This window comes from Curtobacterium sp. 24E2 (assembly GCF_016925595.1).
Classification (GTDB): Bacteria; Actinomycetota; Actinomycetes; order Actinomycetales; family Microbacteriaceae; genus Curtobacterium.
The window spans coordinates 847445-1078130 of sequence record NZ_CP068987.1; the positions used below are offsets into that span (position 1 = coordinate 847445).

Sequence of the window (230686 nt, forward strand, 5' to 3'; positions counted from 1 at the left end):
TGAAGTTCGGGTTCGTGAACCTGCGCGGATCGACGCTCACCGACGTGGTGTTCCGCGACTGCGTGATCGACGAGCTCGACATCGCGGACGCGAAGCTGCTCCGGGTGTCGTTCGAGGGCAGCAGCATCCGCGACGCCGAGGGGTCCAACACCCGGATCGACCACGTGGACCTGCGGGGTGCGGACCTCGACCGGGTCGAGCGCCTCGAGGGGTTCCGCGGTGCGACGATCGGCGCCGACCAGTTGTACACGCTCGCCCCGCTGCTGGCGGCGCAGGCGGGCTACCGCGTCGACTGACGGCTGCCCCGAGACTCGGGGTGGGCGACACTTCTCGCAGCTCCGAGCGCGAGGACCGTCGCTCAGCCCGAGACTCGCCCAGGGCCCGCCGCCGCCGTGGCGAGGGCCGCCGCCAGGTCGGCCTGCACCAGGTCGCCGTGCGCGGCCGCTCCCGCCTGGACCCCGGCGGCGGCGGACGCGATGACCGTCGCCATCGGGGCCGCCACGTTGCCGGCCGCGTACACACCGCGGACCGACGTCTGCCCGGCCGGGTCGACCGTCAGCGCACTCGCGTACCGGAAGTCGCCCATGAACTGGTCGGTCGCGACCAGGCCGAGCCCGGACAGGAAGTCCACGCGTGCCTCGGCGGTGCTCGCCGCAGCGAGGGCGTCGAGTTCGACGACCTCGCCGGAGCCGAGCGTGACCCCGGTCAGCGAGCCGTCCGACGAGCGGACCTGCGTGACCGTGTCGTCGACGACCTCGATCCCGCGGGCCCGCAAACCGGCCAGGGCGGTGTCGTCGACGAGTGCGGGATCGGTGACGAACGCCGTCACGTGCTCGCTCAACGCCCGGAACATCAGCGCGTGGTGCACGCCGTTCGGTGTCGTCACGAGCACGCCGATGCGCTGGTCGCGGATCTCCCACCCGTGGCAGAACGGGCAGTGCACGACCCCGCGCCCCCACTGTTCGGCCAGGCCCGGTACCTGCGGCAGGACGTCCACGGCGCCGGAGGCGACGACGAGCCTGCGGGCGGCGACGACCGTGCCGGAGTCCAGCGTGACCGAGAAGCCGACCGGGTCGGTGCCGTCACCCGTCGCGGCGGACGCGGCCACGATCCTCCCGGCCGTCACCTCGACTCCGTAGGCGGCGACCTCGTCGCGACCGATCGCGGACAGCTCGGCAGGGGCGACGCCCTCGCGCCCGAGGTAGTTGTGGGCGCCGGCCGACGGCGCGTTGCGGGGCTCGCCCGCGTCGACGACGAGGACGGAGCGGCGGGAGCGCCCGAGGACGAGGGCGGCGGAGAGGCCGGCGGCTGCTCCGCCGATGACGATGACGTCGTAGTGATCACGCATGGAAGGAGCATGCAGCCCCTGCGGTACGGACGGCAAAGAAGCTTGCTGATGTGGCAACATGGGCAGCATGCCCCACGGCCCGCAGGAACCCGTCGTCCCCCGCACGACCGCGCAGGTCGTGGACGGGGTGGGGCCGCGGCTGCGCGCGCTCCGTGCCCACCGGGACGTCACACTCGCCGCACTCTCCGAGCAGACCGGGGTGTCGGTGAGCACGCTCTCGCGGCTCGAGTCGGGGCAGCGCAAGCCGACCCTCGAACTGCTGCTCCCGCTGGCACGGGCGTACCAGGTGCCGCTCGACGACCTGGTCGGAGCACCGCAGACGGGAGACCCCCGGGTGCACATGAAGCCCGAGGTGCACGGCGGACGCGTGGTGGTGCCGCTGACGAAGCGCACCGGCGGCGTGCGGTCGTTCAAGCAGCTGTTCCCCCCGAACACACCGGGCGGTGAGCCGTCGCTCAAGACGCACGAGGGCTACGAGTGGCTCTACGTGCTGTCCGGCCGCCTGCGCCTCGTGCTCGGCGAGCACGACCTCGACCTCGGGCCGGGTGAGGTCGCGGAGTTCGACACCCACACCCCGCACTGGATGGGCAACGTCACCGACTCGGTGACCGAGGTGCTGTGCCTGTACGGACCCCAGGGCGAGCGGGCGCACGTGCGGTCGAGGCCGACGCGCTGACGGCACGCGCGAGCGTCACCGTTCCGGCAAGCCGATCAGCGCGTGCGCCACCCGAACCGCACCCGCAACCCCGCGCGCACCCGCCGCGCCCAGCGGCGCACCGGGTTCGCCCGCCGGCCGTTCACGCGGAACGTGTGGAAGGCGCGTCGCGTCCGCAGCAGTGCGGACGGGAGGCCCGACAACGGTCGCGTGGACACCTGCACCGTGAGCACGGGGTCGGCCACCACCCGCCAGGCCGGGTCGAGCTGCATGCTCAGGTCCACGTCGTCGTGCACCTCGGGGTCCTCGCGGTGCACTCGGCTGCGGACCGCGTCCCAGGTCCACCGCCGCATCGCCATCGCGGAACCGAACAGCGGCGGGCGCCCGAGCGCGGCCCACATGAGTGCGAAGTACGGCCGCATGTAGACGGCGTCCCAGAGCCGGCCGATCAGCGGTCCGCCGTCGTGCGGGCACCCGGGTCCCGTGACCGCGACGACCGACGGGTCGGCCAGCAGCCGCACCGCGTCGGCGATCCACCCCGGCGGCGGGACGGAGTCGGCGTCGAGCCGGACGAGGACGTCCCCGGAAGCCCGGTCGTAGCCGCGCGCCGAGGCCCGGGCGATGCCACGGATGCGTTCGGTCAGCACGACCGCCCCCGCTGCCTGGGCGACCTCGGCGCTGTCGTCCCGGCTGCCGTTGTCGACCACGACGACCTCGTCGGCGAGCAACGTCTGCCCCGCGAGGGCGTCGAGACACCGCCGCAGGTGCGCGGCGTCGTCGCGCACGGGGATGACGACGGAGACGCGGACCATCCTCCGATCCAACCGGAGGTTCGCTGTGCGGACAGCCGGTCCGCGTTCCGTGGCGTTCCTGCGTTGGAGCACATCGGCGGGCGCGCACCTTCGGTCAGGCAACGCCCCCGGTGCACACCGGTGGCGACGGACAACCGGAAGGCCGACCATGACCACGAACCCACCCGGGAACGACTCCGGGACCCCCATCCACGACCGCACGGCGGCTTCTGAGGGCCACGAGGTGTCCCCCGGCGTCACCGTCCCCTCGTTCGCCAGCGGCGTGCCCGCGGCCGGACCGACGGACCCCGACGTCGCGCAGGCGTACGACCCGTACGGCGACGACGCCGAGGTGCCGTTCGACGCACCCCTCGCCGCCGTCCCCGCCGATGCGGAGTCCGGCAAGGCCGACGCGGCGAAGGGTGCCGCGCAGGACGTCGCCGGGGACGCGAAGGCCAAGGCCGCGGACGTCGCCGGCACTGCCAAGGAGCAGGCCTCGAAGGTCGCCTCCGAGGCGACCGACCACGCCAAGCAGCTGTACGGCCAGGCGTCGGAGAACGTCAAGCAGCAGGCCGGCGAGCAGCAGGAACGTGCCGCAGGCGGCCTCCGCAGCCTCGGCGAGCAGCTCGGTCGCATGGCCGAGAACGACGAGGACCAGGGCGTGGCCGCGAAGGTCGTCCGCGACCTGTCCGGCCGTGCGACCTCGGCCGCCGGGTTCCTCGAGAACCGCGACCCGGGCTCGCTCCTCGACGAGGTCAAGACCTTCGCCGCGAAGCGTCCGGGCACGTTCATCGCCATCGCTGCCGGTGCCGGCATCCTCGCCGGTCGGTTGACGAAGGCGCTCGCCGCCGACGCCAAGCACGAGAAGGAAGCCGGCGACGGGCCCACCACGACCCACACCGGCACCGGCACCGGCACCGGCACCGGCCCCGGGAGCGCCCTGTGAGCCACACCGTCCCGGGTGCGACCCAGCCGGGTGAGCCGACACCCGAGGAGCGGGCCGCCACGACACCGCTCGGCGAGCTGCTCTCCGACGTGTCCCGCGACCTCTCCAGCCTGTTCCGGCAGGAGATCGCCCTCGCGAAGGCGGAGCTGACCGACTCGGCGAAGAAGGCCGGCAAGGCGGGCGGGATGTTCGGCGGCGCCGGACTCACCGCGTTCTTCTCGCTGCTCTTCGTCTCGATCGCCGCGTGGTGGGCCATCGGGTACGCCGTCGGCAACGCGTGGTCCGCCCTCATCGTCGCCGCGGTCTACGCGATCGTCGCCGTGGTCCTCGGTCTCCGCGGTCGCGCTGCGGCCAAGGAGATCACGGGTCTGCCCCAGACGGTCGCCACCGCCAAGGAAGTCCCCGAAGCACTCAAGCCCACCACCACCGGGAGGAAGCCATGAGCACCCCAGACGAGATCCGCGCCGACATCGAGCGCACCCGCGGCGAACTCGGCTCCGACGTCGACGCCCTGGCCGACAAGGTCAGCCCGTCGTCGATCGCCCACCGCCAGACCGAGAAGGTGAAGAGCCGGTTCCAGGGCGTCCGCGAATCCGTGATGGGCGCCGCGGACTCCGCGAAGTCGAGCGCCTCGGGTTCTGCGTCCGGTGCCGCGGACCACGCGGAGGACGTCGCCCAGCGCGGGGTCGAGCAGGCCAAGGGCGCACCGTTGGCGATCGGACTCATCGCGTTCGGCGCCGGCTGGCTCGTGTCGTCGCTCATCCCCGCGAGCGACAAGGAAGAGGAGCTGGCCGTCGAACTCAAGGACAAGGCAGCCCCCTCGTCGACGAGGTCAAGGAACAGGCGAAGGACGCCGGGTCGCAGCTCGGGGACGTGGCGAAGGAGCACGCGCAGGACCTCAAGGGGACTGCGCAGGACGCCGCCCAGACCGTCAAGGACGAGGCGCAGGGCGCCGCGTCGGACGTGCAAGGCCACGCCAAGGGTGCCGCGGACGACGTCCGCAGCAGCTGACGCAGCTGGCTCACGAACGGCAGGCGCGGTGCCGGCTGGCACCGCGCCTGCCGCCGTCCAGGCGGTAGCGTTCCGGGCATGGACCGGACCGACGAACTCGCCGTGGAGCTCCGGCACGCGATCGGTCGTGTCGTGCGCGCTGCGAAGCGCGAGGCGGACTCGCTGCCGACCGCCCACGCGACGACCCTCGGCTTCCTCGAGCGCGAGGGCCCGATGCCGATCGCGGAGCTGGCGCGTCGCCGTGCGGTGAAGCACCAGGGGCAGTCGCGCACGGTCGGGGAGCTCGCCGACCTCGGGTACGTCGAGCGGACGGCGTCGGACACCGACCGCCGCGTGTCGGTCATCCGCATCTCCGACACCGGCAGCGAGGTCCTCCGCCGGGACATGACGGCGCGTGCCGACTGGTTGGCGACGGCGATCCGCGAGGAACTCGACGACGAGGAGCGCGCGGCCCTCGAGCGCCTGCCCGGCATCTTCGAGCGGTTGGCCCGGCGCGCCGACTGAGTGCTCCCTCACCCGGATCGACACCCAGAAGTACAACACGGTTGTAGTGTTGTCGACATGGAGCTGACGAAGTACACCCACGCCACCGTCGTCCTCGAGCAGGACGGCACCACCCTCGTCATCGACCCGGGTGTGTTCACGCCCGAGGCCGCCGACCTCGTCCGCGCAGCGGCCGGCATCCTCATCACCCACGAGCACCCCGACCACTTCGACGTCGACGCCGTCCGCGCCGGGCTCGCTGCGAACGACGCGCTCGTGGTGCGGGCTCCCGGTGCGGTCGTCGAACAGCTCGGCGACCACGACGGTCGCGTGAGGGCGGTCCACGCCGGTGACGCGTTCGAGATCGGCACGTTCTCGGTGCGGGCCTTCGGCGAGGAGCACGCGGTGATCCACCGCGACATCCCGACGATCGCCAACGTCGGGTACCTGGTGGACGGCACGGTGTTCCACCCGGGCGACGCGTACCTCGAGCCGGGGGTCCCTGTGCAGACGCTGCTCCTGCCGACCAGCGGTCCGTGGACGAGCACCGCCGCGGCGGTCGACTACGTCCGATCGGTGGCGCCGGAGCGTGCCGTGCAGATCCACGAGGCGATGCTGAGCGAACTCGGCCAGCAGTCGGCTGCGCGGTTCCTCGGCTCCGACGGTCTCGGACCGGTGCCGGTCCTGATCCTGCCCGCGGGGAGTCGATCACCGTCTGACGGACGCGACCGTGCTCCTGGGAGGCGATCCGCGCCTCCCGGGCAGCATGGAGGGATGTCCGACGCTCCCTCGACCGCAGTCCTCTTCGACATCGACGGCACGCTCGTCGACTCGAACTACGCCCACATCGACGCCTGGTGGCGCGCTGCCCGCGCAGCGGGCGAGTCCGTCGACGCCTGGCGGATCCACCGTGCGATCGGCATGGACTCCGCGAAGCTGCTCGAGACGCTGCTGCCGGACGCGTCCGACGAGACGCGCGACACCGTCGAGCAGTTCAACACCGCCTACTTCGCCGAGCACATGCCGCAGCTGCGGCTGCTGCCGGGCGCCCGAGAGCTGCTCCGTGCGGTCGCCGAGGCCGGGCACGCCGTCGTCCTGGCGACGAGTGCGCCGGAGAACGAACTGGCGCGGCTGCGCGAACTGCTCGATGCCGAGGAGTGGCTCACCGCGGTGACGAGCTCCGAGGACGTCGAACAGGCGAAGCCGGACCCCGGGATCATCCAGGTGGCGCTCGACCGGGCCGGTGTGGGTGCTGACGCTGCCGTCATGGTCGGCGACGCGATGTGGGACGTCGAAGCGGCCGGACGCGTCGGGGTGACCTGCGTCGCGGTGATGACCGGCGGCATCGGCGGCGACGAACTCCGCGGAGCCGGTGCCGCCGAGGTCCACGACGACGCCGCTGCCGTGCTCGCCGCGCTGCGGTCCGGGGACGGCGCGATCGCGGCACTGGGTGGGCGCGCGTGAGCGTGCGTCCGGGTGGGCGCGCGTGAGCGTGCACCGCCGCCGGCATCCGTGACAGGATCGTCGACCGTGATCACGATCGAACGCGTGTCCTGGGACGACCCCCGATCCGTGCTGCTCCGTGCCCGGATGGACGACGAGATGCACGAACGCTACGGCTCGGCGAACGGCGACGAGGACCCGGCGATCACGGCCGAGCGGAGCCGCGCGCTGTCTGTCGACCCGTCGACCGTCGTCACCTCGGTCCTGGCGGTCGACGAGTCCGGCGAGGCTGTCGGGCACATCGCGATCCGACGGCTCGGCGACGAGGTGGAGCTGAAGCGCCTGATCGTGCTGGCGTCGGCCCGCGGCAAGGGGCAGCCACCGCACTGCTCGACGAGTGCGAGCGCATCGGCCGCGAGCTCGGCGTGCCCCGGCTGATCCTGCAGACCGGTGACAAGCAGCCCGACGCGGTCGCCCTGTACGAGAAGACCGGGTGGAGCCCGATCCCGGTCTACGCGCCGTACGCGGCGACGATGCCGTGGTCGTTCTGCTTCGAGAAGGCCCTCTAGGGGTACGACCCTTCCGATTGCACTTTCAGGTGGATAGTGCAATTCTTGCTCGGTGAGCACCACTGAACGCACCCGCACGCTGCGCCGGAGCATGATCGGCGAAGCACGTCGGGCGACCGTCGAGCACGGGTTGAGCGGTTTCACGATCGAGCAGCTCTGCGAGACCGTCGGGGTGTCACGGCGCACGTTCTTCAACCACTTCGCGTCGAAGGACGACGCCGTGCTCGGCATCGAGCTGCACGCCGACGTCGAGGCGATCGACCGGTACGCCGAGGGCGGGATCGTTCCCCGCGGACTCGACCCGCTCGACTCGATCGTCGCGCTGGCGATCGACCAGTTCCACCGCGTCGGCATCGATCGCGCGGACGAGGTCCTGGTGCGCCGGGTCTTCGAGCGCGAGCCGGCGCTCGTCGCGCGGTTCCTGTCGGCGACCGACGTGCAGCTCGCCCGGATCACGGACGCCGTGCGGCTGCGGTTCGGGTGGGACGATCCCGCCGACCGCCGTGCGCGCCTCGTCACCGAGGCCGCCGCAGGGCTGCTCAAGGTGACGGCGGAGACCTACTTCGACGACGCCTTCGACGAGGCCACCGGCCCGCCCTTCGACGAGCTGCTCACCCAGAACCTCCGCCTGATGAGGGCGGCCATCACCACCGGACAGGACTCCACACCATGAGCGCAACCGCGCCGGGCACCACCAAGCGTGCCCGCCCCGGCACCGACGGGCCGCTGCTGCTGACGCAGCGCCGGATCTGGATCATCTTCTCCGCGCTCATCGCGGGGATGCTGCTCTCCAGCCTCGACCAGACCATCGTCTCGACGGCGATGCCCACCATCGTCGGCGAACTCGGCGGCGTCGCGCACCAGGCGTGGCTGACGACCGGGTACCTCCTCGCCTCGACCATCGTGATGCCCGTCTACGGCAAGTTCGGTGACGTCCTCGGCCGCCGCAACCTGTTCCTCATCGCGATCGCCCTGTTCACCATCGCGTCGGCCGGGTGCGCCTTCGCCGGCGACTTCACGCAGCTCGTGGTGTTCCGTGCGATGCAGGGGCTCGGCGGCGGCGGTCTGATGATCCTGTCGCAGGCGATCATCGCCGACATCGTGCCCGCCTCGCAGCGCGGCAAGTACCTCGGCCCGCTCGGTGCGATCTTCGGCCTGTCCGCGATCGGCGGCCCGCTCCTCGGTGGCTTCTTCGTCGACCACCTCACGTGGAACTGGGCGTTCTACATCAACATCCCGGTCGGCATCGCGGCGTTCTTCGTGGCGTGGTTCGCGCTGACCCTGCCGAACAAGAAGGCGACGAAGCGCATCGACGTGCTCGGCGTGCTCTTCATGTCCGCCGCGACCACGTGCCTGGTGTTCTTCTCGGAGTTCGGCGGCAGCAAGGACCACGGCTGGGACGCCCCCGAGACCTGGGCCTGGTTCGCCGGACTCGTCGTCTCCGCCGCCCTCCTCGTGCTCGTCGAGTCGCGTGCGCAGGACCCGGTCCTGCCGCTGTCGTTCTTCAAGAACCGCACCTTCCTGCTCGCGACCGGCATCGGCCTGGTACTCGGCATCGGCATGTTCGCGGCGATCGGGTTCGTCCCGACGTTCCTGCAGATGGCATCCGGCACCTCGGCCGCCGTGTCGGGCCTGCTGATGCTGCCGATGATGGTCGGCCTGATCGGCACCTCGATCGCGTCCGGCAACCTGATCACCAAGACCGGCCGCTACCGGATGTTCCCGATCATCGGCACGGTCCTGGTCGCCATCGCGATGCTCGCGATGACCCAGCTCGCCGCGGCCACCCCGATCTGGCTGATCTGCGCGTACCTGTTCGTCTTCGGCGCCGGGCTCGGACTGATCATGCAGGTGGTCGTCCTGGTCGCGCAGAACGCCGTGCCGGCCGAGCAGGTGGGCACCGCGACCTCGACGAACAACTACTTCCGCGAGGTCGGCGCCTCCCTCGGGACCGCCGTGTTCGGTGCGCTGTTCACGGCCCGGCTCACGACGTCGCTCACCGACGTGTTCACCGGCGCCGGCGGCTCGGCGACCGATGCAGCGTCGTCGGCGGGCAGCATCGACCCCGCGACCGTGGCGAAGCTGCCCGAGGCGGTGCAGGACGGCATCGTGAATGCCTACGCCGATTCGCTGGCACCCGTGTTCTGGTACCTGCTGCCCTTCATCGCCGTGGCGTTCCTGCTCGCCCTGTTCCTGCCGCAGATCACGCTCTCCGACACGGCCGGCATGGTCGCCCGTGGCGAGGCGGTCGGTGGCGACGAGGCCGACGAGCTCGAGCGTGCACAGCGCGCGGGCCACTCGGCCGACGTGTCGACGTCGGCGGGCGCGCAGACGCCGGACCGCACGCAGCAGTAGCCAGGTCCCGGCAAAGCGACAGATCTCTGCGGAACATCCGCGGAGATCTGTCGCTTTCGCGGGGCGAACGGTGGGTGAGTCGGGAGATCTGTCGCGTTGGCGGGTTGGCCGGCCCCACCGGCTGACGGGAGGCGCGGTGCCAGCTGGTGCCGCGCCTCCCGTCCGTCGTCCGGTCGCGCTCACTGCCGCGGCTTGCTGTCGTCGCGACCCGGCTCGCGAAAGCGACAGTGTGCCGCCGACCATCCGCGGCACACTGTCGCTCTTGCGGGGGTGAACGGGCCGACTCCGCGAGGAGTGTCGCTTCCGCGGACAAGACCGCGCACCGCGCACCGGGCGCCGGGTGCTCCGCGGCGGGCGCTACGCGCCGGTGCTCGCGCGCCGGACCAGGCGAGTGGGGAGCGCCACCGGCTCGGCCGCGGTGCCGTCGAGCGTCGCGAGCAGTCGTTCCGCGGCTGCGCGCCCGAGGTCGGCGCCGGGCAGGGCGACGCTCGTCAGCGCGGGGGCCGTGACCGACGACGACGGCAGGTCGTCGAAGCCGGCGACCGCGAGCTCCCGGGGACCGCGATGCTTAGCGACCCGGCGACGCGCAGGACGCCGTAGGCCAGGGTGTCCGCCGCGGCGACGACCGCGGTGACGTCGTCGTCCTGCCAGGCTTCGATGACGTGCTCGGTGGCCGAGGCTGCGGCGTCCACGGTGAGGTCGGCGCGGGCGGTGACCTCGGACAAGGTGATGCCGGCGGCGGCGCACTCCTGCTCGAAGAGGTCGCGCCGGACCCCGAACGTCGTCGCTCGGGAGGTCCCGTCGAGGTACCCGACGCGACGATGGCCCTGTTCGTGCAGGTGCGCGACGAGGTCGTGGACGCCGGGGAGAGGTCGTAGTTGACCGCTTCGGAACCACCCGGGGCGTCGAGGAGCACCACGGGCACGCTCGCCGACATCGACTCGCCCGCGGCCGGGGCGTCGACGAGGATGCCCGCCGGACGGAGGCGTTCGAAGCGGCGGACGTCGGCTGCCACGGGCTGCGCGCCGCGCTCGGTGACCGACAGCACGAGCTGGAACCGGTCGCCGATGGTGTCGCGCACGCCGCGGATGACCTCGGCGAAGAAGGGGTTCGACAGGTCGGGGGCGATGAGGACGACCAGGTCGCCGCTGCCGCGCGCCAGGGAGCTCGCGGCGTGGTCGACGACGTAGCCGAGCTCGTCGACGGCGTCGCGCACCCGCATGGCGATGGGGACGGACACCCGGCCGCGGTCCTTGCCGTTGACGACCAGGGAGACCGTGGCGATGCTCGTGCCGGCGCGCTCGGCCACCATGGCGGCGGTCACACGGCGGCCCGGGGCGACGGATGAAGGCACGGGTCGATGCTACCGAGGACGCCTCGACGACTTGACGTCAAACGCTTGACGTGCTTTTATGTCAAACGCTTGACGCGCTGTGCGACGACGCTCTGTCGGACCGCGGATCCCCACCGCGCCGAGCACAGACCCCTCGATTCCCCGAAGAAGTGGAGCGCCCAGCGTGCCCAGTGCGACCAACACCGCTGCGACCCAGCCTGCTGCGACCCAGCCCGCGAAGATCATCCTCGACTGCGACCCCGGTCACGACGACGCCGTCGCCATCCTGCTGGCCCACGGCAACCCGGACATCGAGCTTTTGGCCGTCACCACCGTCGTCGGCAACCAGACGCTGCCGAAGGTCACCCGCAACGCCCTCGCCGTCGCGCGCATCGCCGGCATCACCGGGGTGCCGTTCGCCGCGGGTGCCGACCGTCCGTTGCTGCGCCAGATCGAGGTCGCGCCGGACATCCACGGCGAGAGCGGACTCGACGGGCCGATGCTGCCCGAGCCCTCGTTCGAGCTCGACCAGCGGCACGCCGTCGACCTGATCATCGAGACGGTCATGGCGCACGAGCCCGGCACCGTCACGCTGGTGCCGACCGGCGGCCTGACGAACATCGCCCTCGCGGCCCGCAAGGAACCCCGTATCGTCGAGCGCGTCAAGCAGGTCGTGCTCATGGGCGGTGGCGTGCACGTCGGCAACTGGAGCCCCGTCGCCGAGTTCAACATCGTCATCGACCCCGAAGCCGCCTCGATCGTCTTCGACGCCGGCTGGGACGTCGTCATGGTCGGACTCGACCTAACGCACCAGGCCCTCGCCACCCCCGAGGTCGCCGAGCGCATCGCCGCGGTCGGCACCGCCCCCGCCGCGTTCGTCGGCGAGCTGCTCGACTTCTTCGGCCAGACCTACAAGGACGCGCAGGGCTTCGACGCCCCGCCGGTGCACGACCCCTGCGCCGTCGCCTACGTCATCGACCCGACCATCGTCCGCGCCGTCAAGGTCCCGATCCACGTCGAGACCCAGGGCACCCTGACGCTGGGCATGACCGTCGCAGACTTCCGTGCGCCCGCGCCGGAGGACTGCCGCACGAGCGCCGCGATGGAGCTCGACCACGAACGGTTCTGGGACCTCGTCGTCGACGCGCTCGAGCGCATCGGCGAGACCCCCGACACCGGCTGGACCCCGCGCCCCGCCACCACCAACGCCACCTCGACGGAGATCTGAGCACCATGACCACCACATCGACGAAGAAGTCGATCGGCGCCCTCACCGCGGCGCTCCTCGCAGCGTGCATCGCGTTCCAGCTCAACGCGAGCATGCTCAGCCCTGCGCTGGTCACCATGGCGCGCGAGCTCAAGACCGACGACGCCACGATCGGGCTCTCGCAGACCCTGTACTTCACGCTCGCGGCACTGTTCTCGCTGTTCCTGCCGCGCCTGTCGGACATCGTCGGCCGCAAGCGCGTCCTGATCGGCATGCTCGCCGTGATGCTCGTCGGCAGCATCGTCGCCGCGCTCGCGGTGAACGTGCCGATGCTGTTCACCGGCCGGATCATCCAGGGCGTCACCGGCCCGGTCGTCCCGATCTGCCTGCTCGTCCTGCGCAACGAGATCGCCGACCCGAAGCGCTACGGCGCTGCACTCGGCCTGCTCACCGCCGTGAACGGCGGCATCGCCGGCGTGGACGCGCTGGCCGGTGGCTGGATCGCCACGAACTTCGGGTTCCGCGGGATCTTCTGGGTCATCGCCGTCGTCACCGTCATCGCGCTGGCGCTCGTCGCCGTGTGGGGTGTCGAGTCGAAGCCGTCCGCCGGGACCCGGATGGACTGGATCGGCGTCGTCCCCCTCGTGGTGAGCGTCGGCGCGCTGCTCACCGCGTTCAACGAGGCCGGCAAGCTCGGCGCCGCGAACCCGGCACTGGTGATCGGCGGCATCGTCGTCGCACTCGCCGCCTTCGCGGTCTTCTGGGCGGTCGAGTCCCGCGTGCAGGAACCGCTCGTCGAGACCCGGTTCCTGAAGCGCCGTGCCACGTGGGCGCTCCTCGCGACGACGTTCCTGACCATGACGGGCGTCTTCGCGGTCGTCAACGGCCTGGTCACGTCGCTCGCGCAGAACGGCGACGCCGGCTTCGGCATGGAACCCGACCTCGCCTCGCTCGTGTTCCTCACCCCGTACGCGCTGGTCGGTTGGATCGTCGGTCCGTTCGCGGGACGCCTCGCGCCGACCATCGGCTACCGCGCCGTGCTCCGCGTCGGCCTGATCGGCAGCATCGTCTCGACGGTCCTGATGGCGCTCGTGGGCGTGCACTCGCTGCCGGTCCTGGTCACCGCGACCGTCCTGATCGGCATCACGTACGCGGGCATCGCGAACATCATCCTGAACGGCCTGGGCATCGTGCTCTCGCCGGAGTCGAACCCCGGCTTCCTGCCCGGTCTGAACGCCGGCGCGTTCAACCTCGGCGCCGGGGTCAGCTTCGCCGTCCTGCCGGCGCTGCAGATCGCGCTCGGGGTCGGCGGGTCCGCAGGCACCGCCGGGTACTCCGGTGGCATGCTGCTCGGTGCCGTGATCACGACCGCTGCGCTCGCGATCTCGTTCCTCATCCCCCGCCCGGAGAGCGCCGAGACCACGTCCGTCGCGCCGCAGAAGGAGACCGTCCGTTGACCCAGACCATCGTGATCGTCGGATCGCTCAACGCGGACCTGGTGGTCCGGACCGAGCGGTTCCCGAAGCCCGGTGAGACCCTGCACGGGTCCGACCTCGCGATCCTGCCCGGTGGCAAGTCCGCCAACCAGGCGGTGGCTGCCGGGAGGCTCGGGGGCACGGTCCGCATGATCGGTGCGGTCGGCGACGACGGGAACGGTGCGCTGCTCCGCGACTCCGTCGCGGCTGCGGGTGCGGACACCACGCACGTCGCCGTCCGGGAGGGCGTGGCCACCGGCACCGCCGTCATCACGGTCGACGCCGCGGGGGAGAACACGATCGTGATCTCCGCCGGCGCCAACGGCACGCTGACGCCGGACGACGTGCCCGCCGACGCCTTCGATGACGCCGGCGTGCTCGGCCTCTGCCTCGAGGTCTCGATCGACGTCGTCCTCGCCGCAGCCCGGGCAGCGCACGCCGCCGGGGTCACGGTGCTGACGAACCTGTCGCCCTTCGGGGACGTCCCCGCCGAGTTGCTGGAGCTGACCGACGTGTTGCTGGTCAACGAGCACGAGGCCGAGTCGCTCGGCGAGCACGGTGTCGCGCGCTCGATCGTCACCCGCGGCGGCTCGGGCTGCGTCGTGCACGACGGCGACGACGAACCGGTGTCGATCGACGCCGTCCGGGTCGAGCCGGTGGACACCACGGGCTGCGGTGACGCCTTCATGGGGTCGGTGGCCCTGCGGCTGGCAGCGGGGACTCCCTCGTCGACGCCGCACGGTTCGCGGTGGGGGTCGGGGCGTACGCCGCGACCAAGGCGGGCGCGCAGGCCTCGTACCCGACCACGGCGGAACTCGAGGCGTTCCTGCGGGCGTGAGTCGGGCCTCCAGACGTTCCCCGGCCGCTAGCGTTGTGGCATGCGCGTGGGAGTCCTCGACATCGGGTCCAACACCGGCCACCTGCTCGTGGTGGACGCCCACGGCGGCGCCGCGCCGCTGCCGGCGTCCTCGTTCAAGCAGCCGTTGCGGCTCGCCGAACACCTGGACGACTCGGGCGCGGTGACACAGCAGGGGATCGACGCCCTGACCACGTTCGTCGCCGACGCCGTCCGGGTCGCCGAGGAGCGCGGGTGTGAGGACATGCTCGCGTTCGCCACCTCGGCGGTGCGCGATGCCGGCAACTCCGAGGCCGTGCTCGCCCACGTCGAGTCCTCCACCGGGGTCGAGCTGGCCGTCCTGTCCGGCTCCGACGAGGCCCGGCTGACGTTCCTGGCCGTCCGGCGGTGGTTCGGGTGGTCCGCCGGACGGCTCGCGGTCTTCGACATCGGCGGCGGCTCGCTCGAGATCGCCGGCGGAGCCGACGAGGCCCCGGACGTCGCGTGGTCGATGCCGATCGGCGCAGCTCGACTCGCCCGTTCGTACTTCGCGGCCGGCACCCCGACCGAGGACGACGTCCGCCGCATCCGGCACGAGATCCGCGTGGAGATCGCCCGCGATGCCGGCAAGCTGCTCCGCGCCGGGCGTCCGGATCGTGCCGTGGCGACCTCGAAGACCTTCCGGTCGATCGCGCGGATCTGCGGGGCGGCGCCGTCGGGGGCCGGCCCGCTCGTGCCGCGGGTGCTCGACGGCGACGTGCTCCGGTCGAAGCTGCCGGCGTTCCTGACCATGTCGGTCGCCGAGCTGGGGAGCTGCCCGGGGTGTCGGCCAGCCGGGCGCACCAGGTGGTGCCGGGAGCGCTCGTCGCCGAGGCCTGCCTCGACATCTTCGACCTGCCAGCGCTGGAGATCTGCCCGTGGGCCCTCCGCGAGGGCGTGATCCTCGAGCGACTCGACCAGCTGTCGGTGCTGGGCAATTCCCAGTAGTGACCGTTATGGTCAGGGAATGACCAGATCGGACACTCCCAGTACGTTCATCCCCGGCGCACTCTGGACGGTCGCGGGGGTCGGCTGGCTCGTCGGCGAAGCCGTCTCGGCGTCGGCGTTCCCCGGCTACAGCTACGCGACGAACTACATCTCCGACCTCGGGGTCCCCGACGTCGGCGCGTTCCAGGGGCGGTCGATCGACTCACCGCTGCACGTGCTCATGAACACGACGTTCATCGGGCAGGGCGTCCTGTTCGGGATAGCAGCGGTGCTCGCCGTCGTGGTGTTCCGTGCCGCGTCCCGCCGTGCGCGGGTGGCGACCGCGGTCCTCGCCGTGGTCCACCTGGTCGGGATGGTGCTGGTCGGCTCGTTCCACGGCAGCCAGACGAGCACCGACGGTGGCACCATCGTGTTCCACGTGCTCGGCGCCGCGGCAGCGATCACGACCGGCAACCTCGTGGCGATCACCGCCGGCATCGGGTCTCGGGCGCTGCGGGCGCCGGCGGCCTACCGGATCACGAGTGTCGTGCTCGGCATCGTCGGCCTCGTCTCCTCGTGATGCTCGTCGTCGACTCGTCGTCGACGGTGATCGACGTGCTCCCCGACGGTGTGTGGGAGCGTGCGTCCGTGTACACGATCGTCGCGTGGGAGCTCGTGACCGGGATCACCCTGCTGGTCGCGGGTGCCCGGCGCCGGCGGGCGGCACGGGCCGCAGCGGTCGGCGCGTGACCCGCCCCGCGCGCCGGGCTCGGCCCTCGGCCGAGGAGATCAACGGGGACGTCCTGGACATCACCGCCGGGCTCATCGCCCGCCGCGGCATCAAGGACACCGCCGTGCAGGCCGTCGCCGACCAGGCCGGCTACTCGAAGGCGGGCATCCTCGCCCGGTTCACGAGCAAGGAGCTGCTCGTCGAGGCCGCGCTCGCGCAGTGCACCGCGCAGACCGAGGCGATCCGGGCAGCTGCCGCCGCCGCCCCCGCGGGGAAATTCCGCGACGCCGCGGCGCTCGCGGGGATCACCGACCTCGCACTCGCCCGGCCGGGGTGGGCGGAACTCGCCCTCGCCGCGTTCACGCTGCGACGCGGGGACGACGTCGGTGCGCGGCTGGTCCCGGTCGCAGCGATCTTGCTCGAACTCTTCGGCCTGGACCTCGGCGACCCCGCGGCCGCGTCGCTCGACCGACGAGCCCGGGTGTCCGGTGCCTTCGGCGCGATCATGATGCTCGCGCTGACCTACGAGAACGACGCCTCGGCGACCGAGGCCCGGCCGCACGTGCTGCGGGTGGCGTGGGACGCCCTCGGACACGGCGGCGACGTGCCGGGGGCGGTCGGCTAGGTCCGTGTCGTCCGCGCGGACCTCGGCGGAGCGAGCAGCCACGGACGGATCAGCTTCGTCACGAACGGCAGCACCCAGAACGTCATGATCGGCGTGAGCACGAGTGTCGTGATGAGCACCCGCGGCAGCGCTGCGAGTCCCGCGAACGACGGCACGAGCAGCCCGACGACGACCGTGAACGCCAGGTTCACCGGGAAGAAACCGAGCCAGATGCTCACCGCCTGCTTCCATCGCGGGGGCGCGCTCGAGGCCGGTGCGTCCTGCGGGACGTCGAACCAGCCCTCGATCCCGGTGCGCTTCTCGACGCGGGACTCCACGACCAGGTCGCGGCCGAGGTCGAGCCAGCGCAGCCGGTCGTCGGAGTTCTCCCACGTGGCGAGCGAGTCGTGGTCGGCGAAGCGGTAGAGCATGTGCCACTCGCGGGACTGCGCCCGGGACCGGACCCACCCGGAGCCGAGGAAGCCCGGGTAGCGGTTGGCGAGGTTCACGCCGGACTGCACCCAGCGGGTGACGTCCGGGATGCGGTCGGGTTCGACCAGGCGGGTGATGGACACGGTGACGGGCGGGCCGGCGGTCTCGGGTGACGACTGGAGGCTCCCTGGCTCTTGTGGAGTCATGGGTCCAGTCTCGCGGACGCGTGTTACCGGCTCGTGTCGAACGGTCCTAGCTCGCCTGCTTCTTCTCGGCGGGCGCCTTCTTCGCCGCGGGCTTCTTGGCGGGTGCCTTCCTTGCCGGAGCCTTCTTCGCCGGCGCCTTCTCGGTGGTCGCCTGCTTCGCCGGGGCCTTCTTCGCCGGGGCCTTCTTGGCCGGTGCCTTCTTCGTCGAGCCGGGCGCGCTCGAGTCGGAACCCGACGACGAACGCGAGCTGGACGACGAGCGCGACCCCGAGCCTCCTGTCCGCTTCTTGTCCACGGACGCACGCAGGGCGGCCATCAGGTCGAGGACGTCACCGCCCTCGCCCTCGTCGTCCTCGTCGTCCTTCGCGCCGAACGTCTTCTCGGTGTCGATGTCGTCTCCGGCGTCGAGTTTGGCGTCGATGAGCTGCTGCAGTTCCTCTTGGTAGGAGTCGGTGTAGCGGTCGGGATCGAAGTCCGTCGACATGCTCTCGACGAGCGACGAGGACATCTTCAGCTCGTTCGCGCTGACCTTCACCGACGAGTCCAGCGCCGTGAAGTCGGCGGCTCGGACCTCGTCACCCCAGAGCAGCCCCTGCAGCAGGATGACGTCGTCGTGCACACGGAGCACGCCGAGCCGGGTCTTCTGGCGCAGCGTGAACTGCACGATCGCGAGCCGGTCGGTCTTCGCCAGGGTCTCGCGCAGCAGCACGTAGGCCTTCGGCGAGCGCGAGTCCGGCTCGAGGTAGTACGTCTTCTCGAACATCATCGGGTCGACCTGCTCGACGGGCACGAACTCGAGCACCTCGACCTCGTGCGACTGCTCCTCGAGGAGCTGCTTGAAGTCGTCCGCGGTCAGCACCACGGTCTTGTCGCCGTCGTCGTAGGCACGTTGGATGTCGGCGTACTCGACCTCGTGGCCGAACTCGCAGACGCGCTTGTAGCGGATGCGGCCCTTGTCCTCGTCGTGGACCTGGTGCAGGGACACGTCGTGGGTCTCGGTGGCCGCGTACACCTTGATGGGCACGTTGACGAGCCCGAACGCGATGGAGCCCTTCCAGATCGACCTCATTTGCACATGATGCCCGTGTCCGCACGGGAGTGCCCGCAGCCGACGGGTTCTCCACAGATCCGGGTTCGCTGGACCGTCGACCGGTCGACGCGAGCACGATGGGCGCATGAGCCAGCTCGACAAGCAGGACCCGCGCTCGCAGTTCGCCCGGCCGCCGTTCCCCGCGCAGACACAGCAGGGGTCCGGGCTGGCGAGTGCGATGGACCCGCCGCCCGACCACGGTGAGGTCTCCTACGTCGGCACGGGGCGCATGCGGGGGTACCGCGTGCTCGTCACGGGTGCCGACTCCGGCATCGGTCGGGCCGCGGCGATCGCGATGGCGAAGGAAGGGGCCGACGTCGCACTGAACTCCCTGCCCGAGGAGATCGACGACCTGACCGAGGTCCGTGACGTCATCGCCGACCTCGGGCGCAACGCCGTGATGCTGCCCGGTGACCTGACGGACGAGGCCTTCTGCGACGAACTCGTCCGGACGGCGGTGCGCGACCTCGGCGGGCTGGACGCCCTCGTCCTGGTCGCCGGACACCAGCTGGTGCACGAGGACGTCACCGAGCAGTCGACCGAGGACTTCGACCGCACGATGAAGGTCAACCTCTACTCGCTGTTCTGGCTGGTCCGCGCCGCGGTCCCGCACATGGCGCCGGGCAGTTCGATCGTGACGACGAGCTCGGTGTCCGCGTACCAGCCGCAGGACCGCATGATCGACTACGCGGCGACGAAGGCCGCGATCATCACGTACACCAACGGCCTCGCGCGGCAGCTCGCGGCCAAGGGCATCCGAGCGAACACCGTGGTGCCCGGGCCGGTGTGGACGCCGCTGCAGCCGATCAGCTACCCGGGCGACGAGATCGCACGGTACGGCCAGGACACCCCCTTCGGCCGGCCGGCGCAGCCCGTCGAACTCGGCGGCGCCTACGTGTACCTGGCGGGGCCGGAGTCGTCGTACACCTCGGGCACGACCCTGACGGTGGCGGGAGCGACCGGGGTGGCGCTGTGAGTCCGGCGGCCCGCAAGACCGTCGTCCTGGTCGGCGATCGGCGCCTGGCGCTGACGAACACGGACAAGGTGCTCTACCCCGAGACCGGCACGACCAAGGGACGGGTGATCGAGTACTACGAGCGTGTGGCGCCGTGGATGATCCCGCACGTGAAGGACCGCCCGGTGACCCGGAAGCGGTGGGCGAACGGGGTCGACGGCAATGTCTTCTTCGAGAAGAACCTGCCGGACTCCGCCCCGGACTGGGTCCGCCACCACACCATCCACCACTCCGAGCACGACAACGAGTACCCGATCGTCGACGACCTGCCGACCCTCGTGTGGATGGCGCAGCAGGCCGCGCTGGAACTGCACGTGCCGCAGTGGCGGTTCGGCCCGCGCGGTGGGCAGCAGAACCCGGACCGGCTCGTGCTCGACCTGGACCCCGGCGAGGGCGTCGGCCTGCCCGAGTGCGTCGAGGTGGCGGTCGCGGCACGCGAGATCCTGCACGGCATGGGGCTCGACCCGTACCCGGTGACCTCCGGCTCGAAGGGGATCCACCTCTACGCCGCCCTCGACGGCCGGTCGACCACGGCGAACGTCTCCGACGTCGCGCACGAACTCGCGAAGGCGCTCGAGCACGACCTGCCCGACCTGGTGCTGTCGTCGATGAGCCGGGCCGAGCGGACGGGCAAGGTGTTCGTCGACTGGTCGCAGAACAACGGCAACAAGACGACGATCGCGCCGTACTCGCTGCGCGGCCGCGAGCGCCCGACGGCCGCCGCGCCCCGCACCTGGAAGGAGCTCGAGGAGCGCGGGCTCGCCCAGCTGACGCTGGACGAGGTGCTGGAGCGCCTGCAGGCGCACGGCGACCACCTGCACCCGGTCGCCTCCGCCTCGCTGGCCGTCGGACGCGACGACCACGGTCACTGGGACAGCGACCGGACCGAGCGTGCGAACGACGCCGAGCAGCCGGCTCGCGACCGGCTCACCGCCTACCGCGCGAAGCGCGACGCCTCGAAGACGCCGGAACCGGTTCCCGAAGGAGCCCCCACGGTCCGGAAGGACGGCACCCCGACGTTCGTGATCCAGGAGCACCACGCCACCCGCGACCACTACGACTTCCGGCTCGAGCACGACGGCGTGCTGGTGAGCTGGGCACTGCCGAAGGGTGAACCGACCGACCCGGGCAAGAACCACCTGGCCGTGCAGACCGAGGACCACCCGCTCGAGTACGGCGCGTTCGAGGGCACGATCCCGAAGGACGAGTACGGCGGTGGCACGGTCACGCTCTGGGACGACGGCACCTACGAGCTCGAGAAGTGGCGCGAGGGCGAAGAGGTCATCGTCACCCTGCACGGCCGGACCGGCGGCGCTCGCCGACTGGCGCTCCTGCACACCCGCGGCCGGGGCGGAGCGGGCGACGAAAAGAACTGGCTCATCCACCGCACGAAGGAACAGCCCGACCGGCTGGCGGACGCCGGCGGCGCGACCGACGCGGGGCGGGCCTCCCGTCCATCTGCCGCGCACCGAGACGGACAGCGGCGCATCAGCGGAGCCAGCCCGGCGGACACCGCTCCGGGGGACCGACGGACCATGCAGGCCACCCTGGCGAAGGACGCACCCCGGCTGGACCCGGCCGACTGGGCGTTCGAGATGAAGTGGGACGGCGTCCGTGCGCTCGCCACCGTCCGAGACGGCTCGGTCACGCTGCGGAGCCGGAACGACAACGACCTGACGGCGCAGTACCCGGAACTCCAGGAACTCGGCGACCGTGCCGGGGTCGACGGCGTCTTCGACGGCGAGATCGTCGCGTTCGACGACCGGGGGCGCCCGAGCTTCCAGCTCCTGCAGAACCGGATGGGCCTGACGAAGGCGCGTGAGGTGCGGGCGGCGCAGCAGGCGACCCCCGTGCGGTTCCTGCTCTTCGACGTGCTCGAGGCCGACGGGCACGAACTCACCCGCCTGGCGTACGACGCCCGGCGACAGGCACTCGAGACGGTCGTCGAGCCCGGCGGGGCGATCGACGTGCCGCCAGCCTCGCAGGGCGACCTCGACGGCGTGATGGCGTCGTCGCAGGAGCAGGGCCTCGAAGGGGTCGTCGCGAAGAAGCGCGGTTCGAAGTACGCCGAGGGCAGGCGGTCCGAGGCCTGGCTGAAGCTCAAGCACCACGCCACGCAGGAAGTGGTCGTCGGTGGGTGGAAGCCGGGCAGTGGTCGTCGAGCGGGCGGCATCGGCTCGTTGCTGCTCGGCGTGCCCGGTCCGGACGGTCTCGAGTACGTCGGCAAGGTCGGCACCGGGTTCCGCGACCGCGACCTCGACGAGATCGCCGCATCGCTGCGACCGCTCGACCGGAAGACCTCGCCCTTCGTCGACGTGCCGCGGATCGACGCACGGGACGCGCACTGGGTGACGCCGAAGCAGGTGGGCGAGGTCGAGTTCGCCGAGTGGACCGGTGACGGGCGCCTCCGGCAGCCGTCCTGGCGGGGCTGGCGTCCGGACAAGGACCCGGAGGACGTGGTGCGCGAGCACTGACCTGCGTGCCGTGTGCCAGCTCGCGAACGCGCTGATGCGTGCGCATGGGGTCCGCCCGTGGCGAAATTCCGTCCCCCGTCCATCGCTCGGGCGGGGGACGTTTCCACTCGTCCGGCCGCCGATCCGCCGCCGACTGTTACGTTCACCGGGACGAAAGGGCCTGGGGATGAGCTCGAGCAAGTACCTGCCGCCGTTCACGGCCGAGGAGCGCGTCGCGATCAACGGGGACCGTGCAGCACGGACGCCCGTCGATCCGGGGGTCGTCGTGACGGACACCGAAGCGACCTACGCGGACTTCCTCGCCGACGAGACCGACGAGTAGCCGCCGGGGCGGGGAGAAGACGGCCCGTGCACCGGATCAGGGAGCGCACGGGCCGCCGTCGAAGCACCGTGACCGACCCTTCAGGGATGGCCGGCCACGGCGCGCTCGAACCAGGCGCGCGGAGGCGCACCTGGTAGGCACGTACTGAAGACGAGACGAACGCCCGATTCGTCACACGAGAACCCGAGATCCGCGAAGAGGAGCTGCTCCTGTCCAGCGACGAAGCCCTCGCGGCGTTGTCCGACGCGTCGCTCGTCGAGCGCAGCGCCGACGGCGACACGGCCGCGTTCGGGGTGCTGATCCGTCGGTACGGACCGCACATGCGGGCCTACGCGGCGCGGATCCTCGGGTACGGCGACGGCGAGGCCGACGACGCCGTCCAAGAGGCCGCACTGCAGGCCTGGCAGCGCATCGACCGGGTCGAGGACCCGGAGCGGGTGCGCAACTGGCTCTTCCGGATCGCGGCCAACAAGGCCCTCGACCGGCTCCGCAGGCGACACCCGCACGCCGACCTCGAAGCGATGCTCGAGGCCCCGGACGAACGACCCGTCGACGAGGTGGTCGCCACCCGGATGCAGGTGCGGGAACTCGCGCGTATCGTGCAGGCACTCCCGGATGCACAGCGCGCCGTCTGGGTGATGCGCGAGGTGGGTGGGGCGCCCTACGCCGAGATCGCCGAGGCGACCGGGCTGCCCGCGCCGACCGTCCGCGGGTTGCTCGCACGTGCGCGGCGACACGTGCTCGAACAGATGGAGGGGTGGCGATGACCGACGACGTCGACGACCGTCACGGTGCCTTCACGCTGGACGAACTCTCCGACTACCTCGACGCCGACCGGATCCCGGTGCGGGCGGACATCGAGGGTGATCCCGAAGCGGTCGCCGCTCTCGAGCGGCTGCAGGCCCTGCGGGTGGCCTCACGGGACCTGCTCGACACCGAGGCATCGGCGGACGGCGACGAGCGCTGGATCAGCTCGGTGCTCGCGTCCATCCGGACCACCGCCCACGCCGGACGGGACATCCCCGTCCCCGACGACGATCCCGCCGCGCACCTGGTCGTGACCGAGGGGCTCTGCGCGGACTCGTCCGCACCCTCGGTGACGACGTGCCCGGTGTCGTGGTCCGACGGACCCGGTTCAGTGGTGACGTCTCCACCCCCGGAGGTGCCGTGGACGTCGACGTCACCATCGTGGCCACGCTCGAAGCGTCCGTGTCGGACCGTGCCGAGGCGCTCCGGGCGCACATCACATCGGTGCTCGGCGCGCACGCACCGTTCCGGATCCGCAGTGTCGTCGTCCGCGTCGCCGACGTCGTGGTCGGGGGGACGCCGTGACCGCGGACGTCCGGGTGCTCTCCCGCGAACTCACCGCGGCCGTCCTCGCGGTGCCGGGCGTCCGGTCGGTCCTGCCGCCCGGACCCGGCCTCGCCACGCTCGTCCGGGACGTCCGCTCCGTGCTCGAGATCCCGCGGGACGGCGGGGCCGTGCTCGTGCAGGACCGCCCGGACGGGGCGCGGATCCGCGTGGTCGTCACGACCGACCGGTCCGTGTCGACGACCACGGTCATCCGGGCCGTGCGTGATGCCGTCGTGACCGCAGCGCGCCACTTCCTCGGGGCAGCGCCCTCCGACGTCACGGTCCGCGTCGTCGAGATCGACTGACGCCGCGACCGGAGCATGCGCCGACGAACCCGCCGGCGGGGAAGAGGTCAGGCGGCCGGCGCCGGTCCGTCCGACGGCTCGGCGTCGTCCGCGACGGGGAGGCCCTCGTCGACGAGCTCGTCCTCGCCGGGCTCGGACACCTCGGCCGCCGCGGCCTTGGCCTCGTCGATGGACTCCTGCGAGCGGCGGAGGAGGTCGTCGTCGTGTGCAGTCTGGTCACTCATGCTGCAGGACGCTACGCGGGCGTGCCTGTGTCGGCGTCCCGGCGTCCGGCCGGACGACGCGATCCCAGGCGCGTCCGCCCCGCGGGGAGGCCGTGGGGTGGGGTGGCTCGAAGTCGACCGCCGAGGTCGGAGCCGGCGACGAGGGCATCGCCGGCGCCGCCGGTGCGCCGTACGCGTCGGCCGCGTCGAGCACGGCGCGCGTCGCCGCCGCAGCTGTCCGCAGGGCGTCGCCGATCGGCATCGCCCGGTGACCGGGCGTCCGGACCTCGACGCCCCACGGCTCGTCGAAGCCGAGCTCCCGGACGGTGCGTACGAGCCCTGGCAGGTCCCACGCGCCCGCGCCGGGCAGGTACCGTGCCTCGCGGGATTCCTCGGACAGGGTCATGCCGGCCGGGGTGTGCAGGAGCCCGTCGCTCAGTTCGACCGCCGCGAGCGTCGCGGGCGCGACCGCCTGGCGGATCGACGCCAACGTGGACCCGCCCCGCAGGGTGTGCATCGCGTCGAGCAGCAGCCCGCCGTTCGGGTGCCCCGCCGCCGCGACGAACCGCGAGGCCCGTTCGATCGTCGGCAGGTTCGACCACGGCTCGGGTTCGAGGACGAGTTGCGCACCGACGGCCGCGGCCTGGTCGGCCAGCACGGTCCAGTCGTCGGCCATGGTGATCGGTGATGCGCCGGGCAACGTCGTGTCGGCACGAGCGATCACCTGCCAGGCGCGGAGCGCGGCGGCGGCCTCGAGGACCACCCCGCGGTCGGCGGCGTCGTCGTCGGTCCGGCTCGTGCACGTCCACCAGCGGTCGAGCGGCCCCAACTGGACCCAGACGATCCCCGCACCGTCGAGCATGCGGCGGAGTTCGGCGAAGCCCGTCGTCGCACGCACCTCGTGCAGGTCGTCGAGTGACAACGAGAGTCCGGCGAACCCAGCGGCACCGACCGAGTGGACCCGTTCGCGGATGGGCTCGTGGCCCGCCCACGTCCACGACGTCGCCAGCAGATCGTGTTCCATCACGGCCGTACCTCCGTCATCCCGGAGCAGCCGCGGACGCCCGTCGCGATGGTCCTGCCCCGTGTGTGCGACGCCGCGATCCCCACCTGGCGTCGCACCAGGGATACCCCGCGTGTCTGCGAGCGTTCCCAGCGGCTCGTCACACCGCGGAAACGCCGGTCAGATGATTCGGGTGCGCACCGTGCCGATGCCGGCGATCGCCCCGACGGCGAGCTGCCCGCGTTCCAGGGGCCCGACCCCTCGGGCGTCCCCGTCATGAGCAGGTCCCCGGGGGCGAGCGCCACCGAACGCGACAGCGCCGCGATGGTCTCCGCCACCGACCAGATCTGCGCCGCCAGGTCACCGACCTGCCTGCGTTCGCCGTCGACGACGAGCTCGATCACACCGGCCGTCGGGTCGATGCCCTGCGCCGGAGCGATCGCGCCGATCGGTGCCGAGGCGTCGAACCCCTTCGCCGTGTCCCAGGGCCGACCGAGGCGCTTGGCCTCGGCCTGGAGGTCGCGTCGGGTGAGGTCGATGCCCACCGCGTAGCCCCAGACGTGGGTGAGCGCGTCGTCGGCGCTGATGTCCGCGCCGCCGGTGCCGATCGCGACGACCAGTTCGACCTCGTGCTCGAGCTGCGCCGTCTGCGGCGGGTACGGGGTGTCCGCGTCGTCGACGACGACGGCGTCCGCGGGTTTGGTGAAGAAGAACGGCGGCTCGCGGTCCGGGTCGTGACCCATCTCGCGTGCGTGCGCCGCGTAGTTCCGTCCGACGCAGAAGACGCGTCGGACGGGGAAGCGCGCGCCCGTGGTCGTGGGGACGGTCGGGAGGCTCGGGGCCGGGATGACGAGGTCGGTCACGGTCTCAGCGTGGCAGGCTCGCAGGGCCTCGGTTCAGCTCTCACCGAAGGACGCCTCGTACTTGAGCTTCCGCGCGCGGGCGCGCTCCTGCCGTTCGCGCCACTCGAGCCGCATCTGCGCGAGCTGTTCTTCGGCGCCCTTGGCGCGCATGAGCGGACCGTAGTGGGGGCTCGCGAGGAGCCGTGGTGTCGTCATCTCGCGGTTGTCGAGCCATCGTTTGAACTCTTCATCAGTCAGTCTCGAGATCATCCGTGACCAGTCCTTCCTGTTGTGTCCGGGCTTCCGCTCGTGCTGCCTCGAAGTCGGCGAGCGCTGTGGACGTCCATGTGTCGTCATCAGTCGTCCAGCTCCGGGTCACCAGTGCCGCGGACATCACGGCCGCTGCCGCGCGCCTGTCCTCGTCATCCGAGGTCGCGCGGTCGGCGACCCATGACCAACGCTGCCACCAGAGGTCGCGGTGCCCCAAGAACTCGGTATTTCGCCGCCCGGCCCGCCCGTTGACCACCGACACGACCAACGCGCCGACGGCCACGAGGGCACCGACCACCGACACGACCGCACTCGTCACCGCGACATCCACGCGGACCACCCTGACGCCACAGGACCGGCCACGCGGCGGGCGCGACCGGTCCTGTGGACGGTGATCCGGGCCTCCCGGCCTGTGCAGGAGGGATCAGGCGGACGGGTCCTGCGGCCACCCCGAGAACTCCCAGCCGTCGACCGACGGGTGGTCCGCGCCCCGCGAGTAGGCGTACTCGCGGGCGGCGTCCCGTGCAGCGGACAGCCGGTCGAGCAACTCGGCATGTGCGCCGGCATCGACCCGCGTGAGCGCGTCGTGGGCCAGGGAGAACCGGTCCATCTCACTGAGCATGAGCATGTCGAACGGCGAGGTCGTCGTGCCCCGCTCCAGGAACCCGTGCACGTGCAGGTCGTCGTGACCATTGCGGCGGTACGTCAACTGGTGCACCAGCGACGGGTAGCCGTGGAACGCGAACACCGTGGGCGTCCCGGGCAGGAAGAGCGCGTCGTACTGCTCATCGGGGATGGCGTGCTCGTGCTTCCGGTGGTCCCCGAGCGACAGCAGGTCGACGACGTTGACCACCCGGACACCCACGTCGGGCGCGTGCTTCCTGATGATGTCCGCCGCGGCGAGGGTCTCGACCGTGGGGACGTCTCCGGCGCTGGCGAGGAGGACGTCGACGCGTCCGACGGTCTGTTCGGTGCCGGCCCAGTCCCAGACGCCCAGCCCGGCGTCGGCGTGCGCGACGGCGTCCGCGAGCGAGAGGAAGACCGGTTCGGGGTGCTTCCCGGCGACGATCACCTCGATGCGGTCGGTGGTCTCGAACGCGTGTGCGGCGACGGCCAGCAGGGTGTTCGCGTCGGCGGGCAGCTTGATCCGGACCAGGTCCTGCTGCTTGGACGCGACGACGTCGAGGAACCCGGGGTCCTGGTGGGAGAACCCGTTGTGGTCCTGCCGCCAGACGTGCGACGACAGCAGGATCGACAGGTTCGACACGGGCGCACGCCAGTCGATGTCGGTCGAGGACTCGAGCCACTTGGCGTACTGCCCGACCATCGAGTCGATGATGTGGGCGAACGCCTCGTAGGTGTTCAGGAGCCCGTGCCGGCCGGAGAGGACGTAGCCCTCGAGCATGCCCTCCAGCAGGTGCTCCGACAGCACCTCGGTCACGCGTCCACGGGCAGCGAGGTGCTCGTCGCCGACCGCGCGTTGTGCCCGCCACACGCGCGAGGTGACGTCGAACACGGCGTCGAGCTTGTTCGAGATCGTCTCGTCGGGGCCGAAGAGCCGGAACGTCGACGGGTTCTTCGTGATCAGCGCTGCGAGCCACGGGCCGAGCGTGCCGGTGGCCGAGGCCGTCGAGCCGGCGGGGACCCCGTACGCGTCGAGCGCTGGTCGGTCGAGGGCGGTCCGGATGCGCCCGCCGTTCGCGTGGGGCGTGGCGCTCATCCGGTCGTCGCCGGTCGGACGGATCGTCGTCGTGATCCCGACGGGGTTCCCGTCCGCGTCGAAGAGCTCCTCGGGTCGGTAGGACCGCATCCACTCCTCGAGCTGGGCGCGGTGTGCGGAGTTCTCGCGGACCTCGGACAGCGGCACCTGGTGGGCACGGAACGTCCCCTCGATCTGCTGGCCGTCGACCTCCTTCGGCCCGGTCCACCCCTTCGGACTGCGGAGGATGATCATCGGCCAGCGCGGGCGCAGGTCGGCGGCGCCTGCGGGTTGCCCGGCAGCCGCACGTTCGGCCTGCGCCCGCGCTGCCGCCTGGATGTCGTCGATCGACGCGAGCGCTCGACGCAGGGCGCCGTCGAACAGGGCGTGCACGGCGTACGGGTCGTCGTCGACCCGCTTCGAGTCCACCACGATCGGCTCGTAGCCGAGACCCCGGAAGTAGGCGGTCAGATCCTCACCGGGGATGCGGGCGAGGACGGTGGGGTTCGCGATCTTCCACCCGTTGAGGTTGAGGATCGGCAGCACGGCGCCGTCGGACACCGGGTCGAGGAAGGTGTGCGCCTGCCACGACCCCGCGAGCGGTCCGGTCTCCGCTTCACCGTCACCGACGACGCACGCGACCACCAGGTCGGGGTTGTCCAGGGCCGCTCCGTACGCGTGGGCGAGGGAGTAGCCGAGTTCGCCGCCCTCGTTGATGGAGCCGGGTGTCTCCGGTGCGGCGTGCGACGGGATCCCGCCGGGGAACGAGAACTGCCGGAAGAAGCGCTGCAGGTCGTCGTCCGGGTACAGCTCGCCCCACGTGCCGTCGAGCCAGGCGTTCGCGTTCATCGCCGGGCCGCCGTGGCCCGGGCCGCAGACGTACAGGAACTCGCGTCCGGTCTCGGCGATCAGCGCGTTGCAGTGCGCGTACACGAGGTTGAGGGCAGGCGAGGTGCCCCAGTGACCGAGCAGCCGGGGCTTGATGTCGTCGGGTTCGATCGGCCGCCCCAACAGGGGGTTGTCGAGCAGGTAGATCTGTCCGACCGTCAGGTAGTTGGCGGCACGCCACCAGGCGTCGACCGCCCGGAGTCGGTCGGTGGTGGAGAGCTGTGCAGGAGCCATGCCCCCACGGTACGAAACGCCGAGCCCGTGAACCTCAGGAAACCCGTCCCAAACCGATCGCGGGGGTGCACCGAATGAGTTGCACAGGGCAAAAGCCCAGGGCGCTCTCCGGTCAGACATGGCCGTTGTTCAGCGTACGCACAGGAGCATACGTCGGCCGTCGGCCGGGGTGCCCACACAGCAAAGGACAGATCACCATGCGCAAGAGCCTGAAGACCTCCATCACCCTCGCCACGACCGGCGCCCTCGTGCTCGGCGGTGCCGCGTTCGGCATCTCCTCCGCCCAGGCCGCCACCCCGACCATCCACACGGTCTCCTCGTCGTCGTCGAAGATCCCCGCACCCGTCGCCTCCGTCCCCGAGGTCCTCGGTGGCTCCACCGCCGTGAAGCTCGACTCCGGCTTCACCGACGCCCTCACCGCCCTCAAGCTCACCCCCGGCGTCTCCGGCGACGCAACCCTCGCAGACGGCTCCGTGTCGTTCCCGATCACCGCCGGGTCGGTCACGTACTGGTCGCCGGACGGCAACTACAAGCCCTACGTGCAGGGCCTGCTCAACCACGACGACTCCGGCCTCACGCTGAAGGCCGGCGACACCACCGTCACGCTCGAGAACTTCGTCGTGAACCCGGGCTCCTCCAAGCTCTACGGTGACGTCCTGGTCAACGGCAAGGTCGCCGCGTCCAACGCGTACCTGTTCGAGCTCTGGGGCGGTTCCCTCAAGCCCCTCCAGCTCGAGGGCGACAACGCCATCCTGACCGGCACCACCGTCCACGTCTCCGAAGACGCCGCCGGCCTGCTGAACAAGACCTTCGGCACCGACGCCGTCAAGCGCGGCCTCCTCGTCGGCACCGCCACCATCACCGCACAGATCAAGTAACACCCCGCACCACCGCACCACCGCACCACAAGAGAAGGGCCGCCCCGGACAACCGGGACGGCCCTTCTGCGCGTTCAGTGACGCCGGCGCCACCACCGGCGGCGACGGTCGTCAGACGCGGCCGTCAGCGCGGCCGCAGCCGCCGCGGCGGACGCGAGTCGGGCCTCCCGGCGGGCATGCCACGCGACCAACTCGCCGTCGACGTCCCGCAGCGGCGTCACGACCGGCGGCCCACCGAGCAGCTGGCGTCGGGCTTCCTTCACCCGGGCGTTGAAGTCCACCAGGACATCGCGCACGTCGGCCTCTGTCGACAGTGCGTCGAGGGCATCGTCGAGTTCCGCGTCCTCGGTCCGGAGTGCGAGGGCGGGCGGAGCGATGCCGCGGATGTCCTCACGTTCGATCTTGGAGCGGATCCACCAGTCCGGGTCGTGCTGCCCGTCGTTCCCGGGCAGGGGCTTGCCGTGGTACGGATTGCCCTCGAAGACGCCGCGGCGCTCGGCCTCCTCGATCTGCGCCCGAGCGTGCGCGGCGACGTCGGCCGCCTGCAGCAGTCGACGTTCCTCGCGCACTTCGTCCGGGTCGAGCGACCCCCGCTCGATCTCGCTGTCGACCAGCTGCTGGTAGCGGTAGCGAGCGGCCCTGCGGAGCCGGTCCATCCGTGCATCGACGTCGTTCATGACCCCTCCATGATCACTCCGAGCGGTCGTCCTCGCCAGTCAGTTCCTCGATGGTCAGCGCCGCCTGGATGAGCGCCAGGTGCGACAGCCCCTGAGGGAGGTTGCCCATGAAGGAGCCGTCCTCGCTGATCATCTCGCTGAACAGCCCGACGTCGTTCGCCTGGCCGACCATCTCGTCCATCAGGGACCGTGCGTCGTCGATCCGGCCCGTGCAGGCCATCGCAGCAGCGAGCCAGAACGAGCACGCGACGAAGGGTGACTCCTCGTCCTCGATGCCCGAGTAGCGGTACACCAGCGGTCCGCGCTGCAGGTGCTCCTCGATCGCCCGGATGGTCGACGCCATGCGCGGGCCGCGGTCGAAGGAGCTCATCGCGTGCAGCAGGATCGACGTGTCGAGCGCATCCGAGCCCGGGTACATCACGTAGTGACCGCGTTCCTCGTCCCAGCCGTGCTCGGCGACCCACTGCTCGATGAGCTCGCGGTTCTCGATCCACTTCTCGCGCGGCCCGTCGATCATGCCGGCGTCGTGGAGGTCCACCGCGGCGTCGAGTGCCTGCCAGCAGCCGATCTTGCTCGTGACGTAGTGCTGGGTGTCCTCGAGCTCCCACATGCCCGAGTCCGCCTCCTCCCATCGGTGGCAGGCGTCGTCGGCGAGTTGCTGCAGGACGGCCGCGGTCTTCCGGTCCAGGACGTTGCCGGCGTTCACGTACTGACGCAGGATCTCGAAGACGTCGCCCCAGACCCCGAGCTGCAGCTGGTCGCCGGCGCGGTTGCCGACCGTGACCGGGCCGATGCCGTTCCAGCCGGGGACGTCGCGCTCCTCGACGGCGTCGCTCTTCGTGCCGTCGAGCTCGTAGAAGATCGGCATGTCCTCGTCGTGCTCGGCGATGGTGCGCATCACCCACGAGACCGCCGCGTGCGTCTCCTCGCGCAGGCCGAACCGGGTCAGGGCGTGCACGGTGTACGACAGGTCGCGCACCCAGGCGAACCGGTAGTCCCAGTTCTTGCCGCCGGTCCGGTCCTCGGGCAGGCTCGTGGTCGGCGCTGCTGCGATCGCTCCGGTCGGCGAGAAGATGAGCAGCTTCAGGGCGAGGGCGCTGCGCTGCACCGCTTCGGCCCAGGGGCCGTCGTAGGAGAACTCCTCCGACCAGGTCGCCCAGTTGTCGATCGTGCGGTCCATCGCGGCGAGCGCGCTCTCCGGCCGCGGCATGAAGATCGGCTCGTCGTGCGTGCCGACGATGGTCAGGATGTGCTTCGATCCGTCGCCGGTCGTGAACCGGCCGGAGAAGCGTGGGCGGTCGTCGTCCACCGGGTCGAACCCCTGCTCGACGATCGCGATCGTGATGCCGTCGATGCCGATGACGGCGCCGTTCGCGGTGTCGAGGCGCTTCGGTTCAGCGGTGTTCAGCAGGGTGCCGGGTACCACCGCCCACTCGAACTCCACCGAGCCGCTGACCCCCTGGACGCAGCGCGCGACCTCGGCCCACGGCAGGCGGCCGGCGACGCCGGTGACCATCGCGTCCGTCACGGTCGCCCGCCCGGACGGTGTCGTCCACGTCGTGACGAGCACGTTGGTGCCGGGCAGGTACTCGCGGGTGACCTCGGCCGACCGGTCCACCGGCCGGAGCGCCACGTGGCCGCCGTGTTCGCCGTCGAGGATCTGCGCGAACACGGGCGGTGAGTCCATCGAGGGGATCGGCAGCCAGTCGATCTGCCCGTCGCGGGCGATGAGCGCGACGGTCCGGCCGTCGCCGATCGCTCCGTAGGTGCGGAGCGGGGCGTACCCGTCGGTGCGTGCGTGGGTGTCGACCGCGTCGAGGGTGTCTTCGGTGCGCTCCGTCATGCACCCAGACTGCCCTGGCCCGAGGCACGACCATCAGGCGGACGTACCCCGCTGTGGAGGGCACGGAACGGGCCCACAGCTGTGCACCACCCGCGACACGCCCGGGTGAGTTGCGCACCCCGGGCGTGTCGCACTACTGTCGCTCTCCTGCCCATCGGCAGGACGCCAGCGGCATCAACGCCGTCGGCAGGAACGCCCGCGGCACCAACGCCGTCGGCAGGAACGCCCGCCCCGGGCACACCGGAAGGACCGCGCATGCGCGCCGTGCAGCACAACGAGGAACGCGTCGAGCTCCAGCTCGACGCGACCGCCGTGCTGCCCGAACCGCAGCAGCAGTGGTCCCTCCGCTACCCCGCGTAGGCACGGCACGTCCCACGACGCCCCGTGCCCACCCGGCCCGGGGCGTTCGTCGTCCTGCTCATCCTCGCCACGTCGTGCTCGACGTCGCCTGGAGCGCAGGCCGGACACCGTCCCGGACCGTCATCGAAGACCGTCCAGACGACCGTCCAGACGACCGTCCTGAAAGCGAGACGAAGCAATGAAGAAGATCAACGACCGGCTGCTGAGTTGGGCCTCGATGCTCGAGGACAACACCGAGCAGCAGGCCCGCACGACCGCACGCATGCCGTTCGTGTTCCCGCACCTGGCCCTGATGCCGGACGCTCACCTCGGCCTCGGCGCCACCGTCGGTTCCGTCATCCCGACCCTCGGGGCGGTCATGCCGGCCGCCGTCGGCGTGGACATCGGCTGCGGCATGATCGCGGTCCGGACCCAGTTCACCGAGGCCGACCTGCCCGACGACCTGCAGGAGCTGCGCGAGCAGATCGAGCGCGCGATCCCGCTGTCGGCGGGCGCGTCGAACCGCAAGATCGTCGCCACCGCCGAGCCGCGGATCGCCGAGCTCGAGGCGATGGCCGACGCCGCCGGGTTCGACCCCGCGCAGGCGCACGGCGGCTGGCGCAACCAGCTCGGCACGCTCGGCTCCGGGAACCACTTCATCGAGGTGTCCCTCGACGAGGACGACCGGGTCTGGCTCTTCCTGCACTCCGGATCGCGGGGCGTCGGCAACAAGATCGCGCAGCGGCACATCACGGTCGCCAAGCGGCTGATGGAGCGCTGGTGGATCCAGCTGGCGGACCCCGACCTGGCCTACCTGGTCGAGGGAACGCCCGAGTTCGACCGGTACATCGCCGAGCTGCGGTGGGCACAGCACTTCGCCCTGCTCAACCGCGAGGAGATGATGGACCGCGTCGTGCGGCAGCTGTCCGAGGTCGTCGGGACCCCCGTCGACGAGCAGGAGCGGATCAACTGCCACCACAACTTCACGCAGCGCGAGACGCACTGGGGGAAGTCCGTGTGGGTGTCCCGCAAGGGAGCGATCCAGGCGACGGCCGGACAGGCCGGGCTGATCCCCGGGTCGATGGGCACGGCGTCGTACGTCGTCGAGGGCCTCGGCAACAAGCCGTCGCTCGAGTCGTCGCCGCACGGTGCCGGCCGGCTGTTCTCGCGGAGCGCCGCACGGCGGACCTTCACCCACGACCAGCTGCGCGAGGCGATGGTCGGCATCGAGTACCGCGACACCGACGCGTTCCTCGACGAGATCCCGGGCGCGTACAAGCCGATCGACCAGGTCATGGCGGATGCGTCGGACCTCGTGTCGATCCGGCACACGCTGCGGCAGGTCGTCAACGTGAAGGGGGACTGACGTGACGGTCGCGACCCTGCCCGACGTCCTGCGCGCCGTCGAGTCCGCGTGGGTGGCGCGGCCCGAGCGTGACGTCTCGTGGCCGGCCCCGCATCCGGACCGCGATCCGCTGGACGAGGAGTACTCCCGCGTCACCGACCCCGAGCGGTACCTCGTGATCGGTGCGCGCGTGGCCGTCTGGATCGAGGTGCTCGTCGACCTCGGCCTGGCCGAGCGGACCACGCGGCCCGACGGCGTCCTCCGGCTCGTCCCGGCCGTCGACGGCGCGCTGCCGCTCGACGTCGACGTCAGGTCGATGGACGGTCTCCCGGGCACCGCCGTCGACCTCTCCGTCGGCGACCCGGCTGCTGTGGTCGGATCACAGCCGAACTGCGGGTGCGATGCGTGCGACGACGGCTCCGAGACCCTGCTCGAGGCGGTCGACGAGATGTTCGTCGGGATCCTCGGTGGCGGCTTCGTCCTCATCGACTCGAAGCACTCGTGGATCGTCGCGACGGCGGACGGCTGGAGTGCCACGGGCAACACCGGGGACGTCGCTGCGGCGGTCGCCGCAGCGCGGCGCGGCGAGCGCCGTCGGGGGCGGCGCACCCTGGTCGGCGCGGCCTGGTGGGTGCGCTGACGACGGTGCAGACGGGAGGCGCGGATCGGACCCGCCCCGCGCCTCCCGTCTGGTGCCGGGCAGCGTCCACAGCCCGGCGCGGCCCGGACAGACCGGCCCGCGTCGGGCACGCTTGACCGGATGAGCGACACAGCAGAGCACGCAGCACGGGAGACCGGACGACAGGTCCGACGAGCGGCGGACAGCCGCTGGTTCGAGCTGACCGCTCGCGCCGGCTTCGTCGGCAGCGGCATCGTCCACCTGCTGATCGGGTACCTCGCGATCCTGCTCGGCATCGGCAACGCGTCCTCCGGCGGTGAGACCGACCAGTCCGGAGCACTGCAGCAGATCGCCGCCGTTCCGGGCGGGGTCTTCCTGCTCTGGCTGATCGCGATCGGCACGGCAGCACTCACCGTGCGGCTGATCGTCGAGGCCGTGGTCGGCGGCCGGTCGGACAGCACGCGCGGGTGGCTCGCCCGGGCGAAGGACGTCGCGAAGGCCGTTGTCTACGGCATCATCGCGTACTCGTCGGCGTCGTACGCCCTCGGTGCCGGGTCGAGTTCCAGCAGCTCGTCGCAGAGTGCCGCGGCGAAGACCCTCGCGACGCCCGGCGGGGTGTTCGTGCTGCTCCTCGCCGGCGCGATCGCGGTCGCCGTCGGCATCGGGCTCGTGGTGATCGGATGCCGGCGGACGTTCCGCAAGCAGATCACGCGACCGTCGGGCCAGCTCGACCGGGTCGTCACCGTGCTCGGGGTCGTCGGGTACGTCGGCAAGGGCATCGCCGTGGTCATCGTCGGTGTGCTCATCGGTGTGGCCGGACTGCGGAGCGACCCCGACCAGGCGACGGGCCTCGACGCGGCGTTCGACGCCGTGCGATCGATGCCCGGTGGCGTGTTCGTCCTGGTGGCGATCGGCATCGGGTTCCTGGCCTTCGGCGTCTACAGCTTCTTCCGCGCGCGGTACGCCCGCCTCTGACGTGCCGGGCGAGCTCGGTCCGGCTGAGGGAGCACGGAGCCGGCGCCGGTAGACCGGTCCGATGAGCACCAGCGTGACGACCGGACCCGCGACCGTCTTCTCCGACGCCCGGGCGGTCCTCGCCGAGAGCATCGTGTGGGACCCGTCGGCGCAGCTGCTCCGGTGGTCCGACATCACCCTCGGCACCCTCGTCACCGCGCGGGCCGACGGCACCGTCGTGTCGACCGTCCCGCTCCCGCCGCCGCTCGCGAGTTTCCAGCCGCGGGCCTCCGGTGGGTTCGTCGCGGCCCTCGGCGACACCGTCGTCGTGACCGACGAGCACGGGGTGGTCGAGCGTGAACTCACCCGCGTCGAGCACGCCACCGCCGGCCTCCGGTTCAACGAGGGCAAGTGCGACCCGTTCGGCCGGTTCCTGGTCGGCAGCATGAACCTGACGACGGGCGAGCCGGACGGCGCGCTCTACTCGGTCGAGGCCGACGGCACGACGCGGCTGCTCCGTGGCGGCTTCGGCGTGACGAACGGCTTCGAGTGGTCGGACGACGGCACCGTGATGTACGTCACCGACACGAGCGCGTCGACGATCTACCGCGGTTCCTACGGTCCCGACGGCGAACTCGGCGAGCTCGAACCGTTCGTCGTCGGTCACGCCCACGACGGTCTGGTCCGCGACGACGAGGGCTGCTCCTGGAGCGCGATCTACGGCGGCGGCCGGGTGGAGCGGTACGGCCCGGACGGATCGCACCTCGAGACCGTGGAGCTGCCGACCCCGAACGTGACGTCGGTGGCCTTCGGCGGCCCCGGCATGTCGACGCTGTTCGTCGCCTCGGCGCGGGAGAACCTCACCGAGGAACAGCTCGAGCAGCACCCGTCCTCGGGGGCGATCCTGGCCGTGCCGACGCTGGTGCACGGGTTCCCCGCGAACACCTTCAGCGGCTGACCGGGCGGGAGCGCACGCAGCGTCGGGGTCCGCAGGTATCGTGGGCGCTCGCCCGACCCGAGGAGAGCCACGTGAACGACGAGCGCACGGCAGCGACCCCGGACCCGGGAGGCGAACTCGCGAAGGCGGAGGACGCCGACGTCACCGTCGAGGTGGACCGGGTCGCGGTGGACGGTACCTACGTCCGCGTGAGTTCGATCGGGGAGCCGGGGAGCGGGCGTTCCTGCTCGTCGCCGGCCTCGGCATCGCGGCCACCTACTACGAGCGGCTCGCCCCGCACCTCAACGAGAACGGCCCGGTGCACGCCCTCGACCTGCCCGGCTTCGCGGGCGTCCCCCGGTTCCGCGGGAAGGTCTCGATCGAGCGCTACGCCGATGCCGTCGAGCAGGTCATCGACGACCTCGGCCTGGTCGACCCGGTCCTGGTCGGCCACTCGATGGGCACCCAGGTCGTGACCGAGGTCGCGGCGCGTCACCCGGAGATCTCGGACCTCGTGCTCATCAGCCCGGTCGTCGACTCGCACGCGCGCACGGTCCGCCAGTCCGCGTTCCGGTTCCTCCGTTCGACGCTGCACGAGCCCTCGGCGGTCCGCTGGCACGGCATCACGGCGTACGCGCTGTGCGGCTGGCACTGGTTCTCGAAGGTGCTGCCCCGGATGATCGCGTTCCCGATCGAGGAGCGCGCGGCCCACGTGCAGGCGCGCACGCTCATCGTCCGCGGCGAGCACGACGCGATGGTCCCGCGGGACTGGATCCGCCGGCTCGCGCGGGTGTTCCCCTACGCGGTGCTGCGCGAGGTCGTCGACGGCGCCCACTCCGTGATGCACGCCCAGGCCGACGCGGTCGCGCAGCTGGCGGTCGCGCACGTCGACCACCGGCTGCCGGACCGCGGGGTGGGTTCGCTGCAGCGGGTGCGCGACGACTCGACGGCGTCCGACCTGTCGCGCCTGAGCCCGAGCGAGGCGTGGATGCTCGTGAAGTCGCGCTTCGTCGAACTGGTCGGCATGGCGAAGAACGACGACGAGACCCTCGAGGCGGCGAAGTCCGCCCACGCGGTCGCGATGGCCGACGGCGACGACCTGCCGGTCGACCCCGCCGACCGCAAAGCGGTCGTCGACGCGGTCGCACCCGAGGCCGACCCGAACCGCTGACACCGGGCACTGCACGCGACGCACAGGAGGCCCGGTGCCGGTTCCGAGAACCGGCACCGGGCCTCCTGTCGGTCGCGTCCAGGGCGACCAGCGCGCCGGTCAGGCCGTGATGCGGCCCGTCAGCATGTCGGGCGTCAGCGCGTGCGCCTCGGCGAGGACCTTGCGGGCCTCGTCGGTCTTGTCCCACACGTTCCAGAGCAGAACGCCGCGCACGAGGTCGTCGTCGTCCAGGTAGTAGACGACACCGGTGACGGTCGGGTCCTGCCAGTCCTCGACGGGGCGGAGCTTCGTGGAGACCTGCCCCACCGCTTCGTACCCCATGTCGAAGACGTCGGAGTAGAACATCGGCGTGTGGTCGTAGGTCTCGTCGGCGTCGGCGAGGTTCCGGCCGGCCTGGCGACCCTGCTGCTGCGCGTTGTCGACGTGCTCGACCCGGCGGGTCCCGAGGATCCGGTCCGGGTACTCGGCGACGTCGCCGGCCGCGAAGACCGAGTCGTCGTCGGTGAGCAGCGTCGACGAGACGACGATGCCGTCGCGCACGGTCAGGCCGGCGTCGGCGGCGAGCTGGGTGGCGGGCTCGATGCCGAGTCCGGCGACCACGGCGTCCGCCTCGAGCACGGAGTCGTCGTCGAGCGTGAGCGTGACCCCGTCGGCCGTCTGCGTGCCGGACTCGACCCGGCGGCCGAGTCGGAGGTCCACGCCGGCGTCGACGAAACGCTGCTGGAAGGCACGGGCGAGGTCGTCCGGGAACATCCGTCCGCCCACGACCTCGTCCGGGTCGACCAGGGTGACGCGGGCGCCGTTCTGCACGACCCCGGCGGTGATCTCCTGGCCGATGTAGCCGCCACCGACGACGACCACGTGCGCCCCGGCGTCGGCGAGCCTCGCGGAGCTTCCGGTAGTCGTCGGCGCTGCGGTAGTCGAGCACGCGGTCCGAGGGCTCCAGACCGGGCAACCCGCGGGGCTTGCCGCCGGTCGCGATGAGCAGCCGCTCGTAGCCGTGGGTCTGGCCGTCGGCCGTGGTCACGGTCTTCGCGGCACGGTCGATCCCCGTCACCGCGGTCCCGAGGACGAACGACGCCCCGGTCTCCTCAGTGTGCAGGTCGACCTTCTCGTCCCAGCTGAAGTCCGGGTCGGTCCACAGCTTCTTCGACAGGGCCGGGCGGGCGTAGGGCCGGTCGACGTCCTCGCTGAGGATGCCGATCGTGCCGTCGGCGTCGAGCTCGCGGACACCGCGGGCGGCGGCGTCGGCGACCATCCCGCCGCCGATGATGAGGTATCGGTAGTCGGTCACGGTGCCTCCTGGCGTCAGATCGTGGCGACCGAGCCGGAGTCGACCCGGTAGTTGGAGCCGTTGACGAAGCTCGCCAGGTCGGAGCAGAGGAACGCGATGACGTTCGCGACCTCTTCCGGCTCACCGCGGCGCTTCAGCTCCATGTAGGGACGTTCCTCGTCGAGGAAGCTCGTGATCGCGTCGTCGAAGCTCTGGTTCGTCTCCTTGGCGCGCTTGTTCATCATCGCGTCCGTCATGGGCGTGTGGATGAACGCGGGGCTGACGGTGTTCACGAGCACGCCCTCCTGCGCGTAGGTGCGCGACAGGCCCTTCGCGAACGACAGGACCCCGGCCTTCGCGGCGCAGTAGGGCAGTTCGTCGTCGTAGGGCTGCGAGGCGTCCTCGGACACGAGGTACACGATCCGGCCCCAACCGCCCTGCCGCAGGTCGCCGATGAACTCGCGCGTGATGCGGACAGGGCCCATCAGGTCGACGTCGATGGTGTCGGCCCAGCCCTGCTCGTCGATCTCGTGGAACAGCCCTTGCGCGCCGGTGACGCCCGAGGACTGCACCAGGATGTCGATCGCACCGACGGCGTCCCGCACCTTGCCGTGCAGGTCCGCCAGGCTCGCCGCGCTCGTGACGTCGGCGGCGAACGCGTGCAGTCTGCCGAGCGGCGCCTCGAGTTGATCGGCGCTGTTGTCGAGCTGCGCCTGGTCGAGGTCACTCACGACCACGGTCGCACCCTCTGCCAGGAGGATGCGAGCCGTGTTCCAGCCGATGCCGGAGTCGGCACCGAAGACGAGAGCGGTCTTGCCCTGGATGCCGAGGTCCACGGGGCCCGCTAGGCGTGCGCCGAGGCGTCTGCGACGGCAGGCGTCGTGGCGGAGGCCAGCGGCGTGCTCGGTGCGCGGTTCTCGGCCGAGACCATCCACGCGAGCTGCTCGAGGCGCTCGATGAAGCCGTGGAGCAGGTCCGCGGTCGTCGGATCCTCTTCGTCGACCTCGTCGTGCACGTCGCGCATGGTGCCGGTCGCCTGGTAGAGGCGGAGCGTCACCTGGTCGATGGCGTCGTGCGTCGTGATCTCGCCGTCGGGGAACTGGTCGAGGTGGCTCGACGCGGCGACCGTGCTCGAGCGTCCGTCCGGCACGGCGTACAGGGCGCGCATGCGCTCCGCCGTGTCGTCGGCGAACTCGCGTGCGGCGTCGACGATCTCGTCGAGCTGCAGGTGCAGGTCGCGGAAGTTCGTGCCGAGGATGTTCCAGTGGGCCTGCTTGCCCTGGAGGTGCAGGTCGATGAGGTCCACGAGGACCGCCTGGAGGTTCTTGGCCATCTTGTCCGAAGCGTGCATGGTGGTGGCTCCTTTCGCGTCGGTGACCCTTCCGGTCTACGCGGTGCGGCCGAGACCACTCTCAGTGCGCACGGAACTGCACTGTCCCCGGGGCGTGCTCACGGCGGTCAGTGCGCCGGTGCCGGGTCGACCTGGTCGACGGCGCCGCGCATCTGCTCGAGGAACGACGCGACGATGCGGGCCTCGGACGCAGGCAGTCCCTCGGCGATCGACATCATCCTGCGGTGCATGATGCCGAGGGTCGCGCGGACCTCGTCGTCGGTCTCGGTCGTCGGGGTGATCACGAGCGCTCGACGGTCGGTGGGGTGCGGGTCGCGGCGAACGTGGTTCGACTTCACCAGGCGGTCGATCAGGATCGTGGTCGAGGCCGACGAGATCTTCAGGTAGGCGGCGAGGTCCTTGGGGCTGACGCTGCGGCCCGAGCGCTGCGACTGCAGCAGGAATCGCACGGCGAGCAGGTCGGTCTCGCCCATGCCCATCGAGTCGCGGGTGCGGCGGCGCATCGCGGTCTCGGCGGCCCGGTAGCGACGCAGGGCGTTGAGCACGGCGACCCCGCGCTGGGTCGCGTCGTCGTCGGGGAACCAGTACCCGGACGCCTCGGTGATCTCCTGCGTTGCCATTGCCACAGGCTAGTCCGTCTCGTATGGAGGCCGTCTAGCGAATTCCTGTGGGTGTGCCTGTTCCGTTCGCGCGTGCAGGACGGGAGGCCCGTGGCGGGGTCGCCACGGGCCTCCCGTCCGTCCTGTGGTGCGGTCGACCGCACCCGGTCGCTCTACGCGGCGGCCTGCTCGGTCGATGCGTCGGCGAGCGCGTTCAGCGCTCCCTGGACGAGCGAGGTGACCTCGGCGTCCTCGCGCGGGTGGGTCTCCGCGAAGCGGACGACCGACTGCGGGATCGCGACCTTGACGTCCTCGAGCACCTTTGCGCCGGCGATGCCGGCGACCTTGCGGGCGTCGTCGTGGGCCCACACGCCGCCGTACTGCCCGAACGCGGAACCGATGGCGGCGAGCGGCTTGCCGGACAGCGGCGAGGCGCCGAACGGACGCGATGCCCAGTCGAGGGCGTTCTTCAGCACGGCCGGGATCGTGCCGTTGTACTCGGGGGTGACGAGCAGGACGGCGTCCGCGGCGGCGATCGCGTCGCGGAAGGCGACGGCTGCGGCCGGCGGGGTGTCGCCGTCGATGTCCTCGTTGTAGAACGGCAGGTCGACGATGCCGTCGAACGTGGTGACCTCGATGCCCTCCGGCGCGTGGTGTGCCGCGGCCTCGGCGAGCTTGCGGTTGATGGAGTCGGCGCGGAGGCTGCCGACGAGTGCGAGGACGTTCGTCATGGTGATCCTTCTGGTTCGAGACGTTGTTCTGGGACGGAAAGGTGTCTGCGACAACCAATCCGAGCGTACGGCGTGCTATTCCCAGACTGCTGGGTACGGTGGCGACGTGAGCACGCTTCGGACGCCGGCCAGCACGCCCCGCACGACGAACCGGGACTGGTGGCGCGACGCCGTCGTCTACCAGGTCTACCCACGCAGCTTCGCGGATTCGAACGCCGACGGCCTGGGCGACGTCGCGGGCATCACCAGCCGCGTGCCCTACCTGGCGGCGCTCGGCGTCGACGCCCTCTGGCTCTCGCCGTTCTTCCCGTCACCCCTCGCCGACGGCGGGTACGACGTGGCCGACTACCGGGCGGTCGATCCGCGACTCGGCTCGCTCGAGGACCTGGACGCCCTGCTCCGGTCCGCGCACGAGCACGACCTGCGGGTGATCGTGGACATCGTGCCGAACCACACCTCGGACGAGCACGAGTGGTTCCGCGCGGCGCTCGCGTCCGCGCCGGGGTCGCCGGAACGGGCGCGGTACGTGTTCCGCGACGGAAGCGGTCCCGCCGGGGAACTCCCGCCGAGTGACTGGGTGTCGAACTTCGGGGGAAGCGCCTGGACCAGGGTGCCGGACGGTCAGTGGTACCTGCACCTCTTCGCGCCCGAGCAGCCCGACCTGGACTGGTCGAACCCGTCCGTCCGTGCGGATTTCGAGGACACGCTGCGCTTCTGGTCGGACCGCGGGGTCGACGGGTTCCGGGTCGACGTCGCACACGGCCTGGCGAAGGACCTGTCGACGCCGTACCGCGCATCGAACGAGCACGCGCTGCCGCTCGACGGCTCCGACCCGCTGTACGACCGCGACGAGGTGCACGAGATCTTCGCGTCCTGGCGCACCGTGCTCGACGAGTACGACCCGCCCCGGGCCGCCGTCGCCGAGGCCTGGGCGCCGGCACCGCGACGCGTCCTGTACGCCCGGCCCACCGAACTCGGGCAGGCGTTCAACTTCGACCTGCTCGAGGCACCGTTCGAGGCCGCTGCGTTCCGGAGCATCATCGAGCGGAACCTGGCGGCGTCCGAGCAGTCCGGCGCGTCGAGTACCTGGGTGCTGTCGAACCACGACGTGGTGCGACACACCAGCCGGTACGGCCTGCCGGACGACACCGACACCGACGCGTGGCTCCTGACGGACGGCACGACGCCCGAGCTCGACCGGGAGCGGGGCCTGCGCCGAGCCCGCGCCGCGACCCTGCTGATGCTCGCGCTGCCCGGGTCGTCGTACGTCTACCAGGGCGAGGAACTCGGCCTGCACGAAGCCGCCGCGATCCCGCGCGACCAGCTGCAGGACCCGAAGTGGCTGCGCTCCGGACACACCGTCAAGGGCCGGGACGGGTGCCGTGTGCCGATCCCGTGGACGACCTCCGGGCCGTCGTTCGGCTTCGGCGACGTCGCACCACTGCTGCCGCAGCCCGCCGACTTCGGGGCGTCGTCGGTGCAGGCCGAGGACGGCGACCCCGCATCGACGCTGTCCCTGTACCGGGCAGCGCTCGACGCCCGTCGCCGGTTGCAGCAGGGGAGGAGCTCACCTGGCTGGACGCCCCCGACGGCGTGGTCGCCTTCGCCCGGCACGACGGGTGGCGGTCGGTCACGAACTTCGGGACGACACCCGTGCCGTTGCCGTCGGGGGACGTCGTGGTCGCGTCCGGGCCGCTCGGCGACGCGGCAGGCGTGCTGCCGGGCGTCCTCCCGGGCGAGACGACGGTCTGGTTGGCCTGAGCGGACCAGCTCCGTCCGTTCTTCCTCCACAGCCAGGAGGCCCGTGGCCGCGATCCACAGATCGGTTCCGGCCCGCCGTCCGGTGACGCCCGGATCGCGACGATCGGGGCATGACAGAACCCACTGCTCCGACATCCGTCCAGGACCCGCTCCGGTCGCGGGCCGCCCGTCGCTTCGCGGCGGCGTGCACCGCGCTGACCGCCATCGCCGTCCTCGCGGCTCCGGCGATGCTGCCCACCGGCTCGAGTGCGGCTGCACTCGACTTCCCCTACGACAACCAGTTCACCAGCGCAGCCGGTGGGACCCTGAGCGGCGACGCTGCGATCGTCGACGACCGTCTCCGCCTGACCGACGACGTCCGGAACCAGGCCGGGGCGTGGTCGACGAACGACACGTTCCCGTCGGACACCGGGCTCGAGATCTCGTTCGACTACGCGATGCACACCGACGAGGACGACCCCGGCGCGGACGGCCTGCTGCTCTTCCTCGCGGACGGCGCCGCCACGCAGGGGGTCGGGGCGTTCGGCGCCGGCCTCGGGTACGCCTGCCGGAGCACGCGGACCGAGGGTGGCGGACGGGCGTGCGACCTGCCCGGGGTCCCGGGCGGGTTCGCCGCGATCGCGATCGACCACTACGGCAACTTCTCGTCGCAGATCAACGACTCGGGCCCGGGAGCGCAGGCCGACCACGTCGTGGTCCGCGGGTCCGGCAACGGGAACGACGGCTACCGCTACGTCGCGGGGGCTCCGGCTCCCGGCGGCACCGTGACGACCGGTTCGACGCCGCGCACGGTCCGCGTCACGCTGCTGCCGGGCGAGGACGGCGAGCTCACGCTGACGGTGCGGCTGCAGGTCGGTCAGGTGATGCGCACCGTGCTCGACGGGGTCCCGCTGCACGGCGACGGACAGGTGCCGATGCCGAGCACGCTGCGGCTCGGGTTCGCGGGCGCCACCGGCAGCCACGTGAACACGCACGAGATCGACGCCCTCCGGGTCCGGAAGCCGGCGGACCTGTCCGTGGAGCACGACCTGCCCGCGACCTCCGTCGCCGGCAGCCCCGTCCGCTACACCGTGACCGCACGGAACCCCGGTCCGAACGACGCCGAGCCGAGCCCACTGCGGGTGGACGTCCCCGAGGGCATCGAGGACGCCACCTGGACCTGCGCGCCGGCGGCGGGTTCGGGCTGCGCCGTCGCGTCAGGCGCGGGCGACGTCGAGACGGACCTCGCCCTGCCCCGCGGCGGATCAGCCGTCGTCACCGTCGAGGGGCGCATCGCCGACGGTGCCGAGGGGCCGCTCGAGAGCGTCGCGACCATCGCACCGCCGTCGTCGATGTCCGACACGAACGAGGCCGACAACACCTCGCGGGCGAGCACCACCGCCGTGACCGCCGTGGCCGCGGCGCACGTCGCGACGGACAAGTCCGTCTCACCCACGACCGTCGAGCCCGGCGACGAGGTCGTGTACACCGTGACCGCCCGGAACCGCGGACCAGCGGTCGCCCAGCAGGTCGGCGCGGTGGACGACCTGCCCGACGTGATGCGGTTCGTCGGGTCCGACGACGAATGCGTGGCCGAGGGGCAGCGGGTGACCTGCCGCTCCGAGGTCGCGCTCGCCGTGGGGGACACCCACGACTTCCGGCTCCGGGCCGTGCTCGACCCGGAGTACGGGGGCGACGGGTCCGACGTGGTGAACGTGGCCACGGCGACCTCCCCGACGGACCCGGATGGCGGCGACCCGTCGACCGAGGTCGCGATCGTCGTCGAGCAGGACGACCAGGGTCCCGCGCCGACTCCGTCCACGTCCCCGTCCCCCGGACCCGAGGGCGCCGAGGCATCGGTGCCGGATGCTCCCCGCGGTGACGACGGAGAGGGCGACCGGGGTCCCCGCGGCCCCGTCACCGACGCGGAGCCGCAGGCCGCACGGGGCGCCCTCGCCTACACCGGCGTCGAGGACCTCGGGCTGCTCGCCGCGCTCGCCGCGGTGGTCGTCGCGGCCGCCTCGACGTGCTGGTGGCTCGCTCGTCGGCGTGGACGGCGGTCGGTCGTGACGGACGACCAGCCACGGTCCTGATCCAGCGGTGGGGTGGCGTCGTCCCGGCGACGCCACCCCGGCCGGCATTCGAGCATCCTCAGTGCTGCGGACCCCCGGCGGTCGGTCGGCTGCCACCGCGGCGGTAGGATCGATCTCACGATCCGCATGCCTGAAAGAGGTCCCGTGTCCGACACCGTGGACGACGCCACCACCGTGAGCGAGGCGACCCAACGCGCGCGGTACTGGCCGATCCCGATCCTCCGGGCGGTGCCCGCCGCGGTCGTCGCGCTCGTCATCACCTTCTCGACGAACCACGCTGCCGGCTACGGCCTGCTGTTGTTCGCCGGCTTCGCGCTGGTCGAGGGGCTCGTGCTCCTGTGGGCCGGCGTCGCGCGGCTCCCGCTCGACGGTCGGTCCCGCCGCACCACGCTGCTGCAGGCCGTCATCACCCTGCTCGCCGCCATCGCCGGGTTCGCCGGCAACGGCCTCGGGCTGCCGGCGTTCATCTCGGTCATCGTCGCCTTCGCGGTGCTCACCGGTGCGCTCGAGCTGGCACAGGGTCTGCGGGCTCGTCGTCGTTCCCCCTTCGCGCGCGACTGGACCACGATCGGCGCGCTCACCCTGCTGCTCGCGATCGCGTTCCTCATCACCCCGCCGGACTACTCGCAGCAGCTCGGTGGTGTGGAGCAGGTCACCGGCACGCTGGACGCCTCGATCGTCCTGGTCGGCCTGCTCGGCGCCTACCTCGCCATCACGGCGGTCTTCCACGTGATCGCCGGCCTCTCGCACAAGTGGGGTACGGCCACGCCGGCCGTCGCCCCGGACGGAGCACCACACGCATGACCACCCCCAGCCGTCGTGACCGTCTGCGCCCGGTCGAGCTCCTCGGGATCTCCGCGATCATCGCGGTGTTCACCGGGCTCGTCGTGCTGTTCTCGACGCGGGAACTGCAGCTGGCCGTGATCTTCCTCGGCGTCGCGTTCATCGTCGTCGTCGTGGTGCTGGCGATGCTCCAGCTCGCGTCGACCAGTGACCAGGACGACAACGACATGCTCGGCGGGCACAAGACGCCCGGCGACGGCGAGGGCGACGACTTCCACTGATCCACGGCGGGCGCCGCCGATCGCACCGCGGTCAGGGACACGCCCGGGATCACGTTTCCGCCACGGTCCTGTCAGGATCGCGCGTCCTGCCGACACCTCTGGGTGAAGGAGGTGGGATGTGGACGTGACGACCGACACGGACGAGGCGCTCGTCCGCGCGATCGCGCAGGGGGACACCGGTGCGCTCGCACGGGTGTTCGACCGCTACGCCGCCACGCTCACCCGGTACGCCTGGGCACTCGTCGACGACCGGTCGGACGTCGAGGAGATCGTGCAGGACACGTTCCTGACGCTCTGGCAGCGGGCGGTGGCGCTCGAGCTCCCGGGCGACACCGTGCTGCCCTGGCTGCTCGTCGTCTGCCGGAACCACGCGTTCAACACCGGGCGCAAGCAGGCCCGTCGGCGCGCGGACGAGCTGCCCGAACACCTCTCGTCGCCGGCCGAGCACGACGAGGCCCGCGGGACCCTGCGCTGGGTCCGGGCCGAGATAGCCGCGCTCCCCGACGTCGACCGCCGCATCTGCGAGCTCTGCCTGCTCGAGGGGCGCTCCTACGCCGAGGCCGCCGAGCTGCTGGGCCTCAGCGTCGGGGCGGTCACCCAGCGCGTCTCGCGCAACCGACGCCGACTCAAGAAGGTGGTGATGCACGATGAACACTGAGCCTCCCGAGGGAGACGACCTGCAGCGCATGCTCGTCTCGATGAAGCAGCACGTCCTCGAACGTGCCACCCCGCGCCCGAAGCGCCGTCGTGGTCGGTCCGGTGTGGTCATCGGCGTCGTCGCGCTGCTCGCCGTCGGTACCGCCACCGGAGCCGTCGCGCTGACGCTCTCGCAGCAGGACACCCCGGTCGCCGCGCCCACCCAGACGCAGGCGCCCGAGCCCTCGCCGACGGCCACCACCCCGAGTTCCGCACCGATCACCGGCACGCCCCGCCCCACCGCGACGTCGACGCCCCTGAACACCACCGCCACGATCCCGACGGACTGCCGCGCGGTCGTGCCGGCGTCGGAGTACTCCCGGTTCTTCGGGGACATCACCGCGATCGAGCAGGACATCGACGGCTCGAGTGACGGTGGCGACGGCACCGCCGCCACCGGACTCAGCTGTGAATGGCTGGCGCCGGGTGCGGACGGTGGGGCGCTGTACGTCACGGTCTCCACCACGACCGCAGAGCAGGCCCGGAACCAGGTCGACACGTTCGGTGACGAGGCCGGCGGCACCTGCACCGAGCGTCCGGACGGCACACTGTGCCAGCTCCGAGCGACCCTCGACGGCGGTGTCGCCAAGGCGTACACCCTGTACGTCCGCGGCGACAGCTCCGTCGTCGTCGACCAGATCGGCTTCCCGACCGACAACCTGCTGGGTGCGGTCGTCGGGGAGGTGTGGGGGACTGACGGCCAGGAGGCTCGTGGCGGACCCACCCCGCGCCTCCTGTCCGTCGGTGGGGTCCACCCACCGGCGCCGCGTCAGACGACGCGCGCGGCCACGATGTCGTGCGCCAGCGTCCGGACAGCACGGTTCGGCTCCGGACTCGTGCGGATCGCCAGGCCGATGCGGAGTGGTTCGACCGCGTCCTCGAGCTCGAGGACCGCGCCGTCGTGCCGCACTCCGGAGTCCGGCACGACCCCGACCCCCAGCCCCGCCGAGGCGAACCGGATGACGGCGGGCATGTCGTTCATCTCGGCGACGATCCGCCGTCGGATCCCGAGCCGCTCGAGTGCGCCGTCCAGGATGATCCGGTTGCCGAACCCGTGCGCGGTGTCGACGAAGGGTTCGTCCGCGAGGTCGGCGAGCGACACCGAGCTGCGCCCGGCCAACGGGTGGTCCGACGCCGTGAAGACGCGGAACGGCATCTCGCGCAGCGGTTCGACCACGACTCCGGCCGGCACCGTCGGCAGCCCCGTGTACGCGAGGTCGAGCCGCCCGGCGACGAGGTCCTGCACGAGTCCGGTCGTGCCGGACGGCGAGGTCATGAGCTCCACGGTGACGAGTGGGTGCCGCCGCCGGAACCGCTGCAGCACGCCGGTCAGGTCGACGATGTCCATGCTCGTGAAGATGCCGAGCCGCACCCGTCCGCGCAGATCGGCGTCGTCCACGGTCGCCAGGTCGCGCATCCGGTCGAGCGACTCGAGCACGGCGCGGGCGTGCGGGAGCAGGTCCTCGCCGGCGGTCGTGAGGACGAGCTGCCGGCCGGTGCGGTCGAACAGCCGCACGCCGAAGGTCCGCTCGAGCGAGGCGATCCCCGCCGACACCGTGGACTGCGCCGCCCAGAGCCGTTCGGCCGCGCGGGTCACACTGCCCTCGGTGGCGACGGTCACGAACTGTTCGAGCAGGCGGGTCTCCATCCCCCATCATCGATCCGATCGATGGACGGCATCAAGAGCATCCGTTGGACTCGATGCACGGTGCGCGCGATCATCGGAGCATGTCAACCGTGACCGGCACCCCGACGGGCGCGCTCCCCGCCACCGCAACCGCTTCCGCGAGCGACCGCGTCCCAGCACCGCGCGGACGTCGTGCGCACACCCGTCGGCGCCACGGCTTCGGCTTCTGGGCCGTCGCCTTCGCCTTTCTGTCGGTGATGGCCTTCGCGACCGTCCCCGCGCCGCTGTACGTCATCTACCAGGCACGGGACGGCTTCCCGACGTTCACCACCACGATCATCTTCGCCGCGTACGGCGTCGGGGTCGTCGGGTCCCTGTACCTGGCCGGACACCTCAGCGACGTGCACGGGCGGAAGCCGCTCATCTTCGTGTCGATCGCGCTCGAGCTCGTCGCCGCCGTGCTGTTCCTGGTCTGGAACGACGTCACCGGTCTCATCGTCGCGCGACTCGTGACCGGCCTCGGCGTCGGGACGCTCACCGCCACGGCGACCGCCCACCTCGGTGAGCTGCGGGTCCGCGCGACCGGTTCGTCCGACTCGGCGAAGGGCGCGAGCGTCGCCGCCGGTGCCGTGAACCTCGGCGGGCTGTCGCTCGGTGCCCTCGTCGGGGGTGCGCTCGCCGAGTTCGTCGGAGCGCCGCTCATGGTGCCGTACGTCGTGTTCGTCGTCGCACTGGCCGTGGCCTTCGTGCTCGTCCTCGTCGTGCCGGAGACCGTGGCCCGCCCCGAGACCCGCGTGGCCTACCGCCCGCAGCGCATGCAGGCACCGGAGGGCAAGGCCGCCGCGTTCTGGGCAGCCGGTGCCGCAGCGTTCGCGGCCCTCGCGGTCCAGGGGCTCTTCACCTCGGTCGCCCCGACGTTCCTCGGCACCACCTTCCACGTCACCGACCGGCTGGCGGCCGGTGCGACGACCTTCGGGGTGTTCGCCGCGAGTGCCGTCTCGCAGATCGTGTTCGCCCGACTCACGCAGCGCACGCAGATCCGGCTCGGCATGGTGCTCCTGGTCGGCGGCCTGGCGGTGCTCGCCGTCGCCGCGGTCCTGCTGCAGGTCGCCGGCTTCATCGGCGGTGGCGTCGTGGCAGGAGCCGGGGTCGGGCTGCTCTTCCGGGCCAGCATCGCGAGCGCCGGAGCCCTGGTCGGACCCGAGCGTCGGGGCGGGGTGCTCGCCGCCACGTTCCTCATCGCCTACGCCGGGCTGACGGTGCCGGTCGTGGCCGTCGGGGCGGCGCTCCTGGTGATCCCGACCCTGCCCGTCCTGATCGGGTACGTGGTGCTCGTCGCCGTCCTGGCCGTCATCGCCGGCACCCGACTGGCCGCGCGCGCCTGACGCGGGGCGGGCCTCCCGTCCGCTCGTCGCATCCCGGACCACGGTTCCGTCGTCCGGGTCGCGCGCCCGGCATACTGGGCGCGTGCCCCAGAACCGCAACCGTCGCGTGATCACGGGGATCGCGGCCGTGGTGGCCGCCGGTCTCCTCGCCGGCGGGCTGTTCCTGACGGCGCGGCAGGGCGCGGACGACCCGACCATCGGTGCCGGATCGACTTCCGGGACGCCGAGCGACGCGCCGACCGCGTCCGACGACGGCACCGTCACGATCACCCGCACCGGGCCGGACCTGCCCGGCGACACCACCCTGGCGCGGTGCGACTCCACGACCCAGGCGGCCGTCGCGCAGTACGACACCGCGGCGCTCGGCCGGGTCACCCTGCAGTGCGGCACGTCGGCACAGGGCTACGAGCACATCCGGCAGCGGCACACCGCCGACTGGCAGGAGGTCGTCGCGGGCCACGGTTCCCGCGACTGGGACGACGCGATGCTCACGGCCGTGCAGACGGCGCTGGTGTCGCCGCGAGCAGGGTTCCCGGTCGACGCCGGTGACGGCAAGGTCTGCTACGCGGCACCGGTGCGGTTCGACGACGGGTCGCGTCCCGATGCAGACCCGTTCGTGAAGGTCATCGTCTCCGCCACCACCGACCGTGTCATCACGGCGTACCCGACGCGCACCGACGACTGCTGACGCGGGCACGGCGGGCACCGACCCCGAACGACACTTTCGATGTCGTACGACGTCGAGGATGTCGTCTCGGGGCACCGGCAACAGTGCGCGCGTGCAACGAACGACGAAGCCGATGTCGTACGACGTCGACGAAGTCGTTCCGCGTCGACAGGTGCGGCGGGCCAGCCGCCAGCGACGCACCCTACGCGTGCACCTCGTGCTCGTGCCGCCGGTGCGACGCAGGCTCCAGCTGGAAGGTCGAGTGCTCAACGGGCACGTCGAAGTGCTCCGCCACGCACTGCTGCAGCTCGTCGAGGATCCGCGGAGCGTGCGCCGTCGAGAAGCACTCGTCGTCCACCACCACGTGCGCGGTCAGGTTCGGGACGCCCGTCGCCACCAGGGTCGCGTGCAGGTCGTGCACCGCGATGACGTGGTCGAGCTCGAGGATGTGTCCCCGCACGTCGTCGAGGTCGAGCCCCGGCGGCGTGGACTCGAGCAGCACGTTCGCGGTCTCGCGCAGCAGCCGGATCGCCCGCGGCAGGATGAGCAGGCCGATGAGGATCGCGGCGACCGAGTCCGCACGCTCCCACCCGGTCAGCATGAGCACGATCGCGGCGACGATGACGGCGACCGAACCGAGGGTGTCGTTGAGGACCTCGAGCCGGGCGGCGCGCGAGGTGAAGCCCTCGCCCGAGGCCCGCAGCAGCACCCCGTAGGCCACCAGGTTGCCGACGAGTCCGATGATGCCGAACACGAGGAGCGGCCCGGAGTGGATCTCGGCGGGCACGAACAGCCGTTGGATCGCGGAGATGATCACGAAGACGCCGACTGCGAGCAGGATCGCCGCCTGGGCCGTGGCACCGAGCACCTCGGCACGTTGGAAGCCCCACGTGCGCTGTGTCGTCGGACTGCGGCGGGCGAGCCGCGTCGCGACGAGTCCGATGCCGAGCCCGCCGGTGTCGACGACCATGTGCCCGGCGTCGACCAGCAGCGCGAGGGAGCCCGTGACGACGGCACCGACGACCTCGGCCAGCAGGATCGTCGCCGAGATGCAGAACGCGATGAGCAGTGCGCGCTCGGACGCGTGCCCGTGCGAGTGCCCTGCTCCGTGGTCGTGACCCATGTGCCACATCGTAGGGATGCGCACCGACGACATGCCAGGATCGGGACGTGACCCGGTCGCCCTACGAGCTGTCCACACCATCCGACGTGCTGGCCCGGTTGCACCCGCGGCTGACGGCGTACTTCGGCGCGATCCCGCCCGGCCACGTCGGCCGCGGTGCAGGGGTGTTCGACGTCGTCGGCACACCGCGCCGGTGGCTGTGGCCGCTGCTCGCCTGGTTCGCCCGCGATTCCGTCATGTTCCCGGTCTGGGAACGGGACGTCCCGTTCACGGTCGAGAACCGCCCGGCACACGTCCGTCGCGGGCGTGCCGGACGGGAGGCCCGCCCCGCGGTCCGTGCGCACCGCACGTTCCGGTTCCGCTCCGGCAGCCGCACGATGGTGGACGCCATCACGGCCGAACCGGACGGCCTGGTCGACCACCTCGGTCGCCACGGGCGCGTCAGCGCCCGGCTCCGGGCGGAGGTCGACGCGCACGGGCCGGATGCGGGCGCCCTGCGCCTGGTCTCCACGCGCGTGACGTTCCGTGCGCTGGGACGCGAGGTGCGCCTCCCCGCCCGGATCGCACCGCGGGTGCTGCTCACAGAACGATTCGATGACGAAGCCGACCTGCAGCGCGTGTCCCTGGTGCTCTCGGCACCGGTGCTCGGCACGCTGTACCGGTACGAGGGGGCGTTCCGGTACGAGATCGCGCCGGACACAGAACGGGGATGAGATGAGCGAGCAGAAGGGCCGCGTCGTGATCGCGGGCGCGAGCGGGTTCGTGGGGCAGTACCTGCGGGACGCCTTCACCGAAGAGGGCTACCAGGTCGTCACGGTCGGCCGGACGGGCGACGCGGTGTGGGGCAACACCCTGCGCATCCGCGAGCTCGTCGACGGTGCAGCCCTCGTCGTGAACATGGCGGGCAAGAGCGTGAACTGCCGGTACGGCCGACGCAACCGCGCCGAGATCATGCGCTCCCGGGTGGACACCACGCTCGAGCTCGCCGAGGCGATCCGCACCGCCGAGCACCCGCCGCCGCTGTGGCTGAACGCCTCGACCGCGACGATCTACCGGCACGCCGACGACCGCCCACAGGACGAACTGACCGGCGAGCTCGGCGAGGGCTTCTCGGTCTCCGTGGCGCGCGCGTGGGAAGACGCGTTCTTCGGCGCCGACCTGCCGTCGACCCGTCGGGTGGCACTCCGGATGGCGATCGTGTTCGGCGACGGCAGCGCGCTCGTGCCGCTCCTCCGGCTGGCGCAGACGGGCCTCGGTGGGCCGCAGCACGACGGCGCCTGGGTGCCGACGCGTTCTCGGCTGCGGGCGGGGACGTACCACCACCACCGACCGACCCGCGGTCGACAGCGGTTCAGCTGGGTGCACATCGCCGACGTCCTCGGCTCGATCCGGTTCGTCCGCGACCACCCGGAGCTCGAGGGGCCGGTGAACGTGTCGAGCCCGAACCCGTCCGACAACCGCACCGTGATGGCGACGATCCGCGATGCCGTGGGGCGCCGGTTCGGACTGCCGACGCCGCGGTGGATGCTCGAGGTCGGTTCCTTCGCCATCCGCACCGAGACCGAACTGGTGCTCAAGAGCCGATGGGTGGTGCCGACGCGGTTGACCCAGGCGGGTTACGAGTTCCGGTACCCGCACCTGCGCGGTGCGCTCGCCGGGATCATCGCGGAGCGTCGCCAGCACCGGGGCTGAGTACCGGCACCGGGATCCCGTCGACCGGCGTCGGCACCGGGACCCCGGAAGGCGACGAGTGCGACGGACCCGACGCGCGTGCCGGTCGCGACGACCACAGCACCGCCCCGACCACGACGGCGCCGGCGAGCACCTCGACCAGGTCGGGCACCTCGCCGAAGGCCGCCCACGACGCGAGCACGCCGACGACCGGCACGAGCATCGAGAACGGGGCGACCGTGCTCGACGGGTAGGTCGCCATCAGCCGCGACCAGATGCCGTAGCCGACCAGGGTCGCGACCAGCACGATGTAGAGCAGGCCGAGGTCGGCCGGCAGGGCCTCGGCGGTGAAGGCCGTGCCGAGTGCGGTGCCGATGCGGTCCGGCCCCTCGACCACGAACGACAGCACTGCCATCGGGATCGGCGGCACGACCGACCACCAGAGCGTCAGGTGCAGCGGGTTCGCGGCTCCTGCTCGCCGGGTCGCGACGTTGCCGATCGCCCACCCGAGGGCGCCGCACAGCGCCAGCACCACCGGCAGCAGGGCCGCCGTCTGTGACCGGTGCAGGGCGATCAGACCGAGGGCTGCGACCGCGATCGTCACGCCGATGACCTGACGGCCGGTGAGTCGTTCGCGCAGGAACACCCCAGCGAGCACGACCGTGAACGGCGCCGAGGCCTGCAGTACGAGCGAGGCGAGCCCGGACGGCATCCCCGACGCCATGCTCAGGTACAGGAACGAGAACTGCAGCACGCCGAGCCCGAACCCGACGAGCAGCAGTCGCCCGAACGGGATCTTCGGCCGCGGCACGAACAGCAGCGTCGGGACCGCCAGGATCGTGAACCGCAGAGCCGCGAGCAGGAACGGCGGGAAGTGCTCGAGGGCGAGCGCTGTCGCGGGGAAGTTCAGGCCCCAGACGACGGCGACGACGAGGGCGAGGAGGCGGTCACGGGCGGTCATGGTCCGATCGTGGTGGCTCGGAACGTGTAGGACCAGCGAATTGTTCGCAACCGACGTTGTAGCCTCCCTGCATGGTCGACTTCGACGTGCACCTGCTCGCCGTCCTCCGCGAGCTCGCCGAACGCGGCAGCGTCACCGCCGTCGCCGAGGCCACGCACCGCACCCCCAGCGCGGTGTCGCAGCAACTGCAGACGCTGCAGCGGCAGGTGGGCGTCCCGCTCGTCGAGCGCGTGGGACGCGGCGTCCGGCTCACCGCCCACGGCGAGGTGCTGGCCGGACTGTCGACCGGCGTCGCCACGGCGATCGCCCGGGTCGACGCCGCGTGGCAGGAGCACCTGGGCGGCGCGACGGGCCGCGTCGACCTCGCGATCTTCCCGTCGGCGGCCGAACTGCTGCTGCCCGGAGTCCTCACCCGGATGCGCGCGCACCCCGGCATCGAGCTGGCCCTCGTCGACGTGGACGTCAGCGAGGGGAGTTCGCACCCTCGCCGCCGACCACGACATCGTCGTCGGACACCGGTCGGACGGGGTGCGGCCGGCGGACCAGGGATCGGTGGAGACGGTCCCGCTCCTGCGTGAACCGCTCGACGTGGCCCTGCCGCCGGGGCACCGGCTCGCCGGTCGTCAGCGCGTCGGGATCGACGAGGTCGTCGGCGAGACCTGGATCGGCGTGCCGGAGGGGTACCCGATCGACCGGGTCCTGCAGGCGATGGCAGCGGCGTCGGACGCACCGCCGAGCGTCGCCTTCCGGACGATCCACCTGCCCGTCATCGAGAACCTGGTCGCCGCGGGCCACGGCGTCGCGCTCGTGCCGCGCTACACCTCGGGTACCCGGGCGTCCGGCCGGTTCCACCTGGCCGAGCTGGCCGACGTGCGCGCGGGGCGCCGGATCGAGGCGCTGGTTCGCCCCGACCGTGCGGTCCGGCCCGTGGTGCGCACCGTCCTGGAGGCGCTGGTCGCCGAGGCCCTGGACGTCACCACCTGAGACGGTCGTGCCCACTGCCGGGCGCACGCCGTGCCTCCCGGCCGCGTGGGCGCTGCGGCAGACCCGCTTCGTGAGCAGAAGCGGTCGGGTCCCGCGCCGCGACTCGACCTCTTCTGCTCACTCGGTGGGCGCCAGGGGCGTCAGCGCACCTGGATCGGGGTGCCGAGCGGCAGGAGCTCCGCGAGCGCGGTGATGTCGGCGTTGTGCATGCGGATGCAGCCGTGCGAGGCAGCGGTGCCGATGCTCGAGGTGTCGTCGGTGCCGTGCAGCCCGATCTGTCCCGGGCCACCACCGAAGGAGTTCAGCACGTCCGAGAACGCGGTCGTACCGTAGGCGTACGGGCCGTACCCGGCGTTCGTCGGCGCCAGCAGCTCGGTCAGGGCGAAGCGGCCCGTCGGCGTCGGCGTCCCGCCGGTACCGGTCGCGACGGGGTAGGAGTCCACGACCTTGCCGGCCTTGTACAGGTCGAGGGTGTTCTCCGCGCGGGTGACGACGATCGCGTACGGGTCCTCGGAGAGGGTGACAGCGCCCGTCCGTACCCAGCCGAGGCTGCCGTTCGGACGCTGCGGGAGCTGCACCCGGACCCAGCCGTCCTGTCGGTCGACCACGCGGAAGACCAGTGGTGCGCCGGACTGCTGCGGGTTCGACAGGGTCTGGCCGGACGCCCCGCCGGCGGTCGCGCTCACGGGAACCGAGTCGCCGCGGACGGCGGCGACGGTGGTGCTGACGGGGGCGTCGACCGCGTGCACCGGGCTCGTCGAGGGAGTCGCCGTCGGCGTCGGCGTCGCACTGGGCGTCGGGGACGCGGCGACGGACCGCGTGGGTGCCGGTGTGGGCGTCGCCGACAGGGGGCCGAGGGCGACGAACGCCACAGCCCCGGCACAGACGACGGCCACGGCGGCGGCGATCAGTGTCGCGCGCCGCCGTGGCTCGGTCGGGAGGATCGGCAAGATCAGCCCGTGAAGGACGCCGTTCCGGGCACCGGCACGGCGACCGGCGCGACGGCCGGGCCGGCCGGGTCGGCGATGAAGGTCGCCGCCGCCGAGGCGGTCTGGCCGGAGGACGTGCCGACCAGGGTCGCCGTGAACGCGCCGGCGGTCGCGACGCCCTCGGGCAGTGCGACGACCACGACGACGTCGCCGTCCTGGTCGGCCACGGAGGCGTTGGTGGCGACCGCGTACGTCTCGCCGCCCTGGGTGATCGTCGCCTGCACGCCCTCGGCGGGCGCGAACCCGCTGCCGACGACCTGGAACCCGGAGACCGACTGCGACACGCGGGTGTCCTCGACGCTCGTCACCGCGGTGGGCTGCGGCGTGAAGTACGTCGTGGTGTCGTCGACGCGCAGCGCGGAGACCGAACCGGAGGCATCGGCCGCGAGGGCCTGCGCCGTGGACTCGAGCGGCGCGGAGAGGTCGAGCGGGCCGCCCGGCGCGACGGTCGGGTCCGTCGGCGCGACGGTCGGTGCCGGGCTCTCGGTGGTCGGTGCGGTCGGCTCGTCCGTCGGGCCGGGTGCGGGGATGCCGGTCGAGGCGTCGAGACCGACGTACACGATGTACCCGACGACCTGGGCGCCGGCGTCGGAGAGGTCCGTCGCGAGCTCGCTCGTCGACTCGGTCGTCCCGGTGGCGGGGTCGATCCACTCGGTGGACGCGCCGCTCAGGCCGGCGTCGCCGTCGCCCGCGGCGAAGACCACGGTCTGGTCGGAGCTGTCGGCGGTCGACTGGATCGCGAGTGCGAAGCTCGTCGCGCCGGTCGTCGTCGCGCTGGCGCCGGAGACGAGTGCGCCGAGCCCACTCGGGGCGACCGGCTTGGTGAGCCCGCGGATGATGCCCACTGCTTCGCCCGCGGACACGGACAGGCCGTCGGCGTCGATCGTGGCGTGGTCGGTGATGCTGCCACCCGCGGTCGGGTCCCCGAGGGACGCCCAGTACCACTGGTCGGTCAGGGGGACCGCGGTCTCCGGCGCCGCCGTGAAGTCGGCGGCCGAGTCGGTCCAGGTGACGTTCGGCGACGCCGAGGTCGTCGGAACCGTGGCGGTCGAGACGGTGGGGACGAGCGCGGCGGTGACGCCGAGCACGGTGACGCCGACGGCGGCCGCGGCGATACGGGAACGAAGCACGGTGTGGAGGTCCATCCGGTGAAGAGGACAGGGTTCGTCCACTGCGACGCCCCCCGTGCTGAGACGACGCTCAGCACGATCAACCTACCGGGTTCGTGAGGATTCCGCACCCCTGCGGTGCGGTGCGGTGCGTCCGTGTCAGGACGCACCGCATCGTGCTCAGACGTCGAGGTGGTCGACCAGCTCGTCCGCCAGGCCCGTGTACGTCGCCGGCGTGAGGTTCGTCAGGCGGGCCTTCGCGCCGTCCGAGATGTCCAGGCCGTTCACGAACACGATGAGGTCCTGCTGGGTCACGCGCTTGCCGCGGGTGAGGTCCTTGAGCATCGCGTAGGGGTCCTCGATGTTCGACTGCCCGGCGGTGACCTCAGCGCGGATGACCGTCTGGATCGCCTCGGCGAGGACCTCCCAGTTGTGGTCGAGGTCGTCGGCGAGCTTGACCTCGTTCACCGCGATCTCGCCCAGGCCGCGGCGCAGGTTGTCGAGCGCGAGCAGCGAGTGCCCGAACGCGACGCCGATGTTCCGCTGCGTGGTGGAGTCAGTCAGGTCGCGCTGCAGACGGCTCGTCACCAGGGTCTCGGACAGGGTGGAGAACAGCGCCGACGAGATCTCGAGGTTCGCCTCGGCGTTCTCGAACTTGATCGGGTTGATCTTGTGCGGCATCGTCGACGACCCGGTGGCACCGGCGACCGGGATCTGCGTGAAGTACCCCATCGAGATGTAGGTCCACACGTCGGTCGCCAGGTTGTGCAGGATGCGGTTGGCGTGCCGGATCCGGTCGTACAGCTCGGCCTGCCAGTCGTGCGACTCGATCTGCGTGGTGAGCGGGTTCCAGGTGAGCCCGAGGCCCTCGACGAACTCGCGCGACAGCGTCGGCCAGTCGGCCTCGGGGTCGGCGGCGAGGTGGGCGGAGAAGGTGCCGGTCGCACCGGAGAACTTGCCGAGGTACTCGCCGCCCTCGATCTGGGCCAGGACACGCTCGAGCCGGTAGACGACGACCGCGAGCTCCTTGCCGAGCGTCGAGGGGGTCGCGGGCTGCCCGTGCGTGTGGGAGAGCATCGGGACGGCGCGCAGCTCGACGGCGAGGGTCCGCAGCTTCTCGAGCACGGCACGGAAGGCCGGCAGCCAGACCTGGTCGACGGTGTCCCGCACGGTCAGGGCGTAGGACAGGTTGTTGACGTCCTCGCTCGTGGCGGCGAAGTGGGTGAGCTCGGCGATCGAGTCGAGTCCGAGCTCGGACAGGCGGCGGCGCACGAAGTACTCGACGGCCTTGACGTCGTGGCGGGTGGTGGCCTCGATCTCGGCGAGCTCCGCGATCTGGTCCTGCCCGAAGGACGAGGCGATCGCGCGCAGCGCGGCCTTGTCGTCGACGCTGAGCGGCGAGGTGGTGAACATCGCGTGGTCGGTCAGGAAGACCAGCCACTCGACCTCGACCACGATGCGCGCGCGGTTGAGCCCGGCCTCGGAGAGGTGCTCGCCCACCGTGTGCACGATCGGGTAGTAGCGCCCGTCGAGCGGGCTGATCGGCTGCGGGGGAAGGGGGTCATGGGGCTCCCTGACGGACTGCCGGCTCGAGCTGGTGGAAGAGCGCCCGGCAGGCCCGTTCGACGGTCGAGAGCACTCGGTCGAACTCGTGCCGGTCCGCGTAGTACGGGTCCGGCACGTCGGTCTGCTGGGGCCAGGCGTCGTCGTACCGCAGCAGGAGCGTCACCTTGGCGGAGTCGTCCATGGTCGGTGCCCACGATCGCAGGACGCGTTCGTGGGAGCGGTCGAGTGCGACCACCAGATCGAGGTCCGGGAACCGGTCCGGGTCGAACTGACGGGCGCGATGCCTGCTGCCATCGTATCCGCGTGCCGCGAGGGCTGCGATCGTGCGCTCGTCGGCCGGTTCGCCGACGTGCCAGTCACCGGTGCCGGCCGACTCGACGTGGAAGCGGTCGGCGAGCCCGGCGTCCGCCGCGATCTGCGCGAAGACGACGCCGGCCATGGGGGACCGGCAGATGTTGCCACTGCAGACGAACGAGACGCGGAACGGGGCGTCGACGTCCGGGGCCATGGTCACATCATGACGCAGGGAGGGGTCCTCCGCGAGGTCCGTCCGCGTCACGCCCGCTGGCGGTTCAGCACCGGACGGACGAACAGCCCGATCAGCCAGGCGAACACGGCGAGCACGAAGGCACCCACGATGCCCCAGCCGAACGACTCGACCTCGAGCCCGAAGCCGAACGCGTCCGAGATGCCCGCGACGATGAGCAGCAGGATCGCGTTCACGATGAAGGAGATGAGCCCGAGGGTCAGGATGTAGATCGGGAACGCCACGATCCGGATCAGCGTGCCGATCACGGCGTTGACGAGCCCGAACACGAAGGCCACGAGCAGGTAGGTGAGCACGGTCGCCGTGGTCCCGCCGTCGCCGAACGCGGTGACGGAGACGCCGCTGACGATGAGCGTGGTGAGCCAGAGGGCCACGGCGTTGACGACGAGGCGGACGAGGAATCGCATGCTCCCATGATGCCCTCCGACACCCGCGCAGTCGCCGACACCGCCCGCGCGGCCGCAGGTAGCCTGTGCAGGTGAGCGAGCAGCGAGTGCACATCCGGCCCGAGATCGCGGTCCTCCCCGCCTACAAGCAGGGACGCCAGGCCGCCGACGACGCCTTCAAGCTGTCGAGCAACGAGAACCCGTTCCCCCGCTCCCCGGGGTGGTCCAGGCCGTGCAGGCGCAGACCGCGTTCAACCGATACCCGGACGCCACCGCCCTCGCCGTCCGTGCCGCACTCGCGAACCGGTTCGGTCTGACCGCCGACGAGGTGCACGTCGCCCCAGGCAGCGTCGCGATCCTGCACGAGCTCGCCCGTGCGACCTCCGGCCCGGGCGACGAGATCGTCTACGCCTGGCGGTCGTTCGAGGCCTACCCCGGCGTCGTCACCGTCGCCGGTGCCACGAGCGTGCAGGTGCCGAACCGGCCGGACGGCGGGCACGACCTCGACGCGATGGCCGCTGCCGTCACCGACCGCACCCGCATGGTGATCGTCTGCTCGCCGAACAACCCGACCGGTCCGATCGTGACCGAGTCCGAGTTCGCGACCTTCATGGCCGCGGTGCCGCAGTCCGTGCTGGTCGTGCTCGACGAGGCATACGCCGAGTTCGCCACCGACGAGGCCGCCGTGCACGGGCACCCGTTGCTCGCCCGGTACCCGAACCTGGTCGTCCTCCGGACCTTCTCGAAGGCGTACGGTCTCGCCGGTCTCCGGGTTGGCTACGCCCTCGGCCCGGAGTACGTGCTCGAGGCGGTCCGCGCGTGCGCGATCCCCCTCTCCGTCACGGCCCAGGGCCAGGCGGCCGCACTGGCCAGCCTGGAACGCGAGGGAGAACTGCTCGAGCGGGTCTCCGAGATCGCCGCGCTGCGCGACCGCATCGTCACCGAGCTCCGCGAGCAGGGCTGGGCCGTGCCGGACGCCCAGGGCAACTTCGTCTGGCTGCCGACGGGGACCGCACGGTCGCCGCGGCCGCCGCCTTCGAGGAGGCCGGCATCATCGTGCGAGCCTTCCCGCCGGAGGGCATCCGCATCTCGATCGGCGAGCACGAGGCTGTGGAAACGCTCCTCGAAACGGCCCGCTCGCTTGTGGGGGACCTCCAGGTGGCCGACTGATGCCTGCCGCTACGCTGGCCCGCATGTCATTCCGCGCCGCGGCTCCCGCGACGACCACCGTCCGGCTCCTCGACCCCGAGGGTCGGTTCGTGGAGACCGACGAGAACGCCGAGTTCGCCGCCGCCGCGCGGGCGATCCCCGACGAGACCCTGCTGGCGATGCACCGCCGCATGGTCCTCACCCGACGGTTCGACCACGCCGGCCACAACCTGCAGCGCACCGGCCAGCTCGGCCTCTGGGTGCCGAGTCACGGGCAGGAAGCCGCACAGACCGGCTCCGCCTTCGCCCTGCGCGCCCAGGACCACGTCTTCCCCTCGTACCGGGAGCACGCCGTCACGATGCAGCGCGGTGTCGAGCCGATGGAGATCATCGCGATGTACCGCGGGCAGACCCACGGTGGATGGGACCCGGACCAGCGCGGCAACACGCACATCTCGACCCTGGTGATCGGCTCGCAGACCCTGCACGCCACCGGCTACGCGCTCGGCCAGAAGCTCGACGGCGACGTCGGCACGGGCGACCCCGACCGTGACGCATGCTCCATCGTCTACTTCGGCGACGGCGCGACGAGCCAGGGCGACGTGAACGAGGCGTACGTGTTCTCGGCGTCGTCCAAGGCGCCCGTCGTCTTCTTCCTGCAGAACAACCACTGGGCGATCTCGGTGCCGGTGTCGGTGCAGTCGCCGACGCCACTCGTCGACCGTCCCCGCGGCTTCGGGATCCCGAGTGTGCTGATCGACGGCAACGACATCCTCGCCTCGTACACGGCGTCCGTCGTCGCCACCGACCACGCCCGCAGCGGTCAGGGTCCCGCGTTCATCGAGGCGGACACGTACCGCATCGGCGCGCACACGAGCTCGGACGACCCGAGCCGGTACCGTGCCGACGGCGAGCTCGAGGACTGGGTCCGCCGCGACCCGATCGTCCGCTCCGAGGCGTACCTGCGCTCGAAGGGCGCGACCGACGCGCAGTTCGCCGCGTTCGACGAAGAGGGCGAGGACATCGCCGCCGACGTCCGCCGCCGTACCGTGGCGCTCACCCCGCCGTCCGTCGACGTGATGTTCGACAACGTCTACCGCGAGCCGCACCCGCTGGTCGCCGAGCAGAAGGCCTGGCTCGAACAGTACGAGGCCGGCTTCGAAGGGGGCGCCCACGCATGAGCACCACCGAGCAGCTCTTCGACTACACGCTGCGGTCCCACCCGGGCGCCGGCGAGGTCCCGAGCGACCCCACCCCGACACTGCCGATGGCGAAGGCCCTCAACGCCGGGCTCGCCGCGGCGATGCAGGCGGACGACAAGGTCCTGCTGATGGGCGAGGACATCGGCCAGCTCGGCGGCGTCTTCCGCATCACCGAGGGCCTGCAGGACCGCTTCGGCCCGGAGCGCGTGCGGGACACCCCGCTCGCCGAGGCCGGCATCATCGGCACCGCGATCGGCCTGGCCCTGCGCGGCTACCGCCCGGTCGTCGAGATCCAGTTCGACGGCTTCGTGTGGCCCGGCTTCGACCAGATCACCTCGCAGCTCGCGAAGATGGCGAACCGGCTGCCGGCGCACATGTCGCTGCCCGTCGTCATCCGCATCCCCTACGGCGGCCACATCGGCGCCGTGGAGCACCACCAGGAATCCCCCGAGGCGTACTTCGCGCACACCCCCGGTCTGCGCGTGGTCAGCCCGAGCACTCCGAACGACGCCTACTGGATGATCCAAGAGGCCATCGCCTCGAAGGACCCGGTCGTCTTCCTCGAGCCGAAGTCGCGCTACTGGCCCAAGGGCCAGGTCGACCTCGTCGACGGGCACGTCCCGATGCACACCACGCGTGTGGCGCGCACCGGCACCGAGGTCACCCTCGTCGGCCACGGTGCGATGGTCGCGACCCTCATGCAGGCCGCCGAGCTCGCCGAGTCCGAGGGCACGAGCTGCGAGGTCATCGACCTCCGTTCGATCTCGCCCATCGACTGGGAACCGATCCTCACCTCGGTCCGCAAGACCGGTCGCCTCGTCATCGCGCAGGAGGCCTCCGGCTTCGTCAGCGTCGGCAGCGAGATCGCCGCCACGGTCGCCGAGAAGGCGTTCTACACGATGCAGGCGCCGCCGCTGCGGGTGTCCGGGTTCGACATACCGTTCCCGGTCTCGAAGCTGGAGCACCTGCACCTGCCGGACGCCGACCGCGTCCTCGAGGCCGTCGACCGCGCCCTCGCGTACTGATCCTGCTCGACCGACCCAACTCGTCCGAACGCCGAAGGAGCCGTCAGTGGCCGTCGCCGAATTCCCCCTGCCCGATGTGGGCGAAGGCCTCACCGAGGCCGAGATCGTGCAGTGGCGCGTTGCGATCGGGGACGAGATCACCGTCGACCAGGTCCTGGTCGAGATCGAGACCGCGAAGTCGCTCGTCGAGCTGCCGTCGCCGTTCGCCGGCACCGTCACCGGGCTGCTCGTGTCCGAGGGTGACACGGTCGAGGTCGGCAAGCCGATCATCCGTGTCGAGTCCGACGCGTCGGTCGCGTCCGGCGCGCCCGTCACGGCTCCGGCCGCGCCGGCCGCTCAGTCGGGAGGCCCGGCACCGGTCGCGGACAGCGTCCCGACCTCGCCCGCGGTCGCCCCTACCCCGCCTGTGGCGCCCGCCCCGGCAGCTCCGGTCGCGCAGACCCCGCCCGCCCCCACGGTGGCCCCGGCACCCGCTGCTGCCCCTGCTCCCGTCGTCGCTGCCGCGCCCGCGGCTGCACCGGCAGCGCCGGTGCAGCCCGTCGCCGACGGCGCTTCCGTCGTCGGGACGGACGAGTCCTCCGGCGCCGTCCTCGTCGGCTACGGCTCCGCGACCTCGTCGCCGTCGCGTCGCAAGCCGGGCGCCCGCCGGGCCGCAGCCCTGGCGGCCGAGGCGAGCCGTGCCTCCAGTGTGGATGCCGCAGCAGCGGCGGAAGCCGCCGTCGACCCCGGTGAGGACAGCACCGCCGAGGCGATCAGCGCGCTCGGCTCGGGGTCCGGGCGCAAGCAGAGCGCCGCGACCAACGTGCTGGCGAAGCCCCCGATCCGCAAGCTCGCGAAGGACCTCGGTGTCGAACTGACCGAGATCGTCGCCACCGGACTGGCCGGCGAGGTCACCCGCGACGACGTCATCCGGCACGCGAAGCAGGCCAGCGTCTTCCGCAACATCGAGACGCCCGAGTGGGGCGAGGTGCGCAGCGAGACGATCCCGGTCAAGGGCGTCCGCAAGGCCATCGCGACCGCGATGACCACCTCGGCGTTCACCGCACCGCACGTGTCGCTGTTCGTCGACGTCGACGCGACCCACACGATGGAGTTCGTCAAGCGGCTCAAGGCCTCGCCGACGTTCGCCGGTGTCAAGGTCTCGCCGCTGCTCATCGTCGCGAAGGCCGTCATCTGGGCCGTCCGCCGGAACCGTTCGGTGAACTCGACCTGGACCGACCGCGAGATCATCGTCCACCACTTCGTGAACCTCGGCATCGCCGCGGCGACCCCGCGTGGGCTCATCGTGCCGAACATCAAGGACGCGCAGGACATGTCGCTGCTCGAGCTGGCGCAGGCGCTCGAGGAGCTCACCCTGACCGCCCGCGACGGCAAGACGACGCCGAAGCAGATGGCGAACGGCACGGTGTCGATCACGAACATCGGGGTGTTCGGCATGGACACCGGGACCCCGATCCTCAACCCGGGCGAGGTCGCGATCGTCGCCATGGGCACGATCAAGCCGAAGCCGTGGGTCGTCGACGGCGAGGTCCGGTCGCGCATGGTCACGACCATCGGTGCCTCGTTCGACCACCGCGTCGTCGACGGCGACGTGGCGTCGCGCTTCGTGCACGACGTGGCCTCGGTGCTCGAGGAGCCGGCGCTCCTGCTCGACTGAGTGGCGTTCAGGGGACGGCGCGTCGGTCGTTCCGCTTCGTGAGCAGAAATGGTCGGGTGGCTTCGAGCCACTCGACCATTTCTGCTCACCATCTGCGGCCTTCCGCAAACGTCGCGTGGTGTTCACACGGATGTCGGTGGTGCGGGGGATGATCGGGACATGGTCCACCAGCTCCTGACCCCGTCGCAGGAGATCCGAACGGATCGCCTCCTGCTCACCCCGCTCACGCCGGCCGACATCGACGACGTGCACGCGGTGTTCTCCGACGCCCGCACGTGGCAGCACCTGCCGAGCGGTCGGCACGTCGCCCGGAGCTCGAGCGTGGACCTGGTGCAGCGCAAGATCGGCGGTCGTGCACGACACGGACTCGGTTCGTGGGCCGTCCGCACAGCTGCCGACCATGCGTTCGTCGGGGTCGGCGGGGTCGACATGACCGCCGGTGGGGTTTGGAACCTCGGGTACCGTCTGGCGCCCGCCGCCTGGGGGCAGGGCTTCGCGTCCGAGATCGCACTCGCCGCGGTGCGCGCCGCCGCCGACACCGCGCCGGACGTCCCCGTGACGGGTCGCGTGCTCACGAACAACCCCGCGTCCGCCGCGGTGCTCCGCCGTTCGGGCCTGTCGCTGGTGTGGCAGGGGGCTCCCGGGGTGCAGACGTCGTCCGCCGTGGGGGTCGACGGGCAGGTCTGGACCGACCGGCTGCTCTCCGACGAGCAGTTCGCCTGGCTGGTCGCCAACGCCTGAGCGACGGGTGACCTCGCGGATGCGGCTCAGCGCAGCGTCCGGAACAGAGCGTCCGCCTCCCGCGGAAGCTCCTGCCGCAGAGACCACTGCACGGTGTTCCAGTCGTGCCCGCTCCCCGGCGCGAACGCGACGGTGGTGGTCGCGCCGGCTGCGCGCGCTGCCCTGCCGAGTGCCCGGGCGTAGCGACTGAACGCGTGGTCCGACGACCCGGCCGTCAGCCACACCCAATGCTCGTCGAGCCCGTTCGCCCGCATCTGCGCGATCGGGGCCGCGCGCTCCCAGGCCGCGATCGACCCGCCGAACGCCTGGTCGGCACTGTGCCGCGGGTTCTGGTCCACGGGCTGCAGCTCGCTCGAGATCGCGAGCGCGGCACCGAACGCGTAGGGTGACCCGGTGACGAACTGCATGGCGCACGTCGCCCCCTGGGAGAACCCGACGACGCCCCAGGCGCTGCGGTCGGTGGTGACGGGCAGGTGGGCGGTGAGCCAGCTGGGCACGTCCTCGGTGACGTAGCTCGCCGAGTTCCCCAGCTTCGAGTCGACGCACATCGGGTTGCGCCCGGGCGCGGACAACTGGTCGACGGACACGACGATCGGCGCTCGTCCGTGGTGTGCAGCGGCGTAGGCGTCGAGCACGGTGCCCATCTGACCGGCGGTGAACATGTCACTCGGGGCTCCGGGCTGGCCGGCGAACGCCAGGATCACCGGCAGCGGCGCGGGGTCGTTCACGAGGGCGGCGGGTGGCAGGTAGACGACGGCCGGACGCGCGGGGAAGCCGGAGCGCGAACCGGGGATGTCGACGGTTCGGACCTGGCCGACGGCCGGCATCCTGGCAGCGGGCGCTGCCGCGAGGTCGAGCGCCGGGTAGGGATCGCTCTGCACGACCGTCCCGAGGGTCGGGTACTTCGCGAACTCCACGTTGACGCCGAGCGCGGGCACGAGCAGGGCTGCCGGGACGAGCACCACCGCCAGCACCCGGCGCCAGCGACCGCCCTGCACGATCCCGGTGACCGCCAGGGCCAGTGCAGCAGCCGCCAGGGCGACCCACATCCGCGTGACCGGACTCAGGGCGACGCCGAACAGGTTCAGCACGTCGCTGACGAGCCAGCACACGACGAGCACGACCACGGCGGCTCCGGCGGTGACGGCTGCCCGCACCCCGACCGTCCGCCAGGCCTGACGAGTGCGGAACGACCGCAGCGCCGGCAGCAGCACCGCGACGGCGAGCGCCGCGAACGCGAGGTCGATCGGCACCAGCTCTCGACGGTGCCTGCAGCTGTGTGGCGAGCAGCCACTCGGTGGGACTCACGAGCGTGCCGTCGCCCGGTCGTCGGACGCCGGCCGGTGTGCCTGCCGCAGCGCCCACAGGTGCTTCGGTCGGAGCCCCGGCACGTACGCGGCGGCCAGCGCCCGCGCGACCCGCGGGACGTGCAACGGCGTGGGCACGACGATCCAGAGCGGTTCGTGGCGGGCGCCGAACTTCTCCTTGAAGCGCTGCAACGAACGGAATCCGTAGACCGGCTCGAGCACGCGGGCCAGGAGCACCGAGCCGTGGGCGACCAGGGATCGTGCGCCGGCGTGCGCGGCCAGCGGCGTGCCGGACAAGCTCACGATCGTGAGTCCGGCATCGCGGGCACGGAGCGCGGTCCGTGCGATGAGGAACTCCATCACCCCGGGCATCCCGTCCTCGCCGCGGCGCATGACGTCGAGCGTGTACCCGGTCAGCGCGCCGTGCTCGTACACGGGCAACCAGCTCGTCACCGCGGTCGCGTGTCCGTCCGCCGCGACGGCGAGCAGCAGGCGGACATCCGGGTCGTCGAGCTCGCGGAACCCACCGAGCGTGAACCCCATCTCCGGCAGCCGTCGGTCCGCTGCCCACCGGGTGCAGATCGCCGCGACCTCGGCGCGACGGTCGTCGTCGAGCGCCGCGAACGTCGTCCACTCGTCGTGGACGCCTTCACGCTCGGCACGGTTCGACGCGGTCCGCAGGTCCTGCCGCTTCTTCCCGCGCAGGTCGAACGCGGTGACGTCGAGCACCGATTCGACGCCGACGGGCAGCGCGGTCCAGCCTTCGGCAGCGAGGATCTCGCGGATCGGTTCGTGCACGCTCGTGAACGCGGGTACCCAGCCGTTGCGGTCGCAGAACGCGGCGAAGGCCGTCACGACCTCAGCGCGGTCGGCCGCGGAGCACGCGGGGTCGGACACCGTGAGGGCGACGTCGCCGCTGACCCGGTAGGCGACGGCACCGAGGCCGCCCGGGTGCGTCCAGGTCGCGTTGCCGTGCCACGTGCCCATGTGGCCGAGCGTGCCGGCGTCACCGTCGCGGAGCATCTCCACGAGGTCGTCGCGACAGGCCCCGGCAGCGTGGAACCGACGACGGACCAGCCGGCCGTGCAGCGCGAGCACCGTGAGCAGGACGACAGCGGGCACCAGCCACGCCCCGAGCAGGGTGACCTGCCACTCCAGCGCGTCCAGCCCGAGCCCCTGCCACCGGACGGCGCCGTCCTGCATCGGTTCGATCACGAAGACGTCGGCCAGCACCGCGGTGAGCGTCACCAGGACCCCGGTCGCCAGGGCGATACCGGCGCGCCGTCCGCGGTGCACCAGCCATGCGGCGCAGAGCAGGAGGAGTCCGGTGACGACCGCCGAGCGGTCGCTCATCGCGTCGGCGAACAGCGACAGGACACCGTCGGGGTCCGGCACGACCGGCGTCACGAGCGTCCCGGCACCGAGCGCGATGAGCGCGCTCACCACGACGGTCCGTGCGCTGACGGTGTCGCGCGTGGTGCGGGCGGCAGGACGGGAGGCGCGGCGCACGACGAGCACACCGGCCGCGGTCCCGAGCAGCGTCGCCAGGGCGCGGGCCAGGTCCGAACCGTGGCCGGCGAACAGGACGAGTGTCAGCACCACGGTCCACAGCGCGACCCGCGTCCGCCAACGGCGTTGGGTCGGCATCGCGGCGGAGGCGGCCCCGAGCAGCGCGGCGGCCACGATCGAGGGCGCGAAGAGCGGTTGGCCGACGGCGAACTCGGCGTGCGCCTCACCCAGGGCGGAGCCGATCGTCACCGTGAGGAGTGTGGCGAGCAGGGCGAGCACCGGCGCCCCGACGCCGATGAGGAGTGTCCGGACCGAGCCGAGGGACCGCTCGGCGAGGACGGTCGTCAGCACCACCGCGGCCAGGGCCAGACAGGCGACGGGTGGGTGGTGCGGGAAGTCCGGCTCCGCGTGCGTCATCCGGGCGGACAGGACGACGACGACCGCCGCGACCGCCGCGACGACGGACACGGGGAAGCGGACGAGCCGTCCGAACAGTGCTTGAGGGGCCACGGTCTCATCCCACACGGCCCCGGACGCCGCGTCATCGCCCCGCGGCGTGATCCACGATGGCCGATCGGCCATCCGGGCCGACCCGGAGGATGACGGTCAGGCCGGAGCAGTCGGCTGCAGGTGTCCGACGGGGAGCCGCAGGTGCAGGGCGAAGCCGTCGTCCGGCTGCGGCCCGGAGTCCATGCTCCCGCCCAGCAGCGAGGCGCGTTCACCGAGGCCGATCAGCCCGAGACCGGACCCCGGGAGCTCGAGTCGCGCCGCCCGCGCCGGCCCGTTCACGACGTCCACCAGCACGTGCCCGGCGGAGACGCGGCCGCTCACCCGGACCGTCGCGTCGGGCGCGTGCTTGCGGACGTTCGTCAGCCCTTCCTGGACGAAGCGGTACACGGCGCGCTGCAGCGGTTGGGCCAGGGTGTCGGGCAGGTCCACGGTCACGCGGGTCTCGAGACCGCTCTCCGCGATGAGCCGTGTCAGGTCGGCCAGCACCGGTTGCGGGGCGATCTGCCGATCGGTGCCGCCCGAGGCCCGGAGCACCTGGACCATCTCGCGCAGCTCCTGCAGCGTGACGACGCACAGCTGCCGGATCGTCCGCGCGAAGCCGCGTTCCGCTTCGTCACGCCCGGCCATCTGCATCGCCCCGGCCTGCACGGCGATGAGGGTGACCTGGTGGGAGACGACGTCGTGCATCTCGCGGGCGAGGAGCGCGCGTTCACGGGACAGCGCGACCGCGGCAGCCTGGCGACGTTCGTCCTCGCGGGCCCGGTGCAGCTCGACGAGCTGGTCGGTGAGGCGTGCACGGGTCTGCACGAGCAGTCCGACGGCGAGCGGACCGAGCGCGAAGATGAGCGCGTAGACGATCGACACGACGATCTCGCCGAGGGACTGCGGCGGCCCCACGAACCCACCGAAGCCGACGAACTGCACCAGCGCTGCCAGGAGCATGAGCCACCGGCGCTCGGTGCGCTCCCCGAGCGTGAACAGCGCGATGGTCGCGGCGACCACCGCGGACCCGACGAACAGCCCGGGCACGGTCAGGGCGAACGTGAGCACCGGGAAGCGACGACGGAGCACCAGCGCGGCGGCGGCGGTCAGGGACAACACCGTCTCGAGGATGGTCGCCCCGGAGATGTCGAGCACGGCGTCGGCGAGGGCGGCCGCGACGAACAGCGCGTCGACCAGCCACCAGGCTGCGCGGCGGGTGCGCACCCAGCGCAAACCGGCGTCGACCAGGCGGTCGAGCCTCCCGTCGGTCTCGGCGAGGACGCGTCGGACGCGACCGGCCGTTGGTCGGTCAGCCATCCAACAGGCCGGCCTCGGCGGCGCGCAGGGCGAGCTGGACCCGTGTCGAGACCCCGAACGCGGACAGGAGTGCGCGGACGTCCTCCTTCACGGTGCCGGTGCTGACGCCCAGGCGGGCGCCGATGTCGGGATTGCTCGCCCCGCACGCGACCAGACGCACCACGGCGCGCTCCCGTTCGGAGAGCGACGGGGGTGGCGGGCCGGACGGCTGCGCGGCGAACAGGCGCGAGCGGTCGACCCCGGGTGCGATGACCACACCGCCCCTGGCGAGCACACGGACGTACTCGGCGAGGGCCTCGGGGTCGGTGTCCTTCAACAGGAACCCGGCGGCGCCGAGCTCCATCGCGCGCCCCACGTACTCGTCCGCGTCGAAGGTGGTGAGCATCGCGACCGTCGGCGGTTCGGCGAGGGCACGCAGCGCACGGAGGACCTCGATGCCGTCCACCCGCGGCATGCGCACGTCGAGAAGGACGACGTCCGGGGTGTGGTCGCGGATCACCTGCACCGCGTCGACGTCCCCGGTCGTGGCGACGACGTCGATGTCCGGTGCGGCACCGAGGATCAGTTCGAAGCCGTACCGGACGAGCGTCTCGTCGTCGACGATCACCACCGTGGTCACGGCCGTCATCTTGCCACGCACGTTGGCGTTCCGAGGTCGACTCGCTACTGTGATGGGAACTGGTCATGTCCGCGCATGACCACCACCCAGGACCAGCAACGGAGCACGAGGGACGCATGACCAGCCGCATCACCGAGGGTGCCGAACCGAAGCACCAGCAGTTGCGGCGCATCCTGCTCGACCTCGCCACCGCGCGCCTGGCCCCCGGCGCCGCGATCCCGTCCGAACGCCAGCTCATCGCCGAGTACGGCGTCTCACGGATCACCGTGCGCGAAGCCCTCGGGCAGCTCGTCAACGAGGGCTACCTGGAGCGCGTCCGCGGCAAGGGCACCTTCGTGGCACACCGCCCCGTGCAGTCGACGCTGCACCTGGCGTCGTTCACCGAGGAGATGCGGGCGATGGGGCACGTCCCGACGACGGTGGTCCTGGTGCGCGAGGAACGCGTGCCGCCGAGTGACACCGTGGCGGCGCTGCGGCTCGACGCCGAGGTGTCGGCCTTCCACGTGAAGCGACTCCGGATGGCGGACGGCGCTCCGGTGTCGATCGACGACGCCTGGCTCGTGGCCGATGCGTTCCCGGGCCTGCTCGACCACGACCTGTCCGGGTCGGTGTACTCGATCATCGCGAACGAGTACGGCACCCCGATCGACCGTGCACAGCAGACGGTGGCTGCGAACCCGGCGGCCGACGACGTCGCGACCCTGCTCGGCACGAAGACCGGTGCCCCGGTGCTCGAGTTCGACCGGGTGTCGTACGCGGGGAGCGCCCCGTGGAGCACACCCGCAGCTGGTACCGCTCGGACCGCTACCGGGTGCAGATGGAGGTCACCGCGACCCCCGCGGTCGCCTGAGTTTCCGCCCGGGTACGCGAGAGCGACTGTGTGCCGCGAACAGTTCGCGGTACACAGTCGCTTCGGCGGGAAGAACCGGGGTGGATCCGGGTCAGACCTCGAACAGGGTGTCGCCGTCGAGCACCGAGGTGCCCACCGTGCCCTGGTCGACGGTGTCCGGCGCGGAACCGAGCACCACGACGGGGCAGATCGGCGAGTAGCCGGCGGCCGAGATCACCGAAGGGGTGAACCGGACGACGGGGTCGCCGGCAGTGACCGTCGCGCCCTCGGCCGCGAGGAGCTCGAAGCCCTCGCCCGACAGCTTCACGGTGTCGATGCCGACGTGGACGAGCACGTCCGTGCCCGCCGAGCCCTGCAGCGCGAACGCGTGCGGGTGCAGCTTCACGATGGTGCCGTCGACCGGGGCCACCGCGGTGACCGCGCCCTCGACGCCCGTCGGGTCGACGGCCACACCGGCGCCGACGAGCTGGCCGGCGAACACCGGATCCGGTACGTCAGCGAGGGCGACGACCGGGCCGGCGAACGGGGTCCGGACGCTCGTCACAGTTCGTCCTGGATGTCCTGCGCGAGGTTGTCGGCGACCGTGCCGACGATGACCTGCCAGCCGGTGCCGCCACCGACGACGGCCTGGGCGCCCGCGGCCTGCAGCGCGGCCTTGTCGACGAGGTCACCGTCCTCGACCTCGACGCGGAGGCGCGTGATGCAGCCCTCGACCTCTTCGATGTTGTCGGCACCGCCGAGCGCGGCGATGATGTCGGCTGCCTTGATGTCGGCCATCGTTTCCTCCTCGTTAAGGGTTCTCGCAACAGGTTGACACGGGACCGGTCTCGGTTCAGACTACGGAACTGGTCATGACCGGACAGGACCGGACCTGGCGACACCGCCGAGGTTACCTGCGCTGGCTGCACGACTCAACTCACCCCGACAGCTCCACCCAATGACGAGAGGACCTCCGATGAGCGCCACCACTGCCACGGACGTGCCGGAGAAGAAGAAGCCGAAGAAACAGTCCCGGCTGTTCGCGCAAGCGCAGCGCCTCGGGCGGAGCCTGCTCCTGCCGATCGCGGTCATGCCCGCCGCGGGCATCCTGCTGCGCCTCGGTCAGTCCGACATGCTCGGCGCCATCCCCGGCTTCGAGCAGGGCGCGACGATCATCGCCGCCGCGGGCAACGGTGTGTTCACCTGGCTACCGCTGCTCTTCGCGGTCGGCATCGCGATCGGCTGGGCGAAGAAGTCGGACGGCACGACCGCGCTCGCGGCCGTCGTCGGCTACATGGTCATGTACCAGGTGTTCGCGGCGATGTCGCCGATCGTCCTCGCCGGGGTGAAGGACGCCAACGGCGACCAGGCCACCATCAACTTCGGTGTCCTCGGCGGCATCGTGATGGGCCTCGTGTCCGCCGTGCTGTGGGAGAAGTTCCACCGGACGAAGATGCCCGACTTCCTCGGGTTCTTCTCCGGCCGGCGCCTCGTCCCGATCCTGACTGCTGCAGCCGCGCTCATCATCGCCGTGCTCATGTCGTTCGTCTACCGCTACTTCGACATCGCGCTCACGGCCGCCGGCCAGGCCGTCGCCGACAACGCGGTGATCGGTGGCGGCGTCTTCGGGTTCGTCAACCGCATGCTCATCCCGATCGGCCTGCACCAGCTGCTCAACTTCTTCCCGTGGTTCCAGCTCGGCAGCTTCTCGACCGGTGGCGTCACCTACCACGGTGACATCCAGCGCTTCCTGGCGGGTGACCCGACCGCTGGCATCTTCCAGACCGGGTTCTTCCCGATCATGATGTTCGCGCTGCCCGCCGGTGCCCTCGCGATCTGGCGCAACGCCAAGCCGCAGAACCGCAAGCTCGTCGGTGGCATCATGCTCTCCGCCGCCCTCACCTCGTTCGTGACCGGCATCACCGAGCCGCTCGAGTACTCGTTCATGTTCGTGGCGTTCCCGCTGTACGTCATCCACGCGGTGCTCACCGGTTCGTCGCTGGCGCTGGTCAACGCACTCGGGATCCGCGACGGGTTCTCCTTCTCGGCCGGTGCGATCGACTTCGTGCTGAACTTCGGCAAGGCGGACGGGGCGATCTGGCTCATCCCGATCGGCCTCGGCTACGCCGTCGTCTACTACTTCCTGTTCAGTTTCGTCATCAAGAAGTGGAACCTCCGCACGCCCGGGCGTGAAGAGGACACGATCGCCGAGAACACGATCGACGCGGCCACCAAGCCGTAGACGTCACCACGTGACGGACAGGAGGCGCGGTGCCAGCTGGCACCGCGCCTCCTGTCCGTTTGTCGTCACCACCAGAGCGCCGATACCGGTTTTGACAATCGTTATCAGCAAGCGCTACCGTCGGAGCATGCACAACCGCCTCCTCGCCCTCCCGCTCGTCGCCGGCGCCGCCGCGCTCGCCCTGACGGGCTGCGCGACCTCCTCGGCCTCGGGCAACGCCAGCAGCGACGGGAAGATCGCCGTCGTCGCCTCGACCAACGTCTACGGCTCGATCGTCCAGTCGATCGGTGGCGACCAGGTGTCGGTCACGAGCATCCTGAACGACCCCTCGCAGGACCCGCACTCGTTCGAGTCGAGCGCCCGCACCCAGCTCGCGGTGTCGAAGGCCGACCTGCTCATCGAGAACGGCGGTGGGTACGACGACTTCATGACCACGCTCGCCGACGCCTCGGACACCAAGGCCGACACCATCAACGTGGTGAAGCTCTCCGGCTTGGACAAGGGCGGCGACGCCGAGTTCAACGAGCACGTGTTCTACAGCTACCCGACGATGGTGAAGCTCGTCGACGACGTCACGAAGCGCCTGTCCGCGCTCGATGCGGGCGACGAGGCCACGTTCGAGAAGAACGCCGACGCGCTCACGACGAAGCTCGAGGACCTCGAAGCCCGGACCGCCGACCTGAAGAAGACGTACGACGGCGAGAAGGTGGCGTACACCGAGCCGGTGCCGGGCTACCTCTTCGATGCGATCGGTCTCGACAACGTCACCCCCGAAGCGTTCTCCGAGGCGATCGAGGAGGGCGACGACGTCCCGCCGGCAGCCCTCAAGGACACCCTCGCGCTGTTCAGTGGCAAGAGCGTGGAGCTGCTCGCCTACAACGACCAGACCTCGAGCGCCGAGACCGAACAGGTCAAGAAGGCCGCCGGCCAGAACGACGTCCCGGTGGTCGGTGTCACGGAGACGCTCCCCAAGGGGCAGGATTACGTCTCGTGGCAGCAGGCGAACATCGACGCGGTGCAGGCGGCGCTCCAGAAGTGACGACCTCGACCGCAGCAGCGACGACCGACAGCCCGGCGACCACCTCGGTGGACGACCGGGCTGCGGCCCGTCCGGTCCTGGCCCTGCGCGACGCCGGGCTGTCCTTCGGTGAACGGAAGCTCTGGGGACACCTGGACCTGGACATCGCGCCGGGGAGTTCGTCGCGGTCCTCGGCCCGAACGGCGCCGGCAAGACCTCGCTCCTGCGCACGGTGCTCGGGCAGCAGCGCCTGACGAGCGGCACGATGTCGTTCCTCGGCCAGCCCGTCCGGCGTGGACACCGGAAGATCGGCTACATCCCGCAGCAGCGCCTCATGGAAGCCGGCACCCCCTGCGCGCGCGGGACATGATCGCGCAGGGTGTGACGGGGCACCGGTGGGGTGTCCTGCCGACGTCGAAGGCCGACCGCGCCCGCATCGACCGCATCCTCGACGAGGTCGGCGCCACCGCGTTCGCAGACGCCCCGGTGGCCGAGCTGTCCGGCGGCGAGCAGCAGCGCACCCGCGTCGGTCAGGCCATCGCCGCCGACCCGGCACTGCTGCTGTGCGACGAACCCCTCATCTCGCTCGACCTGCGGCACCAGCGCGGCGTCACCGAGCTCATCGACCGGCAGCGTCGGCAGCACGATGCAGCCGTCTTGTTCGTGACGCACGACGTGAACCCGATCCTCGACGTCGTCGACCGGGTCCTGTACATCGCCGGCGGCCGGTTCCGGATCGGTTCCCCCGACGAGGTCCTGCGCGCCGACGTCCTGAGCGACCTGTACGGCACCCCCGTCGACGTCGTCCGCACGATGGGCCGCATCGTCATCGTCGGCGCGAACGACGCGCACGACCACCACCACGGCGAGGTCGACCCGCACGCCCCGGCGTCGGACGAAGGGCGGATCTGATGGACGTCCTGTCGACGGTCTTCTCGTTCCAGGACTACGGCGAGCTCGTGACCCTGGTGCAGAACTCGATCTGGGCCGGCGCGGTGCTCGGCATCGTCGGCGGGCTCATCGGCCCGTTCGTCGTCGCCCGGAACATGCCCTTCGCGGTGCACGGCATCTCGGAGCTGTCCTTCGCCGGCGCGAGCGCGTCCCTGCTGCTCGGTGTCAACGTCGTCACGGGCTCGCTCGTCGGGTCGGTGATCGCGGCGCTGCTCATCGGGGTGCTCGGCTCGAGAGCGCGCGACCGCAACTCGATCATCGCCGTGCTCATGCCGTTCGGCCTCGGGCTCGGCATCCTGTGCCTGGCGCTCTACAAGGGGCGTGCGGCCAACAAGTTCGGGCTGCTCACCGGCCAGATCGTGTCGGTGGACAACCCGCAGCTGACGTTCCTCATCGTCATCGCCGCCATCGTGGTCGCGACCCTGCTCGTCATCTGGCGGCCGCTCATGTTCGCGTCGGTCGACCCCGACGTGGCCGCGGCCGCCGGCATCCCGGTGCGGACGCTCGCGATCGTGTTCATGCTCGTCCTCGGCCTGGCCACCGCGGTGTCGGTGCAGATCGTCGGCGCCCTGCTCGTGCTGTCGCTGCTCGTCACCCCGGCCGCTGCGGCACTGCGGCTCAGCTCGCACCCGGTCGTGGTGCCGGTGCTGTCCACGGTGTTCGCCGTGGTGTCGGTCGTCGGTGGCATCCTGCTGGCACTCGGCGGCGGACTGCCGATCAGCCCCTACGTGACGACCATCTCGTTCGCGATCTGGGTGGTCTGCCGGATCGTCGGGGCCAGGCGCGACCGCCGTGGACGCGACCGGGTCGTCCGCCGCGACCAGCGTGGCGGGGGCGCACCGGGCCTCCTGTCCGGAACGAACAGAACCGGAACCGGAACCGGAGCCGGAGCCGGAACCGGAACCGGAGCCGGAACGTCAGCCGAAACGAAGGTGGGTGCACCAGCATGAACGCCGTGCAGAAGGTCAAGCGGAACACGTGGCAGCGCGAAGCGGTGCGTGGTGCCCTCGACTCCACCGACGGGTTCGTCAGCGCGCAGGCGCTGCACCAGCACCTGCGTGACGAGGGCTCGACGATCGGCCTCGCCACCGTCTACCGGGCGCTCGCCGACCTGGCGACCGAGGGCGACGCCGACTCGCTGCAGCAGGACGGCGAATCGCTGTACCGGGCGTGCACCACGGACGCGCACCACCACCACCTGATCTGCCGGAACTGCGGCCGGACGGTCGAGATCGAGGCGGACCCCGTCGAGCAGTGGGCGCAGGACGTCGCCGCCGCCAACGGGTTCACGAACGCCAGCCACGTCGTGGACATCTTCGGTGAGTGCGCGGTGTGCACGGCATCTGCCGCCGCAGCCGGACCGCGGACCGGCGACGCCGCCGGCGAGTAGCGTCCGCGCCATGCACGTCATCCTGGTCCCCGGGTTCTGGCTCGATGCGAGCGCGTGGGACGACGTCGCCCCGGTGCTGCTGCAGGCGGGCCACACGGTCGAGGCGATCACCCGCGACGGTGACACGCTCGACGAGCAGGTCGCAGCGCTCGTGGAGCGCCTGGACGACGTCGCCAGCCCGGACGAGCCCGTCGTGCTCGCCGGTCACTCCGGCGCCGGGCCGATCGCGTACATGGCCGCCGACCAGCGGCCCTCGCTCGTCGCACACCTGCTCTACGTCGACACGTTCCCCGGTCCCGCCGGCGGCTGCGTGAACGACGAGCTGCCCGTGGTCGACGGTGTGGTGCCACTGCCGTCGTGGGACGTCTGGGAGCCGGCCACGGTGCGCGGGATGACGCCAGCGTTGCGGGAGTCCTTCGAGCACCGGGCGATCCCGGAGCCGGCAGCCGTGCCGTCCGACCGGTTCCACTACGCCGACGCCGCCCGGCACACGATCCCGGCGACGGTGATCACCTGCGAGATCCCGGCGACCGAGCTCGCGACGATGGTGGCCGACCACCAGACCTGGGCTGGGGAACTCGTCGCGACCGAGGAGCTCAGCATCGTCGGACTCGAGACCGGACACTGGCCGATGTTCACGGCGCCGCTCGAACTCGGCGAGCTCATGGTGCGCGCGCTTGCGACACGCCCGGAGCTCGCGTAAGCTCTTCCCTTGGTCCTCCACGTCCGCGTGGTGGACCCGTTGTTCCAAGCCCTCCGACCGTCGCGAACGCCGCGGTCGCGTGGTGTCCGTTCCCCTTCGACAGGGGCTGCGGGCCTGGGCGGTGTGCACAACCCCCTCGCATGCGCCACTCCGGTGGTCCTGCGCGTGCGCACCAGGCAAGTGAACTTGGGTGCGGCCGTCCGGTCGCACGGTACCTCAGGAGGAAACCATGGCAGCAGTGTGCCAGGTGACCGGCGCCGTTCCCGGCTTCGGTCACAACATCTCGCACTCGCACCGCCGGACGAAGCGCCGCTTCGACCCGAACGTGCAGAAGAAGACGTACTACGTGCCGTCGCTGCGTCGCAACGTGACGCTCAACGTCAGCGCTAAGGGCATCAAGGTCATCGACGCACGGGGCATCGAGTCCGTCGTCAAGGACGTCCTCGCCCGTGGGGAGAAGATCTGATGGCGAAAAAGGGTCAGGACATCCGTCCGATCATCAAGCTCCGCTCGACGGCGGGCACCGGGTTCACGTACGTGACCAAGAAGAACCGTCGGAACAACCCCGACCGTCTCGTGCTGAAGAAGTACGACCCGGTGATCCGCAAGCACGTCGACTTCCGTGAGGAGCGCTAAGCATGGCGAAGAAGAGCAAGATCGCGAAGAACAACCAGCGTGCCGTCATCATCGCGCGCTACGCCGAGCGTCGTCTCGAGCTGAAGAAGGCCCTCGTGGACCCGAACGGCTCCGACGAGTCGCGTGAGGCCGCTCGCGTGGGCCTGCAGAAGCTGCCCCGCGACGCATCCCCGATCCGCTACCGCAACCGCGACGCGATCGACGGCCGCCCCCGTGGCCACCTGGGCGAGTTCGGCATCAGCCGTGTCCGCTTCCGCGACATGGCCCACCGTGGAGAGCTCCCCGGCATCACGAAGAGCTCCTGGTAAGCACTCGCAGTACCCGACGCCCCGTCACCTCCTGGTGGCGGGGCGTTCGCTGTGTCCGGGGTACAAGGGCGCCTCAGTGGTCACATCTGCCCCGCTGGACCCGCGACAAGCCCGGAAATCCGGGCGAGTCGGCTGAATTCGTCCGATGTGGCTGGTAGGTTCAACTCCGGTTCCGCCGGGCCCTCGGCCCACTGGCACCGTGGCACGGGGCAACCGCTCCGGGCGCCGGACGGCACGTCCGTCCGACCGATACTGCAAGAAGTCCGAGGAGGACATCCAATGGCTGACAAGTCACTGAACCGCACCGAGCTCGTCGCTGCCGTCGCCGCCGAGTCCGGCCAGAGCCAGGCCACCGTCAACGGCGTCGTCGACGCGCTCTTCAGCGTCGTCTCGTCGTCCGTCGCGGACGGCACGAAGGTCACGATCCCCGGTTGGATCGCCTTCGAGAAGACGCACCGCGCCGCCCGCACCGGCCGCAACCCGCAGACGGGTGAGGCCATCGAGATCGCCGCGAGCGACTCGGTCAAGGTCAGCGCCGGCTCGAAGCTCAAGGCTGCGGTCAAGTAAGACTGTTCCGCGCATCGGGAGGGACGGCTTCGGCCGTCCCTTTCGTCGTTCCCGGGGCGCGTTCGTCGGGCCGGCTCGGGTTGCGTTCGTCGGGTCGCGTTCGTCCTGCCGCGTCGACCGGGAGGCCCGTGCCGGTTCCCACAGGTCGGCCCGGCCGGTTCGGTGGCCGGGTGGGCACCGCCTAGGCTTGACGGGTGAATCGGATCGCGCGCATCGCCGGTCCCGCCGTGCTCCTGCTCGTCGGGTTCGTGGCGCTGCTCACGGCACTCGTCATCGGCGGTGGCGCGAACGCAGCGCTGATCGCCGACCCCGGTGCCCTGGTCCGATTCGGTCTGCCGATCTCCCGGCTGGTCGTGGACCTGTCCGCCGCTGCGACGATCGGCGGTCTCGCGCTGGCCACCGTCGGACTCTCGCGCTCCGGGCCCGAGTGGAACCGTGCCATCGACGTCGCGGCTGCCGCCAGCGGGCTCTGGACGGTGTCGTCCGCGGTCACCACCTTCTTCACGTTCCTGAGCGTCGCCGGTTCGAAGATCAGCATCGACGAGCAGTTCGGCCAGTCGATGGGCGTGTTCCTCACCGGCACGGACCTCGGGCTCGCCTGGCTCGTGACGGTGCTCGTCGCCGCCGCCGTCACGGTGCTCTGCTTCGCCGTCCGCTCCCGGGGCATGGTCGCCCTGACCGCCGGCATCTCGATGATCGGCCTCGTCCCGCTCGCACAGCAGGGCCACGCCGCGGGCACCGCGAGCCACGACGCCGCCGTGACCGCCCTCGGGCTGCACCTGGTCGGCGCCGCGCTCTGGGTCGGTGGCCTGACCATGCTCGTGCTCCTGCGCGGCGTGCTGCCCGGTGACCGCCTGGCCGTGGTCGTCGCGCGGTACTCGAGCATCGCGCTCGGGTGCTTCGTGCTCGTGGCGGTGTCGGGTGTCGCCTCGGCACAGATCCGCGTGGGTGCCCTGTCGAACCTGTTCACGCCGTACGGCACCCTCGTGCTGGTCAAGATCGGCGCGATCGTGGCGATCGGGGTCCTCGGTGCCGTGCAGCGTCGGCGTGCGATCCGCTCCCTGACCGAGGCGCCGGCACGGCACCGCCCGTTCTGGACCCTGATCGTGGTCGAGCTCGCCGTGATGGGCGTCGCATCGGGCTTCGCCGCGGCGCTCGGACGCACGGCCACCCCGGTCGACCAGATCGCGCTGAGCAAGACGACCGATCCGAGCCCCGCCGAGCTGCTCACCGACGACCTGCTGCCGCACGCGCCCGGGGCCTGGGGCTGGCTGACGCAGTGGAACATCGACCTGTTCTGGCTGATGGCGGCCGTGCTGCTCGCCGCGACGTACGCCGCCGGTGTCGTGCGCCTGCGCCGCGCCGGGGTCCGCTGGCCGGTGCACCGTTCGGTGGCGGCGGCCCTCGCGATCGTCTCACTCGTCGTCGCGACGTCCGGTTCGCTGCACCAGTACGACCGGTTCCTGGTGTCGGCGAACGTCGGCGCGCACGTGCTGCTCGGCCTGGTGGTGCCGGCGCTGGTGTGGGCGGCGGCCCCGGTCGTGCTCATCCGGGCCGCGGTGCACCCGCGCGACGACGACAGCACCGGGGTGCGCGAGTGGACCGGTGTGCTGGTCGACAACGCTGCGGTCCGCTACCTCGTGCAGCCCTTCCCGGCGTTCCTACTCGCCGCGGCGGTGTGGTGGGCGTACTTCGCCACCGACGCCGTCCGGTGGTCGGTGAGCGACTCCACGGGGCGCACGGTCATCGACGTGGGCTTCCTGCTCGTCGGGCTCCTGGCGATGCCGACGCTCTTCACACCGATCGCAGCGGGCCAGCATCACCCGACCCGCGGTGCGGCGGTCGTCCGGATCGTCGGTGCGGCGGTCGTCGCCGCCGGAGCGGTGTCGCTCGGCGTCGCGATGCGCGGGCCGCTCGGACTCCTGCAGGCGTCGTGGTTCGGGGCGATGGGGCGGACGTGGGGCCCCGATCCGCTCGTCGACCAGGCCCGTGGTGGGCTCGTGCTCGTGGCCGCCGGGGTGCTGCTCCTGCTGGCGGTCGTCGTGATGGCGCTCGTGCAGCTGCGGCGTGCCGGATCGCCGGCTCGCACGCTCGGAGCGGACGGGCGCACCCTCGAGCAGGACGCACGATGAGCGTCGAGCTCAGCGACGAGCAGCGGGCCGTCTTCGAGTACATCGAGCACACCCGTGACCACGTCTTCATCACCGGTCGTGCCGGCACGGGCAAGTCGACCCTGCTCAACCACCTGTCGTGGAACACCGAGAAGCAGGTCGTGATCTGCGCACCGACCGGGGTCGCGGCCCTGAACGTCGGTGGTCAGACGATCCACTCGCTGTTCCGCCTGCCGATCGGGCTCATCGCCGACGCCGAGCTGCGCCAGGGGCCGGACACCCGCAAGCTCCTGAACACCATCGACACCCTGGTGATCGACGAGGTCTCGATGGTGAACGCCGACCTGCTCGACGGGATGGACCGCTCGCTCCGCAAGGCCCGCGGGCGGCAGTTCGAGGCGTTCGGCGGTGTCCAGGTGGTCATGTTCGGCGACCCGTACCAGTTGCCGCCGGTCCCGGGTGGTGCCGACGAACGCGCCTACTTCACCGACCACTACCGGTCGATGTGGTTCTTCGACGCCAAGGTGTGGCTCGAGGCGAAGCTGAACATCATCGAGCTCGCCACCGTGCACCGCCAGCGCGACGACGCCTTCGCCGCCATGCTCACGGCGGTGCGGCACGGGCGCGTCACGGCCGAGATCGCGGACCAGCTGAACACCGCGGGCGCCCGACCCTCACCCGACGACGCCATCACCCTCGCCACCCGGAACGACACCGTCGCACGCATCAACAAGGCGGCGCTCGAGCGGTTGCCCGGCAAGGTGAAGACCGCGAAGGCCGACGTCAACGGCGACTTCGGCGGGCGGAACTTCCCGGCCGACGAAGCCCTCGAGCTCAAGCCGGGCGCGCACGTGATGTTCCTGCGCAACGACGCCGACCAGCGGTGGGTGAACGGGACGCTCGGCATCGTCACGGCGATCCGTGACACGGTGTGGGTCGACGTCGACGGAGAATCGTTCGAGGTCCAGCCGTCGGTGTGGGAGAAGTTCAAGTACTCCTACGACGCCGACAAGAAGGAGCTCAAGAAGGACACCGTCGGTGAGTTCCAGCAGTTCCCGTTGCGGCTCGCCTGGGCGGTGACGATCCACAAGTCCCAGGGCAGCACCTACGACCGCGCGGTGGTCGACCTGGGCAACCGGGTGTTCAGCGCCGGGCAGACCTACGTCGCGCTGTCACGCCTGACCTCGCTCGAGGGGCTGTACCTGACCCGGCCCCTGCGGCCACAGGACATCATCGTCGACACGGACGTCCGACGCTTCATGTCCGAGGCGCCACGCATCGTCGCGACGGCACTCGAAGCCCGGAAGCCGAAACCGGACGACGACTCCGACGACGACGCCTGACGCACCCACGCCCCGCACCCCCGCACCCACGCCCCGCACCCACGCTCCGCCCGCACGACGACGCCCGCCTGCCGGAGCGGCAGACGGGCGTCGGGGATCGTGTCAGAGCGTCAGGCGCGAGCCGCCGCACGCAGCGCGCGGAGGTTCTCCTTGTCGGCACCGAGCGCCGTCAGCAGCAGGATGACACCGACGATGGCGTGGAACACGTTGTCGGTGGTGTTCAGCGCGAAGATGTTCGCCGAGGTGTTCACGAAGACGAAGCCGTAGACGGCCAGTACGACGAGCACGGCACCGACGACCAGGTTGCCGTTCCGCGAACCGATGGTGGTGCCGAGGCCGGTGATGAGCAGCACCGCGGCGAGCAGCACCCAGATGAGGGCGAGCGGCGGGTTGACCCCGAAGGCGTTCCAGAGCATCCCGCCCTGGCGGCTGAAGAAGCCGGGGTCGCCGTCGGCGGCGAAGAAGAAGCCCAGGATGCCCCAGAGTGCGAGGACGCCACCGACCGTGAGCGCGAGCCCGCGGTTCGGTGAGGCGGTGATGCCCGGTTCCTTGATGGCCACTTCGGTCTCCTCCTCGTACACTGCCGACGCGACGTGCGTCAGTCCGGCGGTGCCCGCCGGACTGCGCGGCGCGGCACTGAGCGGCACAGCGCGGGATCCGCGGGTGACGGCCGCGCGGTTCCCAGCCTCCGGCCGGTGAGCCAACGGTATCGTGTCGGACCCCGACCGTCCGAATCGCAGCGCCGTCACCAGGCGTGCGACGAGACCGACGACGACCACCCCGAGGAGGACCAGCCCGGTGACCTTGACACCCGAGCGCAATGCACCGGAGTCGCGTGGACCGAGCGTCTCGCGGCGGTTGCGGTGGGGTGTGCTGGCGGCTCTGGGGTTCGTGATCGTGCCTTCCGTCTACGCGGCCGCGGTGCTGACGCCGGTGGGGCAGCGCATGGAGGACGCCGCGCTCGGCGGGGTCCGTGAGTCCGACCTGTTCAGCTCGGACACTGCGCTCAACGTCATCTCGGTGCCGGTGATCCTGTTGCTCGTTGTCGTGATCGTCGCGGTGGCGTTCGCCAGGCGACGGCTCTCGGTGGGGCTCGGCGCGGGAGCAGTGGTGCTCGCGTCGGCGGCCACCTCGACGCTCGTCAAGCGTATCGCCGAGCGCCCGGAGATCGCCCAGTCGACGACGCCGAACTCGTTCCCCTCGGGGCACGCGACCATCGCGTTGGCCGCACTGTTCGCCGTCCTGATGGTCACGCCCCGTCGCTTCCGGCCGATCGTCACCCTGCTGGGTGCCGCCTACGCGGTGTTCGTCGCCAACCAGACGGTCGTCTACGGCTGGCACCGGGTGAGCGACATCATCGGGGCGTGCGCGATCGCGATGTTCTGGCTCGGCGTCGTCCGGGCGTTCGGTCCGAGGGTCGACCGGGGACTCCGGGGCGACCGGGACGGCCGACGGGGACCGCGCCGGGTGGTCAGCGTCGTCCTGCTCGTCGCGACCGGGGTCACGCTGGCCGTCGGCGTCGCCGCGCTCGTCGTCGGCCTGACGGGGGACGGCGCGCACGACCACGCCGCGATCCTGATGGCCGGACGACTGGCCTCGAGCGCGAGCGTCCTGGCGGTGGTGACCGCGGTGTGGTTCCTCGACGGCATGCACCACGCGGCCCGGACCGACCCCGCCGTACTGCCCGCAGCGCGCTGACGCCCTGGTGGGAATGCACCGGCGTACGCTACGTTGTACCCAGCAAGTCGATGCAAACGCATCGATATCGCGAAAGGCGGCGCAACATGCAGTTCGGCATCTTCACGGTCAGTGACGTCACGACCGACCCCACGACCGGCACCACGCCGGACGACACGCAGCGCGTCCGTGACATCCTCACCATCGCGCAGCACGCCGACCAGGCCGGGCTCGACGTCTTCGCCACCGGCGAGCACCACAACCCGCCGTTCGTCGCCTCGTCGCCGACCACGTTGCTGGCCTACCTCGCGGCGAAGACGAAGGACATCACGCTCTCGACGAGCACGACACTCATCACCACGAACGACCCGGTGCGCATCGCCGAGGAGTACGCGATGCTCCAGGTGATCTCCGACGGCCGCATGGACCTCATGATGGGTCGCGGCAACACCGGCCCGGTCTACCCGTGGTTCGGGCAGGACATCCGCCAGGGCGTCAACCTGGCCATCGAGAACTACGCGCTCGTCCGCCAGCTCTGGGAGAACGACGTCGTCAACTGGCAGGGCAAGTTCCGCACGCCGCTGCAGGGCTTCACCTCGACGCCGCGCCCCCTCGACGGTGTTCCCCCGTTCGTCTGGCACGGCTCGATCCGCACGCCCGAGATCGCGGAACAGGCCGCGTACTACGGCGACGGCTTCTTCCACAACAACATCTTCTGGCCGATCCAGCACACCGAGCAGATGGTCGGGCTGTACCGCCAGCGCTTCGAGCACTACGGCCACGGCCGTGCGGACCAGGCGATCGTCGGTCTGGGCGGGCAGTTCTTCGCCCGCAAGAACTCGCAAGACGCGGTCAACGAGTTCCGTCCCTACTTCGACAACGCCCCGGTCTACGGTCACGGCCCCTCGATGGAGGACTTCGCCGCCCAGACCCCGCTCACGGTCGGTTCGCCGCAGCAGGTCATCGACCGGTACGCGGCGATGAAGGACCACGTCGGCCACTACCAGCGCCAGCTGTTCCTGGTCGACCACGCCGGGCTGCCGCTCAAGACCGTGCTCGAGCAGATCGACATCCTGGCAACGGACATCGTCCCCGAGCTCCGCAAGCTGAACGACGAGGGTCGTCCGTCCGACGTGCCGTCCAACCCGCCGAGCCACACGGAACGCGCCGCCGCGGCGCTCGCAGCCGGCACGGTCGGTAGCGACCACGTCGCCGCCGAGGACGAGTGGACGGGCGCGTCCGTCTGACGCTCCCAGCGCTCGGTTCGTGAGCAGGAACGGTCGGGTCCCGCGAGGTGACCCGACCATTCCTGCTCACGATGTGTGGTCGACGCGACCACGACGGCCGTGCCGGGAGGAACGTGGCGGCGCCGCCACGGGCCTCCCGTCCGTTCTGGCGCGTGTCCAACGCGCCCATCGCGCCCGTCGCGAAGGCGACAGTCCTGCGGATGGCGCTGCCGTCACCTTCGCGAAAGCGACAGTTGCCCGCCGATCATCCGCGGAGATCTGTCGCTTTCGCGAGCGGGACGGCCGGCTCGGCGACGGGTCGGGCCGGCACCAGCTTCCAGGCCGACGACGCAGCCGACGATCCCGGCGATGAACAGCACGCGCAGCACGGTGACGGGCTCGGCGCCGGTGGCCATGCCCCAGAGCACCGTGAGCGCCGCTCCGGTTCCGGTCCACACGGCGTACGCGGTGCTGATCGGAATGCGCCCCAGGACGTAGCCGAACGCGACGAGGCTGACCACGATCGTGATCGCGAACACGATCGTCGGGCCGGGCCGGGTGAAGCCGTCGCTCTCGCCGAGGGCGGTCGCCCACACGGTCTCGAGCGTGGCGCTGAGGAACAGGACGATCCAAGCCACCTCAGCTCACCACCTTGAGGCCGATGACGCAGGCGACCAGGCCGAACACGAGGCCGAGGCGTGCGAGCGACGCGGCTTCCTGCCGGCGCAGGATCGACACGACGACCGTCAGCGAGGCGCCGATGCCCACCCAGACGGCGTAGGCGGTGCCCACCGGGATCGACTTCATCGCGAACGCGAGCCCGACCATGCTCAGCGCCATGCCGGCGATGAACACGATCGTCGGCACGACCTTCTTGAAGCCGTTCGAGGCGCTCAGCGCGGTGGCCCAGACGGCCTCGAGCACGCCGCTCAGCACGAGGACGACCCATGCCATGACGATGTCCCTTCCTTCGATCGCATAGTCGCACGACTGTGCGACAACGACATTGACGGTAGCACGAGTTCGTACGACTGTGCGAGTATGGCGGCGTGGCCAGGAGCATGGACGTCGAGCAGCGGCGCCGCACCGTGTCCGAAGCCGCGTGCCGGGTGCTCGCCCGCGACGGACTGGGGGCGCTCAGTGTCCGGAACGTCGCGGCAGAGGCCGGACTGCCGCCGAGCACCGTCCGCTACACCTTCCCGACCCAGGCGAGCGTCCGGTCGCACGCGCTCGAGCTCGTGTTCGACGCGACCGCGGCCCGGATCGACGCCGTGCCCGCGGACCTGCGGGGCACGGCGTACGCGCACGCGGTCCTGCTCGAGCTCCTGCCCCTCGACGAGGAGCGACGCATCGAGCTCGACGTCTACCTGGGCCTCGGCACGGCGGCGCTGACCGACGCCGAGCTCCGGCCGTTCCACGACCGGGTCGTCGACGAGATGCGGGAGTGGTGCGGGCGGATCCTGCGGGCGCTCGGGGTGCCGGACGCCGACGTGCCCTACGAGACCCGGCGGCTGCACGCCCTGGTGGACGGGCTCGCGATGCACATCGTGCGGGTCGATCCCGGGGGCGACGCCTCGTGGGCGATCGACACGCTCGACCGGCACGTGGCGGGCATCGCCCAGGTCTGACTGCGGCCCGCTGCCGGGTTCGCGAACCCGTGCGTTGTTGGTGGCTCCGTGCGGCGCTCCAGGCCTGCACCGAGCGAGCAACCCTGCACGGGGTGAACGAACTCGCACGGTGCGCAGGCGGCCGCGCGGACCGCCACGCCGCACGCGTCGCCTATCCTTTCCGGGTGACGACGACCACGCCGCCGCAGCAGCGCTCCCGCTCCCGTTCCCTGACGGGCCCCGGCCTCGTGCTGCTCGCCGTCGTCGTGCTCCTGGGGATCCGGATGCTGTCCCCGAGCATCGGGACCGCCGGACTGCCGGACGTCGTGCAGGACTTCCTGACACTGGCGATCAGCGTGGTGGTCGAGTCGCTGCCGTTCGTGGTGCTCGGGATCGTGCTGTCGATCGTCGTCGAGGTGTGGGTGCCCGTCGGTGCGCTCGAGAGGGTCCTGCCGCAGAACGCCTTCGGCCGCCGCGCCGTGATCTCGCTGATCGGCATGCTGTTCCCGGTGTGCGAGTGCGGGAACGTGCCCCTCGCCCGTGGCCTGATGATGCGCGGGTTCACCCCCGCGGAGGCCGTCACGTTCCTGGTCGCCGCCCCCATCCTCAACCCGCTCGTGATCATCAGCACGGCGCAGGCGTTCGGCTGGTCCGGCTGGATCCTGCCGGTCCGGATCGTCGGCGGCTTCGTGATCGCGAACCTGGTCGGCTGGATCGTCGCCGCGCACCGCCGTCCGGCCGACCTGCTGCTGCCCGCGTTCGAGGCCCGGTGCCGCGCTGCGATCGGCGCACCTCGGAGCCGCAACCGCTGGCGGGAGAGCGCCGCGCAGTTCGGCGGCGAGACCGCGACGATGATGCCGGCCCTGTTCGTCGGCGCCGGCCTGGCTGCGGCGATCCAGGTCGCCGTGCCCCGTTCCACGCTCGTCGCGATCGGCTCGAACCCGGTGCTCTCCGTCGCGGCGATGATGCTGCTCGCGATGACGGTGTCGCTCTGCTCGAACGTCGACGCGTTCTTCGCGCTGTCGTTCGCCTCGACGTTCCTGCCCGGGTCGATCACGGCCTTCCTGATCATCGGGCCGATCATCGACGTGAAGATGATCGCCCTGCTCCGTACGACGTTCCGGGTCCGGTTCCTGGTGCTGCTCGCCGTCGTGTGCGTCCTGTTCGCCGGCGCCGTGGGATTGGTGATGAATGTCCTCGTCTGACGCACGCAGCAGCAACGCTCCGGCCTACCTCGGGCTCGGGTCCGTGCTGGCGGTCGCCGTGTGCACGCTCTGGCTCGCACTGGTCGGCCACCTCGACCTGTACATCAACCCGCGGTACTCGGTGTTCACGATCGTGCTCGCCGCCGTCGCGGTACCCGCCTCGATCGCCGGCCTGGTGGTGATCGCACGCGGCCACGGCCACACGCACGGCGACGAAGCGGACGAGCACGACGCCGATGCCCACGGACACGACGCCGACGCCGAACAGCCGCGCCCCGGCCGTGGTCGCGCCGTCCGCCTCGCCCTCGGCGGGGCAGCCGCGGTCGTCACGATCGGCGTCACCGTGTCGATGCTGGTGCTGCCCCCGACGACGCTGTCCGCCCGTACCGCGCAGCAGCGCAGCGTGGACTCGGCGACCCTGTCGAACGCGACGGGCTCCGACGCGGCGGTGTCCCTGCTCGGCAGCGAGGGCGTCGACACCTCGGAGTACGGCGTCAAGGACTGGGCGGCGCTGATCCGGCAGACCACCGACACCACGGCCCTGGTCGGCAAGCAGGTGCGGCTGTCCGGGTTCGTGGTGCCCGGCGACGGCGGCTCCTTCACCCTGACCCGCTTCGTGATCAGCTGCTGCGCCGTCGACGCCCAGCCCGTCGGCCTCGGCGTGGTGACGGACGACGCCGACGGCTCCGTTCCGGACGAGGGGCAGTGGGTCACGGTGACCGGCGCACTCGCGGCGAACCCGGACCAGTCCGCCGACGCCCGCATCGTCATCAAGGCCGCGAAGGTGCAGGACATCGCGCAGCCCGAGGACCCGTATGAGTACTGAGCGCACCGACCGCACCGACCGCCGCCCGGTCACGCGCCGGTTCCACCGCCGGTACCTCGCCGTCGTGCTCGTCCTGGCGGTCGTCGCCGCGCTCGCCGCCGTCGTCGGGTCGCAGCAGGGACCGCGCCTGCGCGACGTGTCGTACGACGCCAGCGGTCTGGTGTCCCGACCGGCGCAGCGGGTGATCCTCACGGCGAACCAGGCACTGCAGCAGGTGTCCGCCGCCGACGTCCGGGTCACCCCGGCGGCCGCGCACACCGTGACCTCGAGCGGCAACACGATCGCGGTCGAGTTCGCCGGACCCCTGGCCTACGACCGCGACTACACGGTGACCGTCGCGAACGTCCGGGCTCCCGGGCAGCGTGCCACGGCGGTCCTCACCGCGGCGATCCGGACCGGCAGCACTGACGTCCTCGCGCTCGTGCCGGGAGCCGGCGGTGCGAAGGACCGCATCGTGCGCCGCTCCCTCGATGCCGGCGGTGCGACGACCGTGTACCAGGGTGCCGACATCTCGGAGTACGCCCGGCTCGGACGGTCCCTGGTGGTGGTCAGCGGCAGCGACGCGAGCTCCTCGGTCGACGTGATCGCACTGTCCGGCGGGGTGCGGGACCCGGACGCCCCCGTGGAGCACCTCACCCTGCCGTCGTCGCAGGGGCGGGTCACCGCGCTGCACGTCGCCGACGACGGGGCGTCGTTCGGGTTCGAGTACGCCGACACGTCCACCGGGCAGTCGCGGAACACCGGCCTGTACGTGGTCGACATGACGGGCACGCACCTGCCCACCGCGATCGCCGCGGACGGGAAGCCGCAGACGGGCGCCGTGCCGATGACGGTCGGACAGTGGGCCTACGTGCCCCGGACCGAGAGCGCCCTGGTGCGGACGGGCAGCGACGACCTGGTGCTCGTCGACATGAGCGGCCGCGCCGACGCCGTCCGACTCGGCAGCGCCACGTACCTGCACGGGTTCGTCGGCTCGGGCACCACGGCCGTGGTCGAGACCGGTACGAGCATCGAGCGCCTCGACCTGACCGACGGCGCGAAGACCGCGCTGCGTGCCCCGGCTGCGAGCACCGATGCGGCCGTGCTCGGCCGCATCGCTCCGCTGACGGACGACACGTACCTGCGCCTGCTGGGGGACGTGCGGTCGGACGGCACCGTCTCGGCACGGATCGTGCGCGTGGACGGGGAGCGGGCCTCCCGGCTACCGGTGACCATCCCGGACGACGCGAGCGTCACGGCGGTCTGCCCGTCCCCGAACGGCCAGTTCGTCGCGGTCGCGACGAAGTCGGCGACCGACGAGCTGGTGAGCATCGTCGACGCGACCTCCGGTGCGCTCGAGGCGAGCATCGACGCCGGCTCCGTCGACTGGTGCGGCGCGCTGCCGTCCGGCGACGAGGTCGGCTGACGGCCCGACGGACAGGCAGACAGACGGGAGGCCCGTTGCCGGCTGGCAACGGGCCTCCCATCTGAGCCTGGTGCCGACTACGCCAGCGTGGCCGCGTCGATCACGAAGCGGTAGCGGACGTCCGAGGACAGGACGCGCTCGTAGGCCTCGTTGATCTGGTCGGCGCTGATGAGCTCGGTCTCCGGCAGGATGTCGTGCTCGGCGCAGAAGTCCAGCATCTCCTGGGTCTCGCGGATACCGCCGATGGCGGACCCGGCCCAGCTGAGCCGGCGCGGGATCAGGGCGAACGCCGGGACCTCGAGCGGCTCGGACGGAGCACCGACGTTGACGAGCGTGCCGTCGACCTTGAGCAGGCCGAGGTACGAGCCCATCGGGATCTTCGCGGACACGGTGTTGATGATGAGCTCGAAGGAGTTCGCGAGCTTCTCGAACGTCTCCGGGTCCTTCGTCGCGTAGTGGGCCTTCGCGCCGTAGCGGAGCGAGTCGGCTTCCTTCGAGGTCGTCTGCGACAGGACGGTGACCTCGGCGCCCAGGGCGACGGCGATCTTGACGGCCATGTGGCCGAGGCCGCCCATGCCGATGACCGCGACCTTCGTGCCGGGGCCGGCCTTCCAGTGGTGCAGCGGCGAGTACGTGGTGATGCCGGCGCAGAGCAGCGGCGCGACCTTCTCGATGTCGAGCGACTCGGGGACGCGGAGGACGAAGTCCTCGTTCACGACGATCGCCTGCGAGTAGCCGCCCTGCGTGATCGAGCCGTCGGCCGGGTCGACGCTCGTGTAGGTGCCGATGTTGCCCTTCAGGCAGTACTGCTCCTGGCCGGCGACGCACTGCTCGCACTCGCCGCAGGAGTTCACCATGCAGCCGACGCCGACACGGTCGCCGACCTGGTGCTTCGTGACGTTCTCGCCGACGGCGGTGACGTGGCCGACGATCTCGTGGCCGACGACCTGCGGGTACTGGATCTGGCCCCACTCGCCGCGGACGGTGTGGATGTCCGAGTGGCAGATGCCGGCGTAGGCGATGTCGATCTCGACGTCGTTCGCTCCGACGTCACGACGGGTGATGGTGGTCTTGACGAGCGGCTCGGTCGCTGACGGTGCCGCGTACGCGTTGACGGTGCGCAATGATCTCCTCGTGGGGGTGCGTTGCGGGCCGGTTCCGGCCCGACACCAGTCTGATGGAGCGCGCCACAGCGTGGGAGGTTCCGTTGGGGCTCCCCAGTGCGGGAATCGGGGTGCTCAGGCCAGTCGCGCGAGCCGCTGGCCCGCGATCGTGGCGAAGCGCAGCGGGTCGGCCAGGGCGTCGTCCGGCTCGCCGGTGGTCTGCGTGGCGAGCACGGTGAGCGAGGCGGCCGCGGCGTAGTCGTCGAGGGAGGCCTCGATCGCGCCGGCGACGAGCATCGACCGGGCCCCGGGGGCGTGCGTCGCCGTGAGCGACCACACCACCGACGGGACCTTGCCGGCGGCGGACTGCCCGTCGTACCGGCCCTCGCCGCTGATCACGACGTCAGCACCGGTGAGCCGGTCGGCGAGCCCGAGCACCTCGGCGACGCCGTCCGCGCCGCGGGCCAGGGTCGCACCCCAGACGAGCAGGCCGAAGCCGACGCCACCCGCGGCGCCGGCGCCCGGGGTCGTGGGGTCCACCGATGGGAAGCGGGCAGCCCAGCTGGCCAGCTGCTCGTCGAAGGATGCGACCCGTGCGGGCTCGATCCCCTTCTGCGGGCCGAAGACCGCAGCCGCGCCGGTCGGGCCGAGCAGCGGAGCGGTCACGTCGGTCAGCACGGTGACGCCGAGTGGTGGGAGGGCGCGCAGCCCCGCTCCGTCCAGACCGAGCGCCTCGAGCACGGGCCGGCCGCCGTCGGTCGAGGCGCTGCCGCCGATGCCGAGCACGAGCCCCGTGGCGCCGGCGTCGAGCGCGGCGGCGATCGCCTCGCCGAACCCCCGGCTCGTCGCGGTGTCCGGCAGGAGTTCGTCGAGCAGCGGGAGACCGCTCGTCGCCGCGAGCTCCACCACCGCTCGCCCATCGGGCAGCCGCAGCCAGTCGGCGTCGACCGGGGTGCCAGCCGGGCCCGTGACCGTGACGGGGACCCGGACCGCACCGGGGACCGCGGTCGCGAAGGCGTCGAGCGTGCCCTCGCCGCCGTCGGCCATCGGCACGAGCGTCACGTCGTCGTCGGGGCGTTCGGTCAGCCAGCCGTCCGCGATCGCCTGGGCGACGGACGCCGCGGTCGCGGTGCCCTTGAACGAGTCCGGAGCCACCACGATGCGCACGGGACCACCGTAGCGGGGAGACGGCGACACGTGCTGGACAAGGTAGGCAAGGCTCACCTAAGTTAACGGTTAGGTGAGGCTCACCTAACTTCACGAACCAGCACTCGGGATCATCTCCATGTCGTCACTCCGTCGCGCCCTCACGGCCGCAGCGTCCGCCCTCGTCGTCCTCGCCGTGGCGACCGGCTGCACCGGCGGCGGCACCGCCACCCCGGGGGCGACGCAGGCGGCGGGTCGCGGGACGAGCGCGACGGACCCGGCCGCGAGCCTCCAGGCCATCGCCCCGGTGACCGACGCGAAGGACGTGACCGGCGAGCGCACCGCGACCCTGGCGACCGACCTGCCGCCGACGGCGAGCACGGTGGACGAGCCCGAGCTGCCCGTCACCGTCACCGACAACCAGGACACCGAGGTGACCATCACGAGCGCGGACCGGATCCTCGCGCTCGACATCTCCGGCACGCTGTCGTCCACCGTGTACGGCCTCGGCCTGGGGGACCACCTGGTCGGACGGGACGTCTCGACCGGCTTCTCGGGCACCGAAGACCTGCCGCTCGTCACCCAGAACGGCCACGAGCTCTCCGCCGAGGCGATCCTCGCGCTCCGCCCGACGGTGCTGCTGACCGACACCTCGCTCGGCCCGTGGGACGTCGTGCTGCAGATCCGGAAGGCCGGCGTCCCCGTCGTCGTCCTGGACCCGCACCGGGACACCACCAACACCGACGCGATCATCGAGCAGGTCGCGACCGCGCTCGGCGTCCCGGCGACCGGCGACCGCCTGGCCGCCGAGGTGCACGCGCAGGAGCAGGCCGTCGCCGCGCAGGTGGCCCGGATCGCGCCGTCGGCTCGCGCCGACAAGCTGAAGATGGTGTTCCTGTACGTGCGGGGGAACGCCGGGATCTACTATCTGTTCGGCAGCGAGTCCGGCGCCGACTCGCTCATCGACGCCGTCGGCGGGCGGGACGTCGCGACGGAACAGGACTGGACGGGCATGCGCCCCGTCAACGCCGAGGCGCTGGTCGCGATGCAGCCGGACCTGGTGATCATGATGACCAAGGGGCTCGAGTCCGTCGACGGCGTCGACGGACTGCTCCAGCGGGTCCCCGCGATCGCGAAGACGCCCGCGGGCGAGCACCGCCGCATCGTCGACATGGCGGACACGACGGTGATGAGCTTCGGGCCGCGCACGCCCGAGATCGTGGCCGCGTTGGCAGCGGCGATCTACGGTCCGGCGGACCCCTCGTGACCGTCCGGGAGGAACGGATCGCGCCCGCCACGCGCGTCCCCGCCGCACCGGTGGTCACGTCCAGGTCGCGGGTCGGCCGCATCGCGCTCCTCACCACCGGGCTCGTGGTGGCACTCGTCGTCGCGACGCTGGTGTCGGCGAGCGTCGGGCAGCTCGGGATCTCGCCCGCCGAGGTGCTCCGGACCGTGGGCCGGTCGCTCGGCCTGCCCGTGGACGGTCCCGCCGACGACCTCGTCACCCAGGCGCTGTGGACGATCCGGTTCCCGCGGGTGGTGATGGCGCTGCTGATCGGAGCCGCGCTCGCCGCAGCCGGTGTGCTCATGCAGGCCGTGTTCGCGAACCCCTTGGCCGACCCCGGCGTCGTCGGGGTGTCCGGTGGCGCGGCGTTCGGGGCCTGCGCCTCGATCGTGTTCGGGCTGCAGTTCGCCGGGTACTGGACGACGCCGCTGATGGCCTTCGCCGCTGGCCTGGTCGCGACGCTGCTCGTCTACGGGCTGTCCCGTGCCGGTGGTCGCACCGAGGTCGTCACGCTCCTGCTCACCGGCATCGCCGTGAACGCGTTCACCGGAGCGGGGCTCGCCTTCCTGACCTTCCTCGGCGACCAGCAGGCGCGCGAGCAGATCGTGTTCTGGCAGCTCGGGTCGCTGAACGGCTCCATGTGGGACCAGGCCGCAGCGATCGCCCCCGTCATCGGTGCGGGGCTCGTCGGCGCCGTCGTGCTGACGCGCTCGCTCGACCTGCTCGCCCTCGGCGACCGGGCCGCGCGGCACGTCGGGGTGCGGGTCGAGGCCGTCCGGGTCGTCGCGATCGTCGTGGTCGCCCTGCTCGTCGGCGCAGCGGTCGCGTTCGCCGGCATCATCGCGTTCGTCGGGCTCGTCGTCCCGCACCTGATGCGGATGGTCATCGGCCCGGCGCACGGCCCGCTGCTGCTGGTCTCGACGCTCGGCGGGGCACTGCTCCTGACGATCGCCGACCTGCTCGCGCGCACCCTGGTGCCGTACGCGGACCTGCCGATCGGCATGCTGACCTCGCTCGTCGGCGGACCCTTCTTCTTCTGGCTCCTGCGCCGTGCGCGCCGACGATCGGGCGGCTGGGCATGACGGAGACGAGCACTGTCGGCGCCGTGGTCGTCTCCGGGATCGGCGTCGTCATCGACGGGCGACCGCTGCTCGCCGACGTCGACCTGACGGTGCGCGCGGGCGAGGTCCTGGCGCTCGTCGGTCCGAACGGCGCCGGCAAGTCGACCCTGCTCCGGGCGATCGCCGGTGACCTCGCCCACAGCGGCACGGTCGCGATCGACGGGGTGCGCACCGGCGGCGAAGCACCGCTCGCCACCGCTCGTCGGCGTGCCGTGCTCGAGCAGGACACCGCCGTGGCCTTCGGGTTCCGCGTCGGCGAGGTCGTCCGGATGGGCCGTGCTCCGTGGCGGGGGACCCCGCGCGCGGTCGACGACGACACCGTGGTCGCGCGGGTGCTCGACCAGGTCGAACTCGCCGACCGGATCGACCAGGCGTTCCCCTCGCTGTCGGGTGGGGAGCGCGCCCGGGCCTCGTTCGCCCGGGTCCTGGCGCAGTCGACCCCGGTGCTGCTGCTCGACGAGCCGACCGCCGCCCTCGACCTGCGGCACCAGGAGGCCGTGCTGGCCGTCGCCCGCGCACACGCCCGGGCCGGTGGCGCCGTCGTCGTGGTGCTCCACGACCTGAGCCTCGCCGGGGCGTACGCCGACCGCGTCGCCATGCTCGCCGGCGGCCGGATCGTCGCCGACGGCACCCCCACCGACGTGCTGACCGCCGACCGCATCGGCACCGTCTACCGGCACCCGGTCACCGTCGTGCCCGACCCGAACACCGGCACGCCCGTCGTCGTGCCGTCCCGAACCCTCCAGGAGACCTCATCGTGACCACCCGCACCCGCCCGCTGCGGCTCGCGCTCGCCGGACTGCTCGTCGCGCTCAGCGCCGGGGAGCCGCCCTGGTGGGCGTCGCCCCCGCATCGGCAGCCGGCCGTGTCAGCGTCGCGATCGAGGGGCACCCCGAGGTCACGAACCAGGTCGACTCGACGTACCTGACGACGCTGCGCCTGCGCGGCTCCGGGTTCCAGGGCATCAAGAACGGGTACGGCGGCATCTACGTGGCGTTCGGCACCGTGAACGGCACCTGGCAGCCGAGCAAGGGCGGGGCGACGGGCGCGGACTACAGCTACGTGCCCGACGACGAGTCGAACCCCACCGGGTACCTCGACTTCGTGGCCTTCGAGGGCAGCACCACCGCATCGGCGGCGAACGGCGGCACGGTCGACTCCGCCACGGGCACCTGGTCCGCGACCCTCAAGGTCCCCGGTTCGACGTTCCAGGCGCTCGACCGGAACGGCGCCGCGAAGACCGTCGACTGCAGGGTCGTGCAGTGCGGGATCATCACGATCGGCGCGCACGGCGTCGCGAACGCGAACAACGAGTCGTTCACTCCCGTCTCGGTGCAGAACCTGTACGGCAGCGGCGGCGCGCTGGCCGGTGGCGGCACCAGGGCGACCACCGGGCAGGCGCAGGCCGACACGACGGACGCGGGCAGTGCCTCCCGTCCGGCCGCCGAGCCGAGATCCGAGGCGAGCGCCGACACCCGCGCGACCACGAAGCCGTCCGCGCGCTCCGCGAAGCCGAGTGCCACCGCGGAGCCGACCGCATCGGCGTCCGCCACCGCGCCGGCCGGGTCGACGCCCTCGGCGGTGGCGGCAGCTGCCGACGGCTCGTCGGGCGGGATCGACCCGGGCGTTCTGCGGATCGTGCTCGGCGGCCTGTCCGCGCTCGTCGTGGCCGTCGCTGCGCTCGTCGTCTTCGCGATCGTGCACTCCCGCCGTGCCGCACGACGCGCCGCGACCGACGTCGCGCCGGAGGACCACCGGACCCGGGTGCTCACAGGGGGCGCCCACATCGAGAGGGAAACACGAACATGACACGAATCGCACGCTCGTTCGGGATCACGCTGGCGGCAGGGGTCGCCGCGGTCGGCATCGCCGTCCTGCCCGCGGTCAGCGCGTCCGCGGCCACCGCGGTCACGAACGACTACGGCGCCAGCCTGGCCGTCAGCGGTCCGGCCTCGGTCGTGACCGACGGCCCGGGGCGCTCCACGGCGTCTCGGACGGCACCGTCACGGTCACCGGCAGCGGCTTCGACGGGGACGCGCAGGGGCGCGGCTTCGGCGTCTACGTCGTCTACGGGCCCAAGCAGGCGGACTACGCCACCAACTCGGGCTGGTTCGGCTCCGCCCAGTGGGTGTCGAAGAGCGCCTTCACGGCCGGCGGCGGCTTCACCACGACGATCGACGTCGCGAAGTCCTACACCGCGGACCCGCACCACACCGGCGACGCGGCCGCCACCGTCAGCTGCGACTACGACGCCACGAAGACCGCGACCGCCAACGCTGCCCTCGGGCAGTACGAGTGCTTCGTCCAGACGTTCTCGGCGCACGGCGTCGCGAACGACCCGGTCGACCTCGACGAGGTCCAGGTCCCCGTCACCTGGTGACCCACGCGGTGCCCCGGGTCCGCCCGGGGCACCGTCTCCCCACACGCGCACCACCCCGACCCGAGGAACCGATGCACACCCAGACCAGACCGGCCCGTCGCCTCCGCGCGCTCAGCGCCACCGTCGCCGCGATCATCGGCCTGACCGCGGCCGTCGCCGGCACCGTGCCCACCGCGGCGACCGCCGCCTCGGGGCCGAGCACGTCCGTCACGGGCGGAACGCTCGACTGGGGGTTCAAGCAGTCGTTCCGGAACTACGTGCCGGCCGCAGGGCAGTCGGTGTCCGGCGGTGCGTCGAGGAACGCCGACGGCACGTTCCGGTTCACCGCATCGGGCGGCAGCTACGACACCGCCACGCGGAAGCTCACCGTCACGGGTTCCGGTGCCGCGGTGTTCGACTACCGGGCACACACGTTCGTCATCTCGCTGCGCGACCCGGCGATCGAGCTCACGCCGACCACCGGCACCCTGACCGCCGGGGTCGACGTGCGGCTCGTGGACCCGACGACCGGTGCCACGACGTCCGACCCGGGGACGAAGCGCATCGCGTTCGCGACGATCGACGTCACCAAGGGCACCCGATCGGTCACCGACGGGGCGTACTCGTGGACCGGTCTGCCCACCACGATCACCGCGGCGGGTGCGGCGGCCTTCGCAGCCGACGTCACCGGCGGCAGCAACCCGACGCAGTTCTACGCCGCGGGCACCGCGCTGGACCCGCTCTCGGTCGCCGTGACGGGCGACTGGGCTGCCGAGGGGACGGACGGTGACGGCGGCGCCGACGGTGACCAGGGGTTCAGCGACCCCGGCGTCCAGGGACTCGTGAGCACCGGCGTGCAGACCACGGTCGGTGACAGCACGATCGGCCGGGTCACCACGGTGGTGCGGGACGCCGCGCGTGCCCTGACCGTCGTGCAGGTACCGGCTGTGGGAACCGCCAAGGCGAGTTACTTCGTCGTGGACGACGAGGGCAAGCGCGTCGCCGGGCCGATCGACCCCGGTGTCGCCACCTCGAAGCCGAGCGTCGACCCGTCGACCGGGAACATCGTCGCGACCGCGTCGTTGCCCGCCGCGGAGTTCGGCGGCACCGGCGCGAACGTCCAGGGGTACGTCGTCATCGTGCGCGGCACGGACGCCGTGTACCGGGACGTCGTGCACGTGAAGCCGTCCGTCGCGGTGCCCGCCGCGAAGGCGTTCGCGATCGACCCCGCCGACGGCTCGATCGTCGCGCAGGTCGCCCCGGCCGCGAACGGCGGGTCCGCGGGGCTGCTGCGGGTGGCCGCCGTCGGGGCGGGTGCCGGATCCGGTTCTGGTTCCGGTGCTGACTCCGGCGCTGGTTCCGGTTCTGGTTCGGGTGCGGTGTCCGAGGTCGGCACCAGCCCCGCTGGCGGGACCGTCCGCGCCGTCACCCGCACGGCCACCCTGATCGGCTCGGTCACCGGGACGATCTCCTCGGTCGGCGTCGACTGGACCGGCAAGCGCGCCGTCGTCTTCGACCAGGCCGCCGCTCTCGCCCGCGTCGTCGCCCTCGACACCGGAGCCTCGGTCGCCGACGTGTCGATCGGCGCCACCGCGACGTCCGGGGCCGCCGGCGGGACCGTCGTCGACTCCAGGGGCCGGGCGTGGTGGAGCAACGACGGCGACGCCACCCTCCGAGCCGTGTCGCTGCGCGGGACCCCGGCCGTGACGACCTCGATCGACCGGGTCGGTGGTGCCGCGTACCTGGCCGTCGACGAGGCCGCGAAGCGCCTCTGGGTGTCGGCCGCCGGCAGCACCGACACCGGCAACGTCGTCCGCGCGTACGCGATCGACGGCAGCACCGCGCCCACGCTCGGTGCCGAGTACACGCCCGGCACCACCTACACCGGCGACCCGATCGTGATCGCCGCCGACGGCCGCGCGGTGGTCGGCGTCGTGAACGCCGCGACCGACGCCGCCGACCAAGGGCTGCGCACGTTCACGGCCGTGACCAGCCCGACCATCACGGAGCAGCCGGCCGACGTCGCCGTGACGCTGACCGGCGCGACCACCGGAACCGACGGCAGCACGACCCCCGCCACGCCGAAGCAGGTGTCCTTCGCGGTCACCACGACCGGGACCCCGACGCCCACCGTGCAGTGGCAGCAGCACACCCCGTCCGGCTGGGCCGACCTGCAGGACGGTCCCTCGGTTGCCGGCGCGACGACCAGCACACTCCGCATCACCGCCACCGAGGGGCTGGACGGCGACCGGTACCGCGCGGTCGCCACGAACGTCCTCGGTGCGACCGTCGTCGGTCGGGTCGCCTCGGACACCGCGACCCTGCGCGTCACCGTGCAGGCGCCGACGAACCCGGGCGGCGGGAACGGCGGCGGCGGGTCGACCGTCGTCGGTGCGGACGGGTCGATCACCGGGGCGGAGAACGCTCGGGGCGCCTCGACGAACGTGCGGCCGGCCACCGGACTCTCGACCGCCGCGGCGGGCTCGAAGCTCACCGTGACGGGCTCGGGCTTCACGAAGAACACCAACGGCTCCGGGCTGTACGTGCTGTTCGGGTACGTCACGAAGCACCCGAGCGCCGGGGAGCGGCCGGCGCGGGCTACGACTACGTCCCCGGGTCCGGCGGCACCGGGCAGGACGGCCAGGGCTTCGTCGCCTGGCCCGACAACACCGGCACCGGCGCCGCAGCGACCGCGAAGCTCAGCGGCACGAAGGACGCCGGCTTCACGCAGGGTGGTGTCATCGCGCGCTCCACGTTCACCGGCCAGTCGACCAAGCGCGTCGACTGCCTGTCCGGGGCCGTGCAGTGCGGTGTCCTGACCATCGGCGCACACGGCGCCGCCGACGCCGCGCTCGAGACCTTCACGCCGGTGTACTTCGCCGGACAGACGGTCCCCGGCACCCTGCCGACCGGTCCGAGCACGGGTGGTGGCAACGGCGGCACGGTCATCCAGCCGCCCGTCGTGCAGCTGCCGCCGGCCGCCACCGCACCGACCATCACGAACGCCTCGGACACGGCGCCGACGGCCGTGCCGACCGCTGCGCCGGGGAACACCGCCGTTCAGCCCCGGAACAGTGCGAAGGCCCCCGCCGCCGCCGAGCCACCCACGGCCCCCGCCGCGGACTCCGACGAGCTGGCGCGCAAGATCGACGCCGGCGACATCACCACCGTCGCGGCCGCCGACGCCGGGATCCCCGACGAGGTCACCGCCGGTGACCGGCTCGAGCTCCGCCTGCCGTGGACGGGCGACGACGAGGGCGGGAGCGTGTGGACCTACTCCGAACCGGTGCAGGGCGACGACTTCACCGTCGAGGACGGCACGGCCACCGCCGCGGTCGACACCACCGGCCTGGAGGTCGGCGACCACCACGTCGTGCTCGTCGGTGACCAGGGAACGGTCGTGGCGGTGCCGTTCACCGTGGTCGACGGCGTCGGAGCGGTCGCCCAGTCGGCAGACTCCGGAGCCGGGACCGTCACGGCGGCGGCAGACGGCGGTGCAGGCGGTGGGATGACCACCGAGACCCTGCTGCTCGTGGTGATCGGGTTCCTCGGCGGGCTCGTGGTGCTCGCGATCGGCCTGGTCGTGCTGCTGCTGACGGGGGTGCTGCAGGTTCGGACGCGGCGGAAGCCGCGGGCCGGACCTTCGCCGGCGGTCGTCTGACGCCGGCGTCTGCGCCAGACGCCCCCGAGTGCGCGAGACGCCCCCGAATCCGGGGGCGTCTCGTCGACTTCAGGGCTTCGTGCGATGACGACGGCGTCGTGGGGCCGGCGATGACGACGGCGTCGTGTGACGTCAGGCGCGGGTGCACCCGAGCCCGGCGAGGAAGGTCGCCTCGGCCAGGGCCATGTGTTCGATCTCGGACGGATCGACGCTCTCGTCCGGCGCGTGCACGTTCGCAGCAGGCTCCGACACCCCCGCCAGGATGACCTCGACCCCCGGGATCGCCCGTTCGAGCGTCGCGCAGAGCGGGATCGATCCGCCGCCGCCGAGGGAGCCCACGGAGGACACCCGGTACGACGACGCCAGTGCGCTCCGGAACGCCGACGAGTACTGTCCCGCCGTCGCCCGGAAGCCGTCGCCCGTACCCGTGACCCGCGCGGTGACCTCGACCCCGGCGGGCGCTCGCCGCAGCAGGTGCGCCACGAGCAGTTCGCCGGCGGCAGCGGGGTCGACACCCGGCGGGACCCGGAGGTTCAGCGCAGCACCGGCGGTCGCCTGCACGGACGGTGACGACCCGGCGACGGCCGGCGCATCGATGCCGACGACGGTCAGCGCCGGCCGTGCCCAGACCTGGGATGCCGGGTCCCCGGACCCGATCGGCACCGCGCCGTCGAGCAGCCCGGCATCAGCGGCGAACCGGTCGGCGTCGTAGGGCAGGCCGTCCCAGGTCTGCGAGGCCTCGAGTCCGTCGACGGTGGTGTCCCCGGCGTCGTCGCGCAGCGTGGCGAGCAGGGCCACCAGGGTCGCGACGGCATCGGGCGCCGCACCGCCGAACATCCCCGAGTGCACGTTGCCGTGCAGCGCACGGACGCGCAGCTCGACGAACGCCGTGCCGCGCAGGGTGGTCACGAGCGCGGGGACCCCGACGGCGGCGTTGCCGGCGTCCATCACGACGGCTGCGTCGACGTCGGCGAAGTCCGCTGCGTGGGTGGACACGTACTGCTCGAGACCGTCGGTGCCCTGCTCCTCGGACCCCTCGACGACCACGACGAGCCCGACCGGGAACGAGCCGTGTACGTCGAGCAGGGCCCGCAGTGCCACGAGGTGGGTGACGACCCCGCCCTTGCAGTCAGCAGCACCGCGACCGTACAGGCGACCCTGGCGCTCGGTCAGGGTCCACGGGTCGCTCGTCCACGCTGCGAGGTCGCCGGCGGGCTGGACGTCGTGGTGGGCGTAGAGCAGGACCGTCGGGGCGCCGGGCGGCGCGGGGTGGGTCGCGAGGACCGCCTGCGAGCCGTCCGACGTCGTGACGAGGCGCGAGGTCAGGCCGAGGACGTCGAACGCACCCCGCACGCGCTCGGCGACGCGGCGGCAGTCGTCGAGCGACTGCACGGCTGGGTCGTGGACGGACGGGATGGCGACGAGCGCCGCGAGCTCGTCGAGCCCCGCGGGCATCCCGGTGCGGACGGCGTCGCGGAGCGGGTCAGCGGACACGGTCGCCTGCTGCGCTGCGTCGCCGGTGCTCACGAGCGCCCGATCTCCCAGATGCGGAACTCACCAGAGGCGTCGACCGACTTCGTCAGGCCGGTGAGCGACTTCTGCCCGATGACGTTCTCCTGCCCGGCGAGCAACGGGATGAGCGGCACCGACTCGGCGGTGTCCTGCTGGATCTCCTCGATCTGCTTCGTCCGCTCGGTCGCGTCGGCCTCGACCGCCTGCGCGGCGACCAGCTGCTGCACGGCCCGGTCGTCGAAGTGGTTCGCGAGCAGGTTGACGTCCTCGGAACCGTAGGCCGGCGTCAGGTACGACGAGGCGTCGGGGTAGTCCTGGAAGAACCCGAGCTGGAAGACCGGGTACTCGCCCTTGCCGACGTTCCCGACGTAGGTGTCCCAGCTCGCCGACTGCAGGTCGACCGTGAACAGACCGGTGTCCTCGAGCTGCTGCTTGATCAGCGCGTACTCGTCGTCCGACCCGGAGCCGTAGTGGTCGGTCGTGTACTCGATCGGCAGCGCGACGGGCGTGCGCACGCCGGCCTCCTCGAGGATGGCCGCGGGGTCGGCGCCGTCGTACTCCGTCTGGAAGGCATCGGTCGCGCCGGTGAAGTCGGACGGCACGATCGAGTACGCCGGAGCGTAGGTGCCCTGGTAGACGTCCTTCGCGATCGCCGCGCGGTCGACCGTCGCGGCGACGGCCTGGCGGATCGCGGTCTTCTGCGCGGTGTCGTCACCGGGCATCGTGTCGAGGTTGAAACCGAGGAACCGGACCTCGCCCGACGAGCCCTGGACCCGCTGCAGGCCGTCGTCCTCGGACAACGAGGTGACCTCGGTCGGCGTGAGCTGGCGGTACGCCACGTCGGCGTCGCCCTCCTGCACCGCGAGCTTGAGGTCGGCGGACTTCGTGTACTGCTTGATCGTCACGCTCGACGACTCCGGTGCGGTGCCGTCGTACTCCTTGTTCGCCGTCAACGCGATGGTCGCCCCGCCGTCGGCGGACTGCTGCAGCGCGTACGGACCGGAGCCGACGACCCCGTCGTCCGCGTGGACCTTCGTCTTCGAGAACACACTGCTGTCGACGATCGCCCCGGCCATGCTCGCCAGGACGTACGGGAACGTCTGGTCGTTCGCCTGCTTCAGGGTGAACGTGACCTCGTCGCCGTCGGCCGCCACGGACGCCATGTTGGCGAGCAGCGACCCCGGACCGTTCTCGGAGCCGATGCCGACCTGGCGCTCGAACGAGAACACGACGTCCTTCGCCGTCAGGGCGTCACCGTTCGAGAACGTGAGCCCGTCGCGGATCCGGCACACGTAGTGGGTGCCGTCGGTGAAGTCGCACGACTCGGCGACCTCGGGACTCGTCGTGGTCCCGCCCGCAGGGTAGGTGAGCAGGTGCTGGTACAGCTGTGTCTGCACCGTGTAGCTGCCGCGGTCCCAGGCGCCGGCCGGGTCGAGGGAGGTGACGGGATCGGTCGTCCCGATCACCAGGCCGTCGGAGACGTCGGTGGACGCCCCGGTCGAGGCGCAGCCGGTGAGCACGGCGGCGACGGCGGCGGAGAGCGCGAGCGCGGAGAGGAGTCGGGTCGTCACGGGGTTCCTGAGGGGGATGGTTTCGAGAGGGAGAAACGGGGATGTGCGGCCCCGCCGGTCGCGAGGTCGGCGATCATGTCGCCGAGCAGCGGTGCGAACTTGAAGCCGTGGCCGGAGAACCCGGTCGCGACGGTGACAGGACCACGTCGGTCGATGACGAAGTCCTCGTCGGGAGAGTTGTCGTACAGGCAGCTGATGAAGGTCGGCTCTGATGCGTCGACACCGGGCACGTACCGCGCGACGTAGGCCTGCAGCCGCTCGGCCTCGGCCGGCACGGGCGTGAAGTCGCGGTGGTCCGGATCGACGACGGGTCCGGTGCCGTGGAACCCGACCTTGACGCCCTCGCCCGGGGTGAGCAGGCCGTAGACGTCGTCGTCGGCAGCCCAGTGCACGAAGCTCGGCCACGCCTGGTCCGGCAGACGGCTGGGGAAGTGCGCGGGCTGCTCCTGGGTGACGCGGATGTCCGGGAGGCCCGCCCCGCGTCCGGCGAGCAGGTCGCCGACCAGCGCGGGCGCCCACGACCCCACGGCCGCCACCACGGACGAGCTGCGGTGGGTGGACCCGTCGGACAGCGTCACGGTCACGTCGTCGCCGTGGTCGTCGAGCCCGCTGACCCGCGTGTCGAAGCGCAGGTCGGCGAGCCCGGTCCGCTCGGCCAGGGTCAGGAAGGCCTCGATCGCGCGGTCGGACCGGATGCGACCGGCCGTGGCGTGTGCGAGCACGTGCCCCTCGAACGCGATCCCCGGCCAGCGTGCGGCCGCGGCGTCCGGGCTGAGGGTCTCGTGCGGGATGCCGGCGTCCGTCAGTGCGGCGGCGATGGCGTCGACGACCTCGGCGCGACCGTGGTCGACGGCACCGGTGCGGACGATGAGCTCCTCGCCCGCAGCGCCCTCGAGCGCCTCCCACAGGCCCAGGGCGCGGGAGGTCAGGGCGACGTACTCGGGGTCGGCGTACCCCTGTCGGAAGATCCGGGTCGCGCCGTGGGACGAGCCGTTGTGGTGCCCGCGCTCGTGCTGTTCGACGAGCAGGACGCGCTCGCCGCGGCGGGTGAGGGCGTACGCCGTGGCGGCTCCGACGACCCCGCCGCCGATCACGACGTGCGTCGGGGCCCGGTTGCTCAGCACGTCGCTCATGCCACGGCTCCGGCTCGTCGGGCGTCGGCCTCGCGTCGCGCCGGCATCATCGCGAGCACCTCGGCCTCGGTCGGGGCCGCCGCCGGGAACCGTGCCGGGGCGTAGCGGCTCGCGTCGCCGAGGGTGGTCGTGCCCGTGACGCTCAGTTCCGCCGCGATCCGCCCGAGGCCGGGGCCGTGCGTGACGCCGGACTCGTTGTCGCCACCGGCCACCACGAGCCCGTGCAGCTCGGGGACCGCCCCGACGATGAAGTTCCGGTCGGCGGTCATCGAGACGACGCCCTGCGTGGGGGTCTCGTCGACCCCGAGCACGCTCGCCGCGGCGGGGAGCAGCCGGGCGACGATCGGGTGCAGGTACGTCCGCATGGCGTCGAGCAGGTCCGTGCGCACCGGGCGGCGGTCGGGTTCGTCGCTCCGGTCCGCACCGCCGAGGTGCAGCGGCTCGTACCCGGGGCCGGCACCGTACGTCAGGCCGCCGCGGTGCTCACGGATCCACAGGCCGTGCAGCTCCGGCAGCATGAGGGTCGGCAGGGTGCCCGGCAGACCGAACGGTGTCGTCACGAGCCGGCTGGCGACGACCCGGACCGTCGGCAGCTCGCGCCCGAAGGGGGCAAGGAGGGCGTTCGTCCAGCTGCCGGCGGCGAGCACGACCCGCGCGGCGTCGATGACCTCGCCGTTCGCGGTCCGGACGCCCGTGACGGAGCCCCCACGGGCCTCCAGACCGGCGACCGGCGTGTGCTCGCGGATCTCGACGCCCCGTGCACGGACCGCGTGCACCAGCGCTGCGGCCGTGTCCGGCGCGCTGATCTGGATGCCGTCCGGATGGAGGAAGCCCGCGGTGACCGCTGCCGGGTCGAGTCCGGGCACGAGGTCGGCCGCCTCGGCCGGTGTGAGCGTCCGCGCCCCGGCCGGCCGGAGCGGGTGCTGCTCGAACGGCGGCAGGTGGTCGGCCCGGCCCTGCTCGGTGACGGTCAGCCAGACGTTGCCGTTCTGCCGGTACCCGGTCGGGCCGTGGCCGGCGCCGGCGAGGTCGCGGTAGAAGTCGATGCCGTACTGCTCGACGTCGCGCTCGGACTCGTTCCAGTACCAGGCGTACCCGGCTGCCCACTGGCCGACGAACCCGGCGCCCGCGGTGGTGGTGCCCCCGGCGACCGTGCCGCTGTCGAGGAGCAGGACCCGCTGCCCGAGCGCGGCGAGGTGCCACGCGGCGCTCAGCCCGATGATGCCGGTGCCGACGACGACCACGGGGGATCCGGAGGAGGACATGGAGCGAGCGTAGTGTCCCGAGGTCCCCGACAGGTGTCGTTCATGACGCCGTGTGACGCGGTGCAGAACGGCGATCGCCGTCCCGGTCGATCAGCGGCCGATCAGCGGTCGAACGCGCCGAGCACCGCCGATGCCGACCGGGCCACCAGGGTGTCGTCGTAGGCGGCGTCGGGGTCGTTCCGGGTGGTCAGGACCGAGAGCACGATCGGGTCGCCGCCGGGCGGGGTCACCCGCGCCACGTCGTTCCGGATCGGTCCGGCGCCCCCGGACTTGTCCACCACGACCCAGCCGTCGGGTGCGCCAGCGCGGATGAGTGCGTCACCGGTCGCGTTGCCGCCCATCCAGTCGACCAGCAGCGCGGTGTCGGCGCGGTCCAGGGTGCTGCCGTCGAGCACGGTCGCCAGGGCTGCGGTGAACGCCGCCGGGGTCGTGGTGTCCTCGGTGCTGCCCGGCTCGATGGTGTTGAGGTCCGGCTCGCCGTGGACCACCTCGGTGGTGGTGTCGCCGAGCCCGGTCAGCGCGGCGTCCAGGCCGCTCGGACCGCCGATGCGCGTGAGCACGAGGTTCAGGGCCGTGTTGTCGCTCATCCGGACGGCGGCCTCGGCCAGCTGCCCGTACGACAGCCCGTCGGCCACGTGCTGTTCCGTCACGGGGGAGTACCCGGCAGCGGCGACGTCCGCGGCCGTCCAGTGCACGACCTCGTTCCGGGCGTCCGCGGGCACCGAGCGCAGGAACTGTGCCGCGGCGAACGCCTTGATGGTCGAGGCGTAGCCGAAGCGTCGGTCGCCGTTGTACGCGACCGTCTCACCCGTGACGGTGTCGGTCGCGACGACGCCGACCGTGGCGTCGTACTCGCGTTCGAGGCCCGCGAGTGCTCGGCGGACCGCGGCGGTGGTCGCGGCGTCCGTCCGCGGCGGCGGCGTCGTCGCAGGGGTGCTCGTCGGTGTGCTCGTGGACCGTGCGGACGACGTGGCCGACGCGGTCGGTGCACCGGGGCCGCCACCGGAGCACCCGGCGAGGACGAGCACGGCGACGGTGCCGCCGACGACCAGGGGAGAGCACGGCGCATGGGAGCACCCTGCCGCTCGACCCTGGTCACACGCCGGGAACCGACACCCCGACCCGGGCGACGGAGACCTGCGTCCCGACACCGCGTTCGCGTGCGAGGTCGATCAGCCGGGCCGCGACGGCGAGGTCCTGCGCGCCGAGCCCGACCGAGTCGAACACGGTGATCTCGTCGTCTCCGGTCCGGCCGGGTGCGCGTCCGGCGACGACCTCGCCGAGTTCCGCCGGGTGGAGGTCCTGCGGGACCGCCCCCTCGACCACGGCCTCGAGCAGGTCACCCGACTTCGTCCAGGCGGTGGCCCGGCTGTCGACGAAGAGCGTGCCACGTGCCATCGCCGCGCCGTCGAGCTCCCGGTGCGTCGGGCGGGGACGTGCCCCGACCGCGTTCACGTGCTGGCCGGCGTGCAACCAGGCGCCGCGGACGATCGGGTCGACCGAGGGCGTCAGGGTGCAGAGCACGTCGGCTTCCTCGACCACGCGGCGGACCTCCGGTACGACCACGCACCGTCTGGCCACGTCCGGTCCGACGGCCTCGAGGAACCGGGTGACCGTTCCGGACGACCGTGACCACAGGACGATCCGCTCGAACGGTCGCGTCGCCTCGAAGGCGCGGACGTGCTCGACGGCGAGGTTGCCCGCGCCGAGGATCCCGAGGGTCCGGCTGGCCGATCGGGCGAGGTGCGCCGTCGCGACGACGGTCGTCGCCGCGGTCCGTGCCCGGGTGATCGTCATGCCGTCGAGCACGGCGACGCACTCACCGGTGACCGACGAGGACACCAGGATCGTGGACCGCTGCGACGGCAGCCCTCGCGCACCGTTGTCGGGGATGTCGGCCATCAGCTTGACGGCGACGAGCCCGAGTCGGTCGGAGCGCACGGCCATCGGCAGGAAGAGCGCGTCGTCGGCGCCGGTCAGGGCGACCGGAGCCGGCTGCAGCATCGCGCCGGTCCCGAGGTCGGCGAGGACGGCCTCCACGGCCCCGACGACGTCGACGGCGTCGATGAGACCGGCGACGTCGGCGGCGCCGAGGACGACGGTCACGACGCGGTGACGGCGGCCGAGGCGCCGAGCAGCTCCTCGAGCGACGGGGTGTGGGTCGTGAGGCCACCGTCGAAGAGGATGCGCATCCAGCGGTCCGAGGCCTCGCGGTCGACGACCGCGGAGTCCCAGACGCCCCCGCAGCCATCTCGTCGGCGGCCCGTCGCAGCAGGGCGGCGTCCTTCTCCGGCCACCGGGCGGCGAGCACGGCCGCGATCTCGGCGTCGGCGTCGCCCGCGGTGATCTTGGCCATCGCGGCGGCGATGCCGTCCATGAACCGGCCGACCCGGTCGCCGAGCCTCGTCGATGCGGTCCGTGCGCGTGTAGTAGACGCTGTTCGGCATCACCCCACCGGAGTCGAGGTGCCGGAAGACGATCGTGCCCCCACCGGCGGCGACGAGTTCCTGGGCGGAGACGAGGTCGAGGATGATCGCGTCACCGAGCCCGCCCTGGTACAGCTCGATGAGCATCGCGGTCGACAGGTCGCGGACGAAGCGGGTCGCCGCGACGTCGAACCCGGCCTCGCGGACGAGTCCGGCCGTGAACTCGTACGGGGCGCTGCCGCCGGCGCCGGGCGCCAGGACGACCTTGCCGGCGAGCCAGTCCAGGGTGATCGGGGTCGTCTCGTCGCGGGCGACGATGGTCATCGGGAACCCGTGGTTGAGCTGGCCCACGACCGAGAGCTTGCGCGGGGTCCCGGCGTACATCGCGGGGACCCAGAGACCGCCGAGGGCGAGGTCGGCCTCGTGGGAGTCGATGTCGTCGAGGACGCCGGTCCACGGGTCGCAGGCCTTCGCGGTGACGGAGAGGCCGCGCTCGGCGAACAGTCCGCCCACGTCGGCGACGTACTCGGGCAGGTAGTTGAGGCCGTTCGCGGTCGCCGAGATCTTGAGGGTGTCCATGGTGTTCTCCGATCGTGGGGCGGTGGGCCGGGGTGTCCGGCCCACCGGGGTGGTGCGGGTGGTCAGGCGGGTCAGGCGGTGGTGGTCGAGAGGGCGTTCTCGTTGACGTCCTCGAGCGACCGGCCGCGGGTCTCCGGGGCGAAGCGTGACGCGACCACGAGGACCGCGTACATGACGGCGGCGAGCCCGAAGACACCGGCGAAGGCCCACGAGCCGTACAGCGCGATCGCGGCGAACGGCATGACCGCTCCGGCGATGTTGCCGATGCCGTTGACGATCGAGGCGCCGGAGGCACGGATCGCGGTCGGGTAGACCTCGGCGGTCCACGCCGCGAGGGTGGTGTTCGTCAGCATCGTGAAGAACTGGAACAGGGCGCCGAGGACCAGGATCGCGGCGGTGTCGTTGCCGAAGGCCGCGAACGCCAGGGCGGTCAGGCAGCCGAGGATGCCCGCGACGGCGATGAGGGGCCGTCGTCCGACACGGTTCGCCAGGAGCGCCGCTGCCGTGCACCCGAGGAGCGATCCGATGTTCATGATCATGGTGTAGAGCAGGCTCTGCGACACCGTGTACCCGCGCTCGACGAGCAGGGTCGGCATCAGGAAGTTCAGCGTGACCTGCACGCCGAAGGCCATCCACGAGGCGACGCCGATCGCGATCGTGCGACGGAGCACCAGCTTGTGGAACACCGCTGCGGGCGACGAGTGCAGGGCGACCGGGGGCAGGTCGGCCGGCGTCAAGCGCACCGGGGAGCGGCGTCGGCGGGCGGGGTGAGCGTGTTCGAGGCGAGAACCGCGAGCGACCGGTTCGCCTCGTCGACCCGGCCCTTCGACAGCAGCCAGCGAGGCGTCTCGGGCAGCTTGCGGCGGTACAGGACGACGAACAGGGCGGGGATCGCGAGGATCACGAACGTCCAGCGCCAGACCTGGTCGTCACCACCGAGCGGGACGGCCAGCGGGCCGAGCAGCAGCAGGAACAGGCCGTAGGAGATGAAGTTGCCGATGCCGCCGGCGCCGACGTTGATGGTCGCGATGAGGCCGCCGCGGTACTTGGTGGCCACCATCTCGGACAGCATCGCGATGCCGATCATGAACTCGCCACCGACGCCGATCCCGACGATGAACCGGCTGACGAGCAGCATGTCGAAGTTGACGGAGACGGCGCTGAGGAGGCCGCCGAGCGTGTAGACGAGCAGGTTGAGCCCGAGCGAGAACCGCCGGCCGTACTTGTCGGCGAGCCAGCCGGCCAGGAACCGGCCGACCAGGCCGCCGAGGACGGTGGCGGTGTTGATCGTGGAGAGCTGCACGTCGCCGATGGCGAGCGAGGCCTTGATGTTGGTGGCCATGGCGCCGACGGAGTTCTGCTCGAGAGTGTCGAAGAACTCGCCGGCGAGGATGAGCATGAGGACCCAGAACTGGGCCCGGGTGAAGCCGATCGAGTCGAGGGCGGATCCGATGCCGCCCTCGGGTCGGGCAGCGGAGGGGTTCGGGTTGGTGCGGTGGAGCGGGTTACAGCAGTCATTCGTAACTCCAGCGGGGGAAGAGTGAGGTGGGTGCACCGTGCGGTCACTCTTTTGTATACGAAAAGCTGTTTCAGGCTGGTTTCGAACACGAGACGGTTCGTTACGGCTGCCTGAATCACCCGGATGTTCAAGCATCCAGACGCGTCCCCGCCAAGCTCGCGGACTGTTTTGTATACGTTCCTACGGGTTCAGGGCCCGGTAGATCGCTTCGTCGCGGCGCAGGTGCTCGTCCATCAGCAGCCCCGCCTGCACCGAGGCACCGCGCAGGATCGCGCCGGCGACGGCCGTGTGGTCGTCGCTGCTCGACGCCACCTCGTCCTGCGTGACCCGCTCGAACGCCCACGCCGTCTGGTGGATCAGGTGGTCGATCATCGTCTCGAGCCGGCTGTTCCCCGAGGCGCGTGCCACCAGCCCGTGGAACGCGAACCGCGGTGAGTGCGCAGCCTCGACCTCTTGGTCGGACCGTTCCTCGTGACCGACGGCGCGGAGCAGGTCGGCGCACTCGCCACCCTGGCGACGCGCGGCGAGCTCGGCGGCGAGCACCTCGAGCCCCCGGCGGATCTGCATGAGCTCGATGACCACCTCGGTCGAGGAGTCGGCGACCCGGACGCCCTTGAACTTCTCGGACTCGACGAACCCCTCGGTCTCCAGCTGCCGGAGTGCTTCGCGCACGGGGACCCGCGAGACGCCGAAGCGTTCGGCGAGGGCGTCTTCCTTCAGCCGGGAGCCACGTGCGAGCGTGCCGGCGATGATCTCGGCCCTGATCGCCTTGAGGACAGATGCCGGCTTGGACTCCACAGCACGATGCTAGTTGGAGCGAGTGACGGGAATCGAACCCGCGCTACCAGCTTGGGAAGCTGGAGTTCTACCATTGAACTACACTCGCGCACCCCGCAGAACGGGACTCGGCAAGCCTAGCGGATTCTCGCCTGGAAGCCAGCCGACCGCGCACCGTACGCCTCCTGTCGGGCGTGTGTCGTGCCTCCCGAGTCTCCGCTGTGAGCACGCCAGCCTGACGGACAGGTGTCGTCGTCGTGTGTACCGTCCAGGGAGTTCCAGCGCCGACGAACCCGAGGAGGACCCGGATGGTCAGGCATCCCCTCATCGACGACGTGGTCGGTCCCGCCATCGTGGTCGAGTCCGCCTCGCCGGTCGTGTGGCTGACGGACGCGCTCGCCTCGCTGCTCCGTCGTTCGGCGGACGCCGGCCGCATGGTCGTGCTGCGGACGGGGCGCGAATCCGCGATCACCCCCGCCCTGCGGCACGCGCTCGGTGCGTACGGTGCCGCGTGGGCCGTCGCCGACTTCGACGGGACACTGCGCGACGGCCGGACGGGTGCAGCAGCCTCGGGCATCGAGGACTTCGTGCACCGCGGCCCCGAACTCGTCGGCACGCCCTCGCCCGAGCACCCCGTCGCAGCGGACTCCGTCCGCCAGATCAGCATCGACCTGACGCTCCGCCACCACGCCGAGCGTGCTGTGGACATGGGGTCCGCGATCGAGGCCCTGTGCCACACCGTCGGCACCTGCCCCACCCGCTGGGGCACCGCCGAACCGCTCACCGTGCCGTGGGACCGATGGGTCGTCACGCAGTACGCCAAGCACGAGGCGCCCGGGGTGTCGACCTCGTACGCCGTCGGCGAGGGCTTCTCCGCGACGATGACCGCCCACCTGGTCGGTGGCGTCGTCGTCGAGACGATGTCCGCCGTGTTGACCGTGCCCGAGGAGAACACCGACCCGGAGCTCGCGAACCGCCTGTTCGACGCCGTGCAGCAGGTCGCGGACCAGGTCGTGCCCGTCTTCGGCGTGGTGATGCAGCGCCGGGGGACGCCGACCACCTGATCCGCTCGGTGTCGCACGGCGAGCCGTCGCCGCTCGCCGTCGTCGTCGGACCGGAAGCCTCCGATTTCCTGGACCGCGACGGGGTCTGGCCGCCACCGCGCACCACGACGGCGACGTTCGGCACCCGATCCGGAGCAGGCGACACGCACGTCGTCGACGGCGGGATGATCGTCCGCTTCGAGGACGGCTGGGAAGCCCTCGAGTCCTTCCTCGACCGCATCGACGAGGACCGCTTCCTGCAGCTCGTCGGCGGAGCGCCCCTCGACCCCGCCCACGACGAGGGCACGCTCGACGGACACGTGCGGGACGCCCGGGTGGCAGGCGGTCACGGTGCCGCGTGACGTCACCATCCTCTGCCGCCAGCCGGTCGAGCCGCGGGAGGTCGCCGAGGCGCTGCTCCTGCACGACGAGTCCTGGGGCGTCCGAGCCCTCGACGACGGCCCCATGCTGCAGGTCTGCCGCGACGCCACGCACCCGGTGATCACCGTGCTCGGGGTGCGGCGGGTCGACTCGTTCGACGAGGTCGAACGCATCCTGCCGGACGCCCCGACGATCGCGACGCCGCTGTGGTGGGTCGACACCGTCACCCCCGCGGGGGCCGACGGGGAGTCCGGGATCACGGCGGCGCTCGAGGCCGCACTCGACCTCGACGCGGTCTGCATCGTCCACGGCGACTGACGGAACCGACGCAGCCCGACGCGACGCCTGCCGGAGCCGCCGCGACCCGACACGACGCCTGCCGGAGCGACTCGTCGCGCGGATCGGCCGCGCCGTGCCCCCAGTTGTGGTGAGAACGCAGGTTTCGAGACCCGCGAGTACTCAGCGCCGCTCTACGGTGTGAGGACCCGAGCCGACGAGCCGGGCGAGCACGCTCCTCGTCGGCACCCTTCTCACTGAACAGGGCTCCAGTGCGTACACACCACCAGGGGCGCGCCGTCGCGCGCGCTCGCAAGATCCTCACCGGCGTGGTCGTCGCCGGACTCGCGGGCGTCGCGCTCGTCGGGCTCGGCACGACCACCGCGTCCGCCGCGGCACCCGCGCAGACCACCTTCGTGAACGAGGGTTCACCGGCGCGAGCGCCGGCACCGCCTACATCCTGCCGTCGACGCAGTCCGGTGCCGCGAACGTCGCGTGCCTCACTGCGAAGCCGGCAGCCGGCTCGTCGAACACCGGCTCGGTCCCGACGTGTGCCGGTGCCACGGACGCGGACGGCAGCGGCGCGCTCCGCCTGACCGGTGCGGAGAACAACCAGGCCGGTGGCCTCGGGGCGAAGCAGTCCGTCCCGATCACCAAGGGCGTCGACGCGGTCTTCGACAGCTACCAGTACAACGGCACCTCGGCTGACGGCATCGTCTTCTACCTCGCCGCGACCGACCCGTACAACCCGACCGTGCCGGCGAAGATCGGCTACCTGGGCGGTTCGCTCGGCTACAGCGCGAGCACCGCGAACAACGCGCAGGGCCTCTCCCACGCGTACCTCGGCATCGGCCTCGACCGCTTCGGCAACTTCGGCAACCGCGAGTTCGGCGGTACCGGCTGCACGACCGACCAGGGGACGAACCGGACCCTCACGGCGAACGCCGTGACCGTCCGAGGCCCCGGCGACGGCGGCACCGGCTACTGCGTGCAGTCCCGCACCGTGGTCAACGGGTCGCTCAACAAGACCGGCGTCACGGACCGTGCGCAGGCCAAGGTCCCCGTCGAGATCGTGATCAACCCGACGTCGTCGGCGCTCACCGCGCAGGAGAACACCGCGGTGTCCGTTCCCGCCGGGCAGTACGCGGTCGTCTTCACCTCCATCGGCGGCACGCAGCAGATCGTCCGTGGCGCCCTGCCGAAGCTCACCACCGGCAACGCCGCGAACGTCGACCCGTCGTGGGTCGACCCCGCCACCGGCTACCCCTACAAGCTCACCTACGGATGGGTCGCGGGCACCGGCGGACAGAACGACATCCACGAGGTCAACTACCTCCGCACCACGACGGCCGCCGGTCCGGTGCCGGTGCTGACCGCCAGCACGGGAGGCACGGGAACCGTCGCGCACGCCGGTTCCGGCGCGTACACGGTCACCCCCACCGTCTCCGCTGACGGTGGCTCCGAGTCCCAGCTCGTGCGCACGACCACCACGTTCCCGGCGGGCGTCACGCCCGACGTCTCCGGCGTGACCGGTGCGGGCTGGACCTGCCAGCCGCCCGTCGGGCAGGTCGTCACGTGCGACCAGGCCGTCGACGCGGCATCGCCCCTCGCACCCGGCACGGTCCTGCCGACGCTCTCGATCCCGTACACGGTGACCGGCGCAGCGCGCACCGCGACGATCTCCACCGTCCTGGCGTCCACGGACGCCGAGGCGGTCACCGTCACCCGCGTCCTGACCGTCCAGCAGCAGGGCACGACGCTCACGGTCGACGACGCCACCGCGACGGTGGGCGACACGGTCGCGCTGACCGCCCAGGTCGCATCGTCCGCGAAGACCGGTGCAACCGCGCCGACCGGCACCGTCACGTTCACCGACACCGAGACCGGCGCGGTGCTCTGCACGGCGACGATCGTCGACGGTGCGGCCTCGTGCGACACGACGACGTCGACGGTCGGCTCCCGCGGGGTCACCGCGACCTACGAGGGTGACGCGGACCACACCGCTGCGACCGGCACGGGCACGCTCACCGCGACCAAGGTGCCGACGGCCGTCGTGGTCGAGTCGACCCCGACGTCCGCTGCGTACGGCGAGCGGATCACGCTCGACGCCACCGGCCTGGGCTCCGGCTCGGAGACGGTCGCCGCGCCGACCGGCACGATCGAGTACCGCGATGGCACCACCGTCCTGTGCACGGCGACGCTCCCCGACACGAGCTGCGTGGCCGAGGACCTCGGCGCCGGCACGCACACGGTGACCGCCGTCTACTCCGGCGACGCGCTGCACGCCGGCTCGACCTCGGTCGCAGTGGACCTGACCGTCCGCAAGGCCTCGGCGACCATCGGCACCCAGCCCGCTACCGGTGGCGGCGACCCGAGCGACGGCGGCGAGCCGACCGTACCCGACACCACGGTGACGGTCACGCACGGCGAGACCACCACGCTCGACACCCCGAACGTGCCCGAGGACGCCACCGGCACCATCGAGTACGTCACCGACGACGGCACCGTCCTGTGCACCGCGACGCTGCCCGACACCACGTGCGCGATCCCGTCCGACCTGCCGGGCGGCAAGTACACCGTGCACGCCCACTACAGCGGCGACGACAACTACGAGGCCGCCGACGGCGCCCCGTTCGAGCTGGTCGTGACCGCGCAGTCGACGGCGCTCGTGGCGAGCACCGACGCGACGGCTCCGGTCGTCGGCTCGAAGGTCCGCCTGACCGCGTCCGGCCTGCCCACCGGCGCGACCGGCACCGTGACCTTCACGGCCGCGGACGGCACCGTCGTGTGCACCGTCACGTTGCCCGAGTCGACCTGCGAGACCAACGCCCTGCCGGTCGGCACGAACACGGTCACGGCTGCCTACAGCGGTGACGCGTCGTTCGCCGCGTCGAGCAGCGCGCTCGAGATCGTCGTCGCGGCGCTCCCCGCCGTCGAGCCGACCGACGAGCCGACCACGCCGGAGACCTCGGCGCCCGCGCCGTCGGCCACCGTGTCCGCCACGCCTGCGCCGACCACCACCGGTGCGCTCGCGTTCACGGGTTCGCCCGTCGCCGTGGGCACCGCCATGGCACTCGCCGCAGCGCTGCTCATCGCGGGCCTGGTGCTCCTGATGGTCCGTCGCACCCGGGCCGCTCGCGGCACCGTGGCCGACACCACCGCGGAGTAACCGGCCGCACGGACGAGGACGGCGCCCCGGGCAGATGCCCGGGGCGCCGTCCTGTTCGTGTGTCTGGTGTCGGTCAGTCGCGGCGCGCGGTGTCGGTCGCGTTGATCGCCGCCAGACGTTCGTTGTACGCCTTCAGGTCGGCGTCGCCGTCGCGCTCGGCCTTGCGGTCGAGCCGCTTCGCGTCGCGCTTGTCCGTGCGGATCCAGTTCCGCACCACGAGCAGGGCCACGAAGACCATCGGCAGCTCGGAGGCACCCCAGGCGATGCCGCCGCCGGTGTGCTGGTCGTCGAGCAGTGCGGCGTCGTTCGTCTGGCCGAGTGCGTGGAACCAGTCGATCGCGAACACCGACTGCGATGTCATCACGGCGACGCCGAAGAACGCGTGGAAGGCCAGCGTCGCGAGCAGCGCGATGATCAGGATCGGGTACGGCGGCCGCTTCGGCCCCGGGTCGACGCCGACGAACACCCAGAAGAACAGGTAGCCGCTCAGCACGAAGTGGACGACCATCGCGACGTGCCACTCGTGCGACTGCATCGCCGCCTGGTACGCCGGCGTGAAGTAGAACACCACGAGCGACCCGGCGAAGATCACACCCGCCACGGCGGGCTTCCCCATGAACTGCATGTACCGCGAGTGCACGAAGAGCATGAGCCACTCGCGGGCCCCGCGGGAACCGTCGTTGCGGACCGGCAGGGTGCGCATGGCCAGCAGCACCGGGCCGCCGAGCACGAGCGGCAGCGGCACGAACATCATGAGCAGCATGTGCTGGACCATGTGCGACGAGAAGTGGATCATGCCGTACACGGCCGGTCCGGCCGACGTGGTCCAGATGAACAGGGCGCAGCCGATCACCCAGGCGATGGTGCGCCCGACGGGCCACTTGTCGCCGCGCTTCCGGAGCTTCCGCACCGCGAGCAGGTACCAGACGGCACCGACGACGGCGAGCCCGAGCCACACCCAGTCGATGTGCCACTGCGTCAGGTACGTGTGCATCGTCTGGGCCGGCGGGAACGGGAACCCGATCAGGCCGGAGCGGGTGTCCTCACCGGTCTCGGGCGTCTGCGGGATCGGCGGCTGCGAGCGGGACACGGCCACCGAGACGCCGATCGCCACGGCCATGAACACGATCTCGGCGAGCGCGAACCGGGTGAACCGACGGCGGTCGAGCGGCGCGCGGAGCAGCCCGGGCACCAGCTTGCGGCGCTGCACGACGCCGGCGACCCCGAGCAGCACCAGGATGACGGCCTTGACGGTGATGAGTGCGCCGTACGGGGTGGTGACGAGGTCGAGCGGGCCGGTCAGTCGCAGCGAGGCGTTGACGATGCCGGAGAACGCGACGGCGCCGAACGACCAACCGGCCAGCGTCGAGTACCGGGAGACCACCCGTCCGGTCGCACCCTTCGTGCGGGTGCGCAGCAGCACCACGGCGACGAGCCCGCCGGCCCAGACGCACACCCCGATCAGGTGGATCGCGAGGGAGTTCACGGCGTTGGCGTGCTCGAGCGAGCCGGCGGCGTGGCCGGACAGTGCCAGGGGGAGCAGCGCGAAGAGGCCGAACACGGTGGCGACGGCGAGCGTCGTGACCCGGGTGGCGAACGCGGCGAGCACGGTCGCGACGAGGATCGCCGCCGCGGAGACCACGAGCGCCTGGCCGATCTCGACCTGGAACGCGAACAGCATGAAGTTGCGGGCGAACACCGGACTGGTGAGCGGGACGCCGAGGGTGTTGGCGCCGGTCAACACGACGGTCACGGCCGCGGCGAGGAACCAGATCGATCCGGTCGCCGCCGCCCAGCGCGTGGCGCGGTGCTGCACGCTCGAGAGTGCCCGGTGGTCCTTCTTCTGCGCCGGCAGCGCGAACGCGGCGACGATGAGCAGGCCGACGGTCAGCGCCGCCATGGTGTCGTGCACCACGCGGGCGATCGGCAGGCCGTACTCGACCACGTCGCCGGCGGACACCAGCTGCTGGTTCGCGGTGAACGCCCCGGTGATCGTCAGGCCGAGGAGCGAACACGCGACCGCGAGCGGGATGGCGACGACCAGTACGGTCGCGACGGTGGACGTGCGCGCGGTGACGGGCGCGGATTCCGGCGCCGGGCCTCCGGGCTGGGTTGCGGGGGACGTGACGGTCATCAACCTTGTTCCAGGGACGCGTGCGTCCGCGAGACCGCGGACCCTCCATGGTAGGCGGGTCGGTCTGGGGGAGCGGTGTCAGTCCGCAGCGCGCGCTGCGGCCGCCTCAGGCTCGCGCCGACGACCCCTGCAGGTCGCGGATCCGGCCCAGGTCGTCGAAGTCGACCGTGATGGTCCCGTCCGCCAACGTCAGCGTGCGCCCGTCCCACGGGACACCGCGCAGCGATGCCCAGCTCCCCACGGCGCGGCGGTGGTCGTGCACCTCGGTCGTCTGCAGGCCCTCACCGAAGACCCGGACCATCCGAGGGACCGTCGGTGGTGTGAACAGCAGGCCCTCGAACAGCACCCAGAGGCGGGAGCCCCCGCCCACGTGCCCGCCGAAGCCGAACCACGAACCGGTCGCCAGCCGTGCCGCGATCGACATGTCCCACGCGAACTCGTAGCCGGCGTCTGCGGCGTCGGCCTGCCGGTGCTCGCCGAACGGGACCTCGCCCTGCACGAGTTCCGGGATGCCGAGCCGTTCGCCCAGCGCGCGGGTGGCGTTCGCGGCGGCGAGGACCGACGCGGGGTACTGCGACGGGTTCGCCCAGCCCCAGAGCCAGCTGCGCGGCCCCGGTGCGGCCGATCCCAGGAGCTGGATCCGGAACTCGCCTGGGTGCGGCCCGACGAACTGCAGGGTGCCGGCGGCGAGGTCGACGTTCCAGCGTTCGTGGTCGTCGTACAGGTCGGCGAGCTGCAGCTGCGCTTCCCAGGCCAGGAAGACCCCGTCGCTGACCAGACCGTCCATCCCCCGTGAGCGCGCCATGGGGGAACCCTACGCCGGGCGGTGTTCCCAGATCCCCTCGTTGCCGACGCCGACGAACCCGACGGCCTCGTTCACGTCGAGCATCGGGCGGTTCTCCTCGGCGTTGAAGGTGATGATCGACGGGTGCCCCGGGTGGTCACGCTCGATCGTCTCGATCCCGACGACCTTGAGCAGCCACCCGAGCCGGTGTCCGCGGTGCTCGCGGAGCACCAGGGTGTCGCCCTGCATCACCGGCTGGACCACGGGCCCGGGGACGGCGAGCTGGGTGAAGCCGACCAGTGAGCCGGACAACACGTCCTCCACAGCCACGGTGCGCATCGTGCGCGGGCCGTCGTCGAGGTGCTGCTCGTGCGTTCGGAGTCGATCGACCGTCCAGGCGTCCTCGGGCTCGTCCATGTCGCCGGACGGGGCATCGGTGCTCATCCGGGTCAGGAGGAGTGCGACGTCCGTCTGCCACAGGGGCGGAGTCGGTCCGGCCCAGGTGTGCACGCGGTACCGGTCGGCCGCCGCCCGCGTCGCCGCCGCGCGGATGCCGGAGAGGGCATCGGGCTCGGCTGGGAGCTCCAGTCGGCTGATCCGGTTCACCTGGCCGAACCGCCAACCCCGGCCCGTCAGGAACCGTATTCCGGGGTCGTCCTCGGGCACGACACCGAACCCGGTCGGTGCACGGAGGTACCCGGGGCCCGCGGCCGGACCGACCTGCCGTGACACGGCGTACGTCTTCCACTGCGTGCGGCCCTGCTGCCTCGCGACCGCTTCGACGTGCTCGGCCAGGAGCGTGCCGATGCCACGGCGCCGGTGCTCGGGCGCCACGCTGACCGCCATCCAGCAGTTCGGGGCGTCCGCGACCGCCTTCGATTCGTACGAGCCGGCCCCCACCGCGGCCCCCTCGTCGTCACGGACCAGGAACAGTCTGCTGGGCGCGTCGGGGTCGATCAGGTACGGCAGTTGTTCCTCGGGCGTCCAGAGCAGCTCCGGCAGTCCGGTGATCGACACCTCGGCGCGGTTCTGCACGTCGACCCACTCGCGGAACGCCCGCACGGTCCCCGGATCGTCGTCCATCGTGGCGGGGACCACGAGTTCGTGGACGGTGTACGCGGTCATGTCGGTTCCTCCCGGCGGTGCGACGCCGCCCGGCCCCGGACAGCCTCGCAGCATATCGGCGGGGGTCCGCTGCCGCTAGGCTGCACGGCGTGCTGCTCTCCGATCGCGACATCACCGCCCAGCTCGCCGAGGGCCGGATCGGTCTCGACCCCCACGACGCCTCGCTCGTCCAGCCGTCGAGCATCGACGTCCGGCTCGACAAGTTCTTCCGGCTGTTCGACAACCACAAGTACCCGCACATCGACCCGGCGGTCGACCAGCCCGACCTGACCCGGTTGGTCGAGACCGACCCGGACGAGGCGTTCGTGCTGCACCCCGGCGAGTTCGTGCTCGGCTCGACGTACGAGGTCGTCACGTTGCCCGACGACATCGCCGCGCGGCTCGAGGGCAAGAGCTCCCTCGGGCGCCTCGGCCTGCTGACCCACTCGACCGCGGGCTTCATCGACCCCGGGTTCTCCGGCCACGTGACGCTCGAGCTGTCGAACGTCGCGACGTTGCCGATCAAGCTCTGGCCCGGCATGAAGATCGGGCAGCTGTGCTTCTTCCAGCTGTCCAGTCCCGCCGACAAGCCGTACGGCTCGGCCGAGTACCAGTCGCGGTACCAGGGCCAGCGGGGCCCGACCCCGTCCCGCTCGGCGCAGAACTTCCACCGCGCGGACGTGTCAGCACGCCCCTGACCGCGGTCCACCCGACCCGGAACGACATGATCGACGTCGTGCGACGTCGATGATGTCGTTCCGGGTCGCCTGCCGTGCCGCGACGACCCCACCGCGACGACCCCACCGCCATGACACCGCCGCGTCATCCTGCGGACGAAATGTCGCATTCTGTGTATCGTTACAGCATGTCCAGAAGCTGCACCACATCCGACGTCCCCGGTGTCGGCGGCCGCGCTCATCCGTGACGCCCGCGATCGAGCCGAACTGACGCAGGTCCAGCTCGCCCGTCGCGCGGGCGTCACGCAGAGCGTCATCAGCACGTACGAGAACGGTCGCCGCGAGCCCTCGCTCGCCGCACTCCAGCGCATGCTCCGTGCCGCGGGATTCACCACGTCGATCGACCTGCTGCCGGTCGAGGATCCACCGCCGTTGCGCGACCGTGTCGCCGCCGCTCGGCTGGACCTGATCGCCGTCGTGGAGCGGTTCGGTGGCCGCAACCCCGGTTGTTCGGCAGCGTCGCCCGCGGGGACGACGGCCCGGGCAGCGACGTCGACCTGATGATCGACGTCGACGCCGGCCTCGGGATCTTCGCGCTCATGCGGATACAGGACGCGGCGGAACGACTGCTCGGCGTGCGCGTCGACGTCGTGGACGCCGCCGGCATGAGCCCCGAAGTCGTCCGGCGCGCGGTGCCGCTGTGAGCGAGGAACCGGTGACGCGCCGGCTGGTCGGCGATCGACTCGACGACGTCATCGGCGCGTGCGAGGCCATCGGCCGGTACGTCAGTGACGAGCGGCTGCCCGAGGACCTGGTGCACGACGCCGTCCGGATGCGGTTGGTCGAGATCGGCGAGGCGGTCCGTGTCCTGCCGAGCACCGTCACCGCGAGCGAACCGGACATCCCGTGGTCCCGCGTGTCCGACCTCGGCGACCGCCTGACCCGGCGTTACTTCGACACCACCCGGGCGGTGGTCTTCGGCACCGCCCGCACGGACGTGCCGTCCCTGGCGGAGGCGGCGCGGCGGTTGCGCGCGACCGGACGCTGACCCGCCGCGTCGCGCGGGCACTGGACGTGCGTGCGGGCGGACGGGAGGCACGGATCACGACGTGCCCCGTGCCTCCCGTCCGGACCGTGGCGGCCCCACGACGACGCAGGACGGCCCCGACTCGCCGAAGCGAGACGGGGCCGTCCGTGGTGCCGGGGAGATCAGCCCTTCTTGGCGAGCTCCTCGAGGGTGTCGTTGCCCTTGTAGGCCTCGACGGCGTTGTCCTTGGTGACCAGGACCGGCGTGAGCTCGATCGCGGGGACCGTCTTCTTGCCGTTGTAGTTGTTCGTCTTGTCGATCTTCGTGTCCGGCTTGTCGCCCTTCGACAGGGTGGAGACGAGGTCGACGGCCGCCTGGGCCTCCTTCGACGTGTCCTTGAAGATCGTCGAGTACTGCGTGCCCTTCATGATGAGCGGGATGGACGCGGTCTCCGAGTCCTGGCCCGTCACGACGGGGTTGTCCTTGCCGGCGGCCTTGGTCGCGGTGAGGATCGCACGGGCGAGGGTGTCGTTCGGCGACAGGACACCGTCGAGCTCGGTGTCACCCGTGTAGTACTGCGAGAGCAGGTCGGTCATGCGCGACTGGGCCTTCTGCGCGAGCCAGCCCTGCGTGACGACCTTCTGGAACGTGGTCTGGCCGGAGACGACCTTGATCGTGCCGTCGTCGATCTTCGGCTGCAGGACGTCCATCGCACCGTTGAAGAACACGGTCGCGTTGGCGTCGTCCGGCGAACCGGCGAAGAGCTCGACGTTGTACGGCTTGTCGCCCTTCTTCTCCTCGAGGCCCTTGAGCAGCGCCTCGGCCTGCAGCTGGCCGACCTTGAAGTTGTTGAACGCCACGTAGTAGTCGACGTTCTTCGTGTTCAGGATGTTGCGGTCCCAGGCGATGACGACGGCGCCACGGTCCTTGGCGGACTTGACCTGCGCGGTCAGCTGCGAACCATCGGCGGCACCGATGATGACGGCCTTGGCGCCCTTGGTGATCATGCCCGAGATCTGCGACTGCTGGTCCGGAACGGGGTTGCCGGCGTTGGCGTACTGGATGTCGGCCTTGAAGCCCGCGTCCTCGATGGACTTCTTGAAGGCTGCACCCGCCAGGACCCAGTTCTGCGAGGTCTTGGCCGGCAGGGCGACGCCGATGAGGTCGCCCTTCTTGATGTTGCTGGTGCTGCCGGCGTCGTCGGACGAGCCGCGTGCCGAGCAGCCGCTGAGGGCCAGGCCCGCGATGAGCGCCAGGCTGAGGCCGGCGACGATCTTCTTGCGCATGTGATTGCTTTCTCTTCGTTGAGGAGGTGCGGGGCAGGAGCCCCGTCGTCGGGAGGGTGGGTCAGGGGAGGGTGATCTTGTCCGGCTGGTCCTCGATGGACCGCGGCTGCTGGGCGGCCACCGTGTTCTGCTCGGTGTCCTTCCGCTGGAACTGCCGCAGCATGCCGCCGATCAGGGACGGACGACCCTGCGACTTCGAGTAGACGTCGAAGGCGACGGCGACGAGGAGGACCAGACCGCGGATGATCTGCACCTGGTTGGACTCGAGGCCCATGAGCTGCAGACCGTTCGACAGCAGCGCCATGACGAGACCACCGATGATCGAGCCCGAGATCGTGCCGACGCCACCGGCGACCGCAGCACCACCGACGAACACGGCGGCGATCGCGTCGAGCTCCCAGCCGGTGCCGTCCGCGGGGCCCGAGGCGCCGGAGTAGGCGACGAACACCATGCCCGCGATCGCGGCGAGGATCGACATGTTCATCATGACGAAGAAGTTGACCCGTCGTGCCGAGACGCCGGACAGGACGGCCGCGTTGGCGTTGCCACCGACGGCGTAGACCTGGCGACCGAAGATCGTGTTCTTCGTGACGAAGCCGTAGACGATGGTCAGGACACCGAGGATGATCGCGACGATCGGGACCGAGGTGCCGACCGGACCGGCGCCGAACAGGTACGTGGCGACGAGCGTGACGGCGACCAGGATGCCGGTGCGGACGATCGAGACCCACAGCGGCGGGACCTCGGCCTGCATCTTCCGGCGGCGGGCACGGCCTCGGGCCTCGATGATGATGAGCGCGAGGATCGTGACGAGGCCGATGAGGAGCGTGCCGTTGCTGAAGCCGAAGTCGGGGCCGAAGTCACCGAGGAAGCCGGCGCCGATCGGGGTGAAGGCGTCCGGGACGGGGACCGACGTCGAGTTGCCGATGATCTGGTTCACACCACGGAAGATGAGCTGACCGGCCAGCGTCACGATGAAGGCCGGGACCTTCACGAACGCGACCCAGAAGCCCTGCCACGCACCGATCAGGGCACCGCACACGAGGCCCAGGATGATGGCGGCCCACACCGGGAAGTCCCACACGGCCATGGACTGCGCCACGACGATGCCGACGACCGCTGCGACCGAACCCACCGACAGGTCGATGTGCCCCGCGATGATGACCATGACCATGCCGAGCGCCAGGATCAGGATGTACGAGTACTGCAGGAACAGGTTGATGACGTTGGTCGGCTCGAGGATGAGCCCGTTCGTCGTGACCGAGAAGAAGACCAACAGCACGATGAGGGCGATGATCATGCCGTACTGGCCGATGCTGTTGCCCTTGCCGAAGAGCAGTTTCAGGTTGTTCATGAGGCGGTGGCGCCCTTCCGCGCGGAGGTCATGCTGCGCATGAGCGATTCGGGATCGGCCTGGTCGGCCGGGAGGTCAGCGGTGATCTGACCCTCGAAGATGGTGTAGATCCGGTCGGAGAGACCGAGGAGTTCGGGAAGCTCGGACGAGATGAGGATGATGCCCTTCCCCTCGGCCGCGAGCTGCTGGATGATGCCGTAGATCTCGAACTTCGCGCCCACGTCGATGCCGCGGGTGGGTTCGTCGAGGATCAGGATGTCCGGGTCGGTGAACATCCACTTGGACAGGACGACCTTCTGCTGGTTGCCACCGGACAGCTTGCCGACGTTGTCCTCGACGCTCGGCACCTTGGTGCGGAGCATCTTGCGGTACTTCTCGGCGACGGAGTACTCCTCGAGCGAGTCGACGACGCCGACCTTCGAGATCTTCTTCAGGTCGGCGGCGACCGTCGAACGCTTCACCGTGTCGAGCAGGTTCAGGCCGAGCGCCTTGCGGTCCTCGGAGACGTAGCCGAGGCCGTTCTCGATCGCCTGCTGGACGTTCGTGACCTTGATCTCGCGGCCGTCCTTGATGATCTGGCCGTCGAGCCAGGTGCCGTACGAGCGACCGAACAGGCTCATCGCGAGTTCGGTGCGTCCGGCGCCCATCAGGCCGGCGAAGCCGACGATCTCACCGCGGCGGACGTGGAAGTTCGAGCCCTTGCAGACCAGACGTGACGAGTCGAGCGGGTGCTGCACGGTCCAGTTGCGGACCTCGAAGAAGGTCTCGCCGATCTTCGGAGTGCGGTCCGGGAACCGGCTCTCGAGCGAGCGGCCGACCATGCCGCGGATGATGCGGTCCTCGTTGACGCCGTCCGCCTTGACGTTGAGCGTCTCGATGGCCTTGCCGTCGCGGATGATCGTGATCTCGTCGGCGATCTGCTCGATCTCGTTGAGCTTGTGGCTGATGATGATGCTCGCGATGCCCTTGGCCTTCAGCCCGACGATCAGGTCGAGCAGGTGCTGCGAGTCGTTCTCGTTGAGCGCGGCGGTCGGCTCGTCGAGGATGAGGAGCTTGACGTCCTTGTGCAGGGCCTTCGCGATCTCGACGAGCTGCTGCTTGCCGACACCGAGGTTCTTGATCTGCGTGTCCGGGTCGTCGGCCAGGCCGACGCGGGCGAGCAGGTCCTGCGCACGGAGCTGCGCGGCGGTCCAGTCGATGCGCCCGAAGCGGCCGGGCTCGTTGCCGAGGAACAGGTTCTCGGTGATCGAGAGCTCCGGGATGAGCGCCAGCTCCTGGTGGATGATGACGATGCCGGCCTGCTCGGACTGCTTGATGTTCGAGAAGCGGACCTCTTCGCCCTCGTAGACGATCTCGCCACTGTAGGTGCCGTAGGGGTAGACGCCCGAGAGGACCTTCATCAGGGTCGACTTGCCGGCGCCGTTCTCGCCGCAGATCGCGTGGATCTCGCCGGCGCGGACGCTGAGGGAGACGTCGGAGAGCGCCTTCACACCAGGGAACTCCTTGGTGATCGAGCGCATCTCGAGGATGGTCTCGGGTGCGGTGATCGACCGGGTCTCGAGGCCGGTGTCGATCGGGGTTGACGCCACAGTGCATCTCCTTCTGCCGCTGCGATGCGGCAGTTGTTCGGGTGGTTCTGCTGCGGCAGCGAATGGGCGCAGGTGGCCTGCGTGGACTTCGTTGTCGCGTCCGGTGCCCCGCTGGTGTGACGCTCATGTGAACGGTCACATCGGCTGGACGGAGGTAATTTACGCACAGCCCCGGTGTGGCTGTCAATTCGGATTGGTCGCGTTTTCGTAACGGCCTGCGTGATCCCGCACGAACGTCCCCCGGACGGGAGGCACGGTGCCGGTCCGCCCTGCGTCCTGCGGATCGACCGTGGGCGCGTCACCGACCGCGCGGGGCTCCCGTGGACGCGCGCACGACGAGCTGCGGGACGATGTCGATCGGGCGGAGCAGCTCGTCGTCGCCGGGCAGGAGCAGGTCGACGCAGCGTCGCCCGAGTTCGGCGAAGTCGACCTGCACCGTGGTGAGCGGTGGCCAGAAGTGCTTCGCCTCGGGGATGTCGTCGTAGCCGACCACCGACAGGTCGCCCGGCACGTCGAGCCCGTAGGAGCGCGCCGCGTGCATGACGCCCAGGGCCATCTGGTCGTTCGAGCAGAACACCGCCGTGCAGTCCCGCCACCGCAGGAGTTCGCGGCCGGCGTGGTAGCCGAAGTCCGCCGTCCAGTCGCCCAGGATCGGTGGGACGACGGAAATGTCGCGGTCGGACATGGCGCGCAGGAAGCCCTGCATGCGTGCGTCGGCCTCGATCCAGTCCTGCGGGCCGGCGATGTGCCGGATGTACTCGTGGCCCAGGTCGAGCAGGTGCTCGGTCGCGAGCCGCGCGCCCTCCATCTGGTCGACCCACAGGGCCGTCGGGTCCTCGCCGACACTTGCTCGCATCGTGACGTACGGCGTGCGGATGCCGAGTTCCTCGATCAGGTCGAACACCCGTTGCTGTGGTGCGATGACGACGATGCCCTCGACGTCCAGGTCGAGCAGGTGCCCGAGCCCCTCGCGCACGGCGGTGTCGGTCGCCTCGGCGATGTTCGCCGTCGTCACCGAGTACCCGCGCAGCATCGCTGCGTCCTCGATCGCCTGCAGGGCGACCGCCGGGCCGTAGTGGGCGCGCCGGGCAGTCAGGACGCCGATGGTGTGGGTCCGGCTCGTGACGAGGGCCCGCGCCGCACGGTTCGGCCGGTACTGCAGCTGCTCCATCGCCGCCAGCACCTTGTCGCGTGTGGCGTCGCGGATGGCGTCGGAGTTGTTCAGCACCCGCGAGACGGTCTGGTGGGAGACGCCCGCGATCCGTGCGACGTCACGGATGCTGGGCGAACGCGGTTGCTGTGCCCGCGATGACGCCATTGCTGCTCGTTTCCGCCCGGGGCCGTGGCACGTCGATGTGCACGTTCACATTCCGGGCCAGATCATTATGCACGTCCGGCGGATCGACGCCACCTGAACGTCCTCGAGGCTGCGGCCCGGTGGCATGCCGGGCCGCAGCCTCGCTGCACCCTCGCAGTGGCTCAGAGCCAGTTGCGCTTGCGGAAGACCGCCCACAGCACACCCATCAGCGCGAGCATGCCGAGGATCGCGACCGGGTAGCCGTACCGCCAGTGCAGCTCGGGCATGTGGTCGAAGTTCATGCCGTAGACGCCGGCGATCAGACCGGGAGCGAACAGGATCGCCGCCCACGACGAGATCTTCTTGACCTCTTCGCCCTGTCGGTGTGCAGCGCGGGCGAGCTGCCGGCTCTCCTCGCCCTGCGCCAGGCTCGCACTGGTCATCCGCCGCATCGCCTCGTTCTGCTCCTGCGACACCAGGGTCGCGTGCAGCGTCAGGGCGTTCTCGAGCAGGGACCGGAACGAGTCGACCCGCTCCGTCACGCGCAGGGCGTGGTCGAGCACGTTGCGCAGCCGGTGCTGCACCTCGTCGTCGACGCCGTACTTGTCGGCCCCGCGGAGCAGGCCCTTCACCATCGCGGGCACCGGCTTCGTGGCGCGCTGGAAGGACAGCACCTCGCTGAGCAGCTGGTAGATGCGCTTCGAGACGCCGGGGTCGACCTGGCCGGCGAAGAGCTGGTCCTCGATGACGTCGATGCCGTCCTGCAGCACCTCGACCACCGGGGCGTAGCCGTCCACGACCTCGTCGAGCACTGCGGCGGTCACGGCCTCGGAGCCCAGCGCCAGGAACTCGGGGTCGGCCTCGACCTGGGCGCGGAGAGCCGCGAGGTCGGGGCGTTCGGCGTGCCGGACGCTCACCACGAACCGGTCGCCGACGAACAGGTGCACCTCGCCGAACTCGACCGTGCCCGCGCCGCGGTCGAACCACGCCGGACGGAGCACCAGGAAGAGCGTGTCGCCGTACCGTTCGAGCTTCGCGCGCTGGTGCCCCTTGCGGGCGTCCTCCACCGCGTTCTCGTGCAGGTCGAACTCGGTCGCGACGGCGTCGAGCTCGTGCGGGTCCGGACGGAGCAGCCCGATCCACGCCAGGTCGCACCGTGCGACCTCGTGGCGTGCGCCGAGCGACAGGGTCGACGGAGTATCGATGCGACGTCCTTCGACGTAGATCGCGTTGTCGATCATTGCCATGCGCGTGCTCCTCGTGGTCGGGAGCAGGCAGGCGCGATGCCGCAGGCGGACCGCGGCGAGCGGAGGAGATCTAGGACACGGGCGCGGCGGCGAGGGGAGGGGCTGCCGGCCCGCGCGAGGATGGTCACCCGACATCGCGCCTCACCTGCCCTTCTCCTGGTCGTGCGGCCGCGGTGCGCAGCCTCGTGGCCACAACCGTGGCCGACGTCCGACACTACTCCGGACGCACGAGGGAACCAAGCGCTCGGCCGCGCTCGACCGAGACTCGGCCCGGGCGACGGTTCTCGTGCTCGCGGGCACGAGGAGTGTCGCTGAGCCCGAGTCTCGGCCCAGGCGGCCGCGCCGGGTCAGTGGGTGATGTGCAGACCCGCGGCCTCGAGCTCGGTCAGCTGCCATCCCAGCCAGGGGCTCCACCCGAACGGCGCACCGGCGACGGCGGCCCGGAGCGAGTCCTCGGAGACCCAGGCGTACTCGGCGACCTCGTCGTCCGCGGGGGCGGGCAGGTCGTCGGTGACAGCGCGGAACACCGGGCAGACCTCGTTCTCGACGATGCCCGAGGCGTCGACCGCGCGGTACCGGAAGTCCGGCAGCACGAGCTCGACGTCGCGCACGGTGATGCCGAGCTCGCGTGATGCCCGGCGGGCGATGGCGTCCTCGAACGACTCGTCGGGGCCGGGGTGCCCGCAGAACGTGTTCGTCCAGACACCGGGCCACGTCTTCTTCGACAGGGCGCGACGGGTCACCAGGACGTCCCCGTCGGTGTTGCGGACGTGGCACGAGAAGGCCAGGTGGAGGGGCGTGTGGTCTGTGTGCACCGTGAACTTGTCCGCTGTGCCGATCGGGGTACGGTCGTCGGCCAGCAGGACCACGGTTTCCGGGAAAGCGCTCATCTGCACCGATAGGTTAGGCCAATGAGCGAGGAAGCGGCCACCGTGGCGCACATCGACCTCGCGCTCGTCGACGACTGTCTCGAGCGCTTCTTCGTCGTGTCCTCGGCTCGTGCCGCGCGCTACGGCCGTCCGTCCGAGGAACTCTGGCGGGTGCTCCGCAAGGCGAGCATGGGCGGCAAGCGCTTCCGGCCGCGCATGGTGCTCACGGCGTACCTCGGCCTCGGCGGTGACGACGTGCACGCTGCTGCGCACGTCGCAGCTGCCTACGAACTCCTGCACACCGCGCTGGTGGTGCACGACGACGTCATCGACCGTGACTGGGCGCGCCGCGGCCAGCCGAACGTCGCGGGGTCCTACCGCGACGCCGGCACCACCGGCGGGCTGCCGCTGCCGACCGCCGAGCACCGCGGGATGAGCGCCGCCGTGATCGCGGGCGACCTCGCGCTCTCCGGCGCACCGCGGTTCATCGAGTCCTCTGGTGTGACGAGCGAGCGTCGTGGGCGTCTGCTCGAGATGCTCGACGAAGCCGTGTTCGCCAGCGCCGCCGGTGAGATGACCGACGTCGACCTGGCCCTGGGCGTGATGCCGACGGTGGACGAGGTCCTGGCGATGGAGCGGGCGAAGACGAGCGTGTACTCGTTCGAGGCGCCGCTGCAGTCCGGTGCCGTGCTCGCCGGCGCGCCCGAGACCGTCGTCACCGCGCTCGGCGCCTTCGGCCGCGAGATCGGCATCGCCTACCAGATCGTCGACGACCTGCTCGGGGTGTTCGGTGACGAGACGACCACCGGCAAGAGCGTGCTGGGGGACCTGCGCGAGGGCAAGCGGACCATGCTCATCGCGTACGCGGCCACGACCGACTGCTGGCCGGACATCGCTCCCTACCTCGGCGACCCGGACCTGACCGAGGAACGCGCGGCCGAACTCCGTGCGACCCTGGTCACCTGCGGTGCCCGTGCCGCAGCCGAGTCCCGGATCGCCGACCACGTCGCACTCGCCCGTGCCGAGCTCTCCGGACTGCCGTACGACCTCGCCGACCGCCTGGAGGGCCTCGTGACCGAACTCGTGGAGCGCGCCCGGTGACGACCGACACCACCCGGACCGGCAGCGCGCCGTCCGGTCGGCTCCCCTGTACGACGCCACGGCCGAGGCAGCCTCGAGTGTCGTCATCGACCGCTACTCGACGTCGTTCGGCCTGGCGAGCCGGTTGCTCGCCAAGGACACTCGCGAGCACATCCGCAACGTCTACGCGCTGGTGCGCGTCGCCGACGAGGTCGTCGACGGCCCCGCGACCGAGGCGGGGCTCGACCCCGATCTGGCACGGACGGTCCTCGACGAGCTCGAGGCCGACACCGAGCGCGCGATCGCCCTCGGCTTCTCGGTGAACCCGGTCGTGCACGCGTTCGCCCGGAGTGCACGGGTCACGGGCTTCGGCGCGGAGCTCACCAAGCCGTTCTTCGCGTCGATGCGGATGGACCTCGAGCGCACCGAGCACGACGACGCCTCGTTCGACGCGTACGTGTACGGCTCGGCCGAGGTCGTGGGGCTGATGTGCCTGCGAGCGTTCGTGTACCGTGCCGGCCGTCCGACCTTCGACCAGGCGGAGCTCATCGCGGGAGCCCGTGCGCTCGGCGCAGCGTTCCAGAAGGTCAACTTCCTGCGCGACCTGCACGCCGACTTCGAGGTGCTCGGCCGCTCGTACTTCCCGGGGGTCGACATCCGCTCGTTCGACGAGGCCACGAAGGAACGCCTGGTCGCCGACGTGCAAGCCGACCTCGACCACGCAGCCCGGACCATCCGGCTGCTGCCGGCCGACGCCCGGAACGCCGTCGGGCTCGCGCACGCCCTGTTCCAGGAACTCAACGACCGCATCGCCCGCACGCCGGCGACGCGCCTGGTGACGACGCGCGTGCGCGTCCCGAACCCGGTGAAGGCACGCCTGGCCGCACAGGTGCTCGCCGGACGCGCCCCCGTGCGGTCGAAGGTGGCCACCCGTCAGCCAGGAGGCACGTCATGACCCCGCCCCGCGCCTCCCGTCCGCAGAACGTCGCCGCCACCACCCGGCGCAAGGTGCCCGCTCGACGCGCCGTCGTGATCGGCGGCGGCATCAGCGGACTGGCGTCCGCGGCGCTGCTCGCGCGGGACGGCTTCGCCGTGACCGTGCTCGAGCAGCGGTCGCAGCTCGGCGGCCGTGCCGGTTCGTGGGAGCGCGACGGCTTCCGGTTCGACACCGGGCCGTCGTGGTACCTCATGCCCGAGGTGTTCGACCACTTCTTCCAGCTGCTCGGCACCTCGGCCGACGCCGAACTCGACCTCGTGAAGCTCGACCCCGGGTACCGCGTCTACAGCGAGGGCAACGACGAGCCGATCGACCTGCGCGCCGACGCCGAGGCGAACATCGCGCTGTTCGAGTCCGTCGAGCCCGGAGCCGGCAAGCGGATCCGGAAGTACCTCGCCTCGGCCGAGGACACCTACGCGATGGCGATCCGCCGGTTCCTGTACACGACGTTCCAGGACCTCACGAAGCTCGCCGCCCCCGACGTGCTCCGTCGCCTGCCGAAGCTCGCCCGGCTCCTGCTGCAGCCGCTGTCGTCCCGCGCTGCCTCGGCGGTCAAGGACCGGCGGCTCTGGCAGATCCTGGGCTACCCGGCCGTCTTCCTGGGCACGAGCCCGTACGCCGCCCCGAGCATGTACCACCTGATGAGCCACCTCGACCTCGCCGACGGGGTGCTCTACCCGAAGGGCGGCATCACCGAGGTGATCGCCGCGGTCGAACGCGTGGCCCGTGCCGAGGGCGCGAAGATCATCGCCGGCGCGAAGGTCGAACGGATCGTCGTCGAGGACGGCGTCGCCACCGGGGTCGTGCACCGCGACCGCGACGGCGTGCAGCACACCGCCCCGGCCGACCTGGTCGTGAGCGCCGCCGACCTGCAGCACACCGAGATGCAGCTGCTCGACCGCGAGCACCGCACCCACGGCGCCGAGCACTGGAAGACCCGCGACCCCGGACCGAGCGCCGTGCTCGTCTACCTCGGCATCGACGGACCGACCCCCGGCCTGCTCCACCACACCCTTGTCTTCACCGAGGACTGGAAGGCGAACTTCGGCGCGATCTTCGGCAAGGACCGGCACGTCCCCGACCCCGCGTCGATCTACGTCTGCGCGCCGTCGGAGACCGACCCGTCCGTCGCGCCACGCGGCTCGAGCAACCTCTTCATCCTGGTGCCCCTGCCCGCCGACCTGTCCATCGGCAAGGGCGGGATCGACGGTGCCGGTGACTACGAGGTCGAGCAGATCGCCGACCGCGCCATCGACGTCGTCGCCGAGCGTTCGGGCGTCCCCGACCTGCGGGACCGCATCCGGGTGCGCCGGACGATCGGCCCGCGCGACTTCGCCGACGACCTCAACGCGTGGAACGGGTCGATGCTCGGCCCCGCGCACACGCTCAAGCAGAGTGCGTTCTTCCGCGAGAAGAACGCGTCGGCCAAGGTCGAGGGCCTGTACTACGCCGGGGCGTCCACGATCCCGGGCATCGGCCTGCCGATGTGCCTGATCAGCGCCGAGGTCCTGCTCAAGCGGATCCACGGCGACACGAGCACCGAGCCGCTGCCGACGCCGCTCGGCACCCCGCGGAACCAGGCCGGCACCGTCTGATGCCGGGGCTGTACCTCGCCGGCCTGGTCGTGTCGCTGATCGGCATGACCGTGCTCGACGCCCGCTTCCGGCTGTTCTTCTGGCGAGCGCCGTGGCGGGCGGCTGCGGTGATGGTCGTCGGTGTCGCGTTCTTCATGGTGTGGGACGTCGCCGGGGTCGCGTACGGCATCTTCTTCATCGGCCCGCAGCACCTGCTGACCGGGGTGCTGCTCGCCCCCGAGGTCCCGCTCGAGGAGCTCTTCTTCCTGCTGCTGCTCTGCTACTCGACGATGGACCTGGTCGGCTTCGTCCGGCCCGTCGTGCAGCGGTCGCTCGGACGGAGGCGCCCGTGACCGGCTCTGGCGCCTACGCGCTCCTGGCACTGCCGTTCTTCGCGGTCGTGGCGGTGGTGGCGGTCGTCGCCGGCATCGTGGCCGCGCGCCGTGCACGAGCGGCGGGACGCGCACCCGGGACCGGCTGCCGGGTCGCGTTCGTCACGTCGCTCGTCGCCGGGATCGCGCTGCTCGTGATGACGATCGTGTTCGACAACGTCATCGTGACCCTGCGCATCGTCGCCTACGACCCCTCGCTCATCAGCGGGGCGAAGATCGGGGCGATCCCGGTCGAGGACCTCGCGTACGCGATGGCGGCGATCGTGCTGCTGCCGAGCCTGTGGGTCCTGTTCGACCGGGCGGGCCCGCGCGACCCGGCTGCCCCGCGCCCCGCGCCCGACCCGACCACCGCACCACCGGAGGACAACCCGTGAACGCCAGCACCGCCTCCAGGCCGTCGACCTTGCGAGCACTGTTCGTCTCGTCGCGACCGATCAGCTGGGTGAACACCGCCTACCCGTTCGGTGCCGCGTACCTGCTCGGCAGCGGGGTCGGCGTCGAGGGGGCGGGGGTTCTCGCTCGTCGCGTTCCTGGTCGGCGTCGTGTACTTCCTGGTGCCCTACAACCTGGCGATGTACGGCATCAACGACGTCTTCGACTACGAGTCCGACCTGCGCAACCCGCGCAAGGGCGGCGTCGAGGGGGCGCTGCTCGACAAGAGCGTCCACCGCACGACGCTCTGGGCCGTCGTCGTCACGAACGTGCCGTTCCTGGTCGCGCTCGTCGTGCTCGGGGCGGTGAGCGGGAACGGGCCGTGGTCGTGGCTCGTCCTGGCGATCAGCGTGTTCGCCGTCATCGCGTACTCGGCGCCGGGGCTGCGGTTCAAGGAGAAGCCGTTCCTCGACTCCCTGACCTCGTCGACCCACTTCGTCTCGCCCGCGATCTACGGCCTGGCGCTCGCCGGACCGCACTGGACCGGGCAGCTCGTCGCCGTCTGCATCGCGTTCTTCCTGTGGGGGTCGCCTCGCACGCGTTCGGCGCGGTGCAGGACGTCCTCGCCGACCGGGCCGGCGGCATCGGCTCCGTCGCGACCGTCATCGGTGCGCGGGCGACCGTGCGCCTCGCGTTCGTCGCGTACCTGGTCGCCGGTGTCGCGCTGCTGTTCTCGGCCTTCCCGGGGCCGATCGCCGCCGTCGTCGTGATCCCGTACGCGCTCAACGTGCTGCCGTGGTGGAACATCACGGACCAGGGGGCCGAGGCCGCGAACGCCGGGTGGAAGCGGTTCCTCTGGATCAACTACCTGGCGGGGTTCATCGTGACGATGGCGCTCATCGCCTACGCCTTCACACACTGAGCGCCCGGGTCCCGTCGAGGTCCCGTCCCGTCCCGTCCCGTCCCGTCGAGGTTCCGAAATCTCGGCATCTCGACGTCGCCGGGCGCGCTCCGTGGAACCTCGGCGCCGCGCACACGGCATGTCGTGGAACCTCGACGCCCGCCGCGCGCAGCACTGACAGACTGGACGGACGCGTCACGGGAGTCGTGACGCGGCAGCCACGAAGGAGTGCACGCATGACGGTCCGGATCATCCACGTCGGTCTCGGAGGGTGGGGCGGCAACTGGGCCCGCACCGCCATCCCAGAGGTCTCCGAAGTGGAGGTGGTCGGGATCGTCGACCCGGTGCCGGCGACGCTGACCGCCGTGCAGCAGGACCTCGGACTGCCGGCGTCCGCCGCGTTCGCGTCCCTCACCGAGGCGCTCGCCGGGGTCGAGGCCGACGCCGTCGTCATCACCGCCCCCGCCGTCACCCACGTGCCGCTCGCGCTCGAGGCCCTCGATGCCGGCAAGCACGTCCTGGTCGAGAAGCCGTTCGCCAACACCACCGACGAAGCCGTCACCGCCGTGCGCCGTGCCGAGGAGCTCGGCCTCGTGCTGCAGGTCAGCCAGAACTACCGCTGGTACCCGGCTCCCCGCGCAGTCCAGGAGATGCTCGAGGCGGACGTGGTCGGCGAGATCTCCGCGATCAACATCGACTTCCGCCAGTGGGACAACGACCTGGCGTTCGAGGAGCACCCGCACTACAAGTTCCCGCACGCCATGATCAACGACATGGCGATCCACCACTTCGACCTGCTGCGGATGGTCACCGGACAGGAGGCCGTCCGGGTCTTCGCCAAGGCGACCTACCCGTCGTACAGCAAGTACCAGGACGAAGCCATCGCCTCGATGCTCATCGAGCTCGACGGTGGGCTGGTCGTCAGCTACCGCGGCAGCTGGCTGAGCCGCGGCCCCCGCACGGCGTGGGCCGGCGAGTGGAGCATCCAGGGCGAGGACGGCGAACTCTGGTTCACCAGCCGCGACGGTGCCCCGAACGCGGTCGACGGCGACGTGGTCACCCTCCGCCGCACCCAGGACGACGAGGCCGAGCCCGTCGAGCTGCCCGTGCTCGAGCACACCGACCGCCAGGGCGGGCTGCAGGCATTCGCCCGGTCGATCGAGGGCGGCCCGGCACCGGCGACGAGCGGCCGCGACAACCTGCGCAGCCTCGCACTCATGGAGGCAGCTGGTCGTTCGGCTGCCAGCGGCCAACCCGAGGACGTCGTCGTCCCGTCCTGAACGCGTGACCGACGGACGGGAGGCCCGTGGCGGGCCCGCCACGGGCCTCCCGTCCGCCCTGGGGTCGTGTCCACTGCCGCGGGAGCAAGACCGACCGGGTGGCCGCGCCGCGGCCATCTGGGCGCGCCCCCGGCCCGGCCGTGTAGAAACTGGGGAATGGCCAAGGACAGTCTCCCCGAGCTCGAACTCGCGAACGTCCGCACGCGTGAGCGCATGACCGACACCGTCACCGAGCTCAAGCGCCGTGCGAACCTCCCGGCGCGGGCACGGCTCGCAGCCGCGAAGACCCGCCAGCGCTGGCACCGTGACCCCACGCCCCTCGTGGCCATGGGCATCACCGGTCTCACCGGGATCGCGGCGATCATCACCGGCATCGCGATCCGCAACCGCCCCGCCGGACACCTGGCGACGCCACCGGCGAGTTCGGCGTTCACCGCGCTGCTGCCCTTCGGCGCGCGCGGCGACGGCCCCTCGGCGAAGGAGCAGGCGCAGTCCGGCCGCAAGGGGCGCAAGGCCCGGGCGAAGGCCGCCGAGCAGGCGCTGGACCGTGACCCGGCCCACAAGGCCCGCGTGAAGCAGCAGACCGGCATCGCCGCGGTCCAGCGACGGGCGAACAAGAACCGCAAGGCCGCCGTGAAGCGGTCGAAGCAGGCCCTGAAGGCGCGGGGGTAGTCCGATGGCGCAGGAGCAGCAGAAGCCGGACCCGGACGACTCCCGGAAGCCGGACAACCCCACTGACCTCACGAAGCCGACGCTCGTCTACACGCTGAAGAAGACGTTGCGCGAGTTCTCGAGCGACCAGTGCACCGACCTCGCAGCGGGCCTGACGTACTACACGGTCCTCGCGCTCTTCCCCGGACTGCTCGCGATCGTCTCGATCCTCGGTCTCGTGTCGAACCCGTCGGACACCATCACGTCGCTGCTGGACGTCGTCCGCAACGTCGGCGGCGGCCAGGTCGCGGACCTGCTCCAGGACCCGATCGAGGGACTCGTCCGCTCGCCCGCCGCCCCGGTCACGTTCATCGTCGGTCTTGTCGGTGCCCTCTGGTCGGCCTCCGGCTACGTCGGCGCCTTCGGCCGGGCGATGAACCGGATCTACAACGTCCGCGAGGGGCGTCCGATCTGGAAGCTCCGCCCGACGATGCTCGGCGTGACGCTCGCGACCGTCATCCTGCTCGTCCTCGGACTGCTGACGCTCGTCTCCGGTCCGCTCGCCCGCAGCTTCGGTGACGTCATCGGCCTCGGGGACGTCGCTGCGACGGTGCTCCTCATCGTGCAGTGGCCGATCCTGCTGATCATCGCGATCGTCGTGGTCGCGGTGCTCTACTACTGGTCGCCGAACGTCAAGCAGCCGAAGTTCACCTGGGTCAGCAGCGGGTCGATCCTGGCGCTCCTCATCTGGATCATCGCGAGCGTCGGCTTCGGCTTCTACGTCGGGAACTTCTCGAACTACAACGCCACCTACGGCTCCCTCGGTGGGGTCATTGTGTTCCTGCTGTGGATCTGGATCACGAACAACGCGCTGCTCTTCGGTGCCGAGTTCGACGCCGAGATCGAGCGCGGCCGCGAGCTGCAGGCGGGCATCCGGGCAGAGGAGGACATCCAGCTCCCCGAGCGCGACACCCGCCAGATCGAGAAGCAGGACGAGAAGCGGGCGCAGGACGTCCTCGAGGGGATCAGGATCCGGCAGGGCGCCGACGGCGACTGACCGAATCCGGTAAACTGGTACAGCGGACCCGCCCCACTCTCGTGGATCAGGCGGGTCTAGCTGTTTCTTCGGGTACTTGCAACGGCGCACCGTTTCGGTCCAGGGGCCGCAGGTGCTGGTCGTACCAATCCCATCCGAACGCGTTGCGTGGGTGCCGATTGAGGTGGATGTTCACCGTGTACGCCACGAGGTCGGCGATCTGCGCCCACTGCGACCGACGGCTGTCATGTGCCACCGGGTCCTCGAGCACTCGGCGCGTCGCCAGCGGAAGGGCACGATGCGCCGATCGGTGGTTCTCGTCGTCACCGTCCATCGTGATGATCCCGAAGGCGTCCTCGGCGGCCAGCTCGCGATCGATCATCGCCACGAGATCGGCGTACGTCTCGTACTTCGCGGCACCCCACGCCTTCCCGCCCTCCGGCACCCACCGGAAGACCGACCCCACGCGGACACCGGGAAGGAGCGCGAGGGTGCGCAGGCATCGTTCGCCGACTTCACGCCCGAGGTCCTTCCACAGGACGATCATCGTTCCGTCTGCGCTCTTCGCAACGTGTCGCGCCTGCGGGTGGTCTGCCACCTTGCCGCGGCCCTGGGTGTAGTGCGTGCAGTGCAGTTCCCGCGAGACCGGTATCCCGAAGTCCCGTGCCAGTTCCTTCCGCAGGTCGAGCCAGGTGCGGAGGGCGGGCGCCCACGACGTCGGCGACACCTCGACCCACGCGTACACGATCAGCCCGCCGAGCTCGGCGCTCCCCGAGTCATCGACGTAGAAGAGGCGCATGCGCTCGGCGGAGGCTGAGTGACGTTCCATGTACCAGATACTGACGTACTCCAGGCGTCCGTGGGGCTCGGCGCGCTACGGTGCGACCGTGCCCGACTTCCTCGAGGAACTGCCGTTCCGGTGGCTCGTCCTCGCGCTCTTCGTGATCGTGTTCTGCCGCGCGCAGGCCACGTACTGGGTCGCGCGACTCGCGGTGACGGGTGCCTCGCGCTCCCGCTGGGGCGGCTGGCTGGACTCGTCGGCGGTCCGCCGCGGTTCCGCCCTCCTCGAGCGCTGGGGTCTACCGGTGGTGACGGTGAGCTTCGTGGTGGTCGGGCTGCAGACGGTGATGAACGCGGCCGCGGGGCTCGCTCGCGTGGCGTGGTGGCGGTACACGATCGCGATGGTGCCGGGGTGCGTCGCGTGGGCCTTCCTCTACGCGACCGTCGGGCTCGCGGTGTTCTGGGCGGTCGTCGCCGCGCTGGCGGGCTCGCCGTGGGGCATCGCAGCGGTGGCCGTCCTGGTGGTCGCCGCAGCCGTCGGAGTGACGGTTCTCCACAGATCCCGGAACCGGTCGGGAGGCCCGGCCCGGCTTCCGTAGGCTGGCCCACGTGACGACAGAACAGCTCCAGAACCGTCCGGTCGCCCTGGTGACCGGTGCCACCCGCGGCATCGGCCGCGCGATCGCGACCGACCTCGGTCGCACCCACCACCTGTTCGTCGGCGGACGGAACGCCGACGCGGTGCACGCCCTCGTCGCCGAGCTGCCGAGTGCTGCGCCGTTCGTCGGCGACCTCGGCGCGGGGACCTGCCGGCGCTGCCGAACAGGCTCGACGTGCTCGTGCACTCCGCCGGCGTCGAGCAGGGCACGACCATCGCCGACACCCCGCGTGCCGTGTGGGAGCAGGTCTTCGCCACGAACGTGTTCGCGGTCACCGAGCTCACCCGGGTGGCGCTCCCGGGGCTCCGGGCGGCACGGGGCATCGTCGTGCCGATCAACAGCGGGTCGGGGTTCCACTCCGGCCCCGGCGGTGGCGTGTACGCGGCGTCGAAGTTCGCACTGCGGGCCTTCGCCGATGCCCTGCGAGAAGAAGAACGGGCCAACGGCGTCCGGGTCTCGAGCGTGCACCCGGGCCGGACGGACTCGGACATGCAGCGGGCGCTGACCGAGAAACTCGGCGAGGACTACGACACCGCGTACTACCTAACGCCGGAGGACGTGGCCGCGGCGGTCCGGACGGTCGTCGACCTGCCGGAGCGCGGCACCGTCGAGTCGCTCGCGATCCGGCCGACCCGACGGCGCTGACCGCTGACCGCGCTGGGGGCGCTTCCTCACCGCAGCTCGATGCGCGCGTCGAGCTCGAGCCGGTCGAGGAACGTCTCGTCGTGGCTGACCACGACGAGCGCGCCGCGGTAGGCCCTGAGCGCGTCGACGAGCTGGTCGACACTCGTCAGGTCGAGGTCGTTCGTCGGCTCGTCGAGCACCAGCAGCTGCGGCGGCGGGTCGGCCAGCACCAGGCTCGCCAACGCCACCCGGAAGCGCTCCCCGCCGGACAGCGCCCCGGCGAGCCGGTCGACGGTGTCGCCGCGCACGAGGAACTTCGCGAGCCGGTTCCGCACCTCGGCGACGGGGACGTGCGGAGCGTCCCGGCGTACGTTGTCGAGCACCGTGGCGTTGTCGTCGAGGGTGTCCTTCCGCTGCGGCAGGTACGCGATCCGCTCGACGTGGGCGACGGCACCGGTTTCGGGTAGCGGGTGCTCCCGGGCCTCCGGCGCCCCGACGAGCTGTTCGAGCAGGGTGGACTTGCCGACGCCGTTGTCCCCGGTGACCGCGACCCGCTCCGGCCCCTGCACGATCACGTCCCGCCCCCGCACCGTGACGGTCGCGATCTGCCGTGACGCCGGCACGTCCGGGTCGGGCAGGGTCACGTGGATGGACTCGTCGTCGCGCAGCCGGAGTTCGGCCTCACGCTTCGTGGCGAGTGCGGCGGCCTCGTTGTCCGCAAACCCGACGCGGAGCCGGCCGGCGGTCTGCTCACCCTTCTTCCGTAGCTCGTTCGCGTAGCCCTTCGGCATGTTCTCGACGGCCTTCACCCCGGCGCGAGCGCGCCGGGCGATCTTCGTCTCGGCCTCGATGCGCTGCCGCTTCTCGGTGCGGTGTCGTTGTTCTGCGACCCGGACCTCGCGTTCGACGGCCGCCTGCTGCACGGCCAGGTGCTCCTCGAACGCACTGAACGTCCCGCCGAACACGGTCATCGCACCGGCGCGGAGCTCGCACGTCTCGTCGACGTGCTCGAGGAGCTCCCGGTCGTGGCTGACCACCACGAGGGTGCCGCGCCAGTCGTCGACCAGGTCGAGCAGGAGTCCGCGAGCCCGACGGTCGAGGTTGTTCGTCGGTTCGTCGAGGAACGCGATCGGCCGGCCGCGCAACCGCACCCCGGCGACGGCGACGAGTACGGACTGCCCGCCGGACAGCGTCGACACCGGGCGTTCCAGGTCGGCGCCGTCGAGTCCGACACTCGAGATCGCCGCGGCGGCCCGCTCCTCGAGGTCCCAGTCGTCGCCGACCGCCTCGAAGTGCTCGGGCGACGCGTCACCGGACAGCACGGCCCGGAGCGCGGTGAGCGTCGACCGGATGCCGAGCAGGTCGGCGACGGCGTCGTCGGTCCCGGTTGCCAGGCGTTGCGGCAGGTGGTCGACGGGGCCGGACGTCGAGATGGTGCCCGACGTGGGGTGGAGCCGGCCGGTGGCGAGCCGGACCAACGTGGACTTGCCGGCCCCGTTCCTCCCGACCAGGCCGGTCCGGCCGCGCCCGAAGGCGGCGGTGAGGTGGTCGAGCGCGACGGTGCCATCGGGCCAGGCGAAGGTGACGTCGTGCAGGACGACGGATGGACTGCTGGGCATGGGGATGCCTCCCGGTGTCGATGCTGGGCGCACGACACCGAACCCACCGCTTCAGCGGTGGAGCGCCCGACGGGGGCGCGCGATCACGGTGTCAGCGCGTGGGCTGAGCAGAACCGGTGATCGACAGCAATCCGTCTTCTTCCGTCGGGGACCCCCGTGTCCGCCATCCGTGCCGCCGGTCGGTCTCCCGCCCCGGGGGCCTCGTGATGACGACGAGGTGCCTCCCACGGTAATCCCGGCCACGGGGACGCGCAAGGGATGACAGGCTGGGGGCATGCCGGAGAACCTGTTGCCGAACCCGTCGACGAACCCCGAGACCCTGCTGCCCGCCGAACCCGAGGTGACCGCGGCGCTCGCCGCCGACACCCCGATCGCCAGCGTGGTGGTGTCGCACCCGTCGTCGAGCCTGGCGTGGGCCCTGCTCGCCGACGAGGCCTGGGAGCGCGGCGCGGCGCTCGAGTCGTACGCCTACGCCCGTGTCGGGTACCACCGCGGGCTCGACGCCCTGCGCAAGGCCGGGTGGCGCGGTGCCGGTCCGGTGCCGTGGTCGCACGGCCCCAACCGTGGGGTCCTGCGGGCGCTGTTCGCGCTGCGGCGGGCGGCCGAGTCGATCGGCGAGCCCGGCGAGCCCGAGCGCCTGACCGACTTCCTCACCGCGAGCGACCCCGAGGCCCTGCGCGCGCTGTCCGCCGGCGCGTAGCGCGGTCGCGGCGCAGTCGACAGATCGCGCCCCGTGATCGTCGTCGCGCCCCGGTGCAGATCGCGCCCCGTGATCGTCGTCGCGCCCCGAAGAGCCGGGGCGCGACGACGACAGCGGGGCGCGGACGGGCCGGACCCCACCCGACCCCTACGCCAGCACCACGCTCCACGAGAACGCCTGCGGCCAGAGCTGGTGCTCCGGCAGCACGTCGAGGCCGCACGCCCGGCTGCCGAGCCCGTGCTGCGCCGCGTCGAGGTACAGGTACAGGTGGTCCGACGTCGGCAGCTCGTACGGGTGCTCGGCGCGGTCGATCTGCTGCGCGGTCCACGGCGACAGGGTGAAGCCCGCACGGTGCGCCCCCACGGTCGACACCGTGAACGGCCCGACCGACAGCTCCCGCAACAACGGCCGGTGCCCGGTCTCCTGCGGCCGCGAGTACTCGACCCCGAGCGACCGCACCGGAGCGGTGAACCGACCGACCCGGGCGGCGTGCGACGAGTCGGCGTACGACTCGAGCGGCCCGGTGCCGAACCACGTGGCCGTCTCGTCGGCCAAGCCGGCGGGCAGGTCGAACCGCACCCCGATCCGCGGCCAGGTGACGTCCCACGCGCCGAACGGCACCGCGTCGGTCTGCAGCACGAGCCCTTCGGTCGTCAGGGTCCAGCGGTGTGTGACCTCGAGGCCCCACCCGCTGTTCGCCGCCGCCACCCGCACCCGCTGTTCCAGCCCGGAGTCGGTCCGTGTCACCGACACCAGGCGGTGGGTCAATCGGTCCAGTCCACGGTCCCGCCAACGCGAGGCCGACGGGGAGCGTCCGGGTCACCGACACCGTGCGTCAGCACCGGGTCCGCCGTCTCGTAGCCGCCCTGCGACGCCAACCGGTCGTTGTCGGTCGGGGCGCGCCAGAGTTCCAGGCGGGGTCCTGCCACCTCGTGTCCCTTCCAGGACACCAGGTCGCCGCGGTCCGAGAACGTCCCGTCGCCGAGACGGTCGCCGTCCCACCCCTGCCGGGAGGCCCGTGGTGCGTCCGCCACACGGCTCGCGACGAGCCGCTGGCTGCGTGCGACGACGTGGCCGGTGTCGGCCCACGCGGTCGGGCCCGCCAGCTCGGCGGTCAGGTCGAGCCAGAGTTCGTCGCCGGGTGCGAGTTCGGCGGTGGCCGCGTCGAGCACCTCGGACGGCACCGGGACGGTCGCCGACTCGCGGGCTGCCACCACGCCGGCGGCGAACCGCCCGGAGGCCTCGACGACGCCGTTCCGCGACAGGGTCCAGCAGAACCGCAGCCCGGCGGTCGAGGCCGAGTGGTACCGGTTCTCGACCAGGATCGTGGTGTCCGACACCGCCAGGCGGATCGGGGCGACGACGGCCGCGAACTCGGCGAGCCCCGGGGTCGGGGAGTCGTCGGGCAGCACCAGGCCGTCCATCACGAAATTGCCGTCGTGCACGACCTCGTGGAAGTCGCCGCCGTAGGCGTAGTAGTCCTGTCCGGACGCCGTCTGCGCCAGGAGCCCGTGGTCGCGCCACTCCCACACGAACCCGCCGTGCAGGCGCGGATACCGGTCGACCAGCGCCTCGTACTCGGCGATCTGGCCGGGCCCGTTGCCCATGGCGTGCACGTACTCGCAGTGGATGAACGGCTTCGAGCGCTGCCGTGCCGCCTCGGCCGGGCCGCAGCCGAGCAGGGGCGTCGGGGTGCCGCCACCGATGGACTCGGTCTCCTGCAGTGACGGGTACATCCGCGAGTACACGTCGGTGTACTCGCCCGTGTAGTCGCCCTCGTAGTGCACGGGGCGCTCGTCGTCGCGGTCGTGCACCCACTGCGACATCGCCGCCAGGTTCCGGCCGGTGCCGGACTCGTTGCCGAGCGACCACATCACGATGGACGGGTGGTTCTTGTCCCGCTCGACGGTCCGTGCGACGCGGTCGAGGTAGGCGTCCGCCCAGGCCGGGTCGTCGGAGGGGCTGCCGACCCAGCCGGTGAAGATGAACCCGTGGGTCTCGAGGTCGGTCTCCAGGATCACCCAGAAGCCGAGCTCGTCGGCGAGGTCCAGCACGCGGGGGTGCGGTGGGTAGTGCGAGGTGCGGATCGCGTTGACGTTGTTGCGCTTCATGAGCGCCATGTCCGCGCGGGCGTGCTCCTCGTCGAAGACGCGGCCGCGCACGGGGTGGGTCTCGTGGCGGTTCACGCCGTGGAACACCACGCGCTCGCCGTTCACCAGGAACCGGTCGCCCTCGATCGACACGGTGCGGAAGCCGAGCCGGAGCGAGACGGTCTCGCCACCGTCGGCGCCGCCCGCCGCCGTCCCGGTCGCGGCAGAGTCCGTCGACAGCGTGGCGTCGTACAGCTTCGGCAGCTCCGCGCTCCACGGCTCGACGCCCTCGACCTCGATCGGGGCGACGTCGTCCGCCGTCGCCCAGGTCACGTCGACGCCCAGGTCGGGCACCGCGAACCGCACCGGGAAGCCGGCGTCCAGCGTCGGGAACGTGATGGTCCCGCTGCCGGTCGCCGGTCGTCCGGACGCCGCCGTCCCGGCCGTCGCAGCGGTGCCGAGCGTCGGAGCCCACGAAGCCCGAACGAACACGTCGTCGATCGGCGCCGTGGGACGGGCGAGCAGCGTGACGTCGCGGAAGATCCCGGGCAGCCACCACTGGTCCTGGTCCTCCAGGTACGAGGCCGCCGACCACTGGTGCACCCGCACGGCCAGGTCGTTCGACACCGGTCGCAGCAGCTGCGTCACGTCGAACTCGGTCGCCAGGCGGGACCCGGTCGACCAGCCCACGAGCGTGCCGTTCAGCCACACCCGGAAGTGCGACTCGACCCCGTCGAACCGCAGCAGCACCCGACCGGCCGCTGCGAACGACGCCGGCAGCTCGAACGTGCGCCGGTGGTCACCGGTGGGGTTCTCGTCCGGCGGGTGCGGCGGGTCGATCGGGAACGGGTACTGCAGGTTCGTGTAGCTCGGCGACCCGTGCCCGTGCAGCACCCAGTGCGACGGCACCGGGAGCTCGCCCCACGCGGGGTCGTCCTCCACGGCGGCGTCGGTGGCGAACGCGTCGGACACCGACGCGACCGGCGACCACCGGAAGCGCCAGTCGCCGTTCAGCGACAGCGATGGTGCGTCGGTGTGGAGCGCGGCCCGCGGAGGGAGCCGTGATGCCGAACCCGGCGAGGTGGAGTGGAGGTCGTCGAGTGCGGAGTTGGTCAACCCTTGACCGATCCTTCCGTGAGGCCCCCGCGCCAGAAGCGCTGCAGGACGATGATGGCGATGACGAGCGGGATGACCGAGACGAGCACCCCGCCGGTGGTGAGCTGGTAGAACTCCGGCAGGCGGTCGACCTGCGAGCGCCAGTTGTTCAAGCCCAGTGTGATCGGGTACAGCTTCTGGTCTGCCAGCATGATGAGCGGCAGGAAGAAGTTGTTCCAGATGCCGACGACCTGGAACAGGAACACGGTCACCAGGGCCGGGGTCATCTGGCGGAGCACGACGGTGTGGAAGATCCGGAGCTCGCCGGCACCGTCGATGCGTGCCTGTTCGAGCAGCGTGGTGTCCACCGACGCCGCGGCGTACACCCGGCACAGGAACAGGCCGAACGGGGAGACGAGGCTCGGGATGAGCACGCTCCAGTAGGTGTCGGTCAGGCCGAGCGTCGAGAACAGCAGGAACAGCGGCAGCGCCGTCGCGGTCCCCGGAACGAGCACGCCGCCGAGGATCGTGCCGAACACGAACTGCCGACCCTTGAAGTCGTACTTCGCCAGGGCGTACCCGCCGGCCGCGGCGAAGTAGGTCGCCAGGACCGCGCCGACGCCGGAGTACAGGATGCTGTTCGCGATCCACCGGACGAAGATGCCGCCGTCGTACGTGAAGACCTGCTGCAGGTTGCTCCACAGTGCGAACTCGCCGCCGAACCAGAACCCGTTCGTCGAGAACAGCGCGCCGGTGGTCTTCGTCGCGGCGATGACGACCCAGTACAGCGGGACGAGGAAGTACAGCGCGACGATGACGAGGATTCCCGTCACGACGATCTGCGAGCGCGGGGACCGGTCGAGCTTGCGGCGCTGGTGCGCCGAGATCGACGTGGTGTCCACGGGGACGGCGGTCTTCGCCGTGGCCGGCGCTTCGATGGCTTCGCTGGTCATCGGTCAGTCCCTTCGGTGGTCGCGACGCGACCGGACTGGAGGCCCGGGTCGGCTGTGGTGGTGACCGTGCTGCCCGCCGCAGCGCGCGTCTGGAGCGCGGTGCGGGCCTCCAGGCCGTCACGCTTGGCGCGCTTGCGCCGGTCGCGTTCGTCCTTCGGCGCGCGGTTCGTCAACGCGAGGAACGCGAACGACAGGATGAACGCGGCCAGCGCGATGATGACCGCCTGCGCACTCGCGACGCCGTACTCGTTGAACGCGAACGCGTTCGTGTACGCGGCGTAGTTCGGCGTGTACTCGGTGTCGATCGCCGGTGCGACCGTCGACAGGATCTGCGGCTCCGCGAAGAGCTGCAGCGTGCCGATGATCGAGAAGACCGTGGTGAGCACCAGGGCCGGCGCGATGAGCGGGATCTGGATCCGCCACGCGACCTGGAACGGGCCGGCGCCGTCCATCTTGGCGGCCTCGTAGACCTCGCCGGGGATGGACTTCAGCTGCGCCACGATGATGAGCATGTTGTAGCCCGTGTAGGTCCACGTGACGATGTTCGCGATCGACCAGAGCACGCTGTTGGCGCCGAGGAAGTCCGGCTGCAGCCCCATCGACTGCAGCAGGGACACGATCGGCGACAGGCCGGGCACGTACAGGAACGACCACAGGATCGTCGCGATGACGCCGGGGACGCCGTACGGCATGAAGTAGATGGCGCGGAAGAAGCCCGGCCAACGGGCGCTCGCCGACTCGAGCAGCAGCGCCAGGATCGTGCAGGCGATGATCATCACCGGAACCTGCACGATGCCGAAGAGCAGCATGCGGCCGATCGAGGCGACGAAGCCGGAGTCCTGCAGGGCGATCGCGTAGTTGTCGAAACCGGCGAACTTGCCGACGACGCCGTCCTCGCCGAACAGGCCCTCGCGGTCGACGGTCGTGAACGACTGGAACAGTGCGCTGATGATCGGGATGATGAACGTCAGCAGGAACAGGGCCAGGAACGGCGCGAGCAGGATCCACGGAGCACGCTTCTGCGCACTCGTGGCCTTCGTGCTCGTGCGGAAGGCGGGTCGCGTGCTGGTCTGCTGGCTCATCGTGCCGTCCTGACGCTGAGGCCCTTGTCCTTGAAGGACTGGACGATCTCCCGCTGGGCGAGTTCCACCGCGTCGGAGAGCTTGAGGCCGGAGGTGAGCTTCCGGCGGAACTGGTTCTGCAGGCTCGTGAACGCCGACTGGGTCACGGGGGACCACGACCAGTCGATGTTCTGCTCCTTCGAGGCCGGCACGAAGACGTCCTCGTTGTAGTTCTGGCCGGAGAACCACTTCGACGGCTGCTCACGCTGCTTGCCGATGTAGTCGACCGCGGGCGACCAGCCGATGCCGCAGTACTTGATCATCGCGTCGATGCCCTCCTTCGAGGTGGTCATCCACGTGATGAACTCGAGCGCCTCCTTCGGGTGCTTCGCGTTCGCCAGGACCGCCGCCGTCGAACCGCCGATGGCGCTCGAGCCGAAGCCGTCGGCGCCCCACTTCTGCATGGGGGCGACCTTCCACTTGCCCTCGCCACCCTGCACCGACTCGATCAGGGCGTCGCCCCAGCTCGCGCTCGTGACCGCGGCGATCTTGCCGCTCGCGGCCGAGGCGTACCAGCCGGGGAGTACGCACCGGCGCTGGTGTCGACGAGCTCGTCGTCGATGACCCCGTCGAAGAAGTCCGCGACCATCAGGGTCTCGTCGTCGGTCATGTCGACGACCCACTCGTCACCGTCGACCTTGAACCAGCGGGCGCCGGCCTGCTGCGCGTACGCGGCGAACGGCGACGCGTCCGAGACCGGGAACACCTCGAGGTAGTTCTGCTTGCCGGTCTTCCGGACCTTCTCGGCCAGGTCGCGCCACTCGTCCCACGTCGTCGGAGGCTCGCCGCCGGCCTGCTCGAGCAGGGCGGTCTGGTAGTAGAACCCCATGGGGCCGGTGTCCTGCGGGATGCCGTAGACGCCGTCCACGAAGGACACCTGCGCCCACGCGGCTTCGTCGTACTTCGACTCGAAGTCCTTCGCGCCGTAGCGAGCGAGGTCGACGAGACCGTTGGCGAGCATGAACTCGGGGATCTGCCGGAGCTCGACCTGACCGATGTCCGGACCGCCGCCGGCCGCCAGCGCGGAGTACATCTTCTGGTACCCGCCGCTGTTGCCGCCGGGGATCCAGTTCGCGTTCACCTGGACGTCCGGGTGCGTCTTGTTCCACACGTCGCAGACCTTCTGCAGGTCCTTCAGCCAGGCCCAGTAGGTGAGTTCGACCTTCTGGCCGCTCACGGCGGCGGGCACGAGGGCGGCCTTGTTGACGTTCGTCGAGCCGGGCACCGCGCACCCGGCGAGGAGTCCGGCGGCGGCCGTGCCGAGGCCGAAGCCCAACAGCTGTCGTCGTGATATGGGGCGTCGGTTCGGTTGTGGCGTCATTGCCAGCACCTCGGTTCATCGGCGAGCGGGGTTGGCCATCAGCAAATCATAAAACCGAGCGATGTTGCGATTTCGGCGCTGGGTGTTCCCTCCGATGTGTGACAGCGGGCCGCTGGCAGGGGAGGGTGGTCGGAACGTGGGAGCACAGGGGCTCTTCGAGTTCCTGCATCGTCCAACCGAAGGGAGCTGCCATGACGTCGACCAACGTCACGAACGAACTGCACCGGATCCTGGGACAGCGACTCGAGGCCGGAGGGACGTGGGCGTGGGCCTACGTCGATGCCTCCGGCAACGTCGAGGACCCGCGCCGCCAGGCGGCGCTGAAGCTCCGCGGGGTGGAGGAGACGCTCCGCGCGCAGGGGTCGGACCTCGCCGCGGTGGACGTGATCGCCGGGGAGCTCGAGGACAGCCCGGGCGTGCCGTCGCCGGTCGCACGGTACGTCCTCGTCCACGACGGCGAACTCGTGCTAAGCGAGGTGCTCCCCGGACCCGTGCACGCCGCGGAGTCGATCGGCGTCGGCGCGGTGCCGGACCTCGTGCCGCTCGTCGCGCACCGGCCGATCGACCTGCCCTTCCTGGTGGTCCAGGTCGGCAAGGACGGCGGCGGTTACCGCGCGTTCAAGCTCGGCCACCCGGCGACGAAGGACGACGAGGAGCGCATCACCGGCGAGACCTTCGACCAGCACAAGGTGAAGGGCGGCTTCGGTGACTGGAAGCAGCCGCGCTGGCAGAGCCGCACGGAGGAGATCTGGCGGCAGAACACCGCCGAGGTCGCCGCCGCGATCGACAAGGCCGTCGAGCGGCTCGCTCCAGCGCTCATCGTCGTCGCGGGCGACCTGCAGGCGCGCCCGATGCTCGTCGAGCGGCTCTCCGCCGAGTCCAGGAAGCTCGTGAGCGAGGTCCCCGGCGGCGGCTTCGACGAGGACGTCCTCGGCGACCACGTCCGCGTCGCCCTCGCCCGGGTCATCGCGACGCACCGCCACGACCTCGAGGACGCGCTCCGCAGCCACATCGGCCGCGGCGACAACCAGGCGGTGACCGGTCTCGGTCCCGTGGTCCAGGCGTTGCAGCAGGCCCAGGGCGCGACGATCGCGCTCGACGCCGTCGCGGTCGGCGACCGGACGCTGCTCGCGCTCGGTGCGGCTCCGTGGGTCGCGACCGCGCCGGAGCAGGCCGTCGGCGTGCCCGTCATCGGACCCGTCCCCGCCGTGTGCGCGCTGGTCCGGGCGGCGGTGCTGACCGACGCGGAGCTCGTGCTCGTGAACGCGGCGTCCCTGCCCGGCGGGGTCGCGGCGGCAGCGTTGCTCCGCTGGCCGGTCGGGCCGGCCGTCCCGGCCTGATGGTCACCACGTGACGGACGGGAGGCCCGGTGTCAGCTGGCACCGGGCCTCCCGTCCGTCAGGTGGCCGCGTCGACGGCGCGGCGTGCGCTGTCCGGACCGGTCGCGGTGCCCTCGAGCCGGTAGACCAGGGCGCTCTCGCCCGCCGCCGCGTCCGTCGGGACGGCGATCCCGACCAGCCACCGCAAGTCCGTTCCGGCAGGTGCCGCGAACGACGTTCCGGTCGCGAGGGAGAACGTGATCGTCGTGCCGTCCTGGCTGACGGTGCCTCCGGTGAGGTCCATCGTCGGCAGGCGCGTCCATGCCCCGCCCGGCTCCCGGGCCGCTCCGCCGAGCACGGTCTGCCCAGGGGCGAACCGTGTGCCGGCCGGCGCGGTCGCCGTGAGCGTGCCCGTGATCCGCCTCACGTCCTCATGTGTCCGGAACCGCATCTCGACGTCGGTGGTCGCGCCGCGCCGCAGCGTGGCCGGGTCGCCCGCGACCGCCGTGATCGGCTGAGCCAGCTGGATCGGGGTGGCGCTCTCGGCACGCACGTCGCTGGTGGACGTCGTCGCGGCGAGCGTCGCGGTGACGGCGGCCGACCCGCTCAGCTCGGTGCCGACCGCCACGGTCGGCGTCAGGCGCAGGTCCGTCCCGGTCGGGAGGGAGAACGACGACGCCGTGGAGATCGCGTACGTCAGCGTCCTCCCGTCGGCCGACAGCTCGGGTGCGGTGAGCCGGCTGGACGAGGTCGTCCACGAGCCGCCCGGCTTCCGGTACTCCAGGGGCAGTCCGGCGGTCGTCGCGGGGAAGGACGTCCCCTCGGGTGCGGTGAACGTGACCGTCCCGGCGAGCTTCGTCACCGTGGCCGTGGTCCGGAAGAGCACCGCCACGCCCGCCTCGTGCCCGGGCTGGATCGCGACCGGGGGCGCGTCCGTGCCGTGGACGGCACCGCCGTCGAGGATCGTCACGGGGACGTCCACGTGGTCGACGCGGTCGTCGTGGAAGTCCTGGACGACCCGGAGCGTCGACGCACCGATCGGCAGTTCCTCGGTCTCGAGGACCCATCCGCCGGCGAGCGGGCCCGCGGTGACGTGGTGGCCACCGACGTGCACGACTGCGCCCGGCGTCGCGGAACCGCGCAGGGTCGCTGTCCGGCGGACGTCGCTCGCCGACTGCACCCGGGCGGTCACCGGGACGACGTCGTCGACGTTCTCGCGCGCCGTGTCGACGACGGTGCCGTGCAACCGTTGGTCGGCCTCGACGAGTACCCGCCCCGACGGCACCAGGTGCATCGTCGTCGACCACCTGCCACCGGCGTCGACCGTGCTGCGGCGGCCGTCGACGACCACGCGGGCCCCGGGTGTCCCGGTGCCCGAGACGGCGAGCGTCCGCTCGGTGCGGTCGAGCGCACCGGCTCGGACGGTCAGGGGGTCGAAGGGGCGGAGCAGCGTCGTCGTGCGGACCGACGTGTCGTCGCCGGCCAGCCGCGCCTTGAACGCGACGGGTGTCGTCTCGGCGTCCGCGGCGACGGAGAGCTGCGGACTCCACCGGACCGCTGCCCCGGCCGGCAGCGCGTCGGTCCCGCCCGAGGCGAGCGTCCCGGAGAGGCGACGGCCGGTGTCGTCGACGGTGACGTCGAGCAGCGAACCCTGCGGCCAGGGCGTCCAGTCGCCGCCGGGGAGTCGTCGCTCGGCCGGGAGGTCGTCCGTGCCGTCGCGGAACCGCGTGCCTGCCGGTGCGACCACGTCCAGGGTGCCCGACGGATCGGCGTCCGTGTCGGATCGGAACTCGACGGGGACGACGACGTCCGCCCCACGCTGCGCGCGGAGGTCGTCCCGCGCCGTCGCGTGCAGTGGTCCGGTGTCGTCGGCGGACCGGAGCAGGACGTCCGCGCCGAGGGGCTCCGCCGAGGACGCCATGGTCGCGGTGACGTCGAGCGGCCCGGGCTGGACGTCGGCGGTCGGCAGGAGGAAGTCGGCGACGCCGGAGGAGTCCGCGCGGACCGTCGCAGTGCCGGCACCGCCGGTCACGTGGACGTCCTCGCCGGGGAGCGCGCCGGTGACGTGCACCTGCAGATCCGTGCCCACGCGGACGTCGGCGGGCGCGGTGAGGGCCGGTGCGCATCCGCCGCACGCCGGGACCTGGTCGAGGGCGAGTCGCTCGAACCCCCGCTCGGTGACCCGGAACGCCTGGATGGTGGTGCGCTGGACCGGGAGGCGCTGGTCGGCGTGGTACAGCACGATCCCGTCGTTCTGTGCGTGCGTGATCCGCACGATGGCGCCCGGGCCGGCTCGACGCGTCCCGAGCTCGTCCTCGAGCGCCTTCGAGACCTGGTCGCCGAGCAGCGTCGCCGACGTGACGACCCGGCCGTCCGGCGTGAGCACCTCGACGGTGACGTAGGGTCGGCCGGCCCACGAGGTGTGCGCACGCCAGGTCGTGTGCCGCACGAAGCGGAGCGTGCCGGTGTCCGGGTCCCGCACGAGGTCGCCGAGTTCCCGGTTCTGCTGTCCGAGCAGGACGACCGCGTCGCCGTGGGTCCGCTCCACGCGCGTGGCCAGCACGTTCCTGACGTCGCGGTCGTTCCGGAGCACCGCCTGGATCTCGATCGGTGATCGGTTGTCAGCGAGGGCCCGGACCTGCTCGACCTCGGCGGAACCACGTCCGTCGGTGTTCCGCAGGTCCGTGACGCGCACCCCGTCGGGCGGGGACTGTCCGACGGCGGCGGACGACGGCGCGCCGGAGACGGTGCCGTCCGGGACCGCGTAGGCGGGCAGGACCCGTTCGACGGTGCGGTCCCGTGAGTCGATGTTCTGCCAGATCGGTCGCTCGAGCGGCGGACGCACGGCGAGCTCGGCCCGGACGGTGTCGCCGACGGGGAACCCGAGACGGTCGATGAACGGCCGGAGGTCACGGTCGGTGACGGCACCCATGACGCTGACGAGGAGGTCGTGCTCGTCGTCGGCGCTGAGGTCCTGGATGTTCATCGTCGCGGCCCGGACCCGCAGCTCCTGGAAGAGCCGAGGCAGGTAGGTGTCCCCGAACGCCCGGCGTGGTTGCTCCCACAGCATCATCTTCACCGTGTCGTTCTGGGCCAGCCAGTTCCGGTCCTCGCTCGCGAAGAAGTCCTCGAGGGCCGCGTGCCGGCTGGCGGAGTCCCAACGTGACGGGTACCCGAGCGCGTCCTGGATCGCGAGCGGCGAGATGTTCACGGCGAGCTCGGACGTCCCTGGGAACGACATCACCGGTGGCTCGTACGTGTGCCCGATCTCGTGCCACAGACCCCATTGCGCGTCGAACGGATCCCGGAACAGGTCGGCAGCCGCCTCCGAGCTGACGGGGAACGCGATGCGCGCGGTGCCGGCGTAGGCGTACACGCCCGACGCGTCAGGTGAGGCGATGTGGATGCGGTGTGGGAACTTCCTCGAGACACCGGGGCCGTCGTCGACGAGTCCGTAGGTCGCGTTCGTCAGCTCGACGACCCGGTCCCAGTACGCCGTCCGCGCGGTGACGTCGTCGGCCCTGATGTAGCGACCCGTGGCCGACGGCTGGAACACGCCCACGATCCGTTCGGTGACGATCGTGACGAAGGGCGCGTCGGCGTACCGGTCCAACTCGGCCTCGAAGTCGCGTTCGGTGGTCGCCCCGCGGACGAACACCGGCACCGGGTCGCCGCCGGCGACGGTGACGGACTGCGGCTCGCCGCCGCCGCTGTACTCGAGGGAGACCATCCCGTCGATGGGCGAGGTGACGACGTTGCGCCCGGGTGTGAGCGGCGTCGACGTGATGTCGAGCTCCTTGCCACCGTTGTGCGCGGCGTAGGCGCCGTACTGGCCGACCCGCAGGGCCATGGCTGGAGCGTCGCTCGGCAGGGTGACCACGAGCTCGTCCCCCTCCGCGGCGAAGCGACCCGTCGGCTGCAGGTCGCTGTGTGCGTACTTGCGGAGCTCGCGGACCCGTGCGTCCGCGGCGGTCGTGCCCATCGGATCGACCCGGACGGTGGAGGAGGTGCCGTCCGCGCTGCGGACGATGCTCGCGGCGGGACGGGGAGCATCGTCCGCCCGCGCGGTGTGGCCGGGAGCGGTGACGAGGGCCGTGGCGACGAGGGCGCCGATGACGACGGCCGAGACGAACGAGGAGGAGCGACGGATGATCACGTATTGAGATATTACATGCTATTACTTCAATTGTCGCGTGTCTGCTCCACGGTGGTGGGTGCGGCTGCTCCGTCAGTCGTGCCTGTTGCTGCTCTGTCAGTCGTGCGAGCGGTCCCTGCCGGGCACCAGCGGGATCGCCGCGAGCGGCAGGACCGCCACGATGCCGAACGCTGCTGCGAACCCGAGCGCCCCCACGAGCGCGCCGACCCCGGGGCCGACGGCGCTCGCCGCGATGAACTGCCCGGTGTTCTGTGCCCCGAGGGCCCGGCCGGACCAGAACGGGCCCGCCGCCTCGGCCACTGACGTGTACGCGAGACCGTTGTCCGCCACGGTGACGCTCGTCGCGACGACCAGGAACACCGCGGCGGCGGCGAAGTGCGTCGTGTCGACCAGTGCGAGCAGCCCCATCACGACGGCGGCGCTCACTGCGACGATGCGCAGCGGCCCGACACGTGACCCGGCGCGGTCACTCCACGCGCCGACGAGGATCCTGCCGACCGCCCCGACGAACTGCGACGCCCCGACGAGGAGCCCGGCGGCGGGGGTCGACCAGCCGAGGCCGACGAGCCACACGAGGCCGTACGTCGAGAGCGTGAACTGGGGGACGACCAGCAGGACCGACACCGCGTGGATCCGCCAGAGGAACCCGTTCGCCCGGTACGGGTTAGCGACGTGCTCCACCGGAGCATCCGCACGGGCCGGGCGCGGCGGATTCGCGATGCCGATCGCGCACAGCACGGCGAGCACGGCGCACAGGAGGATCGGCAGCACCAGGGCCGCGCGGATCCCGTCGGTCTCGGCCAGCTGCGGCACCGTGACCGCGGCGAGCGTCACCCCGAGTGGCTGCGACATCTGCCGGATGCCCATCGCGAGTCCGCGCCGCTCCTTCGGGAACCAACCGACCACGACCCGCCCGCTCGCGGCGTTCGTCGAGGCGCTCGTCATGCCGCCTGCCAGGAACGCCAGCCCCAGCAGTACCGGGTTGCCCACAGCGGCCCAGGCCCCGACGACCGCCAGGGTGGTGAGCACCAGACCGCCCGCGATGACGATGCGCTCGCCGCACCGGTCCGTGATCGCACCCCAGGCGATGAGCGTGAGGACCATGCCGAAGGTCGGGGCCGCGGCGAGCAGTCCCGCCTGGGTGAGCGACGTGCCCTGGGCGTGCAGGTACGGGATGAGCAGCGCGGGGGCGGACACCACGAGGGTGCCGGCGGCCTGGGCGGCGACGCCGAGGGCGAGCATCGTCCAGGCGCGGGAAGAGGAGGTCACAGCGATCGTTTCAGTTCGGAAGCAATTGGTATACCAAAACGGTATACCATCCGGGCCGCTCCGCTACTAGGCTGGATCGCCGTGACCGAGACGACCGATGCAGCGCCCGTGTCGCAGACGAGTCAGCTCTACGACAACCTGCGTGCCGTGATCCTGACCCTCGAGATCGCGCCGGGGAGCGCATCTCCGAGCGTGGCCTCGAGGCACGGTTCCACGCCTCACGTACCCCGGTCCGTGCGGCACTCTCGCGGCTCGAACGCGAGGGGCTCATCCTGCACGAGGGGCGCTCGTGGACGGTCACCCCGATCGACCTCGACGAGATCGCCTCCTCGCCGAACTCCGCGGCGTGCTCGAACCCGCCGCCGCCCGTCTCGCCGTCGGTCGCGCCTCCGAGGAGCAGCTCGCCGAGGTCCGCGCACACCTCGACACCCTCCGGCCGACGCCCGACCAGCAGGCCGGCATCCGGATGGGCTCGACGTTCCACCTCGACCTCGCCGCACTCGGCGGCAACCGCTTCATCACGGACGCCATCGCCGACGCCCTCACCCGCCTGGAGCGGACGCGCTGGATCGAGGTCCGCACGCCCGAGGCCCGGGACGCCGCTTGGGAGGAGCACAGCGCCATCATCGACGCCGTGCGCGCCGGGGACGGGGACCGCGCTGCTGACCTGCTCGCGGCGCACGTCGCCGGCACGAACGACCGCCTGCTCGCGTGGATCGCGCAGGAGCGTCGCCGTCTGCGTGGCGCGGGCATGGCGATCGTGGGCAGCACCGAGCGCTGACCCGCTCACGCGCGCCGCGTGCCCTGGAGGCGACCGATCTGCAGGAGGCACGGCGCGGGGCGGACCCGCACCGTGCCTCCAGGCTGGTGACTACGGTCTCGTCGCTGCGTCCTCAGCCGCGTCGATCTGGTCGAAGATCCAGGCGTTGCCGCCGTCGGTGTGGTCGAGCAGTGCGTCGCGCACCTCGGCCTCGTCGGTGGTGAGCCGGATCGCGCTCTTGCCGCCGGACCGTGTCGATTGGGACATCGCGTCTTCTCCTGTGTGTGTGGGCATCGTGGTCGATGCGGGCGACCTGCCCGCCAATGCGCTTCCTCACGGGACGTACTGAGGTCGCACCAGTGTGCGGGCGCTGTCCGGATCGCGCAAGGGATTCCGGTCACATGTGGAAAAGTCCCGGCATGCAGCATGCCTAGGATGGTCCGGCCGCACGGCTCGCGGCACGGAACCAGCGGACGTCGGACGGGAGGCACGGCTTGGCCGAGCAGCGCACCGCACCTCCCACGGTCTACGACGTGGCCTCTGCCGCCGGCGTCTCGATCGCCACGGTCTCGCGCGTGCTGCGCACGCCCGACGCGGTCCGCGAGGGTACCCGCGACCGGGTGCAGGCGGCGATCCGGACCCTCGGCTACGTGCCCTCCGGCAACGCCCGGGCCCTCGCGGGCAAGCGGACCGGCGTGGTCGGACTCCTGCTGCCCGGGTTCGACGTGGTGCCGGACGAGCGACCCGACCTCGTGACCGACGGTGGCGTCCGCGTGGTCGACGACCGACGGCACGTCACGCAGCCCTTCTCGTCCAACCTGTACTTCGACGAGGTCCTGCGCGGCGCCGAGACCGAGGCGTGGCAGCGCGGGCTGGCGCTCATGGTGGCGGCGGGGCGCGGGTCCTCCCGGGACGTCATCGTCAACGACGTCGCCGGACGGGTCGACGGTCTCGCGGTGCTGGCGCAGACGGTGCCGGACGACCTACTCGAGCACGTCGCCCGACGGATCCCGGTCGTGGTGCTCGCCGACGACCGGCGCTCGCACGGCTTCGACTCCGTGAGCGTGGACAACGCCGCGGGGATGCGCACGCTCGGCTCGCACGTCATCGGTCGGCTCGGCATCCGGTCGTCGCTCGTGTACCTGGCCGGACCGATCGACTCCCCGGACGACATCGAGCGCTCGGCGGGCTTCCGGCAGGCGCTCGACGACCACGGGGTCCCGGCCTCGGCAGTGCGGGTCGTGCACGGCGACTTCGGGCGGGTCCGGGCGCGGGAGCTCGCGGCGCAGCTGCTCGACGGGGACGCGGCCCCGCGGGCGATCGTCTGCTCGAACGACCAGTCGGCGCTCGGTGTGCTCGACGCGGCGGTCGCGCGGGGTGTGCGGGTGCCGGAGGGCCTCGTCGTCACGGGGTTCGACGGCATCGACGCGGGGCGGTTCTCGGTGCCCAGGCTGACCACCGTGCACCAGCCGATGGGGAGCTCGGGCGGGCTGCCGTCCGGGCGATCGTCGACCGGCTCGAGCGACGGGAGGGGCCCCCGCGGGCGATGCGCCTGCCAGTCGAGGTGCTGCTGCGCGAGAGCTGCCCGCCGGCGCTGTAGGGGTGCGGGGCGGTCGCACGACATGCCGTCCGCGTGTCACCGAGAGGGCACAAGACGTCGCGCTCGTTGCGCGGCGGCGGCACTTCCTGCCCTCTCGGCGAACGTGAGCGGCACGTCGTGCCCCCTCGCGGACCGGGTGCGACCCGGCGCCATTCGCACGGTGCACCCCGCGCCGAGAGAGCACAAAACGTCGCGCTCGGCGTCTGAGGGCAGCACTTCCTGCCCTCTCGGCGGACGTGAGCGGCACGTCGTGCCCCTCGACGACCGGGTGCGACACTCGCACGGTGCGAGGTCGCGCCGCGCCCGCCGCGCCAGTGTGCGAGGTTCCGCGCACTGTGCGGCGGTCGGACCCTCGCACGCAGGACGGAACCTCGCACACTGCGATCCCGCACCCGCGCGCACCGCCCCGCGCAACCCCGCACCGCGCGTGCCGCCCCGGTTCACAAACCACCCGGTTGCGCGACGCGATGTAAGCGCATACATTGTCCCAGTACCCACTCGACACGGAGGTCGACCGAGCAATGACGCTTCCCCCACAGCGCACGCGCGGGCAACACGAGCCGCGCACCCCGGGCACCCGCCGGGGACGGCGTGGCCGTCTCATCGCGGCCATCGCCGGCATCGCGGTCGTGGCCCTCGCGGCCACCGGCTGCAGCATCCAGGTCCGGTCCCAGCCGGACCCGAGCATCGGCAAGGACACGATGCTCATCAACGCGGACCACGGCAACCCGCTGTTCGACCGCAACTTCAACCCGTACATCGCGAACGCCCGCACGGCGTCGAAGTGGATGTACGAGCCCCTCATCGAGGTGAACCCCCTCGACGGCAAGCGGAACCCGTGGCTCGCGAGCTCGTGGTCGCAGCCGGACGCGAAGACGATCGACATGACGATCCGCAGCGGCGTGGAGTGGTCCGACGGTTCGCCGTTCACCGCGAAGGACGTCGTCTTCACGTTCGACCTGCTCAAGAAGTTCCCCGCGATGGACATCAAGGGCGCGTGGCAGCACATCGACACGATCGAGCGGAAGGGCGACCACGTCGTCTTCCACCTCAAGTCGGAGGACGTCCCGAGCCTGACGATCATCGGCCAGACGTACATCCTCGGCGAGAACCACTGGGGAAAGGTCAAGGACCCCACCACCTGGCGTGACCCGAACCCGGTCGGCACCGGCCCGTTCGTGCTCGGCAACTACACCGACCAGCAGTACTCGATGGACAAGAACCCGAAGTACTGGCAGGCCGACAAGATCGCCATCAAGCACCTCATCCTGCCGGCGACGAACACGCAGCTCGACACCGTCACGCGCGGCTACGACTGGGCGTACTCGTTCATCTCCGACGTGAAGGGCACCTGGGGCGCCGCCTCGAAGACGAACACGTACTGGTTCCCGCCGGGCGGTGTGATCGGCCTCATCCCGAACCTCACGAAGGCGCCGTACAACGACGTCAACGTCCGCCGGGGCATCTCCCTCGCGCTCGACCGTGACGGCATCGCCGAGACCGCGACCGAGGGCAACCTCAAGGCCGCGGCACAGACCGGGCTGATCCTGCCGAACCAGGAGCAGTACGTGAACGACGACATCCCGAACAAGGGTGTCGTCACGCAGGACACGAAGGCGGCCATCGCCAGCTTCGAGAAGTCCGGCTACACGGTCCAGGACGGCAAGATCGTCAAGGACGGCAAGCAGCTCGAGATCAACATCATGACCGCGAACGGCTACTCCGACTGGCTCCGCGCCGCACAGGAGGTCCGCCGCAACCTGACCGCCATCGGCATCAAGGTGACGATCCAGGCACCGCAGCCCGCCGGGTACCAGCAGAACATCAACAACGGCACGTTCGACATGGCGATGGGCGGCATGGGCAACGGCGACGTCTACCAGGCGTTCAACTCCCTGCTCAGCACCGACTTCTACCAGCCGGTCGGCAAGTCGACGGTGAACAACTACGAGCGGTACAAGAACGCCGACACGCAGAAGCTCCTCGACGAGTACAAGGCGACGACGGACACCGCGAAGCAGCAGGAGATCCTCGACCAGCTGCAGGAGGTCGTCTACAACGACTTGCCCGTGATCGGCATGTACTACGGCGGGCTCTGGGGCCTGTTCAACACCGGCAAGTTCGTCGGGTGGCCGAGCGCGAAGGACCCCTACATGGCGCCGCAGAACTACGACTCGGCCCCGTTGCTCATCTTCTCCAAGCTGCGACTGCGTGACAGCGCCGCCGGGCAGAAGATCCTGAAGGAACAGGACGAAGCCAAGTGAAGTACATCCTCCAGAAACTCGTCCTCTTCGTCCTGACCCTCTGGGCCGCGGTCACGCTGAACTTCGTGCTCCCGCGACTCATGCCGGGCAGCCCGACCGACGCCGCCCTGGCGAAGCTCAGCCAGAACGGCCCGGTCACCGACGCCACCAAGAAGGCCATCGAGGCGCAGCTCGGCGTCCCGACGGGCAATCTGTGGGACCAGTACGTCAGCTACCTGCACCAGGTCGTCACGCTCGACTTCGGTACGAGCTACACGTTCTACCCGCAGCCGGTCGGTGACCTCGTCGCCCGAGCGCTGCCGTACACGCTGATCCTGGTCGGCGTCGTGACGATCCTCGCCTTCGTGCTCGGCACCCTGATCGGTGTCGGTGCGGCCTGGAAGCGCGGCACGTGGCTGGACTCGCTCCCGACGCTGTCGGGCTCGTTCATGTCGACGTTCCCGTACTTCTGGACGGCGCTCCTGCTGCTGTTCTTCCTCGGCTACGTGGCCCACTGGTTCCCGACCACGGGCGCCTACTCGGCGACGACGACACCGGGGCTGAACGGCGCGTTCCTCGGGGACGCCGTGCAGCACGCGGTGCTGCCGGCGGTCACGATCCTCGTGACGAGCCTCGGCGGCTGGATCATCGGCATGCGCAACGCGATGATCAACACGCTCGGTGACGACTACGTGACCTTCGCCGAGGCGAACGGTCTCCGCGGACGCACCGTGGCGATCCGGTACGCGGCCCGCAACGCGATCCTCCCGAACCTGACCGGTTTCGGTCTGGCACTCGGTGGCGTGGTCGGCGGTTCGGTCCTGGTCGAGCAGGTGTTCGGCTACCCGGGCATTGGCTACCTGCTGTTCAACGCCGTGATCGGGCAGGACTACCCGCTCATGCAGGCCCTCTTCCTGATGATCACCGTGTCGGTGCTCATCGCCAACTTCATCGTGGACGTCCTCTACGGCGTCCTGGACCCGAGGACGCGTCGATGACCAGCAACGCAACCGTCGCAGTACGGACCCAAGACAAGCAACAGAACCAGAACGACGAGCAGCGGGCGCCGTCCAAGCTCAAATCAGCAGCCCGCCAGTTCGGCGTCGTCTGGAGCAACACCAAGGCCCGGATCGGCATCATCATCCTCGCGGTCTTCGTCGTCGTGGCGATCGCAGCCCCGCTCCTCGCCCCGTACGGCGCCAGCCAGAACGGCTTCGCCCGGAGCGCGGACGCCAGCTGGGCGCACTGGATGAGCACGACCGCCGCCGGCGAGGACGTCCTGTCCCAGATCATCTACGGCGCCCGGATCTCCGTGCTCGTCGGTGCCGTCGCGGGACTGCTGTCCACGCTCGTCGCCGTCGCGATCGGCCTCAGCTGGGGCTACGTCCGCGGCTGGATCGCCGAGGTCATCGGGTTCATCGTGAACCTCTTCCTGGTCATCCCGGGTCTGCCCCTCATGATCGTCATCGCGGCGTACCTGCAGAACGGCGGCATCGCGGTGATCATCGCGGTGATCGTCGTGACCGGCTGGGCCTGGGGCGCTCGCGTCCTGCGCAGCCAGACGCAGTCCCTGCGAGGCCGTGACTTCGTGACCGCCGCGCAGTTCTCCGGCGAGGGCGCGACCCGCATCGTGTTCCGCGAGATCCTGCCGAACATGACGAGCCTCATCGTCGGCTCGTTCTTCGGTGCGGCCACGAGCGCGATCCTCGCCGAGGCGGGCCTCGAGTTCCTGGGGCTCGGCGACTCGTCGATCGTCAGCTGGGGCACGATCCTCTACTGGGCGCAGAACTCCAACGCGCTGCTCACCGGCCAGTGGATCCTGCTCTTCGCGCCCGGCCTCTGCATCGCGCTGCTCGCGATGAGCCTCACCCTGATCAACTTCGGCGTCGACGCCGTGTCCAACCCGCGGCTGCGCGAAGGCGCGCGCCCGAAGCGCAAGGAGGCGACCGCATGAGCGGCTCGCGAACGTACGCAGATGACGGCCTGGAGGCGCGGGACGGCGCCGCCACGGGCCTCCCGTCCGACGGTGGTGACGCCCAGGGCGTCCTGCTGGACGTCCGCGACCTGTCGGTCGTGTACGAATCGGCCGGCCAGACGGCCGTCCAGGCGGTCGACCACGTGTCGTTCAGCTTGCGGAAGGGCGAGTTCGTCGGCCTGGTGGGCGAGTCCGGTTCCGGCAAGTCGACGCTCGGCTACGCGCTGACGCGTCTGCAGAAGCCGCCGGCGCGCACGAACGGCGGCAGCATCGTCTTCAACGGCCACGACATCCGTGACCTCGACGAGGAAGCGCTCCGGCAGCAGCGCCAGGGCGGCTTCGCGATGGTGCTGCAGTCCGGCATGAACGCGCTCAACCCGGTGCGCACCGTCCGGAACCACTTCATCGACATCTTCAAGGCGCACGGCCACGTGTCGCGCGACCGGTGGGACGCCCGGATGAGGGAGCTCATCGAGAAGGTGAAGCTGCCGACGTCGATGCTCGCCCGCTTCCCGGGGAGCTCTCCGGCGGCATGCGGCAGCGTGTCTCGATCGCCCTGGCCCTGTCGCTCGAACCGCAGCTCATGGTGTTCGACGAACCGACCACGGCGCTCGACGTACTCGTCCAGCACGCCGTCATGGACACGATCATCGAGCTGCAGCAGTCCGAGGGCTTCACGGCGATCCTGATCAGCCACGACCTCGGCATCGTGCTCGAGGCCACCGAGCGCGTGCTCGTCATGCACGAGGGCCGCATCGTCGAGGACGGCGGCTCGAAGGAGCTCCTGCGCAACCCGCAGGACGAGTACACGCAGATGCTGCTGTCGCACTACGCCGACCCGCGGGCCGAGGTCGTGTCCCTGCCCGGCTTCCCGGACCGGTCGCAGCGTGCGACGTCCGGTGAGAAGCGGCAGGAAGCGACGTCGTCGTTCAGCACCGTCGGGTCGCGTGAGCGCTCGGCGGCGAAGAACCCGATCGTCGTGTCGAACATCGTGAAGACCTACCCGGCGCCGCGCCGCGGCGAGCAGCCCGTGCAGGCGGTGCGCGACGTGTCGTTCACCCTCGAGCCGGGGCAGTCGCTCGCCCTGGTCGGCCAGTCCGGTTCGGGCAAGTCGACCATCGCGAAGCTCCTGACCGGGGTCGAGAAGCCGACGACCGGCACCGTCCGGTTCGGCGACCTCGACGTCGCACGCCTGGGCAAGCGCGGCCTGCGGGACCTTCGGTCCGAGGTGCAGATGGTGTTCCAGGACCCGTACGCGGCGCTCAACCCGCTGCACACCGTGGAGTACACGCTGTCCCGCCCGATCGCGAACTACACGGACCTGAAGGGGCAGGACGCGCGGCGCCGCGTGCTCGAGCTCCTCGAGACCGTGGGCCTGACCCCGGTGGAGCAGTTCGCGCAGAAGCTCCCGCACCAGCTCTCCGGTGGGCAGCGGCAGCGCGTCGTCATCGCCCGTGCACTCGCGTCCGACCCGCAGGTGATCATCGCCGACGAGCCGGTCTCGATGCTCGACGTGACCTTGCGCGCCGGCGTGCTCGCCTTGCTCGAGGACCTGCGCGAACAGTGGGGTGTCTCGCTCCTCTACATCACGCACGACCTGCTCAGCGCGCGCCTCATCACCGACGACATCATGGTGCTCCACGAGGGTGCCGTGGTCGAGCGGGGTCGCACCGCCGAGGTGCTGCAGAACCCGCAGGACCCGTACACGATCGCCCTGCTCGACGCCGTGCCGAACCCCCGTCGCACGCTGGAGCTGGGAGCGTCGCGAAGCGGCGCCGCGACGCCAGTGCCGAGCGAGCCTGCGAGCTCGGTCGGTGAGCGGAGCCGGCTGTGACGACGCTGCACGACTTCCCGGCGGTGTCGGCGTTCGGCCACCTGCCGACGCCGGACGGTGTCGACGTCGTCGGGATCGACCTGCCCGTCGGACGGCTCACCGCGTACCGGGTCGTGCCGTCCGGGGTGTCGAAGGGTGTCGTGCTCATCGTTCCCGGGTACACCGGTTCGAAGGAGGACTGGCGCACGTTCCTGCCGCTCCTCCGCGACGCCGGGTGGTCGGCGGTGGCGATCAGCCGCCGTGGACAGGCCGACTCGGTCTCGCCCGACGACCGCACGGCGTACACGCTCGAGCACGAGGCCGCCGACGTCGTCCGCGTCGCCGGACTGCTCGACGACGGCGCTCCGGTCCACCTCATCGGCCACTCGCTCGGCGGCGTGATCGTCCGCGCCGCAGCGATCGCCTCGCCGACGTCGTTCCGCGACGTGACGATGTTCTGCTCCGGCCCGCACGGCTGGTCGTACCGCAAGGCGGCGGAGAAGACGATCGTCGCCGACACCTGCTCCAACCGCGCGCTGTTCGACGCGCAGAACCCGCTCTGGGCCGGACGCCCCGACGCCGAGCTCCTCGACGACGCCCGGATGGTCCGCGAGCGCTTCGACCACACGAGCGTCCTCAGCGTGCTCGGTGGCGCAGCGATCCTCGAGGACCGCGCTGACACCACCGAGGAACTCCGCGCGACCGGGCTGCCGGTGCTCGTCGCGCACGGCGTCTGGGACGGCGCCTGGCCGATCCCGTGGCAGGCGGACATGGCCTCGCGTCTCGGTGCGTCGTACGAGGTGATCGCCGAGAGCTACCACGGCCCCCAGATCGAGAACCCGCTCGGGACCGTTGCCGTCTTCGACGCCTTCCTGAGTCAGCACTGAAAGGACCCATCATCACCACGCTGAACTTCCCCGACGGCTTCCTCTGGGGCGCCGCCACCGCCGCGCACCAGATCGAGGGCAACAACGTCAACTCGAACTGGTGGGTGCACGAGCACGAGCCCGACACCACCATCGTCGAGCCGTCCGGCGACGCCGCGGACAGCTACCACCGCTACCGCGAGGACATCCGGATCGCCGCCGAGCTCGGCCTGAACTCGTACCGGTTCAGCATCGAGTGGGCGCGCATCGAGCCGGAGCGCGGGTTCGTCAGCCGTGCCGAGGTCGACCACTACCGACGCATGGTCGAGACGTGCCACGAGTTCGGCATCGAGCCGATCGTCACCCTCATGCACTTCACGGTGCCGCGCTGGTTCGAACGCGACGGCTTCTGGCGCGCACCCGACGCGGCCGACCTGTTCGCCCGCTACACCGAAGCCGCGCTGCCCGTGGTGTCCGACGGCGTCCGGTACGTCTGCACGATCAACGAGCCGAACATCGCGGCGATGCTCGCCGGCGGCGAGGACGCGTCGAATCTGGTGGCGTACGGCCTGCCGAACCCGGACCTGGGCGTGGCCGACGCCCTGCTCGAGTCCCACAAGCGTTCGCGGGAGGTGCTCTCCCAGGTGGGTGGCATCCAGAGCGGCTGGACCGTCGCGACGCAGGCGTTCAAGTCCAACGGTGAGCCCGGCGCGGACGCGATGCTCCGCGAGTACGGGTACCCGCGCGACGACTGGTACCTCGAGAACGCTGCCGGCGACGACTTCCTCGGCGTGCAGGCGTACACCCGGACCTTCATCGGCGCTTCCGGCCCGTTGCCCGTGGCGGACGACGTCGAGACGACCCTGACCGGCTGGGAGTTCTACCCCGAGGCCTCGGCCGACGGGCTGCGCAGCGCGTGGGAGCTGTCCGGCGGTGTCCCGCTGATGATCACCGAGAACGGCATCGCCACCGCCGACGACACCCGTCGGCAGGCCTACACGCAGGGCGCCCTCGAGGGCATCCACCGCTGCATCGACGACGGCATCGAGGTCCTCGGTTACCAGCACTGGTCGCTCCTGGACAACTACGAGTGGGCGTCCGGCTTCCGTCCGACCTTCGGCCTGGTCTCGTGGGACCCCGAGACGTTCGAGCGCACGCCGAAGGGTTCGGCCCGCTGGTACGGCACGGTCGCGCAGGCGAACGCCCTCGAGACGGCGGAGTAGTCCGCCCGCTCGATCAGCTCCTCGAGTAGTAGTGCGCCAACTGCTCCGCGACCGCACGGTCGCGGAGCAGTTCTGCGCGAGCGGTGGCGGTCGAGCCCTCGTCGTCCTCGGCGTTCACGTCGACGTCGAGGGCGAGCACGGACCGCACCGTGTCCAGGTCACCGGAGTCGACCGCGGCGATCAGCAGGGACGCGCCCCGTGAGCCGAACGCCCTGGTGTCCGCACCCGCGCCGGCGAGCGAACGCACGATCGCACCGTGCCCACCCCAGGCGGCGCGGACGATCGGTGGGTTGCCGTCGCCGTCCCGGGCCTCCAGGTCGGCACCCGCAGCCACCAGCACGTCGACCGCCCGACGTGCGTCGCGGTCGATCGCCAGCGTCAGCGGCGTCCGCCCCTCGGTGTCGGTGAGCTGCAGTGACGCACCGCGGCGCAGGAGCTCCTCGAGCATCTCGGGCCGGTCGAACCACGCGGCGGCGTGCAGCGGGGCGAAGCCCCAGCGCGGGTCGACGTCGTCGACGTCGCTCGCGTCGTCAGCCAGGTGCAGCCCGCCCAGGTCGCCGTACGCGGCGGCACGCACCACCTCGGTGGCGTACTCGACCCAGCCGTCCGGCACGGGGCCGTGCCAACCGCGCGCCGGTCGCTGGTCCAGCGCCGTGTAGACGGACTCCGGGACGCTGCGCACCGACACCCGGGCGTCCGTGAAGCGGATCGCGACCTCGCCGACGGGGGAGACGAGCAAGCGGAGCTCCCACGCGTCGAGGCCGCCCACGTGTTCGAGCTCGCCGCGGGCGATGTGCGCGTCGCCGGCGAGCAGGTCGGCGGGATCGACGGTCGGCGGGTCGATCACGGCGTCGTCGAGGCGGAGGGTGACCCGGGCGTGGTTCCAGCGCCGCCAGAGGCCGTCCGCAGTGTCGAGCACCTCGTCGTTGCGGACGACGACCTCGGCGTGCACGGTCACCGGGTCCGGGGTGCCGTGCCCGGGAATGTCCGTGGCGGACGTCTCGGTGTCCTCGTCGGGGGCAGACGTCCTGCCACCGTGTCGGCCGGGCACCTCGACGGTGAGGGATGCGATCCGGGCGTCGACCCAGCGCACGGTGGCGAGCGCTGCGACGGGTGGTGGGGCGTCCTCGAGCAGGCGGATCAGGTGCTCGGTGGCGCCTTCGAAGTCCTCGAGCGACACGTAGCCGACCGCGGGCCAGTTCACTCGACTCCATCGCACAGGTTCGACTGTAGCTGGATGGCGACCGCCACACTCGTGTGAACAAATAACACTTGATATCTGTAACTGGAATATCGTACTCTGGGCGTGTTGGCGGAGGTTCCGCCGATCCCCACCGGAGGCGCACACATGAACTCGAAACCCACCCCGCCGAACGCGTTCGTCGCGCCGTCCGCGGTCGTCTCGTCATCGGCGCGTCTCGCCACCGGTGTCCGCATCTGGGACGACACGCACGTCGAAGCCGCGGCGTCGGTCGGTTCGGACACCCTCGTCGGCCGAGGCGTCACCGTGGGCACAGGCGTCCAGGTCGGAGAGCGCTGCAAGGTGCAGAACGGCGCACTGCTGTACGGCCCGGCCGTCATCGGCGACGGTGTCTTCGTCGGTCCAGGCGCCGTTCTGACGAACGACAACACGCCCCGCGCGATCAACCCGGACGGGACCGTGAAGGACGCACAGGACTGGCAGCCGAGTGCGGTGGTCGTCGAGCACGGAGCGTCGATCGGGGCCGGCGCGATGTGCGTCGCACCGGTGCGCATCGGGCGGTGGGCGATGGTCGCCGCCGGCGCCGTGGTCGTGCACGACGTCCCGGACCACGCACTCGTCGCCGGGGTCCCCGCGCGGCGGATCGGGTGGGTGGGGCGATCCGGGCGGCGGCTCGCGCAGATCGACGACCGCACGCTGGTCTGCACCGAGTCCGGCGCGCGCTTCCACCACTCCGAGAACACCGACACGATCGAGGCGATCCGATGACGACGAGCACACTGGACCTCATCCCCGCGGCGAAGCCGCTCATCGGCACCGACGAACGACGAGCGGTCGACGCCGTCCTCGCCGGTGGCGGGCTGGCGCAGGGCCCTGAGGTCGCGGCCTTCGAGCGTGAGTTCGGCGACGTGCTCGTCGAGGGCGCTCCGGTGGCGGCCGTGAACAGCGGCACCGCCGCGCTGCACCTCGCTCTGGTCGCACTCGGCATCGGCCCGGGTGACGAGGTGATCGTCCCTTCCTTCACCTTCGCGGCCACTGCCAACGCCGTCCGTCTCGTCGGAGCCGAGCCGGTGTTCGTCGACATCGACCCCGCGACCTTCTGCATCGCACCCGAGGCCGTCCGCGCCGCGATCCGGCCGGCGACACGGGCGATCATGCCGGTCCACCTGTACGGGCACCCGGCAGACATGACCGCGCTCGGGGAACTCGCCCGGGCGCACGGGCTCCTGCTGGTCGAGGACGCCGCACAGGCGCACGGCGCGCGGTGGGCCGGACGACGTGTCGGCAGCGACTCCGACGCCGCGGCCTTCAGCTTGTACCCGACGAAGAACATGACCGCCGGCGAAGGTGGCATGGTGTCGACCCGGTCGCCCGACACCGACCGCGTGGTCCGACTGCTCCGCAACCAGGGGATGGAGCAGCGTTACGAGAACGAGATCGTCGGCTTCAACGCCCGGATGTCGGACATCCACGCAGCGATCGGGCGCGTCCAGCTCCGGAAGGTGCTGACCTGGACGGCCCAGCGGCAGGCGAACGCCGCGTACTTCACACGAGAGCTCCGCGGTGTGACGACGCCGACGACCGATCCGTGTGCCGAGCACGTCTTCCACCAGTACGTCGTCCGCGTCCCGACGGACCGGGACGGCTTCGCTGCCGCGCTGCGTTCCGAGTTCGGCGTGGGCAGTGGCGTCTACTACCCGATCCCAGTGCACCGTCTCCCGTCCTTCGGGCAGGCCGTCGACCTACCGGAGACCGACCGGGCCGCGGCCGAGGTGCTGGCACTGCCGGTCTACCCGACGCTGACCCTGGCACAGCTCGACCGCATCGTCGAAGCCGTGAACACCCTGGCCGGAGCGGGCCGATGAGCCGCGTGCTGCGGGCCGGCGTCGTCGGTCTCGGGATGATGGGTCGGCACCACGCGCGTGTCCTGCGCTCGCTCGACGGCGTGGAACTCGTCGCCGTCGCGGACGCACTCGGCGACCCGCACGGTGTCGCGTCGGGCGTGCCGCTGGTGCGCTCGGTCGAGGACCTCGTCGCGATCGGTATCGACACGGCCGTCGTCGCCGTGCCGACCGCGTTGCACGAAGAGGTCGGCCTCGCCCTCGCCGCTGCCGGGGTGCACGCGCTGATCGAGAAACCGGTGGCGGTCGACGAGCCGGCCGCACATCGTCTCGTCACGGCGTTCGACCGAGCGGGTCTCGTCGGCGCCGTCGGGCACATCGAGCGCTACAACCCGGCGCTCCAGGCGCTCCGTCAGCGCCTGGACGCGGGCGAGCTCGGCGACGTGTACCAGATCGCCACCCGACGGCAGGGGCCGTTCCCCGCTCGGATCGCCGACGTCGGAGTCGTCAAGGACCTCGCGACGCACGACATCGACGCGACCGCCTGGATCGCGCGATCGTCCTTCGCCCAGGTCGGCGCGGTGGCCTGCACGAAGAGCGGTCGCCCGCACGAGGACCTGGTCACGGTGAGCGGCCGGCTGACGGACGGCACGGTGACCTCACACCTCGTGAACTGGCTCACGCCCTTCAAGGAACGGCTCATGATCGTCACCGGTGAACGGGGCGCGTTCGTCGCGGACACGCTCGGCGCCGACCTCACCTTCCACGAGAACGGGACGGTTCGGACCGAGTGGGACCAGGTCGCGGCCTTCCGGGGCGTCTCGGAGGGATCGAGCACCCGGTTCGCCATCCCGAAGCGCGAACCGCTCGTCGTCGAGCACGAGGCCTTCCGCGACGCCGTCCTCGGTCGGACGGCCGACATCGTCACCCTCCGCGAGGGTCTCCGCACCGTGTCGGTCGCGGAAGCGGTCATCGAGTCCTCCCGGACCCAGCAGACCGTGCGCATGAGCACGGACATCGAAGGAGCAGCAGCATGAACGTCGTCGTCGTCGGTCTCGGCAAGATCGGACTCCCGCTCGCCGTCCAGTACGCCCGGTCCGGAGCCCGCGTCACGGGCCTGGACGTCGCCGACCGGGTCGTCGAGTCGGTGAACACCGCGCAGGAGCCGTTCCCCGGCGAGACCGGTCTCGCCGAGGCGTTGCTCGAGGTCGTCCCGGACGGACGTCTCCGCGCGACGACGGACCCGGCCGACGCCATCCCCGACGCTGACGTCGTCGTGGTCGTCGTCCCGCTCTTCGTCGACGCTGACGGCGTCCCGGACTTCGGCTGGATGGACGATGCGACGGACACGATCGGTGCGCACCTTCGTCCGGGCACACTCGTCGCCTACGAGACGACGTTGCCCGTGGGGACGACCAGAGGGCGGTGGGCGCCGCGGCTCGAGGCCCGCTCCGGTCTGGTCGAGGGGCGCGACTTCCACGTCGTGTTCTCCCCGGAACGCGTGCTGACGGGGCGGGTCTTCGCGGACCTCCGGCGGTACCCGAAGCTGGTCGGCGGGCTGACGGACCGCGGGTCCGCGCTCGGTCGGTCGTTCTACGAGACGGTGCTCCAGTTCGACGAGCGCGCCGACCTCGGGCGGCCCAACGGGGTCTGGGACCTCAAGACCGCCGAGGCCGCAGAGCTCGCCAAGCTGGCGGAGACCACCTACCGCGACGTGAACATCGCCCTCGCGAACGAGTTCGCGCGGTTCGCCGAACGACAGTCGATCGACATCGAGGCCGTGATCGAGGCGTGCAACTCGCAGCCGTACAGTCACATCCACCGCCCGGGCATCGCGGTCGGAGGCCACTGCATCCCCGTGTACCCGAGGCTCTACCTCTGGAACGACCCAGAGGCCACCGTCGTCCGGGCAGCCCGGGCCCGGAACGCGGCGATGCCCTCGCACGCCGTCGAGCTCCTCGCCCGCCTGCACGGAGACCTCCGCGGGCAGCACGCGGTGGTCCTCGGCGCGGCCTACCGTGGCGGCGTCAAGGAGACGGCGTTCTCCGGTGTCTTCGACACCGTACGGGCGCTCGCCGAACGCGGTGCGATCGTCACGGTCACCGATCCGCTGTACTCCGACGAGGAACTCCGCGCCCTCGGGCTCGACCCGCACGTGCCCGGTGCTCCGGTCGACGCGGCCGTCGTGCAGGCGGACCACGCCGAGTACGCGTCGTGGGACCAGTCCCGGCTCCCCGGCGTCCGTTCGGTCGTCGACGGCCGCCGGGTACTGGACGCCGCTCGATGGACCTCCGCAACGGTGGCCGCGATCGGTGCACCGCCGACCGCGGCCGTCGACTGACGTCAGGTGCGGTACCGGCAGCTCAGGCTCCCCGCCGTCGCGAAGATCCTCGTCGGCACGGTCCTCGGGCAGGGACTCGTCGTGGCGGTCTCGCCGTTGCTCACACGCTCGTACGGTCCGGCGGACTTCGGGGCACTCGCCGTGGTGACGGCGATCGCTTCAGTGGCCGGCGCCGGAGCCACCCTCGGCACGGATCGCGCTCTCCCGGTCGCGCACGACGATGCTGCCCGGGCGCTCGTCGTGGTCGGCGTCGTCTCGGTGTCGGCGGTGAGTGCAGGGGTGCCTTCCTCGCCTGGGCGACGCGCGACGTCCTCGCGCACCGGTTCAGCGCCCCTGCCTTGGCAGAGCTCTGGTGGGTGCTCCCCGTGACGGTGGCGGCGATCGGGGTCCAGCGGGTCGCATCAGCCGTGCTCGCGCGTCGTCGCGACCACCGGGCGATCGCGGTGCGCAATGCTGCACAGGGCATCGGACAGACGATCTGGAACCTCTCCATGGCGTTCGCCGGTCCGATCGGACTCGTTGCGGGGCTCGCGGTCGGCCGACTCGCGGCGGTGGCCGGCATGGCGCGGCGCAACGGGCAGAGGACAATCGTCACGCGACAGGCTCTGACGGACGCCGTGCGGCAGCATCGACGCTTCATGGTCATCACACCGTGGTCGTCGATGATGAACGTCATCGGCCAGCAAGCGCCTGGTCTCCTCATCGCTGGGCTCCACGGCAGCGTCGCTGCAGGATTCGTGGCGCTCACCATGCGTGTGCTCGGATCACCGGTCGGCATGGTCGCCGATGCGACCGCGCAGTACGCCGCCGGTGCATTCGGCGCACGGATCCGGGCGACCGAGCCCGTCCGGGCCGTCCTCTTCAGACTCGTCGTCCGGTTGGCGGTGGCTGGTGCGGCTGCCGCGGTGGTCGTGGTGCTGATCGCGCCGACGGCCTTCGGTGCAGTGTTCGGTGAACAATGGGCGAGCTCCGGCCAGTACGCGCGCATCCTCGCTCCGGCCTTCGTCGCCCAGGTCGCGGTCTCCCCGATCACGCAGCTCCTGGCGATGCTCGGCGGCCAGGCCGCGCAGATGGCCTGGGACGCCGCACGGCTCGTGCTCTGTACGGCCGCGGTACTCGTACCCTCGCTCCTCGGCGCGTCGATGCCGGTGGTCCTCGGTGCGCTGACCGTCGCGCTGATCGTCTGTTACTCGGTCGTGCTGCTGCTCGTCCTCCGTTCCGTTCGCTCGTACGAGCGCCGGCGGTTGTCGTAGGTGCCGCAGGGTGAAGTGTGAAATGTGGAAAAGTCGACCCAGGGGTGCGGGGACTTGTAGCTTCGCCCCATGCGCCACAGAGCCCGACCGTTCGACATCGTGCACGTCTCGAGTGCTCACCCGTGGACGGACAACCGGATCCACGGTCGAGCCGCGGCCAGTGCGGCCTCCGGCGGGTACCGTACTGCCCTGATCGCGGTCACCACGGACGATCCCGATCCCGAACCCGACTGGGAGGGACCCGATCGCGACTCTGGTGTCTACGTGCGGCGCATCCCCCGGCGTTCCCGAGCGGGCAGGATGTGCGTGTCGACCGTCCAGGTGATCGCTGCGGCGATGTCGTCGCGGGCTCGGGTCGTGCACTTGCACGACCCGGAACTCCTGTGGGCCGTCCTGCTGCTCCGCCTCATGGGGCGGGCCGTCGTCTACGACGCGCACGAGGACCTCCCAGACCAGGTGCGTGGGAAGGAGTACCTCGCTCCGCTCGCGCGACGTGTCGGCGTCGTCGTCGCGCACGTCGCGGTCCGCCTCGCGGGCCGAGCCCACGTGGTCATCGGAGCAACGCCCGCCATCACCCGCCGGTTCCCCGCGGACCGGACGATCGTCGTCCGGAACGTCCCACGGATCATGGACGACCACGTGCCGCCGGCCCCGAACGAGTGTGCCCCGGTCGCCGTGTACGTCGGTTCGCTCAGCCATGACCGAGGACTTGAGGTCCTCACCGGAGTTGCCGGTTCGCCGGATCTCCCGAGCGGCTGGCGAATCGTCACCGCCGGCCCCATCGACGCTGCCGTCGACCGGCGGCGATTCGACGCCCTCGTCGCGAGCGGTCACATCGATCACCGCGGAGTCGTGCCGCCACGAGCTGCGCGCGAACTGATGTCAGGTTCGCGCGTTGGTCTGCTCCCGCTCCTCCCGACACCGGCGTACCGGATGTCGATCCCGACCAAGCTCTTCGAGTACATGGCGTCGGGTACGGCAGTGGTGGCCACCGACGTGCCCCTGTGGCGGGAGCTCCTCGCTGGCTCCGAGTGTGCGACCTGGGTGCCACCGGGTGACCCCGGTGCCGTCGTGGCAGCACTCCAGAGGTACGAGGACGACCCCGAGCTGCTCGAGCGTCACGCGGCATCGGGGCGCGCACTCGTCCGCGAGCGGTTCCGGTGGGACCGCGAAGAGCAGGAACTGCTCGCCGTCTACCGGAAGCTGTTCGGTACGACACCGTTGCCGGAAGTCGGGACACACTGATGCGCGGAGCCTCGAGACGATCGCTCTTCTCACGCCGGGCCGCTCTGCTCGGCGCCGCGAGTGCCGTCCCCACCGCAGTGCTCGCGCGTGCGGACAGAGCGGGAGCGGCCCCCGCGTCTGACCCGGGAACGTCGAACCTCGTCTCCGACGTCGGTTTCCTCGAGCTCCAAGGGGCGGTCGATGCGATGGCGGCCGACGCCACATTGACGATCACACGTGATTGGCAGATGTCCGAACCACTGGTGATCGACCGGCCGATGACCCTGCGGTTCGTCGGTGGTTCGTTGACGACGACACGAGACATGGACCTCGTCCTGGTGCGGTCATCGAACGTCTCGATCCACGACGCCGTCCTCAGGGGTCCGGGTGCCGATCATTCCGGACTGGGTCGCGCGATCCGTGTCGGCGGGTCTGCCGCGCGTCACTTCGACGACATCACCGTCTCGGGTGCCGAGATCCAGGGCTTCTCGCACGACGGAATCTTGCTCGAGCACTGCTCACGCTTTTCCGTGTCGGACTGCGTCATCGAGAACGTCGGGTACGCGGGCGTCCTCATGTTCTCCTGCACGGACGGCGTCATCGTCCGGAATCGCATCGCCAACGTGACCCAACCGACGCCCTACGTGAATTCGTACGGCATCGAGGCGGTCCGAGCGACGACGACCGGGCTCGTCGATGCGCCTCGGAGCGCTCGGATCCTCATCGCTGACAACCACGTCATCGGCGTCACGAAGTGGGAGGGCATCGACTCGCACGGCGGTTCGTCGATCACGATCGTCCGGAACCGTATCGAGGACTGCCGCGTGGGCATCGCCTTGGTCCCGTCCAAGGACGAAGCAGACGCGACCTCGACGAAGTACGCACCGGTGGACTGTTCGGTCATCGGCAACGTGGTGGCCCGCTCCACAGCAGGGCCCGGGTCCGGGATCATCGTGCGCGGCGCGGGTGAGACGGTCGGCTCGACGGCGGAACGAGCGACCGGTACCGTGCTCCACAACACCGTCACTGGTTACGGCGACGGCGATCGCGACGGATCGATCCTCGCGTACCTCACGAGACGACTCCTCATCGCGGACAACCACTGTTCAGGTGGGACACGTCGGGGGCTTTCCCTCTACCATTCGAACGACGAGATCACCGTCGCACGGAACCGCGTCATCGGCCTTCGGACGCAGGGTTCAGCGACGTCTGTTGCGTACGACGTCCGAGCGACCGAGAACCGCGGACTGGTCTTCGCGAACCGGTACGATGCGACCGGCGGGACCGGTCCGGTCGTCGGAATGATGTGCCGTCAGTCGGCGAACGACCTCGTGTCGGTAGACAACGATTGGTCGGGGGCAACGTCCGCGGTGGTCGCCGGCTCGGGCGCCGTGACGCGCTTTCGAGACGGCTGACCCGTGCATCGTGTGTCGCACACGTTGCGACCTGGACGCGTGGTCACGAAAGCCGGCCTGGTCGTCGATGCCGTGATCGTCAGCGGACGGGGGTAGTTCGCGGGCCGAGCCGCCGGTGCTGTCACGTCGAGGCGGTCAGCACAGGCGCGTGACGTCCCGCCGCTCGTCCGTCGAGCGGCGGGCGCTCCGGGCTCGTCGTTCGATCCTCAGAGCGTTCGTTCGCTGACACTGGCACCTCGGTGCCGAGCGATCCGGGGTGCAACCTCGTGCTCGACCGCTGCCGGAGCCGCCGTGCGGGCCTTGTGAGGCGAAGCAATCCGACTCGTCGCACCATCCGCGGCGACCGTGGCGGTGACCGCACCCGACGGTGAACCGATCGCCGTCTCCGTGTGCGGACGGGACCGTTCCCAGCCGGTCCGAGGAGCGATCGCGATGACGATCGTCCCCATCAGCAGTCCGTGCGAGAGCATCGCGGTGAAGATCGACGTGTTCGACAGCATGATGCTCGGCATCACCACAGCCATCGCGGCGACCCGCATCGGGAGCCCGCGGGCCGCTCGGTCCAGGAACCGCAGCCAGACGAACAATGCCGCCGCGGCGACGAAGATCCCGATCCAGCCGAAGTTCGCGAAGCCGTCCGCGAAGAGGTTCGCGTTCGCGTACCCGACGGACCCGGGGACCAGGAAGTCGGCGATCCGCTTCGGCGGCGGGAGGTCGTAGGGGTAGTCGACCCACGCGCTGAGGAAGGAGTATCCGTACCGTGCGACCGGGTTGTCGGAGAAGTAGTCGACGTAGACCGACGACAACAGCCCGGGGGTGAGCATGAAGCGTCGAGTGAAGACCGACGTCCACGTGATGCCGCCCTGGACCTCGTCGGCCACGGCAGACGCCACCATGATGACGAGGGGCGCGGCAAGGAGCGGGAGTGACCGTGCGGGCCGTGATCCACGGAAGAGCAGCGCCATGCCGAGCACGGCGATGAACGAGAACAGGACCGCCTTGAAGCCCGTGCTCGAGTACAGCAGGAACTGCCCGGCGAGCGCGAGCACGACCAGCGACGGCCGCCGTCGGAAGATCCCCCGGGCCAGGACGAGCGGGTTGATCACGTACGCCTGCCCGGTGAGGAGGTAGCCGAGCGTCCCGCCAGAGCCGACATCGGCGGAGTAGTCCGCTCGGACCTCGTAGATGTCGTCGAGCGCCAGGAGCCGGACGTGGATGCCGACCGTCGCTGCCATCACCCCGTAGGTGACGAGCGAGTAGACGCCGCAGACCATCCAGGTCAGCGTGCCCCGGCCGACACTGCGTGATCCGAGGCGGATCGCGTCGGTACGGGCCGTGCTGGTGTCGTCCTCGCTGCCGTCCGGCAGACCAGCACCGCGCGGTGTGCCGAGACAGACCAACGCGAACGCCGTGCCGACGGCCGCTGAGAGACCGAGCGCTGTCGAGGTCGGCACGTAGCCCGTCGAGATGCTCATGATCATCGTCGGGCTCACGCACACGACGAAGATGGTCCAGAGCACGACGTGCGACGGCCGGGCCAGTACCCGGGGAGCGCCAGTGCCACTCCCGTGGTCATGAGCAGGACCACGAGCAGCACCTGCCATGACGCTGGGACGTACGTGTACCCCAGGTAAGCGAAGAGCGGGGCGACCAGTGTCGCCGAGATCCAGTTCATCGTGAGGCCCAGCAGCGCGACCGCGGTGAAGACCCCGAGTACGCGCCACACTGGGCGCGCGAGTTCGACTCGGTCCAACGGCGCCGGCGTCACCGCGTGGCCGGTGCGTTCGTCAGCGCGGTCCGCACGCCGGGCAGGAGTTCGTCGTACATCTCCACGAGCCGCGCGGCCTCCGGTTCCCACGTGAAGCGCGACGCGGCGCGCCGCGCTTCGCGACCGTGCCGTTCGAGCAGCGCAGGATCATCCGCGTACCGCCGGACAGCGCGCGCGATGGCCGCCGGGTCGTCGGCGGGGACGAACGTCACGCACTCCACCCCGCGGAGCAGGTGCCGCCAGAGGGGGACGTCCGTGGCGATGACGGCCAAGCCCGCGGCCAGGTACTCGAACAGCTTCGTGGGGAAGATCTGATCGGTCACCGGGGTCCGGCGGAACGGGACGATCCCGATCCGGGCGCGCAGGAGGAGGTCCCGCGCTTCCATCGGTCCGACGACGCCACCGTGGTGCACGCGCCCGGTGGCCTCAGCGGCACTGAGCCGTTCCGTCGACGTCGCGCGGTCGATCGAGCCGACCATCTCGATCCTCCATCCGGCTGGGAACTCCGTCTGGTCGACGACCGCGGAGAGCACGTCGATCCCCCGGTCGTGACTCAGGACGCCGACGTGCGCGACCAGCGCAGGGCGCGCCTCCAGGCTGACCTGGGCGTCGTCTTCGGGACGCGCGAGCGGGAAGTTGTGGATCGCGATCCGCCGCGATGCCGGGAACCGGCGTCCTGTCCACTCGGTCGCCGTGACGATCCGGTCAGCGGTCCCGGCGACGCGGAGCAGTCCGTGTGACAGCCACGCGAAGAAGCCGCGCTGGCGGTCGGTCAGGTAGTCCTTGCCCCAGACCTGGTCGGGAAGGTCCTCGTGGGCGTCGTAGACCACGGTCCGACCGGCGAACCGCAGCACGGGGATGGTCCAGATCAGCTCGGGATCGTGCAGGTGCACGACGCGGGCTCGGGACCGGAGGGCGAGGACCAGGACCTGCACCGTGGAGAACACCATCCGACGGATTCGACGTCGGCGCGGAATGCACACGACGTCGACCGGGGTGGGCGGAGCATCGAGGTCACACTCCACGGCGATGAGGCGGACGCGGTACCCGGCTCGGGCGGCGGCAGCTGCCTCGCGCAGGTGCACGCGGTTGTCGACCCACGGGTGGGCGCTGGAGACGTGGCAGATGTCAGGGCGCATGGTTCGGGTTCCTCGTTGTTCGGTTCGGGAGTCAGTGGGCGGTCGCGGCGTCGAGCGCAGCAGCGAGCGTGCCGGCGAGTCGTCGGTAGGAGTGCTCACGGATCACGTGCGCACGGCCGCGGGCACCCATCGCGGCACGGTCGGCGGCGGACATCGAAGCGAGTGCGAGCATGCCGTCGGCGAGCGCTTCCGGGTCGTCCGGGGTGACGTGGAGGCCGCTGCCGGAGGCGACGACGGGTTCGAGGGGCACCGGGGATCCGACGAGGAGCGCTCGGCCGAGCAGCATGTACTCGTACTGCTTGTTCATCGAGACGCCGTGGCGGTAGAGCGGCAGGTCGTGCATGTTGACGACGAGGCAGTCGGCCTGTCGGCCGATCCGTCGGGCCTCCCCTTGCGGGACGCGTCCGTCCCAGGACACGCGGTCGGCGGACGGGAGGCGCGACGCGCGTTCCCTGAGCGCGGTCACGTCCGCTCCGTCCCCGACCAGACGAAGTGCGAGCGAGGGGCCGCCGGTCGAGGCCGCGCGGCGGACCGCGAGGTCGAAGCCGTCGATGACGGCTTCGAGCGCGTTCGCCGGTCCCATCGAGCCGATGTACGTGATCGTGAAGGCGGTGTCAGGAGCTTCGTCGTGCCGGACACGCTGCCCGCCTCGCTCCGGTCCTGAGTCATCGAACGTCTGCCCGTCGTCGGTCTGCTCGTCGAGAGTCACGCCGTTCGGCACCCAGGTGAACGGGACGTCGTGGCCGCGGTCGGCGTAGTAGCGCCCCACGCCTTCGAGGGGGACACGATGTGCGCCGCCCGCTGGACGGTGGTGCGTTCCAGGGCGCGGAGAGCCCGGATGACCGGGTGCCGTTCGGTCATCCCGGTGAGCCCGAGCGCCGACTCCGGCCACAGGTCGCGCGGCTCGAAGACGAACGGCACGCCCATCCGCCTGGCGATGACGGAGGCGCCCCACGCCGCGAGCGGGTGGAACGAGCCACCCACGATCAGATCCGGTCGGGGAGGCCGCGCAGGCTTCCCGGTGCGAGCAGCACCGCGGTGAAGAGGGCGATGTCGGCGACCCGTCGGATGGCGCGTCGGAGTCCGGCTCCCTGATGGTCGACGCCGCGGAGCCAGCAGAACTCGTAGCCGTCGCCGGCCCAACGCTCACGGACCGTCGTGCCGCTCAGGTGCGAGCGGCCGGTGGGGTGGTCGGTGCCGGCCGCGATGACGACGGTGTGCCAGCCGTGGGCGGCGAGACCTTCGGCGAGGTGCTCGTGGCGAGTCGCGCGTCCGTCGCGGCCTCGATGGTGCGCGTAGTGGTTGACGATCCAGACCGTCCTCACCGGGAACCGCCGCTCATCGCCGCAGTGCCGTGGAACACGTCGGAGCTCGCGTGTCCCGGCGCGTTGATGCCTTCGCGTCGGATGACCACGAGCACGGTCCGGAGCAGGATGCGTGCGTCCAGACCGAGCGAGAGCCGGTCGACGTACTCGACGTCGGAGCGGAGGCGGTCCGGCCACGGGAGTTCGTTCCTGCCGCGGACCTGGGCGAGCCCGGTCAGTCCGGGGAGGACGTCGTGCCGACGTGACTCCTCGGCGGTGTAGAGGTCGAGGTAGCGGCACAGGCTCGGACGCGGTCCGACGAAGCTCATGTCGCCCCGGAGGATGTTCCACAGGCTCGGGAGCTCGTCCAAGCTCGTTGACCGGAGGAAGCGCCCGAACGTGGTGAGGCGGTCCGCGTCGTCGACCCGGCCGCTCGCGTGGTCGACCTCGAGCATGGTGCGGAACTTCAGGATCGTGAAGGTCCGCCCGTGCAGCCCCGGACGGTCTTGCCGGAAGAGCACCGGTCGACCGAGCTTCAGAGCGACCAACCCGGCGACCACGCCGATCAGCGGTCCGAGTGCGACGAGGGCCGAGGCTGCGCCGACGATGTCGAGGGCGCGCTTCGTTCGGAGTGTGCGGGCACGGCGGAGCTTCTGCATGACGGGGTCCTAGTGTCGGGAGGTCGAGTCGGAGGCGATCAGGCGGCGGTGTCGCGGGCCGAGTACTCGGAGCGGTAGGAGGAGTAACGAGACGCCTTGTGCTTGGTCTTGGTGAGGACGATGCCGTCGGGCCGCTCGCCGACGCGTGCCAGGGCCTCGACCGCTTGCCGGATGTCCGAGCGCTTCGTCTGGTTCGCTGCCGCGACGAGCAGCGTCGTGGACACGATCGTGCTGACGAGGGCCGAGTCGGTGACGGCGAGTACGGGCGGGGTGTCGATCAGGACGACGTCGAAGCGGGAGGTCAGCTCCGCGATCACCCGCTCCATCGCAGCAGAGCCGATCAGCTCGCTGGGGTTCGGCGGGATCGCTCCCGCTGGCAGGACGTTGAGGCCGTCTTCGCCCCACTCCTGGAGCACGTCCTCGATCTCGACGCGCCCCACGAGCAGGTCCGTGAGCCCGACCGCGCCTTCGAGGCCCATCGTGTTCGCCAGGTTCGGTCGGCGGAGGTCCGCGTCCACGACCACCGTCCGGACGCCGCTCGTGCTCAGCGCGATCGCCAGGTTGGCGGTCGTCGTCGTCTTCCCTTCGGATGGACGGGCGCTCGTGACGGCGATCGTCCCGACCCCGTTCGACCGGAGGAACTGGATGTTGGTGCGTAGGCTCCGGAAGGCCTCGGAGCGTGGGCTGTGGGCCTCGTCACGGACGATCAGCGGCCGTCGGGCGGCCTCGGCGTCGAACGCGATGTCGCCGACCACCGACACGTCGGGGTCGAGGTCTTCGGTGGAGCGGACACGGGTGTCCATCGCTGCGCGGAGGAGCGCGAGTGCAACGCCCACGCCGAGGCCGAGGCCGAGGCCGAGGCCGAGATCCGCAGCCTTCTTGGGGGTCACCGGCGAGGTCGGGACGGATGCAGGGGTGACTTCTTCGAGCTTGACCGACGGGACGCCGCTGGCACTCACGGGTTCGATCTCGGACACCAGGGTTGCCAGTGTCTTCCCGGTCTGCTCGGCGATCCGAGCGGCGGAGTGCGCCGACTCGTCCTGCGCGGAGATCGAGATGATGACGGTCCCGGTGCTGACGGTGGACGACACCTTCGAAGCGAGCGCCGTGGCCGTCGTGTCGAGCTGGAGCTCGTCGATCACCTGCTGCAGGACCCGCGGCGAGGACGCGAGCTGCGTGTAGGACTTGATCTTCTGCTGCGCGGCCGTCGACCCCTGCGCGATCTCGCCCGCAGAATCGGCTCCTTGACCTCCGACGGAGACGTAGTAGGACGCGGATGCCTGGAAGGTCGGTGGTGTGACGGAGGTCACGAAGAACGCTGTGCCGGCGCCGATGACCATGGCACCGACGACGAGCCACCACCCCGAGAGCACTGCGCGGGCGAGGACGAGGTAGTTCATTGGGGGAGGCCTCCGGATCGGGTTGTTATCCCAGTTTAAAACATCACATCTGAAAGAACAATACGCAGGACATGACTGCGGGACGACAGCGGATGCGCCGTCGTCCCGCAGGCTCTTGCTGGAGCTACTCGACGGCAGCCTCGACGGTGTTGCCCGACCCCTGGTCGTCCACCTCCGGTGCGGCTCCCGTGTAGGTCAGGCGGTTGTCGTTCCCCGTGAACGCCACCTTCTGGACGTCCTTGGCCGCGATCGTCGTTCCCTTTGCCTCGACGGTGATCGTGCCGACATGGCTGAGCTCGTACGTGCGGTCGGAGCTGATGAGGTTGGCGGCGTCGCAGTCGGCAGCCGTGATCGTCTCGTCCGACGTCGAGTCCTCGTCCCAGAGCTGCACCGCGCCGTCGATGCACTCGTTGTACTTGGTCGCCGCCGGCGTGGCGGTCGACGTTGCGCTCGCAGAGGTCTTCGGGGCCTTCTCTGCCGAGCTGCAAGCGGTCACGCCGAGCGCCGCGATGATCGTGATGGTGGTCGCAGCAAGGCCGCGGGTGAGCAGGGTGTTCATCGGGTGTCCTCCCGGATCGAGGTGCGCTGGTGCGCCGGAGTGGTCATGGGTGGCCCCTCCCGCCGGTGCCGGCGGGAGGGGCCGGTGCTGCTACCGGGTGTCGGCCGGCAGCGTGAAGAGGTCGCTGGCTTCCGTGCGTCCGTTCTTGGTCTGCTCGATCACGAAGCGGAAGTTCGCCGCGCCGTTCGAGACGACCCGGTCGAACGTCCAGTTGCCGTCGTCGTCGATCGTGTGCGTTCCGGGGACGATCTGGGTGCCGGAGATGTTCAGCACCCGGTACGTGGCCCCGGGCTCACCGGTTCCCGTGAAGGTGTTGGTGCGGCCCGGAGCGACCGATGCGGGACCGGTGACCGTGACCGGAGCGAGAGCGGTCGCGTTGATCGTGAAGGGGTCGGACTTGACGGTCTGGCCGTTCTTGGTCTGCTCGATCACGAAGCGGAAGTTCGCCGCGCCGTTCGAGACGACCCGGTCGAACGTCCAGTTGCCGTCGTCGTCGATCGTGTGCGTCCCGGGGACGATCTGGGTGCCGGAGATGTTCAGCACCCGGTACGTGGCCCCGGGCTCACCCGTTCCCGTGAAGGTGTTCGAGACCCCCGGTCGGACCCCGGCGGGACCGGTGACCGTGACCGGAGCGAGAGCGGTCGCGTTGATCGTGAAGGGGTCAGACTTGACGGTCTGGCCGTTCTTGGTCTGCTCGATCACGAAGCGGAAGTTCGCCGCGCCGTTCGAGACGACCCGGTCGAACGTCCAGTTGCCGTCGTCGTCGATCTTGTGCGTCCCGGGGACGATCTGGGTGCCGGAGATGTTCAGCACCCGGTACGTGGCCCCGGGCTCACCCGTTCCCGTGAAGGTGTTCGAGACCCCCGGTCGGACCCCGGCGGGACCGGTGACCGTGACCGGAGCGAGAGCGGTCGCGTTGATCGTGAACAGCTCGGAGGTGGAGGTCTTACCGTTCTTGGTCTGCTCGATCACGAAGCGGAAGTTCGCCGCGCCGTTCGAGACGACCCGGTCGAACGACCAGTTGCCGTCAGCATCGATTTCGTGCGTCCCCGGGACGATCTGCGAACCAGACACGTTGAGCACGCGGTAGGTCGCGCCGGGCTCGCCGGTGCCGGTGAACGTGTTCGACCGACCAGGAGTGACAGAAGCGGGGCCCGTGAGCGTGATCGGGGCCAGTTCGGTGTCGCGCGTGACCGTGGCGGTGACGGTCTTGCGGTCGACCTCGGTGCCGTTCACCTTCTGGATGACGAGGAGATCGTTGTCGCCGTCCTCGAGTCCCGTGACCGTGAGTGACCAGCGGCCGGTGGTCGTGTCCACGGTGGTGCGCTGTTCGCCGATGGAGACCTCGGCGCCCTTGGTCGCCGTTCCGGAGATCACGGCCGACTGCGCGTCGTTGTCCACGGACTCCACCTCTGCGGTGAGCGGGACGGCGACCGTCGTCTCGGTGGTGCTGGTGGCGTTGAAGGAGCCTTCGACAGCGGTGCCGACGAGCGTGGTGCTCATCGACGAGGTGCCCTCCGCCGCGCCCGCCGGGGTCTCGACGTCGATGCTCCACCGCAGGAGCGACGCGTCCGGGAGCGTCCACGTGGTCGTGCCGGGCTTGAAGGCGTATGTGTACGTCTTGCCGTCCATCGACAGGTCACCGTCGGTGAGGGTCGTGGAGCGGTTCGTCCAGTCCTCGCCGGGCTTCTTGTAGCCACCTTGGATGGTGTTCTGACCCTCGGCGAAGGTCGTGCCCCCGGAGCGGTGAAGGTCACCTTCGCGTCCGGACGGGAGACATCACCCTGCGTCTCGAACAGCGCCTCGACCTTCGTCGTGGCCCCGCGCTCGAGGGTGACGGCGGTACCGTCCTGGCCGATGACCGCGGTGGCGTTGATCGTGACGTCGACGGTCTTGGAGTCGATGACGTCGTCACCGATCGTCTGCTCGACGACGAGCTCGTTCTTCCCGGCCTGCAGGTCGGTGACTTCCAGGCTCCACTTGCCGTCCTCGTCGACCGTGGTGCTCTGCTCGCCGATCGTGATCGTCGCGCCCGGCGTCGCAGTGCCCGAGAGCTCTCGCGGTCCCAGCAGCGTGGTCGACGGAGTCGACCTTCGCGGTCAGGTCCTCCTCGACCACGTCGAGGTCGACAACAAGGTCGATTGCATCGCCAAACTTTTCGCCTTCGAGGCGCTGCTCGAGGGTGAGGGTTTGTTCGCCGAGCTTGAGGTCCTCCAGCTCAACGCTCCATTCGCCATTTTCGTTCGCGATCGTTTCCTGCCCGTTACTGAAGACAACCCGTGCGTTCGCCTGCGACGTGCCCGAGACGGAAGCGGTTCGCGCTCTAGAGTCCGTCGACTTCACGGTCGCAGCGAACGGGTTGAAGTGGTGGGACGGCAGGTCCAGAAAGCCTTCACTTGAGGTGCCGAAACTGAAGAAGGTGTTGGTCTCAGTAAGGTATCTAGGGGCGACATAGGGCTTGGCCACGCTGAAATTCGCAACGCGAATTCCCTTGTCATCCCGCGTGAAGATCAACTGCGGCTGCCGTGGGACGTCACATGGATTCATGTACACCACTGAATTGTCCCGCGGCGGGTTATTGGTGAAATCGGTAAGGAGGCAAAGGTTGAAACGGGTGCTCTTGATCTTGAAGGTAGAAGCGCTCTCTGGAACGACCGTGAACTTCAGGGCGGCGTTCTTCGCCGAAGCGAGGCTCGAGTAGCTCCCGACCGTGGCGGCAGACACCTCAGCGCGGAACCCATTCACCGAGCGGTAGACCGACGACGATTCCCGCCAAACGAAGGAGAATTCGGAGTCCGTGGCGAGGATCTCGGCCGACTGCTCGGTCGATGGCTTGGCGTGGGCGGCGGAGCTGAGTCCCAAGCCGCTAACGATCGTGGCAGCGGCCAGTCCGGCCGCACCCATGGACTTGAAGGCCGTTGCGGCCCTCTTCTTGTGAGACATGTGCATCTTTCAGGACAGGCCGCGCGACGGCGGCTGTGCGGGAGGGAGGCACACACGCGACGGTCCGACCGTCGCTGCATGTACATACAGAATATCACGTGACATACCAATATACGAACGGCGATACCGACTCGAGACCTCCTGTGAGTTGAGTGCGAACGACGCAACTTTGTACACCCGCGGTTGACGCGCCTCCCGTCCGGAGTAGAGTTGAGTCCATCGGACGCAAGTCCAACGACTTCCGCACCAATCGAAGGAGCATCACCACATGGGACGTGCAGTAGGTATCGACCTCGGAACCACCAACTCGGTCGTCAGCGTGCTCGAAGGCGGTGAGCCCACCGTCATCGCGAACGCCGAGGGCCTCCGCACCACACCGTCGATCGTCGCCTTCACGAAGGACGGCGAGGTGCTGGTCGGCGAGACCGCCAAGCGCCAGGCCGTCACGAACGTCGACCGCACCATCGCGTCGGTCAAGCGCCACATCGGCACCGACTGGACGACCGAGATCGACGGCAAGAAGTACACGCCGCAGGAGATCTCGGCCCGCACCCTCGGCAAGCTCAAGCGCGACGCCGAGCAGTACCTCGGCGAAGACGTCACCGACGCGGTCATCACCGTGCCGGCGTACTTCAACGACGCCGAGCGCCAGGCCACGAAGGACGCCGGTGAGATCGCCGGCCTCAACGTCCTCCGCATCATCAACGAGCCGACCGCGGCTGCGCTGGCGTACGGCCTCGACAAGGGCAAGGAAGACGAGCTCATCCTGGTCTTCGACCTCGGTGGCGGCACGTTCGACGTCTCCCTGCTCGAGGTGGGCAAGGACGACGACTTCTCCACGATCCAGGTCCGCGCGACCTCCGGCGACAACCGCCTCGGCGGCGACGACTGGGACCAGCGCATCGTCGACTTCCTGATCAAGAAGTTCAAGGACGAGCACGGCGTCGACCTGTCCACGGACAAGATCGCCAAGCAGCGTCTGAAGGAAGCCGCCGAGCAGGCGAAGAAGGAACTGTCGTCGCAGATGTCGGCGAACATCCAGCTCCCGTACCTGACGCTCACGGCCGAGGGTCCGCTCAACCTCGACGAGACCATCTCGCGCGCGCAGTTCGAGCAGATGACCTCCGACCTGCTCGACCGCACCAAGAAGCCGTTCAACGACGTCATCAAGGAAGCCGGTGTCTCGGTCAACGAGATCGCGCACGTGGTGCTCGTCGGTGGCTCGACCCGCATGCCCGCCGTGGCCGAGGTCGTCAAGTCGCTGACCGGTGGCAAGTCCCCGAACCAGGGCGTCAACCCGGACGAGGTCGTCGCCGTCGGTGCCGCGCTGCAGGCCGGTGTCCTGAAGGGCGAGCGCAAGGACGTCCTCCTCATCGACGTCACGCCGCTGTCGCTCGGCATCGAGACCAAGGGCGGCCTGATGACGAAGCTCATCGACCGCAACACCGCGATCCCGACCAAGCGGAGCGAGACCTTCACGACCGCTGACGACAACCAGCCGTCGGTCGCGATCCAGGTCTTCCAGGGCGAGCGCGAGTTCACCCGCGACAACAAGCCGCTCGGCACCTTCGAGCTCACCGGCATCGCGCCGGCTCCCCGTGGCGTCCCGCAGGTCGAGGTCACCTTCGACATCGACGCCAACGGCATCGTGCACGTGTCCGCGAAGGACAAGGGCACCGGCAAGGAGCAGTCGATGGTCATCTCCGGCGGCTCGTCGCTGCCGAAGGAGGACATCGAGCGCATGGTCCGCGAGGCCGAGGAGCACGCCGCCGAGGACAAGGCCCGCCGCGAGGCCAACGAGCGTCGCAACCAGGCCGAGCAGCTCGTCTACTCCATCGAGAAGCTCGTCAAGGAGAACGACGACAAGCTCCCCGCGGACGTCAAGTCCGAGGTGCAGGCCGACGTCGACGCGCTGAAGTCCGCGCTCGCGGGTGAGGACGACGAGGCCGTGAAGACCGCGTTCGACAAGCTCAACGAGTCGCAGGGCAAGCTCGGCCAGGCGATCTACTCCCAGCAGGACGCTGGCGCCCCCGCTGGTGAGCAGCCCACCGCCGACCAGGCAGCGCAGGACGACGAGGACATCGTCGACGCCGAGGTCGTGGACGACGAGGACGACAAGGACAAGAAGTAGATGACGGACCCCAAGGACAACGTCCCCAACGAGGACGAGCCCCAGGTCGAAGGGGACGCCACCAACGCGGAGCAGCCGGAGGACCTCATCGAGGCCGAAGGCCCCGACGTCGAGGTCCCGACGGACGCGCCGGCAGGGGGTGCCACCGACCTCTCCCCGAGGACGAGGCACTCCTCGCCGACGCCGCTCGCGGCATCGCCGAGGACAAGCTGAGCACCGAGGACCGCGACCTGGTCGCCGAGATGCGTGCGGACATGCTCCGTGCGCAGGCGGAGCTGGTGAACTTCCGGAAGCGCGTCGAGCGTGACCGTGAGGCCAACCGCGAGGTCGCCATCGCCGAGGTCGTGCGTGCGCTCCTCCCGGCGCTCGACGACCTCACCCGGGCCGAGGCCCACGGTGACCTCGCCGAGGGTCCGATGCAGGTCATCGGTCAGAAGATCCGCGGGGGCTTCGACAAGTTCAAGCTCGTGCAGATCGGCGAGAAGGGCGAGTCCTTCGACCCGAACATCCACGAGGCGATCGTCCAGCTCCCGACCCTGGGTGCCACCGGCCAGACCGTGGCGGACGTCGTCGAGCCGGGCTACAAGCTCGGCGAGCGCGTCCTGCGTGCGGCCAAGGTCGCGGTGGCGGTCCCGGCCTGAGCCGGAACGGAAGGTAGGTACCAGTGGCCAGTCAGGACTGGTTCGACAAGGACTTCTACAAGGTCCTCGGAGTGTCGAAGGACGCGTCGGAGGCCGAGCTGAAGAAGACCTACCGGAAGCTCGCGCGGCAGTTCCACCCGGACTCCAACCCGGGTGACACCGCGGCGGAGAACCGCTTCAAGGAGATCAGCGAGGCCTACTCGGTGCTCTCCGACAAGGAGCAGCGTCAGGAGTACGACCAGGTCCGCGCCATGGGCTCCGGCGCCCGCTTCACAGCGGGCGGCGGAGGCCAGGGCGGCGGCTTCGAGGACGTCTTCGGTGGCATGTTCGGGCAGCAGGGCGGGGGCGGACAGCGTGTTCGCTTCGGTCAAGGTGGTGCCGGCGGTGCCGGTGGCTTCGAGGACATCCTCGGCGGCATGTTCGGCGGCGGCGGTGGCTTCGGCCAGACCTCCGGCGGCTACCGCGGCTTCGGAGGGCCGACGAAGGGTCGCGACGTCACGGCGTCGACGACGCTCGACTTCACCACGGCGATCGCCGGTGACACCGTCAAGTTGTCGCAGGGCAACGGTCGTCCGGTGAACGTCCGCATCCCCGCTGGGGTGGCGGACGGCCAGAAGATCCGGCTCCGCGGGCGCGGTGAACCCTCGCCCGACGGCGGTGAGGCCGGTGACCTCGTCGTCACCGTCACCGTCCGGAAGCACCCGGTGTTCGAACGCGACGGGCAGAACCTCCGACTGGACGTCCCCGTGACGTTCGTCGAGGCAGCGCTCGGCGCGACGATCCAGGTCCCGACGCTCGGCGGTTCCACCGTCAAGCTGAAGGTCGCACCCGGCACGCCCTCGGGTCGCGTCCTCCGCGTCAAGGGCCGCGGCGTCACGACCAAGAACGGGACGGGCGACCTGCTCGCCACCGTCCAGGTCGCGGTGCCGTCGCACCTGTCGGACAAGCAGCGGGAGGCCGTCGAGGCCCTCGCCGAGACCCTGCCGGATGAAGATCCCCGCGAGGACCTCCTCGCCAAGGCGCGCAGCTAGCGTCACGCAACAACAGCAGTAGACCCGGCCTGGAGGCACGGCGCGGCTCCGTCAGGAACGCGCGCCGTGCCTCCAGGCTGGTTTTCACCACCACGCGAACGGCGGAAGGAACACGCCATGACCGACATGGACGAGAACTCGCCCGTCTTCGCGATCGCGATGGCGGCGGAGCTCGCCGAGATGCACCCGCAGACCCTGCGGCAGTACGACCGGCTCGGCCTGGTCGTCCCGGGCCGCACGCGCGGCGGGTCGCGTCGGTACTCGATGCGGGACGTCGCGCAGCTGCGCGAGGTCGCGCGGCTCGGCTCCGAGGGGGTCTCGCTCGAGGGGATCCGTCGTGTCCTCGACCTCGAGAACGAGAACCGGGCGCTCCGCCAGCGGGTGAGCGAGCTCGAGACCGCGCTCGCCGACCAGCTCATCAACCGCCCAGGAGCCCGCGTGTTCGCAGCCACGGCGTCTGGCGCCGCCATCTCGCTGAAGGCGGGGTCGCGGCCGCAGCGGAACACGCAGATCGTGCTGTACCGCGGGCCGCGCTGACACGGTCGTTCTGACGAGGACGCCCTCGGAACCGTCGTGGTTCCGAGGGCGTCCCGTCGTCAACGCGTCACTTCGTGTTCGCGTAGATCGTGTAGAGGGACGTCGTGTACTGCACTCCGGAGATCGAGACCTCGAGCTTGAAGTCGAACTTCATCGCACCGCGAGACACGGCTCGTTCGAAGGACCAGCCGCCGTTCTCATCCACCGTCACGGCGTCCGGCACGATCTGGTTCCCGGAAGCGTTGAGCACCCGCATCGTGGCTCCGGCCGGGCCGGTGCCTTCGAAGGTGTTCACCACTCCGGGGTCGACCGCTCGCGTCCCGAGGACGATCGGATCGAAGGCTTCGGTCGCGGCGAGGCTGAACAGCTCCGAGAGCTCGGGGCCCTGGTCGTCCTTCGTCTGCTCGATCGCGAATTCGAACGACGTTGCACTGTTCGACACGACGCGCTCGAAGCTCCAGTTCCCCTCATCGTCCACCGTGTGGGTGCCGGGCACGATCTGGGTCCCCGACGCGTTCAGGACGCGGAAGGACGCTCCGGGTTCGCCGGTTCCGGAGATCAGGTTGGAGACGCCGGGTACCACGGCGTCGGGTGCGACGAGACGGACGGGCGTGAGCCGGCCGTTCTGGCCCGGGTTGATCGTCACCTCGGCGCGGGTCGTGTTCGCACCCTTGGACCGCTGGACGACCCGGAGGAGGTGCTCTGCGCGATCGAGGTCGTCCGTGTCGACGAACCAGCGACCGCTCGGAAGGACGCCCTCCGCGCTGCGGCCGACAACGCGCTCTCCGTCCGCGGTGACCTCGCGGACCTCGATCGCGGAGCCGGGTTCTCCGTCACCGGACATCGAGACTGGGCCCCCTCGGTGTGCCGCGCCGTCCTCAGGTGTCGAGATGGCGACTGCAGCGCCGTAGTCGACATCGCGCTCGAGCTCGTGCTCGGTGTCGCGCGTTCCGTCGATGAACTGCGCCCCGGTCACGCGGAGCACGCCGCCGGCGTCCGGGGCCGGGATCGCGATCGACCAGGTCCCGTCTTCCGCGTCGGCGGTGGTCGAATCGCCCAGCTGGTCGCCCGAGGGGTCGAACAGCCGGACTTCGGCACCCGGCTGAGCGGTCCCGGTCGCCGTGGCGGGCTTGTCGAGATCGGTGCCGTCGGTCTCGATCTCGAAGGTCAGGGGTGCTGCGGTGAGGACGACGTCGAGATCCGCCGTCGCGGTCTGTTCGCGGCCTTCGTACTGTTCCAGGGAGAGCGTGCTGGTGCCGAGCGGCAGGTTCGACACTTGGGCAGTCCATCGTCCTTCGGAGTCGATGACTCGCGGGTTCCGGCCGTCGATGAGGACGGTCGCCCCGGGAGTTCCCGTCCCGGAGATCTGGGCACTCCGAGTCAGGACGTCGACCGAGTCCACCGTGGCGCTGAACGTCGGGACGAAGTCCTCGATGGTGGGAATCCGGTCCGCGACGTTCTGGGACTGCAGCCGCATGACGCCGTCGGTGTTGAACAGGCCCAGGAATCCCTGGTTGTACGTCGATTGCAATCCGGTGCCGATCGGGTTGTTCGAGCCGGCGTTGGACGCCGTGCGGAACTGCTGCTTGGGATCGCCCGGCTCGCAGGTCTCGAGTGTGACCGGGGAGTAGCCGGTGACGGATGCGCTCCCTGCCGTGAGGCAGAGCTCCGCTGCGCTGACCGGTCGCACAGTCGTGACGGCGCCCGGTGCCGGGATCGTCCACCGGACGGCTGCGGCCCTGGCTGCCTCGAGCGTCCTGGACCGGTTCGCGGGGATCTCCTCGCCAGCGGCGACCACCGACGGCGAGCTGAAGGTCGGCGTCGACGGGTCACCGGCGAAGGCGGACGTCTCGGTAACGAGCGGACCGACCAACGTCGAGTCCGAGTCCCGAGGGTCCGCATGCGCCGGTGTGAGGCCGGCGCCGGCCGCGATGGTCAGGGCCGTGAACCCGGCGGCACCGAGTGCAGCAATGGAACGGGGTGTTCTCGTCATGCGTTCGTGTTCCTCAATCTCGTCTCTGAGTCCGGTCGGCATGTGCTGACCGGGCCGATCTGGCCGGCTTTTGCAATGTATCAGATGTAAAACTGGATACACGAAAGGCGATACGTCCCGTGATATTGACAACTCAGAATGCCAAAATGCGGTGAATGCCGAGATGCGCTTCTATGATCGCGAGCGCAGCGATGCAGTCATCTCGAGTGGAGCACCAGGCGGAGCGAGGCAATGAAGAGGAAGCAGCGTGTCGACGCGGCAGGATCAGCGAAGCCGTCCCATCGAGGAGTGGTCGGCCGACGTTCGGTGGTGCTCGCCGCCATCGCTGGAGCGAGCGGTGCTGCCTTCTTGATCGGTCGGGGAGACCACCCGCCACGGAGGCTGCGGACGACTCGTCGACGGATGTCCTGCGTGATGCCGTGCAGAAGGTCCCCCTGGTGGCGAGCTGCTCATCGACCGGCAGTGGACCCGCTCACGCAGTCTCGTCATCGACCGGGGGATCCGTGTCCGGTTCGCCCCTGGCGGTTCCATCCGGATGTCCACCGACGCGACCGCGCTCCTCGTCACCGCTTCGAACGTGGAGGTCATCGATCCGGACATCCGAGGAGTCGGAGCGGACAGCGGAGGTGGCGGCCACGGCATCGCCGCCATCGGGAAGCGGCTCGCGCCGATCAGCGGGATCGTCGTTCGGGGCGGCCGGTTCCGTGACGTGCCTCACGATGGCGTCCATCTCGAGTACTGCGATGACTTCCGCGTCACCGGCACGACGATGCAACGGCTCGGTTACGCGGGCATCGTCGGAGTCGGCGTCGTCGACGGTTCGATCGACGGGAACCGGATCGCAGACGTCCGCCAGCCGCGTGGCCGGATCAACTCCTACGGGATCACCCTGACGCGCGACGCGACCTCGACGCCCGACGTGACCCGTCGATCGGCTCGTGTCCGAGTGGTCGGGAACCGCATCTCGGGGGTGCTCGACTGGGAAGGCATCGACACGCATGCCGGCGAGGCCATCGAGATCCGCAGGAACATCGTGTCCGACTGCCGCGTCGGGATTGCCGCGGTTCCGTCGAAGGACCCTACCGACCGCACGCAGACGAGTGTGGCTCCGATCGGTCTCGTCATCGCCGACAACACGATCTCCCGCCGACCTGGTACTGCCCCAGGGTCGGGGATCCTCGTCAGCGGTGCCGGAACCACGGTGGGCTCGTCGAGGCCTCGGGCCACCGGGACCGTGACCGGCAACACAGTGACCGGAGCCGGCGGCGCCGCTGGAGAGGCCGGCATCCTGCTCAAGCTGACGCGGGGGATGGTCGTCGACGACAACCGTGTGGTGTGGAGTGGCGACAACGCGATCTGCCTCGCACATTCGAACGCGGACGTCCTGATCCGGCGGAACCGTGTCCACAGTGTCAGCGGTTCACGAGTGGGCGTGAACGTGCGATCCGGTGCGAACGACGGCTCGATCCGTGACAACAAGTTCGAGGCGTCGAGTCCGACCCTGGCTGTCGCGGTGCGGTTCGGGGCCCCGGACAACGACTTCCGAGTGACAGGCAACTCGTGGGGGAACGCGACCGTGCACGTCGCGGAGGGCGGTGCTGCCGTCACCGATTGATCCGTGGGACGTGGCCGCCGCCGGGACGGCTGTGCCGGCGGCGGCCACGTCTGATCAGGATGCGTGGATACTGAACACGCGACTGGTGTCGGCGACTCCGGCGACCGTCTGTTCGATGGCGAAGTCGAACTTCGTGGCGCCCTTGGACACCACGCGTTCGAAGGTCCAGGTGCCCTCGGCGTCGGCGGTGATCGTGCCGGGCACGATCTGCGTCCCCCAGGCGTTCAGGACGCGGATTGATGCGTTCGGCGTGGCGGTCCCTCTGAAGGTGTTCACCGTCCCTGCCGAGACCGAGGTCGTCGTGACTGAGACCTCTCGGACGGACGGTGCTGCCTGGAGGCGGAACAGCCGGCTGGTCTCGGAACGGCCGTCCGAGGTCTGTTCGATGGCGAAGTCGAACGTCGTGGCGCCCTTGGAAACCACGCGTTCGAAGCTCCACGTGCCCTCGGCGTCGGCGGTGATCGTACCCGGAACGATCTGCGTCCCCCAGGCGTTCAGGACGCGGATCGACGCGTTCGGCGTGGCGGTCCCGGCAAACTTGTTGACTACGCCGGGGGTGATCGTTTCGGTGTGCACCGTGACGGGCTCGAGTGGCTGCACTTCCTCCGACTGCGGAGTGAAGGAGATGTTCTTCATGACCGAGACGCGGCCGTCTGCCGTGGTCTGCGTGAAGGTGACGTCGTACCCGTTCCGGCTCGAGAGGTCGGCCTTCGCCGTCCACTCGGCGACGCCCGATCGGGTCTGCTTCGCCTGTGCACGGAAGAGTTCCGTTCCGTCCTTGTCCTTGGCGACGACGGTCGCGCCGGCCTCCGCCAGGCCGCGGAACTCGCGCTCCCCGGGGACGTAGGTGTTCTCCTCGGCGAGACCGTCGACAGCGAGGAGACGCGGGAGCGCCAGACGCTCGGACGTCGCCGCGTACCGCTGGCCGTCGAAGTCGAGGTTGACGAGGTCGAGCTGCTGGCCGGTGTACTCCGGGCCGATGGTGAAGCTCCACCCGTTCTGGTCTCGCTGGAAGGACGCGACGACGCGATCGCCGTCGAGGACCTGGACGCCGGGGCTCTTCTCGCGTTCCCCGATCAGCTGGATCTTCCCGTTCGGGTGGACGATCACCTCCTTGAGCGCCGGCATCGCGACGTCCTCGTCGACCGGTAGCGGCTGGAGCTCCGCGGACGACGGCTTCGACTCGGACCCGTCGGCGGCGATGGCGACGACCTCGACCGTCGTACCGAGGTACTTCTGGGGCACCACGGTGACGAAGCGCTCCTCGACGACCGGCGTCTCGGTGATGAGCGTGCCGTGGGCATCGCGTACCTCGACCTTGGTCGCGTTCGCGTCGGCCTCGCCCCACACCGTGAAGTCACCGTCCAGGCGTCGGTCGGCCGGCCCGACCTCGGGAGCGTTCGGGGTGTCGCCGGTCTGCGGCGTGAACCGGACGGCGTTGATCACGGTGCTCTGACCGTCCGGCAGCGTCTGGGTGAAGGTGATCGTGCGTCGCTTGGCGTCGAAGTCCGCCTCCGCGTTCCACGAGCCCGCAGCGGAGCGGGCGTCGCTGGCCTTCGTCGTGAACAGGACGGTGTCGTCGGCGTCCGTCGCCGTGATCGTCGCACCGGCCGCCGCGGTCCCGGCGAACTCCTGGGTGCCGGGGACGAACTGGTTCGTCTCCTCGAGCCCGTCGACGTGGAGCGTCCGGGGAAGCGGCGTGCGTTCCGTGCGGGTCTTCTTGCCGTCAGCGGCGACGTGGACGCGGACGATGTCGAGGATCCGGTCGCTGTACTTGTCGAGCGCACGCAGCGTGAACACTCCGGCACCCCCGGGCCACGCGCTGACGACCGTGTCGCCGTCGAGCAGGTACACCCAGTCAGACCCGGCGAAGCCCATCACAGCACGGGAGCCGACCGTCGTGTCCTGGATGGACACGACCTGCGCGGCTGGGATCTTCGGGTCGACCGGGAGGCTCGGGATGAGGGCATCGTCAGCGCGGGTCGGGGCGGACGACGATGCGGATGCGGGGGTGGGCGCGGCCGCTGTGGCCACGGTGGGTGTCAGGAGGCCGAAGCCGAGGGACGCGGTGACGATGCTGCAGACGACTGCAGTGCTCCGGAACGGAGAGGGGGCCATGAGAGCTCCTTCTGGTGGGGGACTCCCAGTATATTCATATGTCAAATATTAATCTCACGAAAATGCTGGGTGCCAGGCCGACGGGCTGCACACTCGTGCCCCGGTACGCTGGCGCGGTGCCACCGGACTTCGCCGACTTCTTCCGCCACCGCGACGACGCCGCGGCCGACCTGATCGCGATCGACGGCACGGACCGTTTCATCCTCGACGAGGCCCCGCACGTGCACGGCGACGCGCTCCGGCAACCGGGGAGGTTGCGGTCGTCGACGACCGGTTCGGGGTGCTGACGCTCGGCGCGATCACCGTCCACGGGGCATCCGACGTCCGGGTCGTGCAGGACTCCCTCATCGGCGTCCGCGCGCTCGAGGCCAACGCCGGGACCTTCGGCCGGCGCGGCTTCCACCACCCCGAGACGCTCGAGCAGGCGTTCCGCGATGTGCGGCTCGTGCTCCTGCGACTCTCGAAGTCGAACGACCGGCTCGACGAGGTCGCCCGTGCCGTTGCCCGCTACGCCGCCCCCGACGTCGTCCTGCTGTGCGGCGGCGTGACGAAGCACATGCACCTGTCGCAGAACGACGTCCTCCGCCGGTACTTCGGCGATGTCACTGCGTCTCGGGGTCGCGGCAAGTCCCGGTTGCTGATCGCGCAGGACCCGCTCCGCGCCTCGGCCACACGAGCGGATGCGACGAACCCCTGGCCGCGCTCGGTGCACGTCGACGACCTCGGCATGACCCTCGTTGCACACGGCGGGGTGTTCGCCGGGAATTCACTCGACCAGGGCACGCGAGTGCTGCTCGACGCGATGGACGCCGCCGTCCCCAGTGCGCGGGTGGCGGTCGATCTCGGGTGCGGCAACGGCGTCATCGCCAGTGCCATCGCTCGGCGTCGTCCATCGCTCAAGGTGGTCGCGACCGACGTCTCCGCGATCGCAGTCGCCTCGACGCGGGCGACTGCAGCGGCCAACGGTGTGGCCGACCGGGTCCAGGTCGTCCGGACCGACGCGGGCGACGAGCTCGGCGATGCTTCCGCGCAGCTCGTCCTGTGCAACCCACCGTTCCACGCGGACACCACCGTGACCACCGACGCGGCCGGGGCGATGTTCCGGAACGCGGCCACGATCCTCCAGTCCGGCGGTGAACTGTGGTGCGTCTGGAACTCGCACCTGCGTTACCGGCCGGTGCTCGAACGCCTGGTCGGGCCCACCCGGCAGGTGGTCCGGACGCCGAAGTTCACGGTCACCGCGTCGCGACGCGGCTGACGGTCCCACGGACTGCCCGAAACGGGCAGGAGGCGCGGTGCCAGCTGGCACCGCGCCTCCTGCCCGTCAGGTGGTGACGCTGACCGCAGCGCCGTTCGCGGTGCCGGTCACCCGGTACTCCAGTCCGCTCGTCCCTGCGGCCGCTCCGTCCGGGACGTGCACGGACGGGGGCCAGCGGATGAGCGTCCCACCCGGGAGGTCGAGGGCGTCCGACCGGAAGCGACCCGTCAGGCTCGCGTTCGAGGATCCGGACGCCTGCACCTCCATGTCGAGGGAACGCGACCGCTCCCACTGCCCGCCCGGGATGCGGATCTCTGCTGCGAGCACCTCCTGGCCCGCCGCGAAGACGGTGCCCGACGGTGCCGTGAAGACCGCCTCTCCGGACATCGTGGTGACGCGGTCCTGCAGCATCAGGCGTGCCTCGACGGGGGTGTCCGCACCGCGGTGCAGCGTCACGGGGTCGCCGGGCGTCGCCACCACCGGCGTGCTGCCGAGCGGGATGAACCGGCCGTCCACGATCCGGAAGCGCTGCTCGGTGCGTGCGTCCGCCAGCTGGAGGACGTCGTCCGTCCACAACTCCAACCGGGTCCGCGCCTCGGCGTGCCGGACGACGAGGACCTGGCCGTCCCGGTACTCCTGCTCGAACGACGCTGCGAGCGCCTGCGACGTCTCGTTGCCGCGGACCGACCAGGTGCCGATCTGCTCGGAACCGTCGGCGCTCAGGAGGTCGAACCCCATGTACTCCTTCGCGCCCCAGTTCGGGTGCGCGGTGCTAGCTCGTGCCCGAGAACAGCCGAAGCGCTCCTGCCCGTGGGTCGGTCGCGAGTCGGAGTACCGGCTTGTCCGACATGCCCTCGAACAGGAACATGTTCCCGGCGGTGACGTCCACCGCGGCCTCGAGCACCTCGCGGACGCTGCCGCCGTTCTCGAGAGTGACGGTCAGCCGTCCGGCGCCGGGCGCGGTCGCGATGACGGCAAGGTCGGTCACGCGGGGCGTTCCGGAACCGTCGGTGTTACCGAGCCCGGTCACGGCGGGCTCGTGGTCGAGGTGCCGTTGTCCGACCGTCACCGACGGTTGGATGCTCGAGACCTGGCCGATCGGCACGCTGTAGGCCTCGAGGTCGTGGTCGGGCACGTCCGTCGCGGTGTTCCGGTTCTCCCAGATCGCCCGGTCGAGTGGCGGGAGCGCGGCGAGCGAGGTCGCGGTCGCGTCGGAGAGCTCGAAGCCCCACTGCGCGAAGAACGGGCGCAGATCACGGTCCGCGACCGCGCCCGCCGTCCTGGCGAAGAGCTGGCGCTTCGACTGACCGTTGTCCGGGGTGGACACCTCGCCGAGGGTGAGCCCGGTGCGGAGCGCTTGGTTCAGTCTCGGGTAGAAGTGCTCGCCGAACGCCCGACGGAGTTGGTCGAACATCAGGATTTGCACCCAGCCGCCGCCCGCTGTGTCGAAGTCCCGCTCGGCGACCGGCTTCGCGAAGAACGCGGCGGCCCCTGCTGCGCTCTGCCGGTCCAGCCGGTTCTCGCCGCTGATGGCGTGCTGGACGTCGAGTGCCGAGGCGTTCACCACCACCTCGCCCATGCCCGCCCAGTTGTAAGCGCTCGTCTGGTAGGTGTGTCCGACCTCGTGCCAGAAGCCCCACATGTCGCCTGGATCGGCGTGCAGGAGCTCCCCGGCGGCACCGGTGCTGATCTGCATGGTGATGCGGTCGTTGCCGGCGCTGGCGTACCCGCCGCCGGTGTTCGGCAGGGCGATGTGGATCTTGTGCGGCGCCTTGCGTGCGAGCCCGACGGCGCCGTCGAGGAGACCGAAGTGCGCATTGGTCAGGGCGACGACGCGGTCCCACAGCTCGACGCGTTCGGTGAGGGCGGACGGGACCGCGGGCATCGACGAGCGCAGCGGTTCGGTGAAGGTGCGCCGGCCGACGATGGTCGCGAAGGGGGCGTCCGGGCGCTGCTCACGGGCGCGGGTGAAGTCGGCGTCGGAGGTCTGGCCGAGGACGAATGCCGGGACCGCCGTGCCTCCGGACACGGCGACGTCGACGGAGCCTCGACCGGTCGACCGGTCGACGAGGTACACGAGGCCGTCGACGGGGGCGGTGACCGTCGTCGGACCGGTCGCGAGCGGGAACTCACGGACTCCGACGTGGGACCCCTCGTTCCAGTCCCGGTAGTTGCCGTTCAGGCCGATCCCGACGCGGAGGTCCGGGGCACCCGGTGGGACGACCACCGTCACGTCCTGACCGCGCTCGACGAAGCGTGCGGCCGGCTGGAGGTTGCTGTGCCGGTAGCTCCGCCCCTCCCGTCGACGCTCGGTCTCGGCGTCGCCCAGGCTCCAGACGCGGACGGTGGTGCTCGCGTCGTCGTTCGCGTGCTCGATCGATGCTTGGGGAGCGCGGCGGTGGCGTCGGCCGACCACCGGGACGGGATGAGTCCGGTGAAGCCCATGAGGAGCACCGCGGACGCGATGGTGGCGGCGAGGACGACGAACAGCGAGCGCATGATATGAGAATATCAGATGCGATACGGACGAGGCGCGGTGCCGTCTGGCGCCGCGCCTCCCGTCCTTCACATGGCGAGACGACCCGTGGGGCTACGCCGGGACGTAGTCGAACGTGTCCGGGTCCGGACCCGTGCGGTGCCCCTTGTCGAGCGACGAGATGTCGGTCATGTCACCGTCGGAGAGCTCGAAGTCGAAGATGTCGAAGTTCTCCTGCACGCGGGCCTTCGTCACCGACTTCGGGAAGACGATGTCACCGCGCTGGACGTGCCAGCGAAGGACGACCTGAGCCGGGGACTTGCCGACGGCGCCGGCGATGCGGGTGATGGTCTCGTCGTCGAGCACGAGGCCCTGGGCGATCGGGGACCAGGCCTCGGTCGCGATGCCGTGTTCGCGGCCGTACGCGCGGAGCCTCGTCCTGCGTCAGGTAGGGGTGCACCTCGATCTGGTTCACGGCCGGCGTGATCGTCGTCTCGGCGGCGAGGCGGTTGAGATGGTGCGCCTGGAAGTTGCTCACGCCGATGGAGCGGGCGGTGCCGCCGCGGTAGAGCTCTTCCATCGACTGCCACGTCGGGACGAAGTCGACCACGGTGGCGAGCGGCCAGTGGATGAGGAACAGGTCGGTGTAGCCGCCGAGCAGGTCGGCCGACTTCTTGCCGTTCTCGAGCGCTGCCTCCGGGTCGTGGAACCCGTTGTTGAGCTTGGAGGTGACGAAGATCTCCTCGCGCGGGATGCCCGAGGCCTCGATCGCCTCGCCGACCTCCTTCTCGTTGCCGTACATCTCGGCGGTGTCGATGTGGCGGTACCCGACCTCGAGCGCGGTCAGCGTCGCTTCCTTGGTCTTCTCGGGCTCGATCTGGAAGACGCCGAAGCCGAGCTGCGGGATGGTCTTGCCGTCGTTGAGGGTGATGTTCGGAACGGTCATGGATCCATGCAACCAAACGGCCCCCAGGAGGCATTCCGGGAACACCCAGCCGGGGGTTCCCGCCGCGGCCGGCGGATCGGTGCACAGCGTTCGGGGTGCTCAGTCCAGCGCGGACCGGATGTACGCGTGCAGTGCCCCGCCGTACGCATCCGCCGCACCGGGCGCGCCGAACTCCTGCGAGGTGCCGCCGACCAAAGCGGTCACGACGAAGTCCGACCCGCTCTTGGTCAGCGAGACGAAGGCCGGCCCGAGGAGCTCCCGGAGCTGGTCCTCGCGGGGGAGCCACAACGACTCGGCGGCGTCGACCGAGTCGAGGGCCCACTCGGTCGTCCCGTTGAACCCGAGCACGGTGCCGGACGGGTAGTCGTGGCGTTCGACGGTCATCTCCGACACCGTGTAGACGTCGTCGTCGACGCCGGGCTTGTCGATGACGAACCGGTCGCCGGTCGTGGGGTGCCAGCGGAGTCCGGCGTCACGCAGGGCCGCGGCGAGAGCAACTGTGATCACGCATTCCAGCCTGCCACTCGGAACCGTGCAAGCTCCCGTACTAGCATCACCGAGCACCCCCACGCGCGTCCGCACCAGCGTCCGCGCGCGCGAACGCGACGACGCCCGGCCAACCGGTGCCGCGCCTCCAGGCCGAAGAACCGGCCACGGGGCGGGCCACCGGCCGGCGTCCCGACCGAGGTGGACGACACCCCGTCCGCCCAGAGAAGGACCCGCATGACCCTCGAACGCGAGGAACTCCGCGACGACTGGACCGTGACCATGGTCGGAGGAACCGGCGCTCCGGACGGTGTCGCCGGCCGTACGATCCCGGCGACCGTACCGGGGCAGGTGCACACCGACCTGGAACGCGAGGGTCTGCTGGCGGACCCGACGTTCGACCGGAACGAGGACGCCGGCAAGTGGGTCGGCCGCGCGGACTGGGCGTACCGGCGGACCGTCGACGTCGACGCGAAGGGCTTCGAACGGGTCGACCTGGTGTGCGACGGGCTCGACACGGTGGCGGAGCTGAGCCTCGACGGCGTGGTCGTGGGCACCACCCGGAACATGCACCGGCGCTACCGCTTCGACGCACGCGACCAGACCGGCGGGGTCGGCCGCGGGAGCAAGACCCTCGAGGTCCTGTTCGAGTCGCCCTACCGCGAAGCCGGTCGTGTCGCGGCGAAGGCCGGCAGCATGCCCGGACCGTACGACGAGCCGTTCCCGTACATCCGCAAGATGGCCTCGAACTTCGGCTGGGACTGGGGCCTGACCGCGGTGACGAGCGGCCCGTGGCGACCGATCGCGATCGAACGGTGGTCGACCGCTCGCCTGCGGGAGGTCCGACCGCTCGTGGACGTGGAGGCCGGCGAGGGTGTGCTCGACGCGCACCTCACGGTCGAGCGCTCGGGGCTGAACGACCTGGACCAGGACGGCGAGGACGACGACCTCGTGCTCGTCGTGACGGTGAGCGGCGAGACCGCCGAGGGGACGGCGACGCGTCAGCGGTCCCGCGCGCAGCTCACACCGAAGGACGACGAGACCGTGGTCACCGTGCGCGTGCCCGACGTGCAGCGCTGGTGGCCGCGGGGGTACGGCGAGCAAGCCCTGTACGACGTGGTCGTCGAGCTGCAGACCGTCGACGGCGAGGTCCTCGACCGGAACACCTTCCGCACCGGCTTCCGGTCGACGCGGATCGACACGGGCGCGGACGAGATCGGCAAGCCGTTCAACGTGCACGTCAACGGCACGCTCATCGACGTGCGTGGCGTGAACTGGATCCCGGACGACGTCATCGTGTCGCGGGTGTCGCGCGCCCGCGTGTCCTCCCGACTGGACGCGGCCGTCGACCTCAACGTGAACCTCGTGCGCGTCTGGGGCGGCGGCGTGTACGAGTCGAACGACTTCTACGAGGTCTGCGACGAACTCGGACTGCTCGTCTGGCAGGACTTCCCCTTCGCCTGCTCCGCCTACCCCGAGGGCGAGCCGATCCGCAGCGAGGTCATCGCCGAGGCCCGGGACAACGTCGCACGCCTGTCGCGGCACCCGTCCCTGGTGGTCTGGAACGGCAACAACGAGAACATCTGGCTGCACGGGGTCGACAACTGGGGGGACGACCTCGGGGACCGCGGCTGGGGGCTCGACTACTACCTCGACCTGCTGCCGACGATCGTCGACGCCGTGGACCCGTCCCGCTTCTACACGGTCGCATCGCCGTGGTCGGGCGACGAGTCGCTGTTCGCGAACGACGTCGACCACGAGACGCACCACTCGTGGGACGTCTGGAACCGCCTGTCCGACGACCACTACCGTGACTCCGTCCCGCGGTTCGTGTCCGAGTTCGGGTGGCAGGCGCCGCCGGCCTGGCGCACCCTTCGCGATGCCGTGCGTGACTCACCTTTAGCCGTCGATTCGCCCGGTGTGGTCCACCACCAGAAGGCCGCCGACGGGATGGGCAAGCTCGCCCGCGGCCTCGAGCCACGGTTCGGGTCGGTCGACCCGGCGGCGTTCGACCGGTGGCACTACCTCACCCAACTGCAGCAGTCCCGGGCGATCGCGACGGGCGTCGAGCACTGGCGGACGCACTGGCCCCGGAACACGGGCGTCGTCGTCTGGCAGCTCAACGACCTGTGGCCGGTCGCCTCGTGGTCGGCGATCGACTCGGCGGGGCGGCTGAAGCCGCTGGCGCACGAGCTGCGACGGCTCTACGACGACGTCCTGTTGACGATCCGGCAGGTCACGTCGGTCTCGGCGTCGGTGAGTCGGACTGGAGGCGCGGATCACCTCGCATCGCCGGCCTCCGACAGCGAGACAGCCGGGTCCGGCGACCTGTCGGACACGCTGTCCCTGGAGGTGCCGGCGGCGGTCGGGGTGCCGGGAGCCGAGGCGCTCGGGGTGTCGCCTGGCGCCTTCGGGAACGCGCCGATCGAGGTCGCCGTCCGCTCCACCCGTCCCGGTCTCGACAGCGTCGTGCGCGTGCGGCGGATCGCCCTGTCCGGCAGTGTGCTCGCCGAGGTCACGCTCCCCGTCCACCTCTCCGCCGCCGGGGTCGCCGTGGTGTCATTGCCCGAGTCCGTCGGCGTGGTGGACGACCCGACGAACGAGATCGTCGTGGCGGACATGGACTGGCGCCGTGCGGTCTGGACGCCGGCGCCGGACAAGGACATGCGGTGGCAGCCGGCGCAGTACCGGACGTCGTTCGAGCCGGTGGGCGACGACGGGGTCGAACTCGTGGTCGAGGCGGAGTCGCTCGTCCGGGACCTGCTCGTCCAGCCGGACCGCGTCGCGCCGGAGGGCACCGTGGACCGCGGGTTCATGACGCTGCTGCCGGGGAGCGGGTGTCCTTCCGGTTGCACGGGGTGACGACGGCGGACATCGCTGCGCTGGTCGATGCCCCGGTCCTGTGGACCCTCGACCGCGTCCTCGGCGTTTGATATACGAATCACCATAGTGATATATTGAAGCGGTACTGCGGTCGTTGAGCGGCGTGCGGTACCCGGTCGGCGTCCCCGCCCGGAGGCCGGCCGAAGGGCTCCCATGTCACTCACACTGCGGACCCCCGACGTCGTCGCATCGACTCCGTCGGCCTCGTCCTCCTCGACCTCGTGTTGCTGGTCGCGGCGTTCGCCGTGGCCCACGTCGTCCGGTTCCCCGGCGAACTCCCCGCCGGCTCGATCGGTACCGGGTGGACCGAGGTCGTCGTCGCCCCGGCGCTGATCGCCGCGTGGATGGTCCTGCTGTCGGTGTTCCGCACCCGGGATCCACGGATCATCGGCGTCGGTGGCGACGAGTACCGGCGGCTCGTCACTGCCAGCCTCGTGGCCGTCGCGTCGGTCGCAGTGGTCGCCTACGTGGTCCAGGTCGACATCGCCCGTGGCTACGTCGCGATCGCCTTCCCGCTCGGGCTCGTGCTGCTCGCGATCGGACGGAAGGGGTCCGCACCGCGCTCGCACGTCGGCGGCTGGGTGGCGAAGGACTGCAGGACGTCCTGCTCGTCGGTGACCTGGAGGACGTCCGCTGCGTCGGACGACGGATCGCGTCGACTCCGGCGGCGGGGTACCGCGTGCGTGCCGTCATCACCGACTGTGCAGCGCGCGGTTCGGTCGTCGACCTCGGCGACGCGAGCGCACCGGTGCTCGACGGTGTCGATGCCGTGCTCGACCGCGCACGCTCGGAGGGCGTCTCGGCCGTGGTCGTCGCGGGAGCAGTCTCCGGCGGACACGAGCGGCTCCGTCGACTCGGATGGCAGCTCGAGGAGCACGGCGTCGAGCTCGTCGTCTCCTCTCCCCTCGCCGACATCGCCGCCGGACGCGTGCACGAACGGCCGGTCGACGGCCTGCCGCTCATGCACGTCGAGACGCCCGACTACCGTCGCCGGGTCGGCAAGCGTGCGCTCGACGTCGTCGGTGCGGGCATCGGCCTGCTGCTCCTCGCACCGGTGTTCGCGGCCATCGCGCTCGTCATCCGCGCTGACGACCGCGGGCCGGTGTTCTTCCGGCAGACGCGCGTGGGGCGTGGTGGGCGGGAGTTCTCGATCCTCAAGTTCCGGACGATGTGCGTCGACGCCGGAGCCCGCATGGCCGCCCTCGCGCAGACGAACGAGGGGGCCGGACCCCTGTTCAAGATGAAGGACGACCCGCGGGTGACCCGGGTCGGGTCGTTCCTGCGCAAGACGTCGCTCGACGAACTCCCGCAGCTGTGGAACGTGCTGACCGGGTCGATGAGCCTGGTCGGACCGCGCCCCGCACTCCCGCGCGAGGTCGCCCTGTACGAGGACTTCGCCGACCGCCGCCTCCTGGTGACCCCGGGCATCACCGGGCTCTGGCAGGTCAGTGGCCGCTCGGACCTCGACTGGGCCGAGGGTGTCCGGCTCGACCTGCACTACGTCGAGAACTGGTCATTCGTGCACGACGTCGTGATCCTGGCTCGGACGGTCCCGTCCGTCCTGCGCTCGCGAGGCGCCTACTGACCCGGGCGCCGACGAACGCGCTGCCTGTGCGAACGGTGTCCGTTCGGGTGCCCGGCCTGGGCTTCCCGGGGTGTGCGAGTTACGATGGTCGGACGACGGACTTCCGCCGCACGCGTCGACGGTGACTCGGAGACGGCGACCAGATCCAGATTCAAGGAGTCATGATGCTCGGAAACCTCGGTGGCGTACACCTGCTGATCATCCTCGGGATCGTCATCCTGCTGTTCGGTGCGACGAAGCTCCCGGCGCTCGCCAAGGGCCTCGGGCAGTCGATCAACATTTTCAAGAAGGAGATGAGCGACGACGAGAAGAAGGCGCAGGCCGGTGACACCACGGTGCAGAACACCGCGGCGACGAACACCACCGTGCCGACCGCTCCCGCCGAGCCCGCTGCCGGTCCGGTTCTGAACCCCGGCCCGAGCGCGCAGCCGAACACCGACTCCCGGCGCTAGTTACCCAGCTCAGGACACCCAGCCCCGTCCTGTCGGCAGCCCCCGCGACCTTCGTTGGTCGCGGGGGCTTCTTCGTGCCTGGGCTGCCCGTGCTGCCCGGTCGGCGCAACCGGAGCAGGATGAGCACATGACCACTGCCGCACCCCGCGCGACCGCGCCGCTCCGCGACGACCGGCGCACGGTGCTCGTGGTGGCGATCCTGTCGTCGTTCGTCGTCGGGCTGGACTCGAGCGTGGTGAACGTGGCGCTCCCCGCGATCCGGCGGGAGCTCGGCGGCGGGCTGGTCGTGCAGCAGTGGACCGTCGACGCGTACCTGGTGACGCTCGGCTCGCTCATCCTCGTCGCCGGATCGCTGTCGGACGTGTTCGGCCGGGTCCGGATCATCACGTGGGGGCTCGTGGTGTTCGGGATCGCCTCGGTCGCGTGCGCCATCGCCCCGACGGGGGAGTTCCTGATCGTCTCGCGGGCGTTCCAGGGCGTCGGCGGGGCCCTGGTGACCCCGAGTGCGCTCGCCCTCATCGTGGCGGCGTTCCGTGGGGCCGCGCAGTCGAAGGCGATCGGCACGTGGACCGCGTGGTCGAGCGCCGCGACGATCCTCGGCCCCGTGGTCGGTGGGTTGGTGGTCGACAGCATCGGCTGGCGGTGGATCTTCGTGCTGACCGCCGTCCCGATCGCGGTGACGATCCCGCTGGTGCTGCGGATCACCGGTGACGTGCACCCCGCCGTCCGACCACGCATCGACGTGGTGGGCGCCGTGCTCGCGGTCGTCGGGGTCGGTGGGGCCGTGCTCGGACTCATCGAGCAGGAGCGGCTCGGGTGGGGCGCGCCCGTCGTGGTCGCGGCGCTGGTGCTCGGCGCGCTGGCGCTCGTGGCCTTTGTGCCGTGGGAACTCCACGTGACCCGGACGACCGGTTCGCCGCTGGTGCCGCTCGCGCTGTTCCGTGCCCGCAACTTCGCGGTGGGCAACCTCGCCACCCTGTCGATCTACGGCGCCCTGAGCATGGTCTTCTTCGTGGTCACCCTGTTCCTGCAGGAGGTCTGGGGGTTCCCGGCCTGGCTCGCCGGCCTGGCGACGCTGCCGCCGACGGTGGTCCTGCTGCTGGTGTCCTCGGCGGTGGGCGGGCTGGCGGGGCGGTTCGGACCGCGCTGGTTCATGGCTGCCGGCCCGGCGGTGGCAGCGGTCGGTGCGCTCCTCATGCTGCTGGTCGGTGCACGGCCGGACGGGTACTGGATCGCCGTGTTCCCGGGCCTCGTGCTCATCGGGTTCGGGATCGCGCTCATGGTGACGCCGCTGACGAGTGCCGTGCTCGGGTCGGTGCCGCAGTCCGAGGCCGGGGTCGGGTCGGCCGTGAACAACGCCATCGCGCGGATCGCCGGTCTGGTGATGGTGGCGCTCGCGGGTGTGGTGCTCGGTGGTGAGATGAGCGTCGCAGGCCTGCACCGGGCCGTCGTCGTGATGGCGGTACTGCTCCTCGCCGGCGCGGTCGTCAGTGCCGTCGGGATCCGGAATGTCCCCGCGCCGACGTAAGTTGAGTGCAGTAGACTCAAGTACAACACCACCGCAACGAAAGGACGGAACGCATGGCGAACCTCCAGGGTGCTCCTGACTCGCAAGAGCGACAGAAGACCGCCCTCGAGCAGTACGGCGTCGACCTGACGGCGATCGCTCGCAGCGGCAAGCTCGACCCGGTGATCGGACGCGACTCCGAGATCCGACGCGTCAGCCAGGTGCTCACCCGCCGCACCAAGAACAACCCCGTGCTCATCGGCGAACCCGGCGTCGGCAAGACCGCCGTCGTCGAGGGCCTCGCGCAGCGCATCGTCGCCGGCGACGTCGCCGACTCGCTCAAGGACAAGCGGCTCGTGTCGCTCGACATCTCCTCGCTCATCGCCGGCGCGAAGTACCGCGGCGAGTTCGAGGAGCGCCTCAAGGCCGTGCTCAAGGAGATCAACGACTCCGACGGCCAGGTCATCACGTTCATCGACGAGCTGCACACGCTCATGGGTGCCGGTGGCGGCGAGGGGTCCGTCGCGGCCTCGAACATGCTCAAGCCGATGCTCGCGCGCGGCGAACTGCGGCTCATCGGGGCGACGACGCTCGACGAGTACCGCGAGTACATCGAGAAGGACGCCGCCCTCGAGCGCCGCTTCCAGCAGGTCTACGTGGGGGAGCCCAGCGTCGAGGACGCCGTGGCGATCCTCCGCGGCCTCAAGGAGCGCTACGAGGCGCACCACAAGGTCACGATCAACGACTCCGCCCTGGTCGCCGCGGCGAGCCTGTCGAACCGGTACATCTCCGGTCGGCAGCTGCCCGACAAGGCGATCGACCTGATCGACGAGGCCGCCAGCCGGCTCCGCATGGAGATCGACTCGAGCCCGGTCGAGATCGACGAACTCAAGCGGAACGTCGACCGGCTGCGCGTCGAGGAGTTCGCGCTCAAGCAGGAGAAGGACGACGCCTCGAAGGCGCGGCTCGAGAACCTGCGGAACGAACTGCACACGCGCGAGGAACGGCTGGGCGAGCTCGAGCAGCGCTGGCAGGCCGAGCGTGCGAGCCTGAACCGGATCGGTGAGCTGAAGCAGCAGCTCGACGACCTCAACATGCGCAGCCAGCGCGCCCAGCGCGAGGCCGACTACGCCACGGTGTCGCGCCTGGAGTACGCCGAGAAGCCCCGGATCGAAGCGGAGCTCGCAGCCGCCGAGCAGGCCGAGTCCGCCGACCGCATGGTGAACGACAGCGTCACCGACGAGGACATCGCCGCCGTGATCGCGCAGTGGACGGGCATCCCGCTCGGCCGGCTGCTGCAGGGCGAGACCGAGAAGCTCCTGCACCTGGAGAACGAGCTCGGCCGCCGGATCATCGGGCAGCGCACCGCCGTCAACACCGTGTCCGAGGCCGTCCGCCGCACCCGCGCCGGCATCTCCGACCCGGACCGTCCGACCGGATCGTTCCTGTTCCTCGGGCCGACCGGCGTCGGCAAGACCGAGCTGGCCAAGGCACTCGCGGAGTTCCTGTTCGACGACGAGAAGGCCCTCGTCCGCATCGACATGAGCGAGTACGGCGAGAAGCACTCGGTCTCGCGGCTGATCGGCGCTCCGCCCGGGTACGTCGGCTACGAGTCCGGCGGGCAGCTCACCGAGGCCGTCCGGCGTCGCCCGTACTCGGTGATCCTGCTCGACGAGATCGAGAAGGCGCACCCGGAGGTCTTCGACGTGCTGCTCCAGGTGCTCGACGACGGCCGGCTGACCGACGGGCAGGGTCGCACGGTCGACTTCCGGAACACGATCCTCGTGCTCACGTCGAACCTCGGTTCGCAGTTCATGACCGACCTGACGCTGACGGACGACCAGCGCGAGGACGCCGTGCGCGAGCTCGTGCAGCAGGCGTTCCGACCGGAGTTCATCAACCGTCTCGACGACATCGTGGTGTTCCAGGCCCTGACGGCCGACGACCTCGGCCAGATCGTGTCGCTCTACGTCGACCGGCTCGCCCGACGCCTGACCGACCGCCGACTCGAACTCGCGGTCACGCCCGAGGCACGTGGGTGGCTGGCGGAGCGCGGGTACGACCCGCTCTACGGTGCGCGGCCGCTCCGTCGCCTCATGCAGCGGCAGATCGACGACAAGCTGGCGCGGGCGATCCTGTCCGGTGACGTCCGCGACGGTGACACCGTCCGGGTGGACGTCGCTGAGGACGGCGACGGCCTGACCGTCGAGCCCTTCCAGTTGGCGGAGGTCGTCGAGGAGTAGGCACCGACCGGAACGCACCAGCCTGGAGGCCCGGTGCCGGTTCCTGGGACCCGGCACGGGCCTCCCGGGTTGGCTGCAGGGCATGCCTGAGATCCGCGCGATCCGTCGCCTCACCGACACCGTCGAGCACGCGAGCGTGCTCGACAAGGCCATCGACATCGACCGTTCCGTCGTGAACGCCCTCGCCCGGCCGAAGGCTCTGCGGCAGTTGCTGCACGGGGTGCCGTTCGGGCACCCGATCCATCCGCTCATGGTGCAGGTGCCGCTCGGGGCGTGGATCTCGGCCGCGGTGCTCGACGTGTTCGGCGGGAAGGGCAACGCGAAGGCCGCGAAGACCCTGGTCGGCGTCGGACTCGTGTCCTCCGGCAGCGCGAGCGTGGCCGGGTACGTGGACTGGTCCGAGCTGAACCGCGAACAGCTGCGCACCGGGTGGGTGCACCAGGCCGTCAACTGGGTCGGTATCTCGCTGTACGGGCTGTCGTGGTGGCAGCGGAAGAACGGCAACCACGGGGCCGGCAAGCTCCTCGGGTTCGCCGCGCTCTCGGTGGTCGGGGTCGGCGGGTACCTCGGCGGGCACCTGGCCTACCGCCAGCGCGCCGGCGTGAGCGGCCACGGCGAGGTCCCGTTCGACGCGTCGCGCTGACCGTTACGGCGGCGAAACAGCCGTCACCCCAGGCTGGGCACATGGATCCCCTGACGATCGACACCATCCCGCTCACGATCGCTCCGGCCGTTCGCGGCACCGGATTCGTGGTGCACGTCGACGAGGACGCCGGCGTCGTCCGCGTCGACCCAGCTGATCCACAAGAATATCGCATGTGATGTCGGGATGCGCGTACTCGTGGTGGATGATGAGACAGCCCTCGCCGACCTCGTCGCGACGGGGTTGACCCGACAGGGCATGGCGGTCGACGTCGCCCACCGGGGTGACCACGCAGACGAGCTCCTGGCGGTGAACGACTATGACGTCGTCGTGCTCGACCGGGACCTCCCCGGTGTGCACGGCGACGAGGTGGCCCGGCGGCTCGCGGCGCGGGGAGCCTCACCCGCATCCTCATGCTCACCGCGGCGACCACCCTGACCGACCGGGTGAACGGCCTCGAACTGGGCGCCGACGACTACCTGGCGAAGCCGTTCGAATACCCGGAGCTCGTCGCGCGGGTCCGCGCGCTCGGACGCCGGAGCGTCGCCCCCGTCGCGCCGGTGCTCGAACGCGCCGGAGTGCTCGTCGACACGAACCGGCGGATGGCGACGCGTGACGGCCGCCCGCTCGACCTCACCGCGAAGGAGCTCGGCGTGCTCGAGACCCTGCTGCGTGCCGACGGCCGGATCGTCCCCGCCGAGGAACTCCTCGAGAAGGTCTGGGACATGAACATCGACCCGTTCACCGCCGCCGTCCGGGTGACCATGTCGAAACTCCGCCGCAAGCTCGGCGACCCGGACCCGATCCGGACGGTGCCCGGCCAGGGGTACGCCCTGTGATGCGGACGCTCACGATCCGCGTCCGGACGGCCCTCGTCTTCGCCGGGGCGTCGATGGTGTTGACCGCCGCCGTACTGGTGTTCGTGAACCTCGCGTCGCAGCAGTCGTTCGCCCGGACGCTCCCCGTGGTCGGTCAGGACGGCGGGGAGACGGCTCGGATCCCGTCCGCCGTCCCGATCGCCCCGGAACGACTCGGGGAACGCAGACCCTGCGCATCGTCACCGAGGCCAACTCGCTGCAGTGGCAGTGGTCGGCAGTGGGGGTCGTCGTCGCCGGGGTGCTCGCAGGTGGCGTCGGGTGGTTCGTCAGCAGGCGCATGCTCGGGCCGATCGACCGGATCACCGCCACCGCGAACCGGATCACCGCCTCGAACCTCCACGAGCGGATCGCCCTCGTCGGTCCCGACGACGAGCTCCGGCGGCTGTCGAGCACCGTCGACGACCTGCTCGACCGGCTCGAGACGGCGTTCGAGAGCCAGCGGCGGTTCGTGGCGCAAGCGTCGCACGAACTCCGCACCCCGCTCGCGGTGCAACGCGCCGCCGTGCAGATCGGGTTGCACGACGACGCCGATCCCGACGACGTCCGGGCCGTCCGCGACGAGCTGCTCGAGCAGAACCGGCGGACCGAGCACCTGGTCGAGTCGCTGCTCGTGCTCGCCGAGGCCGACCGTGGGCTCGACGGCACGACGCAGGTGGTCCACGTGGACGACGTGACCGCCGAGGTGATCGCGGGGGCGGCCCGGAACGCGGCCGACGCCGGGGTGGCGCTGACGCACGAGACCCGCACCGGGCCTCCCGGCCTGATCGTCGACGCCGAGCCGACGCTGCTGCGGCAGCTCCTCGGCAACCTGGTCGGCAACGCCGTCGAGTACAACGAACCCGGCGGGTTCGTCCGGGTGACCACCGCGCCGGACGGGATCGTCGTCGAGAACTCCGGACCGGTGGTACCGGCGGACGAGGCCCCCGCCTCGTCGAGCCGTTCCGACGGTGTCCGTCCGGTTCGTCCGGCGCACGGCACAGCGGCCTCGGGCTGTCCATCGTGGCGGCGATCGTGCACGCGCACGGGTGGACGCTGTCGATCGCCGCTCGGCCGTCCGGCGGACTCGAGATCCGCGTCGGTGTTTCGTCGGTGCAAACCCGGAGGGACGTGGCGCGAAACAGCTGATCCGGTGTCCTGGATCAAATGAAGACGATCACCGATCCCACCAACCGTCGGACCCGCTCGCTCCTCGCCTCGGCAGCCCTGGCCGTCGTGCTGCTACCCGGACTGCTCGCCGGGTGCTCGAGTTCGGACGCGGGCGAGGCCACCAGCCCCACGACCGGCTCCGCTCGCCAGGGCGCGGCGCTCACCGACTGCATGCGCGGGAAGGGCTACGACATGCCCGTCTCGCCGAGCAGCGGCGGCACGGTGAACCTCAGCACCCCGGACGGCGTCGACCCCGACCAGTACAAGAGCGACCTCACGGCGTGCCTCGGCGACGGGAAGGGAGCGGGATCGGCGGAGCAGGCGAAGCCCATCGAGGGCTTCGCCGAGAAGATGCAGGCGGCCGCGAAGTGCATCCGCGAAGGCGGGTTCTCCGACTACCCCGACGACGAGGAGCGCCAGCGGAGCTACCAGCCGGACGACGCGGCAGCCTTCGACGAGGTCGCGAAGAAGTGCGACGAGGAAGCCATCGGGTCCGACGTCACCGGGATCGGCCAGTGAGCCGCGCCGTCCGGCGTCGGTCGCTGCTCATCGGCGCCTGCCTCGTCGCGGCCACCGGTGTCGGTGTCGGCACGTGGGCGGCCGTCGCCCCGGGACCGCAGACGCCCGCTTCGGCAGCCTCGGACGACGCCTACTCCGGGCCCACCACGACCGTCACGAAGGGCGACCTGACCGACTCGAAGGTCTTCGCCGGCACACTCGGCTACGGCACCCCGACCGGCGTGCCCGCCGCGGCCGCCGGGACCATCACGTGGCTGCCCCGCCCCGGCGACGTCATCCAGCGTGACGAGTACCTGTACGCGGTGGACGAGCGCGGTGTGCGCTCGATGTACGGCACGGTTCCGCTCTGGCGCGACCTGTCCCGTGGCATGCACGGCACCGACGTGCGGCAGCTCAACGAGAACCTCGCGGCCCTGGGCTACGACGTGTCCGTGGACGACGAGTTCGGGCCGCGGACCCAGGCGGCGGTGCGCCGGTGGCAGGGGGACCGCGGTCACGAGGTCACCGGAGTCCTCACCGCCGACGACATCGCGTTCGTCGACGGCGCAGTGCGCGTCGCGTCGGTGGACGGCAAGCTCGGCCAGTCGACCGGCGCCGCCGGCGCGGAGGGTGCTGGCGGCGGCGCCGGCGGAGACGTGCTGCAGGTCACGAGCACGAAGCGGGTCGTCTCGGCCACGGTCTCGCAGCGCGACGCCGAGCGACTGGCGGTCGGCACCCGGGTCGACGTCCGGGTGAACGGGACCGGCGCCGCGATGCGCGGCGAGGTCGCGGACATCCAGCCCGAGACCGGCGAGGACGGCGGCACCAAGGTCCTGGTGTCGGTGTCCTTCGATCCCGGCGACCGGAAGCTGCCCGCGGCCGCCTCCGCCCAGATCGACGCGAAGGGCACCACCGAACGGGGCGTGCTGTCGGTCCCGGTGTCGGCGCTCGTCGCGGGCTCCGGCGGCTCGTACGCGGTCGACGTCGTGCAGCAGGGCGGCCGGACCGAGCGCGTACCCGTCGAACCGGGGTTCACCGCCGGCGGCCGCGTGGCGATCAGCGGCGACGTCGCGGCCGGTGACCGCGTGGTGGTGCCCGGATGACCCCCACGACCATGGCGGACCGCGAGATCGTCCTGTCGCTCGAGGACGTCGTGAAGACCTACGGGGACGTCGGCGCGCTCCGCGGCGTCTCGCTCGAGGTCGCGGCCGGGGAACTCGTCGCCGTCGTCGGACCGTCCGGCTCCGGCAAGTCGACCATGCTCAACATCGTCGGGACGCTCGACCGGCCGACGTCCGGCACCGTGACGATCGCCGGCAACGACGTCGCCTCGATGTCCGACGACGCCCTGTCGCGACTGCGGGCCGACCACATCGGCTTCGTGTTCCAGCACTTCCACCTGCAGGCCGGGGCGACCGCCGCCGAGAACGTCGCCGACGGTCTGCTCTACGCGGGCATCCCGCGCCGCGACCGGCACCGACGTGCGGTCGACGCACTGGGCCGGGTCGGGCTCGGGCACCGGGTCGACCACCGCCCCCACCAGCTGTCCGGCGGCGAGAAGCAGCGGGTGGCGATCGCCCGGGCCATCGTCGGCGAACCCACCATCCTGTTGGCGGACGAGCCGACCGGGGCACTCGACACCGCCTCGGGCACGGCGGTCCTCGGGCTGCTGCGCGAGCTCAATGACGGCGGGACCACTGTGCTCGTCATCACCCACGACCTCGAACTCGCGGCCTCGCTGCCCCGGCAGGTGCGGATGCGCGACGGTCTCGTCTCGCAGGACGACGCCGCGGGCGGCGCCGAAGCACTCGCCGCCGCGATCCGGGGCGACCGGTGAGCGCCCGAGGAACCGTCAGCCCGGCGGACCTGCTCCGGCTCGGGGTGTTCGGCCTGCGGACCCGGCCCGGCCGCGTCGTCCTGTCGGCCCTCGGCATCGCCATCGGCATCGCGGCGATGATCGCGGTCGTCGGCATCTCGTCGTCGAGCAAGGCGAAGGTCGACCAGGTCCTCGACGCCCTCGGCACGAACGTGCTCACCGTCACCCAGGCGCAGGGATTCGGTGAGACGCCGCCGCTGCCGGACACCGCCTTCGAGTCGGTGCAGCGTCAGGACGACGTCGAGTCCGCGGCCGCGATCGGCACCGTCCCGGAGACCGCGGTCTACCGCAACGGGTTCGTCCCGGCCCCGGAGACGAAGGGCATCTCCGTGCTGGCGGCCTGGGGTGACGTCCCGGAGGTGCTCGGCGGTGAGCTCGCCGCCGGCCGGTGGATCGACGACACCCGGAGAGCGGCCCCGCAGGTCGTGCTCGGTGCCGAGGCCGCCGATGCCCTCGGCATCGACGAGGTCCGGTCGGACAGCCGGGTCTGGATCGGCGGGCAGTGGGTACAGGTCGTCGGGGTCCTGCGACCGCTCGCGCTCGCCGAGGACCTCGACAACAGCGTGTTCGTCCCCCGGACCCTCGCCGGGCAGCTCGGGTTCGACGGCGCGCCGACCGCGGTCTACACGCGCGTCGACCCGTTCCGCGTCGAGCAGGCCCGAGACGTCCTCGCCGGCGCGATCCGGCCCGGAGCGCCGCAGGACGTCGGGGTGACGCGGCCGTCCGACGCGCTCGCCGCGAAGGACGCCACCGACGACTCGTTCACCGGCTTGTTGGTCGGCATCGGCGGTGTCGCCCTGCTCGTCGGCGGCATCGGGGTCGCGAACACGATGGTGATCACGGTGCTGGAACGTCGTGCCGAGGTGGGGGTGCGTCGTGCCCTCGGCGCACGACGGCGGAACATCCGTGACCAGTTCCTGGTCGAGTCGCTGCTGCTGTCGTTCCTGGGTGGCGTCGCCGGGGTCCTGATCGGCGTCGGGGTCACGGTCGCCTTCGCCCTGGCGCAGGGGTGGCCGGTGGCGATCCCGCTGTGGGCCGTCGGCGGCGGGCTCGGCGCGACCGTCGTCATCGGAGGCGTGTCCGGGTGGTACCCGGCGGCGCGCGCAGCGCGCATCCCACCGACGTCCGCCCTGGCGGCCGTCTGACGGAAGTGGTGGTGATCCGGGAGGCCCGGTGCCGGTCTGCGAGACCGGCACCGGGCCTCCCGGTCGCCCCGTCCACCCCGCCGACGCGCGGCGCAGATCATGCCTGGTCATGACCAGTCGCGTCAAGCGTTGGCGACGATCTGTTCGACATCCGTGATCCCCGGAAACACGCGGATCGAACCCGCTCACAGGGACCGATCCAACGATTGACAAGGGCTCCTGGAAGGTCTTCTATTGCGAATACGCAACGTCCTTTCATAAAGGTCGGACCAAGGGAGTCAACGTGACACGCACGCGTTTCGCCGCACTCGGTGCGCTCGGCCTGGCGGCCGCGCTCGCCCTCACCGGGTGCTCCGCCGGAAGCAACGGAGCTTCCTGACGGCGGCACGAAGGCCATCGGCACACCCGATGGCAAGGGCAAGACCATCACCGTCTGGATGATGAACGGCGACCTGAGCGACAAGGTCCTCGACGCCGCCCAGGAGCAGTTCACCAAGGACACCGGGGCGAAGGTGAAGATCCAGACCCAGCAGTGGGACGGGATCACCACGAAGCTCACCACGGCCCTCGCCCAGGACGACGCCCCCGACGTCGTCGACCTCGGCAACACGCAGGTGCCGGTCTACGCAGCGGCCGGCGGTCTCATGGACCTGACGCCGTACCGCGACGAGCTCAAGGACGGCCAGACCTGGCTCACCGGGCTCGAGGGGCCGGCGACGGTGGACGACAAGCTCTACGGCGCTCCGCTGTTCGCCGGCAACCGCGCCGTCGTCTACAACAAGAAGGTCTGGAAGGACGCCGGCGTCACCGACGTGCCGACCACCTACGACGAGCTCACTGCCGACCTGGACAAGGTCAAGGCGGCCAACACGGCGAGCGACTTCTCCGCCTTCTACATGCCCGGCCAGTACTGGTACGGCGGGCTGCAGTGGGTCTGGGACGCCGGCGGCGAGATCGCCTCCGACAAGGACGGCAAGTGGACCGGAGAGCTCGACTCCTCCGATGCGGTCAAGGGCCTGACGGCGTGGAAGACGTTCCAGAACGACTACTCCGCGACGTCGACGCAGGACATCAACACCGACAAGCCCTCGCAGAGCGACGTCTTCGCGCAGGGCAACACCTCGGCGTTCCTCGGCTCGGCGTGGGAGATCGGCTCGATCACCACCGCGAAGCCGGCGCTCGCCGACCAGATCGGCACGTTCCCGATGCCCTCGCAGACGGACGGCAAGACCCAGCCGGTGTTCCTCGGCGGCTCCGACCTCGGGATCCCGGCGAAGGCCGCCAACCAGGACCTCGCCTTGTACTACCTGAAGATCCTGACCTCGAAGGAGTTCCAGCAGGACCAGGTGTTCGGCGTCGACGGCTGGGAACCGAACTCGACCGAGCTGCTCGACGCCGTGGCCGACGACGTCGACACCCTGCACAAGCCGTACTTCGCGGCGGCGGGCACGAGCCGTCCGACCCCGGCGACGCCGGGCTGGGCGACGATCGAGGGCGACGCGTCGTTCCAGTCGATGTTCGCGGACATCGCCACCGGGCGGAAGTCACCGGAGCAGGCCGCCGAGGGCTTCTCGAAGCACCTCACGACCGCGCTGAACGCGCAGCCGTAGTCGATGACCTCCACTGCAGAGCAGGCGACCGGTTCGGAGCAGTCCGAGCCGGTCGCCGGCGGGCGTTCGGCCGATCCCGGCCGCGGCCGGGGGCGCTCGGACAGTCCCGGGCCGGTCGTCGGCGGTCGTGGCAGCCGTCGTCGGTCGTCGGTGGGCTCGCGCGCTCCGCTCGTCCTGCTGGCCCCCGCGGCGATCCTGCTGCTCGCGCTCGTCGTCTACCCGCTCGTCCGGCTCGTCGTCATCTCGTTCCAGGACTACGGGCTCCGAGCGATCTTCACCGGGGAAGCCGGGTTCGCCGGCGTCTCGAACTACACGAACGTCCTGACGGACGCGTCGTTCTGGCCGGTCATCTTGCGCACCGTCCTGGTCACCGGGGCGATGGTGCTCGGCACGATCGTCATCGGGATGGGCGTCGCGCAGCTGCTCACCCGACTCGGCGTCGCGATGCGCACGGTGGTCAGCGTCGTGCTCGTGCTGGCCTGGGCGATGCCGAACGTCGCGTCGAGCCTGGTGTGGCAGTGGCTGTTCCAGCCGTTCTACGGCGTGCTCAACTGGCTCATCACGCAGCTGCGGGTGTTCGGCGACCACACGCAGGACAACTGGGCGTCGCACCCCGGCCAGGCGTACACGATCGTGCTCACGCTCGTGATCTGGCAGGCCGTGCCGTTCGTGGCCCTGACGCTGTACGCCGCGCAGTCGCAGATCGCGCCGGAGTACTACGAGGCCGGGGCGCTCGACGGTGCCTCGACGTGGACGATGTACCGCGCGATCACGCTGCCGGCACTCGCCCCGACCCTGCTGCTCGTGTCGATCCTGTCGGTGATCTGGGACTTCAACGTCTTCAACCAGATCTGGCTGCTCACGAGGGGCGGTCCGGAAGAGGCCACCCTGACGCTCGGCATCTGGACGTTCGTGAAGTCGTTCGTCTCCAACGCGTACGGCCAGGGCGCCGCGATCGCCGTCATCTCGACCGTGATCCTCGGCGCGCTCACCAGCTACTACATCCGCCGGCTCGTCCGCAGCGGGGAGGAGGACCTGTGACCGTCTCGAATGCTGCGCCGGTGCGGGCGCCGGCGTCCGCGCCGGCTCCCGCGCGTTCGCGAAGGCGGAAGCCGCGCGTGGTCGCGAACACCATCGCGGTGGTGTTCTGCCTGGTGTGGGTGTTCCCGATCTACTGGATGGTGAACACCGCCTTCAAGCCGGCGGACGAGGTCACCACCATGACCCCGATCTGGGCGCCGTTGCACCCCACGCTCGACAACTTCACCCGCGCGCTCACCCAAGAGGGGTTCCTGGTCTACCTGCGGAACTCGACCATCGTCGTGGTGGCCGCCGTGCTGCTGTCGATCGTGGTCGGGTTCCTGGCCTCGGCGGCGCTGTCGCGGTTCCGGTTCCGTGGGCGGCGGGCGATCCTGGTGGGCATCCTGTTCGTGCAGATGATCCCGTCGGGTGCGCTGCTCATCCCGCTGTTCCTGTCGTTCCAGACCCTCGGGCTGCTCAACAGCTACGTCGGGCTGATCCTGGCGTACGTCGCGAGCGTGCTGCCGTTCTCGATCTGGGTGATGCGCGGGTTCTTCGTGGCGGTCCCCGTCGAGATCGAGGAGGCCGCGAAGGTCGACGGGGCCGGCACCTTCCGGATCCTGTGGAGCGTGCTGTTCCCGCTCGTGATGCCGGGGGTCATCGCCACGAGCGTCTTCGCCTTCATCGCGGCGTGGAACGACTACCTGATCGCGTACGTGATGCTCAAGGACCAGGGGATGTACACGCTGCCGGTCTGGCTCGCGGGCTTCTCGACGAACAAGGGCACGGACTTCGGTGGGTTGATGGCGGCGAGCGTGCTGTTCTCGATCCCCGTGGTCGTCTTCTTCCTCATCGTGCAGCGTCGGCTCGTCAGCGGTATGACCGCGGGAGCCGTCAAGGGCTGACCGTCGTACCGAACACCCCGTCGTGCACGAGCACGGCGGGGTGTTCGTGCGTGTGCCGTCCGTCGAGGTTCCACGACATGCCGCGTGCTGGACGCCGAGGTTCCACGGACGGGCTGTGGGCGCCGCGAGATGCCGAGATTTCGGAACCTCGGTGGAGGGGGACGCGGGCGGGGTGGTTGTGTTTGTGTGGGTTTGTGGCTTATGGTTCCTGAAACCCACGGGAACGAAGGAGTTCGGGCATGTACGCAACCGAGCGGCACGACGCCATCGCAGCAGCGCTGCAGGACGCCGGCCGGGTCTCCGTCGCCGACCTGGCCGAGCACTTCGACGTCACCACCGAGACCGTGCGCCGTGACCTCGACTCGCTCGAGTCCGCCGGGGTCCTGCGCCGCGTGCACGGGGGAGCGGTGCCGATCGGCCGCTCGAGCGTCGTCGAACTCTCCGTCGCCGAGCGCGAGGGGCAGCACGGTTCCGCGAAGTCCGAGATCGCCCGCGCCGCGATGCGCCTCGTGCCCTCGACCTTCACCGGGTCGATCGCGATCGACGCCGGCACCACCTGCGCCGCCGTCGCCGCTGAACTCGCACGGTGGGAACCCGCCACCGCCGGCGCGACCCTCACCGTCATCACGAACTCCGTCCCGATCGCCGCGACCCTGCAGCACAGCGAGCACGTCGAGCTGCACCTGCTCGGTGGCCGGGTGCGCGGGGTCACGAGCGCCGCCGTCGGCACCGCCACCGTCGAGCAGATCAGCGCCCTGCGGCCCGACATCGCGTTCGTCGGCACGAACGGCCTGTCCGCCGGTTTCGGGCTGAGCACCCCGGACGAGTACGAGGCCGCCGTCAAGGGCGCCTACGTCCTCGCCGCCCGCCGAGCCGTCGTGCTCGCCGACGCCGCGAAGCACGGGGTCGAGGCCCTGATGCGCTTCGCCCGGCTCGACGAGATCGACACCGTGGTCACCGACCAGGAGCCGCCGGCCGACCTCGCCGGTGCCCTGACCGACGCCGACGTCGAGGTCGTCGTCGCATGAGCCGCCGCATCGTCACCGTCACGCCGAACCCGAGCCTCGACCGCACCATCGAGCTCTCCGGCGAACTGCAGCGCGGCGCCGTCCAGCGCGCCACCCGCTCCACCGCGGAGCCCGGCGGCAAGGGCGTCAACGTGTCCCGGGTCGTGGTCGCGAGCGGTGGGGACACCATCGCCGTGCTGCCGGGCGACGAGCTCGACCCCGTGCTGCTCGGGCTCGCCACGCGCGGCATCCCGACCGCCGCCCTGCCGATCGGTGCGCCGCTCCGCTCGAACGTCACCGTGACCGAGCCGACCGGCACCACCACGAAGCTCAACGAGCCCGGTCCGTCGCTCGCCGGTCGGCTGGCCGACTTGGCCGACCTGGTCGCCGACACGGCCGCGGCGACCGCCACCGGACCCGCCGCCCGCTGGGTGGTCTTCGCCGGATCGCTCCCGCCCGGACTCCCCGACGACGCGCTCGCCGTGCTCGTGCGCGCCGTCCGTGCACGCCACGGTGAGGACGTCCGGATCGCGGTCGACTCGTCCGGCGTCCCGTTCACCGCACTGCTGCAGTCCGGCGAGCGGATCGACCTGGTCAAGCCGAACGCCGAGGAGCTCGCCGAGGTCGTCGGCGGCGACCCGGACACCTACGAGCAGGACCTCGACGCCGCCGTGGCCGCTGCAGAGCGGTTGCGCGACCGGAACGTCGGCTCGGTCCTGCTGACCCTCGGCAGCGCCGGCGCCGTGCTGGTGTCGGACGAGGGTGCCTTCGCCGCCGCAGCACCGCGGATCGTCGCCCGCTCCACCGTCGGCGCAGGGGACTCCTCGCTCGCGGGCTACCTGCTCGCCGAGGTGGCCGGAGCGTCGCCCGAGCAGCGCCTCGCCCAGGCCGTCGCGACCGGAGCCGCCGCCGCAGCCCTGCCCGGCAGTGACGTCCCCGCCCTCGACCACACCGACCCGACGGCGATCTCGGTCCAGGTGCTCACCACGCACCCGGCACCCGAGCCCGCCTGACCCCGCCCAGCCAGAACACCCCCACTCCCCGAACACCTGCACGACCCGCGCGACCAGCGCCATTGCGAAGGAGCAAGCACATGTCCGCAGACTCGAGTCCGCGCCTCATCAGCGCCCAGCTCGTCGGCCTCGACGAGGACCTCGGTGCCACCTCGGCCGACGTCATCCGCGTCCTCGCCGACCGCGTCGCCGCGACCGGCCGCGCCGCAGACGGCCGGGTGCTGGCCGAGGACGCCATCAAGCGCGAGGCCAGCGTCGGCACCGGCGTGCCCGGCGGCATCGCGATCCCGCACGCCCGTTCGGCGTCGGTGTCCGAGCCGACCCTGGCGTTCGCGCGTCTCGCCCGGAAGGTGTCGTTCGGCGCCCCGGACGGAGACGCCGACATCGTGTTCATGATCGCCGTGCCCGAGGGGGCCGACAAGGACCACCTGACGGTCCTCTCGACGCTGGCCCGGGCCCTCATCCGCGACGACTTCACCGCCGCCCTGCGCGCCGCAGCGACCCCGGACGAGATCGTCCAGCTGGTCGACCGCGAGGTGAGCGGCGAGGTGTCCGAAGCCGGCGTCGGGAAGGCGAGCAGTGCCTCCAGTCCGACCGCCGCACCGACGCCGGGCCGCAAGGTCTTCGTCGGCGTCACCGCCTGCCCGACCGGCATCGCGCACACCTACATGGCGGCCGACGCCCTCGTCGCCGCGGCGCAGCGCGCCGGCGCTGAGATGCACGTCGAGACCCAGGGCTCCTCGCAGGTCGAGCCCCTCGACCCGGCCCTCATCGCCCGCGCCGACGCCGTCGTGTTCGCGGTCGACGTCGACGTCCGCGACCGCGGTCGCTTCGCCGGCAAGCCCCTCGTCTCCGGCCCCGTCAAGCGCGGCGTCGACGAGCCCGACAAGATGATCGCCGAGGCCATCCGCGCCTCGGACGACCCGAACGCCGCGCGGGTCCAGGGTGGTGCCGCCACGACCGAGACGAACACGAAGAACGAGCACTTCGGGCAGGCACTCAAGCGCTGGCTGCTCACCGGCGTCAGCTACATGATCCCGTTCGTCGCGGGCGGCGGGCTGCTCATCGCGCTCGGCTTCCTGCTCGCCGGGTACGGCATCGCGCTGCAGCACGGTGACTCCGGCCAGAACAACGCCGTGTTCACGCTGACGAACTACACGCTGCTGAACCTGCCGCCCCAGGGCCTCGGCTACTACCTCGGCGCCGCCGCCTTCCAGATCGGCGGGATATCGCTCGGCTTCCTGGTCGCAGCGCTCGCCGGGTACATCGCCTACGCCATGGCCGATCGACCCGGCATCGCGCCCGGCTTCGTCGCCGGCTCCATCGCCGTGTTCATGAACGCCGGGTTCCTCGGCGGCCTGATCGGTGGTCTCATCGCCGGTGCCGCCGCCTACTGGATCGGGCGCATCCCGACCTGGCGCTGGCTGCGCGGCCTGATGCCCGTCGTGATCATCCCGCTCTTCGCGTCGATCATCGCCTCCGGCCTCATGCTGCTCGTGCTCGGTGGACCGATCGCCTGGCTGATGACACAGCTGACCGAGTTCCTCAACTCGCTGTCCGGTGCCTCGGCGATCCTGCTCGGCATCATCCTCGGCCTGATGATGGCGTTCGACCTCGGTGGCCCGGTCAACAAGGTGGCCTACGCGTTCGCCGTCGCGGGCCTCGGTGCCGGGACCGCCACCAACGTCGTGCCGTTCGAGATCATGGCCGCCGTCATGGCAGCCGGCATGGTGCCGCCGCTCGCCCTGGCACTCGCGTCGACCGTCCTGTACCGCAAGGGGTTCACGAAGCCCGAGCGCGAGAACGGCAAGGCCGCCTGGCTGCTCGGAGCGTCCTTCATCTCCGAGGGTGCGATCCCGTTCGCGGCCGCCGACCCGTTGCGTGTCATCCCGGCGTCGATGGTCGGTGCCGCGGTCACGGGTGCGATCTCGATGGCTGCCGGTGTGACCTCGCGGGCGCCGCACGGTGGGATCTTCGTGTTCTTCGCCATCGGTGACGTCGCGATGTTCATCGTCGCGATCCTGGCCGGCACGATCGTGTCCGCGCTGGTCCTGGTCGGGCTGAAGAAGTGGGTGCGTCGGGCGCCGGCGGCGGACGCCGCCGTTTCCGAGACTGCGGACGACCGCGTGGCGGTCGCCGTGTAGTCGACGCGACTGTCCGGATCCGGGAGGCGCGGTGCCAGCTGGCACCGCGCCTCCCGTCCGTCACGCGGCGGCCAGCAGGATCGGTGCGGTGTTCGCCCGGTCCGGCCCACCGAACGAAGCGGGGTCGAGCGGTGGCACCGCCGTGTGTGAGATCTTCGGGTGCACGGGGCGGTCCTCAGTCTCGCCTTGACCGATGAGGTCTTCGTGCAGCTTCTCGCCGGGTCGCAGGCCAGAGAACACGATGTCCGACCCGCCACCCATCGCCGCGATCATGCGCTGTGCGATGTCGAGGATCCGGACCGGCTCGCCCATGTCCAGGACGAGGACCTCGCCGGGCTGGGCGATCGCAGCAGCCTGGATCACCAGGTGGCATGCCTCGGGGATGGACATGAAGTACCTGGTGGCATCCGGGTGCGTGACCGTGACCGGCTGGCCGTTGCGGATGAGGTCCGCGAAGAGTGGGAGCATCGATCCGCGGCTGCCGAGCACGTTGCCGAACCGGACCGACACGTAGTCGTGCCCCGTCTCGGCAGCGGTCCACGCGGTGAGCCGCTCCGCCAGCCGCTTCGTCTGACCGAGGACGCTCGTCGGGTTCGCGGCCTTGTCCGTCGAGATGTTCACCAGGGTCCGGACGCCGGCCTCCGTCGCGGCGGCGAGCACGTTGCGCGTGCCCAGGACGTTGGTCTTCCAGCCCTCGGCCGGGTACTGCTCGAGCATCGGGAGGTGCTTCAACGCGGCCGCGTGGAACACCACGTCGGGACGTCGGTCGAGCATCACGTCGCGGATCGCCTCGGCGTCGCGGATGTCCGCCAGGACGACGTCACGGGTGTCGAGCAGACCGTGCCCCGCGACGGAGACCTGGACGTGCTGCAGAGCGGTCTCGTCGCGGTCGAGCATGATGACCTCGGCGGGGTCGAAGCGCATCAGCTGTCGGCAGAGTTCGCTCCCGATCGAGCCACCGGCGCCGGTGACGAGGACCGATCGGCCTCGGACGAACTCCACGCTCACCTCGAGGTCGTCTGCGTTCGAACGATTCCCGATGATCTCGTCGAGGTCGAGATCATCGAGCAGCGGTGTGCTGTGGTTGCGCATGGGATCTCCTGAAGTCGAGAGTGTTCTCCCATCCTAGCTGCTGATATCTTACATGTCGATACCGAGGGGCCCACGAACTGGAGGCTCCCTCACCCGGTCGGCCATCGGGTACCCCCGCCGGAGCGCACCCGCAGGACCGCCGTCTCGCCGCGGCACAGCACGCCCGAGTGGCAACGAACGGAACGACACCATGCCGGGCCACCCGAACCCGCTCGAAGCGCTGCGCCCCTCGCGTCGGCGGATGCTCGGGCTGACCACCGCCGGTGCGGTCGCAGCCCTCGGTGCCGTCGTCGCCTCCGGTGGCCGGGCGACCGCCGTCGACGCGACCGTCATGACCGTCAACCCGCGCACGAGCACCGCGGCGATCAACGCTTGGCTCGCCGTCGGGGGCGTGCGGGTGCTCCGCGGCGCCGCCGTCCTCTCCGGCCCGCTCGTGATCCGATCCGGTACGCAGCTCGACGCCTCCGCCGCGAGCGTCACCGGCGCGATCGGGGACAACGTGCTCCGGAACGCCGCCGCGATCCCGAGCGCCCGCACCACGGCCGCCGTCCGTGCCGGGTCTGCGGTCGTGACGACGACGGCCGCGGTGTTCAGCGCTGCGATGGTCGGCCGTCGCGTGCAGGTCGTCGGAGCGGGACCGCGCGCCGGCAACGCGGCCGTGCCGGGATCGATGTACGGCCGGATCGTGTCGGTGCAGTCATCGACCCGGGCGACCCTCGTCGCACCCGCGACCGCGACGGTCGCGGGTGCGACGACCCTCGTCTTCCCACCGAACGACAGTGACATCACCATCACCGGTGGCACGTGGACGAACCACAGCAAGAACTCCGTCTCGCAGACCACCGAGTCGCACGGCCTGCTGATCCGCCGGGCCTCCCGGGTGACCCTCACCGGCCTCACCGTACACTCCACCGGCAGCGCCCAGGTCGGCGGGCAGTACGCGGTGTCCTTCGGGGACGTGACCGACGTCACGGTGGAGGACGTCGCCTTCATCGACACCGCCTCGGACGGCGTGCACTTCCAGGGCCCGTCCGCGCGGATCGCGGTGCGGCGGATCACGGGGAGCGGACCGGGGACGACCTGGTGGCCTTCACCACGGTGGACGGGCAGACCCACGCCGGCTCGAAGCTCGGGGACTGCGAAGGGGACATCACCGACGTCGTCGTCGAGGACGTGCAGGGCAAGCAGTGGCTCTGTCTGCTCAAGGTGACGTCGGGCATCGGCGCGAACGGTGTGCAGCGACGCATCCGGCGGTTCGCCGTGTCGGGGCTCGTCGGCACCGTGACCGGAGGGTCGCCCGTGCAGATCGTGCACTACGCCGGCCCGACCTGGTTCGAGGGGACCGTCTCCGGCGTCACCGCGACCGGCACGAGCGGCACGGTCGTGAACGTCGACGTCCGGACGCTCGGCGCGCTCGTGGTCGAGGACGTCGCCCTGCCCGCTGGCGCCCGCGCGGCGGTGAACGGCATCGTCCGGATCGCCGCCGTCAGTGCGTCGTCGGTCACCGTGCGGCGCGTGACCAACCGCTCGATCGCCACCGGAGCCGCGAGCGGCGTCGCGCTCGCCATCGGCAGCGTCCCCATGGTCACCGTGAGCGGCGTCGCCTGTCCGGTGCTCGCGCCGCAGTTCGACTCCGTGAAGCTCGTGAAGTCCTCGGCGACGATCCGGACGCTCACTATCACCGACGACAGCTCCGCTGCGGGTGGCGGCAACGTGTTCGCCCTCGCCGCCGCGGGATACCGCATCAGCACGGCCACGTTCGCGCGGCTCTCGCGGAGCACCGGATCCGTCCGGGCTGCTGACGCCGACAGCTCGTTCGCGACCACGATGTCCGTCTCGTCGTTCAAGAACGGCCGTGCGCTGGCACTCCTGCGCTCGCCCGCGACGATCACCGTGCAGGGGCTCGTCCAGCCCGCCGGGTCGGGTGCCGCGCTCCGGCTGAACTCGTCTGCGGCATCGCCGGTGCGGGTGACGGTGGACGGGACGTCCTCGCGCCCCGCGCCGCTGGTGTCCCGGACCGCGAAGCAGAAGGTCTCCGCGGTGTCGCCCTTCATCGGCGTCGACGTCGCGCTGCTGACGCCGAGGGACGGCGACGTCGTGCTGAACACGGGCACGAAGCCCGCGCGGGGCCAGCTGCGGTGGGACGCGAAGGCCAAGCGGTGGCGAGCGACCTCGGTGGCGCGGCCTGCGCCCAGCCCCTCGCCGACGCCGACGCCGACGCCGACACCCTCTCCGACGACGACGCCGACCCCCGCGCCCTCCGCGTCACCGACGTCGCCGGGTCCGCCCGCGACGCCCGCGCCGTCCACTTCCCCGTCTCCGTCCGCCTCCCCGGCGGCGCCGGCCGCACCCGTGACCCCGGAGCCGACGGCCTCGGCGTCGCTCGGTCCGGTGCCGTCGGATGTGCCGACGGCCACGTCGTCCCCCACGCCCGCCTCCTGACGCCGGGGAGGGTGCGCGCGTTCGGTCCGTCGGCGACGTCGCGCGTTCGGCCGTCGGCGAGGTCGCGCGTTCGGCCGTCCGCCGGGCCGCTCGGCGGCAGGTCGTGCGACTTGCTCGGCGCGGCGCCGGCCGCCCCGCCCTACTCGGCGATGTTCGCCGTCACTGCGTCGATGTAGGCCGCACGCTCCTCGCGCGAGTGCGGACGCCCGGGCACGCCCGGACGCTGCTCCCACGGGAACGGCCCGGCCTCGTGCCGGTACTCGATCCCCATCGCCTCGAGCCGTGCGACGTGCTCGGCGAGCCGCCAGCGGAACTCGGCGACGTCGCGGGGACCCGTGACGTCGGCCGACCAGAGCGCCTCGGCGAGGGCGGCGACGCGGGGGAACAGCTGGTAGTCGAGCTTCCGGGCGGTGTCGACGTGCTCGGTCCACATGTTGCCCTGGCCGCCGATCACGTAGGCACGTTCGGCGTCCGTGAGGTCCGACGGCACCGGGTCGAACGCGAAGACGTCGTCGACGGTGAGCACGATCGACACCGGGATGGGCTCGGTCTCGAGGTCGCTCTGCCGGTAGTCGAGGTACACCTGGTCGTCCGGGGCGGAGATGACGTCGTGGCCGCGCTTGGCCGCGGTCCGGGCACCGGTCAGGCCGCGCCAGGACACCACGGTCGCGGACTTCGAGAGCGTGCCGCCCTCGAGGATCTCGTCCCACCCGAACGCCCGTCGGCCGTGCGACTCGACGTGCGAGGCGAGCTGCCCGATGATCCAGGCCTGCAGCTGCTCTTCGTCCTCGAGTCCGAGCTCGCGGATGCGCTCCTGCGTGCGGGGATCGTCCTCCCACTGGACCTTGGGGCACTCGTCGCCGCCGACGCCGATGTACTCGGACGGGAACAGGGCGATGACCTCGTCGAGGACGTCCTTGAAGAAGTCGACCGTGCTGTCCTCGGCGTTGAGGACGTCCTCCGCGATGCCCCACTCGGTCCAGACGTCGATCGGCTTCCCTGAGACCCCGAGCTCCGGGTACGCGGCGAGCGCGGCACGGACGTGGCCGGGCGTCTCGATCTCGGGCACGACGGTGACGAACCGGTCGGCGGCGTAGGCGACGATCTCGCGGATGTCGTCCTGCGTGTAGTAGCCGCCGTGCGGCCGGCCGTCCTTGCCCGCCACCGCCAGCGAACCGTCGGGGCCGGGCACGTGCGCGCCGACCTGCGACTCCGTCCGCCACGAACCGATCTCGGTCAGGCGCGGGTACTTCCGGATCTCGATGCGCCAGCCCTGGTCCTCGGTGAGGTGGAAGTGCAGGCGGTTGAGGCGGTGGGCGGCGAGCTGGTCGATGACCCGCATGACCTCGTGCTTGGTGCGGAAGTGCCGGGCGACGTCGAGCATGACGCCGCGCCAGGCGAAGGCGGGGGCGTCCTCCACCGTGACCGCGGGGATCGTCCACGGGCCGGTGCCGACACGGCCCTTCCGGTAGACGTCGGCGGGCAGGGACTGCAGGAGCGCCTGGACGCCGTAGAAGACGCCTGCCGGGGTGCCGCCGGTGATCTCGACGCCGTCAGCCGTGACCACGAGTCGGAAGGACTCGGATCGATCGCCGGCCGGACCGGCGGGGAGGGTGTCGTCCTCGGCCACCCGCAGCGCGATGACGTCGGCCGCCGCTCCGGTGCCGTCCGCGGCATCGCGCACCGGCAGCCCGGTCGACCCCGGAGTGTCTGCTGCAGGTACAGTCGGACCGATCCGCTCGCTGCGTCGGCTGCGATGCGGGTCGACGGGGTGATCTCGAAGGCGCCGGTGCCGGGGACGGCGCGACGCGGTCGTGGGATGAGCATGTCGGAGTCCACCATTCCTCAATGATCTTTCGTAATGTGGAGGCTATGGCCGTGGGCGAGACCGTGTCAACGATCCCGAGTGTCGTGGGGACTACGCCGGGCGTGCTCCGACTCATGAACTCCCGGGCCATCCTCGACGAGCTCCTGCGCGACGACGCGTCGCGCACCGTGACCGAGCTCAGCCGCACCGTCGGGCTCTCCCGCCCCACGGTCGAGGCGGCGCTCGCAGACCTGGTCGACGAGGGCTGGGTGACGGAGGCCGAGGCGATCGCCACCCCGAACAAGGCCGGCCGCCGGGCCAAGCGCTTCGCCGCGGACGCCACCGCCGGTTCCGTGCTCGGCGTCGACCTCGGACTGCACGGCATCGTGGGCATCCGCGCCGACCTGCGCGGGAACACCCTCACCCGGGTCGAGGAGCGCTACGCGGACCTCGCCGACGCGGAGCAGGCCTGGACGAGCGTGCAGGACGTGGTCCGACGCCTGACGGCCGACGCGGAGGCGTCCCCGGTCCTCGCCGCCACGTTCGGCGTCCCCGCCGTCGTCGACCGCGCTGGCGAGATCGACTACACGGTCGCCGTGCCGGAGTGGGTCGAGCGCCGCGTGCCCGGCCGGATCCAGGACCTCTTCCCCGGCATCGCGACGTTCTTCGACAACGACGCCAAGCTCGCCGCCACCGCCGAGGCGATGTGGGGGCGCTTCCGGGGCGTCCATGACGGCCTGTACCTGGTGATGGGCCGGCAGATCGGTGCGGCCTACGTCATCGACGGGGCGTTGGCGCGCGGAGCGCGCGGTGCGGCCGGCGAGATGGGCGGGCTGGCCTCGACCGGGTGGCCCGGTGCGCCGGCCCGCCTGGA

208 protein-coding genes, 1 tRNA gene and 19 pseudogenes (2 of these 228 cut by a window edge) are annotated in these 230686 nt (G+C 71.0%); 141 read left to right on the top strand and 87 right to left on the bottom strand.

The genetic code is table 11. The annotated features are described in order from the left end of the window. A protein-coding gene (locus tag JN350_RS04315; protein ID WP_205463662.1) for a pentapeptide repeat-containing protein crosses the window boundary here: on the top strand, positions 1–296 show its end. The gene continues 370 nt to the left of window position 1, outside the view; only the last 296 of its 666 coding nucleotides appear in the window; the start codon falls outside the window, past its left edge; it ends in the stop codon at positions 294–296. 62 nt (positions 297–358) lie between these two features. On the opposite strand, the gene JN350_RS04320 is transcribed toward JN350_RS04315, so the two are convergent. Beyond that, positions 359–1348: an NAD(P)/FAD-dependent oxidoreductase gene (locus JN350_RS04320; protein ID WP_205463663.1), complete on the bottom strand. Its 990-nt coding sequence runs from the start codon at positions 1346–1348 to the stop codon at positions 359–361. Between the two features lie 58 nt (positions 1349–1406). Here JN350_RS04320 and JN350_RS04325 point away from each other — a divergent pair, with 58 nt between their 5' ends. After that, positions 1407–2024 carry a helix-turn-helix domain-containing protein gene (locus tag JN350_RS04325; protein WP_205463664.1) on the top strand — a complete coding sequence of 206 codons (618 nt, stop codon included), beginning with the start codon at positions 1407–1409 and terminating at the stop codon, positions 2022–2024. Between the two features lie 35 nt (positions 2025–2059). Here JN350_RS04325 and JN350_RS04330 read toward each other — a convergent pair whose 3' ends face one another. Next, positions 2060–2815 (bottom strand): glycosyltransferase family 2 protein, encoded by a 756-nt coding sequence (locus JN350_RS04330; RefSeq protein ID WP_205463665.1) that lies wholly within the window; start codon positions 2813–2815, stop codon positions 2060–2062. 148 nt (positions 2816–2963) lie between these two features. Between JN350_RS04330 and JN350_RS04335 the strand changes: the two genes are divergently transcribed. From JN350_RS04335 to JN350_RS04375, 10 genes and pseudogenes are all read left to right on the top strand, one after another. Continuing rightward, a complete protein-coding gene (locus tag JN350_RS04335; protein ID WP_205463666.1) occupies positions 2964–3740 on the top strand; it encodes a hypothetical protein in 777 nt (258 codons plus the stop codon). Beyond that, on the top strand, positions 3737–4183 hold the full coding sequence (locus JN350_RS04340) for a phage holin family protein (protein WP_205463667.1): 447 nt from the start codon (positions 3737–3739) through the stop codon (positions 4181–4183). The genes JN350_RS04335 and JN350_RS04340 overlap by 4 nt, the downstream gene beginning before the upstream one ends. Then, positions 4180–4257: pseudogene (locus tag JN350_RS20595) on the top strand (DUF3618 domain-containing protein); the annotation flags it as partial. The gene JN350_RS04340 and the pseudogene JN350_RS20595, both read left to right, overlap by 4 nt. A 356-nt stretch (positions 4258–4613) precedes the next feature. Beyond that, complete coding sequence (locus JN350_RS20600) at positions 4614–4751, top strand: hypothetical protein (protein ID WP_461964509.1); 138 nt, start codon at positions 4614–4616, stop codon at positions 4749–4751. Positions 4752–4829: 78 nt separating this feature from the next. Further along, positions 4830–5255 carry a MarR family winged helix-turn-helix transcriptional regulator gene (locus JN350_RS04350; RefSeq protein WP_123671116.1) on the top strand — a complete coding sequence of 142 codons (426 nt, stop codon included), beginning with the start codon at positions 4830–4832 and terminating at the stop codon, positions 5253–5255. A gap of 57 nt (positions 5256–5312) precedes the next feature. Beyond that, positions 5313–6698, top strand: coding sequence for an HAD-IA family hydrolase (locus JN350_RS18980; RefSeq protein WP_240347542.1), 1386 nt, complete (start codon positions 5313–5315; stop codon positions 6696–6698). Positions 6699–6764: 66 nt separating this feature from the next. Continuing rightward, positions 6765–7115: a hypothetical protein gene (locus tag JN350_RS18985; protein ID WP_240347543.1), complete on the top strand. Its 351-nt coding sequence runs from the start codon at positions 6765–6767 to the stop codon at positions 7113–7115. Further along, the gene (locus JN350_RS18990) at positions 7103–7246 is read left to right on the top strand and encodes a hypothetical protein (protein ID WP_240347544.1); all 144 of its coding nucleotides are present in this window, start codon (positions 7103–7105) and stop codon (positions 7244–7246) included. Before JN350_RS18985 ends, JN350_RS18990 begins: the two co-directional genes overlap by 13 nt. A 52-nt stretch (positions 7247–7298) precedes the next feature. Beyond that, positions 7299–7919 (top strand): TetR/AcrR family transcriptional regulator, encoded by a 621-nt coding sequence (locus JN350_RS04370; RefSeq protein ID WP_240347545.1) that lies wholly within the window; start codon positions 7299–7301, stop codon positions 7917–7919. Then, positions 7916–9601: an MDR family MFS transporter gene (locus tag JN350_RS04375; protein ID WP_205463668.1), complete on the top strand. Its 1686-nt coding sequence runs from the start codon at positions 7916–7918 to the stop codon at positions 9599–9601. Before JN350_RS04370 ends, JN350_RS04375 begins: the two co-directional genes overlap by 4 nt. Before the next feature lie 357 nt (positions 9602–9958). On the opposite strand, the pseudogene JN350_RS19000 reads toward JN350_RS04375, so the two are convergent. Together JN350_RS19000 and JN350_RS19005 are read right to left on the bottom strand one after the other, a co-directional pair. Next, positions 9959–10440, bottom strand: a pseudogene (locus tag JN350_RS19000) (substrate-binding domain-containing protein). Between the two features lie 401 nt (positions 10441–10841). Then, a pseudogene (locus JN350_RS19005) lies at positions 10842–10913 on the bottom strand (hypothetical protein); the annotation flags it as partial. A 205-nt stretch (positions 10914–11118) separates the two neighbouring features. On the opposite strand from JN350_RS19005, the gene uriH reads away from it, so the two are divergent. From uriH to JN350_RS04410, 8 genes and pseudogenes are all read left to right on the top strand, one after another. Next, positions 11119–12162: a uridine-preferring nucleoside hydrolase UriH gene (gene uriH, locus JN350_RS04385; protein WP_205463669.1), complete on the top strand. Its 1044-nt coding sequence runs from the start codon at positions 11119–11121 to the stop codon at positions 12160–12162. A gap of 5 nt (positions 12163–12167) precedes the next feature. Then, positions 12168–13598 (top strand): uridine transporter UriT, encoded by a 1431-nt coding sequence (gene uriT, locus JN350_RS04390; RefSeq protein ID WP_205463670.1) that lies wholly within the window; start codon positions 12168–12170, stop codon positions 13596–13598. Then, positions 13595–14485 carry a ribokinase gene (locus JN350_RS04395; RefSeq protein WP_461963777.1) on the top strand — a complete coding sequence of 297 codons (891 nt, stop codon included), beginning with the start codon at positions 13595–13597 and terminating at the stop codon, positions 14483–14485. Before uriT ends, JN350_RS04395 begins: the two co-directional genes overlap by 4 nt. Before the next feature lie 9 nt (positions 14486–14494). Beyond that, positions 14495–15106 (top strand): annotated as a pseudogene (locus tag JN350_RS20605) (Ppx/GppA phosphatase family protein); the annotation flags it as partial. 194 nt (positions 15107–15300) lie between these two features. Next, positions 15301–15438, top strand: coding sequence for a Ppx/GppA phosphatase family protein (locus JN350_RS20610; protein WP_461963780.1), 138 nt, complete (start codon positions 15301–15303; stop codon positions 15436–15438). Between the two features lie 19 nt (positions 15439–15457). Beyond that, entirely contained in the window at positions 15458–15997 is a 540-nt protein-coding gene (locus JN350_RS04405; protein WP_240347546.1) for a DUF998 domain-containing protein, read from the top strand. Beyond that, positions 15997–16167, top strand: a complete 171-nt coding sequence (locus tag JN350_RS19010) for a hypothetical protein (protein ID WP_240347547.1) — start codon at positions 15997–15999, stop codon at positions 16165–16167. The genes JN350_RS04405 and JN350_RS19010 overlap by 1 nt, the downstream gene beginning before the upstream one ends. Next, positions 16164–16772 carry a TetR/AcrR family transcriptional regulator gene (locus tag JN350_RS04410; protein WP_205463671.1) on the top strand — a complete coding sequence of 203 codons (609 nt, stop codon included), beginning with the start codon at positions 16164–16166 and terminating at the stop codon, positions 16770–16772. Before JN350_RS19010 ends, JN350_RS04410 begins: the two co-directional genes overlap by 4 nt. Here JN350_RS04410 and JN350_RS04415 read toward each other — a convergent pair. Together JN350_RS04415 and ku are read right to left on the bottom strand one after the other, a co-directional pair. Continuing rightward, complete coding sequence (locus JN350_RS04415) at positions 16769–17389, bottom strand: antibiotic biosynthesis monooxygenase (protein WP_205463672.1); 621 nt, start codon at positions 17387–17389, stop codon at positions 16769–16771. The two genes, JN350_RS04410 and JN350_RS04415, sit on opposite strands and share 4 nt — an antisense overlap. 46 nt (positions 17390–17435) lie before the next feature. After that, on the bottom strand, positions 17436–18458 hold the full coding sequence (gene ku, locus JN350_RS04420) for a non-homologous end joining protein Ku (protein ID WP_205463673.1): 1023 nt from the start codon (positions 18456–18458) through the stop codon (positions 17436–17438). A gap of 106 nt (positions 18459–18564) precedes the next feature. Between ku and JN350_RS04425 the strand changes: the two genes are divergently transcribed. The 6 genes from JN350_RS04425 (at position 18565) to JN350_RS04450 (ending at position 23948) form a co-directional block, all read left to right on the top strand. Beyond that, positions 18565–19455: an SDR family oxidoreductase gene (locus JN350_RS04425; RefSeq protein ID WP_205463674.1), complete on the top strand. Its 891-nt coding sequence runs from the start codon at positions 18565–18567 to the stop codon at positions 19453–19455. Continuing rightward, complete coding sequence (locus JN350_RS04430) at positions 19452–21968, top strand: ATP-dependent DNA ligase (protein ID WP_205463675.1); 2517 nt, start codon at positions 19452–19454, stop codon at positions 21966–21968. Before JN350_RS04425 ends, JN350_RS04430 begins: the two co-directional genes overlap by 4 nt. 166 nt (positions 21969–22134) lie before the next feature. Next, a complete protein-coding gene (locus JN350_RS04435) occupies positions 22135–22290 on the top strand; it encodes a hypothetical protein (protein ID WP_205463676.1) in 156 nt (51 codons plus the stop codon). 236 nt (positions 22291–22526) lie between these two features. Further along, positions 22527–23057 (top strand): sigma-70 family RNA polymerase sigma factor, encoded by a 531-nt coding sequence (locus tag JN350_RS04440; RefSeq protein WP_240347548.1) that lies wholly within the window; start codon positions 22527–22529, stop codon positions 23055–23057. 400 nt (positions 23058–23457) lie between these two features. After that, a complete protein-coding gene (locus JN350_RS04445; RefSeq protein WP_205463677.1) occupies positions 23458–23622 on the top strand; it encodes a hypothetical protein in 165 nt (54 codons plus the stop codon). After that, the gene (locus JN350_RS04450) at positions 23619–23948 is read left to right on the top strand and encodes a hypothetical protein (protein ID WP_205463678.1); all 330 of its coding nucleotides are present in this window, start codon (positions 23619–23621) and stop codon (positions 23946–23948) included. Before JN350_RS04445 ends, JN350_RS04450 begins: the two co-directional genes overlap by 4 nt. A gap of 47 nt (positions 23949–23995) precedes the next feature. On the opposite strand, the gene JN350_RS04455 is transcribed toward JN350_RS04450, so the two are convergent. From JN350_RS04455 to JN350_RS04480, 6 genes are all read right to left on the bottom strand, one after another. Further along, on the bottom strand, positions 23996–24172 hold the full coding sequence (locus JN350_RS04455; protein ID WP_205463679.1) for a hypothetical protein: 177 nt from the start codon (positions 24170–24172) through the stop codon (positions 23996–23998). Next, positions 24165–25175 (bottom strand): sugar phosphate isomerase/epimerase family protein, encoded by a 1011-nt coding sequence (locus JN350_RS04460; RefSeq protein ID WP_205463680.1) that lies wholly within the window; start codon positions 25173–25175, stop codon positions 24165–24167. The genes JN350_RS04455 and JN350_RS04460 overlap by 8 nt, the downstream gene beginning before the upstream one ends. Next, on the bottom strand, positions 25175–26017 hold the full coding sequence (locus JN350_RS04465) for a fumarylacetoacetate hydrolase family protein (protein WP_205463681.1): 843 nt from the start codon (positions 26015–26017) through the stop codon (positions 25175–25177). Before JN350_RS04465 ends, JN350_RS04460 begins: the two co-directional genes overlap by 1 nt. A 33-nt stretch (positions 26018–26050) precedes the next feature. Then, positions 26051–26266 (bottom strand): hypothetical protein, encoded by a 216-nt coding sequence (locus JN350_RS04470; RefSeq protein ID WP_205463682.1) that lies wholly within the window; start codon positions 26264–26266, stop codon positions 26051–26053. Then, positions 26247–26597 (bottom strand): hypothetical protein, encoded by a 351-nt coding sequence (locus tag JN350_RS04475; protein WP_205463683.1) that lies wholly within the window; start codon positions 26595–26597, stop codon positions 26247–26249. The genes JN350_RS04470 and JN350_RS04475 overlap by 20 nt, the downstream gene beginning before the upstream one ends. Positions 26598–26690: 93 nt before the next feature. Beyond that, entirely contained in the window at positions 26691–29087 is a 2397-nt protein-coding gene (locus JN350_RS04480) for a phosphoketolase family protein (RefSeq protein WP_205463684.1), read from the bottom strand. A gap of 197 nt (positions 29088–29284) precedes the next feature. On the opposite strand from JN350_RS04480, the gene JN350_RS04485 reads away from it, so the two are divergent. Continuing rightward, positions 29285–29965, top strand: coding sequence for a hypothetical protein (locus tag JN350_RS04485; RefSeq protein ID WP_205462047.1), 681 nt, complete (start codon positions 29285–29287; stop codon positions 29963–29965). Positions 29966–30039: 74 nt separating this feature from the next. On the opposite strand, the gene JN350_RS04490 is transcribed toward JN350_RS04485, so the two are convergent. Beyond that, positions 30040–30642 (bottom strand): DnaJ family domain-containing protein, encoded by a 603-nt coding sequence (locus JN350_RS04490; protein ID WP_205463685.1) that lies wholly within the window; start codon positions 30640–30642, stop codon positions 30040–30042. 13 nt (positions 30643–30655) lie between these two features. Next, positions 30656–32485, bottom strand: coding sequence for a glycoside hydrolase family 15 protein (locus JN350_RS04495; RefSeq protein ID WP_205463686.1), 1830 nt, complete (start codon positions 32483–32485; stop codon positions 30656–30658). Between the two features lie 538 nt (positions 32486–33023). Between JN350_RS04495 and JN350_RS04500 the strand changes: the two genes are divergently transcribed. The 5 genes from JN350_RS04500 (at position 33024) to JN350_RS04520 (ending at position 37850) form a co-directional block, all read left to right on the top strand. Next, the gene (locus JN350_RS04500) at positions 33024–34190 is read left to right on the top strand and encodes an RtcB family protein (RefSeq protein WP_205463687.1); all 1167 of its coding nucleotides are present in this window, start codon (positions 33024–33026) and stop codon (positions 34188–34190) included. Between the two features lies 1 nt (position 34191). Beyond that, a complete protein-coding gene (locus JN350_RS04505; RefSeq protein ID WP_205463688.1) occupies positions 34192–34809 on the top strand; it encodes a DUF6226 family protein in 618 nt (205 codons plus the stop codon). A gap of 120 nt (positions 34810–34929) precedes the next feature. Continuing rightward, positions 34930–35763 (top strand): DUF1206 domain-containing protein, encoded by an 834-nt coding sequence (locus JN350_RS04510; RefSeq protein WP_205463689.1) that lies wholly within the window; start codon positions 34930–34932, stop codon positions 35761–35763. 61 nt (positions 35764–35824) lie between these two features. Beyond that, positions 35825–36700 carry an SMP-30/gluconolactonase/LRE family protein gene (locus JN350_RS04515; RefSeq protein WP_205463690.1) on the top strand — a complete coding sequence of 292 codons (876 nt, stop codon included), beginning with the start codon at positions 35825–35827 and terminating at the stop codon, positions 36698–36700. Positions 36701–36740: 40 nt separating this feature from the next. Continuing rightward, positions 36741–37850, top strand: coding sequence for an alpha/beta fold hydrolase (locus JN350_RS04520; protein ID WP_205463691.1), 1110 nt, complete (start codon positions 36741–36743; stop codon positions 37848–37850). A 99-nt stretch (positions 37851–37949) separates the two neighbouring features. Here JN350_RS04520 and JN350_RS19015 read toward each other — a convergent pair whose 3' ends face one another. From JN350_RS19015 to JN350_RS04545, 6 genes and pseudogenes are all read right to left on the bottom strand, one after another. Continuing rightward, entirely contained in the window at positions 37950–38711 is a 762-nt protein-coding gene (locus JN350_RS19015; protein ID WP_240347549.1) for an FAD-dependent oxidoreductase, read from the bottom strand. Positions 38712–38793: 82 nt separating this feature from the next. Then, a pseudogene (locus JN350_RS19020) lies at positions 38794–39108 on the bottom strand (FAD-dependent oxidoreductase); the annotation flags it as partial. A gap of 50 nt (positions 39109–39158) precedes the next feature. Further along, positions 39159–39959, bottom strand: a complete 801-nt coding sequence (locus JN350_RS04530; RefSeq protein WP_132099411.1) for an SDR family NAD(P)-dependent oxidoreductase — start codon at positions 39957–39959, stop codon at positions 39159–39161. An 8-nt stretch (positions 39960–39967) separates the two neighbouring features. Next, entirely contained in the window at positions 39968–40474 is a 507-nt protein-coding gene (locus JN350_RS04535) for a Dps family protein (RefSeq protein WP_111086918.1), read from the bottom strand. Positions 40475–40581: 107 nt separating this feature from the next. Beyond that, complete coding sequence (locus JN350_RS04540) at positions 40582–41094, bottom strand: MarR family winged helix-turn-helix transcriptional regulator (RefSeq protein ID WP_111086917.1); 513 nt, start codon at positions 41092–41094, stop codon at positions 40582–40584. Between the two features lie 152 nt (positions 41095–41246). After that, positions 41247–41804 (bottom strand): NADPH-dependent FMN reductase, encoded by a 558-nt coding sequence (locus JN350_RS04545; RefSeq protein WP_111086916.1) that lies wholly within the window; start codon positions 41802–41804, stop codon positions 41247–41249. Positions 41805–41910: 106 nt separating this feature from the next. Between JN350_RS04545 and JN350_RS04550 the strand changes: the two are divergent. From JN350_RS04550 to JN350_RS04570, 5 genes and pseudogenes are all read left to right on the top strand, one after another. Continuing rightward, positions 41911–43565 (top strand): annotated as a pseudogene (locus JN350_RS04550) (glycoside hydrolase family 13 protein). A 110-nt stretch (positions 43566–43675) separates the two neighbouring features. Next, positions 43676–45637, top strand: coding sequence for a lectin-like domain-containing protein (locus tag JN350_RS04555; RefSeq protein ID WP_205463692.1), 1962 nt, complete (start codon positions 43676–43678; stop codon positions 45635–45637). A 144-nt stretch (positions 45638–45781) separates the two neighbouring features. Then, positions 45782–46441 carry a DUF308 domain-containing protein gene (locus JN350_RS04560; RefSeq protein WP_240347550.1) on the top strand — a complete coding sequence of 220 codons (660 nt, stop codon included), beginning with the start codon at positions 45782–45784 and terminating at the stop codon, positions 46439–46441. After that, positions 46438–46701: a hypothetical protein gene (locus JN350_RS04565; RefSeq protein ID WP_111086912.1), complete on the top strand. Its 264-nt coding sequence runs from the start codon at positions 46438–46440 to the stop codon at positions 46699–46701. The genes JN350_RS04560 and JN350_RS04565 overlap by 4 nt, the downstream gene beginning before the upstream one ends. A 124-nt stretch (positions 46702–46825) precedes the next feature. Further along, a complete protein-coding gene (locus JN350_RS04570) occupies positions 46826–47359 on the top strand; it encodes a sigma-70 family RNA polymerase sigma factor (protein ID WP_240347551.1) in 534 nt (177 codons plus the stop codon). 807 nt (positions 47360–48166) lie between these two features. On the opposite strand, the gene JN350_RS04575 is transcribed toward JN350_RS04570, so the two are convergent. Then, the gene (locus tag JN350_RS04575; protein WP_205463695.1) at positions 48167–49045 is read right to left on the bottom strand and encodes a LysR family transcriptional regulator; all 879 of its coding nucleotides are present in this window, start codon (positions 49043–49045) and stop codon (positions 48167–48169) included. Positions 49046–49125: 80 nt separating this feature from the next. On the opposite strand from JN350_RS04575, the gene JN350_RS04580 reads away from it, so the two are divergent. Both JN350_RS04580 and JN350_RS04585 read left to right on the top strand, forming a co-directional pair. Further along, on the top strand, positions 49126–50409 hold the full coding sequence (locus JN350_RS04580) for an MFS transporter (protein WP_205463696.1): 1284 nt from the start codon (positions 49126–49128) through the stop codon (positions 50407–50409). Between the two features lie 82 nt (positions 50410–50491). Next, positions 50492–51097: a hypothetical protein gene (locus JN350_RS04585; RefSeq protein ID WP_205463697.1), complete on the top strand. Its 606-nt coding sequence runs from the start codon at positions 50492–50494 to the stop codon at positions 51095–51097. A gap of 181 nt (positions 51098–51278) precedes the next feature. Here the strand turns inward: JN350_RS04585 and JN350_RS04590 are convergent, their stop codons facing one another. Next, positions 51279–52199, bottom strand: coding sequence for a cation diffusion facilitator family transporter (locus tag JN350_RS04590; RefSeq protein ID WP_205463698.1), 921 nt, complete (start codon positions 52197–52199; stop codon positions 51279–51281). Between the two features lie 47 nt (positions 52200–52246). On the opposite strand from JN350_RS04590, the gene JN350_RS04595 reads away from it, so the two are divergent. Further along, positions 52247–52912, top strand: coding sequence for a DUF4166 domain-containing protein (locus JN350_RS04595; protein WP_205463699.1), 666 nt, complete (start codon positions 52247–52249; stop codon positions 52910–52912). A gap of 1 nt (position 52913) precedes the next feature. Then, entirely contained in the window at positions 52914–53891 is a 978-nt protein-coding gene (locus JN350_RS04600; protein ID WP_205463700.1) for an epimerase, read from the top strand. Here JN350_RS04600 and JN350_RS04605 read toward each other — a convergent pair. After that, positions 53860–54831 (bottom strand): EamA family transporter, encoded by a 972-nt coding sequence (locus JN350_RS04605; protein WP_205463701.1) that lies wholly within the window; start codon positions 54829–54831, stop codon positions 53860–53862. The genes JN350_RS04600 and JN350_RS04605 overlap by 32 nt on opposite strands. 71 nt (positions 54832–54902) lie before the next feature. On the opposite strand from JN350_RS04605, the gene JN350_RS19025 reads away from it, so the two are divergent. Together JN350_RS19025 and JN350_RS19030 are read left to right on the top strand one after the other, a co-directional pair. Next, positions 54903–55409, top strand: a complete 507-nt coding sequence (locus JN350_RS19025) for a LysR family transcriptional regulator (protein WP_240347552.1) — start codon at positions 54903–54905, stop codon at positions 55407–55409. Next, the gene (locus tag JN350_RS19030) at positions 55360–55815 is read left to right on the top strand and encodes a LysR family transcriptional regulator substrate-binding protein (protein WP_461963811.1); all 456 of its coding nucleotides are present in this window, start codon (positions 55360–55362) and stop codon (positions 55813–55815) included. Before JN350_RS19025 ends, JN350_RS19030 begins: the two co-directional genes overlap by 50 nt. 140 nt (positions 55816–55955) lie before the next feature. On the opposite strand, the gene JN350_RS04615 is transcribed toward JN350_RS19030, so the two are convergent. The 5 genes from JN350_RS04615 to JN350_RS04635 all read right to left on the bottom strand — a co-directional run bounded on the left by JN350_RS04615 (position 55956) and on the right by JN350_RS04635 (position 60433). Then, positions 55956–56765, bottom strand: a complete 810-nt coding sequence (locus tag JN350_RS04615; protein WP_240347554.1) for a L,D-transpeptidase — start codon at positions 56763–56765, stop codon at positions 55956–55958. A 2-nt stretch (positions 56766–56767) separates the two neighbouring features. Then, positions 56768–57934: a hypothetical protein gene (locus tag JN350_RS04620; protein ID WP_155896757.1), complete on the bottom strand. Its 1167-nt coding sequence runs from the start codon at positions 57932–57934 to the stop codon at positions 56768–56770. A gap of 159 nt (positions 57935–58093) precedes the next feature. Continuing rightward, entirely contained in the window at positions 58094–59455 is a 1362-nt protein-coding gene (purB, locus tag JN350_RS04625; RefSeq protein ID WP_205464361.1) for an adenylosuccinate lyase, read from the bottom strand. A 19-nt stretch (positions 59456–59474) separates the two neighbouring features. Beyond that, the gene (locus JN350_RS04630; RefSeq protein ID WP_111087056.1) at positions 59475–59987 is read right to left on the bottom strand and encodes a low molecular weight protein-tyrosine-phosphatase; all 513 of its coding nucleotides are present in this window, start codon (positions 59985–59987) and stop codon (positions 59475–59477) included. 47 nt (positions 59988–60034) lie between these two features. Then, on the bottom strand, positions 60035–60433 hold the full coding sequence (locus tag JN350_RS04635) for a phage holin family protein (protein ID WP_111087052.1): 399 nt from the start codon (positions 60431–60433) through the stop codon (positions 60035–60037). Positions 60434–60504: 71 nt separating this feature from the next. On the opposite strand from JN350_RS04635, the pseudogene JN350_RS04640 reads away from it, so the two are divergent. The 5 genes and pseudogenes from JN350_RS04640 to JN350_RS04660 all read left to right on the top strand — a co-directional run bounded on the left by JN350_RS04640 (position 60505) and on the right by JN350_RS04660 (position 66186). Beyond that, positions 60505–61582 (top strand): annotated as a pseudogene (locus JN350_RS04640) (histidinol-phosphate transaminase). Between the two features lie 23 nt (positions 61583–61605). Continuing rightward, the gene (locus JN350_RS04645) at positions 61606–62742 is read left to right on the top strand and encodes a thiamine pyrophosphate-dependent dehydrogenase E1 component subunit alpha (protein ID WP_205463702.1); all 1137 of its coding nucleotides are present in this window, start codon (positions 61606–61608) and stop codon (positions 62740–62742) included. Positions 62743–62828: 86 nt separating this feature from the next. Then, positions 62829–63788: an alpha-ketoacid dehydrogenase subunit beta gene (locus tag JN350_RS04650; RefSeq protein WP_240347686.1), complete on the top strand. Its 960-nt coding sequence runs from the start codon at positions 62829–62831 to the stop codon at positions 63786–63788. A gap of 46 nt (positions 63789–63834) precedes the next feature. After that, positions 63835–65445 (top strand): dihydrolipoamide acetyltransferase family protein, encoded by a 1611-nt coding sequence (locus JN350_RS04655; RefSeq protein WP_205463703.1) that lies wholly within the window; start codon positions 63835–63837, stop codon positions 65443–65445. 159 nt (positions 65446–65604) lie between these two features. Beyond that, positions 65605–66186, top strand: coding sequence for a GNAT family N-acetyltransferase (locus JN350_RS04660; RefSeq protein ID WP_205463704.1), 582 nt, complete (start codon positions 65605–65607; stop codon positions 66184–66186). Between the two features lie 26 nt (positions 66187–66212). Here JN350_RS04660 and JN350_RS04665 read toward each other — a convergent pair whose 3' ends face one another. The 4 genes from JN350_RS04665 to JN350_RS04680 all read right to left on the bottom strand — a co-directional run bounded on the left by JN350_RS04665 (position 66213) and on the right by JN350_RS04680 (position 71439). Beyond that, positions 66213–67439, bottom strand: a complete 1227-nt coding sequence (locus JN350_RS04665; protein ID WP_205463705.1) for an alpha/beta hydrolase — start codon at positions 67437–67439, stop codon at positions 66213–66215. A 51-nt stretch (positions 67440–67490) separates the two neighbouring features. Next, a complete protein-coding gene (locus JN350_RS04670) occupies positions 67491–69512 on the bottom strand; it encodes a bifunctional lysylphosphatidylglycerol flippase/synthetase MprF (protein ID WP_205463706.1) in 2022 nt (673 codons plus the stop codon). Between the two features lie 96 nt (positions 69513–69608). Continuing rightward, entirely contained in the window at positions 69609–70811 is a 1203-nt protein-coding gene (locus tag JN350_RS04675) for a sensor histidine kinase (protein WP_205463707.1), read from the bottom strand. Then, positions 70804–71439 carry a response regulator transcription factor gene (locus tag JN350_RS04680; protein WP_240347555.1) on the bottom strand — a complete coding sequence of 212 codons (636 nt, stop codon included), beginning with the start codon at positions 71437–71439 and terminating at the stop codon, positions 70804–70806. The genes JN350_RS04675 and JN350_RS04680 overlap by 8 nt, the downstream gene beginning before the upstream one ends. Positions 71440–71546: 107 nt before the next feature. On the opposite strand from JN350_RS04680, the pseudogene JN350_RS04685 reads away from it, so the two are divergent. Further along, positions 71547–72131, top strand: a pseudogene (locus tag JN350_RS04685) (GntR family transcriptional regulator); the annotation flags it as partial. A gap of 240 nt (positions 72132–72371) precedes the next feature. Here JN350_RS04685 and JN350_RS04690 read toward each other — a convergent pair. Both JN350_RS04690 and JN350_RS04695 read right to left on the bottom strand, forming a co-directional pair. Then, positions 72372–72824, bottom strand: a complete 453-nt coding sequence (locus JN350_RS04690) for a PTS sugar transporter subunit IIA (RefSeq protein WP_205463709.1) — start codon at positions 72822–72824, stop codon at positions 72372–72374. After that, positions 72821–73057, bottom strand: coding sequence for a PTS transporter subunit EIIB (locus tag JN350_RS04695; protein WP_071253138.1), 237 nt, complete (start codon positions 73055–73057; stop codon positions 72821–72823). The genes JN350_RS04690 and JN350_RS04695 overlap by 4 nt, the downstream gene beginning before the upstream one ends. Positions 73058–73235: 178 nt before the next feature. On the opposite strand from JN350_RS04695, the gene JN350_RS04700 reads away from it, so the two are divergent. The 12 genes and pseudogenes from JN350_RS04700 (at position 73236) to JN350_RS04755 (ending at position 83528) form a co-directional block, all read left to right on the top strand. Beyond that, positions 73236–74501 carry a PTS transporter subunit EIIC gene (locus tag JN350_RS04700; RefSeq protein ID WP_205463710.1) on the top strand — a complete coding sequence of 422 codons (1266 nt, stop codon included), beginning with the start codon at positions 73236–73238 and terminating at the stop codon, positions 74499–74501. A gap of 127 nt (positions 74502–74628) precedes the next feature. After that, the gene (locus JN350_RS04705) at positions 74629–75540 is read left to right on the top strand and encodes a metal ABC transporter solute-binding protein, Zn/Mn family (RefSeq protein ID WP_205463711.1); all 912 of its coding nucleotides are present in this window, start codon (positions 74629–74631) and stop codon (positions 75538–75540) included. A 47-nt stretch (positions 75541–75587) separates the two neighbouring features. Beyond that, positions 75588–76431 (top strand): annotated as a pseudogene (locus JN350_RS04710) (metal ABC transporter ATP-binding protein). After that, positions 76431–77420 carry a metal ABC transporter permease gene (locus tag JN350_RS04715; protein WP_205463712.1) on the top strand — a complete coding sequence of 330 codons (990 nt, stop codon included), beginning with the start codon at positions 76431–76433 and terminating at the stop codon, positions 77418–77420. Before JN350_RS04710 ends, JN350_RS04715 begins: the two are co-directional and overlap by 1 nt. Then, positions 77417–77860 (top strand): Fur family transcriptional regulator, encoded by a 444-nt coding sequence (locus JN350_RS04720; protein ID WP_205463713.1) that lies wholly within the window; start codon positions 77417–77419, stop codon positions 77858–77860. Before JN350_RS04715 ends, JN350_RS04720 begins: the two co-directional genes overlap by 4 nt. 10 nt (positions 77861–77870) lie before the next feature. Further along, the gene (locus tag JN350_RS04725) at positions 77871–78563 is read left to right on the top strand and encodes an alpha/beta fold hydrolase (protein WP_205463714.1); all 693 of its coding nucleotides are present in this window, start codon (positions 77871–77873) and stop codon (positions 78561–78563) included. Between the two features lie 229 nt (positions 78564–78792). Then, positions 78793–79029: a 50S ribosomal protein L28 gene (rpmB, locus tag JN350_RS04730; RefSeq protein ID WP_111085377.1), complete on the top strand. Its 237-nt coding sequence runs from the start codon at positions 78793–78795 to the stop codon at positions 79027–79029. Continuing rightward, entirely contained in the window at positions 79029–79199 is a 171-nt protein-coding gene (rpmG, locus tag JN350_RS04735) for a 50S ribosomal protein L33 (protein WP_017886456.1), read from the top strand. The genes rpmB and rpmG overlap by 1 nt, the downstream gene beginning before the upstream one ends. A gap of 2 nt (positions 79200–79201) precedes the next feature. Next, a complete protein-coding gene (gene rpsN / locus JN350_RS04740; RefSeq protein WP_111085378.1) occupies positions 79202–79507 on the top strand; it encodes a 30S ribosomal protein S14 in 306 nt (101 codons plus the stop codon). A gap of 279 nt (positions 79508–79786) precedes the next feature. Continuing rightward, positions 79787–80074, top strand: coding sequence for an HU family DNA-binding protein (locus JN350_RS04745; protein WP_111085379.1), 288 nt, complete (start codon positions 79787–79789; stop codon positions 80072–80074). 194 nt (positions 80075–80268) lie between these two features. Further along, positions 80269–82206 (top strand): cytochrome c oxidase assembly protein, encoded by a 1938-nt coding sequence (locus JN350_RS04750; protein WP_205463715.1) that lies wholly within the window; start codon positions 80269–80271, stop codon positions 82204–82206. Then, a complete protein-coding gene (locus tag JN350_RS04755) occupies positions 82203–83528 on the top strand; it encodes an ATP-dependent DNA helicase (protein WP_194648368.1) in 1326 nt (441 codons plus the stop codon). Before JN350_RS04750 ends, JN350_RS04755 begins: the two co-directional genes overlap by 4 nt. Positions 83529–83638: 110 nt before the next feature. Here JN350_RS04755 and JN350_RS04760 read toward each other — a convergent pair whose 3' ends face one another. After that, the gene (locus JN350_RS04760; RefSeq protein ID WP_165901145.1) at positions 83639–84088 is read right to left on the bottom strand and encodes a DUF4383 domain-containing protein; all 450 of its coding nucleotides are present in this window, start codon (positions 84086–84088) and stop codon (positions 83639–83641) included. Positions 84089–84326: 238 nt separating this feature from the next. Between JN350_RS04760 and JN350_RS04765 the strand changes: the two genes are divergently transcribed. Together JN350_RS04765 and JN350_RS04770 are read left to right on the top strand one after the other, a co-directional pair. Then, positions 84327–85226, top strand: coding sequence for a phosphatase PAP2 family protein (locus JN350_RS04765; protein ID WP_205463716.1), 900 nt, complete (start codon positions 84327–84329; stop codon positions 85224–85226). 86 nt (positions 85227–85312) lie between these two features. After that, positions 85313–86452: a CE1758 family FMN-dependent luciferase-like monooxygenase gene (locus tag JN350_RS04770; protein WP_123339972.1), complete on the top strand. Its 1140-nt coding sequence runs from the start codon at positions 85313–85315 to the stop codon at positions 86450–86452. Between the two features lie 212 nt (positions 86453–86664). Here the strand turns inward: JN350_RS04770 and JN350_RS04775 are convergent, their stop codons facing one another. Together JN350_RS04775 and JN350_RS04780 are read right to left on the bottom strand one after the other, a co-directional pair. After that, entirely contained in the window at positions 86665–87069 is a 405-nt protein-coding gene (locus JN350_RS04775; RefSeq protein ID WP_205463717.1) for a DMT family transporter, read from the bottom strand. Position 87070: 1 nt separating this feature from the next. Beyond that, entirely contained in the window at positions 87071–87385 is a 315-nt protein-coding gene (locus JN350_RS04780) for a DMT family transporter (protein WP_205463718.1), read from the bottom strand. A gap of 95 nt (positions 87386–87480) precedes the next feature. On the opposite strand from JN350_RS04780, the gene JN350_RS04785 reads away from it, so the two are divergent. The 4 genes from JN350_RS04785 to JN350_RS04800 all read left to right on the top strand — a co-directional run bounded on the left by JN350_RS04785 (position 87481) and on the right by JN350_RS04800 (position 91474). Continuing rightward, positions 87481–88059 (top strand): TetR/AcrR family transcriptional regulator, encoded by a 579-nt coding sequence (locus JN350_RS04785; RefSeq protein ID WP_240347556.1) that lies wholly within the window; start codon positions 87481–87483, stop codon positions 88057–88059. 164 nt (positions 88060–88223) lie between these two features. Continuing rightward, complete coding sequence (locus JN350_RS04790) at positions 88224–89243, top strand: permease (RefSeq protein ID WP_205463719.1); 1020 nt, start codon at positions 88224–88226, stop codon at positions 89241–89243. Next, on the top strand, positions 89230–90069 hold the full coding sequence (locus JN350_RS04795) for a TIGR03943 family putative permease subunit (RefSeq protein WP_205463720.1): 840 nt from the start codon (positions 89230–89232) through the stop codon (positions 90067–90069). The genes JN350_RS04790 and JN350_RS04795 overlap by 14 nt, the downstream gene beginning before the upstream one ends. Continuing rightward, positions 90059–91474, top strand: a complete 1416-nt coding sequence (locus tag JN350_RS04800; protein ID WP_205463721.1) for a hypothetical protein — start codon at positions 90059–90061, stop codon at positions 91472–91474. The genes JN350_RS04795 and JN350_RS04800 overlap by 11 nt, the downstream gene beginning before the upstream one ends. Positions 91475–91551: 77 nt before the next feature. Here the strand turns inward: JN350_RS04800 and JN350_RS04805 are convergent, their stop codons facing one another. Both JN350_RS04805 and JN350_RS04810 read right to left on the bottom strand, forming a co-directional pair. Further along, positions 91552–92598, bottom strand: a complete 1047-nt coding sequence (locus tag JN350_RS04805) for an NAD(P)-dependent alcohol dehydrogenase (protein ID WP_205463722.1) — start codon at positions 92596–92598, stop codon at positions 91552–91554. A gap of 114 nt (positions 92599–92712) precedes the next feature. Further along, entirely contained in the window at positions 92713–93744 is a 1032-nt protein-coding gene (locus tag JN350_RS04810; RefSeq protein WP_205463723.1) for a glycerate kinase family protein, read from the bottom strand. A 118-nt stretch (positions 93745–93862) separates the two neighbouring features. On the opposite strand from JN350_RS04810, the gene JN350_RS04815 reads away from it, so the two are divergent. The 7 genes from JN350_RS04815 (at position 93863) to JN350_RS04845 (ending at position 102149) form a co-directional block, all read left to right on the top strand. Next, positions 93863–94990 carry a heme/hemin ABC transporter substrate-binding protein gene (locus tag JN350_RS04815; RefSeq protein ID WP_205463724.1) on the top strand — a complete coding sequence of 376 codons (1128 nt, stop codon included), beginning with the start codon at positions 93863–93865 and terminating at the stop codon, positions 94988–94990. Further along, on the top strand, positions 94987–96090 hold the full coding sequence (locus JN350_RS04820; protein ID WP_461963841.1) for a FecCD family ABC transporter permease: 1104 nt from the start codon (positions 94987–94989) through the stop codon (positions 96088–96090). The genes JN350_RS04815 and JN350_RS04820 overlap by 4 nt, the downstream gene beginning before the upstream one ends. Continuing rightward, on the top strand, positions 96087–96890 hold the full coding sequence (locus JN350_RS04825; RefSeq protein ID WP_205463725.1) for a heme ABC transporter ATP-binding protein: 804 nt from the start codon (positions 96087–96089) through the stop codon (positions 96888–96890). Before JN350_RS04820 ends, JN350_RS04825 begins: the two co-directional genes overlap by 4 nt. 73 nt (positions 96891–96963) lie before the next feature. Next, positions 96964–97938, top strand: a complete 975-nt coding sequence (locus JN350_RS04830; protein ID WP_205463726.1) for a hypothetical protein — start codon at positions 96964–96966, stop codon at positions 97936–97938. Between the two features lie 319 nt (positions 97939–98257). Continuing rightward, positions 98258–98509: a hypothetical protein gene (locus JN350_RS04835; protein WP_205463727.1), complete on the top strand. Its 252-nt coding sequence runs from the start codon at positions 98258–98260 to the stop codon at positions 98507–98509. A gap of 71 nt (positions 98510–98580) precedes the next feature. Next, entirely contained in the window at positions 98581–101307 is a 2727-nt protein-coding gene (locus JN350_RS04840; RefSeq protein ID WP_205463728.1) for an HtaA domain-containing protein, read from the top strand. Further along, a complete protein-coding gene (locus JN350_RS04845) occupies positions 101289–102149 on the top strand; it encodes a hypothetical protein (RefSeq protein WP_205463729.1) in 861 nt (286 codons plus the stop codon). The genes JN350_RS04840 and JN350_RS04845 overlap by 19 nt, the downstream gene beginning before the upstream one ends. Before the next feature lie 132 nt (positions 102150–102281). Here the strand turns inward: JN350_RS04845 and JN350_RS04850 are convergent, their stop codons facing one another. The 11 genes from JN350_RS04850 to JN350_RS04900 form a co-directional block, all read right to left on the bottom strand. After that, a complete protein-coding gene (locus tag JN350_RS04850; RefSeq protein ID WP_240347557.1) occupies positions 102282–103676 on the bottom strand; it encodes a M20/M25/M40 family metallo-hydrolase in 1395 nt (464 codons plus the stop codon). Then, the gene (locus tag JN350_RS04855) at positions 103673–105232 is read right to left on the bottom strand and encodes an ABC transporter substrate-binding protein (protein WP_205463730.1); all 1560 of its coding nucleotides are present in this window, start codon (positions 105230–105232) and stop codon (positions 103673–103675) included. The genes JN350_RS04850 and JN350_RS04855 overlap by 4 nt, the downstream gene beginning before the upstream one ends. Then, positions 105229–106365, bottom strand: a complete 1137-nt coding sequence (locus tag JN350_RS04860) for an FAD-dependent oxidoreductase (RefSeq protein WP_240347558.1) — start codon at positions 106363–106365, stop codon at positions 105229–105231. The genes JN350_RS04855 and JN350_RS04860 overlap by 4 nt, the downstream gene beginning before the upstream one ends. After that, entirely contained in the window at positions 106362–107630 is a 1269-nt protein-coding gene (locus JN350_RS04865; protein WP_205463731.1) for an NAD(P)/FAD-dependent oxidoreductase, read from the bottom strand. Before JN350_RS04865 ends, JN350_RS04860 begins: the two co-directional genes overlap by 4 nt. Before the next feature lie 101 nt (positions 107631–107731). Next, entirely contained in the window at positions 107732–108658 is a 927-nt protein-coding gene (gene bla, locus JN350_RS04870) for a class A beta-lactamase (RefSeq protein WP_240347559.1), read from the bottom strand. A gap of 67 nt (positions 108659–108725) precedes the next feature. After that, positions 108726–109736, bottom strand: a complete 1011-nt coding sequence (locus JN350_RS04875) for an ornithine cyclodeaminase family protein (protein WP_205463732.1) — start codon at positions 109734–109736, stop codon at positions 108726–108728. After that, the gene (locus JN350_RS04880; protein ID WP_205463733.1) at positions 109733–110635 is read right to left on the bottom strand and encodes an ABC transporter substrate-binding protein; all 903 of its coding nucleotides are present in this window, start codon (positions 110633–110635) and stop codon (positions 109733–109735) included. Before JN350_RS04880 ends, JN350_RS04875 begins: the two co-directional genes overlap by 4 nt. A 71-nt stretch (positions 110636–110706) precedes the next feature. After that, entirely contained in the window at positions 110707–111372 is a 666-nt protein-coding gene (locus tag JN350_RS04885) for an MFS transporter (RefSeq protein WP_205463734.1), read from the bottom strand. Continuing rightward, the gene (locus tag JN350_RS04890; protein ID WP_205463735.1) at positions 111369–112034 is read right to left on the bottom strand and encodes an MFS transporter; all 666 of its coding nucleotides are present in this window, start codon (positions 112032–112034) and stop codon (positions 111369–111371) included. The genes JN350_RS04885 and JN350_RS04890 overlap by 4 nt, the downstream gene beginning before the upstream one ends. Positions 112035–112334: 300 nt before the next feature. Beyond that, the gene (locus JN350_RS04895) at positions 112335–112952 is read right to left on the bottom strand and encodes a GntR family transcriptional regulator (protein ID WP_205463736.1); all 618 of its coding nucleotides are present in this window, start codon (positions 112950–112952) and stop codon (positions 112335–112337) included. 14 nt (positions 112953–112966) lie between these two features. Further along, a tRNA-Gly gene (locus JN350_RS04900) sits at positions 112967–113040 on the bottom strand. Between the two features lie 199 nt (positions 113041–113239). Here JN350_RS04900 and JN350_RS04905 point away from each other — a divergent pair. The 4 genes from JN350_RS04905 to JN350_RS04920 all read left to right on the top strand — a co-directional run bounded on the left by JN350_RS04905 (position 113240) and on the right by JN350_RS04920 (position 117800). Further along, positions 113240–113995 carry a DUF6177 family protein gene (locus tag JN350_RS04905; RefSeq protein ID WP_205463737.1) on the top strand — a complete coding sequence of 252 codons (756 nt, stop codon included), beginning with the start codon at positions 113240–113242 and terminating at the stop codon, positions 113993–113995. 8 nt (positions 113996–114003) lie between these two features. Next, positions 114004–114336, top strand: a complete 333-nt coding sequence (locus tag JN350_RS04910; RefSeq protein ID WP_205463738.1) for a hypothetical protein — start codon at positions 114004–114006, stop codon at positions 114334–114336. Further along, positions 114326–114673, top strand: coding sequence for a hypothetical protein (locus JN350_RS04915; RefSeq protein WP_205463739.1), 348 nt, complete (start codon positions 114326–114328; stop codon positions 114671–114673). Before JN350_RS04910 ends, JN350_RS04915 begins: the two co-directional genes overlap by 11 nt. A 712-nt stretch (positions 114674–115385) precedes the next feature. Next, complete coding sequence (locus JN350_RS04920; protein WP_205463740.1) at positions 115386–117800, top strand: Ig-like domain repeat protein; 2415 nt, start codon at positions 115386–115388, stop codon at positions 117798–117800. A 73-nt stretch (positions 117801–117873) separates the two neighbouring features. On the opposite strand, the gene JN350_RS04925 is transcribed toward JN350_RS04920, so the two are convergent. The 3 genes from JN350_RS04925 to JN350_RS04935 form a co-directional block, all read right to left on the bottom strand. After that, positions 117874–119934 carry a cytochrome c oxidase assembly protein gene (locus JN350_RS04925; protein WP_205463741.1) on the bottom strand — a complete coding sequence of 687 codons (2061 nt, stop codon included), beginning with the start codon at positions 119932–119934 and terminating at the stop codon, positions 117874–117876. A gap of 106 nt (positions 119935–120040) precedes the next feature. Then, on the bottom strand, positions 120041–120739 hold the full coding sequence (locus JN350_RS04930) for a DUF6882 domain-containing protein (protein ID WP_205463742.1): 699 nt from the start codon (positions 120737–120739) through the stop codon (positions 120041–120043). A gap of 9 nt (positions 120740–120748) precedes the next feature. Further along, complete coding sequence (locus JN350_RS04935; protein WP_205463743.1) at positions 120749–121843, bottom strand: GNAT family N-acetyltransferase; 1095 nt, start codon at positions 121841–121843, stop codon at positions 120749–120751. A gap of 89 nt (positions 121844–121932) precedes the next feature. Between JN350_RS04935 and dcd the strand changes: the two genes are divergently transcribed. The 4 genes from dcd (at position 121933) to JN350_RS04955 (ending at position 123547) form a co-directional block, all read left to right on the top strand. Continuing rightward, positions 121933–122520 (top strand): dCTP deaminase, encoded by a 588-nt coding sequence (gene dcd, locus JN350_RS04940; RefSeq protein WP_111085408.1) that lies wholly within the window; start codon positions 121933–121935, stop codon positions 122518–122520. Between the two features lie 201 nt (positions 122521–122721). Next, complete coding sequence (locus JN350_RS04945; RefSeq protein ID WP_205463744.1) at positions 122722–123060, top strand: helix-turn-helix domain-containing protein; 339 nt, start codon at positions 122722–122724, stop codon at positions 123058–123060. Continuing rightward, positions 123060–123203: a hypothetical protein gene (locus JN350_RS04950; RefSeq protein WP_240347560.1), complete on the top strand. Its 144-nt coding sequence runs from the start codon at positions 123060–123062 to the stop codon at positions 123201–123203. The genes JN350_RS04945 and JN350_RS04950 overlap by 1 nt, the downstream gene beginning before the upstream one ends. Further along, positions 123200–123547 carry a HepT-like ribonuclease domain-containing protein gene (locus JN350_RS04955; RefSeq protein ID WP_205463746.1) on the top strand — a complete coding sequence of 116 codons (348 nt, stop codon included), beginning with the start codon at positions 123200–123202 and terminating at the stop codon, positions 123545–123547. Before JN350_RS04950 ends, JN350_RS04955 begins: the two co-directional genes overlap by 4 nt. A gap of 161 nt (positions 123548–123708) precedes the next feature. Here JN350_RS04955 and JN350_RS04960 read toward each other — a convergent pair whose 3' ends face one another. From JN350_RS04960 to idi, 6 genes are all read right to left on the bottom strand, one after another. Beyond that, a complete protein-coding gene (locus JN350_RS04960; protein ID WP_205463747.1) occupies positions 123709–124812 on the bottom strand; it encodes a substrate-binding domain-containing protein in 1104 nt (367 codons plus the stop codon). Between the two features lie 61 nt (positions 124813–124873). Next, entirely contained in the window at positions 124874–126166 is a 1293-nt protein-coding gene (mmsB, locus tag JN350_RS04965) for a multiple monosaccharide ABC transporter permease (RefSeq protein WP_205463748.1), read from the bottom strand. Further along, positions 126163–127686, bottom strand: coding sequence for a multiple monosaccharide ABC transporter ATP-binding protein (gene mmsA / locus JN350_RS04970; protein ID WP_181437544.1), 1524 nt, complete (start codon positions 127684–127686; stop codon positions 126163–126165). Before mmsA ends, mmsB begins: the two co-directional genes overlap by 4 nt. A 367-nt stretch (positions 127687–128053) precedes the next feature. Then, complete coding sequence (locus tag JN350_RS04975; RefSeq protein WP_205463749.1) at positions 128054–129073, bottom strand: LacI family DNA-binding transcriptional regulator; 1020 nt, start codon at positions 129071–129073, stop codon at positions 128054–128056. A gap of 161 nt (positions 129074–129234) precedes the next feature. Beyond that, positions 129235–130299, bottom strand: a complete 1065-nt coding sequence (locus JN350_RS04980; RefSeq protein WP_205463750.1) for a magnesium and cobalt transport protein CorA — start codon at positions 130297–130299, stop codon at positions 129235–129237. Between the two features lie 347 nt (positions 130300–130646). Then, the gene (idi, locus tag JN350_RS04985) at positions 130647–131189 is read right to left on the bottom strand and encodes an isopentenyl-diphosphate Delta-isomerase (RefSeq protein WP_205463751.1); all 543 of its coding nucleotides are present in this window, start codon (positions 131187–131189) and stop codon (positions 130647–130649) included. 21 nt (positions 131190–131210) lie between these two features. Here idi and JN350_RS04990 point away from each other — a divergent pair, with 21 nt between their 5' ends. From JN350_RS04990 to JN350_RS05030, 9 genes and pseudogenes are all read left to right on the top strand, one after another. After that, entirely contained in the window at positions 131211–132269 is a 1059-nt protein-coding gene (locus tag JN350_RS04990; protein ID WP_205463752.1) for a polyprenyl synthetase family protein, read from the top strand. A gap of 124 nt (positions 132270–132393) precedes the next feature. Further along, complete coding sequence (locus JN350_RS04995) at positions 132394–133203, top strand: squalene/phytoene synthase family protein (RefSeq protein ID WP_240347561.1); 810 nt, start codon at positions 132394–132396, stop codon at positions 133201–133203. Beyond that, entirely contained in the window at positions 133200–134840 is a 1641-nt protein-coding gene (gene crtI, locus JN350_RS05000; RefSeq protein ID WP_240347562.1) for a phytoene desaturase family protein, read from the top strand. Before JN350_RS04995 ends, crtI begins: the two co-directional genes overlap by 4 nt. Beyond that, positions 134840–135172, top strand: coding sequence for a lycopene cyclase domain-containing protein (locus tag JN350_RS05005; RefSeq protein ID WP_111085416.1), 333 nt, complete (start codon positions 134840–134842; stop codon positions 135170–135172). Before crtI ends, JN350_RS05005 begins: the two co-directional genes overlap by 1 nt. Further along, positions 135169–135585, top strand: a complete 417-nt coding sequence (locus JN350_RS05010; RefSeq protein ID WP_205463753.1) for a lycopene cyclase domain-containing protein — start codon at positions 135169–135171, stop codon at positions 135583–135585. The genes JN350_RS05005 and JN350_RS05010 overlap by 4 nt, the downstream gene beginning before the upstream one ends. Then, positions 135582–136505 (top strand): annotated as a pseudogene (locus JN350_RS05015) (prenyltransferase). Before JN350_RS05010 ends, JN350_RS05015 begins: the two are co-directional and overlap by 4 nt. A gap of 215 nt (positions 136506–136720) precedes the next feature. After that, positions 136721–137764, top strand: coding sequence for a Gfo/Idh/MocA family protein (locus JN350_RS05020; RefSeq protein WP_205463754.1), 1044 nt, complete (start codon positions 136721–136723; stop codon positions 137762–137764). A gap of 156 nt (positions 137765–137920) precedes the next feature. Further along, on the top strand, positions 137921–138436 hold the full coding sequence (locus JN350_RS05025) for a hypothetical protein (protein WP_123672087.1): 516 nt from the start codon (positions 137921–137923) through the stop codon (positions 138434–138436). 4 nt (positions 138437–138440) lie between these two features. Beyond that, positions 138441–139472, top strand: a complete 1032-nt coding sequence (locus tag JN350_RS05030) for a YihY/virulence factor BrkB family protein (RefSeq protein ID WP_205463755.1) — start codon at positions 138441–138443, stop codon at positions 139470–139472. A 46-nt stretch (positions 139473–139518) separates the two neighbouring features. Here the strand turns inward: JN350_RS05030 and JN350_RS05035 are convergent, their stop codons facing one another. Next, a complete protein-coding gene (locus JN350_RS05035; protein ID WP_205463756.1) occupies positions 139519–140280 on the bottom strand; it encodes a DUF3800 domain-containing protein in 762 nt (253 codons plus the stop codon). Positions 140281–140338: 58 nt separating this feature from the next. Here JN350_RS05035 and JN350_RS05040 point away from each other — a divergent pair, with 58 nt between their 5' ends. Then, positions 140339–140830, top strand: a complete 492-nt coding sequence (locus JN350_RS05040) for a VTT domain-containing protein (protein WP_205463757.1) — start codon at positions 140339–140341, stop codon at positions 140828–140830. Positions 140831–140840: 10 nt separating this feature from the next. Further along, a pseudogene (locus JN350_RS05045) lies at positions 140841–141535 on the top strand (SDR family oxidoreductase). A gap of 26 nt (positions 141536–141561) precedes the next feature. Here JN350_RS05045 and JN350_RS05050 read toward each other — a convergent pair. Next, positions 141562–143133, bottom strand: a complete 1572-nt coding sequence (locus JN350_RS05050) for an ABC-F family ATP-binding cassette domain-containing protein (protein ID WP_205463758.1) — start codon at positions 143131–143133, stop codon at positions 141562–141564. A gap of 274 nt (positions 143134–143407) precedes the next feature. On the opposite strand from JN350_RS05050, the gene JN350_RS05055 reads away from it, so the two are divergent. Beyond that, positions 143408–143833: a DUF3151 domain-containing protein gene (locus JN350_RS05055; protein ID WP_205463759.1), complete on the top strand. Its 426-nt coding sequence runs from the start codon at positions 143408–143410 to the stop codon at positions 143831–143833. A 147-nt stretch (positions 143834–143980) separates the two neighbouring features. Here JN350_RS05055 and JN350_RS05060 read toward each other — a convergent pair. The 4 genes and pseudogenes from JN350_RS05060 to JN350_RS05075 all read right to left on the bottom strand — a co-directional run bounded on the left by JN350_RS05060 (position 143981) and on the right by JN350_RS05075 (position 150413). Continuing rightward, positions 143981–147039, bottom strand: a pseudogene (locus tag JN350_RS05060) (glycoside hydrolase family 2 TIM barrel-domain containing protein). Continuing rightward, complete coding sequence (locus tag JN350_RS05065) at positions 147036–147971, bottom strand: carbohydrate ABC transporter permease (protein WP_240347563.1); 936 nt, start codon at positions 147969–147971, stop codon at positions 147036–147038. Before JN350_RS05065 ends, JN350_RS05060 begins: the two are co-directional and overlap by 4 nt. Next, a complete protein-coding gene (locus tag JN350_RS05070; protein WP_131922160.1) occupies positions 147968–149053 on the bottom strand; it encodes a carbohydrate ABC transporter permease in 1086 nt (361 codons plus the stop codon). The genes JN350_RS05065 and JN350_RS05070 overlap by 4 nt, the downstream gene beginning before the upstream one ends. Further along, positions 149050–150413: pseudogene (locus tag JN350_RS05075) on the bottom strand (ABC transporter substrate-binding protein). The gene JN350_RS05070 and the pseudogene JN350_RS05075 overlap by 4 nt, the downstream one beginning before the upstream one ends. A 191-nt stretch (positions 150414–150604) precedes the next feature. Between JN350_RS05075 and JN350_RS05080 the strand changes: the two are divergent. Continuing rightward, positions 150605–151753 carry a baeRF2 domain-containing protein gene (locus JN350_RS05080; RefSeq protein WP_205463760.1) on the top strand — a complete coding sequence of 383 codons (1149 nt, stop codon included), beginning with the start codon at positions 150605–150607 and terminating at the stop codon, positions 151751–151753. Positions 151754–151811: 58 nt separating this feature from the next. Here the strand turns inward: JN350_RS05080 and JN350_RS05085 are convergent, their stop codons facing one another. Continuing rightward, a complete protein-coding gene (locus tag JN350_RS05085) occupies positions 151812–155888 on the bottom strand; it encodes a M60 family metallopeptidase (RefSeq protein WP_205463761.1) in 4077 nt (1358 codons plus the stop codon). Between the two features lie 96 nt (positions 155889–155984). Further along, on the bottom strand, positions 155985–157130 hold the full coding sequence (locus JN350_RS05090) for an MFS transporter (RefSeq protein ID WP_205463762.1): 1146 nt from the start codon (positions 157128–157130) through the stop codon (positions 155985–155987). A gap of 209 nt (positions 157131–157339) precedes the next feature. Between JN350_RS05090 and JN350_RS19035 the strand changes: the two are divergent. Then, a pseudogene (locus JN350_RS19035) lies at positions 157340–157387 on the top strand (hypothetical protein); the annotation flags it as partial. 59 nt (positions 157388–157446) lie between these two features. After that, on the top strand, positions 157447–157938 hold the full coding sequence (locus tag JN350_RS05095; protein ID WP_240347564.1) for a GntR family transcriptional regulator: 492 nt from the start codon (positions 157447–157449) through the stop codon (positions 157936–157938). 90 nt (positions 157939–158028) lie between these two features. Here JN350_RS05095 and JN350_RS05100 read toward each other — a convergent pair whose 3' ends face one another. Then, positions 158029–158184: a hypothetical protein gene (locus JN350_RS05100; protein ID WP_205463763.1), complete on the bottom strand. Its 156-nt coding sequence runs from the start codon at positions 158182–158184 to the stop codon at positions 158029–158031. A 308-nt stretch (positions 158185–158492) separates the two neighbouring features. On the opposite strand from JN350_RS05100, the pseudogene JN350_RS05105 reads away from it, so the two are divergent. From JN350_RS05105 to JN350_RS05135, 8 genes and pseudogenes are all read left to right on the top strand, one after another. Further along, a pseudogene (locus JN350_RS05105) lies at positions 158493–159338 on the top strand (LacI family DNA-binding transcriptional regulator); the annotation flags it as partial. A gap of 700 nt (positions 159339–160038) precedes the next feature. Next, positions 160039–161781 carry an ABC transporter substrate-binding protein gene (locus tag JN350_RS05110; protein WP_240347565.1) on the top strand — a complete coding sequence of 581 codons (1743 nt, stop codon included), beginning with the start codon at positions 160039–160041 and terminating at the stop codon, positions 161779–161781. Then, positions 161778–162758: an ABC transporter permease gene (locus tag JN350_RS05115; RefSeq protein ID WP_205463764.1), complete on the top strand. Its 981-nt coding sequence runs from the start codon at positions 161778–161780 to the stop codon at positions 162756–162758. The genes JN350_RS05110 and JN350_RS05115 overlap by 4 nt, the downstream gene beginning before the upstream one ends. Beyond that, positions 162755–163714 carry an ABC transporter permease gene (locus JN350_RS05120; protein WP_205463765.1) on the top strand — a complete coding sequence of 320 codons (960 nt, stop codon included), beginning with the start codon at positions 162755–162757 and terminating at the stop codon, positions 163712–163714. Before JN350_RS05115 ends, JN350_RS05120 begins: the two co-directional genes overlap by 4 nt. After that, positions 163711–165176, top strand: a pseudogene (locus JN350_RS05125) (ABC transporter ATP-binding protein); the annotation flags it as partial. The gene JN350_RS05120 and the pseudogene JN350_RS05125, both read left to right, overlap by 4 nt. 189 nt (positions 165177–165365) lie before the next feature. After that, positions 165366–165569 carry an ABC transporter ATP-binding protein gene (locus tag JN350_RS20615; protein WP_240347688.1) on the top strand — a complete coding sequence of 68 codons (204 nt, stop codon included), beginning with the start codon at positions 165366–165368 and terminating at the stop codon, positions 165567–165569. Beyond that, complete coding sequence (locus tag JN350_RS05130) at positions 165566–166435, top strand: alpha/beta fold hydrolase (RefSeq protein WP_205463766.1); 870 nt, start codon at positions 165566–165568, stop codon at positions 166433–166435. The genes JN350_RS20615 and JN350_RS05130 overlap by 4 nt, the downstream gene beginning before the upstream one ends. Before the next feature lie 8 nt (positions 166436–166443). Further along, positions 166444–167637: a glycoside hydrolase family 1 protein gene (locus JN350_RS05135; RefSeq protein ID WP_461964368.1), complete on the top strand. Its 1194-nt coding sequence runs from the start codon at positions 166444–166446 to the stop codon at positions 167635–167637. A gap of 13 nt (positions 167638–167650) precedes the next feature. Here JN350_RS05135 and JN350_RS05140 read toward each other — a convergent pair whose 3' ends face one another. Continuing rightward, positions 167651–168841: an ankyrin repeat domain-containing protein gene (locus tag JN350_RS05140; RefSeq protein ID WP_205463767.1), complete on the bottom strand. Its 1191-nt coding sequence runs from the start codon at positions 168839–168841 to the stop codon at positions 167651–167653. A gap of 144 nt (positions 168842–168985) precedes the next feature. Between JN350_RS05140 and JN350_RS05145 the strand changes: the two genes are divergently transcribed. The 7 genes from JN350_RS05145 to JN350_RS05175 all read left to right on the top strand — a co-directional run bounded on the left by JN350_RS05145 (position 168986) and on the right by JN350_RS05175 (position 176912). After that, entirely contained in the window at positions 168986–169606 is a 621-nt protein-coding gene (locus JN350_RS05145; RefSeq protein ID WP_205463768.1) for an acyltransferase, read from the top strand. Then, positions 169603–170703 carry a DegT/DnrJ/EryC1/StrS family aminotransferase gene (locus tag JN350_RS05150; RefSeq protein WP_205463769.1) on the top strand — a complete coding sequence of 367 codons (1101 nt, stop codon included), beginning with the start codon at positions 169603–169605 and terminating at the stop codon, positions 170701–170703. The genes JN350_RS05145 and JN350_RS05150 overlap by 4 nt, the downstream gene beginning before the upstream one ends. Then, on the top strand, positions 170700–171716 hold the full coding sequence (locus JN350_RS05155) for a Gfo/Idh/MocA family protein (protein ID WP_205463770.1): 1017 nt from the start codon (positions 170700–170702) through the stop codon (positions 171714–171716). Before JN350_RS05150 ends, JN350_RS05155 begins: the two co-directional genes overlap by 4 nt. Further along, positions 171713–173020 (top strand): nucleotide sugar dehydrogenase, encoded by a 1308-nt coding sequence (locus JN350_RS05160; RefSeq protein ID WP_205463771.1) that lies wholly within the window; start codon positions 171713–171715, stop codon positions 173018–173020. Before JN350_RS05155 ends, JN350_RS05160 begins: the two co-directional genes overlap by 4 nt. Then, complete coding sequence (locus tag JN350_RS05165; protein WP_205463772.1) at positions 172963–174273, top strand: lipopolysaccharide biosynthesis protein; 1311 nt, start codon at positions 172963–172965, stop codon at positions 174271–174273. The genes JN350_RS05160 and JN350_RS05165 overlap by 58 nt, the downstream gene beginning before the upstream one ends. Before the next feature lie 306 nt (positions 174274–174579). Further along, positions 174580–175518, top strand: coding sequence for a glycosyltransferase family protein (locus tag JN350_RS05170; protein WP_205463773.1), 939 nt, complete (start codon positions 174580–174582; stop codon positions 175516–175518). Between the two features lie 227 nt (positions 175519–175745). After that, entirely contained in the window at positions 175746–176912 is a 1167-nt protein-coding gene (locus tag JN350_RS05175) for a right-handed parallel beta-helix repeat-containing protein (protein WP_205463774.1), read from the top strand. Positions 176913–177118: 206 nt separating this feature from the next. Here JN350_RS05175 and JN350_RS05180 read toward each other — a convergent pair whose 3' ends face one another. The 10 genes from JN350_RS05180 to JN350_RS05225 form a co-directional block, all read right to left on the bottom strand. Next, entirely contained in the window at positions 177119–178387 is a 1269-nt protein-coding gene (locus JN350_RS05180) for an O-antigen polymerase (RefSeq protein ID WP_205463775.1), read from the bottom strand. A gap of 14 nt (positions 178388–178401) precedes the next feature. Continuing rightward, entirely contained in the window at positions 178402–178665 is a 264-nt protein-coding gene (locus JN350_RS05185) for a hypothetical protein (RefSeq protein ID WP_205463776.1), read from the bottom strand. A gap of 11 nt (positions 178666–178676) precedes the next feature. Continuing rightward, entirely contained in the window at positions 178677–179819 is a 1143-nt protein-coding gene (locus tag JN350_RS05190) for a glycosyltransferase (protein WP_205463777.1), read from the bottom strand. Between the two features lie 31 nt (positions 179820–179850). Next, complete coding sequence (locus JN350_RS05195) at positions 179851–180588, bottom strand: glycosyltransferase (RefSeq protein ID WP_205463778.1); 738 nt, start codon at positions 180586–180588, stop codon at positions 179851–179853. Continuing rightward, positions 180525–180962: a glycosyltransferase gene (locus JN350_RS05200; protein ID WP_205463779.1), complete on the bottom strand. Its 438-nt coding sequence runs from the start codon at positions 180960–180962 to the stop codon at positions 180525–180527. Before JN350_RS05200 ends, JN350_RS05195 begins: the two co-directional genes overlap by 64 nt. Positions 180963–181140: 178 nt before the next feature. Then, complete coding sequence (locus tag JN350_RS05205; RefSeq protein ID WP_205463780.1) at positions 181141–181782, bottom strand: sugar transferase; 642 nt, start codon at positions 181780–181782, stop codon at positions 181141–181143. 38 nt (positions 181783–181820) lie between these two features. After that, entirely contained in the window at positions 181821–183182 is a 1362-nt protein-coding gene (locus JN350_RS05210) for a tyrosine-protein kinase domain-containing protein (protein ID WP_205463781.1), read from the bottom strand. Between the two features lie 124 nt (positions 183183–183306). Beyond that, on the bottom strand, positions 183307–183741 hold the full coding sequence (locus tag JN350_RS05215) for a DUF3060 domain-containing protein (RefSeq protein ID WP_205463782.1): 435 nt from the start codon (positions 183739–183741) through the stop codon (positions 183307–183309). 90 nt (positions 183742–183831) lie between these two features. After that, on the bottom strand, positions 183832–185373 hold the full coding sequence (locus JN350_RS05220; protein ID WP_205463783.1) for a hypothetical protein: 1542 nt from the start codon (positions 185371–185373) through the stop codon (positions 183832–183834). 279 nt (positions 185374–185652) lie between these two features. Then, on the bottom strand, positions 185653–186684 hold the full coding sequence (locus JN350_RS05225) for a hypothetical protein (RefSeq protein WP_205463784.1): 1032 nt from the start codon (positions 186682–186684) through the stop codon (positions 185653–185655). A 268-nt stretch (positions 186685–186952) separates the two neighbouring features. Here JN350_RS05225 and dnaK point away from each other — a divergent pair, with 268 nt between their 5' ends. The 5 genes from dnaK to JN350_RS05250 all read left to right on the top strand — a co-directional run bounded on the left by dnaK (position 186953) and on the right by JN350_RS05250 (position 191024). Beyond that, positions 186953–188815, top strand: coding sequence for a molecular chaperone DnaK (gene dnaK, locus JN350_RS05230; protein ID WP_205463785.1), 1863 nt, complete (start codon positions 186953–186955; stop codon positions 188813–188815). Further along, entirely contained in the window at positions 188816–189028 is a 213-nt protein-coding gene (locus tag JN350_RS05235; RefSeq protein ID WP_205463786.1) for a hypothetical protein, read from the top strand. Positions 189029–189057: 29 nt separating this feature from the next. Beyond that, positions 189058–189456: a nucleotide exchange factor GrpE gene (locus JN350_RS05240; RefSeq protein WP_205463787.1), complete on the top strand. Its 399-nt coding sequence runs from the start codon at positions 189058–189060 to the stop codon at positions 189454–189456. A 23-nt stretch (positions 189457–189479) separates the two neighbouring features. Then, positions 189480–190487 carry a DnaJ C-terminal domain-containing protein gene (locus tag JN350_RS05245; RefSeq protein WP_205463788.1) on the top strand — a complete coding sequence of 336 codons (1008 nt, stop codon included), beginning with the start codon at positions 189480–189482 and terminating at the stop codon, positions 190485–190487. 126 nt (positions 190488–190613) lie between these two features. Continuing rightward, positions 190614–191024, top strand: a complete 411-nt coding sequence (locus tag JN350_RS05250; RefSeq protein ID WP_205464372.1) for a heat shock protein transcriptional repressor HspR — start codon at positions 190614–190616, stop codon at positions 191022–191024. Between the two features lie 67 nt (positions 191025–191091). Here JN350_RS05250 and JN350_RS05255 read toward each other — a convergent pair whose 3' ends face one another. After that, complete coding sequence (locus JN350_RS05255) at positions 191092–193119, bottom strand: collagen binding domain-containing protein (protein WP_205463789.1); 2028 nt, start codon at positions 193117–193119, stop codon at positions 191092–191094. Positions 193120–193552: 433 nt separating this feature from the next. On the opposite strand from JN350_RS05255, the gene JN350_RS05260 reads away from it, so the two are divergent. Continuing rightward, positions 193553–194632: a right-handed parallel beta-helix repeat-containing protein gene (locus tag JN350_RS05260; RefSeq protein ID WP_205463790.1), complete on the top strand. Its 1080-nt coding sequence runs from the start codon at positions 193553–193555 to the stop codon at positions 194630–194632. Between the two features lie 54 nt (positions 194633–194686). On the opposite strand, the gene JN350_RS05265 is transcribed toward JN350_RS05260, so the two are convergent. Further along, complete coding sequence (locus JN350_RS05265; protein WP_205463791.1) at positions 194687–196750, bottom strand: hypothetical protein; 2064 nt, start codon at positions 196748–196750, stop codon at positions 194687–194689. Between the two features lie 116 nt (positions 196751–196866). On the opposite strand from JN350_RS05265, the gene JN350_RS19045 reads away from it, so the two are divergent. Together JN350_RS19045 and JN350_RS05270 are read left to right on the top strand one after the other, a co-directional pair. Then, a complete protein-coding gene (locus JN350_RS19045; RefSeq protein WP_240347568.1) occupies positions 196867–197037 on the top strand; it encodes a hypothetical protein in 171 nt (56 codons plus the stop codon). After that, positions 197031–198008, top strand: coding sequence for a class I SAM-dependent methyltransferase (locus JN350_RS05270; protein WP_240347569.1), 978 nt, complete (start codon positions 197031–197033; stop codon positions 198006–198008). The genes JN350_RS19045 and JN350_RS05270 overlap by 7 nt, the downstream gene beginning before the upstream one ends. Positions 198009–198074: 66 nt before the next feature. On the opposite strand, the gene JN350_RS05275 is transcribed toward JN350_RS05270, so the two are convergent. From JN350_RS05275 to JN350_RS05290, 4 genes and pseudogenes are all read right to left on the bottom strand, one after another. Beyond that, positions 198075–198746, bottom strand: a complete 672-nt coding sequence (locus JN350_RS05275; RefSeq protein ID WP_205463792.1) for a hypothetical protein — start codon at positions 198744–198746, stop codon at positions 198075–198077. A gap of 34 nt (positions 198747–198780) precedes the next feature. Next, on the bottom strand, positions 198781–200424 hold the full coding sequence (locus JN350_RS05280) for a M60 family metallopeptidase (protein ID WP_205463793.1): 1644 nt from the start codon (positions 200422–200424) through the stop codon (positions 198781–198783). A gap of 174 nt (positions 200425–200598) precedes the next feature. Next, positions 200599–201430, bottom strand: a pseudogene (locus tag JN350_RS05285) (aldo/keto reductase). A gap of 99 nt (positions 201431–201529) precedes the next feature. Beyond that, positions 201530–201937: a pilus assembly protein CpaE gene (locus tag JN350_RS05290; protein ID WP_205463794.1), complete on the bottom strand. Its 408-nt coding sequence runs from the start codon at positions 201935–201937 to the stop codon at positions 201530–201532. A 216-nt stretch (positions 201938–202153) separates the two neighbouring features. Here JN350_RS05290 and JN350_RS05295 point away from each other — a divergent pair, with 216 nt between their 5' ends. The 19 genes and pseudogenes from JN350_RS05295 to JN350_RS05385 all read left to right on the top strand — a co-directional run bounded on the left by JN350_RS05295 (position 202154) and on the right by JN350_RS05385 (position 224471). Next, positions 202154–204778 (top strand): glycoside hydrolase family 2 protein, encoded by a 2625-nt coding sequence (locus tag JN350_RS05295; protein WP_205463795.1) that lies wholly within the window; start codon positions 202154–202156, stop codon positions 204776–204778. 361 nt (positions 204779–205139) lie between these two features. After that, positions 205140–206384, top strand: coding sequence for a sugar transferase (locus tag JN350_RS05300; protein WP_205463796.1), 1245 nt, complete (start codon positions 205140–205142; stop codon positions 206382–206384). A 164-nt stretch (positions 206385–206548) separates the two neighbouring features. Next, positions 206549–206836, top strand: coding sequence for a twin-arginine translocase TatA/TatE family subunit (gene tatA / locus JN350_RS05305; RefSeq protein ID WP_205463797.1), 288 nt, complete (start codon positions 206549–206551; stop codon positions 206834–206836). Positions 206837–206963: 127 nt separating this feature from the next. After that, on the top strand, positions 206964–208364 hold the full coding sequence (locus JN350_RS05310) for an MFS transporter (protein WP_205463798.1): 1401 nt from the start codon (positions 206964–206966) through the stop codon (positions 208362–208364). Between the two features lie 53 nt (positions 208365–208417). Then, on the top strand, positions 208418–210586 hold the full coding sequence (locus JN350_RS05315) for an ATP-dependent Clp protease ATP-binding subunit (protein ID WP_205463799.1): 2169 nt from the start codon (positions 208418–208420) through the stop codon (positions 210584–210586). Positions 210587–210668: 82 nt separating this feature from the next. Beyond that, positions 210669–211229 carry a DUF2231 domain-containing protein gene (locus JN350_RS05320; protein WP_205463800.1) on the top strand — a complete coding sequence of 187 codons (561 nt, stop codon included), beginning with the start codon at positions 210669–210671 and terminating at the stop codon, positions 211227–211229. 41 nt (positions 211230–211270) lie between these two features. Further along, complete coding sequence (locus JN350_RS05325) at positions 211271–211408, top strand: hypothetical protein (RefSeq protein WP_205463801.1); 138 nt, start codon at positions 211271–211273, stop codon at positions 211406–211408. 7 nt (positions 211409–211415) lie between these two features. Next, a pseudogene (locus JN350_RS05330) lies at positions 211416–212068 on the top strand (response regulator transcription factor). Between the two features lie 256 nt (positions 212069–212324). After that, positions 212325–213254 (top strand): sensor histidine kinase, encoded by a 930-nt coding sequence (locus JN350_RS05335; RefSeq protein WP_205463802.1) that lies wholly within the window; start codon positions 212325–212327, stop codon positions 213252–213254. Further along, positions 213251–213772, top strand: coding sequence for a hypothetical protein (locus JN350_RS05340; RefSeq protein ID WP_205463803.1), 522 nt, complete (start codon positions 213251–213253; stop codon positions 213770–213772). The genes JN350_RS05335 and JN350_RS05340 overlap by 4 nt, the downstream gene beginning before the upstream one ends. Beyond that, positions 213769–214854, top strand: a complete 1086-nt coding sequence (locus tag JN350_RS05345; RefSeq protein WP_205463804.1) for a peptidoglycan-binding protein — start codon at positions 213769–213771, stop codon at positions 214852–214854. The genes JN350_RS05340 and JN350_RS05345 overlap by 4 nt, the downstream gene beginning before the upstream one ends. Next, the gene (locus tag JN350_RS05350) at positions 214851–215588 is read left to right on the top strand and encodes an ABC transporter ATP-binding protein (RefSeq protein WP_240347570.1); all 738 of its coding nucleotides are present in this window, start codon (positions 214851–214853) and stop codon (positions 215586–215588) included. Before JN350_RS05345 ends, JN350_RS05350 begins: the two co-directional genes overlap by 4 nt. Next, positions 215585–216772, top strand: a complete 1188-nt coding sequence (locus JN350_RS05355) for an ABC transporter permease (protein WP_205463805.1) — start codon at positions 215585–215587, stop codon at positions 216770–216772. The genes JN350_RS05350 and JN350_RS05355 overlap by 4 nt, the downstream gene beginning before the upstream one ends. A 437-nt stretch (positions 216773–217209) precedes the next feature. Then, positions 217210–218382: an extracellular solute-binding protein gene (locus JN350_RS05360; protein ID WP_205463806.1), complete on the top strand. Its 1173-nt coding sequence runs from the start codon at positions 217210–217212 to the stop codon at positions 218380–218382. A gap of 3 nt (positions 218383–218385) precedes the next feature. Beyond that, positions 218386–219423: a carbohydrate ABC transporter permease gene (locus JN350_RS05365; RefSeq protein ID WP_205463807.1), complete on the top strand. Its 1038-nt coding sequence runs from the start codon at positions 218386–218388 to the stop codon at positions 219421–219423. Positions 219424–219500: 77 nt separating this feature from the next. Continuing rightward, positions 219501–220307: a carbohydrate ABC transporter permease gene (locus tag JN350_RS05370; protein ID WP_240347571.1), complete on the top strand. Its 807-nt coding sequence runs from the start codon at positions 219501–219503 to the stop codon at positions 220305–220307. A 239-nt stretch (positions 220308–220546) separates the two neighbouring features. Further along, positions 220547–221335 (top strand): DeoR/GlpR family DNA-binding transcription regulator, encoded by a 789-nt coding sequence (locus JN350_RS05375; protein ID WP_205463808.1) that lies wholly within the window; start codon positions 220547–220549, stop codon positions 221333–221335. Further along, entirely contained in the window at positions 221332–222327 is a 996-nt protein-coding gene (locus tag JN350_RS05380; RefSeq protein ID WP_205463809.1) for a 1-phosphofructokinase family hexose kinase, read from the top strand. Before JN350_RS05375 ends, JN350_RS05380 begins: the two co-directional genes overlap by 4 nt. Before the next feature lie 80 nt (positions 222328–222407). Then, positions 222408–224471, top strand: coding sequence for a PTS fructose transporter subunit IIABC (locus tag JN350_RS05385; RefSeq protein WP_205463810.1), 2064 nt, complete (start codon positions 222408–222410; stop codon positions 224469–224471). Positions 224472–224531: 60 nt separating this feature from the next. On the opposite strand, the pseudogene JN350_RS05390 reads toward JN350_RS05385, so the two are convergent. Then, positions 224532–225455, bottom strand: a pseudogene (locus JN350_RS05390) (UDP-N-acetylglucosamine 4,6-dehydratase family protein); the annotation flags it as partial. Positions 225456–226646: 1191 nt separating this feature from the next. Here JN350_RS05390 and JN350_RS05395 point away from each other — a divergent pair. Next, positions 226647–228005 (top strand): hypothetical protein, encoded by a 1359-nt coding sequence (locus tag JN350_RS05395; protein ID WP_205463812.1) that lies wholly within the window; start codon positions 226647–226649, stop codon positions 228003–228005. 139 nt (positions 228006–228144) lie between these two features. Here JN350_RS05395 and JN350_RS05400 read toward each other — a convergent pair whose 3' ends face one another. After that, positions 228145–229689, bottom strand: a complete 1545-nt coding sequence (locus tag JN350_RS05400; protein WP_205463813.1) for a beta-N-acetylhexosaminidase — start codon at positions 229687–229689, stop codon at positions 228145–228147. A 194-nt stretch (positions 229690–229883) separates the two neighbouring features. Here JN350_RS05400 and JN350_RS05405 point away from each other — a divergent pair, with 194 nt between their 5' ends. Then, on the top strand, positions 229884–230686 hold the 5' portion of the coding sequence (locus JN350_RS05405) for an ROK family transcriptional regulator (RefSeq protein ID WP_205463814.1). It continues 373 nt past the right edge of the window; 803 of the gene's 1176 nt are visible here — the first part of the coding sequence; the start codon lies at positions 229884–229886; its stop codon lies beyond the right edge, outside the window.

Bases quoted from the DNA above. Each gene is read 5' to 3' on its own strand.
- JN350_RS04320 (WP_205463663.1), bottom strand. From the start codon at position 1,348: ATGCGTGATCACTACGACGTCATCGTCATCGGCGGAGCAGCCGCCGGC.
- JN350_RS04325 (WP_205463664.1), top strand. From the start codon at position 1,407: ATGGGCAGCATGCCCCACGGCCCGCAGGAACCCGTCGTCCCCCGCACG.
- JN350_RS04330 (WP_205463665.1), bottom strand. From the start codon at position 2,815: ATGGTCCGCGTCTCCGTCGTCATCCCCGTGCGCGACGACGCCGCGCAC.
- JN350_RS04335 (WP_205463666.1), top strand. From the start codon at position 2,964: ATGACCACGAACCCACCCGGGAACGACTCCGGGACCCCCATCCACGAC.
- JN350_RS04350 (WP_123671116.1), top strand. From the start codon at position 4,830: ATGGACCGGACCGACGAACTCGCCGTGGAGCTCCGGCACGCGATCGGT.
- JN350_RS18980 (WP_240347542.1), top strand. From the start codon at position 5,313: ATGGAGCTGACGAAGTACACCCACGCCACCGTCGTCCTCGAGCAGGAC.
- JN350_RS04375 (WP_205463668.1), top strand. From the start codon at position 7,916: ATGAGCGCAACCGCGCCGGGCACCACCAAGCGTGCCCGCCCCGGCACC.
- uriT (WP_205463670.1), top strand. From the start codon at position 12,168: ATGACCACCACATCGACGAAGAAGTCGATCGGCGCCCTCACCGCGGCG.
- JN350_RS04405 (WP_240347546.1), top strand. From the start codon at position 15,458: ATGACCAGATCGGACACTCCCAGTACGTTCATCCCCGGCGCACTCTGG.
- JN350_RS19010 (WP_240347547.1), top strand. From the start codon at position 15,997: ATGCTCGTCGTCGACTCGTCGTCGACGGTGATCGACGTGCTCCCCGAC.
- JN350_RS04415 (WP_205463672.1), bottom strand. From the start codon at position 17,389: ATGACTCCACAAGAGCCAGGGAGCCTCCAGTCGTCACCCGAGACCGCC.
- ku (WP_205463673.1), bottom strand. From the start codon at position 18,458: ATGAGGTCGATCTGGAAGGGCTCCATCGCGTTCGGGCTCGTCAACGTG.
- JN350_RS04425 (WP_205463674.1), top strand. From the start codon at position 18,565: ATGAGCCAGCTCGACAAGCAGGACCCGCGCTCGCAGTTCGCCCGGCCG.
- JN350_RS04435 (WP_205463676.1), top strand. From the start codon at position 22,135: ATGAGCTCGAGCAAGTACCTGCCGCCGTTCACGGCCGAGGAGCGCGTC.
- JN350_RS04455 (WP_205463679.1), bottom strand. From the start codon at position 24,172: ATGAGTGACCAGACTGCACACGACGACGACCTCCTCCGCCGCTCGCAG.
- JN350_RS04460 (WP_205463680.1), bottom strand. From the start codon at position 25,175: ATGGAACACGATCTGCTGGCGACGTCGTGGACGTGGGCGGGCCACGAG.
- JN350_RS04470 (WP_205463682.1), bottom strand. From the start codon at position 26,266: ATGATCTCGAGACTGACTGATGAAGAGTTCAAACGATGGCTCGACAAC.
- JN350_RS04480 (WP_205463684.1), bottom strand. From the start codon at position 29,087: ATGGCTCCTGCACAGCTCTCCACCACCGACCGACTCCGGGCGGTCGAC.
- JN350_RS04485 (WP_205462047.1), top strand. From the start codon at position 29,285: ATGCGCAAGAGCCTGAAGACCTCCATCACCCTCGCCACGACCGGCGCC.
- JN350_RS04490 (WP_205463685.1), bottom strand. From the start codon at position 30,642: ATGAACGACGTCGATGCACGGATGGACCGGCTCCGCAGGGCCGCTCGC.
- JN350_RS04495 (WP_205463686.1), bottom strand. From the start codon at position 32,485: ATGACGGAGCGCACCGAAGACACCCTCGACGCGGTCGACACCCACGCA.
- JN350_RS04500 (WP_205463687.1), top strand. From the start codon at position 33,024: ATGAAGAAGATCAACGACCGGCTGCTGAGTTGGGCCTCGATGCTCGAG.
- JN350_RS04510 (WP_205463689.1), top strand. From the start codon at position 34,930: ATGAGCGACACAGCAGAGCACGCAGCACGGGAGACCGGACGACAGGTC.
- JN350_RS04515 (WP_205463690.1), top strand. From the start codon at position 35,825: ATGAGCACCAGCGTGACGACCGGACCCGCGACCGTCTTCTCCGACGCC.
- JN350_RS04535 (WP_111086918.1), bottom strand. From the start codon at position 40,474: ATGCACGCTTCGGACAAGATGGCCAAGAACCTCCAGGCGGTCCTCGTG.
- JN350_RS04540 (WP_111086917.1), bottom strand. From the start codon at position 41,094: ATGGCAACGCAGGAGATCACCGAGGCGTCCGGGTACTGGTTCCCCGAC.
- JN350_RS04545 (WP_111086916.1), bottom strand. From the start codon at position 41,804: ATGACGAACGTCCTCGCACTCGTCGGCAGCCTCCGCGCCGACTCCATC.
- JN350_RS04555 (WP_205463692.1), top strand. From the start codon at position 43,676: ATGACAGAACCCACTGCTCCGACATCCGTCCAGGACCCGCTCCGGTCG.
- JN350_RS04565 (WP_111086912.1), top strand. From the start codon at position 46,438: ATGACCACCCCCAGCCGTCGTGACCGTCTGCGCCCGGTCGAGCTCCTC.
- JN350_RS04575 (WP_205463695.1), bottom strand. From the start codon at position 49,045: ATGGAGACCCGCCTGCTCGAACAGTTCGTGACCGTCGCCACCGAGGGC.
- JN350_RS04580 (WP_205463696.1), top strand. From the start codon at position 49,126: ATGTCAACCGTGACCGGCACCCCGACGGGCGCGCTCCCCGCCACCGCA.
- JN350_RS04590 (WP_205463698.1), bottom strand. From the start codon at position 52,199: ATGGGTCACGACCACGGAGCAGGGCACTCGCACGGGCACGCGTCCGAG.
- JN350_RS04600 (WP_205463700.1), top strand. From the start codon at position 52,914: ATGAGCGAGCAGAAGGGCCGCGTCGTGATCGCGGGCGCGAGCGGGTTC.
- JN350_RS04605 (WP_205463701.1), bottom strand. From the start codon at position 54,831: ATGACCGCCCGTGACCGCCTCCTCGCCCTCGTCGTCGCCGTCGTCTGG.
- JN350_RS19025 (WP_240347552.1), top strand. From the start codon at position 54,903: ATGGTCGACTTCGACGTGCACCTGCTCGCCGTCCTCCGCGAGCTCGCC.
- JN350_RS04630 (WP_111087056.1), bottom strand. From the start codon at position 59,987: ATGGCCCCGGACGTCGACGCCCCGTTCCGCGTCTCGTTCGTCTGCAGT.
- JN350_RS04635 (WP_111087052.1), bottom strand. From the start codon at position 60,433: ATGCGATTCCTCGTCCGCCTCGTCGTCAACGCCGTGGCCCTCTGGCTC.
- JN350_RS04645 (WP_205463702.1), top strand. From the start codon at position 61,606: ATGTCATTCCGCGCCGCGGCTCCCGCGACGACCACCGTCCGGCTCCTC.
- JN350_RS04650 (WP_240347686.1), top strand. From the start codon at position 62,829: ATGGCGAAGGCCCTCAACGCCGGGCTCGCCGCGGCGATGCAGGCGGAC.
- JN350_RS04660 (WP_205463704.1), top strand. From the start codon at position 65,605: ATGGTCCACCAGCTCCTGACCCCGTCGCAGGAGATCCGAACGGATCGC.
- JN350_RS04675 (WP_205463707.1), bottom strand. From the start codon at position 70,811: ATGGCTGACCGACCAACGGCCGGTCGCGTCCGACGCGTCCTCGCCGAG.
- JN350_RS04680 (WP_240347555.1), bottom strand. From the start codon at position 71,439: ATGACGGCCGTGACCACGGTGGTGATCGTCGACGACGAGACGCTCGTC.
- JN350_RS04695 (WP_071253138.1), bottom strand. From the start codon at position 73,057: ATGGCCGACATCAAGGCAGCCGACATCATCGCCGCGCTCGGCGGTGCC.
- JN350_RS04700 (WP_205463710.1), top strand. From the start codon at position 73,236: ATGAGCGCCACCACTGCCACGGACGTGCCGGAGAAGAAGAAGCCGAAG.
- JN350_RS04705 (WP_205463711.1), top strand. From the start codon at position 74,629: ATGCACAACCGCCTCCTCGCCCTCCCGCTCGTCGCCGGCGCCGCCGCG.
- JN350_RS04715 (WP_205463712.1), top strand. From the start codon at position 76,431: ATGGACGTCCTGTCGACGGTCTTCTCGTTCCAGGACTACGGCGAGCTC.
- JN350_RS04720 (WP_205463713.1), top strand. From the start codon at position 77,417: ATGAACGCCGTGCAGAAGGTCAAGCGGAACACGTGGCAGCGCGAAGCG.
- JN350_RS04725 (WP_205463714.1), top strand. From the start codon at position 77,871: ATGCACGTCATCCTGGTCCCCGGGTTCTGGCTCGATGCGAGCGCGTGG.
- rpmB (WP_111085377.1), top strand. From the start codon at position 78,793: ATGGCAGCAGTGTGCCAGGTGACCGGCGCCGTTCCCGGCTTCGGTCAC.
- rpmG (WP_017886456.1), top strand. From the start codon at position 79,029: ATGGCGAAAAAGGGTCAGGACATCCGTCCGATCATCAAGCTCCGCTCG.
- rpsN (WP_111085378.1), top strand. From the start codon at position 79,202: ATGGCGAAGAAGAGCAAGATCGCGAAGAACAACCAGCGTGCCGTCATC.
- JN350_RS04745 (WP_111085379.1), top strand. From the start codon at position 79,787: ATGGCTGACAAGTCACTGAACCGCACCGAGCTCGTCGCTGCCGTCGCC.
- JN350_RS04755 (WP_194648368.1), top strand. From the start codon at position 82,203: ATGAGCGTCGAGCTCAGCGACGAGCAGCGGGCCGTCTTCGAGTACATC.
- JN350_RS04770 (WP_123339972.1), top strand. From the start codon at position 85,313: ATGCAGTTCGGCATCTTCACGGTCAGTGACGTCACGACCGACCCCACG.
- JN350_RS04780 (WP_205463718.1), bottom strand. From the start codon at position 87,385: ATGGCATGGGTCGTCCTCGTGCTGAGCGGCGTGCTCGAGGCCGTCTGG.
- JN350_RS04795 (WP_205463720.1), top strand. From the start codon at position 89,230: ATGTCCTCGTCTGACGCACGCAGCAGCAACGCTCCGGCCTACCTCGGG.
- JN350_RS04800 (WP_205463721.1), top strand. From the start codon at position 90,059: ATGAGTACTGAGCGCACCGACCGCACCGACCGCCGCCCGGTCACGCGC.
- JN350_RS04815 (WP_205463724.1), top strand. From the start codon at position 93,863: ATGTCGTCACTCCGTCGCGCCCTCACGGCCGCAGCGTCCGCCCTCGTC.
- JN350_RS04825 (WP_205463725.1), top strand. From the start codon at position 96,087: ATGACGGAGACGAGCACTGTCGGCGCCGTGGTCGTCTCCGGGATCGGC.
- JN350_RS04840 (WP_205463728.1), top strand. From the start codon at position 98,581: ATGCACACCCAGACCAGACCGGCCCGTCGCCTCCGCGCGCTCAGCGCC.
- JN350_RS04860 (WP_240347558.1), bottom strand. From the start codon at position 106,365: ATGAGCGACGTGCTGAGCAACCGGGCCCCGACGCACGTCGTGATCGGC.
- JN350_RS04865 (WP_205463731.1), bottom strand. From the start codon at position 107,630: ATGTCCTCCTCCGGATCCCCCGTGGTCGTCGTCGGCACCGGCATCATC.
- JN350_RS04880 (WP_205463733.1), bottom strand. From the start codon at position 110,635: ATGGACACCCTCAAGATCTCGGCGACCGCGAACGGCCTCAACTACCTG.
- JN350_RS04890 (WP_205463735.1), bottom strand. From the start codon at position 112,034: ATGCTCATCCTCGCCGGCGAGTTCTTCGACACTCTCGAGCAGAACTCC.
- JN350_RS04905 (WP_205463737.1), top strand. From the start codon at position 113,240: ATGGTCAGGCATCCCCTCATCGACGACGTGGTCGGTCCCGCCATCGTG.
- JN350_RS04925 (WP_205463741.1), bottom strand. From the start codon at position 119,934: ATGACCGTCACGTCCCCCGCAACCCAGCCCGGAGGCCCGGCGCCGGAA.
- JN350_RS04930 (WP_205463742.1), bottom strand. From the start codon at position 120,739: ATGGCGCGCTCACGGGGGATGGACGGTCTGGTCAGCGACGGGGTCTTC.
- JN350_RS04935 (WP_205463743.1), bottom strand. From the start codon at position 121,843: ATGACCGCGTACACCGTCCACGAACTCGTGGTCCCCGCCACGATGGAC.
- JN350_RS04950 (WP_240347560.1), top strand. From the start codon at position 123,060: ATGATCGACGTCGACGCCGGCCTCGGGATCTTCGCGCTCATGCGGATA.
- JN350_RS04960 (WP_205463747.1), bottom strand. From the start codon at position 124,812: ATGCGCAAGAAGATCGTCGCCGGCCTCAGCCTGGCGCTCATCGCGGGC.
- mmsB (WP_205463748.1), bottom strand. From the start codon at position 126,166: ATGAACAACCTGAAACTGCTCTTCGGCAAGGGCAACAGCATCGGCCAG.
- mmsA (WP_181437544.1), bottom strand. From the start codon at position 127,686: ATGCGCTCGATCACCAAGGAGTTCCCTGGTGTGAAGGCGCTCTCCGAC.
- JN350_RS04975 (WP_205463749.1), bottom strand. From the start codon at position 129,073: ATGGCGTCATCGCGGGCACAGCAACCGCGTTCGCCCAGCATCCGTGAC.
- JN350_RS04980 (WP_205463750.1), bottom strand. From the start codon at position 130,299: ATGGCAATGATCGACAACGCGATCTACGTCGAAGGACGTCGCATCGAT.
- idi (WP_205463751.1), bottom strand. From the start codon at position 131,189: ATGAGCGCTTTCCCGGAAACCGTGGTCCTGCTGGCCGACGACCGTACC.
- JN350_RS04990 (WP_205463752.1), top strand. From the start codon at position 131,211: ATGAGCGAGGAAGCGGCCACCGTGGCGCACATCGACCTCGCGCTCGTC.
- crtI (WP_240347562.1), top strand. From the start codon at position 133,200: ATGACCCCGCCCCGCGCCTCCCGTCCGCAGAACGTCGCCGCCACCACC.
- JN350_RS05005 (WP_111085416.1), top strand. From the start codon at position 134,840: ATGCCGGGGCTGTACCTCGCCGGCCTGGTCGTGTCGCTGATCGGCATG.
- JN350_RS05020 (WP_205463754.1), top strand. From the start codon at position 136,721: ATGACGGTCCGGATCATCCACGTCGGTCTCGGAGGGTGGGGCGGCAAC.
- JN350_RS05025 (WP_123672087.1), top strand. From the start codon at position 137,921: ATGGCCAAGGACAGTCTCCCCGAGCTCGAACTCGCGAACGTCCGCACG.
- JN350_RS05030 (WP_205463755.1), top strand. From the start codon at position 138,441: ATGGCGCAGGAGCAGCAGAAGCCGGACCCGGACGACTCCCGGAAGCCG.
- JN350_RS05035 (WP_205463756.1), bottom strand. From the start codon at position 140,280: ATGGAACGTCACTCAGCCTCCGCCGAGCGCATGCGCCTCTTCTACGTC.
- JN350_RS05050 (WP_205463758.1), bottom strand. From the start codon at position 143,133: ATGCCCAGCAGTCCATCCGTCGTCCTGCACGACGTCACCTTCGCCTGG.
- JN350_RS05055 (WP_205463759.1), top strand. From the start codon at position 143,408: ATGCCGGAGAACCTGTTGCCGAACCCGTCGACGAACCCCGAGACCCTG.
- JN350_RS05065 (WP_240347563.1), bottom strand. From the start codon at position 147,971: ATGACCAGCGAAGCCATCGAAGCGCCGGCCACGGCGAAGACCGCCGTC.
- JN350_RS05070 (WP_131922160.1), bottom strand. From the start codon at position 149,053: ATGAGCCAGCAGACCAGCACGCGACCCGCCTTCCGCACGAGCACGAAG.
- JN350_RS05080 (WP_205463760.1), top strand. From the start codon at position 150,605: ATGACGTCGACCAACGTCACGAACGAACTGCACCGGATCCTGGGACAG.
- JN350_RS05090 (WP_205463762.1), bottom strand. From the start codon at position 157,130: ATGCTCGCCCTCGGCGTCGCCGCCCAGGCCGCCGGCACCCTCGTGGTG.
- JN350_RS05100 (WP_205463763.1), bottom strand. From the start codon at position 158,184: ATGTCCCAATCGACACGGTCCGGCGGCAAGAGCGCGATCCGGCTCACC.
- JN350_RS05110 (WP_240347565.1), top strand. From the start codon at position 160,039: ATGACGCTTCCCCCACAGCGCACGCGCGGGCAACACGAGCCGCGCACC.
- JN350_RS05120 (WP_205463765.1), top strand. From the start codon at position 162,755: ATGACCAGCAACGCAACCGTCGCAGTACGGACCCAAGACAAGCAACAG.
- JN350_RS20615 (WP_240347688.1), top strand. From the start codon at position 165,366: ATGGTGCTCCACGAGGGTGCCGTGGTCGAGCGGGGTCGCACCGCCGAG.
- JN350_RS05145 (WP_205463768.1), top strand. From the start codon at position 168,986: ATGAACTCGAAACCCACCCCGCCGAACGCGTTCGTCGCGCCGTCCGCG.
- JN350_RS05150 (WP_205463769.1), top strand. From the start codon at position 169,603: ATGACGACGAGCACACTGGACCTCATCCCCGCGGCGAAGCCGCTCATC.
- JN350_RS05155 (WP_205463770.1), top strand. From the start codon at position 170,700: ATGAGCCGCGTGCTGCGGGCCGGCGTCGTCGGTCTCGGGATGATGGGT.
- JN350_RS05160 (WP_205463771.1), top strand. From the start codon at position 171,713: ATGAACGTCGTCGTCGTCGGTCTCGGCAAGATCGGACTCCCGCTCGCC.
- JN350_RS05165 (WP_205463772.1), top strand. From the start codon at position 172,963: ATGGACCTCCGCAACGGTGGCCGCGATCGGTGCACCGCCGACCGCGGC.
- JN350_RS05175 (WP_205463774.1), top strand. From the start codon at position 175,746: ATGTCCGAACCACTGGTGATCGACCGGCCGATGACCCTGCGGTTCGTC.
- JN350_RS05180 (WP_205463775.1), bottom strand. From the start codon at position 178,387: ATGAGCATCTCGACGGGCTACGTGCCGACCTCGACAGCGCTCGGTCTC.
- JN350_RS05190 (WP_205463777.1), bottom strand. From the start codon at position 179,819: ATGCGCCCTGACATCTGCCACGTCTCCAGCGCCCACCCGTGGGTCGAC.
- JN350_RS05205 (WP_205463780.1), bottom strand. From the start codon at position 181,782: ATGCAGAAGCTCCGCCGTGCCCGCACACTCCGAACGAAGCGCGCCCTC.
- JN350_RS05210 (WP_205463781.1), bottom strand. From the start codon at position 183,182: ATGAACTACCTCGTCCTCGCCCGCGCAGTGCTCTCGGGGTGGTGGCTC.
- JN350_RS05215 (WP_205463782.1), bottom strand. From the start codon at position 183,741: ATGAACACCCTGCTCACCCGCGGCCTTGCTGCGACCACCATCACGATC.
- JN350_RS05220 (WP_205463783.1), bottom strand. From the start codon at position 185,373: ATGGACGGCAAGACGTACACATACGCCTTCAAGCCCGGCACGACCACG.
- JN350_RS05225 (WP_205463784.1), bottom strand. From the start codon at position 186,684: ATGTCTCACAAGAAGAGGGCCGCAACGGCCTTCAAGTCCATGGGTGCG.
- dnaK (WP_205463785.1), top strand. From the start codon at position 186,953: ATGGGACGTGCAGTAGGTATCGACCTCGGAACCACCAACTCGGTCGTC.
- JN350_RS05235 (WP_205463786.1), top strand. From the start codon at position 188,816: ATGACGGACCCCAAGGACAACGTCCCCAACGAGGACGAGCCCCAGGTC.
- JN350_RS05240 (WP_205463787.1), top strand. From the start codon at position 189,058: ATGCGTGCGGACATGCTCCGTGCGCAGGCGGAGCTGGTGAACTTCCGG.
- JN350_RS05250 (WP_205464372.1), top strand. From the start codon at position 190,614: ATGGACGAGAACTCGCCCGTCTTCGCGATCGCGATGGCGGCGGAGCTC.
- JN350_RS05260 (WP_205463790.1), top strand. From the start codon at position 193,553: ATGTCCACCGACGCGACCGCGCTCCTCGTCACCGCTTCGAACGTGGAG.
- JN350_RS05265 (WP_205463791.1), bottom strand. From the start codon at position 196,750: ATGGCCCCCTCTCCGTTCCGGAGCACTGCAGTCGTCTGCAGCATCGTC.
- JN350_RS05275 (WP_205463792.1), bottom strand. From the start codon at position 198,746: ATGGGGTTCGACCTCCTGAGCGCCGACGGTTCCGAGCAGATCGGCACC.
- JN350_RS05295 (WP_205463795.1), top strand. From the start codon at position 202,154: ATGACCCTCGAACGCGAGGAACTCCGCGACGACTGGACCGTGACCATG.
- tatA (WP_205463797.1), top strand. From the start codon at position 206,549: ATGCTCGGAAACCTCGGTGGCGTACACCTGCTGATCATCCTCGGGATC.
- JN350_RS05310 (WP_205463798.1), top strand. From the start codon at position 206,964: ATGACCACTGCCGCACCCCGCGCGACCGCGCCGCTCCGCGACGACCGG.
- JN350_RS05315 (WP_205463799.1), top strand. From the start codon at position 208,418: ATGGCGAACCTCCAGGGTGCTCCTGACTCGCAAGAGCGACAGAAGACC.
- JN350_RS05320 (WP_205463800.1), top strand. From the start codon at position 210,669: ATGCCTGAGATCCGCGCGATCCGTCGCCTCACCGACACCGTCGAGCAC.
- JN350_RS05325 (WP_205463801.1), top strand. From the start codon at position 211,271: ATGGATCCCCTGACGATCGACACCATCCCGCTCACGATCGCTCCGGCC.
- JN350_RS05340 (WP_205463803.1), top strand. From the start codon at position 213,251: ATGAAGACGATCACCGATCCCACCAACCGTCGGACCCGCTCGCTCCTC.
- JN350_RS05350 (WP_240347570.1), top strand. From the start codon at position 214,851: ATGACCCCCACGACCATGGCGGACCGCGAGATCGTCCTGTCGCTCGAG.
- JN350_RS05360 (WP_205463806.1), top strand. From the start codon at position 217,210: ATGATGAACGGCGACCTGAGCGACAAGGTCCTCGACGCCGCCCAGGAG.
- JN350_RS05365 (WP_205463807.1), top strand. From the start codon at position 218,386: ATGACCTCCACTGCAGAGCAGGCGACCGGTTCGGAGCAGTCCGAGCCG.
- JN350_RS05375 (WP_205463808.1), top strand. From the start codon at position 220,547: ATGTACGCAACCGAGCGGCACGACGCCATCGCAGCAGCGCTGCAGGAC.
- JN350_RS05380 (WP_205463809.1), top strand. From the start codon at position 221,332: ATGAGCCGCCGCATCGTCACCGTCACGCCGAACCCGAGCCTCGACCGC.
- JN350_RS05385 (WP_205463810.1), top strand. From the start codon at position 222,408: ATGTCCGCAGACTCGAGTCCGCGCCTCATCAGCGCCCAGCTCGTCGGC.